A 228,564-nucleotide genomic window follows, 5' to 3' on the forward strand; every position below is an offset into this window, starting at 1 on the left:
ATGATGCAGGCAGAATGGACGACAATTCGGGACCGGCTTTTAAAGACGGTTGGACAGAACAACTTTACCACCTGGATTGACCCGCTGACTGTTGGCCCCATCGAAGACGGCATTTGCACGTTGTTCGTACCGACCAATTTCTTTGGCAACTATGTCAGCCAGAACTTCGCCGATCTGCTGCTGCATGAAATGCAGTCCGAAGACATCAGCATCAGCCGTCTGAAATTCGCGGTCGCCCCACAGGACAAACCCGCCGCCATTGATCCTGCCCCAGCCCGCCCCAAGCCCGCCGCCGCAGCCCAGCCTGCGAACAGCCAGATCAACGCCGCCCCGCTTGACGCCCGCTTTAGCTTTGACAACTTTGTTGTCGGCAAACCCAACGAACTGGCCCACGCCGCCGCACGTCGCGTTGCCGAAGGTGGCCCCGTCACCTTCAACCCGCTGTTTCTTTATGGTGGTGTCGGCTTGGGCAAAACCCACTTGATGCACGCCATTGCGCAAGAGCTTCAGGTTCGCAAACCCGAACTGAACGTGCTGTACCTGTCGGCTGAACAATTCATGTATCGCTTCGTGCAGGCGCTGCGTGATCGCAAGATGATGGACTTCAAGGAAATCTTCCGCTCGGTCGACGTGCTGATGGTGGACGATGTTCAGTTCATCGCGGGCAAGGACAGCACGCAGGAAGAATTCTTTCACACGTTCAACGCTCTCGTGGATCAGAACAAACAGATCATTATTTCCGCAGACCGCGCCCCGGGCGAGATCAAGGATCTTGAGGACCGCGTAAAATCGCGTCTGCAATGCGGTCTGGTCGTTGACCTGCATCCGACCGACTACGAACTGCGTCTTGGCATTCTGCAAAACAAGGTGGAAGCGCAGCGCAAGAACTACCCCGGTCTTGAGGTCGAAGCTGGCGTGCTCGAGTTTCTGGCGCATCGCATCACCACCAACGTCCGTGTGCTGGAAGGCGCGTTGACCCGTCTGTTCGCCTTTGCATCGCTTGTCGGCCGCGAGATCAACATGGACCTGACGCAGGATTGTCTGGCCGACGTACTGCGTGCCTCTGAACGCAAAGTCAGCGTCGAAGAGATCCAGCGCAAAGTGTCCGAGCATTACAACATCCGCCTCAGCGATATGGTCGGCCCCAAGCGTCTGCGCAGCTATGCCCGCCCGCGTCAGGTCGCCATGTATCTGTGCAAGAAAATGACCAGCCGTTCGTTGCCCGAAATTGGCCGCCGTTTTGGCGGGCGCGACCACACGACCGTGATGCACGGCGTGAAACGCATCGAAGAGCTTAAACAGAACGACGGTCAGATCGCCGAAGATCTGGAACTGCTGCGCCGCTCTCTCGAGGCTTAAGAGCACCAGCTTGCACAGAAGACACGCGAAGGCCTTGACGGGCCTTCGTTTCGTGCTGAAAAGTCAACAAAACTCTTGTGAATACATTGGTATCGGGTAGTTTGCCCTCCCGGACTGCCGGAATGGAGATGGCATATGAAATTCAGCATTGAACGCGCCGCGCTGCTTAAGGCCGTATCACAGGCCCAATCCGTGGTAGAGCGCCGCAATACCATCCCAATCCTCGCCAACGTGCTGATCGAGGCCGAAGGCTCTGACGCGTCGTTCCGCGCGACCGATCTGGACATCGAAGTGGTCGACAAGGCCGCGGCGCAGGTCGAACGTGCCGGTGCGACCACGGTTTCCGCGACCACATTGCATGAGATCGTGCGCAAGCTGCCTGATGGCGCGTTGATCAGCCTGACCGCCGACAGCGCCGCGGGGCGTCTGACCGTCGAAGCAGGCCGGTCCAACTTCTCGCTAGCGACATTGCCGCGCGAAGATTTCCCCGTCATGGCGACTTCTGAATACCAGTCGAACTTCAAGGCCCCTGCCCCCGTGCTGCGCCGTCTGTTCGACAAATCCAAATTCGCCATCTCGACCGAAGAAACACGGTACTATCTGAACGGCGTTTACATGCATATTTCGGACAGCGAAGGCAGCAAGGTACTGCGCTGCGTTGCCACCGATGGCCACCGTCTGGCCCGCATCGACGCGCCCATGCCCGAGGGTGCCGCCGAAATGCCCGGCGTGATCGTGCCCCGCAAAACCGTGGGCGAGCTGCGCAAGCTGCTGGACGACGACGATATGGAAATCGCCGTTTCCGTGTCCGAGACCAAGATCCGCTTTGCCACACCGGACATCACGCTGACCTCCAAGGTCATCGACGGGACGTTCCCCGACTACACCCGCGTGATCCCGCAGGGCAACACCCGCAAGATGGAAGTCGACGCCAGCGATTTCGCCCGCGCCGTGGACCGTGTTGCGACCGTAAGCTCCGAACGGTCCCGCGCCGTCAAGCTGCAACTGGACGAAGATCGTCTGGTGCTGTCCGTCAACGCGCCTGACAGCGGTGCCGCCGAGGAAGAACTGGTCGTCGCCTATGCCGACGAACGGCTGGAGATCGGGTTTAACGCGAAATACCTGCTTGAGATCGCAAGCCAGGTGGATCGTGAAAACGCCGTGTTCCTGTTCAACTCCTCCGGTGATCCGACGTTGATGCGCGAAGGCAATGATATGTCTGCGGTCTATGTCGTCATGCCGATGCGTGTGTGACGCTGACAGGCTACGTCGAACATCTTAACGCATTCATACCAATCGTATGAGCGGGCTTTACCTCTCCCGGCTGACGCTGTCGCATTTTCGCTCGCATAAACGTGCGGTGGTAGATTGCGACGCGCGGCCTGTGTCTATTTTCGGGCCCAATGGCGCGGGAAAGACCAATATTCTGGAAGCCGTGTCTTTGTTGTCCCCCGGCCGCGGCCTGCGCCGGTCAAGCGCGTCGGATATGACGCGCCGGCCAGAGGCGCTTGGCTGGAAGATCACCGCACATCTGCACAGTCTGGGCCAGATCCACGAGGTCGAGATCTGGTCAGAGGCGGGTGCCGCGCGGCAAGTGCGGATTGACGGCAAGGCGACGGCGCAGACCGGATTAGGGCGCATCGCGAGGGTGCTCTGGCTTATCCCGTCGATGGACCGTCTGTGGATCGAAGGCGCCGAAGGTCGCCGCCGTTTCCTTGACCGCATGACGCTCAGCTTTCTGCCTGACCATGCAGATCAGTCGCTTGCCTATGAAAAGGCCATGCGCGAACGCAACCGCCTGCTGAAGGACATGGTGCGCGAACCGTCGTGGTATGTCGCGCTGGAACAGCAAATGGCCGAAGCCGGTAGCGCGATCCACGCCAACCGTGTCGCCGCCTTGCAAGCCATCACCGAAGCGCAGGCACAGGCCGAGACCGCCTTTCCCACCGCGACGCTTGATCTGATCTGCGACATGCCCACCACCGCCGAGGGGTTGCGTCAGGCGCTCGCCGATAACCGGATGCGGGATCTGTCAGCAGGGCGGACCCTGATCGGGCCGCATCGCGCCGATCTTGAAGGGGTCTATGCCGCCAAGGACGTGCCCGCGCGTGATTGTTCAACCGGAGAGCAGAAGGCCCTGCTGGTGTCGCTGATCCTTGCGAACGCCCGCGCATTGGCCGCTGATTTCGGCGCACCGCCTCTGCTGTTGCTGGACGAGGTCGCTGCCCATCTGGACGCCGACCGTCGCGCCGCGCTCTATGACGAACTGTGCGCCCTTGGTGCCCAAGCCTGGATGACCGGTACCGGAGAAGAGCTGTTCGATACGCTCGGCCCCCGCGCACAACGGCTTGAGGTGACAGAGACCCTCGGCCTTTCAACTGCAAGGATGCTTCCATGACCATCGCCCTGCCCGATCTGCTGCTGTACTGCGGCGCGCTCGTGATCCTGTTTCTGACCCCGGGCCCTGTATGGCTTGCCATCATGGCACGCGCGCTTTCGGGCGGGTTTGGCGCGGCATGGCCGCTCGCCCTTGGGGTGGCGATCGGTGATATGCTCTGGCCGCTGGTGGCGGTGCTTGGCATCAGCTGGATCTTGTCGGTGTTTGATATGTTCATGCTGGGCATGCGCTGGATCGCCTGTGCCGTGTTCCTGATCATGGGCGTGTTGCTGATCCGCCATGCCGACGCCAAGATCGACCGTGACAACCGTCTGACCCGCCCCGGCGCGTGGGCCGGTTTCGGTGCCGGGTTGCTGGCCATTCTGGGCAACCCAAAGGCCGTTCTGTTCTATATCGGTGTGCTGCCGGGCTTCTTTGATCTGCGCCATGTCACCGCATTGGACGTGGGCGCGATCATCGCCGCATCCGTCGCGATCCCGCTGTTCGGGAACCTTGCCATCGCCGCTTTAGTGGGCAAATTGCGCGGCCTGATGACCGACCCGGCGACCCTGAAACGCATCAACATCGTGGCCGGTGCGCTGCTGATCTGCGTAGGTTTGCTCATCCCCTTTGTCTAACGCAAAATCTTGTGTCAGGCGCGTGACAATCGTGGCGGAAAACACTATAAATTGGGTAACAAAAGAAGGTTTCCCAATATGTCCGACACCGATCAGCTCCCCGAGGAATATGGCGCAGATTCCATTAAGGTTCTCAAAGGCTTAGAAGCGGTTCGCAAACGTCCGGGCATGTATATCGGTGACACCGATGACGGGTCGGGTCTGCACCACATGGTCTATGAGGTCGTGGACAACGGCATTGACGAGGCGCTGGCCGGTCATGCGGATGCGGTGAACGTCACAATTCACGATGACAGCTCTGTTTCGGTCAGTGACAACGGGCGCGGTATTCCCGTCGGTATCCACCAGGAAGAAGGCGTTTCCGCCGCCGAGGTCATCATGACCCAGTTGCACGCGGGCGGTAAGTTCGACAGCAACTCGTACAAGGTGTCCGGCGGTCTGCACGGCGTGGGCGTTTCGGTTGTGAACGCGCTTTCCGATTGGCTGGAACTGCGCATCTGGCGCGAAGGCAAGGAACACGTCGCGCGCTTTGAAGGCGGTTTCACCACCAAACACCTAGAGGTCGTGGGCCCCACCGAACGTACCGGCACCGAAGTCCGGTTCATGGCCTCGACCGAGACATTTTCGAACCTCGATTATAGCTTCGAGACGCTGGAAAAACGTCTGCGCGAACTGGCGTTCCTGAACTCCGGCGTGCGCATCATCCTGACCGATGAGCGCCCTGCCGAACCTCTGCGGACCGAGCTTTTCTATGAAGGCGGCGTGAAGGAATTCGTGAAATACCTCGACCGGTCGAAAACCTCTGTCATGCCCGAACCGATTTTCATCTCGGGCGAGAAAGACGATATCGGCGTCGAAGTCGCGATGTGGTGGAACGACAGCTACCATGAAAACGTGCTGCCCTTTACCAACAACATCCCGCAGCGTGACGGCGGCACCCACACCGCGGGCTTCCGCGGGGCGCTGACGCGGACGATCAACAACTACGCGCAGTCCTCGGGTATCGCGAAGAAGGAAAAAGTATCCTTCACCGGGGATGACGCCCGCGAAGGCCTGACCTGCGTGCTGTCGGTCAAGGTGCCCGACCCCAAGTTCAGCTCGCAGACCAAGGACAAGCTTGTCAGCTCCGAAGTGCGCCCCGCCGTTGAAGGCCTGGTGAACGAAAAGCTGGCGGAATGGTTTGAAGAAAACCCGCAGATTGCCAAGATCGTCGTCGGCAAGATCATCGAAGCCGCCCACGCCCGCGAAGCGGCGCGTAAGGCCCGCGACCTGACCCGCCGCAAGACCGCGATGGACGTGAACTTCCTTGCGGGCAAGCTCAAGGATTGCTCTGAAAAAGACCCGTCCAAAACCGAAGTCTTTCTGGTGGAGGGTGACTCCGCCGGTGGCTCTGCGCAAACGGGCCGTGACCGCCAGACACAGGCGATCTTGCCCCTGAAAGGTAAGATCCTGAACGTCGAACGCGCCCGGTTTGACCGGATGCTGGGCAGTCAGGAAATCGGCAACCTTGTTATGGCGCTCGGCACCGGAATTGGTCGCGATGAATTCAACATCGATAAACTGCGCTACCACAAGATTGTCATCATGACCGATGCGGATGTTGACGGCGCGCACATCCGCACGCTGCTGCTCACGTTCTTCTACCGTCAGATGCCGCAGCTGATCGAGAACGGCCACCTCTATATCGCGCAGCCGCCCTTGTACAAAGTGTCGCGTGGCAAGTCCGAGGTCTACCTCAAGGATCAGGCCGCGATGGAGGACTACCTGATCCAGCAAGGCATTGAAGGCGCTATGCTAAAACAGGGCAATGGCGAGGAAATCACCGGTCAGGATCTGGCCCGCGTTGTCGATCTGGCCCGCCAGATGCGTCGTGTTCTCGAAGCTTTCCCGACCCATTACCCCCGTCATATTCTGGAACAGGCCGCCATCGCCGGTGCCTTTGTGCCGGGCGCGGTTGATGCTGATCTGCAAGGCGTGGCCGACAAGGTCGCAGAGCGTCTGAACCTGATCGCATTGGAATGGGAACGTGGCTGGCAAGGCCGCATCACCCAAGACCACGGCGTCCGCCTCGCCCGCATCCTGCGCGGCGTGGAAGAGGTGCGCACCCTCGACGGTCGCATGCTGCGGTCGGGCGAGGCCAAACGCTCGGGCGGGTTCACAGAGCATCTGCAAGACGTCTACGGCACGCCCGCCAAACTGGTTCGCAAAGACCGTAGCCAGCTGATCCACGGCCCCATGGACCTGCTTGAAGCGATCCTTGCCGAAGGTGAAAAAGGCCTGTCCCTGCAACGCTACAAAGGTCTGGGCGAAATGAACCCCGACCAGCTGTGGGAAACTACGCTCGACCCCGACGCCCGCACCCTGTTGCAGGTTAAGGTCGCGGATATGGCCGAAGCAGACGACCTGTTCACCAAGCTGATGGGCGACGTCGTAGAACCCCGCCGCGAATTCATCCAGCAAAACGCGCTCAGCGTCGAGAACCTGGATTTTTAGGCGTTTGTAGGGAAGCACATAAAATTGCGTGGCGCGCATAAGTTTGCGCGTCGCGGATGCAGCCAAGCATTCTGATATCATTTTAATTCAATAACCTATTTGATTTTCGCAAATATGAAGGGCTTAAAGGTTTGCGCCAGGTTCGCCGCTTCCCCTTTCAACGCCAAGTGAACATTTCAATTGGACTTCAGTCACCGCATGGCCATTGCCCATGACAGCGGACTGGACGCTTACAACCCACCCTGATCAGCCGCGCGTTTTCATGTTTACAATTTTATTCACTAAGGACAGGCGGCCGCCTACAGCCCTGAGCTGCCATTGGTGCGGAGCGCAGCAAATGACGAATTTCAGCCCAATCTAACCGATGTCGCAACGGCTCTGTGGCTTAGATAAGTTGGCAAATAATTCAGGATACGGAATTCTCCGCCCTTTCTGTAGGCCACCGCGTTCGGCCCGAAGCTGCCTTTGAGCAGCTCGTAAATGTATGACGGCATTGTAGCCTCATGCACATCGTGAGATCATCCATACGCCCTGCCGCTTCGCGCAAACTGCTGGATGTTGCCATCAATCAAGCACACGCCGCTATCTCCGGTACGCAAACCTTGGGGTCCAGCTCTCTTGAAGCGATTGTTCTTCCTCGTAGGTTTCATCATCTGGATCCTCGGCTATTTCCTCGCTGGACAGGACAGTGAGAGTTAAGCCGTAAGCACCGAGACCGATGACTTCTTCATCCAACGTAAGCCGTCGCCCGCAAGAGAACCATTCAGCAAGACTGGTTTGCCCACATATCGAGCGCGCGGACCGGATATTATGCGTATCGGCGTTGAACCGCAGGGTATGGGTTTTCGGTAGCTGAGTACCCTTTTTGAGGAATGTGAGCTTATCGAGTTTTTTGAAGCTTTCCGACAAGAACGCATATGCGACCTTGCCGCCTGAGCTGACAATGACCGCCATGGGATAGTCGCAGCATTCGGCGACCCGGATCGCAGATGCTGTAAGCGAGCACTCAGCCAAATGGCTAAGTATTGATTGTCACCGAGAACTGACCCGGCAACTGTAGAAATTGTCATTGAGAATTGACCCATGTGCAACCTTGCCCCTGCTTGAATCAGCTGGGAGCTATTGGAGTGTTAGACATGGGATTTCTGAGGATTATTCGGAAATGGGCTCTGCGAGACAAGATGCCCATCCGCGAGATTGCGCGCCGGACAGGGGTGTCTCGCAACACGATCAAGAAGTATCTGCGGACAGGGATAGTTGAGCCCGAGTTCCAGATTTTGAACCGACCGAGCAAGTTGGACCCTTATGCTGATAAGCTGACAGGCTGGTTGCTGTCTGAGCAGCGTAAATCACGGAAGGAACGGCGAACGGCCAAGCAGCCTCTCGTGACATTGCCTTTGGCAATGCACTGTCAGCCAGTGGATGCATGCGGATCTGGTTCAGCTCGGTTTTGATGGTTCATATGAGCGTGTCGCGGCCTTCGTGCGGAACTGGAAGGGCGAACGACAGCGCGCTCAACATACGACTGACCGTGGTGTTTTCGTGCCGTTGGTCTTTCAGCCAGGCGAGGCGTTCCAATTCGATTGGAGCGAGGACTGGGCCTATGTCGGGGGCGAGCGCCTCAAGCTTCAGGTCGCCCATATCAAGCTGTCACACAGCCGCGCATTTCTGGTCCGGGCCTATCGGCTGCAAACGCATGAGATGCTGTTCGATGCCCACTGGCATGGCTTTCGGGTGTTTGAGGGTGTTCCGGGGCGTGGCGTCTATGACAACATGAAGACAGCCGTCGACCGGATTGGCGTCGGAAAGAAGCGCGATGTAAACGCACGGTTCCTTGCGATGACCAGCCATTATGTCTTTGACCCTGAGTTCTGCAATCCCGCGGCAGGGTGGGAGAAAGGTCAGGTTGAGAAGAGTGTGCGCGACGCCCGCCATCACGCCAAAGGCGTGCCTGCAGCACGACGGCTTTGGCAACTCATGCCCGCCTTTCCGAACCTCAATGCGCTGAATGAATGGCTGGAGGAGCGCTGCAAGCTTCTGTGGGCCGAGACACCGCATGGCAGATTGCCTGGCAACATTGCGGATGTCTGGGACGCCGAGAAGGCCGCGCTGATGCCACTGCCCAAAATGTTTGACGGCTTTGTCGAGCAGAGCAAGCGGGTATCCCCCACTTGTCTGATAGCATTCGACCGTAATCGCTACTCAGTGCCTGCCAGCTTTGCGAACCGCCCTGTCAGTCTCCGCATCTATCCTGAACGGCTGGTCATCGTCGCCGAAGGCCATGTGGTCTGCACGCATGAGCGCATTATTGAACGCTCACACCGTCAGCCAGGGCGCGTTATTTATGACTGGCACCATTATCTGGCGGTGGTTCAACGCAAACCCGGCGCGCTGCGCAACGGGGCGCCCTTCGTTGAGATGCCAGAAGGGTTCCGGAAGCTGCAGGATCATATGTTGCGTAGGCCAGGTGGTGACCGCGAGATGGTCGACGTCCTGTCCTTGGTGCTCCACCATGACGAACAGGCCGTGCTTTGCGCGGTGGAAATGGCGCTGGAGGCGGGCGTGCCAACAAAAACCCATGTCTTGAACCTACTTCACAGGCTGGTGGATGGCGCACCGATAGACCAGCCTGATGTGACCCCGCCTGCGGCCCTTTCTTTGAATAAGGAGCCCGAGGCCAATGTCGCACGATATGACGGGCTACGCACCACGGAAGGAACACGTCATGCGTCATGATCCCGCCGGTGCTGCCATCGTCATCATGATGCGCAGCCTGAAGATGCCGGGCATGGCACAGGCTGTGCAGGACCTGCATGAGCAGGGATCGCCCGCTTTCGATGCAGCGATCCCCATGTTGTCGCAGCTGCTTAAGGCCGAGATGGCTGAACGTGAGGTGCGTTCCATCGCCTACCACATGAAGGCAGCACGCTTTCCGGCATACAAGGACATCTCTGGCTTCGACTTTGGCGCCAGCGAAGTCCGCGAAGCATTAGTGCGCCAGCTTCACCGATGCGAGTTCATGGACGCGGCTGAGAATGTAGTGCTGATCGGGGGCCCTGGAACGGGAAAATCGCATATCGCTACCGCCCTCGGCATTCAAGCAATCGAGCATCATCGCAAGCGTGTGCGCTTCTTCTCCACGGTCGAGTTGGTCAACGCGTTGGAGCAAGAAAAGGCCCAAGGCAAGGCAGGAAAGATCGCCGAGGTGCTGGTGAAAGCCGATTTGGTGATCTTGGATGAGCTGGGATATCTGCCGTTCAGCGCTTCGGGTGGCGCGTTGCTGTTCCACCTTCTGAGTAAACTCTACGAGCGCACCAGCGTCGTTATCACAACCAACCTGAGCTTTAGCGAATGGGCCAGCGTGTTCCGTGATGCCAAGATGACCACCGCGCTCCTCGACCGCCTCACACATCGTTGCCACATTCTCGAGACCGGCAACGACAGCTATCGGTTCAAGGCCAGCTCGACGACAGCCAAACAAAAACGAAAAGAGAAAGCAGCATTGACGCCATCATAAAGCAAAGAACATAACAACTGGGGGGGGTCAAGTCTCGGTGAAAATGCTGGGTCAGTTCTCAGTGACAATTAACAAACAGAGGTTACTTTGTTTCGGAGCGCCTTCCGCAGAGCTTTCAAGACGGGTTAGCAGACGCCGTACCAGCAGATGCGGATGACCATCAGACCTTTGCAAACGACTGGCTGACCAACCAGATTCCTGAAGAGGTCGCCGAACAGTTCTTGCGGCAGCGATACGGCTGGACCAAAGCCAAAGCCGCAGATCAGCTTGTCAGGGCCGTTCGCGAAGGTTGGGCAGAGCGCAAAGAGGGGTACGGATGGCGTCTTCTGCCTGTAGCCAAGACCCCGGAGGCTTTCGATGAAATTTACAGGTTCAGGATGGCTATCGAACCCACGGCCATGCTGGAGCCCTCTTTTCAGCTGGATCACAAGATCCTCGATGAGCAGCGTCGTATCCAGGAAGATATGCTGAATATGGATCTAAGCAGCACACCTGGCGAAGCTCTTCTTCAAAACGGCGCACTCTTCCACGAGGAACTTATCAAACTATCGGAAAATCCCTTTTTTCACATGGCCCTTCAAAGGGTAAACCGGATGCGCCGGCTAATGGAGTATCGCGCCGAAGTGAACTGCGAGCGCTTGATAGAACAATGCACGGAGCACTTGGAAATCCTATCATATCTTGAATCAGGCAATGTCGCAGATGCGTCTTACAGGATGCGACAACACCTGAGCGGTGCACTTAAGCGCAAATCCCCACTGGCAAGGAACTGGGCATACGATAAAGAGCGAAATGATGAACACCTCTAAAACACGGGATCCAAATTTTCGATCAATCGCCTTGGTCGCCCACGACCTGAAAAAAGACACGATGATCGAGTGGGCACGCTCACATAGATCGACATTGGTTGAATTCGATCTTTACGGGACAGGAACCACCGGAGGACGGCTTGCTCGCGAAGTGGATTTGGACATTACCTGCCTCAAAAGCGGGCCTTTGGGCGGGGACGCACAAATTGGAGCGATGATTGCCGAAAGACGCCTCGATGCTCTGTTCTTCTTCATCGACCCACTCTCGGCCATGCCCCACGACGTCGACGTTAAGTCTTTGCTAAGAATCGCAACCCTTTACAATACGATCTTGGCTATCAACGAAGCGACTGCGTCTCGCATTATCGCTCAGTTTCACCATGAAGTTTGAGCAGGACACCTGTGGGAGAAGGGTCGAATAGTCCCAAACAACCACAGAGAGCGTTGCCCGACCGGCTATCGGAATGTCCGAATTGGCAGGTCCCGCTTTCAAGACTCGCGCCTGCCGCCACCGGCATAACCCCCGCCCAGAAACTGAAGATGGCCGCGTAATTTCTACGACCAAGCCCCTGCAAAAATGGGGGGATTACCTACCGACAGAAGCAAAGGCAGAAAGCTACGCGCTTGACGCTACTTTTCGACTATAGGCAGTTCCGGCATCTCCACTTGGTATGCGCGCAAATTTTTCGCTCAGGTGGCGCAACGATACACGCGCGCCTACAGAGATACTCGGCGCTTGTGTATACCGTCGCGCCCCTTAGAAGCAAAGGCGCAACGACTTTTGGCTACGTGCCGCGTCTTGCAGCTTTGAGAAAAGGCGGTGGTCACACCGCTCTTTCGCATCTGACCAAGCTTTCGCGCAGTTTCCGTAGCTTTTGCGGGCCCTCGATACAGCTCTGCCTCATCTCAGGGCAGCGCGGCGCAAAATGACAGCCCTGACGCGCGGCAAAGGGGTCCGCCGCTGCTGCGCCAAGCTTATGTTCAGGCAGTCCCGCCTCTGGGTCCGGCAGCAGGGTCGCGGCAAGCAGCGCACGGGTGTAGGGGTGGCTGGCATCCTCGAAGAGCGCATCTGTCGCGGCTTCTTCAATCTTCTGCCCGAGATACATAACAGCCACGTGGTCCGCCAAATGTTCGACCACCGCAAGATTGTGGCTGACAAAAACCATGGTAAGGCCCAGCTCTTTCTTCAGCGATAGCAACAGGTTAATGATCTGCGCCTGCACCGAGACATCAAGCGCCGAGGTCGGCTCGTCACAGATCAAGACACGCGGTCCGAGGATTAGCGCACGCGCGATGGCGACCCGCTGCCTTTGCCCGCCAGAAAGCTCCCCGGGATAGGCATCGGCGAGCCGTGATGGCAGCCCGACCAGATCAAGCATCCGCTTGACCTCTGCATCGATATGCGTGCCGCCATGCAGTCGAAGCGGCTGGCCAACCAGCGTCTGGATACGTTTGACCGGGTTAAGCGAGGCATTGGGGTTCTGAAACACGGGCTGGATCAACCGCACACGGTCCGCCACGGGCATGGTGTCGATCTTCTGGCCCGCGATCTCGACCTCACCGCGATCGGGCTGCAACAAGCCCAGCATGATGCTGACTGCCGTGCTCTTGCCGCAACCGGATTCACCGACAAGGCCAAGCGTTTGGCCTTCGGCGACCTCGAGCGACAGGTCGTTCACGGCCACCAATTCTTCGGTCGGGGCGAACATGCCACGGCGCAGGCGGTAGGTTTTGCGGATATCGGTCATGCGGATCATCGGCGTCGCTGCGGTCATGCGGCCACCTGTGATGCCTTGGCGCATTCAATGAACTGCGCCCCCCCGGCGCTTATGCGCGGCACTGGATCGACAGCGCATTCAGGTCCGGCAATGGCGCAGCGGTCGCGAAAGGCGCAGCCCGCCATCGTGCCGATCAACCCCGGGACGCGCCCCGGAATGGCGGGCAATGCGCTGCCCCGTTCGGTGACACCCGGCACCGGGATCGCGGCAAGCAGCCCTTTGGTATAGGGGTGGCGCGGCGTAGCAAAAAGATCGGCGGCGGGCGCGCGTTCGACAATGCGCCCTGCATACATCACCGCAACATCGTTCGCGATAGCCGCCACCACGCCCAGATCATGGGTAATCAGCAAGAGTGACAGACCAAGATCGGCCTGCAATTGCCCCAGAAGCGTCAGGATCTGCGCCTGAATGGTCACATCCAGCGCCGTCGTCGGCTCGTCCGCGATCAAAAGCTTGGGTCGTCCCATCAGCGCCGAGGCGATCATGATGCGCTGGCGTTGCCCACCAGAGAACCCGTGCGGATATTGCGTCAGCCGTGCCGCCGGATTGGCAATTCCAACCCGGTCAAGCATCTCGATTGCGCGGGCGTCAGCCTCTTTTCGGGTCAAGTTTTCGTGGCGCATGACGCCCTCGGTCAACTGCCGTCCGATGGTAAGCGTCGGATTTAGCGCGCTGGTCGGGTCTTGAAAGATCATCGCCACATCGCGGCCGCGCAGCTTTGCCAGCTTGGCATCGGTCTTGGTCGTCAGATCCTGCCCCGCCATGTCGAACCGGTCACTCGTGACCTTGGCGTAGCGCGGCAGCAGCCCCATGATAGACGTCGCGGTGAGCGACTTGCCACAACCCGACTCGCCGACAAGGCAGAGGGTCTCTCCTTCAGCGATTTGCAGGTCGACACCCCGAACCGCGTTCAACATGCCTCGGTCGGTGGGGATCGACACCTTCAGGTTTCGAATATCAAGCATCATTTCAGTCACTTTCGTGCAGGCCCTGTTATATCGCGCATACCATCGCCGAACAGGTTCACCGCCAGCACCAGCAGGCAGAGCGCCGATCCGGGCAGTGCGATCAACCATGGATCAAAGAGGATATTGTCGCGCCCTTCCGAGATCATCAGCCCCCAGCTTGGCGTCGGCGGGCGCACCCCCAACCCAAGGAACGACAGCGCCGCCTCGAGCAGGATGACGTTTGCGACCTCAAGCGAGACGACGACAAGGATCGTGGCGCGCATGTTGGGTAAAATCTCGAGAAACAGGATGCGCATGCGGCTCGCGCCGATGGATCGCAGGCCCATGATGAATTCCTGATGTCGCAAGCTTTGAGCGGCGGCGCGCGTTACCACCGCGAACCGGTCCCACAGAAGCAGCCCCAGAACGGTGATCAGCGTGGTGAGCGACGCGCCGCCCAGTGCCACCGCCGCCAGCGCGACCAGCACGATGGGCAGTGATAGCCGTGTCGTGATGGCGAAGCTGATAACCATATCGATCCAGCCCCCGAAATAGCCCGCGATCAGGCCAAGCGTGATCCCGATGGCACCGGACACAAGGATCACCCCAAGCCCGACACCCAGTGACACCCGCGCGCCATAGATCATCCGAGATAGGTAATCGCGCCCAAGGTGATCGGTCCCGAGCAGGTGTTCCGGCACCGCGCGATCATGCCAGAAGGGCGGCAGCAGCCGGCGGCTCAAATCCTGCGCGATTGGGTCATGCGGGGCCAGCAGCGGCGCAAGCAAAGCGATCAGAATGATAGCTGCCAGAAGCGTGCCCCCGATCAACGCACCGGTATTGCCGCGCATCTTGCGCCAGACAGACGGGCGGGCCGTTTCGATAGTGACGTCGGACATCAGGAGCCCCCCCTTAGGCGCGGATCCAGCACCGCGTTCAGAATATCGGCCAGCATGGTCAGCAGCACGTAAAGCAGCGACAGGATCAGGATGATCGCCTGCACCACCGGCAGGTCGCTGCGCAGAAGAGATTCCCACGCCAGCCGTCCCAGACCGTTCAGCGCAAAGACGCTTTCGATCACGATGGAGCCGGATAGAAGCTGGCCCAGTTGAACCGCTGCCAGTGATACAAGCGGCAGCACCGCATTGCGCAAGGCATGGCGTGAAATCACAAGATGCATCGGCAGCCCCTTGGCCTTGGCCGCCCGGACATAATCCGTGGCCAGCACGTCGATCATGCCCGAGCGTGTGATGCGCATGAGTTCGGGGATAGCGTAGTAGCTCAGCACGATCACGGGCAGGATGTATCCCTGCCATGTGTCAGCGCCTGAAATGGGGACCCAGCCATACCAGACCCCAAAGACCACGATAGCCATCAACCCCAACCAGAAGCTCGGGATTGCCTGCCCGGACACGGCGATCACCAGCGCAAGGCGGTCGATCCAGCCGTTCGGTCTGAGCGCCGCGAAGACTCCCAAAGGAACGGCGATCACCAAAGCGACGAGGAACGAGATGAAGCCGAGCGCCAGTGTGACGCCGGCACGGTTGCCGATGATCTCTGTCACCGGCACATTGAAATAGATGCTCTGCCCCAGATTTCCGGTCAAGGCGCTGCCGATCCAGTCCAGGTATTGCACAACCAAGGGTCGGTCAAAGCCATAGGCCAGCCGGATCGCTTCGGCATCCTCGGCCCGGCCACCCGCGCCGGCGATGGCAATCGCGGGGTCGCCCGACACGAACATCAGACCAAAGCTCAGCGCGGACACGGTCAGACAGACCAAGAGCGCCACAAGCAGACGTTTAGAGATGAAAGAGAGCATAGGTCTTTCCGTTATGGGGACCGGACAGCGGGGAGAGGACTGTCCGGCCCGTTACGTTGACAAGGTCAGCTTACTTCCAGCTGGCACCCCACCAACGGGCGAACTCATCCGGGTGCGGCGTGAAGTTCAGGTCGTTGGACAGGCCATAGTTAACGTTGAAGTTATACATCGGCATCCAATAGGCTTCCTCGGCGATCTTCTTGACGGCCATAGAGTAGTTCTTGGCGCGCACATCGCGGTCCGATGACGTATCAGCCTCGGTCAGCCAGGTTGCCAGTTCGGCGTCTTGCACAAGGTCGTCCGAGCCGCCGCCAAAGAAATTCGACAAGATGAATGCGGTGTCGCCGATGCCATAGCTGCCCCAGTTCGAGAAGAACGCCGGAAGCTCCTTGGCGCGCCACTTGCCGATGCCCGACGCGTACTGCTGTTCGTTGAGTTCAAGCGTCACGCCGACATTGGCAAGATCGGCGGCCACGGCTTCGGCAGTCGGGCGCGGCATCGCGGCAAAGACCATTTCCATCTTAAAACCGTCCTCATATCCGGCTTCGGCCAACAGCGCCTTGGCTTTCTCCGGGTCGTATTCATAGGCGGTGACATCCTGTTCACAGCCGAATTGCGCCGGGTTGCATGGGGTGTTGAGAACCTCGGACGCGCCGCCTGCGAAAGCGTCGACAATCGCGCCGCGGTTTGTGGCGTGGATAAGCGCCTGACGTACACGCTTGTCTGCAATCGGCGTGTCGCCATCCATCGCCTCGGGGGCGAAACCGACATAGCCGATGCGCATGATCGGCGCGCTGATGATCTGCACACGGCCTTCAAGACGCGCCGCCTGATCCGGAGGAATACGCCAGATCCAGTCCAGCGACCCCGACATCAGTTCGGCGTATTGTGTGTTCATCTCGGGTATGGTGCGCACAGAGATCTTGTCGATGGTGGCACCGGATTTGGGGCTGCCTTCATAGTGATCCTCAAAGCGCTCCATCTCGTAGCGGATGCCCGGCTCCTGGCTCACCAGCTTGTAGGGGCCGGTGCCGATCGGCGTGGCAGCCATACCCGCAGACCCGTTTTCCGCAAAGAAGGCGTGCGGATAGATCGGCAGTGCATCCGCCAGCATCTCTACCGCACCGGCAAAAGGCTTGGACATATTAATGCGGACTTTATAATCATCCAGCTTCTCGACACTGTCGATCCAGTCAACCGAGATCGAATAGCGGGTGCCGTATTCCGGGGTGATCACGGTGTTGAGCGTTTCAACCACGTCATCAGCGGTGAAATCGGCACCGTTGTGGAATTTGACCCCTTGGCGCAGTGTAAACTCCATCGTCAGCGGGCCGGTGAATTCCCAGGATTCCGCCAGCGCGGGGACGATCTCTCCGGTGTCGAGGTTCTTGTAGAGCAACCCGTCATAGATGTGCCGCGCGAGGATCAGGCCCTGACGACCGGCGATCTTATAGGTATCCAGCGGCTCTGGCTCCGCGGCGAAAGCGACGTTGAGCGTATTGGACGCCTTGTCGGCGACGGCGGGTGTGCCCAGTGTCAGCGCTGTGCTGGCAGCAAGGACGGCCAATGTAGTGAGGCCCTTTATGGAGAATGTCTGTGTCATGGATCTCTCTGTCGGTTGAGTGAAGGGAAGGTGTTTTGCGCCGGTTATCCGGTTCTATGCGGGCAGCTTTGCGCCCCGCGTTATGTCAGCCAGTGTTTCGCCAGCACGTAGCCGTTCGAGGATTGTAATCTCGTCCGCCTGCATTTTTCGGGCGCGCGCGGCGTGGGTTTCAGCCTGATCTTTGTCCAGCACGGCAACCCCGTTTTCGTCGGCCAGAATAATGTCGCCGGGCCGGACTGAGACGCCGCCGCACCCCACGGTCACGTTGAAATCGCCGCCAAGCCCACGCGGCTTGGTCGTGATGGGTGACCGTCCACGGCACCAGACTGGAAAGTCTTCTTGCTCTATGGCGGAGCGGTCGGTGACAAAGCCGTCGATCACCGCCCCCACCACGCCGCGTGCCTTGGCGGCAGCGGTCGTGACTGCCCCCCAACAGGCATGGCGCAGATCACCACAACGGTCGATAACGATGACCTGTCCGGGTTGTGCAGCGGACAGCGCCTCGGTCAGCATCGCGCCATCATCGCCAAGCATGCGCACGGTCAGCGCGGGGCCAAAAACAGTTCGATGCGGCAACAGCCCCTGCAGCGCGGGGGACATGAAACCGGATTCAAGAAAATGCCCCAGCGTCGCGGTTTCGATGTCCGAAAGGTCGATTTGAAATGTCATGCCCTGTCCTGTCGCCTGATGTGTAAGAAAGGATGGCGACGGGACAGCGGCAGGGTCAAATAGCCGGAGATTATGGCTCGCATAATCTCCGGCTAGAAAGCGGCGATTAGATCGCGGCGGTCACGAGAAATTCTACCTTGTAGTCCGGTGTCGCCAACTTGGCCTCACCACAAGCGCGCGCCGCCGGGTTGGCAGGGTCAATCCACGCGTCATAGACTGCGTTCATTTCCTGGAAATCGGCCATGTCAGCAAGCCAGATGGTGACCTGCAGCAGCTTGGATTTATCGCTGCCTGCTTCTGCCAGCAGGCGGTCGATCGCGTCCAGACAATCTTGGGTCTGGGTCGCGACATCGGCACCGGCGGTGCCGACCTGACCGGCAAGGTAAACGGTGTTGTTGTGAACGACGGCCTGGCTCATGCGGGGGCCGGGGTGCAAACGAGTGATGGTCATGTTTTGTGCTTTCTGATGAAATGAGTGGCAAGCTTAGCCGAACCTGCCCCAGGCGCACAGTTGCACACCATAGTCACAGTCAATTTTAGGCATTCGCGTTGACTATGTGATAGGGGATGAAAAATAGGAAACTCTATTCAGACCCAAGCAAGAAACGAATCATCAGCATGAACGCTTTGCCGCAATCCGATCTGAACTGGAACCTTCTGCGCATGTTTTACATGATTGCGAAGGAGGAAAGTATCACGAAGGCCGCAAAACGGCTGGGCCTAAGCCAGCCTTCGGTAAGCAATGCGCTGCAAAAGCTCGAAGCGCAACTGGGGTGCCAGCTTGTCTTTCGCGACAGCCGCCACTTCGAACTGACAACCCGTGGCGACAAGATTTTTCAGGAATGCCGCGAGATCTTTCACAGTGCCGAACGGATCAATCTTCTGGTCCGCGACGCCGAAGAAGAGGAACGCGGGCAGGTCCGCTATCAGATTATCAGCAATCTGATGTCACCGATGATGGACGAATTGCTGCGGCTTTATCATCAGCGCTATCCTTCCGTGGCCTTCCAAAGTGAGGTCCAGAACAGTCAGGCGATCGTGCGCTCGATCCAGCAAGGGCGTGGCACGATCGGGTTCTGCCTATTGGCCGCACCCTTGGTCAACCTGCCCTCGATCCGTCTGTTTCGCGAGGAGTTCTGTGTCTTCTGTGGGGCCGAGCATCCGCTGTTCGGGCAGGAAAGCGTCGCGCTCCGCGATCTTCAGCGCGAGCCCTTTATCAGCTTTGCCTGCGCCACCGAAGGCATGGGGCTGGAGCCGATGTCGGTCCTGCGCGAAGGCACACGGCTTGGCAATCGCATCAACGGGCTAAGCACCAACATCGAAGAGGTCCGAAGAATGATCGTGGCCGGCATGGGCATTGGCATCCTGCCCCTCATGGCCGCGCAGGACGACATCAGGCGCGGCGACCTGTGGCCCATCAAGATCACGGATGAAACGATTGGGGCCGACGTCTATCTGGTTCACGCCCCGAGAGAAAAGCTATCTCCCTCGGAGCAGAAATTTGTGGATATCGCGCAGGAGCTGCTGGCGATTTACCCCAATATGGTGTGATCGCTTGCCATCGTCGCCGCTGCCAGATCCTGAAGCGCCATGCCCGCGGATTTGAAAACAGTGCGGGCACTGTCATCGCTACGGCCGGGATGGGCACCCTGACACAATTCGGCCAAATCGGCGCGAATGTGCTCTGGCGTGATCTGCCCCGCTTGCAATGGCTGCGACAGATCCCCCGCAAGCGATGCCCCTGCCCGCAGATCGACAAAAACCTCGGCCTGTTGGATCGCCTGATCGTCGCTTTCTCGCATGTCGCCCTTGAATGCGCCGATCAGATCAAGGTGGCTGCCGGGTTTGAGCCAGCCCCCCTGGATGATGGGCCTGGTCGAGGCTGTGACCGTGCTGATCACATCCGCCGCGCGACACGCGGTTTCAAGGTCGTCTACCGCCCGAGCGGGCAGGCCCTGTTCCGCAAGCGCTGAGGCAATCGCAGCCGCCTTGTCACCGCTGCGCCCCCAGATCGAAACCGAGGTGTAGCCCCGCACCGCGCAATGTGCCGCTGCGACAGCAAGGGAAAGCTGCCCCGTACCGACAATCAGTAAATCACGCGCATCCTTACGCGCCAGTAAATCCGCCGCCAGTGCCGACGCCGCCGCCGTGCGCCGCGCGGTCAGTGTATCACCATCCAGCGCGGCCTGCATTTGCCCGGTTTCCCCATCGAACAGCAGGTAGCCCGCATTGATCGTCGGGCGGCCCTTGGCGGCGTTTTCGGGAAAGAAGGTCACCACCTTGACGCCAATGCTTTCACCGGGAACCCAGGCGGGCATGATCAGCAAAGATGCCTCGGTGCCGTCCGGTTGCTCAATCGTCAGAACCTGCCGGTCCGGAGCCTGTACCGCCTTGCCGCGATACCAGTCGCGCAACTGGCCGATCAGATCGGGCCAATCCAGCGCGGTTTCAAGCGCCTCGTGTCCGATCAATGCGCTCATCGATCCGCCCGTTTGACGACGGCATGCAGCAGAATATTTAGCCCGGCGACGAAATCCTCTGGTGTGCAGTTTTCTTCGTTGTTGTGGGTGATGCCGTTTTCGCAAGGCGCAAAGATCATCGCCGTCGGGCAATGGGTGGCAAGGAAATAGGCGTCGTGACCTGCCTGGCTTTCGATATCACGCCAGTTGAAGCCCATGCGGATAGCCTCGTCGCGGATGCCGTCGATCATCTCGTGGTCAAAGATGTCGCCGCCCCATTCCCATTCATCCTCGATCTGCGCCTCACACCCACACCGTGCGGCGGATTCGAACAGAGCCCGGCGCATCTTTTCGGCCATGGCGCGGGTGGTGATGGGATCGGGGTGGCGCACGTCACAAACGGCTTCGGCTGTGTCGGACAGGATCCCCGGCTTGTTGGGCCAAGCGGTCAACCGCGCGGCGGTGGCCTTGCCGTCATGCACCGCGAAATCCCAGCCGATGTCATCCACCGCGGTCAGCCAGCGCGCCCCCGCCGCCAGCGCGTTCTTGCGCAGGTCCATCGGCGTTGGTCCGGTGTGCGAGGTCTGCCCCTTGAACGACGCCCGCATCCCCCGCACCGGATAGCCGCCGGTGACAATGCCGACCTCCCGCTTCTCGGCGTCAAGGATCGGCCCTTGTTCAATATGCAGCTCGAAATAGGCGTCGATCTCGCCCGCCTTGCAAGCGCGTTCGCCATTATAGCCGATCCGCTCAAGCTCATCACCGAAGCGCGCGCCATCATCACCGATCAGATCATGCACCCAGTCGATGTCATATTTCCCAACGAAACAGCCCGAGGCGACCATCGGAGGAGAGAACCGCGCGCCTTCCTCGTTGGTCCAGTCGACCACCACGATGGGGCGTTTGGTGACATGGCCCGCATCGTTCAGGCAGCGGATCACCTCGAGCCCGGCCAGCACGCCGGCGATCCCGTCGAACCGCCCGCCGTTGATCTGGGTATCAAGGTGACTGCCAATCAGGATCGGCGGCAGATCGTTGTCGCTGCCGTCGCGACGGCCAAAGATATTGCCGGCGGCATCCACTTCAACGGTCAAACCGGCCTCTTCACACCAGGACCGGAACAGATCGCGCATGTCCCGGTCGGCATCGCCAAGCGTCAGGCGCGACAGCCCGCCGGGGCGGCCTTTACCGATCTCGCCGGAGGCTTCGATGGTGGACCAGAAACGGTCAAGATCGACACGGGTATCGGGGGTAATCGACATGGAAACCTTCTTTCTTTCGAGGGCCGGGATCAAAACAGGATGCCCGGAAGTTCGGTAATCAGTGCGGGGAAGAGGACGAGAAGCAGCAGCACGCCGACCATCACGCCAAGGAATGGGATCAAGTATTTGAACGACGCGCTGAGCGGGATTTCACCAACCCGACAGGCGGCCATGAGGTCGATCCCCAACGGGGGCGTATTGGCCCCAATGGCGAGGTTGATGGTCAGCAGGATGCCGAAGTAAACCGGATCGATGCCGTAGTGGCCAAGGATGGGCAGGAACACCGGCGCAAGGATCAGGATGATCGCGATGCTTTCCATGAAAGTGCCAAGGATCAACAGGACCGCCATCATCATCAACAAGGCGACAGTGCCGCTTTGCGTGGCCTGCGTGATACCGTTGACCGCCATCTGCGGCACTTGCTCTGCCGCGAGAATCCAGCCAAAGACCGAGGCCGAAGCGATCACCAGCAGGATCACCCCTGTCATCTCGGTGGTTTCCCGCAACAATCGCATCAGGGTGGAAAGTGACAGTGCGCGGTAGACGAAAACGCCGATGAAAAGCGCGTAGGCGACGCCGATGCCCGCAGCTTCGGTCGGGGTGAAGATGCCAAGACGAATGCCCCCCACGATGATGATCGGTGCCAGCATCGCCAGGATCGAGCCCTTGGCGGCACGTCCCAGCTCACCCCAGGAAAAAGGCTCTCCGCCCTGCCATCCGTTGCGGCGCGAAATCCACCACGCCACCAGCATGAGGCCGAGACCCAGCAGGATGCCGGGGATGATCGCAGCCACGAAAAGCTGGCCGATCGAACTGTTGGTGGCGGTGCCGTAGACAATCAGCACGATCGAGGGCGGGATGACGGTACCAAGCGAACCAGCACAGCCCAAGGCAGAGGCTGAAAAGCCGGGGGCGTAGCCCTGATCCTTCATTGCGGGCAGCATCATCGTGCCAATGGCCACCACGTCGGCCACGCCGGAGCCGGAAAGCGACCCGAACATCATACAGGCGATGATCATCACCATCGCCAACCCGCCGGTGCGCCGCCCGATAAGGGCCGAACACAGCGCAATGATCCGCGGTGCAAGCCCGCCGTGGACCATCAGCAGACCCGCCAGCAGGAACAGCGGAATCGCCAGCAGTGTAAAGCTGTTGATCCCCGCCACCGCGCGCTGCGCCACAACGATCAGGGGCGCGGCATCGGCGATCAGCAAATAAAACATCGACGACAGACCAAGCGCCACGGCAATGGGCGCATCCAGCAGCACCAAGAGGACAAAGACGACAAGAAGCAAAGCAAGCGCGAGGCTCATGTGCGGCCCCCTTTCAGGATCAGGCCCAGCAGTGCAACGCCGCAGCAAACGGGGAGGGACAGGTAAAAAAGCCCCACCGGCAACGACAGCGCGGTGGTCTGATGCGCCCATGTGATCTGGGTCAGCTTCCAGCCGGTCCAGATGAACACCGCAAGAAAAACAAAGCTCGCCAGCCATGCCAGAACGGCAAAAATCCGGCGCAGCGGTGCGGGCATGGTCACCAGGTCAAGCAACCCCGCACGGAAATGCGTGCCACGCACAAAGCCCGAAATGGCCCCCACAAAGGTCAGCCAGACCAGCGCCATGCGGGGCAATTCCTCGGCCCAGCGAGGGGTCGATGAGAACAGGTAGCGCGAGATCACGACATAGACGACCATCGCCGCAAACCCCGCCACCAGCGCCGCACCAACCCAGCGGGCCGCGCGGTCGATAAGAATGGCCGCCCGCAGCGACCCGTTCCCGAAAGTCATGGTTTCAAAAATCCTTCTGGGCCGCGGCAGAGCATGCATTCGTCACAATAGGCCGCGACGACGACCCATTCGTCCGAAATTACCTCGACCGTGTGGTCAAGCCCCGGTGGCAGGCGCATGGCGGTGCCTTCGGTCATGTGGTATTCCTCGCCCCCTGCCCGCAGGATCGCCTCGCCCTTCAGCGTCAGCGTAACCTCGTCGCGGGGGTGGCTGTGCGCGGTAGACTTCGCGCCTTTCTTACCGGTGGTCACCGAAAGCTTGATAAAGCCCTCGCCGCGTTGAGCCGGGGAAAACAGCACCTTTTGTGTGAAGTCGTAAAGTTGCACCGGCTCGACCGATGCAACTTGTGTCATTTCAGGCCGCAAAGTCATTTGCGGTACTGGTCCAGGATGGTCAGAAGCTCTTCGCCGTAAACGTCCTTCTGGCTTTCCCAGATCGGTGCGACCGCTTCGATAAAGGCGGCTTTGTCGACCTCGTTGAACTGCATGCCTTCTGCTTCCAGTTGGGCGATCAGCTTGTCATTGGCGGCGGCAACCATGTCGCGCTGTTTCAGGCCCCAGGATGTGGCGGCTTCCGTGACGATGGCCTGATCCTCGGGAGAGATCTTGTCCCAAACGGATTTCGACATGGTCAGCGTGGCAGCGCCCCAGATGTGTTCAGACAGCGAGACGTATTTCTGCACTTCGAAGAAGGACGCGGAATAGATGATTGCCAGCGGGTTTTCCTGCGCATCAAACAGCCCCTGTTGCAGCGCGGAGTATAGCTCACCAAACGACAGGGGGGCCGGTTCTGCGCCCAGACCTTCGAATGTTGCCAAGCGCACTTTGTCGGGCGTGACACGGATTTTCAGACCGGCGAGGTCTTCGGGCTTTTCAACGGGGCGGACGTTGTTGGTGATGTTGCGGAAACCGTTTTCCCACCAGCCCAGAACCTTGATCCCCTTGCCATCAAGCATATCGGCCAGCGCAACGCCCAGATCGCCGTCAAGCGCGGCAAAGGCCTGATCGCGCGCGCCCCAGGCATAGGGCATCTCGATGATGCCCATGCGCGGCTCGATCCCCTGGAACGACCCGGAACCGATCAGCCCGGCCTGCACCGACCCGAATTGCAGCCCCTCGATCACTTCCTTTTCGCTGCCAAGCTGCCCGGAGGGGAAAACCTTGATCGAAACGCGACCTTCTGTGCGGCTGTTGACCTCTTCGGCGAAACCAGTGGCAGCAACGTGCCAGCTGTGGCTTTCCGGCAGAACGTGGCCCAGACGGATCGACACGTCATCAGCCATGGCGGCAAGCGGCGCAAAGGCCATAAGGCTGGCCGCCAGCAGGCCGCCTTTGATCAATGTGGTGGGGGATTTCATTTTGGACTCTCCTGTTGTGCATTATTTGGAACAGAAGAAATACGGATCGCCGTTTCTACGCAAATAGGCTGGGCCTATAATTGAAAAAGCTTTCTTGAATGCTCAACGGTCTGACCACAGGGCTGCACTTTCGCGCGGCGTGAAGGCTTGCACACATCATGCGCACCCGCTCATGGGTCGCCCTGCTGAGCGTACGATTAGTGGAAATCCCTGCTTGGGAACAAGCGCTTGGCCTGATCGCGGGGGTGCATGGCACGGGGTTGGGTGCGGGATCTTGGTGCGTCGTCGGCTTGGGGTTGCGTGATGCCTACCGCATCATCCATCGGGTGGCCGAGACGGCTGAGATAGTGCGACACGTCTTCGATGCTATGCGCAATCACATGCACCACGATACCTTCGCGTTGTACATGGCCGGTGATGCGCAGCAAGCGCCCCGTCATCACCGCGCGGCGGAATTGTGCATAGACCTTTTTCCAGACCACCACATTTGACACACCTGTTTCATCCTCAAGCGTCAGGAAAACGACCCCCGACGCCGTACCGGGCCGTTGCCGCGTGATCACCAGACCGCAGACAGAAATGGGCCTTTGTGCCATAGGCCCCAAAGGCACCTCGGGCAGCGCGTCATGAGCTGTCAGCCCCGTCATGGCCGGGCGCAACAGTTCCATCGGGTGGGCTTTCAGCGACAGGCGCATGGCCACGTAATCCTCGACCACTTCCTGCCCTAAATGCATGGCGGGCAAGGTGACGGGCTGTTCGACAATGCCCTCGCCCTCGATCTTATCATTGAACAACGGCAAGGGCGCGTTACCTTTGATCGCTTTTACCGCCCACAAGGCGTCGCGTCGTCCCAAGCCAAGCCCTGCATAGGCGTCGGCTTCGGCCAAACGTTCCAGAACCGCGGGCGAAAGCCCTGCCCTTAACCACAAAGCTTCGGGATCGGGGTAGCCATTGCCACGCGCGGCAACGATCCACCCTGCATCCTCTTCACGAAAGCCTTTGATCTGGCGAAACCCCAATCGCAAAGCCAGTGCCCCGTCGCTGCGCTTTTCAAGCGTGTTGTCCCATTCGCTTGTGTTGACGCAGACGGGGCGCACTTCGATGTGATGCTCGCGGGCATCGCGCACGATCTGGGCGGGCGCATAAAACCCCATAGGCTGCGCATTCAGCAACCCGCAGGCAAAGGCTGCCGGATGGTGGCATTTCAGCCAGGCCGATACATAGGCAAGCATTGCAAAAGCAGCGGCATGGCTTTCAGGGAAACCGTATTCGCCAAAGCCCTCGATCTGGGAAAAGCAATTCTCGGCGAAAGCTTTTTCATAGCCCCGCGCCAACATGCCATTGATGAATTTATCGCGAAGTTGGCCAATCGTACCCATCCGCCTGAAGGTCGCCATAGACCGGCGCAGCTGGTCTGCCTCGCTTGGCAGGAACCCGGCTGCGACGACAGCGATCTGCATGGCTTGTTCCTGGAACAATGGCACGCCAAGCGTTTTGCCCAGCACGTCTTCCAGCTCTTTCGAGGGGAAAACCACGGCTTCGTTCCCCTGCCTGCGATTGATATAGGGGTGTACCATGCCGCCCTGGATGGGGCCGGGGCGCACAATCGCCACCTCGATCACCAAATCATATAATTCACGGGGCTTCATCCGCGGGAGAAAGTTCATCTGCGCGCGGCTTTCCACCTGAAACACACCAATGGCATCCGCAACGCACAGCATGTCATAGGTTTGCGCATCATCTTGGGGTATGCTGGCGATGCTGTATTTTTTGCCCCCATGTTGCGCAATCAGATCAAAGCTTTTGCGGATACAGGTGAGCATTCCAAGCGACAGGATATCGACCTTCAGAATATTCAGAGCGTCGATATCATCCTTGTCCCATTCGATGATCGTGCGGTCATCCATCGCGGCGTTTTCGATAGGGCAAAGCTCATCCAATCGCCCTTTGGTGATGACAAACCCGCCGACATGCTGGCTCAGATGCCGCGGAAACCCGATGATTTGACCAATCAGCTTGATGGTCAGCGCCAGACGCGGGTCCGATAGATCAAGCCCCAGTTGTTTAACGCGCTCGGGGTCCGGCCCGCCATTGCTGGTGCCCCAGATTTGCCCAGAGAGATTGGCCGTGACATCCTTGGACAAGCCCATAACCTTGCCCACCTCGGAGATCGCCGCGCGCGAGCGGAAATGGATCACCGTGGCGCAAAGCCCGGCGCGGTGCCGGCCGTATTTGGCGTAGATATGCTGAATGACCTCTTCGCGGCGTTCATGTTCGAAATCGACGTCGATATCCGGCGGCTCTCCGCGATGTTCTGACACAAAGCGTTCCACCACCATGGTAATCGTCTCGGGGCTGACGTCGGTGATGCCCAACAGATAGCACAAGATCGAATTGGCCGCGGACCCCCGCCCTTGGCACAAGATCCCCTTGGAGCGCGCGAATTGAACGATGTCATGCACCGTGAGGAAATAGGCCGGAAAATCGAGCGTCTTGACCAACGCCAGTTCTTTTTCCATTTGCGCAATGGCCCGCGCGGGTGCCCCCTTGGGATAGCGGAGCTTCAGCCCCTCGGACGCCAACCGCGCCAAACGGTCTTGGGGCGTTTCATTGTCTGCGATCTCGTCCGGGTAATCATAGCTGAGTTCGGACAGGCAAAAGCTGGACTTTGCCGCGATCTGTGTCGTGCGGCGCAAGGCCGCCGGGTGACGGGCGAACAGGCGCTTCATGTCAGCTTCGGGCTTGAGGCGTTTTTCAGCGTTGGGTAAGGCACGCGTGCCGATTTGATCGATCGTAATATTGTGGCGCAGGCAGGTCAGAACATCAGCCAACTGCCGTCGCGCACCGTGGTGCATCAACACATCCCCCACGGCCACCATCGGCGCTGCGGTGCGATGCGCGAGGGTGGCGCAGGCATCGAAATAGCGCTGGTCACTGCCATCATAGCGCGGCGCGACCCCGATAAAGACATCCGCAGGAAAGTGCTTTTTCAGCGTCATAATATCGGGCTGACTGCTTTTCAAAGACGCTTGCGGCACGGCAATCAAGCTCATGCCTGCACAGCCTTGAACCAGATCGGGCAGGTCCAGATAGCAGGCCCCTTTGGGGGCACGTCGTTTGCCAAGGGTCAATAACCGCGTCAACCGCGCATAGGCTTCACGGTCGTGGGGCAATGCGACCCAATGGGTATCGCTATCGCGCAAGATCAGCCGCGCCCCGATAACAAGCCTTGGCAAGGGTGCATCAGCTCCCAACTCGCGGCGAAGCTCTTTCAGAGCGGAATAGGCCCGAACGACCCCGGCCAGCGAATTATGGTCTGTGATGGCCAAGGCGTTCAGCCCCAACTCGGCCGCCCGAGAGACCAATTCCTCTGGGTGGGATGCCCCCCGCAGGAACGTAAAGTTAGACGTGCAACACAGTTCCGCATAACCGGGATCCAGAGACGGGTTTCGCGCCTTCATGGAAATTCACCCTGCACAAACCAGTTCGGATTTTGCGGCGTATAAAACAACCACAATCGCCGGCCCTGCGTTGTGTCCACTTTCCAATAATCCCGCACACCTGACCGCCAGTTGTCATCTGGCAACCACCATTCAGGCGCGATACGTTCAGGCCCTGTCGCCCGCCCCGTGGTCAGCGACATCCGGCGCCAGCGAAACTGTGCGGGCGGCCGTGCCCCGCTGGCTGCGATGGGTTCCGGCGGGAACAGGCACAAAGGGCGCGGCCGCAGAGTGGACCATGATCCCGTGGCGGTACTGTAGGCCGCTGGTACGATTTGAAAGCTCCGCTCGGGGATATGGCTGTCTGCCGGTAGAAACCGTTGAATGTTTTCAAGCCCGATCCGGTTACCAAGACGGGTGATCAGATCCTCCAGCCCGTCAGGGCGCGCCGCCGTGGCCGCGGTGATTTGTGCGTCGGCAAGGTTTTCGACCTGCGTCGCTTCAAGCCGTAACTGGTCGATGCCAAAACCCGCATCCACAGTCCGGATCCCCCGGTCAAATAAGGGCAAAATACGCATTGCATCGCGCATTGGCGCCGCGAGACGCAGTTCGATTTGCTGCGCGCCCTGATCCACCCGCCGCATCGTTAACTGCAATCGCCGTGCCCCCATGGCCTGGCGTTTCAACTTGTCGCAAAGCTGATCCAGCAACCTTTTCGTACCCGCCATCACATCAGCGCTCAGCCCGATCGGATCGGGCAAAGTCATGCGCACAGCATAGTGCGGTGCCTCGCCAATCGGTGTGATCGTCTCGTCCTGGGTGCCCATTGCCTGATCCAGTCGCAACATGACATTCGGCCCGAAACGACGCGCGATTGTCATGCGGGGTAAAGCCAATAGGTCCGAGATTTTCCGCAAGCCAAGCCGCTGCAACGCCGTGTCAGTTTTCTCGTCAAGACGCAGCGCAGCAACGGGCAATGCAGTGATATCCGCATCGGGCTTGCGGGCATAATGCGTGCGCGCCCAAGCTGCCCCGCGGGTGTCGGCCGCCGCGATACGCCCGTTCAGCCCCGCACGCGCAAGTCGGTGACGCATATCATCCAGCATTTCCGCCTCACCGCCAAACAGATGCACTGACCCGGTGATGTTCAGGACCAAACCATCCCTCCCATCCACCCCCACCCAAGGGCAGTATCGTTTGCTCCACCGGGCAAGTGATTGCAAAAACCGCGCGTCCTCTTGGGGATTGGCTGCTGCGCTGGAAAGCTCGGGGCAATAGGCACGGGCATCTGACAACCCCATGCCACGATGCAACCCCTGCGCCTCTGCCGCTTGGTTCAAACAGTAGATGCGGTCGGTATTTTTCGCGTGTTGCACCAGCGCGAAAGGGCGATTGCTATTGGCGGCCTCAAGCGTCCGCGCGCGCAGCACCCTATCGCTGGGCAGTCGGGGAAACCACACTGATGCGACGCGTTTGCGCATTCCACTTCACAGTCCAAGCCGCTAATGTTCCTGATTTGTTCTTTATAAGTTTCCAATTTTGCAGAGTCGAGTCCTCGGCTGTGTTGCCTTCATCATAAACAGGGGTGCAGTGCCATCTGGTCTGCGCGGCATTGTTCCCCATTCCTTCAGGCAAAATGCAAAGCCCTGTGGCGTTGCCTTCTTGCGCAGCCAGTTGCAAACGCCGCCCTTCCGTCAACCCAATGGGCTGTGTGAGTTCTGCGATCACCACTGCCACATGCCCCGACCGCAACGCCTCCTCGGTCGAGGCGAGCACATCGATATGACGCGGCGCCTGCGCGATCAGCAGTTGCGATGGATCAAGATAAGCCGCGCCCCCCACCGGATTGATCTGCGTGCCGTGCCATGCCTCACGCACCCAAAGCGCGGCCCCGCCATTCGCGCCACAGACCTGACCGGCTAATGCATATGCAAAAGCATAGGCAGACGCCCCGCAAACCTCATGGGTGCGGGTATTCTTGAGCGGAAAGTGAGATTCGAACTGGGCCATGGTTCAGATCATACAAGACGGAACAAAAGATGCACATTGAAGACATCTTGGACCTGTCGCGCTTTCGTGCCGCCCCAGGTGCTCGTTAGGCCACCTTGCGTTCTAAAGCGACAGGGCTTTTCCAACCCAATGCTGAGTGTCGGCGTCGCGGATTGTAGAAGCCGTTGATGTACTCAAAGATCGCTATCTCAGCTTGCCTGCGCGTTTCCCATGACTGCCGCCATATCAGCTCGGCTTTTATGGTTTTGAAGAAGGTCTCGACGGCGGCATTATCATAGCAATTTCCCTTGCCAGACATCGACACCTTGAACCCGTGCTGGCGCAGGATCTTCTGGTAGTCGTGCGAACAATATTGCGACCCACGATCCGTGTGATGGATGCAGTCCTTGGGCGGCTGACGGAACGCGATGGCCATCTTCAAAGCCCTGATCGCAAGGTCGCGTTTCATCCGGTTCGAGACCGCCCAGCCAACTACACGCCGTGAATGCAAGTCCAATATCACAGCCAAGTACAGCCACCCCTCGCGCGTCCAAATATAACTGATATCGCCTGCCCACTTTTGGTTGGGCGCATCAGCGTTAAAGTCACGACCCAGCAGGTTTGGCGCGATATTGAACTTATGATTACTGTCCGTTGTCGCCTTGTATTTACGAGTTCTTACGACCGATATGCCGTTCTGACGCATCAGCCTGCCTACGCGGCGGTGCCCTACATTCAGACCAATTTCCTTCAGCTCTTCGGTCATACGCGGCCTGCCACTCTCGGGACATTGCTGCGCAATACCCTGCCGTGCAGTGCATAACTGCCCAAACTGAGACGGGATTGTTCTTTGATATGGGCCAGCGTGACCAAATCAGACCGCTGCCTGCGGCTGGCTGGACGGCTACGATGCGCCCGCAAACCACGCGGGCTGACTGCCATAACCCGGCACATCAGATTGATGGAAAATGTTGTTCGGTGTTCTTCAATGAACTTAAACCTCACGGCTTTTGGCTCGCAAAGAACACCGTGGCCATTTTTAACACTTCCCGCTCCTCCTTGAGAATGCGGTTCTCACGACGCAAACGGTCATTCTCTTCGGCAAGGCTAAGATCCTCTTTTGACACCACATCCGTGTCTCGATGTGCAGTGATCCATTTGTTCAGCGTCGACATGCCGACGCCCAGATCGTCAGCCACCTGTTTGCGCGTCAGTCCACTGGTTAGCGCGATACGCACCGCATCAGCGCGGAATTCATCTGTGCGTTTCAGTCCCATAGTTAGTCTCCTTTGTTGCAGTAGATGCTATCAAAGGAGCGGCATCAAACCGCGACAGGTCCATAAATTCTACTTTTGAACACCTCTAATTTTAGGTAAGCATCCGGCGTAGGCCACAGGTGGGTTATCGGTCGCGATCACGGTCCATTTCGATGAGCTCTTGCAGGTTTTCGATCCCGAATGGAGTGAATGCGATGACACCGTCGTCGCCGGGGCCGTAGACCCAGATCACACCATCTTCGGTTTCCATACCGATGGCGAGATCAAAGATCCGATCAACGGTTTCGCCCAGTTCGACAGCGACGCGGTCGATTGTCTTGACCGAATACACCTTGTTCAGCTGCATGGTTACGCTGCTTGTGGAAGGGATAGAGCTTTCCAGTTCCAAGGCAGAAGCTCATGCACGCGCGAGACGGGCAAGTCGGGCAGCCGGGCGAGAACATCGGCGAGCCAGGCCTGCGGATCGATGTCGTTCATTTTGGCGGTGACGATAAGGGTATACATGGCGGCAGCCCGTTCACCGCCGCGCTCGGACCCTGCAAAGAGCCATGACTTTCTGCCCAAAGCTATGCCACGTAAGGCGCGTTCGGCCGCATTATTTGTCAGACAGATACGCCCGTCATCGAGGAATGCCGTGAAGGCCTGCCAACGGCCATGCTTCTCAAACATGTAGTTGATCGCCTTGGCCACCTTGTTGTGTCTGGACAGTTTCGCGCGCTCTTCCTGCAGCCAGTCGTGGAGGCCGTTTACCAGGGGACGGGACAGGTTCTGGCGGGCGACGAGCCGGGCATCAGCATCCAGCCCATTGATCTCGCGCTCGATGTCGAAGATGGCGTCGATCCGTTTTACCGCTTCCAGGGCGACCGGCGAGATCTGATGGGCGGGTTTGCCCTTGCGGACGTTGCCCGCGATGTCAGCCAGCTCGAAGAACTTCCGGCGCGCATGCGACCAACACAGCGCGCTGGTCACGGGCCCCGCGTCTCGGTCCTCTCGATAGAGGTCGTTGTATCCACCATAGGCGTCCGCTTGCAGCACCCCTTGCCATTCTGCCAAATGCTGATTGGGATTGGTTGCGCCACGATCTCGGGAGAAGCGGAAGAACGCGGCCGGCGGTGCTCCGCCATTCCAGGGGCGGTCATCACGGACATAGGTCCAGAGCCGGGCCTTTTTTGCACCGCCCCGCGCCAGAAGCGGCACGGTGGTATCATCGCCATGTAGGCGGTGACCGGCACGCACGTGGGCCTCGATCGGCGCATGGATCGGCTGCAGGGCGAAAGTCGCGTGCCCGACCAGGTCTGCCAGGGTGGAGAGGCTCAGATCAACGCCTTCACGGGCAAAGCGCTCTGCCTGCCGGTTCAGGGGTTGGTGCTGTCCGTATTTTTCGAAGACGAGCATGGCGATCAGGCTGGGTCCGGCCCATCCGCGCGGGATCGCATGGAACGGGGCCGGCGGCTGGCTGATCTTCTCGCAGGCCCGGCAAGTGAACTTCTCACGCACAGTCTGGATCACCTTCCACTGACGCGGGATCACCTCCAGCGTCTCGGTGACATCTTCACCCATCTTTACGATCCGGTCCGAGCCACAGCAGGTGCAAACGGCAGGTGCTTCGACGACAACCCGCTCGCGCGGCAAGTGATCGGGGAACGGCTTTCGCCCGAAATGGCGGCGTGTGCAGGCGCGCACAGTGCTGGCTTTCTCGCTTGCTTGATCTGCGACTAAGGCATCCTCGGTAGCCGCCGCTTCCATCTCTTCAAGCTGCAGCTCCAGTTGATCGATCAGCCGGGCGCGTCGTTCTGACGAGATACCGTATTTGTCACGGCGCAGTTTGGCGATCTCAAGCTTGAGCTCTTGGATCATCGCCTCGGAGCAGGAGACAACCGCGCGGGCCTGCGCCAGCTCGCTTTCCGCCACATCTGCACGGGCCTCTGCGGCGGCCAGGGCAGCGCGTAATTTAGCGAGTTCAGAGGCGGCGTCAGACATGACCAATATTTACCAGCCGAAGCCGCGAAGCACCAATAAAAACAGGCTTTATGGCGCGAATTAACCAGCCTTTGCAGGACGTTGTGTCCAGCGTGGGTTACGCCAGTCGATGCCCTCCAGAAGATAACCCAACTGCGCCGCCGAGATCTGCACCGCTTCGCCCGACCGGCTCACCGGCCAGATGAACTTACCTGCCTCCAAACGCTTCAAATAGAGCGACATACCCACCCCATCATGCCATAGGATCTTGACCAGATCGCCTTTACGGCCCCGGAAGCAAAATATCTCACCCGTATGGGGATCACGGTCGAGCCCTTCTTGCACCTGTAGTGCCAGCGTGTTCATGCCCCGCCTCATATCGGTGACGCCGCCTGCGATCCACACCTTCACACCCGCCGGGAACGCAATCATTGCCCGTCCACCACTGCCAAAATCCGGGCAAGGGCTTCGGTCTCGACGTCCACCGGCACGATGAGCCGACGCCCATTCGGAAGGGCAATCTCAACCTGACAGTCCGAAGGTGAACAGGAGTTGACTGGATTAGCTCGTGACACGGGCGTTTCCTTCGACACAGTCACCGGCGCGAAAGATACCGGACGAGAAGACCCAAGCTCTCCGTTACGAAACTGCCGCCGCCAAGTGGTCAGCAGCGACCGGCAAATGCCATGCCGCCGCGCCGTGGCTGTCGCTTGGCGGTGGCCAATGAAGCTTTCTTCCACAATGCGCAGTTTGTCATCATCCGACCAATGCCGGCGGCGTTCACCATCGGCTGCGGAAAGTACTTCGATTTGAGGACAATTGATAAAGTCGGACATAAGGTCGGACTTACCATCGGATTGAGCCTGAGATCAGACGGCCGCCGCCGGAGGTTTACAATTTTAGGGGGGATTACCCTGTAGCTATCGAGCTTTTCGAACAGCAAAAAGGCCGCGGGTCTTTCGACTGCGGCCTGTTCGTCAAAGTTGGTTGCGGGAGTAGGATTTGAACCTACGACCTTCAGGTTATGAGCCTGACGAGCTACCGGGCTGCTCCATCCCGCGGCTGTGGCCAATGTTATTGTATTGGCTTATTAATTGTCATCGTTGAGAGATACGTAGAGGTTTTGCTAGGTTTGGCGGTGACCTACTCTCCCACGTCTTAAGACGCAGTACCATTGGCGCAGTAGCACTTAACTGCCGAGTTCGGGATGGGATCGGGTGTTTTGCTTACGCTATGACCACCAAACCGAGTAAAACCTCTATGTTGCTGCTTTTGCCATTGGCAAAAGAGCAACAAGCGGGAGAGAGCGTATCCGAAGGATGCGCGTTCCCGCCCCCTCACCATTCTGGGTAAGGATTTGTCCAAGTCAGTACGACTGATTGTATGTGTATGCTTTTGTCCTAGTAAGAAGTCTTTCTTCTACTGGATCAAATCAAGCCTATCGAGCAATTAGTACCAGTCAACTGAACGTATTACTACGCTTACATCTCTGGCCTATCGACGAGATGGTCTATCTCGGCTCTCAGGGATACCTTGTTTTGAGGGGGGCTTCCCGCTTAGATGCCTTCAGCGGTTATCCTGTCCGATCATAGCTACCCAGCACTGCTATTGGCATAACAACTGGTCCACCAGTGGATCGTTCACCCCGGTCCTCTCGTACTAGGGGCAACTCCTCTCAAGTATCCTACACCCACGGAAGATAGGGACCGAACTGTCTCACGACGTTCTAAACCCAGCTCACGTACCTCTTTAAACGGCGAACAGCCGTACCCTTGGGACCTGCTCCAGCCCCAGGATGAGATGAGCCGACATCGAGGTGCCAAACACTGCCGTCGATATGGACTCTTGGGCAGTATCAGCCTGTTATCCCCGGCGTACCTTTTATCCGTTGAGCGATGGCCCTCCCACTTGGGACCACCGGATCACTATGGCCGTCTTTCGACTCTGCTCGACTTGTCAGTCTCGCAGTCAGGCTGGCTTCTGCCATTGCACTCAACGAGCGATTTCCGACCGCTCTGAGCCAACCTTCGCGCGCCTCCGTTACGATTTAGGAGGCGACCGCCCCAGTCAAACTACCCACCACACAGGGTCCCGGATCCGGATAACGGACCGCGGTTAGACATCAAGCAGAACAAGGGTGGTATCTCAAGGGAGGCTCCACGCAGACTGGCGTCCACGCTTCAAAGCCCACCACCTATCCTGCACATGTTCGGCCTAATGCCAGTGTGAAGTTGTAGTAAAGGTGCACGGGGTCTTTCCGTCTAACCGCGGGTAACCGGCATCTTGACCGGTAATTCAATTTCGCTGAGTCTATGTTGGAGACAGCGGGGAAGTCGTTACGCCATTCGTGCAGGTCGGAACTTACCCGACAAGGAATTTCGCTACCTTAGGACCGTTATAGTTACGGCCGCCGTTTACCTGGGCTTCAATTCAGAGCTCTCACTCCTCCTTTTAACCTTCAGGCACCGGGCAGGCGTCAGACCCTATACGTCGTCTTACGACTTCGCAGAGCCCTGTGTTTTTAATAAACAGTCGCCACCCCCTGGTTTGTGCCCCCAGCCCCTAGTTGCCTAGGAACCGGGCCTCCTTCTCGCGAACTTACGGAGGTATTTTGCCGAGTTCCTTCAACATAGTTCTCTCAAGCGCCTTGGTATTCTCTACCTATCCACCTGTGTCGGTTTAGGGTACGATCTAGCGATGGAGCTATTTCCAGGGACCTCTAAGCAGCCCATTCAATCCGATAAGGATGAACTACCCTCGAGATCCGTCACTTCCATCTGGCCCAGGAATATTAACCTGGTTCCCATCGACTACGCCTTTCGGCCTCGCCTTAGGGGTCGGCTTACCCTGCTCAGATTAGCTTTAAGCAGGAACCCTTGGATTTTCGGCGAGAGTGTCTCTCACACTCTTTGTCGCTACTCATGTCATCATTCTCACTAGTGATCTCTCCACCGGATCGCTCACGCGCCGGCTTCACAGAAAGCTCCGCGTCTCCAATACCCCGAAGGGCTAAGGAGACATGGAACTATGTCACACTACGCTCTGCTACCATGCAATTAATGCATCCTAAGCTTCGGCTCATGGCTTGAGCCCCGTTACATCTTCGCCGCAAGACAACTTATTTAGACCAGTGAGCTGTTACGCTATCTTTAAAGGATGGCTGCTTCTAAGCCAACCTCCTGGTTGTTTTGGTCGTCTCACCTGCTTTCCCACTTAGCCATGAATTAGGGGCCTTAGCTGTAGGTCAGGGTTGTTTCCCTCTTCACAACGGACGTTAGCATCCGCTGTGTGTCTGCCATCTAGTACTCCTCGGTATTCGGAGTTTGGTTAGGATCAGTAAGCCTGTGGGGCCCCATTACCCATCCAGTGCTCTACCCCCGAGGGTATTCGGATGACGCTCTACCTAAATAGATTTCGCAGAGAACCAGCTATCTCCGAGTTTGATTGGCCTTTCACCCCTAGGCACAGCTCATCCCGATCCTTTTCAACGGATGTGGGTTCGGTCCTCCAATAAGTGTTACCTTATCTTCAACCTGGCCATGCCTAGATCACTCGGTTTCGGGTCTGATCCCACAAACTCAACGCCCTATTAAGACTCGCTTTCGCTACGCCTACACCTAACGGCTTAAGCTTGCTTGTGAGACCAAGTCGATGACCCATTATACAAAAGGTACGCTGTCAGGCCGTAAAGACCCTCCAACTGATTGTAGGCGTTCGGTTTCAGGTACTGTTTCACTCCCCTCGTCGGGGTGCTTTTCACCTTTCCCTCACGGTACTGGTTCACTATCGGTCAGTAAGGAGTACTTAGCCTTCGAAGGTGGTCCTCCGATCTTCAGACAGAATTTCACGTGTTCCGCCCTACTTAATACGTCCAATCATGCTTCTTATACGGGACTATCACCCACTTTGGTTGCGCATTCCAACGCATTCTAACCACACTCATGGCTCGGCTGGTCCCCGTTCGCTCGCCGCTACTAGGGGAGTATCAATTGATTTCCTTTCCTCCGGGTACTTAGATGTTTCAGTTCCCCGGGTTTGCTTTTATAAACCTATGTATTCAGTCTATAAATACCTGGTTCTGCTTACTGATGAACCCACCGTCTGCACCTTGCGAACTTACGTCCTCAAGTAGCAAAGCGGTAGGACAACAATAAACAATCAGGTGGGTTGCCCCATTCAGAAATCCATGGATCAAAGCTTATTCTCAGCTCCCCATGGCTTATCGCAGAGTATCACGTCTTTCATCGCCTCTTACTGCCAAGGCATTCACCAAACGCCCTTTTCGCGCTTGATTTGATCCAGAAAAAGAAAGACTGATTTAATGTCCTACCGCCTATTCGGCTACTTGAGGACAATTTAGACCCTCAAACGGCCGGTAGAGTGCAGGACGTCAGCCCAACGCGGGAGACAGAAGCTGGTAAGAAACTGTCTTCCCTTATTCCAGATCAAAAGCATACTTTTACCCGCCCACTCTCTCAGAGTGGACAGCGAGTAGTGCATCTAGCCTACCTTCCGTGCAGGAAGTAGGCGTCACTACTCTGGTTAGTGTACTTGACTTGGACAACACGTCGCTTTCAGTCGCGATACGTTCAAAAGACCGAGGAAACAGTCAAGTAAACGCCGGCTCCAAAAGGAGCAGCAACCGAGATCATCACCTAACGCGGTGCGATCAGATCGTGTTGTTTGTTACTTCAAGATTACTCTTAAAGTAACTGTATCTCTCTTTACGATGTCAATCAGATGCATTCCAAAGGAATGTCACCCATGCGCTTGCGCGCCGTCCGATTGGACGATTAAGAACTGCGTACAGTGCTTAATGGTCAAATCGTGTGCTTGCCCAACGCGCGCTTTGCTGCGCAAAACCCTGTTTGGGCGACGATCTTTAGCTGGCAAAGATCTTGGTGGGTCGAGGAGGACTTGAACCTCCGACCTCACGCTTATCAGGCGTGCGCTCTAACCACCTGAGCTACCGACCCAGCGTGTTTTGCAAAGCAAAACCGCGACGTCCCGGCAGGGCATTCCGAAGGAATGTCCCGAGAGGGACCAGCCCAAGCGGTTATTCAAGGGCCGTATGCTTGGTGGAGCCTAGGAGGATCGAACTCCTGACCTCCTGAATGCAAATCAGGCGCTCTCCCAGCTGAGCTAAGGCCCCAGCGTAGCCCGAGGGCTGCGTGTTACGTTGGCTGCATGAAGCAACCCGACCCCTCTCGGGACACCGCTGCGCGGTACCCTGTCGGGGCTTCGCGCCTCACTGCGTGAGACGCTTGCTGAAGAGATATGAGGACGGCTCGGTCCGAAAGGTCATCTTGCGATGCCTTGAATATGGTCAGTTTTGTTTACTGACCTGCTAAGTGTTTCACGAGATGAGCAAGCTCATCTGACTAGAAACATCCTTAGAAAGGAGGTGATCCAGCCGCAGGTTCCCCTACGGCTACCTTGTTACGACTTCACCCCAGTCGCTGATCCTACCGTGGCCGCCTGCCCCCCGAAGGTTAGCGCAGCGTCGTCGGGTAGAACCAACTCCCATGGTGTGACGGGCGGTGTGTACAAGGCCCGGGAACGTATTCACCGCGTCATGCTGTTACGCGATTACTAGCGATTCCGACTTCATGGGGTCGAGTTGCAGACCCCAATCCGAACTGAGACAGCTTTTTGGGATTAACCCATTGTCACTGCCATTGTAGCACGTGTGTAGCCCAACCCGTAAGGGCCATGAGGACTTGACGTCATCCACACCTTCCTCCCGCTTATCACGGGCAGTTTCCTTAGAGTGCCCAGCCGAACTGCTGGCAACTAAGGATGTGGGTTGCGCTCGTTGCCGGACTTAACCGAACATCTCACGACACGAGCTGACGACAGCCATGCAGCACCTGTCACTGCGTCACCGAAGTGAACGCTCGATCTCTCGAGTTAGCACAGGATGTCAAGGGTTGGTAAGGTTCTGCGCGTTGCTTCGAATTAAACCACATGCTCCACCGCTTGTGCGGGCCCCCGTCAATTCCTTTGAGTTTTAATCTTGCGACCGTACTCCCCAGGCGGAATGCTTAATCCGTTAGGTGTGTCACCGAACAGTATACTGCCCGACGACTGGCATTCATCGTTTACGGTGTGGACTACCAGGGTATCTAATCCTGTTTGCTCCCCACACTTTCGTACCTCAGCGTCAGTATCGAGCCAGTGAGCCGCCTTCGCCACTGGTGTTCCTCCAAATATCTACGAATTTCACCTCTACACTTGGAATTCCACTCACCTCTCTCGAACTCTAGACTGATAGTTTTGGAGGCAGTTCCAGGGTTGAGCCCTGGGATTTCACCCCCAACTTTCCAATCCGCCTACGTACGCTTTACGCCCAGTAATTCCGAACAACGCTAACCCCCTCCGTATTACCGCGGCTGCTGGCACGGAGTTAGCCGGGGTTTCTTTACCAGGTACTGTCATTATCATCCCTGGCGAAAGTGCTTTACGATCCTAAGACCTTCATCACACACGCGGCATGGCTAGATCAGGCTTGCGCCCATTGTCTAAGATTCCCCACTGCTGCCTCCCGTAGGAGTCTGGGCCGTGTCTCAGTCCCAGTGTTGCTGATCATCCTCTAAAACCAGCTATAGATCGTAGACTTGGTAGGCCATTACCCCACCAACTATCTAATCTAACGCGGGCCAATCCTTTCCCGATAAATCTTTCCCCCGAAGGGCTTATACGGTATTACTCTCAGTTTCCCGAGGCTATTCCGTAGAAAAGGGTATGTTCCCACGCGTTACTAACCCGTCCGCCGCTCACCCGAAGGTGCGCTCGACTTGCATGTGTTAGGCCTGCCGCCAGCGTTCGTTCTGAGCCAGGATCAAACTCTCAAGTTGAAACGCATTACTGCGTATCCTTGACGTCGAACCTCTGCACATCAAACCTGCATCACTTACTGAATGATACAGGCGTTTTCTCCGTTTGAAGTGCTTAAAGTTACAAAAGTAACAACAAGCCGTCCAAACAGTGAAGCTGACACCGAATAATCGCTAAGCACCTAAGTGCGTCGCTATCGGCGCGATATACAGACGTTGATCCATCGAATGAACCAAACCGCCCACATATCTCTTCAGATATCTATCAATTTCAAAGAGCGTCGAGACAAAAGAAACCAAGATGCGCCGTAAACTTCTCAGCGCGCCCCGCCTCAATTACCTCAGAATTTCTCCGCTACGTAAGACCCGAACCGTAACCCGTCGTCCCCGTCTAGCGCCCCGTGTCTGCATGTCTGCGTCTCCGGTAAGGGGCGTTCTAAGGTTTGTTCCAAATGCCCGCAACCCCTTTTTTCGGATTATGACAGTTTTTCGCTACTTTCCGAATTTTCCTATAAAAACAACGGTTTGATTTTTGAAAATTCCGCGGGCCTCGTGTTTTGCGCAGCTTTATTTCGCACGCTAACACGTCATTGCCCAGCATCACTTACGCCCGCGCGGGTTATCCACAGACTCGCAGCGCGAATGTGGATTGTTTCCCCTCCTCCGGTCCGAATCCGGCACAATCCCCGGCCCGCGCCACCGCCCAGATTCGGAATCAGCGCCGTTTAGGAAGTCTTAGGACCAGCAAAGCCAGAATCGCCGCCATATAGAGGAGAGGTTCGATCTGGAAACCTTTGACCAGCCAGATGAAGTGCACCCCAGCCAAAATTGCAGCCAGATAGGTTAACCGGTGCAGCTTGCGCCACGTGGCCCCCAGTTTGCGGATCGAGAAGTTGTTCGATGTGGCCGCCAGGGGGACAAGACAGGCAAAACCCGCCATGCCGATCGTGATATACGGGCGCTTCAGAATGTCGTCCCAGATCTGCGAGAGTATCCCGACATCCAGCACCAGCCATACCAACAGGTGCAGCGAGACAAATATAAAGGCGAGCAATCCCAGGGCGCGGCGAAACTTGATGAGGTTCAGCCGAAGGTAGCGCCGCGCGGGCGTGATCGCCAACCCGGCGATCAACAGTTGCAAGGCCAGCAACCCCAGCTCTTTTTCCAACGCCTTGATCGGCTCCGCCCCTAGCCCGCCGGTCTGAGCCTGAAACAGCAACCACGGGATTGGCAAAAGCCCCACTATATATACGACCCATGTGGGAACACGTCGCGCGATGGTATTCAGGCGGTCGATCATACCGCCCTGCTCACTTCTATAGAGAACACGGGTTTAGATATCCTTGCTCAGGTCCATACCGGCATAGAGCTCCGCGACCTCGGCCTCGTACCCGTTGAACATCAGCGTCGGGATCCGCTTGGAGAAAAGCCCGCCACCGATGACCCTTTCGCTGGCCTGCGACCAACGGGGGTGATCGACCTCGGGGTTCACATTACTATAGAAGCCGTACTCCCCGGCATTCGCCTTGTTCCAACTGGTCGGGGGCTGAGTATCCGTGAGGGTGATCCGCACCACGGATTTGATCGACTTGTAGCCATATTTCCACGGCACGACCAACCGCAGCGGTGCGCCGTTCTGTTTCGGGATGTCCTTGCCATAGATGCCGGTTGCCATAATCGTCAGCGGGTGCATCGCTTCGTCCAGACGCAACCCTTCGACGTAGGGCCAGTCGAGCACATTATAGGCGACGCCGGGCATTTCATCAGGACGCAGCGCAGTCTCGAAGGCGACGTATTTCGCGCCGGACTGCACACCGGCCATATTCAGCAGGTCCGCCAGTTCGAACCCGTTCCACGGGACCACCATTGACCACGCCTCGACACAGCGGAAACGATAGATACGCTCTTCGATCGTCATCTGTTGCATAATGTCGTCGAACCCATAGGCACCGGGCTTGTCGACCAGCCCGTCAATCTGCACCGTCCAGGGTTCAATCGTCAGACGGTCCGCGTATCTGGCGGGGTCGTCCTTACCGGTGCCGAATTCATAGTAGTTATTGTAGCTGGTGATATCTTCATAACTGTTCGGCTCTAACCCCTCGGGCGCGGCAGAGCTGCGCCCCGCGATACCGGCCAACCCGATCCCCGCCAAAGCGCCCCCCATGATCTGACGTCGGTTCATAAATGCAGCATGCGGGGTGACGTCTTTATCCGTGAGTGTGTTGATCCAGCGATAGGCCATAACAGGCGCTCCTTACCAATATACATGGGTAGCCTACTGCGGGTTGTCGCGCCCACCAAACGCAATCCGCTACATTTCAGGAGACACACCGGAATGTCAGGGCAACACATGCGAACAGGGCCGAGGTTTCCCCCGGCCCTGCCCGATCACATCACCACACTATATACTATGTACCTAGTGGACGGTCGCTTCGTCCGGTTTGGCGCGGTTGCTGGCGGCCACGCGGTCGCCAATGATCAGCCCTTCGGTGCCAGCCTGCACGGGGATAAGATCCCCATCCAGCACGTCACCTGCCAAGATCATCTCGGCTAGCGGGTCCTGTAATGCGCGCTGGATCACCCGCTTCAGCGGACGCGCCCCGAACACAGGATCATAGCCTTCGTCGGCGAGCCACTTGCGCGCGCCTTCGTCCAGCTCCAACCCGATCTTGCGACCGGCGAGACGCTTCAGCAGACGGTTCACCTGAATGTCGACGATCCCCGCCATGTCGGCACGTGCCAAGCGGTCAAAGATCACCGTTTCATCCAGTCGGTTCAGGAATTCGGGGCGGAAGTGAGCCCGCACCGCATCCATCACATCCCGTTTCGCCTGCGCCATGTCGCCCCCTTCGGGCAACTGGCTCAGCGCTTGCGCCCCGAGGTTGCTGGTCAGCACAATCAGCGTCTGCTTGAAGTCGACCTTACGGCCCTGACCATCCGTCAGCACACCATCATCCAAGACCTGCAGCAACACGTTGAACACGTCGGGGTGCGCCTTCTCGACCTCGTCGAACAGCACGACCTGATAGGGTCTGCGCCGCACGGCTTCGGTCAATACGCCACCTTCGTCATAGCCAACATATCCGGGAGGCGCGCCGATCAGACGGGCCACGGCATGTTTCTCCATGAACTCAGACATGTCGATCCGCACCATCGCGTTCTCGTCGTCGAACAGAAATTCGGCGACGGCCTTGGTGAGCTCGGTTTTACCGACACCAGTCGGCCCGAGGAACAGGAAGCTGCCCAAGGGGCGGGCCTCGTCGTTCAGGCCAGCTCGCGCACGGCGCACCGCGTTCGACACAGCTTTGACCGCGAGGTTCTGACCAATGACACGGTTATGCAACTGGTCTTCCATGCGCAGCAACTTGTCCCGCTCGCCTTCCAGCATACGACCCGCGGGGATACCCGTCCAACGTTCGACGACGCTGGCGATCTGGTCCGGGCGCACGGCCTCTTCGACCATCACGTCGGCTTCGTTCTCTTCGGCCTCGCCCAGCTTGCGTTCAAGCTGCGGGATCACGCCATAGGAAAGCTCCCCCGCTTTGGCGAGGTTGCCTTCGCGCTTGGCGATCTCAAGCTCGGCGCGGGCACGGTCCAGCTGCTCTTTCAGCTCGCGCGCGCCTTCAAGGCGATCACGTTCGCCCTGCCACTGCGCAGTCATGGCATCGGCCTTTTCCTGCAGATCCCCCAGCTCTTTCTCCAACTTGTCCAAGCGGTCCTTGCTGGCAGCGTCATCCTCTTTCTTCAACGCCTCGGCTTCGATCTGAAGCTGCATGATCTGACGATCCAGCGCATCCAGCTCTTCCGGTTTGCTGTCGACTTCCATCCGCAGACGGCTCGCGGCCTCGTCCACAAGGTCGATTGCCTTGTCGGGCAGGAAACGGTCCGTGATATAGCGGTGCGACAGGGTCGCCGCCGCCACAAGGGCAGAGTCGCTGATCCGCACACCATGGTGCAGCTCGTACTTCTCCTTAATGCCTCGCAGGATCGACACCGTATCCTCGACCGTAGGCTCGCTGACCATCACAGGCTGGAACCGACGAGCAAGTGCTGCGTCTTTTTCGACATACTTACGGTATTCGTCCAAGGTCGTCGCACCAACGCAGTGCAATTCACCCCGTGCCAAAGCCGGTTTGATGAGGTTGGCCGCGTCCATCGCGCCGTCCGCCTTACCGGCACCCACCAGCGTGTGCATCTCGTCAATGAACAGGATCACCTCGCCCGCGGCTTCGGTGACCTCGGTCAGGACGGCTTTCAACCGTTCTTCGAACTCGCCACGATACTTTGCGCCAGCAATCAGCGCGCCCATATCCAGCGCCAGCAAGCGTTTGTTGCGCAGGGATTCGGGCACATCGCCATCCACGATCCGCAGGGCGAGCCCCTCGGCAATCGCGGTTTTACCCACGCCGGGCTCACCGATCAGCACAGGGTTGTTCTTGGTACGACGACTCAACACCTGCATGGCGCGACGAATTTCCTCGTCCCGACCGATGATCGGGTCGATTTTGCCCTCGCGGGCACGTTCCGTCAGATCAAGGCTGTACTTCTTGAGCGCCTCATACCCGTCCTCCGCACTGGCTGTATCAGCCGTGCGCCCTTTCCGGATATCATTGATAGCGGCGTTCAATCCCTGTGCGGTGACCTTGCCCGCATCCAGCGCAGTTTTCGCACCGGATTTCACCATCGCAAGCGCCATCAGCACGCGTTCGACCGGCACAAAGCTGTCGCCCGCCTTTTTGGCCAGCGTCTCTGCTTCGGCCAGCACTTTTGCGGTGGCATTATCAAGGTATACCTGCGCGGCGTCGCCCGACACCTTGGGCAGCTTGCCCAAAGACAGCGTCAGGGTTTCAGTCACACGTGCAGGATCGCCACCGGCAGCAGCAATCAGATTGCTCGCCAGCCCTTGGTCGTCATCCAGCAGTGCTTTCAATAAATGCTCCGGCGTCAACCGTTGGTGGCTTTCACGCGTCGCGATTGTTTGCGCAGCCTGAATAAAGCCGCGCGACCGTTCTGTGAACTTGCTCAAATCCATGAGCTTCTCCTTTTCTTAAAGCGACCACAAAGAAGATGCCTGCTTTGCAGCACATCATGGCGTGATCCTCAGGATAGAATTTGGGGACAGAAGGAAGGGATTCAAGAGAGTCGCCTCACAAAAGCGTCAACAAAAAACATACATCTTTTAAGATTATTTATCAGACTGGTGGGATTTCGCCACATTGCGAACACACTGGAATCCCACAAGAAAAATGCAGTTTCGCAATTTGCCGCTCATGGCAAGAAATAATTACAAAAATGTTAATTGACTGATTTTAGGCGAAAATTTATATTTATCCACATGACGGATGCGCCCCAGTGGAACCATTTAGTCACACATACGTTGTACTGGCAGATGAACGAAAACAAATCGAGCCGACTTTAAACAGTACAACAAATTCTTGAGGTACGAACATGCAGACGCGCCAGATTCAGATGAACGACGTTATCTACAACGCGGCAGAGCAATGCTTCGAAGCTTTGGTCACCGTCCACGATGGCGATCGGTCCCGCAAATATGCCTGCGCCATCAACGCGCCGATGACGATGTCCTTTGATCAAGCTGCCAAAGGCCTGACTAAACAGGCCGAGCGTCGCCATTTAAGCCGCGGCGGCATGTATTCCGAGATCCGCGCCCAGAAGCCCGCACAACGCAGTGGCCGCCCTCGGTTCGATCCAAAAGCTTGGTTGCGCCATGTCGCCAACCTTCCCGGCCTTCGCGCCGCCTGATTTACAGTTTCGGCGGAACTGCCTGCGCGCCCGTCCCGGCGCGTGTCCCGCCCAATCCAGAGACAACTGCCTGCCTGCACGTCTCTGACACTCGCCCGGACAGTGTTTGCGCTGCCCGGGCCTTTTTCTTTGCGCGATCCCTGTTTTCATAGACATGTCATGTCGAACACCGTAAGCCTCCGGCGTTTGCCAAATCTCATCACTTCGGAGCCCGCCCCATGTCAGATGACCGCCTGATCGTTGCCCTTGATGTCCCCCACGCTGTTGCCGGCCTTGAACTGACCCAAAAGCTGGGCGACGCGGTGAGCTTTTACAAAATTGGTCTGGGCATGTTGACGGGCGGCGGCCTGGCGCTTGCGAACGAGCTGATCCAGGAACACGGCAAACGCATTTTTCTGGACATGAAACTGTTCGATATCAGCGCGACAGTCGAAGCAGCGGTGCGCGGGCTTGCGCAGTTCGACCTCGATTTTCTGACCGTGCACGGTGACCCCCATGTTGTCCGTGCCGCGATGGAAGGGGCCGCAGGATCCCGCACCAAGATTTTGGCGGTGACCATCCTGACATCTCTGGACCGCAACGATCTGGACGCGGCGATGATCCAGTCGGGCGATATCCCCGATCTGGTCCAGACCCGCGCCGGGCGCGCGCTGGAGGCCGGTGCTGACGGCGTCATCGCCTCCCCGCAAGAGGCGGCCCTGATCCGTGCCCTACCCGAGGCCAACGGCAAGCTGATCGTCACCCCTGGCGTGCGACCAAGCGGGGCGGCTCTTGGCGACCAGAAACGCGTGGCAACACCTGGTCAGGCGATCTTGGACGGGGCGGATCACATCGTCGTTGGCCGCCCGATCTGGCAGGCCGAAGACCCCGCCGCCGCCGCCCGCGCGGTGCTAGCAGAGCTGCCCTGAACACAGCCGAAATGCGCGAAACCCAACAAATAGCGCATTTTCGCCTATGTGATAAATCGGTAACAAACATGAACTGGCTGCCAGCAACTGGAAGTTCCGTGTATGTTTTATGACATTCATATGGCAACCTTACTTTGGTGATACTCCCCGACGGACTGGTTCTTCCTGAAGTCCGTCACCTCCCCCCGCTTCAGGCGGGGGTCTTTCTTTGCCCCCCCCTTTCGATTTCCGCCCTTCAACCCGACGCTGCACGTATGTGCATGGCGAAGTCGCGTGTGATCGGGTAGACTTGCGTTAACCAGCCCTTAACCCTACCTGACCGCCATGCCCGCCCTCTGCCGAGACTGCCTGTCCGAAATCGCGCCCGCGCGCCGGTGCTCTGCCTGCGGCAGCCCGCGTATCTCGTCACACCCCGAATTATTCGACCTTTCCATCGCCCATATGGATTGCGATGCCTTCTACGCATCCGTAGAGAAACGCGACAATCCGGCGCTGAATGGCAAGCCCGTAATCATCGGGGGCGGACGTCGTGGGGTCGTGTCGACCGCCTGCTATATCGCGCGGATCAAAGGGGTCCGCTCTGCCATGCCGATGTTCCAGGCGCTGAAACTCTGCCCCGAAGCGATCATCATCAAGCCACGCATGGATGCATATGTCGAAGCCTCCCGCGCGATCCGCGCCATGATGGAAGAGCTCACCCCCGCCCTGCAGCCGCTGTCGCTGGACGAGGCGTTTCTGGACATGACCGGCACAACCAAGCTTCACGGGGCACCCCCTGCGGTGATGCTTGCGCGACTGGTGCGTCGCATGAAGGTCGAACTGGGGCTGACCGGCTCTATCGGGCTCTCACACAACAAGTTTCTGGCCAAAGTCGCCTCTGACCTTGATAAGCCGCACGGGTTTTCCGTGATCGGCAAGGCAGAAACACAACAGTTTCTGAACGACAAACCGGTGAGCATGATCTGGGGCGTGGGCGCGGCAACGCTCGGGTCCCTGAACAAGGCGGGCATCCAGACCTTCGCGGACCTGCTGCGATGGGAAAGGACCGACCTGATCGCGCGTTTCGGCAGCATGGGCGACCGCCTCTGGCACCTGGCACGCGGCCAAGACAACCGCCGTGTTTCCGCGCATGAACCGATGAAATCCATCAGCAACGAAACCACCTTCAACGAAGACACCTCCGACCCCGACCTGCTGGACGGGCATCTGTGGCGCATGGCGCAAAAGGTGGCGGACCGCGCCAAGGCCAAAGACCTTGCTGGCCGCGTTGTCGTGCTCAAGCTCAAACGGGCCGATTTCTCGCTGATCACGCGGCGGGTTTCGCTGTATGACCCGACGCAACTGGCCGACCGCATCTACCGCACAGCGCGCGGGCTGTTTGACCAGCTTGGTGAACCGGGGCCTTTCCGGCTGCTCGGGTGTGGCATTTCGGACCTGAGCGCGGCTGACGGTGCCGATACCGCGGGCGACCTGCTGGACCCGGATGCCGCCCGCCGGGGTCAGGCAGAGCGGGCAACAGATGCCATCCGCAACCGGTTCGGGGACAAGGCAATCGTCAAGGGGCGTGCGCTGCGCTGATCACTCCGCCGCGAGGGCGAGGCTTTCTGGACGGATCCGCGCAATCTCTGCCACAACGCCGCGAAGCGCTTTTTGGACATCCTCGAAATCGCCGTTGGGGCGCACCAGAGATTCGTTCATATACATCGACCGGTCCAATTCGACCTGCACCGCATGCTGCCCCCGTGCCGGACGACCGTAAGCTTGGGTGATATAGGCCCCCGCAAACGGCGTGTTGCGGGTGACGGTGAACCCTGCTTTGACGAAAGCGGCCTCTATCTGATCCACAACATCGCTGCTGGCTGCCGCGCCGAACCGGTCACCCAAGACCACTTCAGGCCGTTTCAGCCCCATACGCGCGACGCCGTCCATCGCTTCGTGCGGCATCGAATGGCAATCCACCAAGATCGCCTGCCCGTGATCCGCCCGCGCGTCGTTCAGCAGGCTCTGCAACATATCGTGGTACGGCACCCAATAGGTGGCGATTCGCGCCCGTGCTTCATCCAGTGTTAATTTGCCCTGATAAATCGACCGCCCGTTTGCCACGACACGCGGAATAACCCCCAATCCGGAGGCAACCCGCGGGTTATGCGCCTGCCGCCGAACCCCTTCGATCAGGGCCGGGTCAAGCTCGTCTCGGGACCGGTTCAGATCAAGGAACGCACGGGGGGCGCCCGCCATCAGAAACGGAGCCCCGAAATGGGGGGCAGAATTAAACAAAAGGTCAACAAACGCGTCCTCTGACGAGCGTATGCTATGCCCGTCCAACACCGTGGACCGCAGGAAGGAAAAGCTGTAATTCCGCCCCGAATGAGGGGATGCAAACACCGCGCAGGAACGGGCTTGATCGGGGCGAACGACTTCGTAGGCGATGTGTGGCATTGTTGCACCTTTCGAGAATGATCATAGCGCATGTTTTTACAAAGCCAAAACCCCTTGATCATGCCTCCGACTCTATTTATAGACCCCGCTACCGGCGCGAATATCTCGCGCCCCGATTTGGTTTGGGGTGCAAATTTCGTGCTACATAGGGGGTGATTAGCTCAGCGGTAGAGCACTTCGTTGACATCGAAGGGGTCACTGGTTCGATCCCAGTATCGCCCACCACCTAATTCATGGTTCAGCATTCGCTGAACTGCCCGCAACCCGGCGCTGGCCCGCGCCACGACACAGGAGAACGACCATGAAGGTTCGCAATTCGCTCCGCTCGCTCAAGAACCGGCACCGTGACTGCCGCGTTGTGCGTCGCAAAGGCCGCGTTTACGTAATCAACAAAACGCAGCGCCGTTTCAAAGCCCGTCAGGGTTAAGCTTCGCGCGCATTTTATGAAAGGCCGCTCCTTCGGGGGCGGCTTTTTTCGTTTGGGCCGCCGTCAACCGCGCCTCCCCCCTGCCCCAGCCAATCTGTGCTGACCTCTTGCGATCCCCCCAATACCGCTTAGGTTCTCTTCAGACTTCATCAGACGAACTGAAAGGGATCTCATGACCGATCTGCCCGACTACACCCCACCCGCCGTATGGGAGTGGGAACCCGGCAATGGCGGTAAATTCGCCAATATCAACCGCCCCATCGCGGGCCCCACCGCAGACAAAGAGTTGCCGGTCGGCAAACATCCCTATCAGCTTTACTCCCTCGCGACGCCCAATGGCGTCAAAGTCACCGTGCTGCTGGAAGAACTACTGGCCGCCGGGCACAAGGGCGCCGAGTATGACGCGTGGCTGATCAACATCGGCGAAGGGGATCAATTCGGATCCGGCTTTGTCGACATCAACCCGAACTCCAAAATTCCCGCGATGATGTACCGGTCCGGCGACGCGCCACAGCGCCTGTTTGAATCCGGGTCGATCATGCTGCATCTGGCCGAGAAGTTCGGCGAATTCATCCCCAAAGACCCAAGCCAGCGCACCGAATGTATGTCGTGGCTGTTCTGGCAAATGGGCAGCGCGCCCTATCTTGGCGGCGGCTTTGGCCACTTCTACGCCTATGCGCCGGTCAAAATTAAGTACTGCATCGACCGTTTCGCGATGGAGACCAAGCGCCAGCTTGACGTGCTCGATCGTCACCTTGCCGATAACGAATATATGGCGGGCGAATATTCGATCGCGGATATGGCGATCTGGGCATGGTACGGGCAGCTGGTTCTGGGCCGTCTCTATGACGCAGCAGAGTTCCTGAATGTCGATTCCTACGAAAACCTGATGAAATGGGCCAAGAAGATCGACGCGCGCCCTGCCGTTACACGTGGTCGCATGGTCAACCGACCCTTCGGTGAACCCGAAATGCAGCTGCACGAGCGGCACGATGCCAGCGATTTTGATACAAAGACTCAGGACAAAATCGGCGACTGATCCCGCGCGTCTTGCCGCCCCCACGCGGCAAGACGCTTGTCCTATTAATTCACTCAAGTATTCCTTGATATCAGCCCTCAAATCTGTTTCTTACTTTTTTTATAAGTTTTACACAGATGGAGGTCACCTGATGACTCTGACGAAATCCGCTTTCACGGCCGCCTTGATGGCCACAGTTGCGATGCCAGCATTGGCCGAAGGGCAGCTGAACCTCTACTCCTCGCGTCACTACGACACAGACGAGCGTCTGTATTCCGACTTTACCGAGCAGACCGGCATCACCATCAACCGCATCGAAGGCAAAGCAGACGAGCTGCTGGCGCGTATGGAAGCCGAGGGTGCAAACTCCCCCGCGGACGTTCTGATCACCGTCGACACCAGCCGCCTGAGCCGCGCCAAGGAAATGGGCCTGCTGCAATCCGTTGACAGCGACATCCTCGAAGAGCGTATCCCCAGCAACCTGCAAGACGCCGACAACGACTGGTTCGGCTTTTCTCAGCGCGCGCGGATCATCTTTTACAGCAAGGACGCGGTAGACAACCCGCCACAGAACTATCTGGATCTTGCCGATCCTGCCTATGAAGGTCAGGTCTGCATCCGTTCCTCCACCAACTCCTACAACCAGACCCTGCTGGCGGCGTTGGTCACGCACCACGGTGAAGAGAAAGCCACCGAATGGGCACAGGGCGTTGTGAACAACATGGCACGTGCACCACAGGGCGGTGACACCGACCAGCTGCGTGGCCTGGTATCGGGCGAATGCGAAATCTCCGTCTCGAACTCCTACTACTTTGCCCGTGCCATCCGCACCGAAGTAGACGGGCTGAGCGCCGATCTGGATAAAATCGGTCTGGTGTTCCCCGACCAGGAAGGCAACGGCGCGCATATGAACCTGTCGGGTGCCGGTGTCGCAGCAAATGCGCCAAACCGTGACAATGCGGTCAAGTTCCTCGAGTATCTGTCCTCCGACAGCGCGCAGTCCTACTTCTCTGCAGGGAACGACGAATTCCCCGCCGTCGAAGGTGTAGAGCTTGCGGCATCGGTCGAAAAGCTGGGCGAATTCAAAGCAGACGAGGTGAACCTGTCCGAAGTGGCCAAGAACATCCCCACAGCACAGAAAATCTTTAACGCGGTTGGCTGGGAATAATCCCAGCCTGCCACGGCAGAGACATGACATTGAACCGCATCGGCCCCGGGCCGGTGCGGTTTTTTCATGCGTAAAGGGAAATGTTTATTTCTGCCGACCGACCTGACGGCAGATCAGGATCACGGGCAGCAATCCCATCGCCACGATCACAAGGCTCGGCACCGCCGCCCCGTCCAGCCGCTCGTCGCTTGCCAGCCGGTAGGCCTGTACCGCCAGCGTGTCGTAGTTGAATGGCCGCATGATCAGCGTTGCAGGCAGCTCTTTCATCACATCGACGAAAACGATCAGCAACGCGGTCAGCAGGCTTGGTGATAGGATCGGTAGATGCACACGGCGCAGCGTGCCCACAGGGGTTTCCCCCAATGACCGTGCGGCAGAGTCCATATTGGCATGCACCATCGCCTGCCCCCCCTCATACGCCCCCAGAGCCGCCGCAAGGAAGCGTACCATGTAGGCGGCGACGAGCAGCCAGATCGACCCGGTGACCAGCAGCCCGGTCGATATGTCGAAGGTGCTGCGCATCCAGGCATCAAGCTGGTTATCAAAGGTCGCAAAGGGCACCATCAGCCCCACGGCAATCACCCCGCCCGGCACCGCATAGCCCAACCGCGCGATATAGCCTGCACCGAACGACAGCTTGCCCGGACGCAACCGCTGGAAGAACCCCACGCAGACTGCAGCGGCCACGGTCAGCACCGCCGCCACCCCCGCCAGCGTGGCAGAGTTGCGTATGAAGCCCAGATAGCGCGGGCTCAGCAGGTCTTGCTCTGACCCGATGCCCATCCAGATCAGCACGATCACCGGCAGGATCGCCCCAAAGACAACGGGAATACCGCAGGCCAGCATCGCGGCGGCGGCCTGCCACCCCTTAAGCTGCGCGGGCGGCATCGCCACGGCACGCCGCGCCGGATCGTGGTATTGCGCCTTGCCGCGCTGGATACGCTCCAGCATTGCGAGCAGTAGCGCAAAACTGAGCAAGCACAGTGCAAGCTGGGCCGCACCAGCGCGGTCGAACAGGGAAAACCAGCTGGTGTAGATCCCTGTCGCAAAGGTCTGCACACTGAAATAGGCGACGGTGCCGAAATCGGCGATCGTCTCCATGACGGTCAGCAGAACACCTGCGGCAATCGCCGGTCGGGCCAGCGGCAAGCTCACCTTGAAGAACGCCGCCCAAGCACTGCTGCCCAAGGCACGTGCGGCCAGAAACGTCGTGGCGGATTGCTGCAAGAACGCGGCGCGCGCCAAGAGGTAGACGTAGGGATAAAGCACCAGCACCAGCATCAAGGCCGCGCCCCCAAGGGACCGGATTTCCGGGAACCAGTAGTCGCGCGGACCCCAGCCCGTGACGTCACGCAGCACCGTTTGCACGATTCCGGGGTGGTCAAGGATATGCGTGTAGGCATAGGCCAGCACATAAGCGGGAAAGGCCAGCGGCAACACCAGCGCGATTTCAAGCATGCGGGCACCGGGGAAGCGGGTCATGGTCACCAGCCACGCGGTCCCCACGCCCAAGGCAAAGGTGCCCGTGGCCACCATTGCGACCAGCAGAAGGGTGGTGCCCGCGTACCCCAGCAGCACCGTATCGATCAGGTGGCGCACCGTATCGGTGCCCCCGACCAGCGCGGCCAGCAAAACGGCCACCATCGGTAAGGCACAGGTCGCCGCAATCGCGACCGCAACCCCCGCCAGCAAACGCACGCCATCCCGCGATCTTTTCACGGCGGCGGGGCTTGTATTGATATCCTGTGTCGTCATGCGATCGGTTTCGACTAATTCAGTCGGAAATACCAGCGGGATGACTGAAAATTGTAGCGCTGCGCGCAGGTGCAAAGGCGTGATCCTGCCTTTGCAGCAGAATCTCCGGTGTCAGGATGCGTGCGTTCAGCACAGGTCAGTCATAGCTACGCTGGTCTTCGATCACCAATCCGTCGTTGGGCAGGCTGCCCGGCGCGGCCAGCACGACCTTGCCCTTCAGCTTGAGAAGCGCGGCAACAGAGGCACGGTAGCTGTCCGCGTCATCACCCGTCGTCTCAAGATGCACGGTCATGACGTCCTGTTCATTCGCACGGCTTGCCACCACGCGGGCCTTCGTGACCTCGGGGTGATGCGCGACAAGCGCCGCGACCTGTTCGGGGCGTACGAACATGCCCTTGATCTTGGTGGTCTGATCCGCACGGCCCATCCAGCCCTTGATGCGCATATTGGTCCGCCCGCAAGGAGACGCCCCCGGCAGTACGGCGCTCAGGTCGCCGGTGGCGAAACGGATCAACGGATAGTCGGGGTTCAAGGTGGTCACGACGACCTCGCCCACCTCGCCCGGAGCGACGGGGGTGCCGGTGCCGGGGGTCACGATCTCGACGATTACATTCTCGTCCACGATCATGCCTTCGGCGGCGGGGCTTTCATAGGCGATGTTGCCCAGATCCGCCGTTGCATAGCTTTGCAAACAGGTGATCCCCCGCTCTGCATAATAGTCGCGCAAGGACGGGAACAGCGCGCCCCCGCCCACGGCCGCCTTGGTGATGCCAAGGGTCACCCCCATTTCATCCGCTTTTTCGAGAATGATCTTGAGGTAATCCGGCGTGCCGGCATAGGCGGTCGTGCCGATATCGCGCGCGGCGATGACCTGCAGTTCGGTCTGCCCGGTGCCCGCCGGCAGCACCGCCGCCCCCACAGCCCGCGCCCCGGATTCAAAGATCATGCCCGCAGGTGTCAGGTGATAGCCAAAACAGTTCTGGACGATGTCGCCCTCACCAATCCCCACCGCGTGCAGGAATCGCCCCATACGCCACCAATCCGGCGCGTCGGACGAGGGTTCATAGATCGGGCCGGGAGACTGGAAGATATGGGTAAACGCATGGGCGGGTTTGGTGGTAAAACCGCCAAAGGGGGCCGACTGCGCCTGCTGTTTCCCGATCTCGGATTTGCGCAGAACCGGCAGCGCGGCCAGCGCCTCGACATTGGTGATCGTGTCCGGCGCGACCCCGTCCAACGATCCGGCATAGCCCGGCAGCGCCTGTGCACGTGCGATCTGCGCGGGCAAGGACCGGGCAAGATCGGCCGCCCGTGTCTCGGGGCTGCGGGTCTCTAGGCTGTCAAAATAGGACGTCTGTGCCATGTCGCTTACTCGCAATTCATCTGGGTGGTCAGGAAATGGAAAACTCGTGGGCCGTGCGCTGGATCAGCTGAGCCAGCGTTTGCGGCGCCGATAGCTGCGGACATCGCGGAAAGACTTGCGCCCCTCGTCCGACATGCCAAGGTAGAATTCCTTGACGTCCTGGTTCTCGCGCAGGTCGGCGGCAGGGCCGTCCATCACGACGCGACCGGATTCCAGAATATAGCCGTAATGCGCAAAGCGCAGGGCAACGTTGGTGTTCTGTTCGGCCAGCAAGAAGGTCACGCCTTCGTTTTCATTCACCGATTTGACGATCTCGAAAATCTGTTCGACCAACTGCGGCGCAAGACCCATCGATGGCTCGTCCAGCAGGATCGTTTCAGGACGCGACATCAGGGCACGACCAATGGCGCACATCTGCTGTTCCCCGCCCGAGGTATAGCCGGCCTGCGATTTGCGCCGTTCGCGCAGCCGTGGGAAATATTCGTACACCATTTCCAGATCACGGGCGATCGCCGCCTTGCCGTCACTGCGGGTATAGGCACCGGTCAACAGGTTCTCTTCGATGGTGAGGTGTTCAAAGCAATGCCGCCCCTCCATCACCTGCACGACACCGCGTTTCACCATCTCTGCGGGGTCGAGCTTGTGCACCGGATCATTGCGGTATTTGATCGACCCTTTGGTGACCTCGCCCCGTTCGGAATGCAGCAGGTTGGAAATCGCCTTGAGCGTCGTGGTCTTGCCCGCGCCATTGCCGCCCAACAGGGCCGTGATACCGCCCTTGGGCACCTTCAGGCTCACGCCCTTCAGCACCAGAATGACCGAGTTATAGATCACCTCGATATTATTGACCTCAAGAAGGGTCTCGACCTGCGCGTCGGGCGTTGGGGTGGCATCCAGCATGGGTGTCTCTTTCACTAGGTGGCGTGGGGGTCGGGCGCGGCAACAATGCCGCCGCGCCCCTGTTCAAGGGCTGCGCTTAGCAGCTGGGTTCGATACCGGATTCCGCGGCAAAGGCCTGCGCATCTTCGGTCACCAGCGGGGCCAGCACGTCTTGGTCCGACTGGATGTAGTCGGTGATCAGGCTCCAGCTGTCGGCAGCAGCATCCCACTGCGCCACAGCCCCAAAGCCGTTACCGCCGTGGTTTTCACAAGACACCGTGAACTCTGGCCCAAAGTTCGGCAGACCCAGATCCGCCATCTTGGCTTCGGTGATTTCCAGTGCTTCCATGCCGTCACGCATCTGCGCTGGTGTCAGCGCCTTGGTGTCATGGATACCCTGCGCCGTTTTGGCAGCTTCGGCAGCCAGCATCGCGGCGTAAAGACCACGGTTATACAAAGCGGTCCCGATCTGGTCACCCGCGCCTGCGGCCTTGCCAGTATCAACAACATACTTCTGGATGTCGTCGAACACGGGGAAATCATCGCCCACGTTGTGGAACGTCAGCGCCTTGTAGCCATTGGCTTTGTCACCCGCTGGACGCACGTCGTTCTCGGAACCGGACCACCAGATGCCGATGAACTGATCCATCGGATAGCGGATGTTCGCGGCTTCCTGCACGGCGACCTGGTTCATCACACCCCAACCGTACATGATCACATTGTCCGGCTTTTCACGACGGATCTGCAACCACTGGGATTTCTGTTCCTGACCGGGGTGGTCAACGGGCAGCAAGGACAGTTCGAACCCGTGCTTTTTGCCCAGTTCTTCCAGGGTGCGGATCGGCTCTTTGCCGTAGGCAGAGTTGTGATAGACCAGCGCGATTTTCTTACCTTCAAGGCTGCCACCGTTCAGATCCAGCAGGTGCTTGATCGCGACCGAAGCGCCGTCCCAGTAGTTGGTGGGGTAGTTGAAGATATTCTTGAACACCGACCCGTCTTTGGCGGATGTCCGGCCATACCCCATAGAGTGGACAGGGATGCCATCTGCCGTCGCTTTGGGGATCAGCTGATAGGTGATGCCGGTGGACAGCGGTTGATAGACCAGCGCGCCTTCGCCCTTGGTGCTTTCATAGCATTCCACACCCTTTTCGGTGTTATAGCCGGTTTCACATTCGATCATCCGGATCGGTTCGCCACCGATACCGCCATCACGTTCGTTCAGCAGCGTGAAGTAATCCGCATAGCCGTCGGCAAAGGGAATCCCGTTCGCCGCATAAGGGCCCGTGCGATAGCTGAGCGACGGGAATACAAGCTCTGCCATTGCAGGGCCCGCAGCCAGAGCAGCGCCAAGCGCCAACGTAGTCATCTTCAGTTTCATCGGTGTTTCCTCCCTTGGATGTATCCGATCTTGCCGGGTTGTCCCGGTCGTCTCTTCTTCGGCCTTGGGTCTCCTCCCCCCGGCCATGCGTCCTTCCCTAGTGCGGGAAGGGCCACAATCTCAGTTTTTCCTTGGCGACGCGCCATAGCTGGGCCAGCCCATGCGGTTCCGCGATCAGGAAGATGATGATCAACCCGCCCACGATCACAAGCTGCAGATGCGCCACGATATCCGTCGGCCAACCGAACCAGTCCACGCCCACGATTTTCAACGCAACCGGCAAGAGCACAAGGAACGCGGCCCCGGCAAAGCTGCCAAAGATCGATCCCAGCCCGCCGATGATGATCATAAAGAGCACAAGGAACGATTTCTGGATGCCAAAGGCCTCGCCCACTTCGACCGCACCCAGATAGACCGCAAAGAACAGCGCCCCCGAGATGCCGATGAAGAAAGAGCTGACCGCAAAGGCCGTCAGTTTCGCCCGCAGCGGGTTCACCCCGATGATCTCGGCCGCGATGTCCATATCACGGATCGCCATCCATTTGCGTCCCACCGACCCACGGGTCAGGTTGCGTGCTACATAGGCGCTGAAGATCACGAACATCAGGCAGAACAGATAGGTCGCCCAGGCCTGCGTATTCGGTCCGGTGATCTCGATTCCGAAGAATGTCCGCTCCGGCGCGCTGATCTGGCCCGAGGCAGAGTAGTTGTAGAACCACGGCACACGGTTGAAGAGCCAGACCAGAAAGAACTGCGCCGCCAGCGTTGCCACGGCCAGATAGAACCCTTTGATCCGCAGCGATGGCAGGCCGAACAACACACCGACACCGGCGGTCACCAGCCCCGACAGCAACACATGCACCAGCATGCTCACGTCGGGAAAGGCGGTCATGAATTTGTAGCAGGCATAGGCCCCCACGGCCATAAAGCCACCGGTCCCCAAGCTCACCTGCCCGCAATAGCCCACCAGAATGTTCAGCCCGATCGCCGCGATGGCGTAGATCAGGAACGGCAGGAACAGCGAGTTCACCCAATAGTCATTGATCACAAACGGGATCACGGCAATGGCGATGAACAGCACCAGATAATAGCGATACCGGTCGAACTTGATCGGAAACGTCTGGCTGTCTTCTTCGTATGAGGCGCTGAAATCCCCGGCTTCACGATAGAACATCAGATGCTCCCCCCGTTCCAAATGGTTTTAAATCCTGGGTTCCGGGGCAAAGCCCCGGTCAGGGAGTTGCCAAAACTACACACGTTCAATGATCTTCTCCCCGAACAAGCCCTGCGGACGGAACACCAGAAAGATCAGCGCCAGCATGTAGGCGAACCAGTTCTCTGTCGCACCGCCAAGGAATGGCGCACCGATCAGGAATTCGAACAGCTTCTCCCCCACACCGATGATCAAGCCGCCCACGATGGCACCGGGGATAGAGGTGAACCCCCCCAGCATCAGCACCGGCAACGCCTTCAGCGCGATCAGCGAGAGCGAGAATTGGACCCCCGATTTCGTGCCCCACATAATGCCCGCGACAAGGGCGACAAAGCCCGCCAGCGACCATACGAGGATCCAGATAAAGTTCAGTGACACGCCGACAGACAAAGCCGCTTGGTGGTCATCCGCCACAGCCCGCATGGCGCGGCCCTGTTTGGTGTATTGCGCGAACATCACCAAGCCGACCACCAGCAACGCGGCAATGATGCTGGCCACGATATCCAGGTTGTCGATAAAGAACCCGTAGCCAAAGGCGTTAAAGGTGGTGTCGTCGATCCAGGTGTTCAGCCCCTGCGGCAGCCCCACATCCATAGACTTGATGTCGGACCCCCACATCAGATCGCCCACCCCTTCCAGGAAATAGGCCAGACCGATGGTCGCCATGAAGAGGATGATCGGCTCTTGCCCGACCAAATGGCGGAAGACCAACCGCTGCACCGCATAGGCCAGCCCAATCATCACCACCATCGTCAGCAAAATCGCGAGGAACGCCGGCACGTGCCAGCCGAAATGGTGAATATCCGTGCCCAGGATCGCGTTGATCAGGTGGCTAAACGGCACCTGCCCATCGATGATCCCTGCCAGGGTTAGGGCCGCAAACAGCGCCATAACCCCTTGGGCATAGTTAAAAATACCCGAGGCTTTGTAGATCAGAACAAACCCCAGGGCGACCAGTGCATACAGCACCCCCGCCATAAGCCCGTTCAGGAACACCTCGATTGTAAAGGCCAGTTGCTCAGGCATATCAGACCCTCCCCATCGCAAAACCAGTGGCAAAATCAGTCATGGGCAACCCCCAGATATGCGTCGATCACGTCTTGGTTGTTGCGCACCTCACTCGGGGTGCCGTCGCCGATCTTCTTGCCGTAATCCATCACGACCACACGGTCGCTCAGGTCCATCACAACGCCCATATCGTGTTCGATCAGGGCAATCGTCGTGCCGAATTCATCGTTCACATCCAGAATAAAGCGGCTCATGTCCTCTTTTTCCTCGACGTTCATGCCCGCCATCGGTTCATCCAGCAGCAGGATCGACGGCTCGGCGGCCAGCGCGCGGGCCAGCTCGACCCGTTTCTTCAAGCCGTAGGACAGACGCGACACCGGCGTCTTGCGGATCGCCTGAATCTCAAGGAAATCGATGATCTTTTCGGCGACTTCGCGGTTCGCGGTCTCTTCGCGCTCCGCCTTGCCCTTCCAGATCGACTGCCAGAACATCCCGGTCTTCATATTTGTCAAACGCCCCGTCATGACGTTGTCCAGCACCGACATCCCTTCGAACAGGGCGATGTTCTGGAACGTGCGTGCGATCCCCTGCTGCGCCACCTCAAAGGGTTTCATCGCCGGACGGCGGCTGCCCTTGTACCAGACCTCGCCTTCCTGCGGCACATAGAACCCGCTGATCACGTTCAGCATCGATGATTTGCCCGCGCCATTCGGCCCGATGATCGCGCGGATCTCGCCCTGACGGATGTCGAAAGAGATATCCTTGATCGCCTCCACCCCACCGAACCGCAGGGTGATGTTTTTCATTTCCATCACAACGGGGCCAATCTGGCGCCCATCCGCTGTGACATAGCCGTCGGTCATATCTTTCACGCCGCAGCCCCCTTCCAAATGGTCTTAAAATCCACTGCGCAACCGCAGCGCCCGCATGCTCCGCCTGATGTCATGCTCATTGCGCGGCCATCTTGCGGGTGTCTGCGAACACCTTGGCGTCGCGCACCTCCAGCGTGGCCGAGATCGACCCCTTGCGCCCGTCTTCATAGGTCACTTCAGTAACCGTGCTGACAGAGGGCGACCCGTCGTAGAGCGCGGTGATGATATCGTCGAACTTCTCGCCGATGACCTTGCGACGGACTTTGCGCGTGCGCGTCAGCTCTCCGTCGTCGGCATCAAGTTCCTTGTGCAGCACAACAAAGCGATGCACCTGACAGCCCGACAGCATTTCGTCTTCTGCGATAGAGGCGTTGACCTCTTCCACATGACTCTGGATCGTGTCCATCACCTGCGGATGCCGCGCCAGTTCCTGATAGGACGCATAGCCGATGTTGTTGCGCTCCGCCCAGTTTCCGACCGCGGTCAGGTCGATATTGATAAAGGCGGTGCATTCGTCGCGTCCGTTCCCGAATACCACCGCTTCAAGGATGTTGGGGAAGAACTTCAGCTTGTTTTCCACGTATTTCGGCGCGAACAGGCTGCCATTGGCCATTTTGCCAACGTCTTTGGCGCGGTCAATAATGCGCAGGTGCCCGGTGCCTTCCTCGATAAAGCCCGCGTCGCCCGTGGCGACCCAGCCTTCGGCATCCTTGGTATCGGCGGTACTTTCGGGGTTCTTGTAATATTCCACAAACACGCCGGGGCTGCGGTAGAAGACTTCGCCGTTCTCGGCGATCTTCAGCTCCACGCCGGGGCAGGTCACGCCGACCGTGTCACTGCGCACTTCGCCATCGGGCTGCGCGGTGATGAAGACTGTGGCTTCGGTCTGGCCGTAAAGCTGTTTCAGGTTGATCCCGAGCGAGCGGTAGAAATCGAAGATCTCGGGCCCGATCGCCTCGCCCGCGGTATAGCCGACGCGCACGCGGCTGAGGCCGAGCGTGTTTTTCAGCGGGCCATAGATCATCAGCTCGCCCAAGGCGTATTTCGCACGGTCCATCGCGCCGACGGATTTACCGTCCAGAATGGCGGGGCCCACCTTGCGCGCATGGGCCATGAATTTGTCGAACAGCCACTTTTTGAAACGGCTCGCGTCTTCCATCCGGATCATCACCGATGTCAGCTGGGTTTCGAACACGCGCGGTGGGGCGAAATAATAGGTCGGGCCGATCTCGCGCAGGTCCACATGCATCGTGTCCGCGCTTTCAGGGCAGTTCGTGCAGAAGCCTGTCCACAGCGCCTGCCCGACGGAAAAGATGAAATCCCCCACCCAGGCCATCGGCAGATAGGCCAGAATATCGTCCGTCTGACGCAGCTTGTCGAACGCGGAAGAGGATTTGGCCGTCTCGATAATATTGCGATTGCTCAGCACCACACCTTTGGGCTTGCCCGTGGTGCCAGAGGTATAAAGCATGACGCCCGTGCTGTCGTAGTCCAGCTTGGCCTGACGCGCTTCAAGCTCTTTGATGTGCGTGTCGCGGGCCTTGCGGCCCATGTCCTGGACGGCGCTATACTGGTCCAGCGCGGCGTGGTCGTATTTGCGCAATCCGCGTGGATCAAGATAGATCATGCGCTCGAACTGGGTCAGCTGATCCTGAACGTCCAGCACCTTGTCGACCTGTTCCTGATCACCGGCGACCACAAAACGCGCGCCACAATGATCCAGCACATAGGCCATCTCTTCTGCGTTGGCGTCCTGATACAGCGGCACAGGCACGGCACCGACCATCTCTGCGGCCATCATGGCCCAATACAGATAGGGACGGTTGCGGCCGATGATGGCGATAAAGTCACCCTCGTTCGCGCCAAGCTCCAGCAGGCCAAGCGCAAGCGCTTCTACCTCGTCGCGGGTCTGTGCCCACGTCCAGCTTTGCCAGATGCCATATTCCTTTTCGCGATACGCAGGCGCGTTCGCAAATTGCTTTGCATTACGATGCAGCAGCGCCGGAACCGATTGCGGTCCGTCGGCGCTCACGAGCGTGTGAGCCAAATGTCTTCCTCCCAAACCCTGCTCTTTTTCGGCAGGTCGATCGCTGGTGCGATTCTGATGTCACACCATGATGTTGACCTGATGCTCTGCGTCAACTTTTACCTAATGATTTCTCAATTCTAACGAATTGTAACAGGCGTGATTTCCCAAGGTTGCGCTTGGCGGCGCTGTGGGGATGGTGCAGTCTGCCGCGGGGGGAGGCTGCATGCAGATCGACGATCACCAGACAAAACTCATGACGGCTGCTGGGCTGAACCTGATCGCGCAAGCGCTGACGATCTATGACGCGGATTTGCGGCTGGTGCTGTGTAATGCACCGTTCCAGCAGATGTTCGACCTCCCCAAAGCGCTGGTCACCCCCGGTGCGAGCTTTCAGGAAACGATCACCCTGCTGGCACAGTTGGGTGAATACGGTGACGTGGACGACGTGGCGCGTTTTGTGGCCGAAAGGGTGGAACAGGCGCGCGCGTTTGAACCCCATTATATGGAACGTACCCGCGCCAATGGCCGCACCATCTCGGTCGAAGGTTCCCCCCTGCCCCAAGGCGGCTGGGTCACCGTCTACACCGACATCACCCGCACCAAACAGCAAGAGGCCCTGCTGCGCGCCCGGTCTGATGCTCTGTCGGGGCAGGTGCTGGCCCACGCCGAAGAACTGTCAGCCACCAACCGCGAACTTGCCGCGATGAACACCGCGCTGGAAGAGGCAAAACGCCAGCTCACCCTGTCTGAAGCCCGCACGCGGCTGACCACAGAAATGATGCCGGCCCATATTGCCCATGTGGATGCAAACGCCTGTTACACCTATTCAAACCGGCGGTTGGCCTCTGTCATGCCGGGGCGGCGCGCGGATCTGATCGGCCGCCATATCGCAGAGGTTCTGGGGCAGCAGGCCTACGACTCTATTGCCCCCTCGCTCACCCAAGCCTTTGCCGGAAAGCCGTCGGTGATCGAATTCACGGACGAGATGAGCGCCCGGCGCATCCGCGGAGCCTTTACCCCCGATACAAACGGCGGGGTCTATATCCTGTCGATGGATGTGACCGAGGAAACCCAGAACCGTGTCGCCCTGCAGCAGACCCGACGACGCGAAATCGCGGCGCAGGTGATCTCGGGGCTGGCGCATGATTTTTCCAACCTGCTGACGATCATCCTTGGCCTCCAGTCCCGGCTAGGTCGGCTGGACGGCCAACCGGCAGAGGCCGCCCCCCTCATCGAAGGCACCCTTGCCGCGGCGCGTCGGGGCGGCACGTTGCTTAGCTCTATTGCCGATATGACGGGCGCGCGCACGTTGCGTCCGACCGCGACCCATATCCCGCGGCTGCTGGAAGATCTGACCCTGATCGCGCGCCCCACCCTGCCCAAGGGCATGACGCTAAGCATCGACAACCAGATGGGTGACACCCCCGTACTGCTGGACAGCGGTCTGGTGCAGGACGGGCTGTTGAACCTGATCCTGAACGCCCGCGATGCCTGCGGGGCCGCGGGGGCGATCTCGCTCGAAGTGCGACAGGTCCATGACACATGGATCGAATGGGTCTTGCGCGATACCGGCCCCGGATTCTCGCCCTCGGCGCTGGAACACGGGTTTGATCCGTTTTTTACCACCAAAGGGGCCGAAGGATCGGGGCTGGGGCTGCCGATGGTCTATGACATGGTGAAATCGGCGGGGGGCGATCTGCGCCTTGGCAATACGGCCCATGGCGCGCAGGTGACCATGCGGCTGCCCTACCGCCCCGCCGTGGCTGCCACCACCGGACTGGTTCTGCTGGTCGAAGACGCCGATGACCTGCGCGCGCTGGTGCGAGACATGTTGATGGGGCTGGGCCATTCCGTGATCGAAGCCGCCAGCGCGGATGAAGCCACCGCCCTGCTGGCCGATCTGCCCGACATCGCGCTGATCCTGTCCGACATCCAGCTTATGGGCGAGGCGACGGGGCTGGACCTTGCCAAACGCCTACCCGCCGATGCGCCGCCGCTGGTATTGATGACCTCGCTACCGCCCGATGATGCCCAGTTTCTTGAGGCGCAAACCCTTGCCCCTGTGCTGCGCAAACCCTTCGAGATTGCGGATCTGACCGCGCTGATTGCCCCGAAAGAGAGTGCCGCCCAATGACCCGCCCCCTCGTCACCATTCTGGACGATGAACCAGAAATCCGCACGCTTCTCGCCGACGCTTTAGAGGAAGCGGGCTTTGACACGCTGTCGTTCAGCCGCGCCCGCGCGTTCGAGGCCGCCTTGGCGACCCACACCCCCGATGTCTGTCTGGTGGACCTGTCCCTGCCGGATTCAGACGGGCTGACGCTGGTGCATCGACTGGCGCTGGAACAAGGGGCCATCGTGATCATCATCTCGGGCCGCGCACAGGTGCAGGACCGCGTCACGGGGCTGGAACTTGGCGCGGATGACTACATCATCAAGCCCTTTGATCCGGCAGAGGTCGTCGCCCGTATCCGTGCCCGTCTGCGCAGCGCCAAACCCACGCCGCAAGCCGGCACCGTCGCCGCGTTCAGCGGGTGGAAGGCGCATTTCGACCGCTACGCGCTTGAGGATGAAAGCGGCGTCGAAACCCCCTTCTCCCATGCGGAGGGGGAGGTGCTGCGCCTGTTTCTGGACGCGCCCAAACGTCTGCTCAGCCGCGCGCAGATGCAGTCGAGCCTTGGCGGCGTCGCCTCTGAAAGCTTTGACAGGGCGATGGACGTGCGGATTTCGCGGCTGCGGACCAAACTGCGCGAAGACCCCAAAAACCCGCAGTTGATCAAGACGATCTATGGCGCGGGCTACATCTTTCTGGGCGACGTCACATGGAGCTGACCCCCCGTCGCATCAGCGGTGGCAGCCCCCATCTGGGCGACGTGCTGCATCTGATGCGCGACTGCTTTGCCTATATGGAGGGGCGCATTGACCCGCCAAGCTCGCTTGGCCAAAGCACTTTGCCTTCGCTGCAAGCCACGGCGGATAGAGATGAAATCTGGGCAATCGGCGCGCCGCCCGTGGCCTGTGTGGTGCTGAGCGTGAAACCGGCGGTTCTTTATCTGAGCAAGCTCTGCGTCGCCCCCAGCCACCAGCGACTGGGGCTGGCACGCCATCTGATCACCCACGCCGAGAGCCGTGCCCGTGCCCTGCACCTTGGCCAGCTGGAACTGCAAACGCGGGTGGAGCTGTTGGACAACCACGCCACCTTTCGCGCGCTTGGCTTTCACGAATATGCCCGCACAGCGCACGCGGGGTTTGACCGCCCCACCAGCATCACCCTGCGCAAAACCGTCGCCTGAGCTACGCGGTGCCACCTGCCGCCACAGATGGCGCCGCTGTCTTTTCTGCCTCGGGTGCTGCCGTTTTTTATTGCGCGCCTGCCCCTTGGCCCGCTAGATTCTACCCATGATCGAATGCTTGCTGTACAGGACCAACCCCGCCCAGAGACGGCTGTTCTATCGCGTCGAAATCGCGATGAACCTGTTCAGCGAAGTCTCTGTCCTGCGCGAATGGGGCGTCGCAGGTGGCCAGCCCAAAGCGGTGATCCAGTGTTTCGGCAACCTGCGCGAGGCGTCAAAAATGGCGGACCGCTATCGCACACGGGCCGAGCGTCGCGGCTATCTACGTCACTGACCCCAGCCGCGTCACAGCGCGGGCAAGCACCTGAACACCGGCCAGCAGATCGGCCTCGCTCGTGTCTTCCTCGAAATTATGGGACAGCCCCCCGATCGACGGCACAAACAGCATCGCCACCGGCATCTTGCGCGACACATTGGTCGCGTCATGCAGCGCCCCTGACGGCATCTTGCGCCAGCTGCCCGGCGCGACCTCTTCCGCGCCGGCTTCCAGCGCGGAGCGCAGGGCCGGGTTCATCGCGACGGGTTCCAGCCCCAGCATTGTGCCAAAGCTGACCGCCAGCCCCTGCTGGGCCGCGATCTCGGTGGCGGTGTCGCGGATGATCTGTTCCATCCGGCCCAGACGGTCCGCATCCGCATCTCGCCACTGCATCGAAAACACCGCACGCCCCGGCACGATAGAGGATGCATTTGGATGCAGCGTGACATGGCCGATGGTCCAGACGGTCTGCGGTGTGACGACATTGCGCAGCCGGTCATTCAACGCGGCATTGAAGGCAGAGACCGCCTGAAACGCGTCCCGCCGTAGGTGCATCGGTGTGGTGCCCGCATGGTTCTGCTGCCCGTCAAAGGTGATCTTCATGTCGCGGATGCCGACGATATCGGTGACCACGCCAATCTGTTCGCCGCTGGTATCCAGCGTCGGCCCCTGTTCGATATGCAACTCGACGAAGCCGGTGAACAGATCGGGCGACACCTCGCCCGTGACCAGATGCGCCACGGCCTGACGCGCGTCGCCAAGGGTCACGCCCGCATGATCGGTCAGCGCATCGGCGGCGGCCTGATCCAGATGCCCACCCCAAACGGCGCTGCCCGTGGTGACGCCAAACCGCCCCTCTTCATCCTGAAACGACACGACAGAGATCGCGGGGCCGCCGGCCTCGGCTGCGGCGCGGGCGACCTCGAGCGCGGCAATCACGCCCAGCGCGCCGTCGAGCCATCCGCCTTCGGGCTGGCTATCGGAATGTGACCCCATCAATAGCGACGGCCCATCTGCCAAGCCGAAAAGATTGCCCATCTGGTCCATCTCGACCCGCAAACCGGCATCGCGCATCTGATCGGCCAGCCAGTCCCGCGCGGCGACATCGGCGTCGCTATAGGCCGGGCGGATCACCCCTTTGCCCACCCCTGCTGCGCCGAACGAACGCAATTTGTGAAGGTCGGCGAGAAAGCGGTCGAGGTTGATCTGCATGGTTACTCCGCGGGTTGGGGGGCTGTTGCGGCCTCTACTTTCACGGCCGAGAATTTAAACTCGGGGATTTTTCCATAGGGGTCAACCGCTGGATTTGTCAGGATATTTGCCGCCGCTTCGACATAGGCAAAGGGCAGAAACACCATATCGGGCGACACGGCGCGGTCTTCGCGCGCCATCAGTTCGATCGACCCGCGCTTGGTCGTGAGCCGGATATAGGCCCCCGGCTCTACCCCCAGCTTGCGTAAGGTAGACGGGTGGAGCGAACAGTTCGCCTCGGGCTCTAGCCCATCAAGCACATAGGACCGCCGCGTCATCGACCCCGTGTGCCAATGTTCAAGCTGCCGGCCCGTGGTCAGGATCATCGGATAGTCTTCATCCGGCGCGTCGTCAGGCGCGATGATGCTGGCGGGGGTAAACCGTGCGCGCCCGTCCTGTCGGGGGAAGCCATCGGCAAAGACAATCGCCTGCCCCGGATCGGTGGGGCTGGTGGACGGGTAGGTCACCGCCCCTTCGCTCTCTAACCGGTCCCAAGTGATGTTATTGAGCGACGACATATTCAGCTTCATCTCGGCGAAAACCTCGCTCGGGTCGGTATAGGTCCAGCCCAGCCCCAGACGTTTGGCCAGTTCAACCTCGATCCACCAATCCTCTTTCGCATCGCCGGGCGGCGGCACCGCGGGGCGGCCCATCTGCACCTGTCGGTTGGTATTGGTCACCGTGCCGGATTTTTCCGCAAAGGCGCTGGCGGGCAGGATCACATCGGCAAAATTCGCGGTCTCGGTCAGGAAGATATCCTGCACCACCAGATGATCGAGCTTGGCCAGCGCATCGCGGGCGTGTTCCACATCGGGGTCCGACATCGCCGGGTTTTCACCCAGCACATAGAGGCTGCGAATATCCCCGTCATGCACCGCGTCCATAATCTCGGTCACGGTGAGGCCCTTCTTGTCGCTGAAATCGCTGCTTTGCCACACCTCGGTAAAGGCAGAGCGGACGCCATCATCGGACACCGGCTGGTAATCGGGCAGGAACATCGGGATCAGCCCCGCGTCAGATGCGCCCTGCACGTTGTTCTGCCCCCGCAACGGGTGCAGCCCCGCGCCGGGACGCCCGATCTGCCCCGTCATCAACGCAAGCGAGATCAGGCAGCGCGAATTATCGGTGCCGTGGATGTGCTGCGAAATGCCCATCCCCCAGAAAATCATCGCCGCATTCGCCCCCGCAAAGGTCCGTGCCACATCGCGCAGCACCTCCGCGTCGATGCCGCAGATCTTGGACATCTTTTCAGGGGTGAAGGTTTTCAGGTGGGCTTTCTCGATCTCCCAGTTTTCGGTGTAGGCTTCGATATACTGTTGGTCGTACAGCTTTTCCTCGACGATCACATGCATGATGGCGTTCAGCATCGACACATCGGTGCCGGGGCGGAATTGCAGCATATGCGACGCATGCCGCTTCAGCGCCTGGCCGCGCGGGTCCATCACGATCAGCTTGCCGCCGCGCTTGGCGAACTGTTTGAAGAAGGTCGCCGCGACGGGGTGGTTCTCGGTCGGGTTCGCGCCGATCACAATCGCAACATCGGCGTTTTCGATCTGGTTGAAGGTCGCGGTGACCGCACCGGATCCGACATTCTCCATCAGCGCGGCCACTGACGAGGCATGACACAGCCGCGTGCAGTGATCTACGTTGTTGTGACCAAAGCCCTGCCGGATAATCTTTTGAAACAGGTAGGCTTCCTCGTTCGTGCATTTCGCTGATCCAAAGCCCGCCACACCCGCGCCGCCGATCTTTTTCATACCGCCCGCAGCGAAATCCAGCGCCTCGTCCCAGGTGGCTTCGCGGAAGTGGGTTTGCCAGTTGTCCGGGTCCACGTTCAGCCCCTTGGGCGGGGCGTCCTTGCGACGGATCAGCGGTTTGGTCAGACGATGGGGATGGTGGATATAGTCAAAACCAAAGCGCCCCTTGACGCACAGCCGCCCTTCGTTCGCGGGACCGTTGATGCCCTCGACGTATTTGATCTTGCCGTCCTTGACCTTCAGCGACACCTGACAGCCCACACCGCAGAACGGGCAGATGCTGTCGACTTCGCTATCAAAGTCGGCGCTGTCGCCCACCTGCGCGTCATCGACAACCGTGGCGGGCATCAGCGCCCCCGTCGGGCAGGCCTGCACACATTCACCGCAGGCCACACAAGAGGACGCGCCCATCGGGTCGGCCATGTCGAACACCGGATAGCTGTCATGCCCGCGACCGGCCATCCCGATCACATCATTGACCTGCACCTCGCGGCAGGCGCGCACACACAGATTGCACTGGATACAGGCATCAAGGTTCACACGCATCGCCACATGGCTGTCGTCGAGCAACGGGATGCGCCCCTCTTCCAGCTTGGGGAAGCGGCTTTCCGAGATACCTTCCATTGCGGCCATGTCCCACAGATGGCTGGATTTATCGTGGGCGACTTCGGGGGCGGGCTGATCGGTGACCAGCAGTTCCATCACCATCTTGCGGGCATTTTCGGCGCGCGCGTTGTTGGTGGTGACGACCATACCGTCGCTCGGTTCGCGCAGGCAGGAGGCGGCCAGCACGCGTTCGCCTTCGATCTCGACCATACAGGCACGGCAGTTGCCATCGGGGCGATACCCCGGCTCCGGCGTGAAACACAGATGCGGGATTTTCAGACCGCGCACATTGGCGATTTCCCAGATCGTCAACCCGGTGTCGGCCTCGACCTCTTCGCCGTCGAGCGTGAATTTTACCTTATCCGCCATGGGGAACCCTCCTGTACCGCCCCGCAGTATAGGCAGGGCACGAATGCGACGGCAGTCATATTCCCGACACCCTGCCCCGTTTTTGCGCCACCGGCGTTTCCGATACGCGACGCGGGGGGCCGCCTGCAAAAAATCGACATGCGAGGGGCGGGCAGGCTTTCCACCCGCGCATGGCTTGCCTATCAATGGCGCAACAGAAAAAGGCGCGCTATGTCCCACATTACCCTCATCCGTCACGGTCAGGCAAATTCCCAGGCCAAGGACGAAATCAGCTATGACAAGCTAAGCCCGCTTGGCCACGAACAGGCTGCGTGGCTGGGCGACCACCTGCGCCAGTCCGAAACCCACCACACGCGGCTGTATACCGGCACGCTGCGCCGCCATATCGAGACGGCAGAGGGGATGAACACCGGGCTTGAACCGATACGCGACGCGCGGCTGAACGAGCTTGAGTATTTCACCCTCGCCACCATGATGGAGCAGCAGCACGGCATCCCTTTCCCCACGGAACAGGGCGGGTTCACCAACCACCTGCCGCTGGTGTTCGAGACGTGGAAAAGCGACAGGCTCGAAAACCCGCCCGAGAGCTACGCCAATTTCGAAGGGCGCATCAAATCCGTGCTATCAGAGATATCGGACGGGGACGGGCCGGCGCTGGTCGTGACCTCTGGGGGGCTGATCTCGATGGTGATGGCACAGGCGATGGGGCTGGGCATTCCGGCCATGTCGCGCATCGCGCTGGCGATCATGCACACGTCGATGCACCGGCTGTTCCCCATTGGCGGCCACTGGTCGCCGGTGCTGTTCAACGCGGTGCCCCATCTGGATACCCCCGCACGCCGTGTCGCGCAGACCCATATCTGAAAGGCAAAACGATGCTTACGCTTTATTACACGCCCGGAACCATCTCTGTCGCGGTGGCGATTGCCATCGAAGAAGCCGCCCTGCCCTATCAACCGGTGCGCGTCGATTTCGCCACGGCAGAGCAGACGAAACCCGAATATCTGGCGATCAATCCCAAGGGACGCGTGCCTGCGCTGCGACTTGAGGATGATACGATCCTGACCGAGACCGGTGCGCTGCTGGACTATGTCGCTGCCATTGCGCCCAAAGCCGGGCTGGTCCCCACGGACCCGACCGCCGCCGCACAGATGCGCAGCGCGATGTACTACCTCGCCTCGACCATGCATGTCGCCCATGCCCACAAGATGCGCGGATCGCGGTGGGCCAAACAACAATCCAGCTTCGAGGATATGACGGCTCAGGTGCCCGAAACCATGGCTGCCTGTGCCGATTTTGTCGAAAGCGATATCCTGCGTGGGCCCTATGTGTTGGGCGAGGATTTCAGCCTTGCCGATCCCTATCTGTTCGTCGTGTGCAACTGGCTTGAGGGCGACGGCGTGGATACGGCGGCCTACCCCAAGATCACGACATTCATGCAGCAGATGACCGCCCGCGCCAGCGTGGCAGCGGTGAAAGACAAGGGGATGCTATGACCGCGCCACATCTATGGGTCCGCGCCGAACAGCGCGACAATGAAACCCGCGTCGGCATCACGCCCGAAGGGGTTACCGCGTTGATGGCGCAGGGGTTTCGCGTCACCGTCGAAGCCTCGGACAGCCGCGTGATCGCGACCGATGCCTATGCGGCCACGGGCTGCACCATCGCCCCACAGAACAGCTGGCCCGACGCGCCCGCCGATGCGATCATCTTTGGCCTGAAGGAACTGCCAGAGGACGGCACACCGCTGGTGCACCGGCACATCATGTTCGGTCACGCCTACAAGGGCCAATCAGCGGGGCGTATCCTGTTGCAACGTTTCAAGGCGGGCGGCGGCACCTTGCTGGACCTTGAGTATCTGACCGACGAGACCGGCCGACGCGTCGCCGCCTTTGGCTATTGGGCAGGGTTCGCGGGCGCGGCGGTGGCCGTCAAATGCTGGGGCGCCCAAACCCGTGGGCAAGCTGTCGCCCCCATCACCCCCTACCCCAACGCCGATGCGCTGACCCGCGACCTCGCGGCAGAGATCGACGGGCTCGCCACGCCCGACGCGCTGGTCATCGGCGCACTTGGTCGGGTGGGCAGCGGTGCCGCCGATCTTTGCGGCCGTCTGGGGATCAAGGTCACCGGATGGGATATGAAGGAGACCGCCCACGGCGGCCCCTTCCCCGAGATTTTGCAGCATGTGCTGTTTTTCAACTGCATTCTGGCGGGGCCGCAGACACCGGTTTTCGTGCCCAAAAGCGCGCTGGACAGGGATCGCGCGCTGCGGGTGATCGGCGATATCGCTTGCGATCCCGACAGCGACTTCAACCCCGTGCCGGTCTATGACCGCGCGACCACATGGGAAGAGCCCGCGTTACGCGTGCATGACACCCCACCTCTAGATGTCACCGCGATCGACAACCTGCCGTCGATGCTGCCGTTGGAAAGCTCTGAAGACTACGCCGCGCAGCTGCTGCCGACGCTCTCGGCACTGGCGGAAGATGCCTCGCCGGTCTGGGCGCGGGCTCGTGCGCTGTTCGAAGAACACAGCGCCGCCGTGTGACGCGATCAGACCGGGCGGATCACGCGCCCGATCCGGTCACCCGAATAGACGGTAGTAGATGCCGTCGGGCAGGAACTGCGCCAGCCGGAAGAAAAGCGAGAACCCGAAGGGGAAGCTTTTCTTAAAGCTGCTGCCGCTCATATGCTCGACCACTTGCTGCGCAGCGGCCTCGGGCTCCATCAAAAAGGGCATCTTGAAGTCGTTCTTGTCGGTCAGCTGCGTGCGGATGAAACCAGGGTTGATCACCTGAACTTTCACGCCGGTCTTGCGCAGGTCGGCGTGCATACATTCCGCCAAGGACAAGGTGCCCGCCTTGGACGCCGTATAGCCGATAGACTTTGGCAGCCCGCGATAGGCCGTGAGGCTAGAGGTGATCACGATGTGACCCGCGTCGCGCTTGACCATATCGGGCACCACTTCGCCCATCACGCGCACCAGCCCGGTGAGGTTTACATCGATCATCGCGGTCGCATGCTCCGGCTCCCACTCCTGGGCCCCAAAGGGCCAATAGGCCCCCGCCAGATAGACAACCCCGTCCACCGGCCCGACGGCTTTGACCGCGGCGCGGATGCTGTCGATATCCTGCACGTCGATGGTCTGGTAGCTTGCCGAAACGGGCAGTTCATCGACCAGCGCCGCCAGCTTGTCTTCAGACCGGGCAGAGACGATGACCTCGGCCCCCAGTCGGCCCAGCTTATGTGCCAGTGCTTCGCCCAGTCCGGCGCTCGCCCCGATCAGCCAATAGCGTTTTCCTGTCCATTCGGTCATGCTGCGTCCTTTCTGCGGATGGTGGCGACCAATTCGGCCACCTTCACCCCAAATTTTCGGAACTGACTGCGGTTGATGATCGTGCCATCGCCGGTCAGATACATCCAGTCCACGGTATTCAGCAGGTGCCCGCCCACGTCATCAGGCAGCCTGATGGTGTATTTCGACTGCACCGTCGCACCGACGTTGCGGCCCTTGGCCGTGCCTTTGACGTCCGGGGCGGTGGCGGTGAAATGCCCCGTCTCGCCCAATGTGATCGTCCATGTGCGGTCTTGGGTCGTGTTGTCGTCATAGACGAAATGTTCTTCGATACATGCGGTGTCGCCGTCCCATGTCACGTTGAAATCTGCCACGAAACTGCTGGTGACCCGCCCCGCGGGGCCAAAGATTACGCCTTCGCAGACCATCGCCCCGTCCAGATGTTTCCTCATGTCAAAGACAGTGTAGTCATCCGCATAATCCGACGGCTTTTGCGCAGGGAAATCGGTGATCCGCCGCCGCGCCAGCCAGATTGCGGCCACCACTGCGGCCCCCAGAGCAAACTGCAACATGTCCATCATTCTTCATCATCCTTTTGCATCGGCGTGGCGGCCAGAAAACCGATGGCCAACAGCTTGAGCCCGCAAGGCACGCCGGCATAGAGCCATATGAGCGTCGAGATTGCCACCGGTCCATTGCCCGTCGTACCGCTGTCAAAGCCGGACGCCTGCAGGGTGGGAAGTAGCGTTATCGCCGCGAAGGCAAGGGCGAATTTCGACACCAGCGACCACAGCCCGAACCCCTCGGCGGCCTGCGGGGCGACCACCGCCATCCGCGCGGAGAACATCGCGGGCAGCAGTGTCAGGTCGGCCCCCAGCACCGCGCCAGAGGCGATGCAGACCAGCACGAACCACGCCACATCCCCCGCCCCCAGCAGCAAAGTCCCTGCAAACACAAGGATCGCCAAGCCCATTGCGGACAGCAGGACGGGTTTGGGGCTGAAACGCTCTGCCAGCTTGCCCCACAACGGCGCGGCCACAGCAGCCGAAAGAAAGAAGAGCAACAGCAGCGCCCCCGCCCACCCCGGTGCGCGCAGCACGCTTTCGACGTAGAACAGAAATAACGTAGATGTGACCGCGACAGGGGCCGCATTGAACAGCGCGATCAGCAGCAACCGACGGGCAATCGGATCGCGCAACACCACGGCGATCCCCGTCGGACCCGCGATATCCGCGCCGCGCCATTCGCCCCGCATGGCAAGGACACTGCCCAGACCAAGTGCGGCAAAACCGATGGCAAACCCTGTAAACGGGGCCCCCATCACCAGCCCCAGCATCACAGGCAGGACCGAGGCCGCGCAGACGCCTAGCAACGCCCCCGTCTCGCGCCAGCGCGCCAGCACCAGATGCCCGCGCCCGGGCAGCAGCGCGGCTTTGGCGACCCCTTGCGCATAAAAGCAGATCGTCAGAAAGCTGAACGCCGAAAACACCCCCGTCAGTGTCAGCGCGAACCACATCAGCGGCGGCAGCAAGGGCGGCACTGCAAACAGGGCAAACATCGATACAGCCATCAGGGCGACACCGACGGCGACAGCCGTGCCGCGCCTGTGACGCAAGGCTTGCGATAGCCGCCCCAGCAGCGGGTCCTGCACCACATCCAACAGGCGCAGCGCAAAAAGCACCGTGCCCAAAGCCCCGAGAGACACCCCGTATTCATCAACAAAGAACTTGGGTGCGTGAATATAAATCGGCAGCCCCGCCGCCGCCAGAAGCGACGCAAACAGCGCATAGGCAGGCAGTTGATGTGCCGAACGGGTCACGTGCCCGACACGTCTTTCACCGGCGGTTCAGGACGCGGGCGATAGCCGCCGCCTTTCCACCACAGCTTTAGCGCCTGCCAGTGGATCAAGGCCAACACCCGCCGCGCCCCGAAGGGACGCCGAAGCAGCGACCACAGGATTGCCCGGTTCGTGAGAGGGCCACGACGGCCCGTCAGGGTGGCGATCAAGCCCCCTTCGGACTGGGTATAATCGATCCAGACACCAATACGGTCGGCGCGGATATCAAAGCGAAAACTGTATCCCCCTTCGACCGGCTGAAATGGCGATACGTGGAAAATCTTGGTCGCGTGCAGATGATCAGTGGCCGTGATCGGGCGCAGGTCATCGTGGTGGCATAGATAGCTGTGCCGGTCTCCGAAGGTATTCGATACCTCTGATATCACGGCGATCAGCGCCTCGTCCGCGCGGTGGCACAGCCAAAAGCTAACAGGGTTGAACACATGCCCCAGCACGCGCGGTTGCGCCATCAACTCTATCCGCGCGACGCCCGTGACCTCGTGGTGCGCCAGAACATCGCGCACCCACGCGGCCCCGCGACCCGCGCCTTTGGCTCCGCCGTGGTCTTCGTCCCACAGCGATGTCACGGCCCCGCGGTTGCGCCCGAACAACGCTGGTGTTTGCAGCGATGCCTCTGCATCCAGAACCACGTAATCGACCGAATAGCGAAAGCTGTTTTCGACCGCCCCCTTGCGCCCATGATAGGTCACACCACGGATATGATCGACGCCGGCGCTCATTCTGCGGCCAATGCGACCTTTGCCTTGGCCCGCAGCCCCTGCACCACGTCAACCGCGCTAGAGAGCCCGTCCTCGTGGAAGCCATGCTTCATCCAGGCGCCGCAGAACCAGGTATTCTGCGTGCCGTTGAAGGCGCGCACCTGCTCTTGTGCGGCCAGCGCGCCCAGATCATAGACCGGATGGCGCAGGGTGACCTGATCATAGATCAGCTCTTCGCGGATCGGGCGCTTGGTATTGAGCGTCACAAAATGCGGGTCGTCCATCGGGATCGGTTGCAGCGAGTTCATCCAGTAGGTCAGGTCGATCCGGTCGGACTTCTGCCCCTGATCCTCGGCATAGATCCACGAAGCCCAGGTCTTGCGCAGCTTGGGCATAACAGAGGCATCGGCATGTAGTACCACGTCGTTGGGCTGGTATTTCACCGCACCCAAGGCAGCACGCTCTGCCGCGCTTGGGTCGGCCAAAAGGGCAAGCGCATCATCGGAATGGCTCGCAAAGACGACCTCGTCAAACGCTTCCCATTCCGCGCCATGGGTTTTCACCTCTGCGCCCAAGGGCGTGCGGCGGACGGATTGCACCGGCGTGCCAAGGCGAATGTCGGCGCCCTTGGCTGTCAGCGATGCCCCCAGACGGTTCACATATTCCTGCGACCCGCCCTTAACCGTATACCACTGGTGCTGGCCTGTGTGGCTCAGCAAGGCGTGGTTCTCGAAGAAGTCGATCATGGAATAGGCTGGGAAATCCATGATCTTGTCCACCGGCGTCGACCAGATCGCGCCCGACAGCGGCGTCAGGTAGTATTTGCGAAAATATTCACCCGCGCCAAGCTTGTCCAAGAACCCCGCGATGGTCAGCGTACGGTCCTGCGCCAGCTTGGTCGCCGTGCTGTTGAACCGCACGATATCGGTCAACATACGCAGGAATTTCGGATTCAGCGCATTGCGCCGCTGCGCGAAGATCGAATCCAGCGTCATCAGCCCGTATTCCAACCGCCCCCCATCGATGGAGGCCCCGAAGCTCATGTTGGATTTGACCACCGGCACGTCGAGCTCTTTGAACAGCGCGGCGAGGTTGGGATAATTGGCGTAGTTGAACACGATAAAGCCCGTATCTACAGGCTGGTCGCCGTTCTTGCCCGCCATCTTCGTGCGCGCGTGCCCCCCCAGACGGGGGCAGCTTTCGAACAAGGTCACCTGATGGTCGTCGCCCAGCATATGCGCCGCCCCCATGCCGGAAATACCCGCGCCGATGACGGCAATCTTTCGGTGGCCTGCCAAAGAGTGGTTCTGTGGCGGGTCGATGGCTTCAAATGGCATAAGGCGAGAATTTCCAGTCTGTCAGGTTTGTATCGGCACTTTCGGTGATACACGGGCTGGACGGTACATGAGTTGCAGTTAATCAGACACTAACTACGACTTTTTGTGACACCCTTGTCGTGGCTCCTCGCTTAGATAGCCCGTCAGGGCCGTTTGTCAGGGCGCGAAAGCGGCACAACGCGATTATCCTGCTCTGACAGTTCTTCGAAATCGAAATTATCCAGTTTGGCCGCACGTTTACCCGCGCGTTCAGCAGCCGTGCCCAAGCCTTCAAGATCAGCGCGGGCCTGCCCGAAATGGGTGTTCAGCTTGCCCACACGTTCGACCACGATCTCGACATCGCGGTGCAGCATCTTGAGCGTTTTGCGGATGGCCCCTGCCTGTTCCCGCATCCGCGCATCCTTGAGGATCGCGCGCATCGTATTCAGCGTTGCCATGCAGGTGGTCGGCGATACGATCCAGACCCGCGCATCAAAACCTTCGCGGACGAGTTCAGGGAAGTTCGCATGCAGCTCGGCATAGACCGCTTCCGAGGGCAGGAACATCAGCGCGCCATCCGCGGTCTCGCCCTCGATGATGTATTTCGTGGTGATCGCCTGAATATGCGACTTGACCGCAACCCGCATGGCGCGGGCAGCATCCTTGACCTCGTATTCCGTCTTGGCACGGCGCAGGGCTTCATAGGCTTCAAGCGGGAATTTACTGTCGATCACGATCGGGCCGGGCGGGTTCGGCAGGTGGATCAGGCAATCCGCGCGCCTGCCGTTGGAAAGCGTCGCCTGCATTGTGTAACTGTCACTTGGCAACGCCTTAGAGACGATATCATGCAGCTGGATCTCACCGAATGCACCACGGGTCTGTTTATTGCTCAGGATATCCTGCAGCGACAACACGTCGCCCGACAGTTTGGTGATATTGTCCTGCGCCTTGTCAATCGCGGCCAGCCGTTCCTGTAGCTGGGTCAGGCTGGTCGTCGTCTGCTTGCTGGAACCGTGAAGCGTCGCGCTCATGCGTTCCTGCATCTCTGCCAAGGACCGGGCAGAGCGGGCCGCGTTCTCGGCCAGCCGGTCCTGCATTTGTTGCTGCACATGGGCCATGCGGGCCTCGATGCTTTGCACCATCTGGGCCTGTGCATTGGCTTGGGTATCCGACACGGTTTGCAAGCCCCCGCGCAGTTGTTCCTGCCCCATGCCAAGCTGTTGCACATGGCCGCCCAGTATTTGCATCTGTCGCGCCAACGGGGCCGCGACCCGCGCAGACCGCCCCGCTGCACGCACCGCCATCACCAGCAGGATCAGCACCAGCAAGACCACGCCCCCGCCGCCAATCAGCAGCAGCATGGCAGGGTCTGTCAGCGCGTAGGTTTCACCGCCAAGCTGGATCATGTGCGCCCGAACAGACGTTCGATATCGCTCAACTTCAGCTCGACATAGGTGGGGCGGCCGTGGTTGCATTGGCCGGAATGGGGCGTCGCCTCCATCTCGCGCAGCAGCGCGTTCATTTCCTCGCCCCGCATCCAGCGGCCCGAGCGGATGGAACCGTGACAGGCCACACGGCTGAGGATCGCCTCGATCCGGGCCTGTAACGTGTTGCTTTCGTTCTGATCGGCGAGCTCATCAAGGATATCCAGCACCATCGCCTTGGCGTCCACTGTGCCAAGGATCGCGGGCGTTTCGCGCACGGCAATCGCACTGCCGCCAAAAGGTTCGATCCCCAGTCCAAAGCGCGCGAGGTCTTCCGCGACCTCAAGCAGCCGCGCGCAGTCCGACGCTGACAGATCAACAATCTCGGGAATCAGCAAGGCCTGCGCCGCGACACCGTTTTCGGCCATCTGGCGTTTCAGCTTTTCATAGACCAGTCGTTCATGCGCTGCGTGCTGGTCCACGATGACCATGCCCGTCGCCGTCTGTGCGATGATGTAATTCTCGTGCACCTGTCCCCGCGCGGTCCCAAGGGGGAAGTCCGGCGCGGGTTCGGCGGCGGGCGTGTGTGCGTCATGGGTCCGAGTGTCGTGGGTCTGGACGTCAGCGCCGCCAGCCTCGTACTGGGGGGGCGTTTCAACACGGCCCCACATGCCGGCGGTTTCGGCAAAGCCGGGTTCGGGCGCTTGCGCCTGATAGGCAGCGCTGCGCGCACCAAGCGAGGGGCGGTCCATCTGATACACCCGCGCACCGGGCTGTTCGGGGCGCATCGCCCCCAAAGTCGCATTCGCCACGGTGGTCGAGGCGCGGTGCCCCGCATCCGCCAGCGCATGGCGCAGCGCCGATACGATCAACCCGCGTGCCAGTCCGGGATCGCGAAAGCGCACTTCGGATTTGGCGGGGTGGACGTTGACATCCACAAGCTTGGGATCGCAATCGACGAACAATGCGGCGGCGGGATGGCGGTCACGGCTCAGCAGGTCGAAATAAGCGCCGCGCAACGCCCCCACCAGCAGCTTGTCACGGACGGGACGCCCGTTCACAAACAGGTATTGCGTCACGGCAGAGCCGCGCGAATAGGTCGGCAGGGCCGCGTAGCCCGTCAGGTGCAGCCCTTCGCGTTCGGCATCGATGGCCAGCGCGTTTTCAGCAAACTCGCGCCCCAGCACCTGCGCCAAACGCCCGTGCAGCGCGGCGAACATATCGCCCTGTTCGGCCTCGGCGCGAAACACCTCGCGGCCCGGTCCGTCTCCGGACACATCGCGCAGGGTGAAACGCACGAAGGGTTCCGCCATCGCCAGCCGCTTGATGATGTCAGAGATCGCCTGCGCCTCGGCGCGATCGGTGCGCAGGAATTTCAACCGTGCGGGCGTGGCAAAGAAGAGATCGCGCAGGGTGACGACGGTGCCACCATTCAGCGCAGCAGGGCGCACAGGGCCGGTCACGCCGCCGTTGACCGAAATCTCTGCCCCGTCCTGTCCCGCAACTCGGCTGCAAATGGTCAGCCGCCCGACAGCCCCAAGCGAGGGCAGCGCCTCGCCGCGAAAACCGAAGGTGTGGATGTTCAGCAGGTCCGTCCCGTCGATCTTCGAGGTCGCGTGCCGGGACAGCGCCAGCGTCAGATCGTCCGCGGCGATGCCGCAGCCGTCGTCGGTGACGCGGATCAGCGTCTTGCCACCATCGGCATATTCGACCGTGATTTGCCGCGCGCCCGCATCAATTGCGTTCTCGACCAGCTCCTTGACCGCTGAGGCAGGGCGTTCGACGACCTCTCCTGCGGCGATACGATTAATCGCCGAGTCGTCGAGCTGCCGGATCACCGGGAAATTTTCGCTTATATTGGGGTTTGGATGCGCCATGCGGCTAGACCTAGCATAGAGGCGCGCGATTCTGAAAGCCGCGAATGCGGATGGTTAACGCTCGTCGGCGACGTTAATCCTGTGTGGCTGCATTGAACCAGGCGACGATCTCGGCACGTTCGCTGGCCTGCATATGGCTCAGGTTTGCAGGGGGCATCGCATCGGTCACGCCCGCTTGCAAATAGATCTGTTTGGCCGCGCTGGCGATCTGATGTTCTGTCTCAAGCCGGATGGATTTCGGCGGCCAAAGCAGCCCGTCCCACGCGGGTTCCGCCGCATGACACATGCTGCACCGACCGCGCACGATATCATGCACCCGGTCAAACCCGTCGGCCTGGGCAAAACGCAGTGCGGGGCCGGTGGCCTCTTCCGGCTCGACGCTGCGGAACATCGGCGCGGTCGACAGCCACATGATCGTGACGAACAACAGCGCGGTGACCGCCCATGTCCATGTCGGATTGCCCTGACGCGCGTGCAGGCTGTTGAAGTAATGGCGGATCGTGACCCCCATCAGAAACACCAATGCCGCAATCAGCCAGTTCATTTCCGACGCGAAGGCCAGCGGGTAGTGGTTGCTGAGCATCAGGAAGATGACCGGCAAGGTCAGATAGTTGTTATGTGTGCTGCGCTGTTTGGCGATCTTGCCGTATTTCGCATCCGGCACCCGCCCCGCCTTGAGGTCGGCCACCACGATCCGCTGGTTCGGCATGATGATGAAGAACACGTTCGCCGACATGATCGTCGCCGTGAACGCGCCCAGATGCAGCAACGCTGCACGCCCCGAAAAGACCGAGGTATAGAAATAGGCCATCCCCACAAGGATCACATAGAGGCCGATCATCAGCCGTGTGTTGTTATCGCCGAATTTGCTTTTGCAGATCTGGTCGTAGACCAGCCAACCAAAGCCAAGCGACAACAGGGAAATCCCCACGGCCTGCCAGTTCGCCAGATCTGCGACAGTGGGATCGACAAGATAGAATTCCGCCCCGAGGTAGTAGACCAGGATCAGCAAAGCAAAGCCGGAAAGCCACGTCGAATAGCTTTCCCATTTGAACCAGATCAGATCGTCGGGCATCTGTGCGGGGGCCACCAGATATTTCTGCACGTGGTAGAACCCGCCGCCGTGAACCTGCCATTCTTCTCCGTCCGCGCCGGTTTTGAGGTTGCGGTCGCGGTGCAGGCCCAGATCCAGCGCGATAAAGTAGAACGACGACCCGATCCACGCGATGGCCGTGATGACATGCACCCAGCGAACGGCAAACTCGATCCAAGCGCCAATGGCGGCCATATCGTACATGGGGTGGCTCCTTAGTGTAGCGTCTTGGGTGTATGCGGCAGTTTACCCTTGGAACTGCCCGACAACCCGCCCGAGACTTCCTCGGTTGATTCCTCTGCCAGTTCTTCGGGCAGAAGCAGGTTCAGTACAATAGCAATCAGCGCCGCGGGAAGCAGACCGCTGGTCAGCAGGATCTTGGCCGTGTCGGGCAGGTGTTGCACCGCGCCGGGCTCCAGCTGAAGCCCCAGACCGATCGAGATCGAGATGGCAAAGATCACCATATTGCGGCGGTTCCAGTCCACGTCGGACAACATCGACATGCCAGCGGCCACGACCATGCCGAACATCACGATAACCCCGCCGCCCAAAACCTCGATCGGGATGGTGCGGATCACGCCGCCGACCTTGGGGACCAGCCCGCAGAGGATCAGGAACAGCGCGCCGACGGTGACGACGTGGCGGCTCATCACGCCTGTCATGGCGATCAGGCCGACGTTCTGGCTGAAGGATGTGTTGGGCAGCCCCCCAAAAAGACCGGCGACGGCGGACCCGATCCCGTCGGCATAGGTCGCGCCCTGGATTTCGCGGTCGGTCGCTTCGCGGCCCGCGCCGCCCTTTGTGATCCCGGCGACGTCACCCACGGTTTCAATCGCCGAGATAAACGCCATCAGACAAAAGCCGATGATCGCCGCTGCCGAGAACTCGAACCCGTATTTCAGCGGATTGGGCAGCGCGAAGGCGGCAGAGCGTGACCACGACCCGCTGATGTCGCCAAAGCTGAGCATCCCCACGGCCAGCGCATAGATATACCCCACGATCAAGCCGATCAGCACAGCCGAGATCGACAGCATCCCGCGGGTGAAAAACTTGATCCCCAATGTGACAAAGATCACCACCAGCGCGGCCGACCAATTCAGCAGGCTGCCATAGGCAGGCGTGCCAATCGCGGGCACACCACCGGCAGCGTATTGGATCCCCACCTTGACCAGCGCCAGGCCGATCATCGTGACCACCAACCCCGTAACAAGCGGCGGCAGCGCAAATCGGATCTTGCCGATGAACAGCCCCAGAAAGGCGTGGAACATGCCGCCGATCACAACGCCTCCGAACAGCGCGGCAAGCCCGTCCACACCCTTACCCGCCACCAGAGGGATCATGATGGGGATGAACGCGAAAGACGTGCCCTGCACAATCGGCAGCCCTGCCCCGACAGGCCCCAGCGTCAGCGTTTGCAGCAGCGTCGCGACACCGGCAAACAGCATCGACATCTGGATCAGGTACAGCAGTTCGGGAAAGTCGGGCGAGTTCGACCCGAACCCAAAGCCCGCCGCGCCCGCGATGATGATGGCGGGGGTGACATTGGACACGAACATTGCCAGCACGTGCTGAACACCCAGAGGAATAGCGCGATACAGCGGCGGCATGTAATTGGGGTCGCGCAGTTGTTCCGGCGTGCCGATGGCGTGGCGTGTCATATCAAATGTCCCTTGTTGATCACTGGCCGCTATTTGTGCGGTCCGATTATCTGCGGGGTTTACCCCTTGATCACATAAGGCGGGTCCAGCGGGTATTCGTCAAGGTTGGGGCTGGTGCCGATGCGGTCCACCACGGCGAAAAGACCGGGCTCTGCCAAAGGGGTAAGCACGCCGTGCCATGTCCCGCGGTGAAAGTTCACGCCTTGATGCGGTGCCGTCAAGAACGCCAGCGGTGTGCCGGGGGTATCGCCCTCGTCGGGTGCCACGATCACAAGAAACGGCGCGCCCGTCAGCGGCAGGAAGGCTTGCGACCCTTCGGGATGCCGTTCAAGCAGGTCCAACTGGTAGGGCAGGCTACGGGCCTGCGCGTTAAAGATGCTGATGCCCGCGCGACCGTCGGGCCCGAAATCCAGCTTTGCCAGATCATGGTGCCGCCCACACAGCCCCGCGTTGATGATCCGGTCCGGCGCGCCCGACGCGTCCAGCACTTCACCGAAAGGGGCGAAGGCATCTGCGGTCAGGGGCTGAACGGTGATCTCGCGCGGGCTCATAGCGACAGCGGCATGTGGCGGTTCACATCCTTATACAGCAGATAGCGGAAGGGTTCTTGCCCCGTTGCGATACAGGCCTGCGGACAAAAAGCGCGTAGCCACATGAAATCGCCCGCTTCAACCGGCACCCAGTCGCGGTTCAGCAAATAATCCGCCGTGCCCTGAATGACGTAAAGCCCGTGTTCCATCACATGGGTCTCTGCGAAAGGGATGCGCCCGCCCGGTTGGAAGGTCACGATATTGACGTGCATGTCGTGGCGCAGATCGCCTGGGTCCGCGAAACGCTGGGTCGCCCAAGCGCCATCGGTATCGGGCATGGCAATCGGCGCGACTGCGTCGTCATGGGTCACGAATGCCTCTGGCGCATCCAAGCCGTCCACGGGCACATAGCGCTTGCGCACCCAGTGCAGGCCGCAAGGCGTATCGCCGGTGTTCCAAAGCGTCCATTTGGCCGCAGGGGGAATATAGGCGTAAGACCCTGCCACAAGATCATACCCCTGCCCGTCCAGCGTCAACCGCGCGCGGCCTGTGGCCACGAACAAGACCGCTTGCGCCTGCGCGTCCGGCTCGGGTGTGTCGCTGCCACCCTTGGGGGCAAGCTCTACCGCGTATTGTGCGAAGGTTTCGGCAAATCCTGTCAGCGGCCGCGCCAGCACCCAAGCGCGTGTGTTCACCCATCCGGGCAGCAGGCTGGTCACGATGTCCCGCTGCACCGAAGCAGGGATCACTGCGTAGGCGTCCGTGAACACAGCCGTGCTTTCAGGAGAGACAGTCTGGTCCGGCAGACCGCCGGGGGGGAAGGCATAGGTCATAGCATATCCTCTAAACGCAGCCGTGCGATCCGTTCGACCTGTGCACATGCGGTGGTAAATTCATCTTCGGTTGCGTTGGCGATGCGGGTCTCGAACTGGCGCAGGATGCCGTCCTTGTCGTGATCCTTCACCGCGATGATAAAGGGAAACCCGTGTTTCGCGACGTATTGGCTGTTCAACGTCTCGAAGCGCGTACGCTCGGCATCGGTCAAGGCGTCCAGCCCGGCGCTGGCTTGTTCTTGCGTGCTTTCAGCCGTCAGCCGTTTGGCTGCCGCCAGCTTGCCCGCCAGATCGGGGTGCGCGGTCAGCACGCCCAAGCGTTCCGCCCGCGTCGCCGACCGGAACATCCGCGCCAAAGCATTATGTATCCCCGCAACAGAGTTATGCGCGGGCCCAAGTTCAAGGTCATAGGCGCGTTCGGCGATCCACGCTGAATGTTCGAACACCCCACCGAATTTCGCGACAAAGCTGGCGCGGTCCATCTGGTCCAGACGCAGGCGCGGCTGAGGCGGATGGGTGTCACGCCAATGGTCTGCGATGTCGATGCGGCGCGGCGTCCAGACGCCTTCGAACCCTTTGATGTAGTCGATAAAGCGTTTCAGCGCCTGTATCCGTCCGGGCCGCCCGATCAGACGGCAATGCAGCCCGACCGACATCATCTTGGCCTGCCCGGCGCTGCCTTCGGCATAAAGCGCATCGAAGGTATCGCGCAGATAGGCATAGAACTGATCGCCCGAATTAAAGCCCTGCGGCGTGGCAAAGCGCATATCGTTGCAATCAAGAGTATAGGGGATAATCAGCTGATCGCGCCCTGCTACCTGCATCCAATAGGGCAGATCATCGTCGTATGTATCCGAGATATAGTCGAAGGCCCCCGTCTCCGCCGCCAGCGCGACCGTGTTCACAGAGCTGCGCCCCGTGTACCAGCCACGCGGCGCTGTGCCGACGACCTCGCGGTGCAGGCGGATCGCCTCGTCCATGTCGGCGCTTTCAACCTCGGCGGTGTGATCCTTATAGTCGATCCATTTCAGCCCGTGGCTTGCGATTTCCCAATCGGCCTGGGTCATCGCCTCTACCTGCTGCGGGGACCGCGCCAAGGCGGTGGCGACGCCATAAACGGTAACAGGGATATCCGCTCCGGTGAACAGGCGGTGCAACCGCCAAAAGCCCGCCCGCGCGCCGTAGTCATAGATGGATTCCATGTTCCAGTGACGTTGCCCCGGCCAAGGGGCGGCCCCGACGATCTCGGACAGGAAGGCCTCTGATGCGGCATCCCCGTGAAGCAGACAGTTCTCGCCGCCCTCCTCGTAGTTCAGCACGAATTGCACCGCGATCCGCGCGCCGCCCGGCCATTGTGCATCAGGCGGTGTGGGGCCGTAGCCGTGAAAATCACGAGGGTAGCGTGTCATGGGATCGTCCTTTGGTCAGCGCCTGCGCGCGCGGGGAAACCGCGCGCTGCGGGCCGTTGTTTTAGTCAACCAACGGTTTTCTGGCACTGATTTTTCGCAATGTACAGCCAGCCAACCCTTCCCGAAAGGTCGGCCGGCTGCCAGATCGGCTCGAGTGGCCCTGCTCTCTTATAGCGAAAGTTCTAAGGCGCTGGCCGGCCTGAAACTCAAACACATACGGGGGGCATATCGGGCGGGAAAGTGAGTGGAAGGGGCCGCTCTTGCTGCGCTATGCAACACGAGTCCTGTCGGCCCCTGCCCAATGATCGTCGCACCACGTGCGACTTGCCCGATCATAAGAATTCTGTCCCCCAGAATACATACTCGGATTGTATGGGTCGCTGGCAGGCAACACCTCCGATTGAATGTTGTGTACCATATAGGCGCAGGATGATTCGCGGCTCAAGCAAAAACGATTCGGTAGGCGAATTATTTTTCACCATCGCCCGAATCACCGCCTCTTTCAGCGCGGACGCGCCCAGAAAGCCGCCCATCAATCCGCCATTGACCTAGCCCGACACCCGCCTATCGTAAGGGTCCAACGGATCAGGAAAGACCCCACCCATGGCAAACGGCTACTTGACGACGCATGTTCTGGACACCGCCCGCGGCCGCCCCGCAGGCGGGCTGGAAATCACGCTTTACCGGATCGAGGGGGCCAACCGCATGAAACTGGTGCAGATGACCACCAATGCTGACGGTCGCACTGACACGCCGATCTTGCCCAAGGGCCAGTTTGCGGCTGGCACCTACGAGCTGGTGTTCGAAGCCGGGGCCTATCTTGATGCCATCGGAGCGGAGCCCGAAGCACCGCGTTTCCTGGACCAGATCCCCCTTCGCTTTGGCATTTCGGATGCGGATGCGCATTATCACGTGCCGCTTTTGCTATCGCCGTTCGGCTATTCAACCTATCGCGGCAGCTGAACGCCGCTGGCGGATGTGACGTGAGGGCGCGATGCTTGCATTGCGCCGTTGCCCCGTGGCACATTGCCTGTCTGATCAGACAGGAAAGCGCCCATGTCCACGCATGTATATGACCCGACCGAACTGGCCCAAAGCCACCTGCCACAGGTGACGGAACCCCGCAATCCGGGGATGCCGCTGGATATGGATTGGGTGCGCGCCGTACAGGTGAACTCCTCTGCGGTGGAGCGCCGCGCCGCGGGTTTGCCCGCGCGCCGTTCCGTGAAGAAAGAGTATCAGGCCGCGTGGCTGCTGCGCGCCGTCAGCTGCATCGACCTGACCACGTTGTCAGGGGATGATACCGCCCGCCGTGTCGAGCGGCTTTGTGCGAAGGCACGTCAACCGATTGCGCCCGCGCTGCTGGACGCGCTTGGCATGTCGCAGATCACCGTGGGCGCGGTCTGTGTCTACCACGAGATGATCGCCCCCGCCAAAGCAGCACTGCAGGGCACCGGCATCCCGATTGCCGCCGTCTCGACAGGATTTCCCGCCGGTCTCTCCCCGTTCGAGCTGCGTCTGCGCGAGATCGAGATGAGCGTCGCCGCCGGAGCCGCCGAGATCGACATCGTTATTTCGCGCCGCCATGTGCTGTCAGGTGACTGGCAGGCGCTTTATGATGAAATGCGCGCCTTCCGCGCCGCTTGTGGCGATGCGCATGTCAAGGCGATCCTCGCGACCGGAGAGTTGGGCAGCCTGCGCAATGTCGCGCGTGCCTCGCTGATCTGCATGATGGCGGGTGCTGACTTCATCAAGACCTCCACCGGTAAGGAAAGCGTTAATGCGACCCTGCCCGTGACCCTCGTGATGATCCGCGCGATCCGCGACTATTTCGACCGCACCGGCTTCCGCGTTGGCTACAAGCCCGCGGGCGGGATATCGAAGGCGAAGGACGCGCTGGTCTATCTGGCCATGATGAAAGAGGAATTGGGCGACCGCTGGTTGCAGCCCGACCTGTTCCGTTTCGGGGCCTCGTCGCTGTTGGGCGACATCGAACGTCAGCTCGACCACCATGTGTCGGGCAGCTATTCCGCAAGCCATCGTCACGCCATCAGCTGAGCCGCGTGAAACCAATGTCGGATTTGAGTATTTTGAAAAGGGTGAACCCATGAGCGTGTCCGAAATCTATGAAACCATGGACTATGGGACGGCACCGGAAAATGCCGCTGACGCACTGGCGTGGCTGGTCGATCAGGGCAGCCGTTTCGGGCATTTCATCGACGGCGCGTTCACCGAGGCGCGGGATGATTTCGAAAGCCGCAACCCCGCCAATGGCAATGTGCTGGCAACGTTGACGCAGGCCAGCCAGGCAGAGGTCGACACCGCGGTTGCCGCGGCGCGCAAGGCACAGCCCAAATGGGCCAAGCTGGGCGGGCACGGACGGGCGCGGTTCCTTTATGCGCTGGCGCGGTTGTTGCAAAAACACAGCCGGTTGTTCGCCGTGCTGGAAACGCTGGATAACGGCAAACCCATCCGCGAGGCGCGCGATGTAGATGTGCCCTTGGCGCAGCGGCATTTCTATTACCACGCGGGCATGGCCCAGTTGATGGAGTCCGAGCTACCCGACGCAGACGCGCTTGGCGTATGCGGGCAGATCATCCCGTGGAACTTCCCGCTGCTGATGCTGGCGTGGAAGGTGGCCCCTGCTTTGGCGATGGGGAATACGGTGGTATTGAAACCGGCGGAGTATACGTCGCTGACCGCGCTGCTGTTTGCCGATATCTGTGTGCAGGCGGGCCTGCCCAAGGGTGTCGTCAATATTGTCACCGGTGACGGTGCCGTGGGCGAGATGATCGTGCAGGCTGAGGTAGACAAGATCGCCTTTACCGGATCGACCCCTGTCGGGCGGCGCATCCGCGAGGCGACCGCCGGAAGCGGCAAGGCGCTGACGCTCGAGCTGGGGGGCAAGTCGCCCTATATCGTGTTCGACGATGCGGATCTGGATTCGGCCGTCGAGGGGTTGGTGGATGCGATCTGGTTCAATCAGGGGCAGGTCTGCTGTGCAGGCTCTCGCCTGCTGGTGCATGAGCCCGTGGCGGATCGGTTCTATGCTAAGCTGCGGGCGCGGATGGCGAAGCTGCGGGTCGGTGATCCGCTGGACAAATCCGTGGATGTGGGCGCGCTGGTGGACCCCGTTCAGGTGCAACGCGTGACCGAAATGGTCGCCGCCAACACCGGTGGCGAGGTGTTTACCGCAGGCGATATCCCCGCGACCGGATGCTATTATCCGCCCACATTGATCACCGGCATGAACCCTGCCGATCCGTTGATGCAGGACGAGATCTTTGGCCCCGTGCTGGTATCCACCACCTTCCGCACCCCTGCCGAGGCGGTCGAGCTGGCCAATAACACCCGTTACGGGCTGGCGGCGACGGTCTGGTCCGAGAATATCAACCTCGCGCTGGATATCGCGCCCAAGCTGGTATCGGGCATCGTCTGGGTGAATGGCACCAATATGATGGATGCGGCGGCGGGCTTTGGCGGTGTGCGCGAAAGCGGCTTTGGCCGCGAAGGCGGCTGGGAAGGGCTGGCGGCCTATACCCGTCCGAAAACCACGCAAAAACCGTTGAAAGAGATCACGGCCTTTTCCGGCAGCGGCACGCCAACGGACCCGATCGACCGGACAGCCAAGCTTTATATCGGCGGCAAGCAAAGCCGCCCTGACAGCGGCTATTCCGCTCCGGTCTGGGGCAAGTCCGGCGATCTGCTGGGCCATGTCTCGCTCGCGTCGCGCAAGGATGTGCGCAATGCCGTGGAAGCGGCTCATGCCGCAAAGGGGTGGAGCAAGACCACCGGTCATCTGCGCGCGCAAATCCTCTATTACATCGCTGAAAATCTGGCGGCACGCGGGGATGAATTCGCACGGCGTCTGGATGCGATGCAGGGCGCTAAAACCGGTAAATCCGAAGTCGATCTCGCGGTCAAACGTCTGTTCACCTATGCGGCGTGGGCCGACAAGTATGATGGGCAGGTGCATGGCGTGCCGATCCGCGGCGTGGCGCTTGCCATGAAGGAACCTGTGGGCGTCATTGGTGCGCTTTGCCCGGCGGAGGCACCGTTGCTGGGGCTGATCTCTTGCATGGCACCGGCGATTGCGATGGGTAACCGGATCATCTTGTCCGCCAGCGGCCCCTTCCCGCTTGCTGCGACGGATTTCGTGCAGGTGCTTGAAACCTCTGACGTGCCGGCGGGTGTGGTGAATATCTTGACCGGCCCGCAGAAGGACACCGCCGAAACACTGGCGCGGCATATGGACGTGGATGCGGTCTGGAGCTTTGGCGACAAGGCGCAAAGCGAAACCGTCGAGCGGGCCAGCGCGCAAAACCTGAAGCGCACATGGGTCAACAACGGTATGGCCCGCGACTGGGACGGCGCAGAGGGTGAAGGCAAAGCGTTCTTGCACGCCGCGACCGAGGTCAAGAATATCTGGATCCCTTACGGCGAATAACCTGCCGATGTCTTGAAACGAATAGCGGGCGCTGAGAAGCGCCCGTTATTTGTGTCCGGTCCTGTGTTGGAGGCAGCGGTCAGTCGCTTCCCTGCGCTGTGGCCTCGATCCCTTCGGGTTGGCCGACAACAACAAAGGCCAGCCCGTCAGGGTCCAGCAGGTCGCCGGCAACACGTTTCACATCGTCCAGCGTCACCGCTTCGACCTTGTCGTTGCGCGTGGCGATATAGTCGATGGGCAGGTCGATCATCTGCATCCCCACAAGGATGCTCGCGATGGTCTGGTTGCCGTCAAAACGCAGCGGGTAGGAGCCTGTGATATAGGTCTTGGCATCGTCCAACTCTTGCTGGGTCACGCCCTCGGCCGCGGCTTTGGCCCATTCGTCCTTGATCACATCCATCGCCTGCCCGATCCGGTCGTTCGCCGAACTGACCGATCCTTGCCATGTTTCAGCCAGATCCATCGGCACCAGATAGGAATAGACGCCATAGGTCAGCCCGCGTTTCTCGCGCACTTCGGTCATCAGACGGCTTTCAAACGATCCACCGCCAAGCACTTGGTTCAACACGGTCGCGGCAAAGAAATCATCATCCTTCTGGGAAATGCCCTTTTGCGCAAAAATCGCGACGGATTGGGGCGTCGGAAAATCGACGACCGTGGTGCCTGACGGGATAGAGACCTCGGCCTGTGGGGGCAGCGGTGCACCGGTTTCGGGCAGGTCGCCCAACAGTTCGTCAAGCATCAGGCCCAGCTCTTCTGGCGTGATGTCCCCCACCGCACCGATGAAGATACGGTCGCGCGCCAGCACAGCCTTATGTGCCGCGACAAGGTCATCGCGTGTCAGAGCGGTCACTGTTTCTTCGGTTCCGCTGAGCGGCGAGCCGTAGGGGTGATCGCCATACAGCAGCTCGTCCATCTTTTTGCGCGCGATATCGTTCGGGTCTTTCGCGCTGGAGCGGATCCCCGAAAGCACCTGCCCGCGCACCCGTTCAATCGCATCCGGGTCAAACCGGGGCGTCTGCAACGCCTGTTTCAACAACGCGATCGACGCGTCCTGATTTTCGGTGAGAAACCGCGAGGATACGGAAAGCGCGTCGTCATCCACGCTGAACCGAAAGCTGCTGGCCAGCCCTTCGGCGGCACGGGCGAACTCGCGTGCGTCCATGTCACCGGCCCCCTCTTCCAGCAGGCCCGTCATCAGGTTGATTGCGCCGCGTTTTTCGGGGGCATCCAGCGATGCACCGCCGCGAAAGCGCACATCAAGTGCGACGAAGGGGATCGAATGTTCCTCTACCAGCCACGCGGTGATGCCACCGGGGGACGTCACCTCTTGGATGTCCACCTCGGCACGGGCGGGCAGCGCGGCCAGAACCGTCAGGACGATTGCGTAAAACAGTCTCATTCCGTCACCTCTTCGCGCATCAGCCACCCTGTGACAGAGGCTTCGCGGTTAAACACATCTTTGGCGGCCTGCATGATGTCTTCGGCTGTCACGGCCTCAAGCACATCCGGCCAGTCCTGCACGTCCTGCACGGTCAACCCGATGGCAAGGGCGCTGCCATAGCGGTTGGCGACGCTGTCGGCGTTATCGCGGGCATAGATTTGTTCGGCACGGACCTGTTGCTTGATCCGTTCAAGTTGCTCGGCATCCACCCCGTCTTTCATGAAACCCGCGATGGCGGCGTCCATGGCATCTTCGGCGTCCTGCAAGGACACGCCCGGTTGCGGCACGACGACAAGGTTAAAAGTCGTATCGTCCAGCGATTGACCGCTATAGAACGCCGCTGAATAGGTCGCGACAGGCGCGTCAAACTGCAGTTTTTCGGCGAAATAGGATGTGGTGCCACCGCCCAGCAGTTCGGCCAACATGGTCAGGGCCGCTGCGGTTTTCTGGTCGCCGGGATCCCGCTCCTGCGCCAGATAGGACCGGCTGACGTATTCCTGTGCAACGCGGTCATCGCGAAAGATCAGGCGACGTTCGGCGGTCTGTGGCGGCTCTTGCGTCCGCGATCGGTCGGGCAGATCCGGATTGGCGGGGATCTTGCCGTAATACTGTTCTGCCAGGGTGCGAACGTTTTCAGGCTCTACATCCCCAGACACGACAAGGATCGCGTTGTTGGGGGAGTAATACAGCTTGTAGAAATCCAGCGCATCCTGCAGGTCCAGCGAGCGCATCTCGTGCATCCATCCGATGATCGGCGTGCCGTAGCGGTGGTTGAGGTATTGCGCAGCATTAAGCTGTTCACGGAACAGCGCGCTCGGGTCATTTTCGGTGCGCTGGTTGCGTTCTTCGATAATCACATCCCGTTCGGTCGCGATGTTTTCCGGTGTCAGACGGATGTTTTTCATCCGGTCGGATTCCATCTGCATCATCAGTTCAAGCCGGTCTGCGGCAACCCGTTGGAAATAGGCGGTATAATCATAACTGGTGAAGGCGTTATCGCGCCCGCCATTCTTGGCAACCGTGGCTGAAAACTCGCCCGACTCCATTTTGTCGGTGGCTTTGAAAAGCAGGTGTTCCAGAAAATGCGCCACGCCCGACGACCCTTTGGGTTCGTCCGCCGAGCCAGCGCGGTACCACACCATCTGCTGCACAGCGGGGGCGCGGTGGTCTTCGACGACCACGACCTCCATCCCGTTGTCCAAAGTGAAATGCGTGACGTCTTCGTTGTCACGCGCAAGCGCGGCTGTGGTGGGCAGCGCAAGCGCCAATAAGGCCCCGAGGGCCGGTAATCTGATCATGGTCGGTCCTTTGAGCAGGGTCCTGAGACCTCTTACTTACGCCACCCCACGGGGTGATCAAGGGACCTAACAGAATTGTAATTCGGCCAGCGTCACTCTGCCGGAGGAGCGGAGGGCGTGCGTGCACCGGCCCGACGCCAGCGCGCGGCCTCGCGGGGGGCATCCAGGATCTGGCGTTTGTAGGCTTGGTCGTAGCGATCTGTCGGCACGATCTTGATCTGCGTGAACCGCGCCTTGCGCTTGCGGAACGCAGCATCGGTTTCGGCAAGTTCCTGACGGATGTTCGCCGCCACGCCCATGCGGCTGGCCTGTTGCACCAGCGCGGCGTCCGAGGCGGGGATGCCTGTCGTATTGCTTTGCGGTGTGCCGCCAAAGGCCAAAATCCCTTCGGCAACCGCGTTGCGGTCCGTCAGGTTCGCCTGCCCCGGCGTTGGCACGGGCAGCGCGTTATAGCTGTCAGGCTGCTGCAAGGGTTTAGAGGGCTGGACCATGAATTCGTCAGGCCCTTTCGCAGTGCTGCGAATGTCCCGCAGGCCAGTGTTGCCGCAGGCCCCAAGGGCAAGCGGTAGCAAGACAAGAGCGGCGACAAAGCGCATGACGGATCTCCTTAAGGACTTGTTAAGGTCTTTGTACCAATATCGCAGTCACGCGGTAATTGTCACTGGCCTTTTTTCTGGGCCTTTTTCGGTGTGGCTTTCGCCGGTTTTTTGGTGTCGCCGGTAAAGTAAATCAGCCCCAAAGCGCCCGCAAAAATGAAGATATCGGCGATGTTGAACACGAAAGGATTATTGATACCGCAACAAGACATGTTCAAGAAATCAAGCACATAGCCGTAGATCAGGCGATCAACCACATTGGCCAAGGCCCCCCCGATCAGCAGACCTGCGCTGATATTGGCCCAAATGCTCATGGTTTGGCGGCTTGCCCAGATCAGCACGCCCACACAGATTGCACAGGCCAGCCCGATGAGGATCCAACGACTTGCGTCGGACCCATCACCGAAAAGGCCAAAATTGATCCCGCGGTTCTCGCCGTAGCGAAAGTTGATCAGCGGCGGCAATACGTCGATGGACCGGATACGGCTAAGCTCCATCGTATGCACGACAAGATACTTGCTGAGCTGATCCGCAAGAAACGCCGCAAAACCGGCCCAAAAAATAGTACGCATAACGACCGCTTTCCGTGGTTAGTGGCGGAAGTGGCGCATGCCGGTAAAGACCATGGCAAGCCCGGCCTCATCCGCTGCTGCGATCACTTCGTCATCCCGCATCGACCCGCCGGGCTGGATAAGCGCTGTCGCCCCTGCTTCTGCGGCAGTGATCAACCCGTCAGCAAAGGGGAAGAACGCATCGGAAGCGACGACAGAGCCCTGCGTCAGCGGTGCGGGCAAGCCCATGGCTTCGGCCATATCCTGCGCTTTGCGTGCGGCGATACGCGTGCTGTCGACGCGGCTCATCTGGCCGGCACCGACGCCCACGGTCGCGCCATCCTTGACGTAGATGATCGCGTTGGATTTCACGTGTTTCGCGACGGTCCAGGCGAACATCAGGTCCGACAGCTCTTGATCGGACGGCTGCCGCTTTGTCACGACCTTCAGGTCATCCATGGTGATGCGGCCAACGTCTTTGTCCTGCACCAGATAGCCCCCCGACACCTGACGGAACGACAACGCCGCCTGTGCCGGATCGGCCAGACCGTTAGTGGTCAGCAAGCGCAGGTTCTTCTTCTTGCCAAAAATCTCCATCGCTTCGGGTGTAGCGTTCGGCGCGATCACGACCTCGGTAAAGATCGCGCTGATCGCCTCGGCTGTTTCGGCGTCAAGCGTCTGGTTCAGCGCGATAATCCCGCCAAAGGCGCTGGTGCGGTCGCAGTCGAACGCGCGGGTATAGGCATCCACCATCGACGTGCCTTGCGCCACGCCGCAGGGATTGGCGTGCTTGATGATCGCACAGGCAGGCCCATTGGCCGGATCGAATTCGCTGACCAGTTCAAAGGCCGCATCAGTGTCGTTGATATTGTTATACGACAGTTCTTTACCCTGATGTTGGGTCGCCGTAGCAACACCGGGACGTGCCGAGCCATCGGTGTAGAAGGCCGCTTGCTGGTGGGGGTTCTCGCCGTAGCGCAAGGTCTGCGCCAGCGTGCCGCCCACGGTACGACGACGCGGGGTGTCCCCGACCTGCGCGGCCATCCATGTGCTGACAGCCGTGTCATAGGCCGCCGTGCGGGCATAGGCCGTCTGCGCCAAACGCTGGCGCAGCGCATAGGTGGTCTGCCCGTTATTCTCGGACAGTTCGTTGATCACTGTCGTGTAGTCTTCGACATCGACGATCACATTCACAAAACCGTGGTTCTTCGCGGCAGAGCGGATCATCGCAGGGCCACCGATATCGATATTCTCGATCACCTCGGCATATTCCGCCCCTTTGGCGACGGTTTCTTCAAAGGGATACAGGTTCACCACAACCAGATCGATCGCGCCAATGTCATGTTTGTCCATCGCCGCGACGTGTTCGTCATTGTCACGCAGCGCCAGCAACCCACCGTGCACGACGGGGTGCAGCGTCTTGACCCGACCGTCCATCATCTCGGGGAAACCGGTGACCTCGGACACATCTTTCACCGTCAGACCTGCGTCGCGCAGCGCCTTGGCGGTGCCGCCGGTGCTCAGCAATTCGACCCCATGCGCCGCGAGCGCCTGCCCAAGCTCGACCAGACCGGTCTTGTCAGATACGGAAAGAAGCGCGCGGGAGACGGGGTGAAGATCAGGCATCGGGGAGGTTCCTTTGGTCAGTCTTGGTCATCATATGGATCGTCGAGCGATAAATCTCGCACGCCAATCGCAGTTTCCTGCGCTTTGGACAAGGACCACCTGACCCTGCTGGCATAGTCGACGACCCGCCCGCTGAGCAGAATTTGCACCGACGCGCGGGGTTTCAGCCGGTTGCGCTCAAGGTAAACGCTTGGTTCCAATGACAGTTTATGCGTCCCATCATGACGGAACACCCAGATCTCGCCGCTTTTCTGAGCCATGGAAATTGCTGCCCCGCCCAGATCGACGGTGGCATCCACATCCGGGTGCAGGTGGAAACGAATCTCGAACGGGATACCAGCAAGCTTCACCGCATCCATTTCCCGATCAAAGACACGCTTTTCAGCGGGCTCTATCGCGAGCAGCATGTCCTCCCCCGCGAGGCCGCGACCGTCGTGGGTCAGTTCCAGGCTGCGGGCATGGGTCAGGCCAAAGCCCGCGACATAGCCATTATGCGCGCCCTGAAACTGGGTGCCGTCCCCGACGGAGCCGATTTCGACGGGCACATAGGTCGGGCATTCGATCAAAGCCTCGGCGCCCGTGTGCCGGTCGGGCTCTGCCAGACGCGCGCTGGAATAGCCGCCAAGTGACAGGCCGGAATGCGACGGTGTCGCACGCCCCGCCCGCCGCCAATCAGCGCCAAATGAATCGCCCGGCCCGCAGTTCACGACCAAAGGGCGCCGCCCGCTGGTCAGTTCGAACGCAAGCGTAGAGGCATGGGCATTAAACGATGCGGCCCCGCCAGGGGGCGGGCTGGCGTCGACGATCACACTGGTGCGCCCTGCGGACAGGCGCGCATACCCCATCGACAGCCCGTCCGGCTGGCGCGTCTTGATCTTCGCCGTGGCCAGCGCGTGATCCAGCCAGCCTTCGGCCCCGCGCCCGCCGCCATGGAACCGCGCCAGCCCGCCGTCGGAATGCCGCAGGGTGCGCAGGGTGGGCGCGATGCGTTCGATCGCCTCCATATGCGCAGTTGGCGTGCCGCGTCCCGCATCGCTTAGCGCGGCGGCGGCCCATGTCAGAAGGGTAAATGCATGCAAAAGCTCTTCGGGGTTGCGGGTGGGCAGGCCGCCCTGCGCATCGATCTGCGCCTCGCATTCGCGGGCCAGTGCCTTGATCGCCGGATCGGCGCGCGCCTCTTGCCCCTCAAGCGAAAGACCGGCGTAGATCAACCCGGTCAGCGCCTCGAACCGCGGCAATCCCGGGGCTGCGGCATGCCAGCGGCGCGACAGGAAATCCGTTTGTTCGACCAGCGAGCGATAGAAGACATCGCTTTCGTCTTGCGAGGTGCCACGCAGTACAAACAGCGCGTGGTTGATCCAGCGGATCAGCCGCCGGCCGGTCAGATCAGGGGTCCAGCCGATGCCTCGGCCCTTGCCGTAATGGTCGATCCAGCCCCAAAGCCAACGCTGCGCAGTGCCGCGGGCGCGCACGTCGCCAACCGCAGCCAGATCATCCATCCAGGCGAAACCGTGCAGATCACGCGCGAAGTCCTGATCCGGCGTGGCGACTTCCCACAGGCTTGACGCGTCCGGCGCTTCGATCAGACTGCCGGAAAACAGGAGGTTGCCCGCGATCAGCTGCCTGCCCCGCGCAAAAGACCCGATGGTGCGCGGTTCGGGAGAGGAAACGAATCCCCTCGCTTGGGTACGCGTTTTGGTCGCGGCACGGGCGTGCCACCGGTTTAGAAAACGCGTTTTTCGCGCATTGAAGCTGGTACTTGTCATGCGGCTGCCCTTGTACGCTCTGCTGGCGTTTTGCGGATGTTAGCCGCTGTTGCCACCTGAGTCACCGCATTTTGACACGGGTTTTTGCGGGCGACGCAAATCCGCCCGCATCAGGTTCGGCCTTTAGGCGTACTTACGCAGGCAGGCGATGTAAAACCCGTCCATGCCACCCAGTTCAGGCCAGTAATCGGGGCGCAAACGCAGGCCGCCCTCTTGGGTTGTCCACGCGGGATCAACACCGGGCACAGCCAAAGCGTCGCGGTCCACGCGCATATCCGCATGACGTTCCAACGCCTCGTCGACCTGCACTTCGCCTTCGTCGGGCAGCAGGGAGCAGGTGCAGAAAATCAAGCGCCCTCCGGGGTTGAGCAGGGACCACGCATGGTCGATCATTTCCGACTGCAGCTCGATCAGATCACCGAATTCGGACCCATCCTTGGCGTGGGGCAGATCGGGGTGACGACGGATCGTGCCCGTGGCAGAGCAAGGCGCATCCAGCAGAATCGCGTCAAACGTCCCCTCGAACCGGCGCGCATCGACGACAACGACTTTGGCCGGCAGATGCACCCGTGCAAGGTTTTCCCGAACCCGCTGCATCCGCTGCTTGGAGTTATCGACCGCCGTCACCTGCGCACCTGCGGCGGCAAGCTGCATGGTTTTGCCCCCGGGCGCGGCGCAAAGGTCTAGCACGGCCTCGCCTTTTTGTGGCGCAAGGATTTTAACGGGCAGCGCCGCGGCGGCGTCCTGCACCCACCAATCGCCTTCGGCAAAACCGGGCATGGTGGTGACCTGCCCCGCATCGGCGACGCGCACCGAACCGGTCGGCAAGACGGTGCCGCCCACGGCCGCGGCCAAACCTTCAGGATCTCGTTTCGCGGTCAGATCCAGTGGCGCACCTGCGAAATGCGCGGCCTCGATTCCCGTCATCGCGTCGGGCCCCCAGGCTTCGGTCAGCGGACCCCGTAGCCATTTTGGCAAGCGCGGCGCGCGCAAGGCCGCCCATGCCTCTGGCCCTTCGGCGGCGATTTTGCGCAACACGGCATTGGTCAGCCCCTTGAGGTGCCCGAGTTTTTTATGCGTTGCCACCAGTTCGACCATCGCATTCACCACGCCGTGGGCAGCGCCGCCCTGACACAGTTCGACGGTGCCGACGCGCAGCGCGTTGCGCACGGTCAGCGGCGGGTATTTCGACAGGTGTTTCTGCAACAGACGGTCGGCGCGTTCCATCCCGCGCAGGGTATCCATCGCCAGACGCTGCGCCCGTGCGCGGTCATCGGGGGGCAGCTTGTCCAACGCCCCCGCCGACAAGAGCTCTGACATCAGACGTTCTTCCCCCAGGATCATATCCAAAAGGTACACCGCACTTCTGCGGGCCTGAACGCCGGTGTCTGACATGCGATACGCTTTCTTCTTTGGGGTGCCCGGGTTGTCTGGGCTTGGTTCCGGCGTATATCAAGGGGACAGTGGCCTCAAGAGGATGAGAGTATGACCGAAGCCGGCAAACGCCCCATGCCAAGCCCACCCCATGATCCGACACCCATGCCGGAGCCCGGGCCGGATATTCCCCCAGAACCCACGCCCGACCCGATGCCGATGGTACAAGAGCTTCCCGCCGCCGCGCAGCGCGCGCTGGCGGAGGCCGCCGAACGCCGCAAGGCCGCGCAGGCACTGGACCTGCCGACAGAGCTTGGTGGTCGCGACGGACCAGAACCTGTCCGCTATGGCGATTGGGAGAAAAAGGGCATCGCTGTCGATTTTTAAGACACGTGCCCCCTATGCGCTGAATTCCCCATGCGCTGACCCCGCGTCGCGCAGATCAAGATTACGGCCAAGCGCCCTGTGGCGCTTGCACATGGGCGAGGCTACTTCAACGAAAAGACCGCCGACTGCCCTGCCCCCTTATCCGAAGTGAAGCGGATTTTCCCACCGTTTACAGCGACTTCCTGACAATTGTAGCCAAGGTCGTCATCGCCCCAGATCAGGCTGCGGCAGAAATACCCGCCCTTCCAGACCCATTGGCCCGACACGCCCCACACGGCACCTGTACCCGATATGCCGCCGCTTTCAGTGACGCGCAATTCGACCAGCGGGCGAGTCAGTGTTTTACCCTCCACCACCGAAACGAAATCGCGCTGGCTGTCCAGTTTCTGGAATTCTGCCCAAGCAGCCCCGGTCAGCGCAAAGAACGCCGCGCAGGTCAGTAACGTCAGTTTTTTCATCACACCCTCCAACCAGATTGTTCCCATGAACATACGGGCCAGAGGTTAAGATAGTTTCACCACGGTGAAGCGACAGGGCGGCGGGTGGTGTCAGTCGTTCAGGCCCAGAACGTCCAGCATATCATAGGCTCCGGCAGGTTTCCCCTGCCCCCAAACGGCAGCTTTGATGGCACCGCGCGCAAAAACCGCGCGATCCGACGCGATGTGGCGCAGTATGATTCGCTCGCCCGCGGCAGCGAACATCACGTCATGTTCGCCCACAATGTCGCCCCCGCGGATCGCTGTGAACCCGATGTCACCCCGCTTGCGCGCACCGGTGATCCCGTCACGCCCGCGGTCAGAGACATCCGCCAGCGCGACGCCGCGCCCTTCCGCGGCGGCTTCGCCCAGCATCAGCGCAGTGCCCGACGGCGCGTCGACCTTCTGGTTGTGATGCGACTCTATCACCTCGATATCAAAGTCTTCATCAAGCGCGGCAGCGACACGTTTGGTCAACTGGGTCAAAAGGTTAACGCCCAGGCTCATGTTGCCCGCCCGCACGATCACCGTCTGCTTTGAAGGTCCGTCCAGCGCGCCGATCTGCGCGTCGGTCATACCGGTGGTGCCGATAACATGGACCACACCCGCATCGGCCGCGATCTTGGCGAAGGCGAGTGTCGCTTCCGGAGCGGTGAAATCAATGACGGCCTGCGCGCCTTGCATCGCCTCTGCCGCGTTATCGGTCACGATCACGCCAACGGCAGTGCCGCCCATAGCAACACCGATATCCTGACCGACCCACGCATGCCCGGCACGTTCTACCGCACCCGCCAGATGCACCCTGTCGCTGGCAGAAACCTGCCCAATCAACATCTGGCCCATGCGGCCCGAAGCCCCTGTAATCACTATGCCGAGTGTATCGCTCATGTTATGCTCCTTATTCGGTTCCGGTTTAGCGCGTGGTGATCTGCTTGGCAAAACCTCAGCGAACCCTTAGATGAAGCGCATGGCAAAGAACAAGTTTCATGAGGGCTCAGGCCCGTCGCAACGGCAGCTTCGCGTAGGCGAAACCATTCGTCGCGCCTTATCGGATGTTCTGGCGCGTGGCGATGTCCACGACCCTGAGTTGAACCGGATGTCGATCACCGTGGGCGAAGTACGCGCCTCCCCCGACCTGAAGATCGCGACGGCCTATGTGCTGCCTCTGGGCGGAAACGGTCAGGAAGACGTGCTTAAGCTGCTGGCGCGCAACAAGGGCGAGCTCCGCCGGTTGATGGCAAAGAAGCTGGTCCTGAAATATGCGCCGGACCTGCGGTTCCAACTGGACGAAACATTCGACCGTATGGACGAAACGCGCCGGATGCTGGCGCAGGACGTGGTGCGCCGCGATGCTGACGCCCCCGACCGCGGATCGGAAGACGCGTGAAACGGTTCTGGGCCGCGCTTGGCGTCATGGGCTGGGCCGCCGCGCCCGTCCAAGCCGAAACCTGCGAAACCCTGAGCTATAACGGCACCGGCTATACCCTGTGCCACGTCGACTTGACGCAGGACCGGCTTGAGCTGTTCCTCTACGATGCGGACGGCAAACCGCATGGGTATTTCAACACATTGAATACGGCGTTGAAAAAGCGCGGCGCGCAGCTGGGCTTTGCGATGAACGCGGGCATGTATCACGATACCCGTGCGCCGGTGGGCTATTACCTTGAGAACGGCAAAGAATATCAGCAAGTGATCAGCAGCGACGGCCCCGGTAACTTTGGCCTGCTGCCCAACGGCGTGCTCTGCCTGCGCGACGGGCGTGCCGATGTGATCGAAACCAAAGCTTTTCTGCGCGACGCCCCCGACTGCCGCAGCGCCACACAATCGGGACCGATGTTGGTGATCGATGGCAAGATGCACCCGCGCTTTCTGAAGGATGGCACCTCGCGCTATATCCGCAACGGCGTCGGTACCAGCGCCGATGGCAAACGCGCGGTTTTTGCCATCTCGAACGAGACGGTGAACTTCTATGATTTCGCGCTGCTGTTCCGGGATCACCTAAAGCTGCCAAATGCGCTTTATTTTGATGGCAATATCTCGAGGATGCGCGCACCCGATCTGGGCCGCAATGACTTGGGCTTTAGCGCGCTTGGCCCTATCATTGGCGTCGTGAAGCCCGACGCGCCGTAGCGCAACAAGAGTTTTCTTGCCTTCGGCGAGGATTTTTCACCATTTGGAAGCCAGAGTCTCTGGGCAATCTTGCCGGACCTTTGATAGGAGGCGGGCAAATCAATTAAGGGCATTTGATATGGGACGCAGGCGCAAGGGACGGGATATTTCGGGATGGTTGGTGGTGGACAAGCCCGCTGGCCCGACCTCTACGACCGTGGTGAACAAGGTCCGTTGGGCGCTGAACGCGAATAAGGCGGGCCATGCGGGCACCCTTGATCCCGAGGCCACCGGCGTTCTGGCGATCGCGCTTGGCGAGGCGACCAAGACGGTGCCCTTTATCACGGACGCGATGAAAGCCTATGAGTTTACGGTCCGCCTTGGGATCGCGACAAATACCGATGATGCCGAGGGCGAGGTCATCGCAACATCGGAGCTGCGGCCCGATGACGACGCGATCAAGGATGCTTTGGGCAAGTTTATCGGTGACATCCAACAGGTGCCGCCGCAGTTTTCCGCTGTGAAGATCGACGGCCAGCGCGCCTATAAACTGGCGCGCGACGGTGAAACGATGGAGCTGGCAGCCCGCCCGCTTTTTGTCGAACACCTACTGCTGGTGGACCGCCCCGACGCCGACCACGTGACGTTGGAGATGGTGTGCGGCAAGGGCGGCTATGTCCGGTCGATTGCGCGCGATCTGGGACAAGCCTTGGGATGTCTGGGCCACGTGCGCGAATTGCGCCGTATCTGGTCGGGCCCGTTCGAGGCCTCTGAAGGGCTGACGCTGGCGCAGATCGAAGAGATGGCGCGCACAGACGCTTTGGACGCGCATTTGCTGCCGTTAGAGCAAGGGTTGCAGGACCTGCCAGAGGTGAAAGCCACGCCGGAGGGGGCCACCCGTCTGCGCAACGGCAATCCCGGCATGGTAATCGCCCATGACGTTGAATATGGCGACGAGGTCTGGGCGTCGTTTGAGGGCCGCGCCGTTGCTGTTGGGCGTTTCAAGGCGGGCGAATTGCATCCGTCGCGTGTGTTCAACCAGCCCGGTTCTGTGTGATCACGCGCAGCCATACCAAGGGCGATGCGCCGTCGACGGCTGTCTATTCGGACTGCGAAAACTACCGCTATAGTCTGACCCGCGTCTGGACCCCCGAGGCGGAGCGGGTGCTGTTCGTCATGCTAAATCCGTCAAAAGCGACGGAAATTGAAAACGACCCAACGGTCGAGCGGTGCGAGCGCCGTGCCCGCGCCTTGGGCTTCGGGGGGTTTCAGGTCACCAATATCTTTGCCTGGCGCGAAACCAGCCCCAAGTTGATGCGTCAAGCCAAAGACCCCGTCGGCCCTGATAACGATATGATTTTGAACGAAGGTATCTTGTGGGCCGATCAGGTGATCGCGGCTTGGGGCACCCATGGCGCACATCTTGGACGGGGTGCGCAGGTGCAAGAACTGCTATCGCGCAGCCAAACGCCCGTGTACCATTTGGGCCTGTCTAAGGACGGGCATCCCAAGCATCCTTTGTATATCCGCTATGCTCAGGAACCGATTTTCTGGGGCCTTTAGGGCAAGCTTAACTTTCTTGATTCTATGGTGCTGATGCGGCCTCGGGTTTTGAGGTTGTTTCATCTGTATCCCCGCGTGATGCGGGCAATAGGGTCGGGTTTGCACATGCTGTTTCTTGCCGGATTAATGGGGTTGATCACCGTCGGGGCCGCCGCCTTTATCGACATCGGGGTCGAGGAGGAGGAGTCTGCCACCGACGAAGATGCACCGGCCGGCGATGTGATCTCCGGCACCCCCCGGGATGACCTGATTATCGGCTCGGGCGGCAGCGATCAGATCGCGGGCGATGGCGGCGATGACCTTGTGGAGGCGCGGAATGGCGATGACACCGTTTTTGGGGACAGTGGCGATGATACATTGAGGGGCGGCGCGGGGAACGATGACCTGCATGGCAATGATGGCGATGATCTATTGGCAGGGGCCGAGGATGCGGATGGGCTTACCGGCCATAATGACGATGACATCCTGCAGGGCGGTGCGGGCCACGATACGCTAAACGGCTCTGCCGGGGGTGATACGCTTTTCGGGGAGAGCGGGGATGACGCCGTGATGGGCGGTTTGGGCGATGACCTGCTGATTGGGGGGCGCGGGCAAGACGCGCTCTTTGGTGGATGGGGGAACGATACGATTGACGGCACCGTCGATCCGGACCGGCAGGATGCGCGCGTCACTGATACCGACGAAGGGGATTACCTGAATGGCGGTGGCGGCGATGATGTGATCTTTGCGGGAACAAACGACACGGTGACCCCGGGCGCAGGGCGTGATGATGTGATCCTTGGCGATTGGGTCAGCCCCGATGGCATCGTCGATATCCGCAGTTTCGACATAGAAGATGACAGCCTGCTGCTGGTCTGGGACGACAGCGATGCAGCCGCGACAGCGCCCAAGGTGGCCGTTGAACCGGATCCGGAGGACCTGCACTCCCATCTGATATCAATGGACGGTGCGATTGTGGCAATGGTGCAGTCGGACCAGTTGCTGATGCCGGGCGACCTGTCGCTTATCCCCCTCAGCTCGGCCCTCGCTGCGGGGCTAACGCGCGACTGAGCCGCCGATGCCCTCTCAACGGGCAAAGAAGCCAACGCGCCCCGCGACGCATTAATCCTTTGCCAAGGGGGCGAAACTTTCCTATACGCCCCCATCGCCCGATGATTCCTGTCAGCGGGTGATACTCCATGGGCCTGTGCTGGACGACATCCCGGCCTGTGCCATCACTTTAACCTTTCGAAAAGGAGACCCCGATGTCGATTACGCAAGAAGAAAAAGCACGCGTCATGAAAGAATTCGGCACCAAAGAAGGCGACACCGGTTCGCCCGAAGTACAGGTTGCCATTCTGTCCTCGCGCATCGCAACGCTGACCGAGCACTTCAAAACCCACAAGAAAGACAACCACGGTCGCCGTGGCCTTTTGAAAATGGTTGCGACACGCCGGAAGCTTCTGGACTATGTCAAAGGTAAAGATGACGCGCGTTATCAGGACCTGATCAAACGTTTGGGCCTGCGCCGCTAACCAGCGCTGCACCGCCACAACGATGAAAACCGCGCCCTGGCAACAGGGGGCGGTTTTTTCGTTTCCCCCTGTGCTTTAGTGATGTGCGCCACAAGGAGAGCCTATGCCAATCAACCTGCGTGACCTCACCCCACAAGATACCGATGCAGCCGCGCTGCTTTTCTTTGCTGCGGTGCATCAGGGCACCGCGGATGTATATGCGGCCGAACAACGCATCGCTTGGGCCGGGACAGCGCCCGCACCCGCCACATGGCGAGGGCGGTTTGATACCGTGTCGGGTATCGTGGCCGAGATAGACAACCGTATGGCGGGGTTCATGACCCTTGACCGCGAGGGGCTGATCGATCTGGCCTTTGTGCACCCCGATCATATGGGCACGGGCGTGGGGCGCACTGTCTATTTTGCCATCGAAGACCGTGCCCGCACATTCGGCGTGCGACGTCTTCGGACCTTTGCCAGCGAAAAGGCAAAGCCGTTTTTCACGCGTATGGGCTGGACCGTCGAGGCCCCCAATATCGTCACCAAAGGCGGGGTCACCTTGCAAAACTATAAGATGTTCAAGACCTTGTCAGGCTGACCCCCTTGCCGCTCTGCTGCGGCTTGCAATCTGTGGCGTGCAGGGCCGCGTGTAGGGGGCAACGCTTCCCTTCCCATCGCAGGCAAACTGCTGTATGGCCGCACAATCTGAAAGCCGGCGCCCGGACTCCAGCGCCCGACAAAGAAGATACCGGAGTCAGGGGGAATATGCCCTCTACGCAAATGGCCCGATCCGGGCCGAAACAGGAAACGTAGATGTTTAATGTAACGAAAAAATCCATGCAGTGGGGCGAAGAGACGCTGACACTGGAAACTGGCAAAGTGGCCCGTCAGGCAGACGGTTCGGTGATTGCGACACTGGGCGAAACCAGCGTCATGGCGAACGTCACCTTTGCGCGCCAGCAAAAACCCGGTCAGGACTTCTTTCCGCTGACCGTCCACTACCAAGAGAAATACTATGCCGCCGGTAAAGTACCGGGTGGCTTCTTCAAGCGTGAGGCCCGCCCCACCGAGAAGGAAACCCTGACAGCCCGTCTGATCGACCGTCCGATCCGTCCGCTGTTCGTTCCCGGCTTCAAAAACGAAGTTCTGGTGATGTGTACCGTTCTCAGCCACGATCTGGTTAACGATCCCGACATGGTCGCCATGATCGCTGCCTCCGCAGCGCTGACCATTTCCGGCGCGCCGTTCCGCGGTCCGATCGGTGCCTGCCGCGTTGGTTTCGAGGATGGCGATTACGTTCTGAACCCGACCGTCGACGACATGCAGGACCTGCGCCTGAACCCTGATCAACGTCTTGATCTGGTTGTCGCCGGCACCAAAGAAGCCGTGATGATGGTTGAATCCGAAGCCTATGAGCTGTCGGAAGAAGAAATGCTGGGTGCGGTGAAATTCGCGCACGAGCAGATCCAGCCTGTTATCGACCTGATCATCGATCTGGCCGAAGACGCTGCGAAAGAGCCGTTTGACTTCCAGCCGGTTGACTATTCGGACCTGTCCGCTGCTGTCAAAGCCGCTGGCGAAGACGCCATGCGCGCCGCCTTTGCAATCGCCGACAAGCAAGAGCGCACCGCCGCTGTTGCCGCTGCCCGCGAAACAATCAAAGCCGCGCTGACCGAAGAGCAACTGGAAGACGCGAACCTCGGGTCCGCTCTGAAAGGCCTCGAAGCGTCCATCCTGCGTGGGGACGTGGTTAAAACCGGTAAGCGTATCGACGGCCGTAAGACCGACGAAATCCGCGACATCGTGGCCGAAACCGGCATCCTGCCCCGTACACACGGGTCGTCGCTGTTCACACGTGGCGAAACACAGGGTCTGGTTGTGACCACTTTGGGCACCGGCGATGACGAACAGTTCATCGATGCGCTGCACGGCAACTTCAAATCCAACTTCATGCTGCACTATAACTTCCCGCCCTATTCGGTTGGTGAAGTTGGCCGTGTCGGTGGCCCCGGCCGTCGCGAAATCGGTCACGGCAAGTTGGCTTGGCGTGCGTTGCAGGCGGTTCTGCCTGCCTCCACCGACTTCCCCTACACCATCCGCGTTGTGTCCGAGATCACTGAATCGAACGGCTCCAGCTCGATGGCGTCGGTTTGCGGTGGCTCCTTGTCCATGATGGACGCAGGTGTGCCATTGAAAGCGCCCGTCGCGGGTGTTGCCATGGGTCTGATCCTGGAAGAAGACGGCTCCTATGCGATCCTGTCCGACATCTTGGGTGACGAAGACCACCTTGGCGACATGGACTTTAAAGTGGCCGGTACCGAAGCAGGTATCACGTCGCTGCAGATGGACATCAAGATCGCCGGCATCACGCCCGAGATCATGGAGAAAGCTCTGGCACAAGCCAAAGCGGGCCGTGTGCACATTCTAGGCGAGATGAACAAAGCCATCTCCGGCGCGGGTGAATTCTCTGTCCACGCCCCTCGCATCGAAACGATGCAGATCCCAACCGACAAGATCCGTGAAGTGATCGGGTCCGGCGGTAAAGTGATCCGCGAGATCGTTGAAGTGTCCGGCGCGAAAGTCGACATCAACGACGAAGGCATCATCAAGATCGCATCGCCAAACGGCGACTCGATCAAGAAAGCCTATGACATGATCTGGTCCATCGTGGCCGAGCCTGAAGAAGGTGCGGTTTACACCGGTACCGTCGTCAAGATCGTTGATTTCGGTGCCTTCGTGAACTTCTTTGGCAAGCGCGACGGTCTGGTACACGTATCCCAGATCGAAAACCGCCGCCTGAACCACCCTTCGGATGTTCTGAAAGAAGGTCAGGAAGTGAAAGTGAAGCTGCTTGGCTTTGACGATCGCGGCAAGGTGCGCCTGTCGATGAAAGTTGTCGATCAGGAAACCGGCGAAGAAATCAAGAAAGAGGAAGGCGGCGAAGCGTAAGCTTCTCCACCCGTTCTGAAATGACGAAAGCCCCGGCCTATGTGCCGGGGCTTTTTTTGTGCCGTGACGGGTTAGTCCCGTTTGGCTTTAGCTTTCCATAAAGCTGTCCAGACGGTCCCAGAGCGAGTTATCCAGCAGCAGCTTGAAGCGCAGGTAGAAACCTTCCTGATACAGATCGCTGCGCAGGGCCGACTTGTTCATCGCGCGGTTATAGCCCAATGCAACCAGCGCACCTTTGGTGGGGGCAAACCCGATCTCTGCGCCGATACCGTTGGTGGCATTGCCTTGGTTGTCCCACAGATGCGCGGCGTTCAAGCCGATCTGGAACCGGTTGTCGCCGAACTCGTAGTTAAAGCCAGCCTGCACCAGTTGGGTGGTGGCGCGGGCAGAGAACCCGCCAAGGGTGGTCAGCTTTTGCGACTGGCCAGCGTATTTCGCGTTCAGGCGCAGGTCGGCGTCTACTTCATAGGCCGCGTCTACGGACCACATATGGGTCACCGATTTGGTCTCGCGCTGTTCGATGCGGTGCTCGTACCATGCCAGCACTTCGAGGCGTGGATCGTGAACCGGACGGTAGGCGATACCCGCACGCGACCGGATCCGGCGGTGGTCACGACCGTCGCGCTTGTCCAGTGCAACACGGGTACGGCCCAGCACGGTGAAGTCAGGTGTGACCTTACCCGCGATGCCAAAGCTGGCGTAATGGGTGTTGCCACTGTCTTCAAAAGTGGTGTCCGCATCGGCATCGCCCACCCAGCTTTCCGCGCTGGACCCCCACTTCGCGCCGAGGGCAACGCTGGTCAGACGGTGATCGTCGCTTTCCATGCTGCGGGAATGTTCAATCCCGAAGCTGAAGCTGGTGTTCCCGTTCATCGCCCATTTGCCCATCATCGCTTGGGTAAACATGGTGTCCGAAGATCCCAGACCTTTGACGAAATCAGTGCTTCCGCGCAGCCAGTCATTCAGGTCGTAAGAGAAACCCAGCTTGGAGTGTGTGGCCATGCTGTCGTCGCCAAAGGTCATTTCGACCTCGCTATAGGCACGCCAGCCGGGCACGGGCTCGCGGTACATGCCCAGGGTCAGCTCTGTCGGACGGTCCGAGCCGCCAAAGGGGTGACGCAGCTCTGCGGTGATGACGGTGCCGGGGCGGTTCGCAGGGGTCCAGTGGCCGCCAAGGATCAGACCGGGATGGGCCTTCTTCGAGGTTGCGGTGTGATCCAGGCGATACTCCAGCCCGATGTAGCCTTTGAAGTTCGTGCTGAACTCTTTGGCATAGACGGCATCCACGGTCAGACGCTCGATGTCAGAGGTGCGGTCACGTACATAGTCCACACCAAGAACAAAGTCGCTGGTCCCGTCGATCTCAAAACCGTAGTTCAGACGTGCACGTGTGGTGCCGGGCAGTGCCAGACCGCCGCGCGAGGCAAACTTCTCGCCGGTGTGAACCATCTCGAAGTTGAAGTGACCGGTTACCTTGCGGATGTCGTAGGACAGACGGTAGGCCGTATCCGATACGCCATTTGCATCTTCGGAGCGCGCAGCCTCGGCTTCCCACACGCCGCCCTGCGTCCCCTCGTGACGGATATAGGCAGAGTGCAGACGCTCGCGGGCGGTGTTGCCACGGTCGGCATCGGCATGCACGATACGTGCGCCAACGGTGGTGCGGTCGGTCAGCGCGAGGTTCACCTCACCGCCATAGAGCCAGTAGCGGTCAGCCCCTTCCACATCGACTTCGTAGGTGACGCGCACCGACACAGGGTTGCCCTGACCGTCGAACTGGCGCACCGCATCGTCAAAAGTGATCGAGTTGCCAAAGAAGTCCAGCAGGTAGTCGCTGCCGCGGCGCAGCGGCGTGGTCGAGATGACATCCCCGCCCTCTTCGTCGCGCACCAGCAGTTCAACCCGCTCGGAGCCTTGTACATAGCCGTCCAGATCCAGGTCATAGGGGCCGGACACACCACGCCCGAGGAATTCCTGCACGCGCTGCTCTTGGGCGGTACGGGCACCGAACAGGGTCACGCCGACCTTGTCGTTTTCCCAATGGGCCTTGGCACCGGTCACCACACGACGCATGCCGTCAAGCTTCAGCGCGCTGGCTTCGGGTTCGATCGCGATGTCACCGTAAAGGATGTACGAACGACCCTTCTCGACCTTAACGTACAGGTTTTCGGAGGATTGCGCGTCGAAGCCACGTTCGGAGTTGTCACCATACACAGGGTAGAACTCGTCGCCACGGATGTCGCGGAACAGGCGGTCTTCGGTGTCACGGTCCGAGCTATAGCGCAGTGTCAGCAGCGCATCACCCGAGATTACGCCCTTGAGGTACACTTCACCCCGCAGACCGGTGGTTGTGTCTTCGAAAGAGCTGAAACGATCCGCGTCCAGCAGCTCACCCTTCGCACCGCCCAAGGCCACGGCCCCTTCGATCACGCCAACCATGATGCGCTGGTCCAGATCGGGGGTGAATGTGATGGTCTCTTCGGCGCGGCCAAAGGCACCGCTGATGGTGATACGGTCTGTGCCTGCAACCTGTGGCGGGATCAGCCCAAAGGTGGCCTCGCCGTTGTCCAGATAGACCTGCACGCCGGGGGTGCCTTCGCGGATGTCGGCCACGTCCCACAGGGCCAGCTTGGCGCTGAGTGTCACGGTGCCGGAGGCAGGTACAGGCATGCCACGGGCATCCAGCACACGCACCACAACCGGGATCACATCGGTCGGCGATGCGGGCGCGGTGTCGGGCATGATCACCTCGAATTTGGCGGGCTTGCCGGGGGCAACCACGGTGATTTCCTCGCGGACACGTTCGATGCCGAAACCGTCACGGCCGACCAGCGTCAGGGTGTTCTGCCCCGCGTCCAGTTTCACCGCAACAAAATCCAGTGCCTGCGTGTTGTTCTTCTCGAAGCTTGTACGCTCGCCTACGCGGTCGCTGCTCAGCTCGCGGCCGTTCACCAGCAGGCCCAGCGACAGATCGCCCTTGCCCTTGACGCGCACGCTTTGGGTGCGGCGATCCAGTGTCTGACCGTCGGTCAGGTCCACGAAACCGGGTGCATCGTCCAGCGTTTTGATCAGCATCTCGAGCGACTGGCGCTGTGCCTTGCCAGACGCTTTTTCAGAGACAGAGTTCGCCGCGCGGTTTTCATCCAGACGCTGCATCAGACGCGAGGTCAGCTGCGTGGTGGTCGCCACACCGGCTTCGCTGCGCACGGAACGTACCGGCGCACGCTGGCCTTCAATCGGCAGGTCGGCAGCGGTCAGCGCGTTGGATTGCGGCTGCTCGGCAAAGTACTTCTGACGCTGGTCAACCTCGGCCATCGCTTCGGGGGTGCAGTCCAGCACGGCGAAGTGCTCGGCGCGCAGTTCCCCTTTGCGCAGCGGGATCAGGCGCGACCCACCGCGCAGCAGATCGTTGGTGCGGGTTACGGTCACTTCGGTACCAACGGGCAGGGTTTCGTCCTGCACAAGGAACGCATGGGTCACGGGGCGCAGACCGAAAAGGGAGTATTTACCATCCATATCGGTCACAACCGACAGACCCTCTTGGGTCACGATACGGACGCCGGGGATGCCTGGTTCAGTGTGGTCGCCACGGATACCGTCTTTGTCGCAGTCCATAAAGACCGACCCGATGACAGTGGCTTCGCGGGCGAAGACGCCACCGCTGTTGTTCAGCTTGACCATCGCGCGGGCAGTCTGGGACTGCATCACGGTACCGGTGCCCGCCTGACGACCCGTCAGAACTGCGGTGTTCTCGTTGCGGCCTTCGCGGGCGGCTGCGGTGAACTGCATGACATAGGTCAGCTCGTGGCTCGACAGGGGGGTCAGCATGCCCAGGTCATAGGTCATGTCACCCGACGCATCGACGGCAGGGTCTTCCATTGTCTCGCCGTTGAAGGTCACCGACCCTGCAACCAGCTGGCTGCCAAAGGCGGGGCGATCCATGATCTCGGCACCGATCAGCGCCTGGTTCATGTTGTTGGTGAAGTTCAGGGTGTAGACCACGAACTCGCCCGCGCCGACCATATCCTTGTCGGCCTGCTTGTCCAGCGCCAGCGGCACACCATAGTGTGGATCCGCAGGAATGTCCGAGATGTCGAGCATCCCACCGGCGTGGCGGAAGCTTGCCATATAACCGGCCCCCGCAACACGACGGTTAAAGCCAGGGAAGTCGGCGCGCACGGAAGGAACGTCCCATGCGGGGGCGTTCATCACGGCGTACTGGTATTCACCGGCAGGCATGTCACCGAAGCTGAAGAACCCGCGGGCATCGGTCATACGGCGCGCCATTTCGGCACCGCTGTTCATGTCCATCAGCGCGATGGCCACATCACCGATCGGCTCGTTGGTCAGCGCATTGAACAGGAAGTTACCGGGGGTGATCAGCAGTTCGTCTTGCAGCGCGGCACCAGCACAATCGGCAGTGGCGATCAGACGGTCACCGTCGGTGGTCGCGATCACATTGTCGCCGGATACGGGCACATCCATCCGCGCCATAGGAACGGCGGCGGTAAGGAAAACACCGTTGTTAGGGTCTGTTTCTGTGGCCGTCACACGCTCTACATCGCCGGTCAGGAAGCTGCGCAGCGTGATGATCGCACGATCTGCGGACATCGTTTCGTTGCACGCACCGGCGGTCAGACGCAGGCGGGTATCGCTGTTTGGCACGGCGTGAGGCTGGTCTGCTGCGGTTTCGGGATGTTCAAAGTGCAGGGCACCGGTCCCAGCAGCATCGCGGCTGTAAACCGTTGTGTTAGAGTCTACATCAACTGTGCGGTCTTCCATTTTCACGAAGCTGCGGGCGGTGTTGGCGACCTCTACGTCGCCCAGGTTCATGGGCACGGTCACGGTGAACGCGGGGTCGCGGGCAAAACCGATATCGTAGTCGCCCTCGTGAAAGAAAGCCACGGCGTCGACCTCGCCAGCAGGGCGCGCAGTCTGGTAATCATGACGCGCATCGCCCGCCGCGTGATACAGCGCAACCATGCCGCTTGGGTCGGTGATGCTGTGGAAACGGGCGTTCAGGGGCACCTCGTCGCGCAGCAGAACACCTGTGGCGGCGGCCCCGTCGATGCGGATCTGGGCACCGTGTACGTCACCATAGGCCAGCACATCACCGTCCGAGTCGTTGCGCAGGCGCAGCGTGTAGGTCAGCTGTGTTTCGTCTTCCATCTCGCGGACGGATTGTTCCTTTTGCAGCTCAAGCGAACTGCCCATGATGGTGGTCTTGCCAGCTGCGGCACCCGTCAGGATGCGCCGGGCCGCGAAGCCTGTTGTGCTTGTGGCAGATACCGACAGCACCGACTGCATCAGCGTGGCGGGAGTGGCATAGAAGGAGGTGCGGAATTCGTAGATGAGCTGAGCGCTGTCGCCCACATCCATGAACATCGGCGCGCCTGCGCTGATGGTGGCTTCGCCATTGTCGATGCGGCCGTTGGCATTCGCGTCATAGACAAGGCGGGCGTCGTTCATCATGCCGGCACCCTCTTGGTGCTGCATGGTCATGGCGGCGTTCAGTGGGACGTTCCCGATGTTGGCGACCTCGAAGTAGTATTGCGCCATCGCGCCACGGGTCAGCATCAGTTCGGAGTATCCGTTGACATCCAGCGCAGGCACTGCGGCTACTTTGGCGTCTACGGCGTTCGAGTATACAGTCTCGATGATGCCCAGCGCTTCGTTAAAGTAGGTGGTCTGCGCGACGTTCCGGATGAAGGTGCCTGCGGGTACCTGCTTGGCAGCGGCGCCGTGCGGCAGGAGGGAGATCACCAGCGCGACGATCCAGAAACACGACATCATGCGGAGGGCGGTTTTGTGAAAGGTGCGGTCCATTTGATCAATCCCTGTTCTATCTTTTCTAAGAGGAGAGGAAGTGTGGTTCCCCCGGAGCGAGGGGGGGAAGGGTGCTCCGGGGAAACCTGGGGTTCGTTTACTCGTCCACCTGAACGGTGAATTCTAGCGTGGCGAACCCACCCGGAAGGACCGTGCCGTGGTCGCTCGAGATATTGCTCGAGGTGACTGTGGCGGTGCTACCTGCCGGGAAGAGCGTTTCGCTGCATGTGCCACCACAGTCGGTTACCGATGTGTAGGCAGGGGCGGCATCAGAGATGATGACGTTTGCAGCGGGAGAGGAGCCGGTGTTTTCAGCTTCCACTTTGTAGCGGATGCACTGACCGGGAGAGACGTCCTGACGGGTCTTGGTAAAGGTCCCGACGGTGCCGTCGCAGTTGGCGTCGATGTACTGGTACTTGCTCAGCGTGACGTCGCCAGAGATGATCACGATCCGGTCTTCTACTGCGTTGTCAGCAGTATCCGCGTCGGTCGCTGTGCCACCGTTCAGCGAGGGATCAAGGCTGATGGTACCGATTTCGGTCACACCGCTTGTCGCTGTCGATGGTGTTTGCACACGGTAGATGACCGAGATGCTTTCACCGGGGGCAAGCCCGTTCACACCAGCCGAGACACCGTCCGTCAGATCATCAAAGTTGTCGATCACCAGCTCGGAGGGGTCGATCACACCGTTGCCGTTGGCATCCCAGAACAAAGCACCCGAGAAGTTGTTCAACCCTGTGTCGTTGATCGCACCTTCGGTGATCGCAACGTTACCGGTGTTGGTGATGGTGTGCACCATGTCGACGATACCACCGGGCGAGGCCTGGGCGTTCTGGTCATCGATGATCTCTACGTTGTAGATCTCGTTCACGGTCACTTCGTTGACGATCCGGTCGCCTTGGCCCGAGACAGAGGACACCAGCGCGATGTCGACCAATGTGTCACCCGGTGCCTGATCTGCCGGCGGGGTTACCACAACGGTGAAGGTATCGCTTGCACCAGCAGGGATGGTCCCGGTGTTGCTGATCGCGGACCCGTCAGCGGAGCGGAATTCGACGGTCCAACCGGCGGGCAGCGCTTGTGCCAGCGAGAGGTTGTAGCTGTCGGATACCGGGCCGTTGTTTTCAACGACCATGTCGTAGGTGACCGGTGCACCTGGATCGGTGGCATAGTTCACCCATGGCGCGCCGGCATTGGTGGGGTCAAGGCCATCGCCTTCGGAGCCTACGACTGCGTTCTCAAGATCAACGGCAGAGGCAAGGATCGCACCGGTGAAGGTCGCTGTCGATGTATCCGAAACACCCGAGGCATCGGAGGTGGTGGATACGGTGGCGTTGAAGTTCGCAGCAGCCGTTGGGGCCACATCCGTTGGCAGTGTTGCGATCAAGGTGACCTTGGCGCTGTCACCCGCAGCAAGCGGACCGACGGAACCGATGATCGGTGTCACACCGTCTGCACCCACAAAGCGGAAGGTTGTGCCCGCGGGGTAGTCGATGTTGCTGACATCAAGCGTCAGGCTGTCGGTCTGGTTCGACCGGTTGGTCAGCACGAATTCATGCTTCACTGTGCCACCCTGGGCCGCGTCGCCAGTTTCGGTCACGACATCGTTGTTTGCCGCGTCATCATCTGTTGCCGAAGCCGTCGTTGGATCCGCTGCACCAGCACCGTCGATGGCTGTATCAGCGATGGAGACCGCGAATTGGTCATCCACAATGATCGAAGCTGTGTTCGAGGGTGGGAAGGCAACGTTGTCGATTTCCTGTGTGGCGACGTTTTCAATGATACCCGCATCAGCAGTGTCGAGGATCACAGCTTGGAACGTCACACTACCGGAGCGGCCGGAACCGACGCTCGAGATGTTGAAGTTGACGCTCTGGCCGTTGGTATCAAAGGCGATTGTCTCGCCCGAGCCATTGGTCGCATCGACCGAAGAAGACCCGTTGGCGTCATCCAGAATACCCGCAGCGTCAGACCACCGTGCCGAACCGGGCACATAGGCCAGGCGACCGTCCAGAATGTCATCGACGGTATAGTTGTTCGCAGCAGCCAGACCGGTGCTGGAATATGTCAGCTCAATGCTCACGGTATCGCCGGCATCGACGATGTTGGGGTTACCACCGGACGCTGCATCAGCGACCATGGACTTGACCAGTTCTACAATCGCGTCGTTCGAGATGGTTAGCGTATCGGTGTTGACGGCTGTCTCTGTGCCATCAAGATCAGACCTTGCGGTCACTGTGATGCTGTCCGACCCTGTTGCGTTGGAGGGGACAGAGACTTCGATGACGACGCCGAACTGCTCGCCCGGTGCCAATGTTGGCGTTTCGGTCAGCGGTGTGGCGCTATCGGCGACACCATCCATGTTCGCATCCGGATAGAAGACGATGGCAGAGGTATCGAGCGTGCCTGTGTCTGTCTCTACTGCGGTCAGTGCGAAGAAGTCTGCGCCGTTCCCTTCGTTGGTAACAATGTGCGGCAGGAAGGCTTTACCACCGGGTGCGATGGTTTCGTTGTTGTCCGAGGTCAATGTCACGCCAGCAACCTGCTGAACGATCGTTTCAACCGTGTTCGACGTGACCGTGATGGTATCGCCCGCTTGGTTTGTATAGGTCGCAACCGCTTGGTTGCCAATCACGGACCCAGCTTCTGGTGCGGCGGCCAAAGCAGCTGCGCCAAATGCGGCGGTGACCGCCATCGCGCTTGCAGAGCGCATGAAGAAAGATTGATGTTTCACGTTAGTCATTCCTTTGATTTATCTAGATTAGGTAAATTGGATCAGGTTCCCCCCGATCAGTTGACGCGCACCCGATAGCTGTTGAGTGCGATTTCGCCTGACTCCAAAGGTTCGCTGAGCGTCCAACGGACGGCAGCGATCTGATCCTCAGGAAGTGGTTCTGGTTGGAGTGTGCCATCTGCACCGGCGACCATGCGGGTGGCGGGAAGTGTGGACCATTCAAGGCCATCGTTTTCAGGGTCGAGATCAGCCTGGACTTCGAACACGGCCTTGATCGATGTGCTCTGTGCGCCAAGCGTCAGGGTGACCCCTTCGGGTACGGGGGCCGCAATAACGATCCCCGCAAGTGCGTCTGCAGTCGTGTTCTCGTGCTGCAGTTGGTATTGGATGACCTCGCCAGGGCGGACGGTGCCCCGCTCGATCAACTCCTCTTCGCCACCGTCATTGGTTTCGACGATGCGGAAAGAAAATGTGCTGGAAAGTGCGTCAGCAAAAGCCGGCACGCCGGCGACAGAAATCGCGACACCAGCAAGCAGTGCACGGGCGATTTGTTGAGTTTTGAAAGTCATAATTTTTTCCCCTAGTTGCCGACCACCGCCGGCGGTTTTGATGAACCGGCCCAGTGTTTGGGCTGTCCTGAACTCATCATCAGGGGAAATGTCTCGGGGTGCATTCTCGCTTAGGGCTAGGTTTTTGATCTGCTGGGCAGCCCCCTACCCGTCCGTATATGCGGCGCTATCAATTCGATGGCGAAACACGCAATTCGCGCGGTGATTGCAGACGTAAACCCGCATCGCGCCGCGCAAAGCAGGCGAGTCACCCTCATGCAAAAGGGCGTTGATTCTATTTATTTTGGGGAATGTTTGGCCCGATCCGGGCCCAGATCACGGAAAACCCCGACCGGATAGCCGGACAGGGCGTTTCGTATAGTTAACTGTCAGTGAGAATGGCCGTGCCCGCCATGATCGTCATCGTCTAACGATCCGTGTACCGCAAACTGGTCAATTCCCGCATCCTGCGGTTCAATGAAACGATAGCTTTCGCGTACACCGCTGTCTGAAAGCTCGCGTGCGACGGTCAGCAAGGTGTTTGGCGCGTGGTCGGCGCAAAGCTCCATCATCTGGGCGACTTCCTCTTCCGCGACGGGGCGGGCCGCTTCGGGCGATGGCGCGCCATAGATCTCGACGAAATGCTTCATCAGCTGCAAGGTGATCGCTTCAACCTCGAAGGGTTCGGCTTTGGTCACGGCAACAAAGGTGACGCGGCCAAACGTCTCTACGCCCATCCAGCCATTCGCGAAGGCCTGCCGCGCCTTGCCGGTCAGATCACCTTCGGACCAGTTCGAAAATTCGAACCCGCCAGAAACGCACCATTCGCCCGTGCGCGCGGGCGCGTGGAACACATTGCGGTCGCTTTCATCAAAGTGGATGGCGCGGGCGAGGAAGAGATCGCTCATGGGGCTGGCTCCAGCAGGTCGGTCAGAGGGATTAGATGCGTGGTCGTATCGGTTTTCAGCAGCAGACCAAAGTTTTCGTCGATACCGGTAAAGTCGCCCGTCATATCGCGATAGGTGATCTGATCGCCCATGGCCCAGGCCAATCCGGTCCATTCCTTATGCAAGGGGCCCGCGCCCTCGTCATCCCAGCGGTTCAGCGCCACCAGCATATGCCGCGCCCAGGCCTCTAGCAGCTCGACCGGGCTCACCTCGGCACAACCCTCGCCATAAAGTGTGGTGACATCCGGCGTTTCGCCCGGCGTGTCGGATTGCGGCAATAGCTTCACGTGAAACGAAACGACCAGCCAGTCGGGCACGTGATGAGGGTCTGTATCAGACGCCGCCGCCCGCATCTGGCCGCAGATCGCACCGTTCAAACGCAGATCGCCGTTCCACGCGAGATGCACCCCCACCTCTGGCGGGGCGAGCGCGCCAAGCGCGTTCTGGAAGCCCACGGCACAAAGCGGGAGCATCGCCATCGCCCGGGCCAGCGGCACCTCGGGCGCAAAGACGATGGCGGCCTGCAATACGCTTGGCCCCAGATTATACAGCACTAGCCCCGCATCACACCCCTGCCGCGCCTCTGCGCAGGCCTGAGCGAACGGGTCCTCCGCCTGTGCGCCGGTCAACAAAGGGGGGAAGACGGGGCTGTCGCTCATGCGTGCCCGCCCGCGATCAGGGCCTTGGCCACCTTGCGGAAGCCTTCGGCCTGCGTGCTGTCGGGTTTCGACACCACAATCGGCGCGCCCCCGTCAGCCGCGACACGGATATCCAGATGCAACGGAATCTCGGCCAACAAAGGCACGCCCAGCTTTTCAGCTTCGGCGGCGACGCCCCCATGCCCAAAGACATGTTCCTCGTGCCCGCAGTTAGAGCAGATATGCGTGCTCATGTTCTCGATCATCCCGAGGATCGGGGTCTTCAGCTGGTTGAACATGTCGATCCCCTTACGGGCATCCAGCAGCGCCACATCCTGCGGTGTGCTGACGATGATCGCGCCGTCCACATGGGCCTTTTGCGCCAGCGTCATCTGCACGTCGCCGGTGCCGGGGGGCAGGTCGACAATCAACACATCCAGCGCGCCCCATTGAACCTGCATCATCATCTGCTGCAACGCGCCCATCAGCATCGGGCCGCGCCAGACGACCGCCTGATCGTCATTGGTCATCAACCCGATCGACATCATCGTCACGCCAAAGTTGCGCATCGGCAGGATCGTCTTGCCATCGGGGGACGCAGGCCGCCCGGACACGCCCAGCATCCGCGGCTGCGAAGGGCCGTAGACATCGGCATCCAGCATGCCCACGCGACGCCCTTCGGCGGCCAGCGCACAGGCAAGGTTCGCGGCAACGGTAGATTTACCCACCCCGCCCTTGCCCGACGCAATGGCGATGATCCGGTCCACGCCGGGGATCTTCTCGGGCCCCGCGGGTTCGGACTTGCGCCCCAGCTTCAGGTCGGGCGGCGGTGCCTGCTTGGAATGGGCCGTCAGCACGGCCGAGACAGAGGCAACGCCCTCAAGCGCCTTTACCGCCGCGTCGGCCTCGTCGCGCAGCTTGGCGTAGGCGTCGGCGTGGCTCGGGTTTACCTCAAGCACAAAGCGCACCGCGCCGTCGTCGACGGTCAGCGCCTTCACAAGCCCAAGCTCTACAATATCCTTACCGGAGACGGGATCGTTCAGGGTTTTCAGGCAGGCCAGTACGGCATCACGGGTGACGCTCACGCTTCGGACTGCCCTTGGATCTTGCCAGTCACGACGTGTTCAAGGTCCAGCCCGTCGATGGTCAGCACCACCTTGGCCTCGAATGTCTTGCCGCCGGTGTCGCCGTTTTCGCGCATCGCTTCTTCGATCGCCTGCTGCGAGGTCACACCGACCTGCTTGAGGAACTTGCGCATCGACATGTTGAAATCATCGCTCATGATTTTCTCCTGTTCTTTGGGTGGATCGGCACAGCGCTTAGTGATCTTTGCGCTTGCTGAAATAGTCTTCGGATGTGCGCACACGCGGGCGTTCTTTGCCAGCCAGCGGATTGTTCTGCGCGTGGTACTGCGCGTTGATCCGGCAGTTGTCGCACATCTGGATCATCTTCGCCGCCTCAGAGGAGGCGAACATCGCGTGTTTTCCTGCCAGCTTTTCGGTGATCTTCTCAACCGTGGATTTCACGCCGAAAAGCGACCCGCATTCGATACAGGCAAAGGGCTCTTCCTCATGCAGCACCACTTGGGTGAAGGCCTGCGCGGTCAGGTTCAACTGCGGCTTTAGTGTAATCGCATCCTCGGGGCAGACGTTCGCACATAGCCCGCATTGCAGGCAGGCATCTTCCTGAAAGCGCAGCTGGGGCAGATCGGGGTTATCGCCAAGCGCCCCGGACGGGCAAAGCGACACACAGGACAGGCAGAGCGTGCAGGCATCGGTATCCACCAGCACCGCGCCATAGGGGGCGGCGTCGGGCAGGTCGATCACCTTGGCCTCGGGCTGAAGGGTCTTGCCTGCAAGCCGTGCGACCTGACGGCGGGTGCCCAGAGGCAGCAGCGTGTCATGCGCGGGCTGCGCGGTTTCGGTGACCAGTGCGGTGTCCAGCGCATCGGGGTCGGCCACATCAATGAGGCGGATTGTATCGGTGCCGCTGATCGCGCGGGCAATCTCGGCCTGCACCTCGATCACGTCACGCTCTGTACGCGGCGACAGCAATACATCCACATGCACAAAGCCGCAGCCAAGTGCGGCGAGCATCTCTGCATGGCCGAACCCCGCCAGCGCATCCACGGCCATCGGGATGACATCAACCGGCAAGCCCGCGCCAAAACGCGCGTAAAGGCGGATCATCTCGGCCCCGTGGTCGTCGTCATGCACCAGCAAGCGCGGCGCGGTGCCGCCCGCCTTGCGATAGGTCGATGCCAGCGTCGACAACCGGCGGAACAGGGTATCAACAGGCGGCGCGTCATAGGTGATCGCCCCCGAAGGGCAAACCGCAGAACAGCTACCGCAACCCGCGCAGATCATCGGGTCAATCGCCACATGTTCACCGGCCGAGGTGATCGCCCCCGTCGGGCAGAGGTCCAGACAGTTGGAACAGGCGGCCTGCCCGGCCCGCGAATGGGCGCAAAGACTTTCGGTCAGCCGCACGTAAAGCGGCTTTTCAAAGGTGCCGACCATCTGCATGGCCTCGCGCACGGCTTCTGCCACGGCGGGCTTGCTGCCCGGATCGGCCCGCAGATAGCCATCACGTTTGTGCGGCGCGGGAAACAGCGATGTATTCCCCGTCAAATCCAGAATGATATCGCATTGCGACTTGGCCCCGTCCCGCGGCGCGGTGAACGAAGGCGCGCCGCGTCCGCCGGGGATCAACATCTGCAACTGGTCAAAGGTCAGGCTGAAATCGCCCAATGCGCCCGATGCCTTGCGCAGATCGCCTTTGACCACGTCAAAACGCGGATCAACCGCCCCGTCATAATCGCCCTGCCATAGCACCGTCACCGCAAGCGTATCGGCCACCATCTCTGCCACCTCAAGCGCGAGGGCGGGCGGGGCCATGATCAGACACGTGCCCTCAGACACCACATCCATCACCCGTGGTGCCGGTGCGGCAAGCTGCTGCTCCGCCATCAGGGCGGCCATCTTGGGCGTCGCGTCGCCCTGATCGTCGTGCCAGCCGGCGCGGTCGCGAATATCGACGAACTGGGGCACCTCTGCGTTGATCTCGGCGGCCAGCTCCTCGAAACGGGGGCGTTCCTGCTGGCACGCGATCACGGTGTTGCCCGCGGCTATCGCCTCTGCCGCGGTGCCGATCTGGTCGGTGCACAGACAGCTATAGACCTTGGAGCACGGCAGACCCGTCGCCTTTGACAAGGCAGGCGCGTCAATATCCTGACTGCCCAGACAGTCGCACAGCAGAAAAGTCTTTTCCATAATCTCCTCGGGGACAGCACCGGATGGGATGGGTCAAGCGGCGGGGTACTGTCGGCGCTCGCAGGCCAAGCTAGTGGTGTTCGCGACCCGCCGCAAACCCCTAATTGCCCCTGCGTCCCGCAAAAGGGCTGTTCGCACCTACGGCATGAATTACCCAACAAAAACAGTCGGAAAGACAGAAACCCCAGTCAAATATGGCAAATGCTGACGCATGGGAAATGCCGCACCGCAGCAATCACAAAACTGTGTGATTCAACCCTAGAATCCTCTTTGATACGCGTTATGATTACGTCAATATGAGGCCGGAAACGCCTGAAACATCATCGGAAACCAAATTGAACGCACCGCTTAAATCAGCGCAAACGATGCCCGTCGGGGTCGTCCTTCGCAAGTCACCCGGCGTGACGAAATGGGCGAAGGTCGTTTGGCGTGCGGTTTGTGTCCTGCCCGGTGCCGACCCCGCCGATTGGAAGCTGCTGCGTACCGAAGGCGAGGTGTCCGACTATCACGTGACCACTGTGCCGCTGACGCTGTACCGCTCTGACACCGAAGCCTATGTGCACGGGCTCGCCGCGCATGTGCCCTGTCTTTATGTCATCTGCCGCGAAACCCGCGACCCTGCCCGCCCGCTTGAGGTGGTGATGGTCACCGCCTCTCCCTATGAGGCGCAGGATTACAGCGACAATGGCGAGGATATCGTCGAAAAGGTCATGATGACCCCGCAGGTGCATGCCTGGATCAGCGCCTATGTCGACACGCACCACGAAGAAGAAGCCTTTGTGAAGCGTCGGCGCGACAAATACCAAGAGCCGAAGCAAGACGGGATCGGGGACGCGCGCATCTCGCAGACGACCGATGTCTACCGCGCACCGCGCACGTCGCGTTCGGGGTCGTCACAATGACCCGTCACACATCCTTTTGGGATCGCCGCCGCGCTGCCGTCAAGGCAGAGGAAGCCGCCGCGCAGCAAGCCGCCGCAGAGCAGGCAGAGGCGCAGCATCAGGCCGCGCTGGCGGAAAAATCCGACGCCGAACTGCTGGCCGAGTTTGATCTGCCCGATCCTGATACGCTGAAAGCGGGCGATGATTTCTCGGCCTTTATGGCGCGTGCCATCCCCGAACACCTGCGCCGCCGTGCGCTGCGCAAACTGTGGGTGTCCGATCCGGCGCTGGCCTGTCTGGATGATCTGGTCGACTACGCTGACGACTACACCCAAGCCTCTGCCGTGACGAATTTCACCACCAGCTATGAGGTTGGCAAAGGGCTGCGCCGTCATATCGAAGATGTCGCGCGCAAGGCTGCGACCGCGCTCGACACCGCCACCGATGCGGCAGAAACACCTGTTGAAACAGAGCCGACACCGACCGTCGTTCCGGCAGAGGTCGACGCACCCGCCGTCGCCGTAGCCCAAGCGGATACCCCCGCAGAGCCCCCCGTCGCCGAAACCGCGATGGAAGAACCCGCAGCCCTGCCCCCGCGCCGCATGGCCTTTCGTTTTGAGGAGCAAAGCGCATGACCGCTGCCGCCCAAGCCACCCAAGTCTCTGCCGAAGATCGCCTGCGCGCCGATCTGTACAATTACCTTGGCGTGATGCTGGCCCGCCCTGCGGATCAGATGTTGCTGGACCAGACCGCCGGCCTGTCCGGCGATGACAGCCCGTTGGGAGAGGCGATCAACGGGCTTGCGCGCGTGGCCAAGGCCATGCCCCCCAAGAAAGTGCAAACCGAATTCAACGCGCTGTTCATTGGTCTTGGTCGGGGCGAGCTGCTGCCCTATGCCAGCTATTACCTGACCGGCTTTCTGAACGAAAAGCCCCTCGCCGCCCTGCGCAGCGATATGGCCGCACAGCGCATCAGCCGCGCCGAGAATGTCTTTGAACCCGAAGACAACATCGCATCCCTGATGGAGATGATGGGCGGTATGATCGTCGGGCGCTTTGGGGCTCCGGCCAGCGACGCCACGCAGCGGGCGTTTTTCAACAAACACATCGCGCCTTGGGCGGGTCACTTCTTTACCGACCTGCAAGGGGCCAAGAACTCCGTCCTATATGCCGGGGTTGCCGCAGTCGGCAGCGCCTTCATGGACATTGAACGCGAAGCATTTCGTATGACGGCGGGATAACCGCACCACATCAGGCGGGCTTCCCCCCGCATAACCAAGGAAAGGGGTACAACCCATGACCCAGGATACCAAAGGCACCAACCGCCGCAATTTCCTGAAACTGGCAGGGACAGCCGCACCGGCAGCCGCCGTTGCCGTGGCCAGCAGCGGCACCGCCGCCGAGGCGCAGCCAGTCGATCTGCAATCGGACAAGATGCAAGATACCGCGCACACCCGCGCCTATCTGGAAAGCACACGCTTCTAATTCAGTGATCAACAACCCGCGCGCCTAACCACCGCGGGAGGGAAACTCAGCCCCGGTCCGACCCACGCGGTCAGAGCACGCGGGCATCAAGGGAGACTATTATGCTTCGGAAAAAGACCAACGGGATGGCACGGCGGCCCCAGCGGGCGGGCATGCTATCCGACATCGCGGAAAAATCCGTTGACCGTCGCGCATTCCTGCGCGGATCCGGTCTGGCCATCGGCGGCCTGGCGGCGATCGCATCGACCGCGGGCTCTGTCACACAAGCGTCAGCTGCCACCGCCGTCAGCGGCGCGGTAGAGACGATCAAATCTGTCTGCACCCACTGTTCGGTTGGCTGTACCGTCATCGCCGAAGTGTCGAACGGCGTCTGGACGGGTCAGGAACCCGGCTGGGACAGCCCGTTCAACCTTGGCTCGCATTGCGCCAAAGGGGCGTCGGTACGCGAACACGCCCACGGTGAACGCCGCCTGAAATACCCGATGAAAAAAGAGGGTGGTCAATGGGTTCGGATCAGCTGGGAGCAGGCGATCAACGAGATCGGCGACAAGATGAACGTGATCCGCGAAGAAAGCGGTCCCGATTCCGTCTACTGGCTCGGCTCGGCCAAGCATAACAACGAACAGGCGTATCTGTTCCGCAAGTTCGCGGCCTATTGGGGCACCAATAACGTCGACCACCAGGCGCGTATCTGTCACTCCACCACCGTTGCGGGCGTTGCGAACACATGGGGCTACGGCGCCATGACCAACAGCTACAACGACATCCACAACAGCCAGGCGATCTTTGTCATCGGCGGCAACCCTGCCGAGGCGCACCCCGTGTCGCTGCTGCACCTGCTCAAAGCGAAAGAGCAGAACAACGCGCCGATGATCGTGTGCGATCCACGCTTTACCCGTACAGCGGCCCACGCGGATGAATATGTCCGCTTCCGTCCCGGTTCGGACGTGGCGCTGGTCTGGGGTATCCTCTGGCACATTTTCGAGAACGGGTGGGAAGACAAGGAATTCATCCGCACCCGCGTTTGGGGCATGGACCAGATCCGTGACGAAGTCGCGAAGTGGACACCCGAAGAAGTCGAACGCGTGACCGGCGCGCCTGCGTCGCAGCTTGAACGCGTTGCACGCACCCTGGCCAACAACCGTCCCGGCACCGTGATCTGGTGCATGGGCGGCACGCAGCACAGCAACGGCAACAACAACACCCGCGCGTACTGCATCCTGCAGCTGGCTCTTGGCAACATGGGCACCGCAGGCGGCGGCACAAACATCTTCCGCGGCCACGACAACGTTCAGGGTGCCACCGATCTGGGCGTTCTGGCCGATACGCTGCCGGGCTACTATGGTCTGTCCGCAGGGGCTTGGGCCCACTGGGCGCGGGTTTGGGAAGAAGACCTTGAATGGTTGCAATCCCGCTTCTCCAAGGCGTCGTTCAACGACACCTCGATGATGAACCTGACCGGTATCCCCGTGAGCCGCTGGATTGACGGCGTGCTGGAAGACAAGGAAAACATCGACCAGCCGGACAACACCCGCGCGATGGTTCTGTGGGGCCACGCGCCCAACTCGCAGACCCGTCAAAAGGAAATGGTCACCGCAATGGAGAAACTCGACCTGATGGTCGTTGTCGATCCATATCCAACGGTGTCCGCCGTGATGCAGGACCGCCAAGACGGGCTGTATCTGTTGCCCGCAACGACCCAGTTCGAAACCCGCGGCTCTGTCACCGCGTCCAACCGGTCGCTGCAGTGGCGTGATCAGGTCGTCGAGCCCCTGTTCGAATCCAAGCCCGACCACACGATCATCAAGCTCTTCGCGGACAAGTTCGGTTTCAGCGACCGTCTGTTCAAGAACATCGCGCTGGACGGGGACGAACCCAACATCGAGGACCTGACCCGCGAATTCAACCGCGGCATGTGGACCATCGGTTACACCGCACAAAGCCCCGAGCGCATGAAGATGCACATGGCCAACCAGCACACCTTTGACCGCACCACGCTGCGCGCCAAAGGCGGACCGGCCGACGGGGACTTCTATGGTTTGCCTTGGCCCGCTTGGGGCACCCCCGAGATGAACCACCCCGGCACAGCGAACCTGTACGATATGTCGCTGCCCGTTGCCGAAGGCGGTCTGACCTTCCGCGCCCGTTTCGGTGTGGAACGTGACGGGGACAACCTGCTGGCCGAAGGCGTCTACAGCGCTGGTTCCGAGATCAAGGACGGCTACCCCGAGTTCACCATGGCCATGCTGCGTGAACTGGGCTGGGACAAGGATCTGACCGACGAAGAGATGGCCGTGATCAACTATGTTGCAGGCTATCCCGAAGGCCAACCAGCGAACGCAAAGCCGGACGAGGAAGTCGGTGAAACATCCCAGACCGGCGAGACCCCGTCGGACTATATCGCCGACACCGGTGGCGTGAACTGGAAGACCGACCTGTCGGGCGGCATCCAGCGCGTCGCGATCAAGCATGGCTGTGCCCCCTTCGGCAACGCCAAGGCCCGCGCCGTGGTCTGGACCTTCCCCGATCCGGTGCCAATCCACCGCGAACCGCTGTACACCAACCGTCGTGATCTGGTCGCCGACTACCCGACCTATGACGACAAGAAGTTCTGGCGCCTGCCCACCATGTATAAGTCCATTCAAGAGAATGACTTCTCCAAGGACTATCCGATCGTGCTGACCTCTGGTCGACTCGTAGAATACGAAGGGGGCGGCGACGAAACCCGATCCAACCCCTGGTTGGCCGAGCTTCAGCAGGACATGTTCATCGAGATCAACACCCGCGACGCTAACAATCTGGGTGTGCGTGACGGTGCCGATGTTTGGGTCGAAGGCCCCGAAGGCGGCAAGGTCAAGGTGATGGCGATGGTCACGGAACGTGTCGAAAGCGGCGTGGCGTTCATGCCATTCCACTTTGGCGGCCATATGGAAGGCGTTGATTTGCGGGACAGATACCCAGAGGGGGCCGACCCTTACGTCCTGGGTGAATCCACCAACACCGCGCAAACATATGGCTATGACTCAGTAACTCAGATGCAAGAGACCAAAGCGACTCTCTGCAAAATCTGGACAGCGTAAGGAGACTATCAAGATGGCAAGAGCAAAGTTTCTCTGCGACGCCGAACGCTGCATCGAATGCAACGCCTGCGTCACGGCCTGTAAGAACGAACACGAAGTACCGTGGGGCATCAACCGCCGTAAGGTCGTCACCATTCAGGACGGCCAACCCGGCGAGCGGTCGATCTCGGTCGCGTGTATGCATTGTTCCGATGCGCCCTGTATGGCGGTCTGCCCTGTAGACTGTTTCTACCAGACCGACGACGGCATCGTTCTGCACTCAAAAGACCTGTGCATCGGCTGCGGTTACTGCTTCTACGCCTGCCCCTTCGGCGCGCCGCAGTATCCACAGGCGGGCAACTTCGGGTCGCGCGGCAAGATGGACAAATGTACTTTCTGCGCCGGTGGCCCCGAGGAAAACCACTCCGAAGCGGAATTCCAGAAGTACGGCCGCAACCGGATCGCCGAAGGCAAGCTGCCGATCTGCGCCGAGATGTGTTCGACCAAAGCGCTGCTGGCCGGTGACGGCGATGTCGTCTCGGGCATCTACCGCGAACGCGTTGTCGCGCGCGGCTTTGGCTCGGGCGCTTGGGGCTGGGGCACGGCATACGAGCAAAAGGGCGGCTAAGCCCCCTTTCGCATATTCATGCTTTCCTTGGCCCGCTGGCACCTGCTGCTGGCGGGCCAACTATCTTTATCCTGTCGGAGGTCCCGATGACATTGCTGCGCGTTCTGCTGCCTCTCATATTTATTGTGTCCTTTGCCGGTCTTTCCGCCGCGCAGGACACCTCGGGCGATGCCTCGGTCCTGCAACCGGGCCAACAGTCGCTTGAAGACATCATGGCCCGCCAACGCGGCGAGGACGTGCCCTTTGGGGCCGAGCTTCCCTTACCGCTTGAGGGCAACCCGCCCCCGGCCGAATCTCACCTTGGACCGCTTGGTAGCGCATCCGACGCGGACCTGTGGCGCGAGATCCGGGCGGACGCCCTGCCCGACGCGCGCGCCAGCAACCGCGGACCTGCGGCCAAGGTCCTGATGCAGGACGGTGGCATGTGGTGGCTGAACTTCCGTCACGGCCCGCTGCTGACCTATGGCAGCCTGCTGTTGGGTGTCACCGTCGTGCTGATGGCGATTTTCTATCTGATCCGCGGACGTATCCGTATCGAACACGGGCGCGCGGGTATCACCATCGAACGGTTCAAATTCATCGAACGCTTCGGCCACTGGCTGATTGCAAGCTCGTTCATCTTGCTGGCCATCACCGGTCTGCTATCGCTTGCGGGGCGTAAACTGCTGATCCCGCTGTTCGGGCACGAGGCGTTTTCGACCTTCGCCATCGCGAGCAAGTGGATCCACAACAACGTGTCATGGGCCTTTATGCTCGGGCTGGTGATGGTGTTCGTCATGTGGATCGTCCACAATCTACCGGATCGCACCGACATCAACTGGATCCTCAAGGGCGGCGGGATCTTCGGCAAGGGTCACCCCCCCGCCAAGAAGTTCAACGCCGGTCAGAAGCTGATCTTCTGGGCCGTCATCATTCTGGGCACCTCGATCTCTGTCTCGGGTATTTCGCTGCTCTTCCCGTTCGAATTGACGATGTTCGAACCTACGCTGGCGCTGTTGAATGACATGGGCGTTCCGCAACTGTTGGGGCTTGGCACAATAGACGCCACGCTGACCCCGCAAGAGGAAATGCAATACGCCCAGCTGTGGCATGCCGTTATCAGCTTTGTGCTGATGGCTGTGATCATCGCGCATATCTATATCGGGACACTCGGCATGGAAGGCGCGTTCGAGGCGATGGGGTCGGGCGATGTCGATCTTGAATGGGCCCGCGAGCACCACAGCATCTGGGCCGACGAAGTTGTCGCGAAGCAGGGTAAACCTGCCTCTGGCACGCAGCCGGCAGAGTGATATGATGCACCCAACGCCCCCCACCCAGCGTGCCAATGCGCATCAACGAGGTACGGAATGAAAGCTTTTATCACTGCCATCGTCGCCTTGGTCATCCTTGCTGCGGGCATGAACTTTGCGTTGGACAACGCAGGGTTCTCCGCGGCCGAGCAGACCTCCTCTGATCGCAATGTCCGGCTGGGCGACTAAGACCGCATCCTATGCATAGCAAACTCCGACGGCCCGCCCGATGAATGATATCTGGGCGGGCCTTTCTTCTGCGTTCTGGCTGGTTGTCACCGGCGATCCCGACCTGATCGAGATTACGTTCAGGTCGTTGCAGGTCAGCCTTACGGCGCTGGTCATTGCCTCGGCCATCGCGCTGCCCTTCGGCACATGGCTCGCCATCCGCCGTTTCCGCTTCCGCCGTACCGCGATTGCGGTGCTGAACTCCCTCATGGGATTGCCGCCCGTCGTGGTGGGGTTGATCGTCTATCTGCTGCTGTCGCGCGCCGGTCCCTTCGGGGTGCTGGGGCTGCTGTTCACGCCGACGGCGATGATCATTGCGCAGGTGATCATTATCACGCCGCTCATCGCCTCTATCACCCATCAGGCGATGCGTGATCTTTGGGCCGAATACCACGATCTGCTGATCTCGCTGAACACCACCCCGACGCGGCGCATCCTGACGCTGATCTCGGACGGGCGGCGGGCCTTGTTAACGGCGGCGCTGGCAGGCTTTGGCCGCGCAATCGGCGAGGTCGGCGCGATCATGATCGTGGGCGGCAACATCGACCACGCCACCCGCGTGCTGACCACCGCCATCGCGCTGGAAACCGGCAAGGGTGATTTCGCACTGGCGCTTGGTCTGGGTTTTGTGCTGATCGCGCTGGCGCTGAGTGTGAACCTGATCATCCACGCCCTGTCGCGCACAGAAAGAGAGGGCAGATGGTGACCCCCCTGCTGCCCGCCCATATGCGCGACGTCAGCGTCACCCGCCGCGGCAAGCGATTGCTGGGCCCCGTGGACCTGACCCTTGGCAAAACCGGCTTCACGATCCTGCTGGGCCCCAATGGCGCGGGCAAGACGACTTTCCTCAAGGCGCTGCACGGGCTTGAACGGCTGTCTACAGGCGCGGTCACATGGGCCGTTCCGGATGACCTTGCGCGGATGCGGCAGGCCTATGTTTTCCAAAGCCCAGTGATGCTGCGCCGGTCGGTGCGCGCCAATCTGGGCTATCCGCTGGCGATACTTGGCCAACCCAAGGCGCAGGTCAACAAAGCGGTAGAGGCATGGGCGGCTCGTATCGGCCTGACGCCCGCGCTGGATCGCCCCGCGATGGGGTTGTCCGGTGGCGAGAAACAAAAGCTCGCCCTCGCCCGCGCCTTGATCCGCACCCCCGAAATGCTCCTGCTGGATGAGCCCTGCGCCAATCTGGATGGCCGCTCCGTCAAGGATATAGAGGCGCTGTTGCAGTCTGCCCATCAGTCAGGGACGCGCATCGTGATGGCGACCCATGATCTGGGTCAGGCGCGGCGCCTTGCAACTGAAATATTGTTTCTGTTTAAAGGTCGTATTCACGAGGCTGGCCCGGCGCCCGATGCGTTTGACGCCCCGCAGACCCCGGAATTCAAATCGTTCCTGAATGGAGATATTTTGATATGAAATCCTTGATTACCGCTCTTGTTCTCGCACTTGGCACCACGGCTGCGCAGGCGGACACCATGAAAATGGCTGTCACCACGTCCTTCAACAACTCTGGTCTGTCCGACGTCCTGCTGCCCGCCATCAAAGAAGATCTGGACCTTGACGTACAACTGCTGATCGTCGGCACCGGTCAAGCCTTGCGCTTGGGCGAAGCGGGCGACGTCGATGCCATTCTGGTGCACTCCAAGAAAGCCGAAGAGGCTTTTGTCGCCGACGGCTATGGCACCCACCGCCGCGAGATCATGTATAATGATTTCGTCCTGATCGGCCCAAATGACGACCCCGCCGCGATCAAAGACGCAGAAGCTGCGAAGGACGCGCTGGCCAAGATCGAAGCGGCCGAGGCGCCTTTCGTGAGCCGTGGCGACGACAGCGGCACCCACAAAAAAGAACTCTCGCTTTGGGCCGGTGCTGATCTGGACCCCGCGACATTCGGTGAATGGTACAAAGCTGTCGGCGCGGGCATGGGCGCGAGCCTCAACACCGCTGCAGGGATGGGTGCCTATATCATGTCCGACCGCGCAAGCTGGCTGAACTTTGACAACAAGGCGGATCTGGCAATCCTCTTTGCGGGCGATCCGGTGCTGTTCAACCAATATGCCTATATTCCGGTGAACCCCGAGAAACACGCGCATGTAAACAAAGACGCCGCGGCCCAGTTGGAAGACTGGCTGGTCGGCGACCGCGCCAAAGACCTGATCGACAGCTATACGATCAACGGCGAAAAGCTGTTCACCTTTAACGCCGAGCAGTGATTTAGACGGTTTGAGAACGTCACCAAGCGCGGTATCAAACCGTATGAAATCATTGATCATCCATATGTCCACCAGCACCGCGCGGCACGCCAATGTCGCGCGGTTGCTGCAGGATCTGCCCGATGCGCAGGTCGTCGAAGCGGTGAATGGCCGCGACCCTGCGCAGGTCGCAGACGTGCGCACCCACTCTGGCAACCTGCACAGCCCGTCCTATCCCTTCGCCCTGACACCGGCCGAGATCGGCGTCTTTCAAAGCCATCGCAAATGCTGGCAGATGATCGTCGATCAGGGCTGGGATTACGCGATGATTGTCGAGGATGACCTCGCCGTGTCGCGGCCAGAGCTGGACCGCGCGTTGCAACTTATCCACCAGAATATGACGCCCGATATGTACCTGCGCCTGCCGCCCAAGATGCGAGAGCTGCCCGCAGATGTCGTGGCGCGTGACGGCGATATGGCGTTGATCCTGCCCAAGCGGATCGGCTTGCAGTGTTGCTGTCAGGTGGTGGGGCGCGACGCCGCGCAGCGCTTGCTTGACGGATCGACCCAGATTGACCGCCCTGTCGATACATGGCTGCAGATGCATTGGGTGACAGGGCAAAAGCTCCACGCCCTGCTTCCCAATGGGCTAAGCGAAATCGCCAACCAGATCGGCGGGTCAACCATCCAGCAAAAAACCCGCACCAGCGGCAAGCTGATGCGGGAATTAAAGCGGGCGTGGTATCGCACGCAGGTTAAGTTGCGACCTCAGAAAGCCTGAGCTCCCGCGCTTAGCTGGGCGCTTTGGTGGTGCGCAGGTAGGGCAGGATCTTGTTGAAGTCGCCGAACTTCGCTTTGGCATCGTCATCCGACAGGGTTGCGGGGATGATTACGTCGTCGCCGACATTCCAGTTCGCCGGTGTCGCCACGCCCTTGCCGGTCGAGGTTTGCAGCCCGTCCAGCGCGCGCAGAACCTCGGCAAAGTTACGGCCCACGGTCATCGGGTAGGTCATCGACAGCTTCAGCTGCTTGTCCGGCCCGATGATGAACACGGCGCGGACTGTGGCGCTGTCGTTGGGGGTGCGGCCATCGGGCAGATAAGCGTCGGCGGGCAGCATGTCGAAGGCTTTGGCAACGGTCAGGTCGTTATCCGCGATGATCGGAAAGCCCGCTTTGGCACCGGCGAAGGTCTCGATATCGCCTTTCCATTTCTTGTGCTCTTCAACACCGTCCACGGAAATACCCATCACCTTGGTGCCGCGCTTTTCCCATTCGTCGGCAAGCTGTGCGACCGCCCCGAATTCGGTGGTGCAGACCGGCGTGAAATCCTTTGGGTGCGAAAAAAGGATCGCCCAGCTGTCGCTCACCCAGTCGTGCAGGCTGATCGTGCCCTGATCGGTTTCGACAGTCAGATCGGGGATGGTATCGTTGATGCGCAAGGACATAATATTCTCCGGCTTCATGGTTTCGGTTTGTCGTTCTCCACTTATGTAAGACGTTGCGCTGCCGGTTTCACCCCCTCACTTGCGGGTCCCCAGATGTGGTGACATGGTACGCGCAACAGGCTGGGGGAAACGTCCCCGGCACCGCATGACAAAAGGAGTTTTCCCATGCTGGAGAAGCGCGAGTTTTACATCAACGGTGAATGGGTATCCCCCGCCAAGCCGAATGACTATCACGTGATCGACCCCACCACAGAGGAGCCCTGCGCGGTCATCTCGCTTGGGGATCAGGCGGATACCGATGCCGCGGTTGCCGCTGCCAAGGCCGCCCTGCCCGGCTGGATGGCGACGCCTCCGGCGGAACGCATCGCTCTGCTGGAAAAGCTGCTAGAGGTCTATCAGGCCCGCGCCGAGGATCTGGCCAAAGCGATGAGCACGGCCATGGGTGCGCCGATGGATCTGGCCCGCACATCGCAGGTTGGTGCCGGCTCTTATCACCTGAGCAACTTCATCAAGGCCGCGAAAGAGTTCAAATTCGAACAGCCGCTTGGCGATCACGCCCCGAATGACCGGATCATCCGCGAAGCCGTGGGCGTTGCCGGTCTGATCACGCCGTGGAACTGGCCGATGAACCAGATCACGCTCAAGGTCGGCGCGGCGATCGTTTCGGGTTGCACGATGGTGCTGAAACCTTCCGAGGAAAGCCCGCTGGACGCGATGATCTTTGCTGAACTGATTGACGAGGCAGGCTTCCCCAAAGGGGTATTCAACCTTGTGAACGGCGATGGCGTCGGTGTCGGCAGCCAGATGTCGTCGCATAAAGACATCGACATGATCAGCTTCACCGGCTCCACCCGCGCGGGCACGCTGATCTCGAAAGCGGCGGCGGATACGCTGAAAAAGGTCCACCTTGAACTGGGCGGCAAAGGCGCGAACATCATTTTCAACGATGCCGATGACAAGGCTGTCAAACGCGGCGTGCTGCACATGATGAACAACACCGGTCAGTCGTGTAACGCCCCCAGCCGTATGCTGGTGCAGTCGGATGTCTATGACAAAGCCGTCGAAGAAGCAGGCGCTGTGGCGTCGCAGGTTACCGTTGGTCCTGCCTCCGAAGATGGCCGTCACATTGGCCCCGTGGTCAATGAATCGCAGTTCAACAAGATTCAGGACCTGATCCAGAAGGGCATCGACGAAGGTGCGCGTTTGGTTGCGGGCGGCACCGGACGTCCCGACGGCTTGAACCGCGGGTTCTTTGTCAAACCCACTGTCTTTGCAGACGTGACCCCCGACATGACCATCGCCCGCGAGGAAATCTTTGGGCCGGTTCTGTCGATCATGAAGTTCGACAGCGAAGAGCAAGCGGTCCAGATCGCCAATGACACGGTTTACGGCCTGACGAACTATGTCCAGTCGCAAGATGGCGAGCGTCGCAACCGTCTGGCGCGTCAACTGCGGTCGGGCATGGTCGAGATGAACGGCCAAAGCCGCGCCGCAGGGTCGCCCTTTGGCGGCATGAAGCAATCGGGCAATGGCCGCGAGGGTGGTATGTACGGGATCGAGGACTTTACCGAGATCAAAGCCGTCTCTGGCTGGGCCGCTGAATAAGCTGTCCCTTCGGCATCCCCCACAAACACCAAGGCCACCCTGCGGGGTGGCCTTTTTCGTCTGCGCCCTATGGCCTTTAGAACGGTGCCTTGGCGCGGATCTTGGTCGAATGTCCGCCCTGAGGATGGTTGAACCGCAGCTCCTCTGAATGGAGCATCAGGCGCGGATACGCCAACGCGGGCCCCGTGGCGTAAAACGGATCGCCCAGAATCGGATGGCCGAGGCTCAGCATATGCACCCGCAGCTGATGGCTGCGCCCTGTCTTGGGGCTAAGGCGCACCCGCGCGGTGTCGCCTTCGTCTTTCAGCACACGCCAGTCGGTTTGTGCGGGTTTACCCGTTTCATGGCAGACCATCTGGCGCGGGCGGTTCGGCCAATCCACGATCAGCGGCAGATCAATGGTGCCGGTCTTTTCCTGCGGCACCCCCCAGACCCGCGCGACATAGGTCTTGCGCGTCATCCGCTTTTCAAACTGCAATCCCAGATGGCGCTGCGCATGGGGCGTCAGCGCAAAGATCATCACGCCCGAGGTGTCTCGATCCAGGCGATGCACCAGCAGCGCGTCCGGAAATGCATCCTGCACCCGCGCGATGAGACAATCGGCCAGATGCGGCCCTTTGCCCGGCACCGACAGCAAGCCCGCGGGCTTGTCGACCAGCAACACTTCGGCGTCTTCATGCAGGACAACCAGCGGATCTTGGGGCGGATTATATTCTGTTTCCATAAGTGTCCGTCTCAGAGTTAGGGTAGGTTTTCAAGCCAATCTGTACCAAAGGACCCGGAATGCATCCTACTATTACCAAGATGATTGATGTTGTCGCCAAGGGGGATTCGGAAAAGATCGCCCCGCTGCTGGCGGAAAACGTCACCTTCATGCCGCCGACATATTACAAGACCTGGACCGGCCGCGCCCCTGTGGCAGCGGTCCTGGGGCACGTCGGCAATGTCTTTAGCGATTTCAAATACCGCCGGATCATGGGGGAAGGCACAGATTGGGCGCTGGAGTTCCAGTGCAAGATCGGGGATCTGGATGCCGTTGGCGTCGATCTGATCACCTTGGGTGACGACGGTCTGATCGCCAAATTCGAGGTGGTGATGCGCCCCTATAAATCCATCGGTGCCCTACGTGAGGCGATGAACGCACGGGTGATGAAAGACCCTAGCTTCCTCGCCTTCAAGGACGCGCTGTCCTGAGCGAATGATATAATGATCGAGGGGCGCGACATGTCTGCGCCCCTCCTCCCCCCTTGTCACGCCGGTTTGTGCCGCATCTGCCGGAACAGCGAGATCGAATAGATCACCAGCGCCCCCCAGATCAGCGGAAAGGCAATCATGCGCGCCCGCCCAAAGGGTTCGTCAAAGACCAGCGCCGCGCAAAGGAGGATCATCGTCGGCGCGATATACTGCAAGATACCGATGGTCGACAGCCGCAGCCGCTTGGCTCCGTTGGCATAAAAGATCAGCGGCACCGCCGTGACCACGCCGCAGCCCACCAGCATCCACGTATTAAACGGCACGCCCTGACCAAAGTGGTTTTGCCCCGTCATAATCAGGTAAACCAGATAAGCCAGCGCAGGGGCCAGCAGGATCAGGACCTCAAGCAGGAAACCCTGGTTCGGCCCGATCGGCAGCCGCTTTTTCGCCAGCGCATACAGGCCGAATGTGAATGTCAGGCTCAGCGCGACCCAAGGGAAGCGACCGGAATCGAGCGTCAGGATCGCGACAGCGACGGCTGCCAGCCCGATTGCCGCAAGCTGAAGTCTCGACAGACGTTCCCCCAGCAGCAGCGCCCCCAGCAGGATGCTGAACAACGGGTTGATGTAATACCCCAAGGCCGCGTCCAGCGCATGACCCGAGTTCACCGCCCAGATGTAGATGCCCCAGTTGACCGAGATCAGCGTCGCCGTGACACAGCCCATCGCCAAGGTGCGCGGCGACCGGAACGCCTCGCGCAGGGTGGCGGTGCGCCCCAGAAGGATCAGCACCAATGCGCCCACGGGCACAGACCAGATGACCCGATGCACGACAATCTCTGCTGCAGGAATATGGGCGATGGCCTTCATGTACAGCGGCAGAAACCCCCAAAGACCATAGGCCCCAATCGCAAAGGCAAGCCCTTGGGGCGTGTCCTCGGGCGGGGCGGGCTGGGTGTTGGATAGGGTATCTGGGTTGCGCATATCGTGTCTCCTTGGGGTCTTGCTTACGCCCGCAGGACCGCAGGGACCAGAGGGAAAGACTGACCCAAGGGCACTTGCCCCACAGGCGCGCGGGATCAGCCCGTGATCACCCCTTAGGCATCGGCGTATGCGCGCTGCCCAACAGCACCCCGTAGATTATAAAGCTGACCGCCATCACGCGGCGGAACCAGACGTTGAACACCGCCCCCAAGGCAGCCCGCCCCAGCCCCGCCCCAAGCGCCGTAAACCCGGTATAGCTGGCCGCGGTCAGGGTCAGCGCCGTCGGCACGATCACGATCATCTGGTCCCAGATCGGGACATCCGGCTGCACGAACTGGCTGAAGGCCGCAAGATATCCGGCGACCGATTTGGGGTTGATCGTCGCAATCGCAAAGGCACGCCAATAGACCGACGCGGCGGGGCGATCCTCCATCACCACAGGCTTGCCCGCCATGACTAGCCCGCGCACGCCCAGATAGATCAGAAACCCTGCCCCGATCATCTTGGCCACAAAGAACCCCGTGGCCGAGGCCGTCAGCAGCGCCGTCACGCCAATCGCTGACAGCGCCATAAACAGCGAGGCCTGCGTCAGGATCGCCAGCACCCCGACCATCGCCCGCGCAAAGCCCAGGTTCATCCCGTTGCTGATACAGTTCACCGCGTTCGGCCCCGGCGTGGTGACAAACACCACCCAGAACAGGGCAAACACGAGCCAAGCGTCAAAGCTCATGACATTTCCTTTGATCGACGGGCAGGATCACCGGCCTAGACGTTTGCGAAAACAGATTTCAGAATCGCGGCGAGTTCGTCGGCGTCGGTCTGGTCAAACGCGGCGGGCTGGTTGCTGTCGATATCAAAGACACCCAGCAGGTCTCCGGTGCCGTTCCAAACGGGCAGGACCAGTTCAGACCGCGTGGAGGACGCGCAGGCAATGTGGCCCGGAAAGGCATCCACATCCGCAACCAGCTGCGTTTCGCCGGTGCGCGCGGCGGCCCCGCACACCCCACGCGCGAAGGGGATCACCAGACAGCCATGCCCGCCCTGATAGGGCCCGATCTTAAGCAGCTCTGGCGCGGTCACACGGTAGAACCCCGTCCAGTCAAAGCGGTCGTCGGCGTGGTGCACCTCGCAGGTGACGGTGGCCATTAGCGCGACGCTGTCGGTTTCGCCGTCGGTCAAGGCGTGGAGGGTTTTGGAGAGGGTAGGATAGTCAACGCGCATAAAATTGCCTTTTGTTACTGTCGGACCGGGGGGCTGTCTGCCCCCCGACCCCCGAGGATTTAGTCCATTTGGAGAATCAGGGGCGTTCGATCGCAATCGCGGTGCCTTCACCGCCACCAATGCAGATCGCCGCGATGCCCCGTTTCAGCCCGCGTTTTTCCAGTGCGTTCAGCAGGGTCACGATAATACGTGCGCCAGAGGCCCCGATGGGGTGGCCAAGCGCACAGGCACCGCCGTTCACGTTCACGATGTCATGGGACAGCCCCATTTCATGCATGAAGGCCAGTGGCACGACGGCAAAGGCCTCGTTCACTTCCCACAGATCAACGTCGTCTTTCTGCCAGCCCAACCGGTCCAGCAGTTTCTGCGCCGCCGGTACGGGCGCGGTGGTGAAAAGCCCCGGTGCCTGCGCGTGACTGGCGTGGCCGAGGATATGCGCGCGGACATTCAACCCTTGGGATTTGGCTGCTGTTTCAGATGCCAGCACCAATGCCGCCGCCCCGTCCGAGATGGAAGACGCATTCGCCGCCGTGACTGTGCCGCCCTCGCGGAAGGCGGGTTTGAGTTCGGGGATCTTCTCGGGCCGTGCGTTGCCGGGCTGTTCATCCGCCGAGATGGTGACCGACCCTTTACGCGATTTCAGATCAACCGCTGCGATCTCGTCATCGAACGCGCCGCTGCTTTGCGCGTCGAGCGCGCGGGACAGGGAGGCCAGCGCATAGTCATCCTGCACAGCGCGGGTGAATTGAAATGTCTCGGCGCAGTCTTCGGCAAAGGTGCCCATCAGGCGGCCCTTGTCATAGGCGTCTTCCAACCCGTCGAGGAACATGTGATCGATCACCTGACCGTGCCCCAACCGCGCGCCGCCGCGCATTTTCGGCAGCACATAGGGCGCGTTCGTCATACTCTCCATCCCGCCGGCGATCATGGTATCGGTCTGACCCAAGGCGATCTGGTCGAAGGCGATCATCGCCGCCTTCATCCCCGAGCCGCACATCTTGTTCAGTGTTGTCGCCGGCACCTCTTCGCCCAGACCTGCCTTGAAGCCGGCCTGACGCGCGGGGGCTTGGCCCTGCCCTGCGGGCAACACACAGCCCATCAGCACCTCGTCCACGGTATCGGTGCCGGCACCGTCCAGCGCCGCCTTGATCGCATGCCCCCCCAGATCGGCCGCGGTCAGATCGGCAAAAGCCCCCTGAAACCCGCCCATCGGCGTCCGCGCAGCCCCTGCTATCACGACTTTTTCCATTTCGTCCCCTCCCCGGGAAATGATCATCTTTTGGTAAGGTATCGGCGCTATGTCTTCTGGCGTCCGGGACACCTTGGAGATGACCATATGAAACTCTCAACCAGAACAGAAGGGCAGCTGCAAATCATATCCGTGATGGAAGACCGTATTGATGCCGCCGTTGCCCGCGCCTTTAAAGAAGCCATGCGGGATATGATCGAAGATGGGCCACCTGTGGTTATTCTGGATCTGGGGCAGGTGACCTTTATTGATTCCAGCGGGCTTGGCGCCGTGGTGGCGACATTGAAACTTCTGTTGCCGGACCGCAGCCTGACGCTGGCGGGGCTGACGCCCTCGGTTGATCGGGTGTTCCGATTGACGCGGATGGACAGCGTTTTTCCCCTTTTCCCCACCTTGGACGCCGCATTGGCCGCGCAGGTGCCCGCATGAGCGCCCCGAACCGGAACGAAGGCACAGTGGGTCAGGCGGATACCCCCTATGGGTTCGAGGTGACGTTGGAAGCCTCTGCCGATGCGGTACGCGCGGCCCTTGGACATATCCGCACAGAACTGGCCGATCGGGGGCTATCGCAAGAAAATCTCGAGATTGTGGAACTGGTGCTGGCCGAGACGTTGAATAACGTGGTCGAACACGCCTATGCCGGATTGCCCCAAGCGGGGTTAATCGGGGTGCGCGGGGCCTATGCGCCTGATGACTTGCGGTTTCGCATCACCGATCTGGGCAAACCGATGCCGGGGTTCACCCTACCCCTGGGTGAAGCATTCGATGTGCTGAAACTTGCAGGCGAGTTGCCCGAAGGGGGATTCGGCTGGAGCCTGATCCGGTTGCTGAGCTGCGAGCTGGAATATTCGCGCACCGGTGATATGAACCTGCTGGCGCTGCGCATTCCGCTTGCCGCGGGATAAGCTGGGTACGGGGGGCCGCCACTAGGGGGGCCTTTGCCGCAAAGGGTTAGGTGTTGGTCACCTTTGGGGCAGCTTGAAGCAACGCTTCGCAATAGCGCCTCAAAGGTTTCATAATTCCGCCCAGCTTTGCGGGCAACGTCGGTTCTGTAGCTGCATATGGCTTCCCTCGGCGTTGCGTTTTAATAGCCCCCACCCAGTACGCAACGCCGAGGCACATTTGCTGTGCCCAATCCCCCTTTATGTACCCAGCTCCCCTTTAAGTGCCCAACTGCCCTTTAGTGATTGCCCGCCCGTCCTGCACCGCGCTACGTTCAGCCCGATGACAGCAACCTGAGGCCAATGACATGCGCGACTTTCACCTTCCCGGACGATCCCCCGTTCTGGCGAGCAATGGCATGTGTGCCACGTCCCATCCTTTGGCCGCAAAGACCGCTGTCGATATTCTTGAGCGGGGCGGCAACGCGATGGATGCCGCGATTGCCGGTGCCGTGCTGCTGGGGATTTGCGAGCCGCAGATGACGGGGATCGGTGGGGATTGCTTTGTGCTGTATTCGCCAGCGGGCAGCGACGAGGTGCACGCGCTGAACGGATCGGGCCGCGCCCCTGCAGCGTTGGATGCCGCCCATTTGCGCGACGCTGGTGAAAAGACGGTACCGCTGCGCAGCGCCCATGCCGTGACCATTCCCGGCGCGATCGACGCGTTTTGCCACCTGTCCGACACCATCGGCACTATGGGTCTGGACACGCTTCTTGCCCCTGCGATCCGCTATGCCGAAGAAGGCGTGCCCGTCGCGGCACGTGTCGCCTTTGATTGGGGTAATGATGCGGGCACCTTGCAGGGGGCCGCACGCGATTTCTATCTGACCGGCGGCAAGGCCCCAAAGACCGGCGACATCTTCCGCGCCCCCGGTCAGGCCGAAGTCCTGCGTCGCATCGCCAAGGACGGGCGCGATGCCTTCTATTCCGGTGAGGTGGCCGAAGATATCGTCGCCTCTCTCAATGCGATCGGGGGCAAGCACACGGCAGAGGATTTCGCCGCCACCGCTTGCACCCCCGGTGAGCCCCTTGCCTCCACTTATCAGGGCGTTGAGGTGCTGGAACATGCGCCGAACGGTCAGGGGGCCACGGCACTGTTAATGATGAACATGCTGTCGCATTTCGACATTGCATCCATGGATCCTTGGGGCGCGGAGCGTGTGCATATCGAGGCGGAAACCGCCAAGCTGGCGTACGATGCGCGCAATCGTTTTCTGGCGGACCCGGACCATACCGCACGTCTGGCCCATATGCTTGCGCCCGAAACGGCGCAGGAGCTGGCGGCGTTGATCGACCCGAAGAAAGCCATGCCCGACCCCGTCGCCCTGTCAGAGGCGGTGCATAAGGATACGATCTATATCACCGTGGTGGACAAGGATGGGATGTCCGTGTCGTTGATCTATTCGATCTTCCACGGTTTCGGGTCGGGCATCGCGTCGGATAAATTCGGTATCCTGCTGCAGAACCGCGGTGCTGGTTTCACCCTTGACCAAGGGCACGCGAACGAGCTGAAGGGCGGCAAGCGGCCGATGCATACGATCATTCCGGGGATGATCAAACGCGACGGTAAGGTGATCATGCCGTTTGGCGTGATGGGCGGGGCCTACCAGCCCAATGGCCACGCGCGGTTTGTCTCTAACCTGACGGATTTCGGGCTAGACCCTCAGGCCGCCATCGACGCCCCCCGCGCGTTTTCCGATAATGGCATCCTCAAGGTCGAACGCGGCTATAGCGATGCGGTCCGTGCCGAGCTGGCCGAGATGGGGCATAAGGTCGAAATTCCGGCCACAGCCATCGGCGGCGCGCAGGCGATCCAGCTGCATGACAACGGTTTGCTGGAGGGGGCGAGCGACGCACGCAAGGATGGCTGTGCCCTGGGCTATTGAACAAGGATGCAGGGCGCGGGTCACCCACGCTTTGCCTCAGTTCAGCTGGAAGTGCAGCGGATAGGCCCCATCGGTGAACGGGCCGAAGAGGTCGGGGATATCGGGATGGTCCACAGGTTCGCCCGAGTAATCGGCCACGAGGTTCTGCTCGGACACATAGGCCACGTAATAGCTTTGTTCGTTTTCGGCCAGCAGGTGATAATAGGGCTGGTCTTTCTCGGGGCGGCTGTCTTCCGGAATAGCCTCGTACCATTCTTCGGTATTGGCAAATTCGGGGTCCACGTCAAAAATCACCCCTCGGAAGGGATGTTTTTTGTGCCGGACGATCTGGCCCAAGTGGTATTTCGCGCGCGTTCTTATCATAACATCGGTGCACCTACCGTTCGTTCGTAGTCCCTTCAAGGGGCTTTTGTCCAATCCTGCGACGCGCAACCAAGGAAACAGTTTGTGAACCTCGTCCTGACAGTGCTTGAAATTGTGGCTCCTGTGTTCCTGCTCGCGGGGATCGGCTTTGCCTGGGTAAAGCTGGGGTTCGAGTATCGCATCCAGTTTGTGACCCAGCTGGCGATGACCCTATCGGTGCCCTGTCTGATTTTCGTGTCGCTGATGACAACGCAGATCGACCCCGCCGCGCTGAGCGCTTTGTCACTGGCGACAGTGGCGGCCTATGGCGGGGTGACGCTGCTGGCTGCGGTGATCGTGCGCGTGTTCGGGTTGAACCGGCGGACGTATCTGGCCCCGATGATCTTCGGGAATACCGGCAATCTGGGTCTGCCGCTCGCGCTTTTTGCCTTTGGCGACACGGGGTTGGGTTATGCCGTTGTGGTCTTTGCCATTATGGCCATATGGTCGTTCACCTTTGGCATCTGGCTGGTCGCGGGCTCTGGCTCCTTTGGCAAGGTCATCCGTGAACCGCTGGTCTGGGGCACGGCATTGGGCGCATTGTTTCTGGTGCAAGGCTGGGAAACGCCGGTGTTTCTGACCAATACGCTGTCCCTGCTCGGTCAGATGGCGATCCCGATTATGCTGATCACATTGGGCGTTGCCGTGGCACGGCTGTCCCCCGGCGGGATCGGGCGCGCAGTGGTGTTGTCGCTGATCAAGCTTGCGATCTGCATCGGCATCGCCGCCTTGGCGGGCTGGTTCTTTGACCTTGATAAAATCGCGTTTGGCGTGCTGGTCTTGCAGGTTGCGACACCGGTGGCGGTGACATCCTACCTGCTGGCAGAGAAATACGGTGCGGATGCGCAGTCTGTCGCGGGGCTGGTTGTCGTCTCTACCGTGCTATCGGTTGCCGCTTTACCGCTTATGCTGGGGTTTCTGCTGTAATTTCTGGTGGGCGTCGGCAGGGCAATCTGATAAACTAAATGTAATAAAAACACGATAAAAGCGAGAGGCCGATGAGCAGAACCTTTTGCGCCCTGATAATTGCTGTGCTTTTGGCATCATGTAGTGGCGGTCCGACCAGTGCCCCACGAGACCTTGATAACGCATGTGCGATTCTCAAAGAGCGCCCAGAATATTACCGCGCATTCCGTGCAGCTGAACGCCGTTGGGGCGTGCCTGTCCATGTGCAAATGGCGACGATCCATCAGGAAAGCAAATTCATCGCGGACGCCCGTACGCCGTTCCGCTATGTCATCGGCGTGATCCCCATGGGCCGCCAGTCCAGCGCCTTTGGCTACAGCCAGGCGCTTGATGCGACATGGGATGAATATCTGGCCGAAGCTGGCGGTTTCCGCGCCAAGCGCGACCGGATCAACGACGCGTCGGATTTCATGGGGTGGTACATGAACAAGAGCCGCGACAAGAACGGCATCCCCCTGCATGACGCGGAAAACCAGTATCTGGCCTATCACGAAGGCAACACAGGCTATGCGCGCCAAAGCTATAATTCGAAACCCTGGCTGGTCGCCGTGGCCCGCAAGGTGCGTGCGCGCTCCGATATGTATCAGCAGCAGATTGCAGGGTGTCGCCTGTCACGTTGGTAAGCTGACCCACACCGGATAAAGAAAGGGCCCCGAACGTATGTTCGGGGCCCTTTTACCTTAGCGGTTCACTTGCCCGGGGCTGCCGACGTCAAACAGTTTGTTGGGCAGGCTGCCGCCCTTCTGCAGGTCGCCCAGAACCACGGTGGTCTTGGTGCCGTTGCCGTCGTTGATGATCCACTGGCGCAGCTCGACCGGGTTGCCGGTGAACTTCAGCTCGATATTGCCATATTCAGGATGCGCGGGGTCTTGGGCGCGCACGGTGGTCGCGGTGCCGTCATAGTTATGCCCCGTCACCATCTTGGCCTGCCCCAGGTTCACATTCGCGGCCAGAATGATCGACAGCGGCGTTTTGGACAGCGGGTATGTCTCTGCCGGTTGGTTGGATTTCTTGTCGTAGATCACAACCGTATTGCTGCCCGCCACGACAATCCCCGAATCCGGTGCGTTGTATTCAAAGCGCACTTTGCCCGGACGTTTGATGTAGATCGTGCCGGTGCTGATCGAGCCGTCGTCGTTGATCTGGGTAAATTCGCCCTTGGCGGTTTTCAGATCGTTAAGATAGCCGGAAATCGCGTTCAGCGGCAGTTTGTCGGCGGCGGCGGGCATCACAGCTGCCAACCCCAGACCAATGGCCAGAACGGTGGTGGTAACAAAACGCATCATAGTCTTCCTATTCTTATTCCAGTGCCTTGCCTTCGACATAGGGCTTCGCGTCATGATATACGATATCACGCAGCAGGATATCGCCTAACACGCCCGAAATGCAAAAGGGGCTGGCCTGTTCCCAAGCCAACCCCCGGCGTCGCAATGACGTTCCGATTAATTTTGCGCGCTACCCCTGCTCTGGTATCAGGATCTCGCGCTTGCCCACGTGGTTGGCAGGCGAAACAAGGCCCGCGTCCTCCATCTGTTCAACCAGACGCGCGGCTTTGTTATAGCCGATGCCCAGTTTCCGCTGGATGTAGGATGTCGAACATTTGCGGTCTTTTGCCACGATCGCAACGGCCGTGTCATATTGCGCGTCTTCGCTGTCGGTATTGCCGCCCAGACCCAGAACCGCGTCGATGTTCCCCTCTTGGTCATCGGATGGCCCTTCGACCACACCCGACACATAATCAGGTTCACCATAGGCCTTGAGGTGGTTCACGATCTCTTCGACCTCTTCGTCGCTGACAAAGGGACCGTGGCAGCGCACGATCTTGGACCCGCCCGCCATATAGAGCATGTCACCCATGCCAAGGAGCTGTTCGGCCCCCATCTCGCCCAGGATCGTGCGGCTGTCGATCTTGGAGGTCACCTGGAAGGAAATCCGCGTCGGGAAGTTCGCCTTGATCGTGCCGGTGATGACATCGACCGAAGGACGCTGTGTCGCCATGATCAGGTGAATACCCGAGGCCCGCGCCATCTGTGCCAGACGCTGGATGCAGGCTTCGATCTCTTTGCCTGCGACCATCATCAGGTCGGCCATCTCGTCCACGATCACGACGATATAGGGCAGCGCTTCGGGCTTGAATTCATCCGTCTCGAAGATCGGCTCGCCCGTATCCTCGTCAAAGCCGGTCTGGACGGTGCGGCTGAACATCTCTCCCTTGGCCAGGGCCTCGCGGACGCGACCGTTATAGCCTTCGATGTTGCGCACGCCCATCTTGGACATCTTGCGATAGCGCTCTTCCATCTCGCCCACGGTCCACTTCAGCGCGACAACGGCCTTTTTCGGGTCGGTCACAACGGGGGACAGCAGATGCGGGATGCCGTCATAGACCGACAGCTCCAGCATCTTGGGGTCGATCATGATCATCCGGCATTCTTCCGGCGTCAGCTTGTAGAGCAGCGACAGGATCATTGTGTTGATCGCAACGGATTTACCCGAACCGGTGGTCCCCGCGATCAGCAGGTGAGGCATCTTGGCAAGGTTCGCGACCACAGGATCACCGCCAATGTCTTTGCCCAAGGCCAGCGGCAGGCGCATGGTGCTGTCGCCGAAATCACGCGCGGCGAGGATTTCGCGCAGCACAACTTTCTCGCGGTTCTCGTTAGGTAGTTCGATGCCGATCACGCTGCGCCCCGGCACGGTAGACACACGCGCCGACAATGCCGCCATGGAGCGCGCGATATCGTCCGCCAGTCCGATCACACGGCTCGCCTTGAGGCCCGGTGCCGGTTCCAGCTCGTACATGGTGACAACGGGGCCCGGACGGACGGCGACGATTTCACCCTTCACGCCATAGTCGTCCAGCACGTTTTCCAGCATGCGCGCGTTCTCTTCCAGCGCGTCGTCGCTCAGGTGCAGGCGTTCTACATTATCCGGGCTTTCCAGCAGGTTCAGCGGCGGCAGTTCAAATCCGGGGTGCGTGTCTTCAAAGGTTAACGCAGGCTGTGCCTCGGCCTGAGCCTGTTTGCTGGGCTGCACCGGCTTGCGCATCTGCGGCTGCACCACCTTGCGCGGCTGAGCCACGGGGATCTGCATGGCCGGTTCCCGCTCTGCCTCTTGCAGTGGCAGGTGGCTGTCGGTCATCGGTTCATCATCCAGAACCGCCATATCCGCGTCGTGATCCGGTTCGGAGGGGGTTAGTTCAAGCACGGGGCGCTCCGCGACCAAAGGCGCACGGCTTGCGGTTAAAGGAGGCTCCGCCCGAGTAGGGGAGGGGGCCGGCGCACCGGTCAATGGCGGCTCTTCGCGGCGGGCACCACGGGCGGTGGTATCCAGCAGCAGCGGATCAGGGCCGCGGCCGCGACCACGGGTCAAGGGGGCGGTGGTGGCCGTATGCACAGCCCCGCCAGTGCGCACGCGGCTTTTGATCACATCGGCGATCTTGGATTTGATACGGTCGCTGCTGGGGGCCTCGTCCAGTTGGGGTTCAGCCCATGTCTCGACCAATTCAGGTTCGGGCAGCGGGTCGGCGCGTTTGACCAGCGTCGGCATTTTCGACAGGAGGCCGGTTTTTGGCGCAGGTGCAGGCGCGTCGCTATAGGCCAGTTCGTCGTCATAGTATCCTTGGCTGGCCGCGAATTGCGCGTTCTCCTCGGCCTCGATCCGGTTGCGTTCGCGGCGTTCAAGCTGGCGGGCCTGAATGCCCTGCGCGGCCGCAACCGCCCCCGATGCACCACGCCCCAGAAGGGTCATCAATCCGGCATAAGCCATGATCAGCCCGACCAGCATGAAGCGGAACAAACGTTGCAGTTCAAGTCGGGTGAAGCCGACAACAAAGGCACCAAAGGCAAGGATCGCCACGCCCATCAACAGCGACATCAGCTTAATCGTAAAGGTCGACCCGATCGGCAGGACGGTCAGGATCACGCCCATGACCGTGTCGCCAAAAAGCCCGCCCAGACCAAAGCTATGGGTTTGCAGCCAAGCCGCATCCGGCGTCAGCGTTGCCCCGTAGATCGAACACAAGGCGACGGCAATCGGGGCAAAGATCAAACGGCCTACGGCGCGCTCCTCGCCGCGGTGCAGGGCAAAGCGTGCGCCCCAGGCCAGCAGGATTGCCGCGACAGACCACGCGCCCCAGCCCACGATCATGAACAAAGGCGCGGCCAACGACGCGCCCATGCGCCCCAGCCAGTTCTGCACCGGCGCATCGGTGGACACCATAAAGTTGGGATCGTCAGGGGTGTAGCTGCCGATCATCATGGCGGCCATAAGGCCTAGGGCGATAAGCCCGAGGCCCAGCAGTTCCTTGCCGCGTTTTTCGATCGCTTCGGCCATGTTGGTGTCTAGCAAAGGGTCGCGCCCACGTGTCTGATATGCCATTGCTCTGATCCCTCGTCTTATTCTGGATAGAGACAGCGGCGGATCGCTTCGATCCCGCGCGTTGTCTCTTCTTTTGGGGCGACCATCGCCACCCGAATATAGTGTTTCCCGGGGTTTTCGCCGTTCACGCTTTGCGCCAGATAGCCGCCCGGCAGCACCCGCACGCCGGTTTCACGCCAGAGTTTCAGCGCCGCAGCTTCGTCATCTTCCACCGGCAGCCACAAAAAGAACCCTGCCTCGGGGCTCTGGTACCCGGGGACGTTGCCGAGAATACGGTCGGCGATCTCGTATTTCTCGATGTAAAGCGCGCGGTTCTCGGCCACATGGGCTTCGTCGTCCCAGACCGCAGCCGACGCCGCTTGCAACGGTAACGGCAGCGGTGCACCGGCATAGTTCCGCAGCTGCTTGATCTCGCGCATGGTATTGGCACCCGACGCGACAAAGCCGGACCGCAGCCCGGGCAGGTTCGACCGTTTCGACAGCGAATGGAAAATCACCACACGATCCGGATCGGCCCCGACCTCTTGCGCCACTTGTAGCGCCCCGACGGGCGGCGTGTCGCGGTAGATCTCTGAATAGCATTCATCCGCGAAAATCTTGAAATCGTATTTTTCTGCCAACGCGATCAGATCGGTCCAATACGCACGGGTGGCCACGGCCCCCTGCGGGTTGGCGGGCGAGCAGATATAGGCCGCAGTGGTCCGGTTCAGCACATCTTCGGGCAGGCTGGTAAAATCGGGCAGATGCCCTGTTTCGCGCGTGGCAGGCACCATCACCGGATCAGCGGCACCGGAAATCGCGGCGATCATATAGACCTGGTAGAACGGGTTCGGCATCAGAATGGCAGGCTTGCGGCCATTCTTGGTCTCGGGACAGGTGGCCATGACGGCGTTATACAGCCCTTCGCGGGTGCCGTTCAGCGGCATCACCTGCGTGTCTGCATCCACCTCCACACCGTAGCGCCGCTTGATCCATCCGGCAATCGCGCCGCGTAACCGGGGCGTGCCGTCGTTGGCCGGGTAGCTGTTAAATCCGGCAGCATTTTCAGCGATCACATCGGTGACCCATGCCGGAAAAGCATGTTTCGGCTCGCCAATCGTCATGTGGATCGGCGTGCCACCGCCTTCATGCGCATCAAGCAATGCGCGCAGGCGCGGCCACGCGTGGGCCGGAAGGTTCGAAAACCGCTCGGGGTACATCATTTCACTGCCTCGGGTTCGGGATCATTCACGCCCCGTTTGTTCCAGAGTACCCAAGGGCTTGCCCCGCGTCCAGACATTGCAGGACGCAGGGCAAGGTTTGTGTCATTTAGGCCAATGCCTCTTCGGCGGCTGCGGCAATGCGCAGCAGGTGCTCTTCGCCAAAGGGCTGGCCCATCAGCATGATCCCGCAGGATGGGGTGCCCGTGGGCAGGGTCACCGCCGCCAGCCCCATAAGATTCCCGATACGCGTGTTGCGCAGGGTCATGAGGTTGGCCGAGACGTAATAGTCATGCTCGGTTTCCAGCCGGTCCAGCTTGGGGGGTAGCAGCGGTGCGGTGGGGATCAGCACCGCATCATAGCCCGCCACAGCTTTCACATAGGCCGCGCGGATCTGGTCGATCTTGGCCCAGGCTGCCACATAATCGGGGCCGGAGTGGGATTTACCCAGACGGAACCTTTCAAGGATTTCGCCGTACATCGCATCCGGGTTCGCCTCGATCACGTCGCGCCACAGGCCGTAGGCTTCGGCGGTGTAAAGGCACCCGCTCAGCGGCATCGCCTCTTTGATAGGGTCGAAATCGATGTCCTCGATCACCGCCCCCGCTTCCTTTAGCCGCGCGACGGCATCGTCGAAAGCCGCCGCGGGGGCGTCTTCAATATCGTCGAATGCCACCGTGCGCAGGATCGCAAAGCGACGCCCTTCGATGTCGGTGCTGCCCATGTCCATCGGCCTGGACCCTTCGGTGAGCGCCAACAACAGGCTCGCATCCTCGACCGAGCGGCAAAGCGGGCCCACTGTGTCGAACTTGGCCGCCAGCGGCACGGTCCCCTCAAGCGACACACGGCCCGAGGTGGTTTTCAGCCCCACAAGATCGTTCCACGCGGCAGGCACCCGCACCGATCCGCCAGTATCCGACCCGATCGCCGCCGCTGCCAGACCGAAAGCGACAGAAGCCGCAGCCCCGGACGATGAACCGCCCGACACGGCACCTTCATCGTTCACGCAAGGGGGGGTGGCGGTGCTGGGGTTATATCCGAGCCCCGAAAACGCCAGCTCGCTCATATGGGTCTTGCCCAGACAGACCAACCCCATCGCGGTGGCATTTGCCAACACGCGCGCGTCGCGGTCCGGCACGCGGTCTTTCAGCAGGGCGCTGCCCGCCTCTGTCGCGATGCCGGCGGTGTCGAATAGGTCTTTCCAGCTGATCGGCACCCCGTCCAGTGGCGACAAACGCTGGCCCGCGCGCGCGCGATCCCGCGCGGCACCGGCCTCGGCCAAGGCCCGTTCGGCGGTCACGCGGGCATAGATGCGATCCCGCAGGGGGTGGGCGTCGATCGCGTCAAGATAGGTCTGGCACAGCACAACAGGGTCGATCTGGCCGTCCCCGATGCCCCGTCCCAGATCTGCGGCTGTCATGGTTAACCACTCTTGCATGTTGCTTCCTCGAATAATGCTTTGGAAAAGGGACGGTAGCGACGCCAGCGCGCATGGACAATCCCTGCTGCACGCCCATATCTAAAGCTATGGATTTTGATACAGATATCGCAATCGTCGGTGGTGGGCTGAATGGCCCGACACTTGCCTTGGCTTTGGCGCAGATCGGGCTGCGGGTCACGTTGATCGACAGGCTGCCCGCTGCCACGCGGGAAGATGCGGCGTTTGACGGGCGATCCTATGCGCTGGCGTTGACCTCGACACGGATGCTCGGGGCGCTCGGCATCTGGGATAATGTGAAATCCCACGCGCAACCGATGCTCGAGATCAAAGTGACGGACGGGCGCGCGGGCGAAGGCCCCTCCCCTTTCTTCATGCATTTCGATCACGCAGAGATCGAAGAAGGGCCGATGGGCCATATGGTCGAGGACCGCCACCTGCGCCGCGCCTTGGCAGAGGCGGTGAGCGCTGAGGCCCGCATCGCGCGGCTGGACGGCGAAACGGTCATCGCGCAAGAGGCCGCCCCGGCGGGCGTCACCCTGACACTGGAAGGCGGCAAGACCCTGCGCACGCGTCTGGTTGTCGGCGCGGATGGTCGCGCCTCGGGCACCGCTACGCGGGCGGGGATCAAACGCATCGGCTGGGATTATGCGCAAACCGCGCTGGTCTGCGCCATCGCCCATGAAAAGCCGCATCACGGGGTCGCGCATCAGTTCTTTATGCCCCCCGGTCCGCTGGCGATCCTGCCGCTGACCGAAAACCGGTCCTCCATCGTCTGGAGCGAGACCGCCGCCAACGCAGCGCATATCCACGCGCTGCCGGATGAGGGATACCTCGACGTGCTTCGCCCTCGCTTTGGTGATTTTCTGGGCGAGATTTCCCTTGCCGGTGCGCGGTACACTTACCCGCTGAGCCTGTCGCTGGCGCATTCGATGGTGGCACCGCGTGTCGCGCTGCTGGGGGATGCCGCACATGGGGTGCACCCGATTGCCGGTCAGGGGTTGAACGCCGGCATGCGCGATGTCGCCGCGCTGGCAGAGGTGATCGCTGATGCGCAACGGCGCGGGCAAGATGTCGGCAGCACCACGGTGCTTGAGCAATATCAGCTGTGGCGTCGCTTTGATAACACCGCGCTGGCATTGGCGACGGACAGCTTCAACCGGTTGTTTTCCAACGATAACCCGCTGCTGCGTCTTGCACGTGATGTGGGGATGGCGGCAATTAACGCCCTGCCCGATGCCCGTCGCGGTTTCATGCGCGAGGCGGCGGGTCTGACGGGCACCCTGCCCCGTCTGATGCAGGGTAAGGCGCTTTAGGGCGCTATCCGCCCCCGCCGTGTCAGTCGATAATCCGCGCTTCGTCCACCAGCATCACGGGGATACCGTTGCGGATCGGATAGGCAAGACCGGCCGCGTCCGAGATCAGCTCTTGCTTGTCGGCGTCATAGGTCAGGCGCATCTGCGTGCGGGGGCAAATCAGTGCCTCTAGCATGCGGCGGTCGAATGGTATCTCTTCGGCGTTCAATTCATCATCTCCCCTTCTTGGCCACCCCGCAGGGTGTATTCGATCAACGTCAGCAACGTCTCGCGTCGGGTAGAGAGGGATGGTGCCTCGAGCAAGGCCTGTTTGTCTTCGCAATCAAGATCCAGCATCATCGACAGTGAATTGATCAACAGTTCATCGTCGGCCTCTTGCAACGTATCCCAATCTGCCGACAGGTTTCGCGCGTCGAAGTAACGGCCAAGCGTGTTCAGGAAATTATCGCGGTCGAAACTGCTGTCCTGTTCATCCTTGCCAAGATCGCGTTCAAACCCGTCCCAGTTGACATCGCAACGGCGGTAGGGCGCGAAGCCATCGACCTCTTTCACCACCCGAAAACGCGAGATCCCCGCGAGGGTGATCATATAGCGCCCGTCCTCTGTCTCGGAGAACTGGGTGATCCGCCCTGCGCAGCCGATGGTTTGCAGCCCCGGACCGTCGCGCCCCGGCACCACATTGGGCTGCACCATGCCGATCAGCCGTCCCGACGTTTTCAGACTGTCTTCGATCATCTGCAGATAGCGCGGTTCAAAGATATGCAGCGGCAACCGCGAGCGCGGCAGCAGCAATGCGCCCGACAACGGGAAGATCGCGATTGTGTCTGGCAGGTCCGATTGCTGTATCATGTAAGCTTACCTAGGGCGCGCACAGCCTTATGCAAATATCATAGAGCTAAGTTTACGACGACCATTCAGGGCAATCGGATCGTTGGGTTTCAACGCCTCGAAAATGGTAAACAATTGCGTCTTGGCGGCGCCGTCATTCCATTCACGATCCTTGCCGAAAAGCGTCAGCAGTTGGTCCACAGCGGCTTGCGTGTCGCCATGCGCATACAGCGCCTGCGCCAGATCGAAACGTGCCTGCATGTCATCAGGATTGGCATCCACCGCCGCCTGAAGCTCTGCCACAGGGCCCGCATCGGCTGCCTGTCGTGCCAGTTGAAGCTGCGCATGCGCGGCCTCAAGCTCGGGCGCTTTCGAGATTTCGATGGGTGCGCCGTTCAGATGCGCTTCGGCCTGATCAAGCTGATCCAGCGCGATATAGGCACGCACCATCCCGCCATAAGCACCGGCGTGGTTCGGGTCTTCGCCCAGGATCGCGGCAAAAGTGTCCAGCGCGTCCTGCGCCGCCCCTTCGGCCAGCATGTCATCTGCGGCGGCCACGGCCTCTGACAGCTCTTCACCGGGGGCAGAGCCGCCGCCCGCTTTGATCACGCGGTCGATGAACGCCTTGATCTCGGACTGTGGCAGGGCCCCCTGAAACCCGTCAACCGGCTGGCCCTTGAAGAAAGCATAAACCGTCGGGATCGACTGGATCTGCAACTGGCCTGCGATCTGTTGGGCCTCGTCAACGTTGATCTTGACCATCTTGACCGCGCCTTTGGCCGCGCGCACCGCGTCTTCAAGCATCGGGCCAAGGGTCTTACACGGGCCGCACCACGGGGCCCAGAAATCGACAATCACCGGCACCGTTTGCGATGCCTCGACAACATCGGCCATGAAAGTCGCTTCGCTCGTGTCTTTGATCAGATCGGCATCACCGGCACCGGCGGGGGAAAGGTTCAAATCCATCATATCAAAATCCTCGCTTGGGGTTGCCCTTTATATGAGGGCGCGTCTGTCTATTTCAAAGGTCGAATGTCGCAAAGACCGGGGCGTGGTCGCTGGGCTTTTCCCAACCACGGGCGTCGCGCAACACGCGGCTGGAATGTGCCGCGCCCGAGATATCGGGCGTTGCCCAGACGTGATCCAACCGGCGGCCCTTGTCTGCCGCATCCCAATCCTTGGCGCGGTAAGACCACCAGCTGTACAGGTTGCCTTGCGGGATATCCTGCCGCGTTACGTCAACAAAACCACCGGCGTCCTGCGTCTCGGCAAGCTTTTCGACCTCTATCGGTGTGTGGCTTACCACCTTGAGCAGCTTCTTGTGATCCCAGACGTCATCCTCGCGCGGTGCGATGTTCAGGTCGCCTACCAGAATGGATTTCTCGGGTTTGTCGCCGTGGAACCAGTCGCGCATGTCCGCCAGATAATCGAGCTTCTGGCCAAACTTCTCGTTCACCTCGCGGTCGGGCACGTCGCCGCCAGCGGGCACATAGAAGTTATGCACCGTCACCCCGTTTTCGAGCTTTGCCGCGACATGGCGCGCGTGGCCCAGCGTCGCAAAGTCCTGATCACCGGCATCCACCAAGGGCAAACGCGACAGGATTGCCACACCATTGTATCCTTTTTGCCCTCGCGCCACCATGTGGGTGTAGCCCGCTTCGATGAAGGCCGCGGTGGGGATTTTGTCGACCGGGCTTTTGCATTCCTGCAAACACAGCACATCTGGCCCATGTTCAGCCAGCAGCTTGAGCACAATCGGTTCGCGCAACCGGACAGAGTTGATATTCCATGTGGCCAGCGTGAAAGGCATGAGGCAGCTCCCTTGGGTCAGATCGCGCGCACCCTACCGCGAAATGCGCAGCGTCCACCATGCCGAATTCCCGGGACTTCCGGGCTGCGGACAAAAAAAGACCGGGCACAAGGGCCCGGCCTAGTCCAACAGGGAGGTATGTATCATTTCCCGGATACAAACTTCGGGTTCAAACCGATCGACGGGTCATGAAAACCCCGTCTCTCGCAGGAATAACCAGTGGCGCCCGATTGGGTTCCAAAATTATGAAATAATTCTGTATCCACCTGATTCAGTTAGCAAAATTCTTGCGTTCGAAGGATCAGGCTCGATCTTCTGGCGCAGACGGTAGATGTGGGTTTCCAACGTGTGCGTCGTGACACCGGCGTTATAGCCCCAGACCTCGTGCAAAAGCGTGTCGCGCGGGACGACGCCCGCGGCAGCACGGTATAGAAACTTGAGAATATTCGTCTCTTTTTCGGTCAGCCTGATTTTCTTGTCGTCTTCGGTGATCAGCAACTTGGCCGACGGCTTGAACGTATAGGGCCCAAGCTGGAAAATCGCCTCTTCGGATTGTTCGTGCTGGCGCAGCTGTGCCCGGATGCGCGCCAAGAGAACGGGAAATTTGAACGGTTTGGTGACGTAATCATTCGCGCCCGCATCAAGACCCATGATCGTATCCGCGTCACTGTCATGCCCCGTCAGCATCAGAATCGGGCTTTTCACGCCCTGGGTACGCAGGTCGCGACACAGGTCACGCCCGTCGATGTCCGGCAGCCCAACATCCAGAATGACCAGATCATACAAGGCTTCGGCGGCGCGGGTTTTGGCGTCTGCGCCATTGCCTGCTTCGAATACATCAAAGTCTTCGGTCAGCAATAATTGCTCGCTCAGCGCGTCGCGCAGGTCGTCGTCATCATCTACGAGCAAGATTTTCTTCAGCTGGGCCATATCAACTCATCCTCTACAACTTTACTTTAGATGTGTTCACAAAGCCGTGCGTGCAAGAGTAGCAGGTGTTTGATCACACGACCGTGCGAAATTGTCGCGCAATGTTTCAATCCGCCGGTTTCTGCAGTAAGAAATGTGACAACATAACATGAAAGATTTCAAATCATGGTTTTTGGGCCCGATATAACCGAGCAACTGGCACGCGCCCGTGCGGACCTGCGTTTGGGCGTTCCCATTGTACTTGCGGGATCGCGGCCGGTTCTGGTTATGGCTGCCGAAACGCTGACGCCCGCGCGGTTGACCGGGCTGCTGGCCATGGGTGGCGAACCGGTGTTAGTGATCAGCGCCCGGCGCGCCGAAACCCTGAAAGCGCGCGCCTACGATGGCAGCTTTGCGCGCGTCCTCCTGCCACGGGACGCCACGTTGCGATGGGTGAAATCCATCGCGGATCCGGCGGACGATCTGCGCAGCCCCCTGAAAGGTCCGCTGGCCTGCGCACGTGGGGGCGATGCGACGCCGCACGGCTTGGCGATTGATCTGATCAAGTCAGCGCGCCTGCTGCCCGCTGCGGTGATACTCGACCTTGCGGATGCAGGTCAGTTCGCCCAGCGAAACGGCCTGACGATGATCAACCTGAGCGCGGCACAACCGATCCTTGCCGCGCGCAGCCCCTTGCATCCGGTGGTCAATGCGCGTCTCCCGATGGAGGTGTCAGAGGCCGGACGTCTGCATATCTTCCGCCCCGACGACGGCGGGGAGGAACACTACGCCATCGAAATCGGCCGCCCCGACCGCAGCAAACCCGTGCTCGCGCGGCTGCATTCGGCCTGCTTTACCGGCGATATCATGGGCAGTCTGAAATGCGACTGCGGGCCGCAGTTGCATGCCGCGCTGACCCAGATGGGCAAGGAAGGGCACGGCGTGTTGCTGTACCTCAACCAAGAGGGGCGCGGCATCGGGCTGACCAACAAGATGCGCGCCTATTCCCTTCAGGATCAAGGCTTTGACACGGTCGAGGCGAACCACCGTCTGGGCTTTGAAGACGATGAACGGGATTTTCGATTGGGGTCGGACATCCTGACATCAATGGGGTTTTCGTCGGTGCGCCTGCTGACCAACAACCCCCGCAAGGTCGAGATGATGGAGGCAAGCGGCGTCAAAGTCGCAGAGCGCGTCCCTCTCAAGGTCGGCGAGAATAGCCACAACCACGCCTACCTTGCCACAAAAGCCGCCAAATCCGGGCACCTTCTGTGACACCCGACGATCTGGTCCTTACGCCGCGGGGCGTCCGGTTTCAGGGGCAACTTTACCCCTGCACCATCGGCAAAACCGGTATCACCCGCAATAAGCGCGAGGGCGACAAGGCGACGCCCGCGGGCATTCACCGCATTGTCGGCATGCTCTACCGTCCCGACCGCATTCCCGCCCCTGTGCCATGGGCGATGCCGATCGGCCCGCGTGATCTTTGGTCTGATGATGGCACGCAGGGCGACTACAACAGCCTTGTGCAGGCCCCCTACCCGCACAGCCACGAGGTTCTGCGCCGTGCCGACCCCCTATACGATCTGGTGATCCTGACAGATTGGAACTGGCCCGATGCCGTTGCAGGGCGCGGGTCGGCGATCTTTATCCACCAGCAGCGTCGTCCGGGGTATCCCACCGAAGGCTGCGTCGCCTTTTCACGTGCGCATCTGCACCAGATCGCCGTGCGGCTGACCCGGTACAGCAGGTTGATCGTCTAGCCTGCGGTACGTTCCCCGAAGATGGCGGAGCCGACGCGCACATGGGTCGCCCCAAGCGCGATGGCCTTTTCAAAATCGCTGCTCATCCCCATCGACAGATCCCGCACCCCGTTGCGCGCCGCAATCTTGGCCAGCAGCGCGAAATGCAGCGCCGCTTCTTCATCGACCGGCGGGATGCACATCAGCCCGCACACGGGCAGATCAAGTGACAGACATTCCTTGATAAAATCGTCGGCATCCGCTGGAAGAACACCGGCCTTCTGATCCTCTTCGCCCGTGTTAACCTGCACGAAAATCTCAGGACAGCGCCCCATTTCCTGCGCCAGCCGCGCAAAGGTTTGCGCCAGTTTGGGGCGGTCAAGCGTGTGAATGACGTCAAATAATTCGAACGCGCTACGTGCCTTGTTGCTTTGAAGCGGGCCAATCAAATGCAGCTTTACGCCGTCAAACTCCTGCCGGAAAGCGGGCCATTTGCCTTCGGCCTCCTGCACGCGGTTCTCGCCGAAACAGCGGTGACCTTCCGACAGCACCGCCGCAACGCGCGCGTCCGGCTGCACCTTGCTCACGGCGATCAGCTCAACGCTGCCCGGCGCGCGGCCTGCGTCGGTTTCGGCTTTGGCGATGCGGGATGTGATGTCGTGCAAGCTCATGTCAGTCGGCCCTTGTTGTTGAGGGCGCACAGAACAACAGCTTGGCGCAAAAGAAAAGGGGCAGACCAACGGCCTGCCCCTCTTTTAGACTGTATCGTTCAACTTAGAAAGTGAAACGAACACCCATGTCGGCACGGATTGTGTCGTTGCCGCGGCTGATGATACCGCCACGCAGGGACACGCCGCCACCCAGATCATGGTGAGCGCCGATACCGTAGGAAGTTTCTTCGAAATAGTCAGCGTCTGCGATGTAAACATCGAGATTTGTCGCTGCGCCGATGTCGAAGGACGCGGTCAGGGCGTAGTGGTCGCCATTGCCGTCTTCGTCGGTAAGACCGTTGTCATCACCATTGTCAGCATATGCCAAGGAAACTTTGGCAGGGCCAACGTTACCTACGACGGACAGAGCGTAATCAGTGTCAGACTCGGAGTCGGAGTCCTGAGCAGCGGCAGCAAATGTGATGCCGTTGTATGTGTACGCAACGTAGCCTGCAACACGGTCGTTTGTGTCGGAAGCAGAGATGTGTACTTTCAGGTCGCCCATGGAGTACAGAACTTCAACACCGTTGGAGCCGGCTGCGCCGTTACCACCGGAGGAATACGCGTCGCCGCGGAAGTTGTATGCAGTGTACTCATACGACAGACCGGTCAGGCCCAGATCGATTTCGTACATGCCAGGCATGGATTCCAGAGCGCCGTAGATGTTACCAACGCCAACTTCGAAGCCACCGGAGCGTGCGAAGAAACGAACGCCGTTAATACCTGTGCCAGCTGGACCGCTAGCTACGGGGAAATCGTCTTCATTACCCGCGATCTCGTCAGGACCATCGTCGATCGAGACGTTGTCGTCGGAGTTGTTCTGCTGGATACGTGCACGTGCACCGAATGTAACGCCCATGTCGGACTCAGCAGTTGCGTCGATCTGCAGACGGAAACGGCTTGTTACGTTGGTTTCATCGTCGCCCGATGCTGTTTCTTGGTGCAGAACACCAAAACGGCCGTAGCCGCCGAATGTAACGTCTGCAGCTGCAACGCCAGCGGTCGCAACCAGAGCTGTTGTAGCGAAGAGAACTTTTTTCATGAGTTATCCCTCGGTTTGAATTCATATGCCCATACCGGGGAATCCGGTAAAGGTATGAGAGGTGTTTTCAGCGTTTGCCCTAGTTTTGGCAAGGATCGCGGAAGCCTTGGCATCATTGGAAAAAACTGTGATGCAGCTATGTCACAGTTGTGCAACCCCGCAGAATGCACGGACGGACCAAGAACGCAGATGCACAGGTGCCCTGTACACTAGTATATACTGACATTGCGCTTGCCCACAGAACCCTGCTTGGATAGACCTGTGCGCAAACAGGCAAAGGACGGTCGAGATGGTGCGCAGTTCGGTATTCAAATCTACACTAGCCCTCGTGGTGGTCTCAGCGCTTGGCGCATGCGGTGGCCTGAACTTCGGCCCGCCCAACGACAACGACCCGAACCTCGGGCTGTCTCCGACGAACCCCAACTATGTCGAGACAAACCCAGACAACACCATTTGGGCGATCTTCAACCGCAAAGACAATGACACCAGCGTGTCGGTCAACAAATACCTGTGGTCCGCGTCGCTCGAAGTTCTCAACTTCCTGCCCGTGCAATCCATCGACCCCTATACCGGCGTGATCGTGACCGGCTATGGCACCCCCCCGGGGGGCAGCCAGTCCTACCGCGCGACGGTCCTGATTGATGATCCCGCGCTTGATGCACGGTCGCTGAACATCGCGCTGCAAACCCGTGGTGGCCGCACGGTCAGCAAAGCAACCTCTCGCGCGGTCGAAGACGCGATCCTGAGCCGTGCGCGTGAAATGCGCATTGCCGACGCCAAATTCTAAGCCCGCACCCGTTTATTCCCCATTATCACGCCGGGCCACGCGCTAGTCGCTCGCCCGGCGTTTTTCGTTGATAAGGTCCGCCAAGATGCCCTCCTACTCCCCCGCCGAAATCGAAGCCCGCTGGCAAGCCGCCTGGGAAAAGAACGATGTGTTCCAAGCGGTACGCAACGCCGACAAGCCAAAGTATTACGTGCTTGAGATGTTTCCCTATCCGTCGGGGCGCATCCACATGGGGCACGTGCGGAACTATACGATGGGCGACGTGATCGCGCGCTACAAAATCGCGACGGGGCATAACGTGCTGCACCCGATGGGCTGGGATGCCTTCGGGATGCCCGCTGAAAACGCCGCGATGGCCATTGGCGGTCACCCCAAAGACTGGACCTATGGCAACATCGCCGACATGCGCGACCAGATGAAACCGCTGGGGTTGTCGATCGACTGGTCGCGCGAATTTGCTACCTGCGACCCCGAATATTACGGCCAGCAGCAGGCGCTGTTCCTCGATTTCCTGTCGGAAGGGCTGGTCTATCGCAAGAACGCCATCGTGAACTGGGATCCGGTCGACATGACCGTTCTGGCCAACGAACAGGTCGAGGCAGGGCGCGGCTGGCGTTCCGGCGCGCTGGTGGAACGTCGCGAGCTGACGCAATGGTTCTTTAAAATCTCCGACCACTCGGAAGAGCTGCTTGATGCGTTGGACACGCTTGATAACTGGCCCGCGAAGGTCAAGCTGATGCAGGCGAACTGGATAGGCAAATCGCGCGGTCTGCAATTCGCGTTCTCGACCATCGACGCGCCGGAAGGTTTCGACCGGATCGAAGTCTACACCACACGCCCCGACACCCTGCTTGGCGCAAGCTTTGTCGGCATTTCCCCCGATCATCCGCTGGCCAAACTGCTCGAGAAAGACAGCCCCGAAATCGCGGCCTTCTGTGCCGAATGCCGTAAGGGCGGCACAACCGAAGAAGCGATCGAGACTGCCGAAAAGCTGGGGATGGATACCGGCCTGCGTGTGCGCCACCCCTTCGATACCGCGTGGGAACTGCCCATCTATATCGCGAACTTCATCCTGATGGACTACGGCACGGGGGCGATCTTTGGCTGCCCCGCCCATGACGCACGGGACTTTGAATTCGCCACAAAATACGGGCTGCCGATCACGTCGACCTTCTTGCCGTCCGAGGACGCGGACCCAAAGCTCGCCGCGCCCTTCGTGCCGGCGAAATCCGAAAAAGTGTATTACAACGGCGGCTTTGCCGGCGAGAAATGGCAAACCGGCGAAGAGGCGATCATTGCGGCCATCGACGCCTGCGAAGCGCAGGGCGTGGGCCAAGGCGTGACCAAATACCGCCTGCGCGATTGGGGCCTGTCCCGGCAACGCTACTGGGGCTGCCCGATCCCGGTCGTGCATTGCGACACCTGCGGCGTGGTGCCCGAAAAGAAAGAGAACCTGCCGATCGAGCTGCCCTATGACGTCAGCTTTGACACGCCCGGCAATCCGTTGGACCGACACCCCACATGGCGCGACTGCGCCTGCCCGTCTTGCGGTGCGCCCGCGAAACGCGAAACCGATACGATGGACACATTCGTCGATTCCTCTTGGTATTTCGCCCGCTTTACCGCGCCACGCGCTGACACGCCGACCAATATGGCGGATGCGGAATACTGGATGAATGTGGACCAATATATCGGTGGCATCGAACACGCGATCCTGCACCTGCTGTATTCGCGCTTCTTCGCCCGCGCGATGCAGATCACCGGCCACCTGCCTGAAAAAGCGATTGAGCCGTTTAACGCGCTGTTCACGCAAGGCATGGTAACACATGAGATTTACCAGACCCGCGACGCAAATGACCGCCCCGTCTATCACCTCCCCGAAGATGTGACCGACGGTAAACTCGCCGATGGGACAGAGGTTGAAATCATCCCTTCGGCCAAGATGTCGAAGTCGAAGAAAAACGTGGTCGACCCGCTGGGGATCATCGCGAACTACGGTGCGGATACAGCCCGCTGGTTCGTCCTGTCCGATTCGCCCCCCGAACGCGATGTCGAATGGACCGCATCCGGGGCAGAGGCGGCGTATAAGCACCTAAACCGCGTGTGGAACATCAGCAGCCGCATCGCCGAGATGGACGATAGCGCCGCAGGCACCGGCGACGACGATCTGCTGCGCGCGATGCACAAGACCATCCACGATGTCACGATGGGTGTGGAATCCTTTGGCTTCAACGCCGCGATTGCCAAGCTTTATGCCTTTACCGCGACGTTGCAGAAATCCAAGGCGGGCAAAGCCGCACAGCGCGAAGCGATCATGACGCTGGCCCAGTTAATCGCCCCGATGACGCCCCACCTGGCAGAGGAAATCTGGACCGCGCAAGGCGGCGACGGTCTGATCACTACCTCGACCTGGCCGCAAGCAGACGAGGCGATGCTGGTCGACGATACGGTGACCCTGCCGATCCAGATCAACGGCAAACGCCGCGCGGAAATTCAGGTACCTGCCGATATGCCAAAGGAAGAGGTTGAAAAGATCGCGCTGAGCCACGAAGCTGTCATTCGTACCCTTGATGGGGCCACGCCTAAAAAGGTCATCGTTGTGCCCGGACGGATCGTCAATGTCGTTGCTTAACCGCCGTTTTCTTATCGCATTGCCACTGCTGGTCCTGGCGGCCTGCGGGTTTCAACCCGTTTACGGCCCCGGCGGCACTGGCACGGCGCTGCAAAACGCGGTGCAGGTCGACGCGCCGAATGATGCCTATTCCTACACGCTCGTGCGCGAGATCGAGACGCGGTTGGGCCGCGCCGCCAGCCCGCGATATGCTTTGGCCCTGACCGTCGATACCTCGGAAGAGGGGTTGGCGATCGACAGCGAAGACAACACCACACGGTATAATCTGGTCGGCAAGGTCGATTTCGCCCTGCGCAACCTCAGCAGTGGTCAGATCGAGGTATCAGGAAATGTCGAAAACTTTACTGGCTATTCCGCGACCGGTTCGACTGTTGCAACGCTCGCGGCAGAACGTGATGCCCAAAAACGCTTGATGGTCATGTTGGCCGACCAGCTGGTCACCCGCCTTTACGCGGCCGATCTGACCCCATGAAGCTGCCCCCACGCGACGCGAATGCCTATTTCGCCAAGCCCGATCCGACGAAGACCGGGCTGCTGATTTATGGCGGCGATGCGATGCGCGTCGCGTTGAAACGGCAGAGTTTCCTGAAAAACCTGCTGGGCCCCAATGCCGAAGAGGAAATGCGCCTGACCCGTATTCAGGCCGCTGACCTGCGGCGGGATGCGCCCATGTTGCTGGACGCAATCAAGGCGGTAGGTTTCTTTCCGGGGCCGCGCGCGGCTTTTGTGGAAGACGCCAACGACAATATCGCCAAAATCCTGACCGATGCACTGGCCGACTGGCAGCCGGGGGACGCGCAGATCGTCGTGTCGGCGGGGGATCTAAAAAAGACCTCCAAGGTGCTCAAGGCGTTCGAGGCGCATAAGAACGCTTTCGCCACCCCGATCTACGACAATCCGCCCGACCGGGCAGAGATTGAACGCGTGCTTGCCGAAGCAAAGCTCAGCCCCGAGGCGGATGCGATGGGGGCGCTTAGTGAATTGGCGCGGGTGCTTGATCCAGGCGATTTTCGTCAAATGGTCGATAAAATCACGCTCTATAAGATCGGCGACGCAGGCCCCCTCACGGCAGAGGATGTGGCCAACTGCGCCCCCACCTCGACAGAGGCAGAGGTCGACGACATTCTCCACGTCGTGGCAGAGGCGCGCGCGGGCGACATCGGCCCCGTGATGGCCAAGCTGCAGGCCCAAGGGGTAAACGCCGTGACGCTGATCATCATGGCGACACGTCATTTCCGCACTCTTTACCGCATCGCGAGCAATCCGGGCGGCCAGATCTGGGGCGTGCGCGACCGTGATCGCGCCATGCGTCAGGCCAAAAACTGGGGCGCGGCCAAACTAGAAACCGCATTGACCGTGCTGACAGACACCGACCTGACGCTTCGGTCAGCAGGCCAACACGCGCCGACGATGGCGCTGGTCGAACGCGCCTTTATCCGCCTCGCCATGCTGGGGGCACAACGCTAAATTCAGGTTAATTCTTGGGAGGGAATGTCGATGTATAAGGTAATCGGGGCAACCAAAACGCGGGCGATGCGGGTGATGTGGATGCTCGAGGAGTTGGGCCAGCCCTACGATCACCTGCCCTGTGCGCCACGTTCGGACGAGGCCAAGCAATACAACCCGTCCGGCAAAATTCCGGCACTTGTGGACGGCGACGACGTGCTGACCGATTCTGTCGCGATCATGCAGTATCTGGCGGACAAGCACGGCGCGCTGACCGCCCCCCCTGGCACCGCGGCCCGAGCGCATCAGGATGCGCTGACCTTCTGGCTGATCGACGAAATGGATGCGATCCTTTGGGCTGCGGCGAAACACAGCTTTGTCTTCCCGCAGGAACAGCGCGTCCCCGAGATCAAGGATAGCCTGAAAGCCGAATTCGCCCGCTCTGCGGCGATCCTGTCAGAGCGGTTGGACGGACCGTTCCTGATGGGGGAGGAATTCACCATACCGGATTTGCTGGCGACTCATTGCATCAACTGGTCCATCGGCGCGGGATTTGCGCGGGTGGATGACAAGCTGGGAAATTGGGCCAAGTCCATGCGTGACCGCCCCGCGTTCAAGGCCGCCGCCACCCGCGAAGGTTAATCCCGCTGCGCCCAAGCGGCAGCGTGTTGGCCGGCCCATCGGCCTGTCGCAAGACAGGCCGAGATCAGATACCCGCCCGTCGGGGCCTCCCAATCCAGCATTTCGCCTGCAACGAAAACGCCGGGGCGGGCGTGTAGCATCAACCCGTCATCCAGCGCATCAAGCTTTACCCCGCCTGCGGTTGAAATCGCCTCGTCCAGCGGGCGCAGGCCTGCGTGTTTCACCGGCAGCGCTTTAAGCAACCTCGCCAAGTCAGTCGCGTTCCCCGGCAAGGGGCGCGCCATTTCCTGAAGCAGCGCAATCTTGGCCACGTCCAGTTTGAGCGTTTTGCGCAGATAGTTTGCCACGCTCATCTTGCCACGTGGCTTAGCCAGCTTTTCGACCAACGCCTCGCGGGATTGATCCGGCAGCAGGTCCAGCATCAGCGGATGCCCTTCACGCAGCCCGCGCGACACGGTGTAGATCCCGCCGCCTTCCAATCCGCGGGCGGAAATCACCGCCTCCCCCCGCGATCGGTAGGTGCCGGATTTCAAGCCGATCCCTTTCAGCGCCGCGCCGAAATGCGCCTCCATATGGGGCGACCAGTTCATCGCGATTCCTGCATTGGCAGGCGCAAAAGGCGCGATATCGACGCCCGCGTCGCGCAGCGGCAAAGCCCAGGCACCGGTGGACCCCAAGCGTGACCAGCTTGCCCCCCCCATGGCCAGCACAGTGACATCGGCCGGCAAGCCTTTCATGCCGTCTGGCGTATCGAACACCGGCGCGCCGTCTTCCCATCCGGTCCAACGCCAACGGGTGTTCACCGCAACGCCTGAATCGGCCAGCCGCGCCAGCCACGCACGCAGCAGCGGCGACGCCTTCATCACGGTCGGGAAAACCCGCCCGGTAGAGCCGGTGAATAGGGTTTGCCCCAATCCCCTGGCCCATTCCTGCACCGCCGTAGCATCGAAACTGTTGAGAATGGGTTCAAGCGGTTCTTTCGCCGTCGAAAAAGCGTTCAGGAATTTGGCGTGTTCTTCGGCCTTGGTGATATTCAGCCCCGATTTACCCGCCATCAACAGCTTGCGCCCGACGGATGGCTTGTGATCGCAGACCGTCACCGCCAAGCCTGCCGCGGCCATCATTTCGGCCGCCATCAGCCCTGCAGGCCCCGCGCCGATGACAACCCCGCGGCGGGCGGGCAAATTTTCTGATGTCATGACGTGCTCTTCCATTCGGGTTAAGGATATAGCTGTGAGTTACAGCGGCACCATTAACTTGACCTTAAACCAAATGCACGACGATCGTGCTTATTCCAATAAAAGGGCAGAATATGCGCATCATTTTAATCATCTCGGGCCTTACACTGCTGGCAAGCTGCGGCGTGCCCTTTGTCCCGTTCATCTAACCGCTTGACCTAGGGCATCTCGGCAGGGGTTTCGGGCGGGGCGCACATCGCTTTGATCCCAGTGGCAATTTCGGGCGTGGCGGCAACGGTATCGGCGACGATATCGCGTGCGCTTTGCATAAGCTCGTCGGCTGGCACAATACGATCGACCAAGCCGAAAGTTAATGCCTCTTCGGCGGTGATCTTCTGCCCGCCCATCAGAATAAGCTTGCTGCGCGCAGGGCCGATCAAGGCTGCCATACGTGCGGGGTCGCTGGGTTGCGGCAAGAAGCCCAGCTTCATCACCGGATAGAAAAATTTGGCCCCGGGCACGCAGATCCGCAGATCGCTGGCCAGCGCCATCCCCATAGCGCCCCCCGCCAGCGTCCCGTTCAGCGCGCAGATGCTCAGCCCCGGCAGCGCGGCAATCGCGCCCGACAGCCTCTCCCATATGTCAGAGACAGCGAGCCCCGCGCGCGCCTCGTCCAGATCGGCACCGGCGCTGAACACTTTGCCAGTACCCGTCAGGATCACCGCGCGGGCGGCTTGGGCGTCCTCCATGAACTCGGCCAGGGCGACCAGCATCTCGTGGGTGAGAGAATTCGCCTTGTCCGGCCGGTTGATCGTCGCGACCCAGACAGGGCCTTCGCGGTCGAAATCGATCATACCAGACCAATCGCTTTGCGGATGCCCTCGTCGCGCAGCGAGATTTCCTCGCCACAGTATGTGTCGGCCTCGGCGCTGCACATCCACAACAGGGCCCGCGCGGGCCAATCGGCGGGAATGTGATCTTCCCATGCCAGTTCACTGACGGGGTTGATGCCGCTTGCCTTGATCTCGCGCTGCATCTGGGTTGCGACCGTGCCCGGCGACAGACCGATGGCGCGGATCCCGTTCGCGGCTTCCTCTAGGTGGATCGACCGGCCCATCATGTTCACCGCCGCTTTGGACGCGCAATAGTGGCTCCAGGCTTCAATGGCGTGATGCGCGGCACCCGAGCTGATGGTCAGGATCGACCCGCCGCCTGCGTCTTTCATCACGGGCAAGACAGCGCGCATGCCGTTGTAGACGCCCTTGAGGTTGATATCGATGACCTGCGACCATTCGTCAGGGTCCGACGCGGAAAGATGCGAGATCGGTTCGATCACACCGGCGTTGTTGATCAACACATCGACGCCGCCAAAGGCCCCCAGCACCGTTTCCACCGCCGAGGACATCTCACCGAAACGGGCCACGTTGCAGGGGATCGCGATGGCTTGCTTGCCGATTTCGCCCGCCAGATCGGCAATCGCGTCCTGAGACCGCGCCATCAGCACGACATTCGCCCCTGCGTCTGCAAAAACCCGTGCCGCTTCGGCCCCGATCCCGCGGCTGGCACCGGTGATCATCACGGTTTTACCTGTCATATCCATCGTATAATTCCCTTCGTCATCAATAAGCCCCGCACGGGGCCTGCCGTACACGGCGTTTGGTGACATCGTTAGCAACAACATCCGCCAGCGCCAATCAAAAGCGCCCCCGCGGGCGGAACATCGCAGATTGGCGCGGGTCGCTTTGCCTTGTAAGGTGGCGTCGGGCGCTTACCTTTAGCGCAACCGCGCTGTCACCGGATAGCCGCCCGCGATTTGCGACAAAGGAATTTTTCATGATCCGCCCTCTCTTCGGCAGTGCCGCCCTCTCAGTTCTTTTCACCTCGTCCAGCGCTTTGGCGGATGTGACGCCGCAGGATGTGTGGCGTGACTGGCAGGACCATATGCAAAGCATGGGCTATGCGCTGACGGCCACCGAAAAGGTATCCGGGGATACGCTCGCGGTGAGCAATGTCCGCTTTGATCTGACGAGCGAGCCTGATCTGGGCCAAATCTCGATGTCGCTTGAACAGCTGAGCCTTGTGCAAAACGACGATGGCACCGTGTCGGTGGTCATGCCCGACGCAATGCCCTTGGTGTTCGAAATCACCCCGACCGACCCGGATGAAGACCGCGTGCGCGCAGCGCTGACCGTGAACCAGACTGGCCAGGACATGCGCGTGAGCGGGACGCCGACCGACCTGAGCAGCGCCTATGCTGCCGGTCTTCTAGGCTTGACGCTGGATCAGATGACAGTGGGCGACGAGACCTTCGGCCCCGACAACGCCACGCTGAATGTGGTGCTGAACAACGTCGAATACGCCTCTAAATCGGTGCTGGACGATATGCGCGCCTATGCGCAGGACGGGTCTATCGCGTCGATGACGTTTGACATGCGCTTCAAAGACCCCAAAGAGCCCGCTATCGCGACGATCAACGGCACCTCGACGGATATGACGTTCGACGGCGACGGGCGCTTGCCGCTTGGTATTGCGCAGGCCAGTGATATGGCCGCCATGCTGCGGGCAGGCATGACCGGCGCGGGCACGTTCACCAGCGGCAACAGCACCATGACGGTCGACATCGAAGATCCCGAGAATGGCAATATGTCTGCCGCTGTCGCCTCTGAAGGGGGGCGTTTGACGGTGGAAACCAGCGCCGACGGCATGAGCTATGCCGGTTCGCGTCAGGGCATGGCGCTGTCAGTGCAGCCGCAGCAGTTTCCATTCCTTCTGTCCTTCGGCCTCGATAATGCAGCGTTCAACCTAAGCGCGCCGGTGCTCAAGACCGACGATGCGCAGGATGTGGCCCTTGGGCTGAACCTCGAAGGGTTCACCATGTCAGATATGGTCTGGGGCATGATCAACCCGCAAGGCACCCTGCCCCGCGATCCGGCCAACCTGTCGTTGGATGTGTCCGGCAAGGCGCGGCTGCTGATGGATTACTTTGACCCCGAGGCCGCGACCAGAATGGCCGAGACCGGACAGGTGCCAGCACAGCTTGATAGCGTGAACCTGAATGCGCTGATCGTGGATGCACTGGGGGCCAAGCTGACCGGTAATGGCGCGGTCACGTTCGAGCATGACGAGAACGACCCCTCGGCGCTCAAGCCGTCGGGCGCTGTTGACCTCAAGCTGGTGGGCGGGAACACCTTGATTGATACGCTGGTGTCCTCGGGCTTGCTGCCCGCGCAGATGGCGATGGGTGCGCGTATGATGATGGGCATGTTCGCCGTCCCGGCCGAGGGTGAGGACGATACGCTGAAATCCAAGCTCGAATTTACCCGCGACGGGCAAATCCTCGCCAATGGGCAGCGGATCAAGTAACCCTTTGCGACCACGGCCCTCCAGCGACTGGCGTCCCTTGCACAGCTGCGGCAGGGGCGCTAGCAGTCTTTCACCCATTCAAGGAGTATCCCCCCATGTCGCAATCCATTGAGGCGCTGACCAAGTCGTTGCTGCATGCCGCCCGTCAAGCGGGTGCGGATAGTGCTGATGCGATGGCCGTGCGCGGGACGTCGGTGAACGTCGATGTGCGTGGCGGGGTGCTGGAACAGGCCGAACGGGCCGAGGGCGTCGATATCGGGCTGCGGGTTTTTGTCGGGCAACGCTCTGCCAACGTTTCTGCTTCCGACACATCGGACCGCACGATCGAGGAAATGGCGATCCGCGCGGTGGCAATGGCGAAAGAGGCCCCCGAAGATCCCTACATTGGCCTTGCCGATCCCGACCAGTTGGCGACGGATTGGGATGTCGAGGCGCTTGAGCTTTACGACCCCGCGCCCGAGCCTTCGCCCGAAGCGCTGCAGGATGACGCCGCCCGCGCCGAGGCCGCAGGGCTGGCCGTCAAAGGTGTCAGTCAGGTGCAGTCCGCGGGCGCGGGCTATGGCGCGCAACAGGTATTTATGGCGGCAAGCAACGGGTTCGAAGGCGGATACCGCCGTACCGATCGCGGGCTGTCCTGCGTTGCAATCGCCGGCACCGGCACAGGGATGGAGCGGGACTATGACGGCGACAGCCGCATCTTCCAGACCGACCTGCGCAGCCCCGAAGACATCGGCACCAAAGCCGGTGAGCGCGTTCTTGAACGCATGGGTGCACGCAAACCGCCCACGGGGGCCTATCCGGTGTTGTTTGACGAACGCATTTCCTCGGCGCTGATCGGGCATCTTCTGTCGGCGATCAGTGGCACGGCGATTGCACGCGGTGCCTCGTGGCTGCGCGACGCTATGGGCGAACAGGTGCTGCCAAAGGGCATATCCCTGATCGAAGACCCGTTTCGCCCCCGCGTCGCAGGTTCGCGCCCGTTCGATGGCGAAGGGCTGCCCACGTCGCCCCGCACCATTGTGGACGACGGGATGTTGCAGGGGTGGACCCTTGATCTGGCGACGGCCCGCAAGCTGGGGCTAACCCCGACCGGCAACGCGGCACGCGGCACCGGATCGAACCCCGGTCCGGCCACATGGAATATCGCGCTGTCCCAGGGCAATGCCACCCGCGCAGACCTGATCCGTGATATGGGCACAGGTCTTTTGGTGACGTCGATGATCGGGTCGACCATCAACCCCAATACCGGCGACTACTCTCGTGGGGCGTCCGGTCTGTGGATCGAAAACGGCGAGATCACCCACGCGATCAACGAATGTACCATCGCGGGCAATCTGCGTGATATGCTGCAATCAATCGTACCGGCCAATGACGCGCGCGCGCATCTGAGCCGCGTTGTGCCGTCGCTTCTTGTCTCGGGAATGACCCTTGCCGGCGCTTGATGACCTCTCCCTTTTGATCGAGGCCGCACGCCGCTCGGGCGAGATTGCGACCTCTTTCACCGGCAAGACCGCGCAGCGTTGGGACAAGCCCGATGATGCCGGTCCGGTGACCGAGGCTGACCTTGCGGTGAACGCGATGCTGCACCAAACGCTGACGGCGGCACGCCCGGATTATGGCTGGCTGTCCGAGGAAAGCGACGACGGTACGCGCCGGCTGGGGCAGCGTGATCTGTTCATCGTCGACCCGATTGACGGCACACGCAGCTTTATCGAAGGGTCTGACACCTGGTCCCATTCCCTTGCCATTGCGCGCGACGGGAGGATCACGGCGGCGGTGGTGTTCCTGCCCATGCTCGACCGCCTCTATGCCGCGGCGGCGGGGGCCGGTGCCACCCTGAACGGGCAAAGCATCTCTGTCTCCAACATCGCCACATTGCCCGAGGCGACCGTGCTGGCCACGAAACCGGTGATGGAAATGCAGCATTGGACCAAGGGCGACCCCGGCTTCAAACGCGCGCACCGTCCGTCGCTGGCCTATCGGCTGGGGCTGGTGGGGCAGGGTCGTTTTGACGGCATGGTCACGTTGCGCAAAAGCTGGGAATGGGACATTGCCGCAGGGGCGCTGATTGTCACCGAAGCAGGCGGGCAATGCACCGACCGCACAGGGCAACCCCTGCGGTTCAACAACCCCGACCCACGCCTGAACGGTGTCGTCGCGGGGGGCGATGCCGTCCATGCGGCGCTGCTAAGCGGCCTTGCCCAGACCCAAGCCACCCCTTAGATTGCCCCCAAGGCCATCTGTTTGAAAACAAAGGACCGCGATATGACCCAACGCTTGCACCTCGTCTTTGGGGGCGAACTGATTTCGCCCACCGGTACCGCGTTCAAAAACGTCGATGACATCCATGTCGTCGGGATTTTTCCGAACTACGCCAGCGCCTATGACGCCTGGAAAAACGAGGCACAGCGCACGGTCGATAATGCGCATATGCGGTATTTTATCGCGCATCTGCACCGTCTGCGCGACGAAGAGGCTGCGGCCTCCTCTACCGAAGAGCTGGGGTAAACTCTTATGGCGCGGTCGCTTGGGCTGTCGGCCTATCGCGCCTTCACCGGTCGCGGGGGCGTGCCGCCATTCACCCCCGTGGCCAAGCGCCCCACCGGAGAGCTGGTCTGGTGCCACGCCCCCGAACCTGGCAGCTTGTTCGCGATACAGGATCTGGCCATTCGTCTGTGCCGGAGCCGTCCGGGGCTGAGTGTTCTGATCACCGTCCCCCAAGCCTTGGTGCCGGTCGACCTGCCGCCGTGTAGCGAAGCCGACGTGCTGATCGATACCCTGCCCGAAGACCACCCGACGCTTGCCAAAAACTTTATCGACCACTGGCAGCCCGACGCCTGTGTCTGGGCATGGGGGCGTTTGCACCCGAATATGATTGCAGAGATGACCACACAGGCCTGCCCGATGTTCCTGATCGATGCCGACAGCGACGGCTTTGACGGGCGGCGCGACCGGTGGCTGCGCGATCTGACCCGCGATCTGCTGATGCATTTCTCGGCGATCATGACGCGGTCGGAGGCGGGGATGCAGCGGCTTGTCCGGCTTGGGCTCGCCCGCAAGGACATAGAGCTGACCCCCGCCCTTCAGGCCGGAGGCCGCGTGTTGCCTTGTATGGATTCCGATCTGGCCGATCTGTCAGCTGCGGTCGTGGGTCGCCCGATCTGGTTCGCCAATCAGGTGCTCGAGGGTGAGCTGAGCACCGTGCTCACCGCACACCGCCAAGGGCTCCGCCTGTCACACCGGCTGTTGCTGATCCTCGCGCCCGCAGACCCCAAGCAGGCCGATGTTTTCGCGCAGCGGATGGAGGATCAGAACTTTCGCGTGCTGCGATGGGGCGACGCGGGCTATCCCGACGCCTCGACCCAGGTGATGATCGCCGATGATCCGGCAGAGATCGGCTTGTTCTACCGGCTGGCCCCTGTGTCCTTTCTGGGCAACTCCCTGATCAACGGCAGCGGTGGCTGTGACCCGTTCGAGGCCGCAGCCCTGGGATCGGCTGTGCTGTACGGGCCGAAAGTCCGGCGGTATCTGCCGCTTTATACCCGGCTGGCTGCCGAGGGGGCCGCGCGGATCGTGAATGATGCCACAGCGCTTGGCACCGCCGTGAACCGGCTGATCGCGCCAGATCAGGCAGCGACGATGGCGCAGGCGGGGTGGGATGTGATCAGCCGCGGTGCGGCCGTCACCGACAAGGTGATCGACCTTGTGCAAGAAACGCTTGACCAGCAAGAGGCCACCTCATGAAACGCGCCCCCGCCTTTTGGCACCGTCCCACGCCCGATTGGCGCGCGCGCCTGTTGCAACCTCTGGGCGCGCTTTATGCGCGTGCCACCGCCCGCAGGCTGGCGGCGGGCACGCCGCTGCGTCTGGATATTCCGGTGGTCTGCGTCGGCAACATCAACGCCGGGGGGACGGGCAAGACGCCAACGGTCATGGCCGTCGTCGAACACCTGCGCGACAGGTATCACACGCCCCATGTGGTGTCGCGCGGTTACGGCGGCACACTGAAGGGGCCGGTGCAGGTTGATCCGTCGCGCCACAGTGCCGCACAGGTGGGGGATGAACCGCTGCTGCTGGCCGCCTTTGCCGATGTCTGGGTTGCGCAGGATCGCGCAGCGGGGGCGCAGGCTGCGGCGGAAGCAGGGGCATCGGTGATTGTGATGGACGACGGCTTCCAGAACCCCGCGCTGCATCAGGATCTGTCAATCGTGGTGGTAGATGCGGCCAAGGGGTTCGGCAACGGGCTGTGCCTGCCGGCAGGCCCCTTGCGCGAACCCCTTGCTACGGGTCTGGCGCGGGCGGATATCGTGCTGTCCATCGGGGGCGCTGCAGATCAGGCGCAGTTTGACGCGACCGACCTGCCCGGCGGGCTGCCGCATGTGCGCGCCGAACTCGCCCCCCTGCAAACGGGGATGGATTGGTCCGACACCCGCGCGCTGGCATTTGCAGGGATCGGCCACCCCGAGAAGTTTTTTGCCACCCTGCGCGATCTGGGGGCAGAGATTGTCCACGCCGAAGCGCTGGAGGATCACCAGCCGCTGAACCCTGCGCTGATGGGACGGCTAGAGGCGGATGCCGCCCTGCGCGGCGCACAGCTGGTCACAACAGAAAAAGACGCGGTGCGTCTGCCCGCGTCTTTCAGAATGAAGGTGATAACCCTGCCCGTGCGACTGAAGTTCGATCCTGAAAACGCGCTATTTGCAGCGCTGGATCGACTGCCGAAACCGGCATAACCGCCAGAGCTTCCAGCGAAGCCCGGGCGGCATCTCGGGGCGAACCTAGTCGTCCTGCCCCAGCTTTGGCGCGGCACGATGCAAAGCCAGTTCAGCGCCCGAGAATTTGAACGGCGACCGGATGCCCGGCACCCCGTCCAGTTCGACCTTCATGCCGCGCGCGATGACTTGGGGGTCTTCGAACATATCGGCCATGTCGTTGATCGGCCCCGCCGGCACGCCCTCTGCCTCGCAGGCGGCAAGCAGATCGTCGCGGGTGCGTTGGCTGGTAGCCCCGTTCAGACGGCGGATCATCTCGGGCCGGTTGGCGACGCGGTCGGCGTTCTTGGCATAGTCTGCCGAGGTCGCCATATCATCCAGCCCCAGCATCCGGCACAGCCGTTGGAACTGCCCGTCATTGCCCGTGGCGATGATCAGATGCCCGTCAGAGGATGTGAACACCTCGTAGGGGGTCAGGTTCGGGTGTGCATTGCCCATCCGCGTCGGCGCATTGCCCGTGGTCAGATAGTTCATCGCCTGATTGCCCGTCACCGCAACAGCGCAATCCAGCAGTGCCATATCAATATGCTGGCCAACACCGGTCTGGCTGCGCTGGTGTACCGCTGCCAGAATGGCCGTGGTGGCATAGACGCCGGTAAAGATATCGGTGATCGCCATGCCGTGTTTCTGCGGCTGGCGGTCGGGTTCACCCGTGATCGACATCAGGCCGGACATGCCTTGGATGATGAAATCATAGCCCGCGCGATGCGCATAGGGGCCGTCTTGCCCGAAACCGGTGATCGAACAATAGATCAGCTTGGGGAACTGCTTGGACAGGCTGGCGTAATCCATCCCGTATTTGGCAAGCCCGCCGGTTTTGAAATTCTCGATCAGGATGTCGGCATCGGCCAAAAGCTCTTTCATCTTGGCCTGACCTTCATCGGTGGTCAGATCGACAACAACCGAGGCTTTGCCCCGGTTGGCCGAATGGAAATACGAGGCGGATTTATCTTCCCCGCGCTCGATGAACGGAGGCCCCCACTGGCGGGTGTCGTCGCCCGCCGGGCTTTCGACCTTGATCACCTCGCAGCCGAGATCCGAAAGCGTCTGACCGGCCCAAGGGCCTGCCAGAATACGTGCCAGCTCAATAACCTTGAGCCCTGCCAGCGGGGCCGCCATTATTCTTCCAGCGCCGCGTCGATGATCTCTTTCATCTCGGCATAGGGCATGTTGGAGTATTTCTTGCCGTTGATGATGAAGCTTGGCGTGCTGTTGATGTCATCCGCCTTCTGGTTTTCTTCCCACCATGCGACCAGCGACTGTGCTTTTTCACCGTCTTGCAGACAGGCGTCCAGTTCAGCATTGTCGAGCCCGGCCAAACGGCCGATTTTGCGCAGCTCTTCGACGATCGCGGCAGGCTCTCCGGCGCGGACCCATTCGGACTGACCGGCATAGATCATGTCGGTGATGCCAAAGAATTTATCCTCGCCACCGCAGCGCGACACCATCGACGCCCAAAGGCCGTAGCGGTCAAAATAGACCTCGCGGTAGGTGAAGCCGATTTTGTCGTTGTCGATGTAATCCGCCTTGAGCTGCTGGAACGGGCCTTGGTCAAAGGCGGCGCAGTGCGGGCAGGTGTAGGATGCGTATTCGATGATCTGGACCGCTGAATCGGGGTTGCCCAATGTCATGTCCTGAATTTCGGTGGTTGCAGCAGGCGCATCTGCCTCTGCCGTGTCGGCTGACTGCGCGTTGGCCGCGCTGACCAGCGGGTTAATCGGTGTGCTGTTCACGGCATTTGTACCGCTGAAAGCGTACCAGCCACCTGCGGCAGCTACGGCAACAGCCGCAAGGATGGGGAATGTCGGTTTCATGTGATTTCCTTTTTCAGCGTTTGGTCTTGTTCAATATGTTCTCGCCCAGACGTGCAAGTGCATCGCGCAGGGCCTCGTTCGCGACAGGGCTGACGGTTTGGGCAGCACGTTGTTGCAAGACGGGGTCGTTCGGCGGTTCGGGATGGGTCTTGGGTTGCGGCGCAAAAGCGACCTGGCCTTCGGCAAAGCCGGTGGCAGCCGTCTGGGTCACCCGCACCCGCGCAATCGCGTTGAACCCGTAGATGGCGTTCACCTTGGCGCGCAGTTGTTCCTTCTGCATCTCCAGCATGGGCGCATTTGCCCCTGTTGTCAGCAAGGTCAGCGTCGCCCCCATACCGCCCCGGCCATAGCTGACCTCGACAGGGCGCGAGATGGCCGCGACGTCCTGACCGACGATTTCGGCCCATTGGGTCAACAGACGGGATTGGGCAAAGCCACGAGTCTCGCTCGCTTGACGGATCTTGGCCGAAAGCAGGCTATCCGTCCTTTTGAACCCTTTTGTACTGGTACGCCGTGGCGCCATGACTATCTTTCCCGAATGACTAGCCACAACATAGCGATCCCGCCTCGTATCACCAGCCATACCCAACCGAAAAGGTTATAAACATTGCGTGACACCGACCCCTCCGGCGACCTCCCGCTGATCCTTCTGGAATGGTACGATGTCCATGCGCGTGCGATGCCGTGGCGCGTGCCGCCAGCGGCGCGGGCGGCGGGCGTGCGCCCCGATCCCTACCGCATCTGGCTGAGCGAGGTGATGCTGCAACAAACCACCGTCGCAACCGTCCGCGACTACTTCCAGCGGTTCACCGCGCGCTGGCCGACGGTCGCTGATCTGGCAGCGGCTGCGGATGCGGATGTGATGGGGGAATGGGCCGGATTGGGCTATTACGCCCGTGCCCGCAATCTGCTGAAATGCGCCCGCGCTGTGGTGGCCGATCATGACGGCCACTTCCCCGCCGACCACGCGGCCTTGCTGAAGCTGCCGGGAATTGGCCCTTATACCGCTGCGGCCGTATCCTCCATCGCGTTTGATCTGCCCTTCACCGTGCTGGATGGCAATGTCGAACGGGTGATGGCGCGGCTTTATGACATCCACACCCCCCTGCCCGCTGCCAAGCCCGAGCTGATGACACGTGCTCAGGCGCTGACCCCAACCACTCGCCCCGGAGATTACGCCCAAGCGGTGATGGATCTGGGGGCCACGATCTGCACCCCCAAATCCCCGGCCTGCGGCATTTGCCCGTGGCGCGATCCCTGCCTTGCCCGCCGCAATGGCACGGCGGCCGAACTGCCCAAGAAGACACCGAAGAAGCCGAAGCCGATCCGGCATGGCACGGTCTATCTGGGGCAGCGCGCGGATGGCGCCTGGCTGCTTGAGACGCGCCCCGAGAAAGGGTTGCTGGGCGGTATGCTCGGTTGGCCCGGCACGGACTGGATCGAGGCAGAAGGCCCACGCCCCGCAGGCACACCGCCTGCCCCTGCCGACTGGCAGCCCCTTGCGGGGGAGGTGCGGCACACGTTCACGCATTTTCACCTGATGCTGACCGTCATGCACGCGCCCCTACCGAATGACACGGTGCCAGCACGCGGACACTTTGTCATGCGGGATGATTTCCGCCCGTCGGACCTGCCCACGGTGATGCGCAAAGCCTATGACTTGCTACGTTAGCGGCGGCGCGGCATAGTTTATCGCAGCCAAAGCTGTGCCCGACCCCTTGGGCCAGATAACCCGAAAAGGCAGTGCAGCATGACCTCGCCCACCACAAACATAAGCACCGACCAGCTGTCGCAGTTCCGGCGTGCGCTGCCTTTTGCCCTGTCCTTTGCGCTGATCCCGCTGGTCTGGATATCCGCCACCGTCGGCGGCTGGACCGTGATCTTGATGCCGCTGGTCACATGGTATCTGTTTTCGATCATCGACGCGATCGCGGGGCTGAACCTTGATAACGCCGATCCGGACGCATCAGACGGCGACCTGTTCTGGTATCGCATGATCACGACCGCGTGGATGCCGGTGCAGTTTCTCACGCTCTTCGGCTTGCTATGGTACGTGCCACAGGCCGCGCATCTGTCCGGCTGGGAGAAAGCCGCCGTCTTCTTCGGCGTCGGCGTCATGACGGGCACCATCGGGATCAACTACGCCCACGAGCTGATGCACCAACGCAATAGACGCGAACGCTTCTGGGCCGATGCACTGCTGGCGATGGTGCTGTATTCGCACTTCCGGTCTGAACATCTGCTGGTGCACCACCGCTATGTCGCCACCCCGCGCGATCCGGTGACCGCACGCTATAACGAAGGGTTCCACCGCTTTTACCCGCGCGTCCTGCGGCAATCGCTGGTGTCCAGCTTTCAGGCCGAAAAAGCGATGCTGGCACGCAAGGGCAAACCCTGGACCGACCTGAGCAACCCGTTTTTCAAATACTGGGCGCTGCAAGCAGGCTGCCTGATCCTCGCCCTGATCCTTGGCGGCTGGGTCGGGCTGGGCCTGTTCCTGCTGCAAGCGGGCGTGGCGATCTGGCAGCTTGAGCTGGTGAATTACATCGAACACTACGGTCTGACGCGCAAACATCTGGGTGACGGCAAATACGAACACGTCCAGCCGCACCATTCGTGGAACGCAGCGCATATGGCGTCCAACTGGCTGCTGATCAACCTGCAACGCCATTCCGACCACCACTATAAACCCGACCGGCGGTTTCCCGTGCTGCAAACCTATGGCGACGCAGAAGCGCCGCAGCTGCCCTATGGCTACCCCGTCATGACAATGGCCGCGATGATGCCCTGGGTCTGGCGGCGTGTGATGAACCCACGGGTGCGGGAATGGCGCCGGACCTACTACCCCGAGATAACGGACTGGGCCGAGTATAACGCAGGCAAGACCCCCTATCCCCGCTGAACATCGCTGAACCTTCCTGACCGCCTGAAACGAAAAAGACCCCGCCAATGAAAGGCGGGGCCAAGGTGAGTGTCCTTATGGGCACGCCTTCTCATGAGGCGGCAAGGACACCGGCGGTGTTCGTAAATAGGGTGTGAAAGTGGGGAGAGGCCTAGTTGGCCATCTCTGCCCGGATCTGCTGGCGCAAGATATCGATCGGCACGCGTTTGCCGTCTTTCTTGTAGCACCAATATGTCCAACCATTGCAGCTCGGCGCTTTCTCATAGGCCGCACCGACTTGGTGGATCGATCCTTTGACCTCGTTCCCGACAAGCGTGCCATCGGCACGGACCTTGGCGGAATACCGGCCGTTCAGGGAATAAAGCTCTTCGCCCGGGCGCAGCATGCCACGTTCAACCAGCTGGCCAAACGGCACGCGCGGCTCGGCGCGTTTCGAGGTGGTGGTCTGCAACGCTTCCTTATCGAACTTGCGCACGGATTTGATCCGCTTTTCGGCAACCTTGCGATACGCCTCTTCCCGTTCAATCCCGATAAAGTCTCGGCCCAGCATCTTGGCAACGGCGCCTGTGGTGCCAGTGCCAAAGAACGGATCAAGCACGACATCACCGGGGTTGGTGGACCCCACAAGGATACGGTGCAACAGGCTTTCGGGCTTTTGCGTCGGATGCGCTTTATCGCCCATCTCGTCCTTCAGACGTTCGTGGCCGGTGCAGATCGGCAGCACCCAATCACTACGCATCTGGATGCCTTCGTTCAGCGCTTTCAACGCTTCGTAGTTGAAGGTGTATTTGGAATTCTCGTCCTTGCCGGCCCAGATCATGGTTTCATGCGCATTGGTAAAGCGCTTGCCGCGAAAGTTCGGCATCGGGTTCGACTTGCGCCACACCACGTCGTTCAAGATCCAGAAACCCGCATCCTGCAATGCGGCACCAACGCGGAAAATATTGTGATAGCTGCCAATGACCCAGATCGCGCCATTTGGTTTCAACAGACGCCGCGCGGCTTTCAGCCATTCGCGGGTAAACTTGTCATAGACGGCAAAGCTGGAAAACTGGTCCCACGCATCATCGACCGCATCCACCTTTGAATTGTCGGGACGATGCAAGTCGCCACGCAACTGCAGGTTATAGGGGGGATCTGCAAAGATAAGGTCCACCGACTCTGCCGGAAGCGCATTCATCGCTTCGATACAGTCGCCAGAAATGATCGTGTTTAAAGGGAGTGCTGCCGCACCCTTGGTCATCGTCTTCATAATAGCTGCCTCTTGCCCGGCACATTGTGTGCTCTTGGTTATCCACAAGATGCCCCGACAGACGATTCCTGGTCAATTTCTTTTTTGAATCAAGTGGTTAGTTATTTATCTTGATACAACATGTTGTGTACGGGTTTGAACAAACGTCTATGGTGTGGGGTCACACCAATTTTCTGCAACGCCTCCATGTGCTTTTTCGACCCGTATCCCATGTTGGTTTCCCAGCCATATCCAGGGTGCTGTTGCGCCAAGGACAACATGACACAATCTCGACATATTTTGGCCGCAATTGAGGCCGCGGAAATCGACTGCGACCGGGCGTCTCCCTTGACCACGGTTTCGGCAGGCAAGGTCAGATCGCGCGGGATCATATTGCCGTCGATCAACGCATAATCGGCGGGGGTCTTCAGCCCCTCCAGCGCGCGCAGCATGGCAAGGTGGCTCGCCCTCAGGATGTTAAGCTCTTCAATCTCTTCGACCGAGGCATGGGCAACGCTGACATCCGCAACCTGCAAAAGCTCTTCATACAGGCGTTCTCGCGCAGGTTTGGTCAGCTTTTTTGAATCGTTCAGCCCTTCGGGAATGCGATCCGGGTCCAGCACCACGGCAGCGGCAGTGACCGGCCCCGCCAAGGGCCCGCGCCCCACCTCGTCCACGCCGGCGACCCGCTCAAAGCCGCGCGCATGGGCGGCCCGTTCAAATTCAAAATCTGGTTTCATGACCCGTGAAAACCCCAACCCGCGCCAAAGCTCAAGCCCCGCTCAAGCGAATTGTGACCTTGCGAAGACTGCGATGTCACAATCGCAAAAGATATCCACAGCACATAAGAAAGGGAGGGATGCCCGAACATCCCTCCCTTCCCCACCCGAGAGCATCGAAATGCCCCCGGTATTGGCACGCTGAGATTAACCGCGCGCCAAACTGTATCCCGCGCCGCGCAGGCAGCGGGCGTCATATCCATAGCGGGTGCCCCGATGGGTCCGGATCTGCTGCGCGCATTGCTGCGGCAGACGGTTGGCATGACGGAAATTATTCTCAAGACAGCGGCGGCCGAACATCAGCACCTGACCGCGACGCGTGTCGAAGCTCTGGAAACACTGTTTGGGCAGCAGCTTGGCGCTGGCATGGGTGTGATGCTGCTTGCGCTTGTAGCCCTTGGGCAGCGGACGCGGCTCTACCCGGTGGCGCGATTGCGGCGCGCGGTAGACGGGCACGCGCTCGGCCCGTGGGGGGCGTGGGGCGCGGTACACAGTGTTTGGCGCATGGCGGTGCTTTGATACTTCCTGCCGGGCACGTTCCTCGTCGCGCTTGTTCTTGTCGTGAATGATCTTGCCGACAATGGCCACGCCCAGAACACCGACCGCGATTTTCGCCAGATCCCTGTTGCGGTCGCCCGCGGCGGCGGGGGCAGCAGTAAAGGCGGTGATAGCGACGGCTGCGGCTGCAATCGAGGCGATGAATTTATGGTGCAATGTAAAGCGCATTGTCTGATCCTTTCGGTTGGGGGCAACATGGGAAGCACCCCATGCAAAGCCATCAAGAGCGAGGCCGTGGGATCAAACTGGCCGCACCCCCCTCAGACAGGCAATAACACCCCCCTGCTATCGAATAACAAAGCGGTACAGACCCAATGGATATTGAATATCCGCCCAGATAGGCGCAGTCTGATCGTCATGAAACACATCCTCCTTTCCCTGGCTGCTGCGGGGCTTCTGGCCCTCTCCGCCCCTTCTGCCCAAGCGGCGGAATGTTTTGCCGATTACAAGGCAAAACAGGAAAACCCCTTGCGCCTGCATTATGGTGTGGCGCAGGTATCCGGTGACTGCAGCCGTGCCTCGGCGCAGGCCCAATTGACGGACCGGCTGGCTGCAAATGGCTGGACGTTGCTGACGATCGTCTCTGTCTTTGGCAAGGATGGCCTAAACCAAAGGAAAGCGAGTGCCGGACCAAATTTCCTCCGCTTCTGAGATGCGCCGCACGGGCGGGCGTTTTGTCGGCGGTGGTATCGCGGCCGTCGTGGCGATCATTCTGATCGGCGCAGGGCTGTTGCTATGGGCCTTGCCCGACGCCAATGCCTTTAACGCGCAGGTTGAACGCATCTTTGTCGAGAACGACGATCTGACTACCCAGGCCGAAATCAAACTGCTTGAAATTCTCGCACAATCGGGCACGGCGTTTTCCGAAACCCTGTCGAGCTACCGGATCGTGATCATCGTGCTGCTGGTCTTTGCGACGGCCATGCTGGTCGCGGCGCTGGTGTTCCTGATCATGCTCGTGGGCTTCAACCGCCGCATGGCGCAGATCGAACGGGTGGGGATACAAGTAAACTCGCTCCTGATCAGCCGCGAGGAAAACACCGTCTATCTCAACAACCTCGGCTTCAAACTGACCGCCGCCGCGATGGAAACGATGTCGGTCCTTGCCGAAGCGCGCATGGATGACGACGTGCTCTCAGGCTCCGAGATCGAGGGCATGATCTCGGGCCGGACCGCCGCTGACTGCGACGAAGCAGCAGGGGCCACGCGCATCAAACGTCTGCGCGATACATTGGGCAACCAGATCGTGTCGGAACTGCTGGTCAAGAATATCGCGCGGCGCGGCTATATGCTGGCCATCGACAAAGACGTGATCAAGGTCATCTGACCTCTTCATTTTGCCCTGAAAACTCCGGGGGAGTCGCGCCTGCGCGACGGGGGCAGCGCCCCCTCTGCCCGGCCTCGTGCTATTCGCGAGGGTATCCCCGCCTTGTCGACCCGCGCTTTATCAGCTCCACGCCAAGCCGGATATGCGGCGTTTGGATGGCCGCGCGGTCAGCGATTGCGTCCCGAAGCAGGGTCATTGCCCCTGCGCCGACCTCATAGCGCGGCGTCGCGACAGAGGTAATGCCGGGGTTCAGGTGCCGCGACATTTCAAGGTCGTTGAAGCCGCAGATACCCAGATCGTTGGGGACGTTGATGCGACGGCGTTCGGCCTCGAACAGCGCGCCGGCGGCGAGGTCGTCGTTATTGCAGAACACGGCATCGGTGTCTGGCGCTTGTGCAAGAAGATCGCTCAGCAGTTGCCCGCCCATACCCACCGAGGACGGGTGGGTCGTCGTGATCACGCGGGTCGGATCATACACGCCGCGCGCCTGCGCTTCGGCTGTGAAACCCGCAAGCCGCGCCTGCGAGCGCGGGTCCATTCGCGCGCCCAGAAATCCGGGCTTTTTGTACCCCGCATCGATCAAGTGCCGCGTGCCTTCGACCGCACCATCGTAGTGTGAGAACCCGATCATGAGATCAATCGGAGAGTCCGACACGTCCATAATCTGCACGACGGGACAGGGGGCGGACTTGAGCAGGGTCCGTGCTGCGTCGGTTTGGTCGATCCCTGCCACAATCAGCCCCGCCGGACGCTGACGCAGGAAGGTACGCAAAAGGTTTTCTTCTTTGCTGGGGCTATAGCGGAAATTACCGATTTGCACCGATAGGCCTGACCCGTCGATCACATCGTAAACGCCGCGCAAGACGTCAGAAAACACCGCGTTGGTCAGCGATGGGACCAGCAGACCCACCACATTTGTCCGCTCGGACGCAAGCGCCGAAGCGGCTTGATCCGGTACATACCCAAGCAGTTCGATCGCCGCCTGAACCTTCTTTCGCACACCGGCCGAGACCATGTTCGGGGCGCGAATCGTCCGCGATACCGTGATAGCGCTGACACCGGCCTCTGCCGCGACTTCACTCAACGTAACCCGCTTGTATTTAATGTTCTTTTCCATGCGATAAAACCTATCACGCGCGTAAGTCTTTGTGAATAGTTGACAGATGACAGCGCTGTCATTAGCGTCCGCCCATCGTCACCGTTTACGGTCACGACTTTTTAGGGAGGATAAACACATGCGCTTTACCGCTAGGCTTCTGGCCGCAACCGCACTTGTCAGCGCCGGGCTGGCCGGTGCCGCTGCTGCACAAGATTTTTCGCTCAAGTTCCAGTCATCTGATCCGGCAGGCAACGCCAACTTCTTGCTGCAACAAGAATGGGCCAAAGACGTCGCCGCCAAAACCGACGGCCGCGTCGAGGTCGATCTGCTGCCAGTTGAAACAATCGTCGCCCATACTGAATCTCAGGATGCCGTGGCGGCTGGCATTATTGATGGCCACGTCACTGATACCTCTTATTTCGCAGGGAAAGAGCCGGCGTTTGGCCTGATTGCCAATCCGGTCGGGGCATGGTCAGACCCGCAGCAGATGTTCGACTTTATGGAGAACGGCGGCGGCAATGAGCTGATGAACGAAATGCTTGAACCCTACGGTTTGCATTTCATCGGCGCGACGACCCCCGGCCTCGAGGCGTTTCTGTCGAAGGTGCCGCTGGACGGTGTGGACGATCTGAAGGGGCTGAAAATGCGCGCGCCCGAAGGTATGGTGCAGAAAGTCTTTGCCGCAGCGGGCGCGTCTCCGGTCAACCTGCCTGGCTCCGAGGTGTTCACCTCGCTTGATAAGGGCGTGATCGACGCGGCGGATTATACCGTCTTCTCGACCAACCACGCGCAGGGCATGCATGACGTGGCGAACCATCCTGTATATCCCGGCTTCCACTCCATGCCGCTGGTCGAGGTGTCGATCAACAAAGGTGTATGGGATTCGATGCCCGAGGATATCCAAAGCGCATTGGTGGAGTCCGTAAAAGACTTCCGGCAGCTCCAGGTGTCGACCTTGGCCGAACGTGATATGGCCGCGGTGAAAGAAGCCGAAGCCAACGCCGATATCACCGTGCACAATTGGTCCGATGAAGAGCGTGCGAAATTCCGCGCCTTCGCCAAAACCGAATGGGAGAAAGCGGCCGAGGCATCCGACGCATCGCGCAAGGTCTATGACACGCTGACCGCCTATCTCGAAGAAAACGGGCTGCTGAAATAAGCGCCGAAGCACCAGCACCCTTCCGGACAGACCGGAGGGGTGAACGCTCGGGAGGGGCACATGCAAGACAGGACAGATCCCAACGTCGCGGCCAGCGCACCCGTGGATATTGACGCACCCAAGGGGGCGATCCCAGAGGCCGGGCTGCTAGGGCGCGGCATCGACCGGATCGGCATCCTTTTTGCCTTTGCGATCCTCGCCTCTGCCGCGATCCTCGGGATCGAAGTGGTCTTGCGCTATGTCTTTGACGCCCCGACGATCTGGGCGCATGAGACGGTGATCTTTCTGAACGCCACCGCTTTTGTTTACGGGGGGCTTTATGTGGTATCGCGGGATGCGCATATCCGTGTGGTCCTGATCTATGATTACCTATCAGCCCCGTGGCGGCGCATTTTCAATGTGGTGATTTCGCTGGTCTGCCTCGTGGCGACAGCCTTCTTCGGCTGGGCCGCATGGCAAAGCCTTGTGCGGGCGGTCTGGACGCCAACCGGCGCGATCCGGCTGGAAAGCAGCGGCAGTGCATGGGATCCACCCACGCCGGGGATGCTTAAGATCTTTCTCTTTACAATTCTCGTGGTCATGGCCGTGCAGTTCGCTGTGCTTGCTTGGAACTACATGACAAAACAGGACCGGTGATGGACCTTCTCACAGCGCTGTTCGACTTTAAGGCCATGGGGATCGAAGTGGCGACAGGGGCGATGTTCGTCACCTTGTTCCTGCTGCTGATCACCGGCATGCCACTGGCTTTCGTGACCCTGCTCGTGGCGCTGATCTTTGCGCTTGGCTGGTTCGGGCCAATGGCCGTGCCGTTGATCACCAGTCGCATCTTCAGCTTCGTCAATTCCTTCGTCTTCGTGTCCGTACCGATGTTCGTATTGATGGCCGCGATCCTTGATCGGTCGGGCATTGCACGCGATCTGTTCGACGCCATGCGCGTGGTCGGTGGCCGTCTGCGGGGCGGCATCGCGATCCAGACTTTGCTGGTCGCCGTGGTGCTGGCCGCCATGTCCGGCATCATCGGGGGCGAGGTGGTGCTACTGGGTCTGCTGGCGCTGCCCCAGATGTTGCGGCTTGGCTATGACCGGCGTCTGGCCATCGGCGTCTGCTGCGCGGGCGGGGCCTTGGGGACAATGGTGCCCCCGTCCATCGTGTTGATCATCTATGGCCTGACGGCGTCCGTCTCTATCGGGGATCTGTTCACCGCGTCCTTCCTGCCCGGTCTGATGCTGGCAAGCTTCTATATCATCTACGTGCTGGTGCGGGCCTACATGAACCCCGACATTGCCCCGATCCCGGAACCGGACGAGATCTCGACAGCCGAGAAGATGCGTCTGCTCAAAGGGTTGATCTTGCCAATCATGGTGGTGATCTTTGTGCTGGGGTCGATCTATGGCGGCATTGCCTCGGTCACCGAAGCCTCTGCCATCGGGGTGATCGGCGTGACCCTGTCCACGATGATCCGCGGCGAATTCACCACAGAGCTGATGGTGGGCGCGGCCAAGCGAACCCTCGCGACCGTCGGGATGATCGTCTGGATCGGGATCGGTGCCTCGGCACTGGTCGGGGTCTTTAACCTGATGGGCGGCATCACCTTTGTCTCTAACCTGATCACCGGCGTGTCCGACAATCCAACCGTGATTGTCTTGTTCATGATGGCGATCCTCTTTGTCCTTGGGATGTTTCTGGACTGGGTAGGGATTGCGTTGCTGACCATGCCGATCTTTGTCCCGATCATTCGCGATCTTGGTCTTGATCCTGTGTGGTTCGGTGTGGTCTTCGCCATGAACATGCAGGTCAGCTTCCTGTCGCCGCCCTTTGGTCCCGCCGCCTTCTATCTCAAGTCGGTGACACCACCCGATATCTCTTTGGGAGAGATCTTTCGTTCTCTCCTGCCCTTCATTGCCCTTCAAATCCTCGCGCTCGCTATTCTCATTGCCTTCCCTGGCGTGACCGGCCGCTGAAAGACGAATTATGACCGACACCAAATCTCTGCGCTCCCGTAAGTGGTTCGACAATCTCGACGATCCGGAGATGACTGCGCTCTATATTGAACGCTACCTGAACTACGGGCTCACTCTTGAAGAACTGCGGTCAGGCAAGCCGGTGATCGGGATCGCGCAGACCGGCAGCGACCTGAGCCCTTGCAACCGCCACCATATCGAGCTGGCCAAACGGACCCGCGACGGGATCATCGCCGCCGGAGGCATCCCGATGGAAATTCCGGTGCATCCTATCCAGGAAACCGGCAAGCGTCCGACCGCGATGCTGGACCGTAACCTCGCCTATCTTAGCCTCGTCGAAAGCCTGTATGGCTATCCGATCGACGGCGTCGTGCTGACCATTGGCTGTGACAAAACCACGCCAGCGCTGCTGATGGCAGCGGCGACGGTGGGCATGCCCGCCCTGGCCTTTTCGGTCGGGCCGATGCTGAACGGCTGGCATCGGGGCGAACGCGCAGGATCGGGGTCGGTGATCTGGCAGGCGCGGCAAGAGCTGGCGGCCGGCACAATCGACGCCGAAGAATTCCTCGAGATCGCGGCCTCTTCCGCCCCCTCGGTCGGGTTCTGCAACACGATGGGCACCGCGTCGACGATGAACTCCCTGTCAGAGGCTTTGGGCATGCAGCTGCCCGGCGTTGCCTCTATCCCCGCACCTTACCGCGAACGCGGGCAAGCGGCCTATCATACGGGAAAACGTATCGTTGATATGGTCCATGCCGACCTGCGCCCGGCCCAGATCATGACCCGCGAAGCCTTCGAGAATGCCATTGTCGTCAACTCCGCACTAGGCGGTTCAACAAATGCGCCGATCCACCTCAATGCCATCGCCGCGCATCTTGGCATCGCGCTGAGCAACGGAGACTGGGAGGAATTCGGCCACGCCGTGCCCCTCCTCGTCAATATGCAGCCGGTCGGCACCTATCTGGGCGAAGACTTCCACCGCGCGGGGGGCACAGCCGCTGTGATCGGTGAATTGTTGCGGGCCGGGCTTTTGCCACATCCCGATGCGCTGACTGTAACCGGTCAAACGATCGCCGAACTCTACACCGACACGCCGATCCTCGATGAGGATGTGATTCGCCGCGCGGCGTCACCGTTGAAACCCAATGCCGGTTTCCTGAACATGCGCGGCAACCTGTTCGACAGCGCGTTGATGAAAACCTCTGCCATCGATGCGGGTTTTCGGGCGCGCTATTTCTCGAACGCGCAAGAGGCTTTCGAAGGCCGTGTCGCGGTATTCGACGGGCCAGAAGACTTTCACGCCCGCATCGATGACCCAGCGTTGGGGCTGACCGATGACAGTGTTCTGGTGATGCGTGGCGCAGGGCCCAAGGGCTATCCCGGCGGGGCCGAGGTGGTGAACATGCGCCCGCCAAGTTATCTGATCAAACAGGGCGTCCGCGCCCTGCCGTGTATCGGCGACGGGCGGCAGTCGGGCACCTCTGGCTCGGCGTCGATCCTGAATGCGTCGCCGGAAGCTGCGGATGGGGGCGGGCTTGCGCTGTTGCAAGACGGCGATCCGATCCGCATTGACCTGAAACAGCGCCGCGTGGACGTGCTGCTGGATGAAAACGAGCTTGCCGCGCGCCGCGCTGCGCTGGACGCTGCGGGGGGCTATGCGCAGCCAGAAAGCCAATCCCCCTGGCAAGAGATCTTCCGCGAGAAAGTACGCCCCTTCTCCGAAGGGATGGTCTTTGAAGGTGCTACCGAATACCGCGACATCACCAGCCGCGGCCTGCCGCGCAACAACCACTGACCCCATGCGCGACTTCGAAATCATCTGCATTGGCGAACCGCTGGTCGAGTTCAACCAGATCGACGGGACGCAGTGGCATCAGGGGTTCGGTGGTGACGTGTCAAACGTCGCCATTGCCGCTGCCCGTCTCGGCGCGCGCAGCGCCATCGCAACGCGCTTGGGCGACGACGGTTTCGGGCAAGAGCTTCGCAATCTTTGGAGCCGCGAGGGCGTCGATGCCTCCTGCGTTGCGACGGACGCATCAGCCCCGACGGGGCTCTACTTCGTGCGGCACGGGTCGGATGGGCACCGGTTCGAGTATCGTCGCGCAGGCTCTGCTGCCAGCAGAATGACCGCAGACAGCTTGCCTGTTGAGGCCATAGAGCGCGCCCGGTTCACCCATCTGTCCGGCATCACTCTGGCGATCAGTGCCAGCGCGCGCGATGCCGGTCTGGAGGCGATGCGTATCGCACGGGCGGCCGGACGGCAGGTGTCTTTCGATCCGAACTTGCGGCTGGCGCTCTGGCCCCTCGAGCAAGCCCGTTCCGTGATTACCCAAGCGCTCGGGCTGGCGGATATCGCGCTGCCGGGTCTGGATGACGCGCGCCAGATTACGGGTCTGGACACCCCCGAAGACATCGTGCGGGCATTTCACAAAATGGGGCCGGACATCGTCGCCCTGACCCTCGGAGAGGACGGCGCGCTTCTGGGGCACGCCGGAGCGATAACGCATATTCCCGGCGTTCCGGTCACAGCCGTCGACGCCACAGGTGCCGGAGACTGTTTCGACGGGGCCTTCCTGACCCGCCTGTCAAAAGGCGACACCCCCGAAGCCGCTTGCCACTACGCCGTCGCGGCCTCTGCGCTGTCCGTCCAGGGCTATGGGGCCGTCGCCCCGCTGCCCACAGTTGCCGACATGGCGGCGGGTTAGGCAAACGTCTGCGCGACGGGGGCAGCGCCCCCTCTGGACACTCCGTGATGCTTGACCCTAGGGTACGCTGAAACAGCACCAAGGATCATGCCCATGCCAGCCCCCTTCAACGCATTCAAACAGGCTTTGAAACAAGGCGACACCGTCTTTGGCTGCTGGTTGGGTCTTGCGGACACCTATAGCGCCGAACTGATGGGGACCGCCGGTTTTGACTGGCTGGTCATTGACGGTGAACACGCGCCGAACGACCTGCGCTCTATCATGGCGCAGCTTCAGGTGCTTGAAGCCTCTGACAGCCACCCCGTCGTGCGCGTCCCCGTGGGCGAGACTTATCTGATCAAACAGATGCTGGATGCGGGGGCGCAGACCTTGCTGGTGCCGATGGTCGATAACGCCGATCAGGCCCGCCAACTGGTGCGCGATGTCACCTATCCGCCTCACGGCGACCGCGGTGTCGGCTATGCGCTGACCCGTGCCGCGCGTTTCTCACAGGTCGCGGATTACGGCACCACGGCGGATGATGAGATCTGCCTGCTGGTGCAGGTCGAAAGCGTGAAGGGCCTTGAGAACCTGAATGCGATCCTCGCGGTCGACGGGATCGACGGCGTGTTCATCGGCCCTGCGGATCTGGCGGCTGATATGGGGTACATGGGCAATGCGCTCCACCCCGAGGTGCAAGACGCGATCATGACCGCGCTGCACAAGATACACGCGGCGGGTAAGGCACCGGGCATCTTGTCGACCCACGACGACATGACCCGCGACGCGCTTGAGGCCGGGGCGCAGTTTGTTGCGGTCGGGGCGGATGTTCTGCTGCTCAGCCACGCGGCGCAAGCGCTTGCGGGCAAATGGCGTGACACACTGACATGACACGTGGGGTAGCTTTGTTGGGGCTGGGCTATGTGCTCAGCCAGTTTTTCCGTGCCTTTCTGGCCGTGCTCAGCCCGTCACTGCGGGTTGATCTGGGGGCCACGCCCGAAGACCTCGCCTTTGCGTCGGGGCTTTGGTTCTTCTCCTTTGCGGCGATGCAACTGCCTGTGGGATGGGCGCTGGATACAGTCGGGCCGCGGCGCACGGCGGCCAGCTTGCTGCTGGTGGGCGGAGGCGGCGGGGCGGCATTGTTCGCGGTGGCGACGCAGCCGCTGCACATCAATCTGGCGATGATCCTGATCGGGATCGGCTGTGCGCCGGTGTTGATGGGAGCCTACTATATATTTGCGCGTGAATTCGCACCAAGCCGCTTTGTCGTGCTCGCCTCTGTCATGGTGGGCATCGGCACGCTTGGCAATCTCGTTGCCTCCTATCCGATGGCGATTGCGGCAGAAACGATCGGCTGGCGCGCGTCACTTTGGGGGCTTTGCGCCATCACCACGCTCACGGCGGTTGGCATCTGGAGCGTCGTGCGCGACCCCGCTACCCCCGAAGGGGAACAACGCGGCAGCCTTCTTGGCGTGTTCAAGATCAAGGCGCTGTGGTTCATCTTTCCCATCATGAGCGTCAGCTACGCCCAGGTCGGCGCGTTGCGCGGGCTCTGGATCGGTCCCTATTTCGAGGATGTCTTTGCTGCGAACGCTCACCAGATCGGCTGGGCGACCCTATTGATGGGGATCGCGATGGTGGCAGGCAGCCTCGCCTATGGCCCGCTGGACCGCGTGATCGGCAGCACGAAATGGGTGATTGTCGGGGGCACGGCGCTGAACCTCGCGGCCTTGGTGGCGCTTATGCTTTTCCCCGACAGCGGCATCATTCTTGCCACGGCGCTGATGGCCGCTGTCGGTTTCTTTGGCGCGACCTATGCGGTGATCATCGCCCACGGCCGCAGCTTTATGCCGCCGCAGCTCGTCGGGCGGGGCATGACCCTTTTGAACCTGTGCAGCATTGGTGGCGTTGGCGTGGCGCAGTTCCTGTCGGGGCGCGTCTATGCCGCCAGCCAGCCCGCCGTCACCGCGCAGGCCCCCTATGTGATGATTTTCACCCTGTTTGCCGCGCTCATGGCAGCGGGTCTGTTCGTCTACCTGTTTTCCCGCGATGCAGGCGAATAGGCCGCGCCCCCTTCCCCCGCGGGCCCAAGCGGTATAAGAGGCCCGCACCATCACATTTTAGTATTGGAGTTTTAAGATGGGTTATCGCGTCGTCATCGCGGGTGCCACAGGCAATGTGGGCCGTGAAATGCTGAACATTCTGGCCGAGCGCCACTTCCCTGTAGACGAAATCGTGGCACTTGCCTCGCGCAAGTCTATGGGATCCGAAGTCAGCTTTGGCGACAAGACGCTCAAGACGAAAGACTTGGATACGTTCGACTTCACGGGCTGGGATATGGCGTTGTTCGCCGTCGGTTCGGAAGCGACCAAAAAATACGCGCCCAAGGCCGCCAAGGCCGGTTGCGTGGTCATCGATAACTCGTCGCTGTACCGCTACGATCCGGATATCCCGCTGATCGTGCCAGAGGTGAACGCCGACGCGATCCACGATTATTCCAAGAAAAACATCATCGCGAACCCGAATTGCTCGACCGCGCAGATGGTTGTCGCGCTCAAGCCGCTGCACGACCGCGCCACAATCAAACGTGTTGTCGTGTCGACCTACCAGTCGGTGTCCGGTTCGGGCAAAGACGGCATGGACGAACTTTGGGACCAGACCAAATCGATCTACAACCCCACCGACGACAAGCCCGCGAAGAAGTTCACCAAACAGATCGCCTTTAACGTGATCCCGCATATCGACGTCTTCATGGACAGCGGTGACACGAAAGAAGAGTGGAAGATGATGGTAGAGACGAAGAAAATCGTCGATCCCAAAATCAAGGTCACAGCGACCTGTGTCCGCGTTCCGGTCTTCGTGGGCCACGCCGAATCGATCAACATCGAGTTCGAAGAGCATCTGGACGAGAACGAGGCCCGCGACATCCTGCGCGAAGCCCCCGGTATCATGGTCATCGATAAGCGCGAAGACGGTGGCTATGTCACCCCCGTTGAATGTGCGGGCGATTTCGCAACCTTCATTAGCCGCATCCGTCAGGACAGCACGATCGACAACGGTCTGAACCTGTGGTGTGTCAGCGACAACCTGCGCAAGGGTGCCGCATTGAACGCCGTGCAGATCGCGGAACTGCTGGGCCGCGAAGTGTTGAAAAAAGGCTAAGCGCCCCCTGATCTTTATGTCGGGAAAGGCCAGTGCGATGCGCTGGCCTTTTTCATGTCCGGCATGTTCAGATCAACGCTGCCGCGGGCGCTCTGGCCATCAGGCGGCGCTCTGTTTGTCTGACAGCGTGGCAAAGTCGAACCACAGCTCTTGTTGCCGGTATCCACCCTTGATCAGATGTCCGCGTCGTAGCACCTCGGGAAAGTCATCGGCCCAGTCACGGTAGCGGTCATTGCTCACGACAACCGCCCCCATCTCGCGCGCGGCGGTCAGGATGAAGGGATCGGCCGGCGATCCGCTTGGCACGACCATCACCTGATCCACCGGCAGCTTCAGCATCGCCGCCAGCGCCGCATCATCTTTGTAAGCGTTCGTCAGCAGATGCCCTGCGTTGGCATCAAAGACCACGCCTGTCTTGAAGCCAAGGTCTTTCAGGGTCCGCACCACGTCCTGCACTGGCGTGATCAGCGGCGTGCCGCCCCACCAGTACATGACGTTTGACCCGTCAATCACCACTGCCCCACGGGCACTGCGCCGGGATTGCCCCGCCAACCAGACCCGCGCCTCCCGCAGGAGCAAGATGGCGCTGGCGATGGCACAAGGCCCCGCCAGCAAAACCAGATCCCCCCAAACCGGCTGGGAGGTCGCGATGACCGTACCAATGATCGACACGGTCAGCAAAAGCGCAGGAACGATCACGCGCAGGTGCCGCCGGAACCGTCCCTGTCAGACCAGCCCATTATACGGGCCGGAACATCTCTTTATCGGCGCTATAGCACTCAAGCCCGCCCTCGCCGATGTTGTGCCACAGGCCGTGCAACGTCAGCTCGCCCGCTTTGACCTGCTGCGCCACAAAGGGGAACGTCATCAGGTTCTCAAGAGAGGTCATAACAGCGTGTTTCTCAAGCTGGCGCGCCTGCTCTTTCGGGTCTTCGATGTCCGAAACCGCATCGTATTTCGGGCGCAGGATATCCATCCACCGACCGACAAAGCTGTCTTTGGCATCCAGCGCCGGCGCGTTGCCTTTGCACATGTCCAGACAGCCCTGCACACCGCCACAGCTGGAGTGACCGAGCACGATAACATGCGCGACCTTCAACGACTGAACCGCATATTCAACCGCGGCTGACGTCCCGTGCTGCTGCCCGTCAGGCTGATAAGGTGGCACCAAGTTGGCGATATTACGGTGAATAAAGAATTCACCCTGATCCGCCCCAAAGATCGATGTTACATGCACGCGGCTATCGCAGCACGAAATTATCATCGCACGAGGATGCTGCCCGTCGCTGGCCAAACGGCGGTACCATGCCTCGTTTTCAGCGTAACTGGTTGCTTTCCATCCGTGATACCGTTGAACCAGATAATTCGGGAGCGGTTTCGCGTTATCCATCTCTGTCTCGCCTTTACTAAATTTTAGCCAAATTACTCTGAATTCGCATCGTATTCGAGCGAAAACGCACACGGCCGTAAACGAATTGGACATCAATTGGCCGACATAGTGCAGATGCGCTGTGGGGGCGTAATGATGAGGTGACTCTAATGTATGTATTGCAAATGCGGCCAGTCGAACAAGTCCGCGTAGATCAGGAACGTCTGGGTATCCTGTATGACCAACTGGGTGAATCAGGGGCCGAAGATGTCGTCTGTCGCGCGATGGAGGAATTGGCCCTGCGCATGTCCCACTGCGACCGTCTGTATCAGGCATCCAACTGGCTTGAGCTGCGTAAAAACTGCCGGTCGCTGATTGCGATTGCCGAACAGGTGGGGCTGCAAAAGCTGGCAAACGTCGCGGGGGATGTGATCTGCGCGATTGACCAGAACAGTCACGTCGCGATCGGGGCGACGCTCACACGGCTGATCCGCATCGGCGAACGGTCGCTGACCGCGATCTGGGACACGCAGGATGTGACCCTTTGACGGGCTTGCAGCGCCACAGGATACGTCTAGGCTGCGCGCGACTATCACGCACGAAAGGCCCAGCCCTATGTCCGCTCTCTTCGCCGACCCCTCCGCCGCTGCGATCCCGCTGCATCTGATTGCGTCCGATGCCCTGCCTGATTGGCTCGACGGGCAATCCGATGCCACACGCACTTGGGTCGCGGCACAGGGGTTTACCGGCGCGTTGGGGCAGGCATTGACGCTGCCGGGCGAAGATGGCGCGCTGCGCATGGCTCTGGCGGGCTACGGCACGGCCAGCGCCCGCAAACGGGGGCGCTTCCATCTGGCAGGTGCCGCGGCAAAGCTGCCCAAGGGCGACTATGAACTGCACGCCGACCTGGCCGCGGCAGAGCTCGCGGTAGAGGCTCTGGGGTGGCTGCTCGCGTCCTATCGGTTTGACCGCTACGCCTCGCAATCTCCGATGGCCGCCCGCCTTGTTGCGCCCGCTGGGATCGACGCCGATCACATCCGCGCCCTCGCCGAAGGGGAAATGCTGACCCGCGACCTGATCAACACGCCCGCCTCGGATATGGGTCCGCCCGATCTGGAAGCCGCAGCGCGCAAACTGGCAGATCAACACGGGGCGCGGATCTCTGTCATCACGGGCGACGATCTGTTGGCACAGAACCTGCCGCTGATCCATACTGTCGGCCGTGCCGCCGACCGCGCGCCCCGGCTGATCGACCTGACCTGGGGCAAAACCGGGAAAAAGCTGACGCTGGTGGGCAAAGGCGTGTGTTTTGACACCGGTGGGCTGAACCTGAAACCCGGCGCGTCGATGGGTCTGATGAAAAAGGACATGGGTGGCGCGGCGGCGGTGCTGGGTCTGGCGCATATGATCATGGCCACGGGGATGGACCTGCAACTGCGCGTGCTGATCCCCGCGGTTGAAAACGCAGTCTCCGGCAATGCTTTCCGCCCCCAAGACATCCTGACCTCGCGCAAGGGCCTCACGGTCGAGATCAACAATACCGACGCCGAAGGCCGGTTGGTGCTGGCCGATGCGCTGGCTCTGGCGGACGAGGACAAGCCCGACCAGATTATCTCTATGGCGACGCTGACCGGTGCCGCACGGGTCGCCGTGGGCCCCGATCTTGCCCCCTATTTCAGCGACGATCCCGATTTCGTCGCCGCGTTGGAATCCGCTGCCGCCACCCACGCCGACCCCGTCTGGCGCATGCCCTTCCACACGCCCTACGAGCCGCTGATCGAACCCGGTATCGCCGATCTGGATAACGCCCCCTCTGGCGGGTTCGCAGGCTGTATCACCGCCGCGCTGTTTCTGCGTCGCTTCGTCACCGACAGCCCCTATGCGCATTTCGACATCTACGGCTGGCAACCAAGCGCCGCCCCTGCCCGCGCCAAAGGCGGCGTGGGTCAGGCCACACGCGCGCTGCATGCCAGCCTCGGGGCGATCTTGTCAAAATGACCGACCGACGCCTGCATCCCGACCCCGAGCGGATCACCGAAAAGACGTCGGCGCAGATCACCCTACCGGTCGTTGATCTGAACCGCAGCCCCGACGGCCCCCGCGACCGACAAGCGCTCTTGGGTGAGGCGCTGACCGTGCTGGATCGCACCGATGGCACCGCCTATGTGCAACTGACCAAGGACAACTACTGCGGTTACATATCCGAAACCGCCATCGGCCCTGCGGTCCCCCCGACTCACGTCGTCACCGCACCCGCCACCCACGCCTATACGCGTGCCGATCTGAAATCACCGGATATCAGCAGCCTCAGCTTTGGCAGCCGGGTTATGGTGACGGGAACGGAAGGCCGATTTGCCCAGACCTCGCTTGGCCATATCCCGACCCAACACCTCGCCCCGCTGCCGCACGCTTTCCCGGACCCCGCCGCCGTCGCGGAGCTGTTTCTCGGCACGCCCTACCTCTGGGGCGGGAACAGCCGCTGGGGGATCGATTGCTCGGGCCTCGTTCAGGCCGCCTTCCTCGCCTGTGGCATTCCCTGCCCCGGTGACAGCGACCAGCAGCAGACCAGCTTTGCCGACCCCGTGGCAGGTGCAGGCCCCGTCCCGCGCGACATTCAACGCAATGACCTCCTGTTTTGGAAAGGCCATGTGGCGCTGGTCCGCGACTCCGCCACCATGATCCACGCCAATGCGCATCATATGGCCGTCACCCGCGAACCCATCCAGGACGCGCTGACCCGTATCGCCAAAACCGACGGCCCGCTGACCGGGCACAAACGCCTAAGCCCTTCCAAATGGCCTTAAATCCATCCGCCCCCTCGACCAGCGCGGCGGTCTAGGGGTCGACGGCGCGGATCATCTTGCGTTCCAGCACGCGCAGCACGGCAGCCAGATCCTGACCGCGGCGCAACACCTGTCCATTGGACCCGATCACCGCGTACATCCCTTGCTTCAACCGCAGCTTGGGGCGTTTCTCGATCCGGTAAAGCGGCATCTCTGCAGTGCGTCTGAAGATTGAAAACACCGCGACCTCGCGCAGCGAAGAGATTCCATAGTCGCGCCATTCCCCCGCCGCGACCATGCGCCCATAAAGCGACAGGATCGGGCCAAGCTCCGTCCGGTGAAAGGAAACCTGTTCGGGCGCGCGTTCATTCTGCGGGTGTGAGGGATGAATATGCACTGTCATGTTTTGACAGTTGCGCCCTTCGCCGCTCAAATCAAGAGAGCCACCGATCAATTCTCTTGAAAGCGTTACATTATCTGTGCAAGCATCCAAATTGTGAAACATAAAGGCCCGCTATGACCCCGCAACTCCGCGCCGAAAAATCCGCCGCTGCCATGTGGTCCACCGATACGGCCAGCCAGTTTTTGGGGATGCGCATCGACCATATCGCCCCCGGCGCGGCGGATCTGTCGATGGTGGTCACCGCGGCCATGTTGAACGGCCACGGCATCGCCCACGGCGGGTATATCTTCACCCTCGCCGACAGCGCCTTTGCCTTCGCCTGCAACAGCTACAACCAGCTTGCCGTCGCCCAGCAGAACCAGATTTCCTACCTCGCACCGGGGAAGGCTGGCGAACGGCTGCACGCGGCGGCGCGCGAACTATCCAGAACCGGACGCTCCGGCGTCTATGACGTGACTGTCACGGGGGAGGACGGGCGCACCATCGCCTTGTTCCGTGGCCTGTCACGCACCATCAAAGGCCACCATTTCGAGGAGGAAATGACCCCATGAAAGACCTCACGCCTGCCCGATCATCGCTTGACCCGATCGAGCTTGCCAGCCGCGATGAAATCAGCGCCCTGCAATTGGAGCGGCTGAAGAAATCCCTGCACCACGCCTATGCGAATGTCCCTTTCTACCGTCAAAGCTTTGATGCCGCAGGGGTCCACCCCGACGATCTGAACGACCTGAGCGATCTGGCGAAATTCCCCTTCACCGTAAAGACAAATCTGCGCGACAATTACCCCTTCGGCATGTTCGCCGTGCCCCGCGACCAGTTGGCGCGCATCCATGCGTCCTCGGGCACCACCGGCCAGCCGACGGTTGTGGGCTACACCAAGAATGACCTCGCCAATTGGGGCAGCGTCATGGGGCGGTCCTTGCGCGCGGCAGGGCTGAAACCCGGCGACATGCTGCATAACGCTTATGGCTACGGGCTGTTTACCGGAGGGTTGGGGGTGCATCTGGGGGCGGATAGCCTTGGACTAAGCACCGTACCGATCTCGGGCGGGATGACCCCGCGACAGGTCCGCCTGATCGAGGATTTCAAACCCGACGGCATCACGGTCACACCCTCTTATGCGCTGTCGATCCTGGATGAATACGCCCGTCAAGGCATCGATCCGCGCCAGTCTTCGTTGCAAGTGGGTATCTTCGGGGCTGAACCCTGGACCAATGCCATGCGGCTCGAGATTGAACAGGCGTTTGATATGCACGCTGTCGATATCTATGGTCTGTCCGAGATTATGGGCCCCGGCGTGTCCTGCGAATGTGTCGAAACCAAAGACGGTTTGCACATCTGGGAGGATCATTTCTACCCCGAGGTCATCAACCCCGAAACCGGGCAGCCCGTGGCCGATGGCGAACAGGGGGAGCTGGTCTTTACCTCGCTCACCAAAGAAGCGTTTCCCATCATCCGCTACCGCACCCGCGATTTGACCCGCCTGCTCGCCGGCACCGCCCGCAGCATGCGCCGGATGGAGAAGGTCACCGGCCGCAGCGACGACATGATCATCCTGCGCGGCGTCAACGTCTTCCCCACCCAGATCGAAGAGGCGCTGATGGCCACCCCCGGTCTCGCCCCGCATTTCCAGATCGAGCTCAGCAAGCCCGACCGCATGGATCAGATGCGGGTGCTGTGCGAATGTGTCGACGCCACCGTCGACGATGCCGCCCGGCAAACAGCGGCACAGCAGCTGGCCGCGCAGATCAAGGAAACCGTGGGCATCAGCGTGATGATCGACGTCGGCGATGTGAACACCATCACCCGTTCCGAAGGCAAAGCGGTGCGGATTATCGACAACCGGCCCAAGGGCTAAGCCGCGTAGCGCGCCAGAAATACATCGACCGCGCTGTCTACCACGCGGTCGATCTCTGCCTGAGAAATCCTGTCGATGATCCCAAAGGTCAGTCGCAGCCAGACATCCCCCTTGCAAAGCTCTCCGAATTGGTCGGCTGCAAGTAGCGGGTCCTCCATACGCAGCTGCCCACGGGCGACAGCGGTCTCGAAATACCCCGCCATCTCGCGCCGGACCACAGCTGGGCCGGAGTTATAAAAGCGCTGGCCAAGCTCGGGGAACCGATCACATTCGGCCACGCATAGGCGAAACATCTGCTGACCAAAGGTCGATGTGATGAACCCCAGCAGATGCCGACCGGCCAGCCCGAGCACCACACGCGGCGGCGCATCTGTGTCGATACTGTCGAAAGCCTGCCGCGACTGGCGGGCACATTCGGTATCGGCGACCTCCATGAACAACAGACGTTTGTCGGGGAAATAGCTGTACAGCGTCGCCTTGGACACGCCGGCGACACGGGCAATCGCGTCCACGCTCGCGCCCTCAAACCCGTCCGCCATAAAGACATCACGCGCCCCCGCAAGAACCTGATCGAATTTACGGCCCTTGCGAACCTGGGTCTGGTCACTGGTCATGAAGGCTCCGGCAGTTTGAAAGGCAGAGTATAAACTGAACCGTTCAGTTCCAAGTCCCAAATGCAGCCCCCCACCCCAAAGCCTGTGTATTTGCGTCACAGCACTGTTGCCCCGTTGCACGAAGCACAGCCAGCCGCTACCAATTTCCCATGCTGGCGATCTTTCTCAAGACACTTCCCTTTTTCGCGCTGATCGGCTTGGGCTATTGGGCCGGGCGCACGCGGTTCTTCACCGCAGAGGCCACGGCCTATCTGACCAAATTCGTCTTCTACTTCGCCCTCTCTGCCATGCTGTTCCGCTTTTCCGCCAACCTGTCCTTGGCCGAGGTCTGGGACAGCCGCCTTGTCGCGGCCTATCTATGGGGCACGGGCTTTGTCTATGGCATCGCAACGCTGACAGGCTTTCTGCGCCGCCTCGATGTCCCCGCCACCGCGATGGAGGCCCAATGTGCCGTGATCGGCAATACCGGCTTCCTCGGCGTGCCCATGCTGACCCTGCTGCTCGGGGCAGAGGCAATCGGCCCCGTCGTGCTGGCCTTGGCGGTGGATCTGATCGTGTTTTCCAGCCTCATCGTGATCCTGATCACCGGGGCGCGCGATGGTCAGCTGAGCCTCCGCGCCCTGCGCACGATTTCCGTGGGGCTGGTGAAAAACCCGATGATCTTCGCCATGACCCTTGGCTTTATCTGGTCCGGCCTTCAGATCCCGATCCCTGATCCGATGAACGAATTTCTGGCCATCCTCGGCGGGGCCGCGACCCCCGGCGCGCTTTTTGCCATCGGGGCGTCGCTGGCGACGAAATCGGCGGAAAAGCTGCATGTCGCGGGCTGGCTATCGTTTTGCAAACTCGTGCTGCATCCGGCCTTTGTGGGTTTTGCCGCGCTTTGGCTGTTCAACGTCGATCCGTATAAGGCGGGCGTGATCATCGCCACCGCCGCGCTGCCGGTCGCGGGCAATGTCTATATGCTGGCCCAACATTATAACGTCGGGCCGCAACGTGTGTCTGCCGCAATCCTTGTCTCGACACTGCTCAGCATCCTCAGCGTCAGCCTTGTCATCGCGTGGGTCACCGCGCTTTAGCCTTCACCCTTTTGCAAATACTCAGCCAGCGCAGCGTCCTGCCCTTGCCGCGCAGACCGAGGGCCGATAGCCATAGACCAACCAGACACAGGAGACGCCCGATGAAAACGATTTCCGAAAACGCCAGCTTCCGAGGCACCCAAGGCGTCTATTCCCACCGCTCCACCGCCTGCAACTGCGACATGACCTTTGCGCTGTTCCTGCCCGAAGAAGCGCAGCAGGGCCCGGTGCCCTTGATGTGGTTCCTATCGGGGCTGACCTGCACCCATGAAAACGCGATGACCAAAGCGGGGGCGCAGGCATGGGCCGCGGAACACGGGATCGCGGTGGTCTTTCCCGACACCTCCCCCCGCGGTGACGATGTGGCCGACGACGACGCCTATGATCTGGGCAAGGGCGCGGGCTTCTATGTGAACGCCACCCAAGACCCATGGGCACCGCACTTCCAGATGTGGGACTATATCGCCGACGAGCTGTCGGCGCTGCTGGGTGAAAACTTCGCGCTGGACATGGACCGGCAGGCGATCTGCGGCCATTCTATGGGCGGGCACGGGGCGCTGACGCTGGCGATGAACCTGCCGGGGCGCTTTACCTCGGTCTCGGCCTTCGCGCCGATTGCGCATCCAACCAGCAGTGACTGGGGCCGCAAACAGCTGGCTGGCTATCTAGGCAGTGACGAGACGACCTGGGCCAAATATGACGCGACGCTTTTGATGGCGGAGCGCGGCTTTGACGGGCCGATCCTCATTGATCAGGGCACCGATGACCAATTCCTTGATCTGCTGAAACCCGAAGCATTGGCCGAGGCAATCGCGAAAGCCCGCCAGAACGCCACATTGCGGATGCAGCCGGGCTATGATCACAGCTATTTCTTCATCTCGACCTTCATGGAAGACCACATCGCCTTCCACGCCGATGCGCTTTATGCGCGATAGGGCGCGGCGATGACGGTGCTTTATATCGACGCGGACGCCTGCCCCGTGAAGGCAGAGGCGGAACGCGTCGCCACCCGCCACAAGGTGCGGATGTTTGTGGTGTCCAACGGCGGGCTGCGTCCCTCGCAGAACCCGCTGGTCGAAACCGTGATCGTCCCCGATGGACCCGACATCGCCGACATCTGGATCGCCGAACGCTGCGGCCCCGGTGACGTCGTGGTGACCGGCGACATTCCCCTTGCCGCCCGCTGCGTCGAAGCCGGCGCGCGGGTGCTGAAACACAACGGCGAAGCGCTGACCGCAGCCAATATTGGCGATGTGTTGGCAACGCGTGATTTGATGGCCGACCTGCGTGCCGCGGACCCGTTTCGCCAGGGCGGCGGCAAAGGGTTTACAAAGGCCGACCGCTCCCGTTTTCTGGACGCGCTAGAACGCGAGCTTCGCGCGGCACAACGATAGGGCAAGGGCGGCGCAGGTGCCCCCACCGACCCGGCAAAAGGAAGAGCACATGAAACCAGCAGCAGTCGTCTTTGACATCGGAAATGTGCTGATCGAATGGCAGCCTGAACGGTTCTATGACTCCGTGATCGGAGAGGACCGCCGCCGCGCCATGTTCGCCGAGGTGGACCTGCACGGCATGAACGATCTTGTCGATAGCGGCCAGCATTTCACCGACACGATCTATGCCGCCGCCGAAGCCAACCCCGACTGGCGCGATGAGATCCGCATGTGGCATGATCGCTGGATCGAAATGGCCGCCCCCGTGATCCCCCGCTCTCTCAGGCTGAAAGAGGCGCTGCAGGCCAAGGGCGTGCCGGTGTTTTCGCTGACCAATTTCGGCATCCAATCCTATGATCATGCGGCAGAACACTATCCTTTCCTGCGCGCCTTTGATCGCGATTTCATCTCGGGTCATATGGGTATGATCAAACCCGATCCCGCGATCTATGCAGCGCTCGAGGAAGGATCGGGCCTGTCCGGCGACGCGCTTCTGTTCACCGACGACCGTATCGACAATATCAACGCCGCCAACGCCCGCGGCTGGCAGACCCATCATTTCACCGGGCCGGACGGATGGGCTGACAGGCTCGTCGCTGCGGGGCTGTTGACCGAAGCAGAGGCCGCATGACCCAGTTCGACATCATCCCCTTTGACGCCGGCGACGCGCTGCTGGACTGGATCGGCCTGACCGACGCACTGGCCCAGGGGCACAACCTGCCGCGCGCCGAGATCGCGGATACGTTTTTGTATCGGGGCAAGGATACCTTGCTGAACCGCGCCGCATGGATCGACGGGCTGGGGTTGGCGGTGAAATCCGCCACCATCTTTCCCGACAACCCCGCTAAAGGGGCACCGATGGTGAACGGCGGCGTGTCGCTTTACGCAGATGATCACGGCGCGCTCGAGGCTTTGGTAGATTTCCACCTCGTGACCAAATGGAAAACCGCCGGTGACAGCCTGCTCGCCGCGCGCAGGCTTGCCCGCCCTGACAGCCGCAAAATCCTGATCGTCGGCGCGGGCACCCAAGGGCGCGGTCTGCACGCTGCCTACCGGGCGGCGTTTCCCGATGCCGCATTCACGGTGTGGAACCGATCCGCCCCCAATGCTCAGGCGATGGCACGTGATATCGAAGGGCTGCGCATCGCCGATGATCTTGAGACCGCCGTGCGCGACGCGGACATCATCACCAGCGCCACCATGTCGACCGAACCGCTGATCAAGGGCGCGTGGCTGCAACCCGGCCAGCACCTTGACCTGATCGGTGCCTACCGCCCCGACATGCGCGAGGTGGATGATACGGCGCTGACCCGTGCCCGGGTCTTTGTCGACAGCCTCGACACCACGGTTGAACATATCGGCGAGTTGAAGATTCCGATCGCCCAAGGTGTGCTGAGCGCAAGTGACATCGTCGCGGATTACTATGATCTCGGCGCGTTCACCCGCCGGTCAGAGGATGACATCACCCTGTTCAAAAACGGCGGCGGCGCACATCTCGACCTGATGACCAGCCGCTATATCCTTGACCGGTGGCGCGCTCACAGATGATCTGGTTTCTTCTCATTGCGGCTCTGATCATCGCAATCCCGCTTGTGATCGAACGCAACCGTGCCGAAATGGAGGACGCGGACCGCGGCAGCGCCCTTGGCCAATTCGCAGAGCTGCCCGACGGGGTTACCCATTACGCGTGGACCGGCCCCGTCCAAGGCCCTGTTGTCGTTTGCATCCACGGGCTGACCACCCCCAGCATCGTCTGGCGCGCGGTCGCCCGCGGGTTGGCGTCGATGGGGTACCGGACGCTGACCTATGACCTTTACGGGCGCGGCTATTCCGACCGTCCGTCCGGCCCGCAAGATCGCCAGTTCTTTATCAAACAGCTGCAAGACCTGCTGGAAGATCAGGATGTCACCGGCAGCTTTACCCTGCTGGGTTATTCCATGGGCGGCTCTATCGCGACGTGCTTTGCCGCCGCTTTCCCCGAACGTGTCGAACGGCTGATCCTGCTGGCGCCCGCAGGGATGGGGCTGGCGCCGAACAAGCTGGTCGACTTTATGGCCAAAACCCCGCTGGTCGGCGATTGGCTGATGTTGGCGCTGTTCCCGCCGACCTTCCGGCGCGGCATCAGGGCCGAACGTGACATCCCCGTGCAGGTCCGCCACATCCACGACCATCAGGCCGAACAGCTGGACTATAAGCACTATGTTCCTGCGGTGCTGGCCAGCCGTCGCGGTATTCTGGCGGATGTGCTGCGGGATGAACACCGCGCGATCCGGACGCATGATATCCCTGTGCTGGCGCTTTGGGGGCAGGACGATCAGGTGATCCCCGCGTTAGCCATCGGCAGCCTTGCCGAATGGAACCGCGCCGCCGAACACGAGGTGATCAAAGGCGCGGGCCACGGCCTGCCCTATACCCATGCGCCCCAGATCATTGCAGCGATCAAGGCACATATCGACACGGCGGATAAAGCGACGGATTAACTCGTCACCAGCCCGGGCAACCGCTTCTCGCGGATGGGCAAATGGATCAGCGCGCTAAACGCGCCCACGGCCACACCGATCCACCACACGGCGGTGTAATCGCCGTAAGCGTCATACATCCGCCCGCCCAGCCAGACCCCCATAAAGCTGCCCAACTGATGGCTGAAAAACACGATCCCATAAAGCGTGCCCATATAGCGCAGCCCATAAATATGCGCGACCAGCCCGCTGGTCAGCGGCACCGTCGCCAACCACAATGCCCCCATCCCGATAGAGAACAGGATGACCGACACCGGCGTGATCGGCAGCAGGATAAACAACGCCGCAATCACGGTACGTCCAGTATAGATCGCAGCCAGCAGGTACTTTTTGGAATAGCGTTTGCCCGCCCACCCCGCCAGCAATGTTCCGGCGATATTGGCCAGACCGATCAGGGAAATCGCCACCGCACCCAGGGCAGAGGTTGTTGTGATCCCGATGTTATGCAGCACGCCACCCGCAAGGATCGGACCGCAAAGTTCGGTCACGAAGGCAGGAAAATGCGCGGTGATAAAGGCCAGCTGATAGCCGCAGGAAAAGAACCCGATAAAGATGAAGGTAAAGGTCGGGTCGCGCAGCGCCTTGCCCAGGATTTGCGACAGGCTTTCCTCCAGTTCGGCCTTGCTGGCCATCGCGGGGGCGCGCATCAACGGCAGCGTCAACAACATCGCCATGATCGCGCCCGCAAAGACAAGGAAGGTCGCCTGCCAGCTGAGGAACCCCAGCAACCATTCCGCCACTGGCGCACCAAAGACCTGACCTGCGCTACCCGCCGCCGTGGCAATGGCCAGCGACATGGACCGGTTCTCGGCCGTTGAGGCGCGGCCCACCACGGCCAAAATCACGCCAAAGCCCGTTCCCGCGATCCCGAAACCCACCAACCACGCATAGGTTTGGTGTTCAATCGGTGACACCGAATTGGCCGACAGCACCAGCCCCACGGCATAGACCACGGACCCGATGATAATGGCGCGGCGGTCTCCGATCTTCTCGGCCATCGCGCCAAAGATCGGTTGGCCGATGCCCCAGGCGAGGTTCTGGATCGCGATCGCCAGCGAGAACTCGGAGCGGAGCCAGCCGAACTCTTCCGCGATGGGGATCTGAAAGACGCCAAAAGAGGCACGCACGGCAAAGCTCACCATGATGATCAGACACCCGACGATCAGCACCGGTGTGAAGATTGACGTATTTTTTTCCATGATGACCCTCGAAGCACGTGCCGCCACCGTAGCTTTGAAACCGGGGCCGTCAATTTCAAAACTGCGCGCCTATCGGCCTGCGGGGGTTCTTTCCAAAGCCTGTGGCACATTGTAAGCCAAAGGCATGACTGATTTACGCACCATTTACGATAACCGCGTTGCCGACGGCAGCCTGTCGCCGGACCCCGCGCAAGAGGCCGTGCTGCCAGAGCTTGACCGCATTCGCAGCGCCTTGATGGCCCCGCAGAAAAAGGGCTTTTTCAAGCGCGCGCCCGAGCCACCGCAGGGGCTGTATCTTTGGGGTGGTGTGGGTCGCGGCAAGTCGATGCTGATGGATATGTTCGCGGCAAATATGGGCGATGTGCCAACGCGGCGGGTGCATTTCCACGCGTTCATGCAGGAAATTCACAGCGCGATGCATGAGGCGCGTAAAACTGGCGTCGACGATGCGATTGCGCCAGTCGCGGCCGAAGTCGCGAATAGCGTGAAGCTGCTGGCCTTTGACGAGATGCAGATCACCGACATCACTGACGCCATGATCGTGGGCCGGCTTTTTGAGGCACTCTTTGCGGCTGGTGTGGTGGTGGTCACAACGTCGAACCGGATACCGGATGACCTCTATAAAGACGGTCTGAACCGCCAAATATTCCTGCCCTTCATCGAATTGATCAAAGAGAAGATGAAGGTGATGGAGCTCGCCAGCCCGCGCGACTACCGACAGGATCGGTTGGCGGGTACGAAATCCTATTTCACCCCCGTCAACCCAGAGAGCCGTGCCGCGATGAATGCCGTCTGGGAGGATCTGGCTGGCGGCCCGGGGGAGGAGCTGATCCTGCGGGTGAAGGGGCGCGATGTCGTCGTGCCGGAGTTTCGCAACGGTGTCGCCCGCGCCAAGTTCCACGCGCTTTGTGGTCGGCCCCTAGGGGCGGCAGACTATTTGACATTGGCAGAGGCCGTGCGCGTGTTGATGCTGGATGATATCCCCAGTCTTGGCCGGTCAAACTTCAATGAAGCCAAACGCTTTGTGACCCTGATTGACGCGTTATACGAGGCTAAGGTGAGGCTGATCTGCTCGGCCGCGGCCGAACCCGAAATGCTATATCTGGAGGGGGAAGGCACCTTCGAGTTCGAGCGTACGGCATCGCGTTTGCGCGAAATGCAGGGGGAAGGCTGGGGCGCTTAATTGCGCCGCCGCCCCGGGGCGTACCCATCCCGCTGCAGATCGACTGCGGCCAGATAGAGTGGCGCGGCCTGATTGTGGTAAAAGGCGACGGATTGGCGGATCTGCTGCCCGTCGTGAGCATGAGCTTGATCGCCGTCAGTCTGGCGGGCGGCCAAAGCCTTGCGTTCAGCGACAACAACCGCCGTCAGCAAACCTGCCGTATTCAGCGCACCAGAGGCTGTCGTAAGCGCCGGTGGTACTTTGAAATCGCCTTTGGCCGCCGCGCTGTTCAGCAAAGTATCAATATAGCTGTCCGACCGTTCCGTGCTGATCGCCCAGATCAGGTAGGATTCAAGCACTTGGCCGCGTTTGCTATCATCGAACGATTGGACGATCGCGCTGACGGCATCCCCCACGTCAAAGGAAGCGTCTTTGTGCATCTTGTTGAGCAGCGTCGCAGGCGACAGCGGCACAAAGGCTGGCCCACCGGAGGCCAGATACGCCACCTGTCCATTGGCATAGCCCTGCGCGGCGTCGTGGGCCGCGGAAGATAGCCAGTGATCGACGATAAAGGTCACACCGACAAAGATTGCGAGCAGACGGAGATGGCCGAACACCATCCTGCGCAGCGCAAGGAAATTCTGATACGTATTGGTCATTGCATTGGTCCCCCCAAAGGCAAAAATGTTACCCTCGGACCTTAGGACGCAAATTCCCTACAAATCGTAAATATAGCCAATTCTAATTGTTAAAAGGCTATCCGTTTTCCCGCAAAATTGCGCCTGCCAGATAGAGCGAACCGCAGATCAATACCCGCGCGTGGGGCACCTTCGCGACAATGGTTGCAAGCGCTTCGGCGACGCTAGGTGCCTCTTGCGCGGTCAGGCCGACGTCGATCGCTGCGCGCGCGGTTTCGGTGGCCGGCAACGTCGCTGCTTCACCCGGGATCGAGACGGCGAACAATTGTTCTGCATAACCGGCCAGCGGGCGCAGATAGCCGCCGATATCCTTGGTGTTCAACATGCCACAGATCAGGAATGTGGGGCGGGCAGGCATGTCTTCTAGCACCGCCGCGATGGCGTCGCCCGCAGCAGGGTTATGCCCGCCGTCCAGCCATAATTCGGCCTGCGGCGCTGCGTCGATCAGCGGCCCGTGACGCAGACGTTGCATTCGGGCGGGCCATTCGGCGCGGGTCACAGCGGCCTCGCAGGCGTGCGCGGAGGCCCCCAATTGTCGCAATGCTGCCAAAGCCGCACCGGCGTTGGAAATCTGATGCGCGCCCAACAGGTTAGGCTTGGGCAGGTCCAGCAGCCCCGAGTCATCCTGATAGACCATGCGTCCGGCTTCGGGGGCCACATGCCACTGCTGACCATAGGCAAAAACGGGGGCGTGGTGGCGTGCCGCCTGCGTCTCTATCACCTCGAGCGCGGCATCTTGTTGCGGGCCGACGATGCAGGGCACGCGACGTTTGATGATGCCGGCTTTTTCACCCGCAATCTCCGGCAGGGTCGTGCCCAGAAACTGTTGGTGATCAATCGACACCGGCGTGATCACGGTCAATGCGGGCTGGTCGATCACATTGGTCGCGTCCAGACGCCCGCCAAGGCCGACCTCAAGCAGGGTATAATCCGCCGGAGTACGGGCAAAGGCCAGTAGCGCGGCGCAGGTTGTGATCTCGAAATAAGTGATGCTCTCGCCGTTGTTGGCGGCGTAACATTCATCCAGCATCTCGGTCAGCGCGGCTTCGGAAATCAGCTCTCCGGCAAGGCGGATGCGTTCGTGAAAGCGCGCCAGATGGGGCGAGGTATAGGCGTGGACACGGTGGCCATCCGCCTCAAGCCCCGCACGGATCATCGCCTGTGTCGATCCTTTACCATTGGTACCGGCAATATGGATCACAGGGGGCAGGTCGTTCTGGGGGTTGCCCAAAGCGTTCAGCAGCCGCCACATGCGATCCAGCGTCAGGTCGATAATCTTGGGATGCAGCGCCATCATACGCGCCAGCACTGCATCCGATGTGTTCTGCGTCATTTCGCCTTGGGTTCCGCCGCTTCGGCTTTGGGGGCCGCATCGGGTTCTGGCGTTAGCGCATGGGCAATATCGCCGCCTTCGGTAGGCGCAGGCAGATCGCCGCGCACCGCGGGGGGCAGTTTCATCAGCATCCGCGTGATGTCGATCAACTCATCCCGCATCTGGGTGCGCGGGGTCACGCGGTCCAGCATGCCGTGGTCCAGCAGATATTCGGCGCGCTGGAAGCCTTCGGGCAATTTCTCGCGAATGGTCTGTTCAATCACACGTGGGCCGGCAAAGCAGATCAGCGCATTGGGTTCCGCAATCTGGACATCGCCCAGCATCGCATAGCTCGCCGTGACACCACCGGTCGTGGGGTGGGTCAGAACGACGATATAGGGCAGCCCCGCTTCTTTCAGCATCTGCACGGCGATGGTGGTGCGCGGCATCTGCATCAGGCTCAGGATGCCTTCTTGCATACGCGCGCCACCGGCGGCAGAGAAGAGCACCAGCGGGCATTTCAGCTTAACCGCTTTTTCAGCCGCGGCGATGATGGCGTTGCCGACATACATGCCCATGGACCCGGCCATAAACGAGAAGTCCTGACCTGCCGCGACGATCGGCGTGCGGCCGATTTCACCGGTGGCGACCAGCATCGCTTCGGCTTCGCCCGTTTGTTTCTGGGCGGCCTTCAGACGGTCGGGGTATTTCTTTTGATCGCGAAAATGCAAAGGATCCGGCGTCGGCGCGGGGACCTTGACCTCGGTAAAGATGCCGCCGTCGAACAGCGCCTTGAAGCGTTCACGCGGGGTAATCGCCATGTGGTGACCACAGCTGGTGCAGACGTTCAGGTTGTCCGACACCTCGCGGTGGAACAGCATGGTGCCGCATTCTTCGCATTTCGTCCACAGATTGTCCGGCGTCTCGCGACGCGAGAAGATGGAGTTGATCCGAGGACGGACGTAGTTGTTGATCCAGTTCATGGTGAACCTTTGCTTCCAGTTTCGCCTTCCAAATAAGCTGACGCGCAGTAAATTGCAATCAACGGCGGATCGCCAGCCGTGCGGCAAGCCAGCTGACCAGCATCAGCGCGAAATCGACGGGCAACCACGCGCGCAACGCGTCGACATCATTCATCCCGAAGGGGGTCAGATACAGCGCCAAACCCGATAGGTCATCGGGCAGAGAGGTAATGACGATCGCCGCGACATTATTGCAGAAATGCACTGCAATGGCTGGCCCCAGCGACCCTGCCCGCGCGGTCAGATCGGCCATCAACATCCCGAAGACACCGGCCCAAAGTGCTATGACCAGCGCATTTTCGCCGGCTTGGTCGGGAAGATAGTGCCCAAGCGCGAAAATCACGGCCGGCAGCACCATCCACACCAGCGGAGAGTTGAACCGTGCCGCCAGCTGCTGCTGGACATAACCGCGAAAGACGATCTCTTCGGCGCTGACCTGTACCAGCACCCCGAGCAGCGAAAACGGCAGCAGCATCAGCCATGTGCCAAGCGCGAGGTTGGGCACATAGGGCGCGCCAAGGTTCCACGGTGGCAGCAAATAGGTCACCGCACCAAGCAGCACCAGCATCTTGAGCACGGCCCAGAACTGCGGCACCACAAGCCCCGACGGGCCGATCAGGCCACGCACGGGACGTTTGTGGATCACCCGTGTCACCACGGCCACGCCGACGATCATCAGCCCGAAGCTGCCAAGCAGCAGGAACATCGCCATCGGCGTCTTGCCTGACAGCAAGCTGTCATAAAACCCGTCCGCACGCGGCCCCATCAGGTTGAACAGCGTGGTGAACATCAGGTTGTTAAGCAGCAGGTAGATCGCGGTTGCCGCAAGAAACCCCAAGATCAGCCGCCACAGCGCCGCCGAGGGGATCGCAGGGGCGACAAAGGCTTTGTGGGCAGCGTATCGGGTCACGCGGGGTCATCTCCTACGGGCGGGGGCAAGGCTTCGTCTTCGCGCGGGATATCCACCCGTGCCGCACGAAGCAAGTCGGCGGCGTTGGTCAGATGGCTTGATACCGTGCGTAGAAGGCTCAGCAGGATCACACGGTCGTTTTCAACCACCGACTTGAATTGATCCGCACCGATCCGAAGGAAACGGCTGTCTTCGACGGCCACAAAATCCATCTGCCGCGGCTCGTTCACGATGACCGCAAGGTCACCGATCAACCGCCCCTTTTCGACGGTCGAGACGTGATGCGCCAACCCTTCGGGGTCGCGCCAGCTCAGCTCTCCCTTGCCCGACAGACAGAGGTAGACCGCATCTGGCCGTTGGTCTTGAGCAAAGACCATCTCGCCCTGTGCGACGGTGTACCACTGCGCCGCAAAGGCCAGCAGGCGCTGGTTGCGCGGGTCGAGGTTGCCGAACAAGTCGTTGCGCGCGATGATCCGCAGTTTGCGTCGCAAATCGTCCGAGATGCTGTCGTCCTGACTGGGAGTATCAACCTGCGCCAGACCGTCAATGCGCCCGCCACGGATCTTGATGTACATGTCGAAATCGTCAGGATTGGCAAAGGAGCTATCCATGTAAATCTGGGTCGTTTCGGGCAGCAGTTCGCTGACCTTGTCGCGCAACCGTTGCAAGCTTTCTGCGTCATGCCCCGCAAGCGACTGGTTCAGGATCAGGATATCGGGTCGTTTCATCGCCGCGCGGCTGAATCCGGCGCGTTCCTGGAACATCATCGCGATATTTGACCCGCCGATGCTGACCGGCAGATCAAAGACGTTGAGCGCGACATCCTGTTGCAGCCCGTGTTTCTTGAACACGTCCGACACCACATCCAGAACCAGATCCGCCTGAAGCCCCGCCACGGCGGAAATCCGGCCATACAACACGTTTTCGAGTATCGTCAGACGCGGCAGATACTGGTCAGGTGTGATCGGCACGAACATATCCCGCGCCCGTTCGCGCATCTCGGCACCCTGCTGCTTACGGATTTTCAGGATCTCGTCCTTGAAGGTCGCAGGGAAAGCCGGGCCGATTTGTTCGGCCGTGAAGGCAAAGGGCACGGTAAGCAGCAACGAGAATTCATCCTCGCTCAGCGCTTCATCCCCTTTGGCGCGACGCCGCAGCGCGATATCGACCAGTTGTTCGTACAGTTCTTCCTCGATGCCGAGCGCGGTGAACAGCGGGTGGTCGGTGCCATCACGTCCAAAGGTCTGGTGCAACGTTTCTACCAGCGTCTGTGAAATCGCGATGCCCTGCTCGGCCAGACCCTGTTCGATGATCATCGCCAGAAAGCTGCGTTCAAGCGCCAGACCCGCCTGCGAGATGCTGCGGATGGGCGCGGCGAACATCAGGTTCCCCCCAAGCGGCAGCGCCGGGTTGAACCGATCGGGGTCGAAGCGGTGCACCACCTTGTCCAGCCCTTGCTCTTTCAGCCGCTCGTGCACCTCGTCGCGCAGGGCAACCACGCGGGCCGCAAGCTCGGGGTGTTTTTCCGGGTCCATCCGGTCGGCGGCCATGCGACGGAACATCATGTCCTGTGTGCCAACGGCGCTGGCCAGCTCATACCACCAGTCGTTGATGTCCTCGCGGGTGCTCAGATCGGCGAGCCCGGGGTCCAGCCAATCCGCCTTGGTGCTGTCCAGACTATTGCCCGACCGCTTTGTCTCGATCGCGGCGCGGTCGGTTTTCATGGGGTCCCAGAGGACGGTTTTCGGGCTCGACCGCAGAGGCATCAGCAGATTGTCCCCGACGGTGCCCTGAAACAGATAGGGGTGCGCATCGGAATAGCCGATCCGCGCCGCAAGCACGGCCTGATGCAGCTCTGCCAGATTATGCCCCGCCATCGTGATCCGCCCGCGGCTCGGCACGGCCTCGCGCACCAAAAGCTCTGCCAGAGCGTTGCGTTCGGATTGGTTGGGCATCTCAAGTGCGACGCGCGCGCCTTTGGGTATTTCGAGGTTCAGATCATCCAGGATCGTGTTCCCGTCCGGCGTGCGCAAAGACACATGTTCCAGCACAATTGGGCCGCGCAGATGCGGGACTTCATCGGGCTCGCCTTCGAACAGGCGCGCGTCGATCTCGCCGCGCGGGGCGAAACGTTCAATGACCACATCCCACCGCAGCGACATGTCCTGCGTCTGATTGTAATAGGTCAGCAGTTCCTTCCACGGGCTCGACAAATCCTTGTAGGCAGCCAAGGCCGCGACCAGCGCGCCCACCGTGATCTGCCCCTTGATCGCAAGATATCCCCCCACGGCATAGAAAAAGAACGGTGTCAGCTGGGTGATGAAGTTGTTGAGAAACTTCATGAAGAATTTCTTCTGATAGATCTGGAAGCGGACCTCGAACAGCTGGCCCAGCCGGTCGGTGAACAGCGCCAGACGGTAGCGCCAGCCGCCGTTGGTGCGCAGATCGGTGATACCGGCGGCGGTCTCGCCGATTTCCGACGACAGGTGCCGCACTTCCTTGATCCGCTGTTTGTTCAGCAGGTTGATCTGCCGCTGCAGCATCGGGATGAGATACGCCTGCAACGGGATCAATGCGACGCCCGCCAACCCGAACCACGGGGATTGCAGGAACAGGAACAGCAGGATGATCAGCATCTGCCCCGCTTGGAACACAGGTTGGGCGACCGCATCGCCCATCAACCCGCCCATCGGCTCTGCCTCCGAGGTGACCATCGACACCAGCTCGCCCTGACTGGTGTTTTCGAAATAGCTGCGCGGAAAACGCATCATCCGCGCGATCAACTGATAGCGGAAGCGACGCAGTAGCCGCTCTGCCAGCACCCCCTTCATCGTGTTCAAACGCATCTTCATCAGGCCGTGGATCAGCACCGAGAAAAGATAGGCAAAACACAGCACCATCAGGAACTGCACCTGACTGAACGACATCCCGAAAACGTCGATCACATCGGTCTCTGCCCCAATGGCATCGTTGATGATGCGCTTGGGCAGTTCGAGGGTGATGTAGAGGATCGGGAAGGTAATCAGCGTGAGGACAAGCAAAACAAGTTGGTCACGACGGGAGTATTTCCAAATAAAGGAAAAAATCGAATGCTCCATGCAGGGTCGCTTTCGCTAGGGGCGGCACAGAGCCAAGGATTATTTAACACCTAAGCCCACAGCCCGCGCTGTTCAACTGGTGGCTTGAGCCTTGCAGCGACAGGGCTGGGTGGCTATTCCGGTGTAAACGTCCACTCAGGGAGGCCTGCCACATGTCCACCAACACCCGCTTTGATAAATCCAGACTGCCAAGCCGGCACGTGACCGAGGGGCCAGAGCGCGCGCCGCACCGGTCCTATTACTACGCAATGGGCATGACCGAAGAAGAGATTCACCAGCCTCTGGTGGGTGTGGCAACCTGCTGGAACGAAGCGGCCCCCTGTAACATCGCGCTGAACCGACAGGCCCAGGCGGTCAAGGTCGGCGTCAAGGCGCAGCAAGGCACGCCGCGCGAATTCACCACCATCACTGTCACCGACGGGATCGCCATGGGCCACGAGGGCATGCGCTCTTCTCTGGCGTCGCGCGAAGCGATTGCCGACACGGTAGAGCTGACAATGCGCGGTCACTGCTACGATGCGATTGTCGGTCTTGCGGGCTGTGACAAATCGCTGCCGGGCATGATGATGGCGATGCTGCGGCTGAACGTCCCTTCCGTGTTCCTCTACGGTGGGTCGATCCTGCCGGGCAAAGTCCCGGAAGGGGCCGATGTGCCTGCCGATTTCGCCAGCCGCGACCTGACTGTGCAAGACGTTTTCGAAGCCGTGGGTAATTACCAGAACGGCAGCATGTCGCAAGCCGCGCTTGAAGTTCTGGAACGCGTCGCTTGCCCGACAGCCGGTGCCTGCGGGGGCCAGTTCACCGCCAACACCATGGCCTGCGTGTCCGAGGCAATCGGTCTGGCGCTGCTGAACTCCTCTGGCATGCCTGCGCCCTATGAATCCCGCGACGCCTATGCGGCGGCCTCGGGTGAAGCCGTCATGAACCTGATCGAAAAGAACATCCGCGCGCGCGACATCTGCACCCGCGAAGCATTCGAGAACGCGGCGCGCATCGTGGCCTGCACCGGCGGATCGACCAATGCCGGTCTGCACCTGCCCGCTATGGCCGCCGAGGCGGGTATCGACTTTAACCTCAGCGATGTATGCGACATCTTCCGCGACACGCCTTATTTTGTCGACATGAAACCCGGCGGGTCGCATGTGGCAAAAGACCTGTATGACGCGGGCGGCGTGCCTGTTGTGATGAAAGAACTGCGCAAGGCCGGCCTGCTGCATGATGACTGTCTGACCGCCTCGGGCCTGTCCATCGGTGAAGAGCTCGACAAGATCGAACGCGAGGCCGACGGCAAGGTGATCCACGCGATCGAAACACCGATCAGTAAGACCGGCGGCGTCGTTGGTCTGAAGGGCAACTTGGCACCCGAAGGGGCCATCGTGAAAATCGCTGGCATGTCCGAAGAAGACATCGTCTTTACCGGTCCGGCGCTGATCTTTGAATGTGAACAAGACGCGTTCGAAGCCGTGCAAAACCGGGCCTACAGCGAAGGCGACGTGTTCGTGATCCGCAACGAAGGCCCCGCTGGTGGCCCCGGCATGCGCGAAATGCTGGCGACCACGGCGGCCCTGTCCGGTCAAGGCATGGGCAAAAAGGTGGCACTGATCACTGACGGCCGTTTCTCCGGCGCGACACGGGGTTTCTGCGTTGGTCACGTCGGCCCCGAAGCCGCACATGGCGGGCCGATTGCCTTGCTCAAACAGGGTGACATGATCACGCTGAACGCGATCACCGGTTCGATCTCGGTCGATATCTCGGACGAGGAAATGGCAGAGCGCAAAGCGGCTTGGCCCGGTGCCCGCAAAACCAACTATCAAAGCGGTGCACTGTGGAAATACGCGCAGCTTGTGGGTCCAACCTATCTTGGTGCGGTGACGCATCCCGGCGCGAAGGCGGAAACACATGACTACATGGACCTGTAAAGGTCCGCTTGCCGCCTTTGGCGTGATGCTTCTGACCGCCTGCGAGGGCGGTCAGGGGCTTGGCGCGTCCTCGGGTGCCGCCAAGCCGCCGTTGTCACGCGCAAAAATGGCCGGAGGGGTCGAACTGGTCGCCCCCGATGGTTTCTGCATCGACCAAACCAGCCTCGAGGCGCGCTTTGCCGTGATTGCACGCTGTGACGGATTAGGGGCCCCTGCCTCTGCGGGGGCAGCACCGCGTGGGTTGATCACGGTCAGCCTGACCCAGTCCAAACCCGGCTCCCTGCCAAGCGCCCAGCAGATCGCGGCTGAAACCTCGCTCCAGAATGTGAGCAATGTGGAGAAAGGCGACCAAAGCGTCACCTTCCGCGCGCAGGGGCGTATTCCTGTCGGTGGGCTTTCCCCCAACCAATGGCGCGGCGTCGCACGGATGGGCACGCAAACCGCCGGTATCGCCGTCTACGGCCCCGAACGCGGCGAGATCGTCAGCCCCTCTGGCCGAAGGGTTCTGACACAGTTGATCACCCGCAGCATCGACGCCAGTGCACCTGCAAAAACTACCGTCGCGCAACGCAACTAGCGCGCCGGCCCCTTGGCCCATTTCATTTGTGCCCCCAGGCTACAGACGGTAGGGTACGACCAACAACCCATTCGTAATCGGGGCAACAGGCACATGCGCAAACTCGGGAAAAAGCTGATCGACAGCGCCTTGATCGCGCGGTTTACCCGCCGCTGGTCCGCCAAAGCCGACCGTGCCCCCCAAACAGAACTGTCTGTGCTGCGCAAACAAGCAGGTCAAGCACGCGCCTTGCGTCGGCATCTGGACAAGCTGATCTACACTGCCGAAGATCGGCTTGCCCTGCCCCGTATCGGTTCTAACAAATTCTCTCGGCCCCATAACACCGATTGGTCCTGGCGCCCGCAGCTGTGGCGCGCGCCCCTGACCAAATCGGGGCTGTCGTCGGTGCAATCCAAGGCGACCATGGGCGATGAGGTCACGATTTTCCACGACTGCACCCTGTCCGAACTCGGCATCCGGCAAATCCGCAACCTCGAAGAAAACCATCTGGCGCCCTATGGGCTTCGGCTTGAGGTCTACCGTTTCGACGGGTCTTTCCTGTCCCTGGTGCTGGACCTTCAGGATGATTGCGTCGACGGGATGAAGCGCACCCATGTCCTGCGCGTGGACGCTGTGATCGAGATGGAGAAACCGATCGAGATTTTCGCCCGCCTGAACATCCGCCACGGGCCCAACACCGAACAGATGGTGCAGGAACTGCCGCTGAACAAATCCGAGGTCACGGCAGAATTCGACCTCGCCTATTCCAACCTGAACGAAAAACGCGTCGAGAAAGCCTGGATCGACCTGATTTTCGAAGGGCCCGAAATGAACCAGATCATGCTGCGTGACCTGACCTTTTCGCGCCGCCCCCGCGCCCAGTTGTAGGAGCCCCGCATGAGCAACCTGACCCTCACCAAAACCCAGATGCGCGATGGCACATGGCAAGGGATCGTGACCGGCGCGGACGATAGCAAACCCGATCTTGCGGTCACCCACGGCGATGCCGATGTCGCGGGGGTGCAGTTGGAACACGACGCGTCCTCGGATCACTGGGTGCTCAGCATCCCTGTGCCCGCAGCCGCAATCGCCGATGGGCTGCATACATTGCTGGTGGTCGACCGCGCGTCTGGCTCGACATTGGCCAGCATCACCCTGATCGGGGACGAGGTCACCGGCCCCGATTTGCGCGCCGAGGTGGATTTGCTGCGCGCCGAGCTTGATATGCTGAAACGTGCGTTCCGGCGGCACTGCGTCGAAACGACCTGACGGCGCTTGCTTGCTTGCCCCTGTGACGCGATGTATCCCTTGGCAAGACTGAGCCCTTCAGAGGACCCTCGTGATGGCAGTGAAAAGACGGACTATCGGCGTGATCGGCCTTGGCAACTTTGGCTCTACGGTCGCAACCGAGTTGCAGCGTTTTGGCAACTACGTGATCGGCGTGGACCTGAACGACCAGCGCGTCAGCAACCATGTCGAAAAGCTGAGCCAAGCCGTGATCGTGGACGCCCGCGATGATGCCGCCCTGCGCGAGGCCGGGTTGGGCGACTGTTCGATGGCGCTGGTCGCCATGGGCAGTGATCTTGAATCAAGCATCCTGTCGGCCATCAACCTGAAACTGCTTGGCGTCGAGACGATCTGGGCCAAGGCCAAGACAAAAACGCACCACCGCATCTTGTCGAAACTGGGTGTCGACCGCGTGATCCACCCCGAAGTCGAAGTCGGCCAGCATATCGCGCAGGTGATCCACAATCCCTTGGTGCGCGACTATGTCAGCCTCGGGAACGGGTACCACGTGGTCAACTTCCGCATCCCCGAAGCGCTTGAAGGCAAATCGCTCGAGACGTTGTCATACGGCAAGAAGTTCGACCTGCGCTGTCTGGGCGTGATGCGGGGCACCGAATATATCGGGCGCGACGGGCTGGACTGCACGTTGCAACGGGACGATCTGTTGATCCTGCTCGGGCAGCGCACCGACCTGCGCAGCTTTGCGGCAAGCCTTTGAAGCTCTTTTCAAAGTCACAGAAAAGCGCGTGGCGGCTTCTGCCCCCGCCCGCCGTGCTTGTGTTGATCTATCTGACGATGGTGGTTCTGGGCGGATTGATCCTGTGGACTCCGCTGGCGAATACTGCGGGGATCACCCTGTCGGACGCGCTGTTCACCTCTACCTCTGCTGTTACGGTGACGGGGCTGGCGGTGGTCGATACTGGCACCGCCTTTACCGGTTTCGGGCAGGCGGTCATCGCACTTCTGATCCAGATGGGCGGCTTGGGGTTGATGACCTTTGCCGTTCTGGTGCTCTCCGCGCTTGGTATCCCTTTGGGGATGCCGCAGCGGATTATCCTGCGCGAGGACCTGAACCAGCCGAGCATCTACAATCTGACCTCGCTGGTGATGGCGATCCTGAAGATCGCCATTCTGGCAGAGCTTATCGGCGCTGCCTTGATGGCCTTTGTCTTCGTGCCCGAATTCGGTCTGGCGCAGGGGCTTTGGCATTCCGTGTTCCTAAGCATTTCTGCATTCAACAATGCGGGGTTCGCGCTGTTCCCCGACAGCCTAAGCAACTGGGTCAGCGATCCGATTATCAACGTTGTGATCCCCGCCCTGTTCATCATCGGCGGCATCGGGTTCATCGTGCTGGCCGATATCTGGGAAAAACGCAGCTGGCGACGGCTCAGCCTGCACAGCAAGCTGATGCTTACGGGCACGGTGGTGCTGATCCTGCTGGCTTGGGCGCTGTTTGCAGCACTGGAATGGCGCAACCCCGCGACCTTGGGCCAGTTCGGCAGCCTTGGCAGCAAGCTTTGGGCCAGTTGGTTTCAGGCCGTCACCCCACGGACAGCGGGCTTTAATACGCTTGATTACGCAGAGGTCCACGAGAGTACTGCCTTGATGACCATGACGCTGATGCTGGTCGGCGGCGGCAGCACGTCGACGGCGGGCGGCATCAAGGTGACCACGCTTATCGTGCTGATCCTCGCCACCGTGGCCTTCTTCCGTCGCAGCACCAGCCTACATGCCTTTGGTCGGTCGATGGGGCCGGATGAAGTGTTCAAGGTCATGGCGCTGACCACAATCAGCATCCTTCTGGTCCTGACGGGCATCTTCATCATGTCGATCAAACATGACGGAGAGTTCATCGACCTCGCGTTCGAGGCAACATCGGCCTTTGGCACCGTCGGCCTGTCGCGCGGTGCCACGGCAGAGCTTGATAGCACCGGCCGCGCGATGATCATGCTGATGATGTTTCTGGGCCGCGTCGGCCCGCTGACCATCGGGTTCTTTCTGGCGACGCAATCGGTGCCCCGCGTGCGCTACCCCGAAGGCAAGGTCTATCTGGGCTGAACACCCGCCCTTGGCCCAACAAAAAAGACCGGCCCGCCTATCTGCGGACCGGTCTTTGATGCGAAGGCGTGATCGCCGCGCTTACTTCTTCGGGCCCAATGCGGACAGACCCTTGAGGATGTCGATGGCATAGGCCAGCTGGTAATCCTCTTCCCGCAAGGACGCGGCTTTTTCGGCCTTGGCGCGGTCTTCCATGATCTGGTCGACCTGATCGTCGGTCAGGCTGTCGTTGTTCAGGCTGCCGCGCAGGTCTGCTTCGGACCGCAGGGGGCGTGCTGTTGCATCCTCTTCCTCGGTGTCCGCAGGCTGTGCCGGTGGCTGGGCGACGATGATGTCGGGGGACACGCCAAGTGCCTGAATGGAGCGGCCCGACGGCGTGTAGTACCGCGCTGTGGTCAGGCGCATCGCCCCTTCACCGCGTAGCGGCATGATCGTCTGCACCGACCCTTTGCCAAAGCTTTTGGTCCCGACGACAATCGCGCGACGGTGGTCTTGCAAGGCACCGGCAACGATCTCGGAAGCCGAGGCAGAGCCGCCGTTGATCAGCACCACAATCGGCTTGCCTTCGGCCAGATCGCCGGGGGTGGCGTTGGTGCGGTCGCCATCCGCGGCATCACGGCCACGGGTGCTGACGATCTCGCCTTCTTCAAGGAAAGCATCCGACACGGCGATAGCCTGATTCAGCAGACCACCGGGGTTGTTGCGCAGATCCACGACAAAGCCGCTGACATTCTCAATGCCGCCGGCGGCCTCGACCTGCTCTTCCAGACCCTCTTTCAGCTTGGGGTAGGTCTGTTCGTTAAAGGTGGTGACCCGCAGCACAACTGCGTCGCCTTCGGTACGGGCGCGCACCGCCGTCAGCTGGATGGTATCGCGCACCAGCGACACGTCGAAGGGTTCGGTCTCGCCTTCTCGCACCACGGTGATCTCGATCTCTGATCCCACCGGCCCGCGCATCAGCTCGACCGCGTCATCCAACGTCAGCCCCAGCAGGCTTTCGCCGTCCACATGGGTGATGAAATCGCCCGCTTCGATACCCGCTTCAGAGGCAGGCGTACCATCAATCGGGGAAACGACTTTGACGAAACCCTCTTCCTGCGTCACCTCGATGCCGAGACCGCCGAATTCGCCACGGGTCTGGTCGCGCATCTTCAGCGCGTCTTTCGGCGACAGGTAGCTGGAGTGTGGATCAAGCGAGGTAAGCATGCCGTTGATCGCGGCCTCTACCAGCTCTTCGGTGTCGACCTCTTCGACGTATTGCGCACGGATGCGTTCAAAGATGTCGCCGAACAGATCAAGCTGTTCATAAACGTTGCTGTTCTTTTCAGTTTCCTGTGCCAGCAAGGGGCCCGCAATCTGCGTCGTGGCAATTACCCCTGCCAGCGTACCGCCCACGGCAGCCATCACGAACTTCTTCATCGTTTATCCATCCTTATCAGTTCGGAACCAGTCTGACGGGTCCTGCGGAACATTGTTCTCTCTTACTTCTATATAGAGCGTTTCTGAACGCTCCACGCCAGCCCCATCACCATTTGGTGACAGCGCCTGTTGATTTACGCCGGCCGGACCGCCCATAAGGCCAATCGGCGTCTCTGCCCCGATCACCTGTCCTGCCTCGCCATAAACCACATCCAGCCCTGCCAATACAAACAACGCCCCGGCCCGAGGTTCAAGAATGACCACGTTTCCAAGGTCCAGCAGCGGGCCGGTGTAGCGGATTGTCGCCGCCGTGGGCGATGTCACGATGGCACGCGGGCGGGTCGCGAGGATAATACCGGGGCGCGTGACCCCCGCCGCATCGGTTTCATTGGCGCGGCGCAGGATCACGCCCTGTACCGGCAAGGTCAGGTCGCCCTTCCGCCCTTCGAAATCGGCGGGCGCATCCGCAATCGGGTCCGAGGTCATCTCGGAGAGGCCGCTGGCGAACCCCGATAGCGTCTCGGAGGTCGAGATCAGGATCGCGGTGCGCACCGGGTCTTCGTTGAAGCGTTTGGGCAGATCAGTCCGGTTGGCCATCGCCTGATTAAGCTCTGTCCGGGCGCGCTGGATTTCCGTCAGCCCGTCCTGCAAGCGCTGTGCCGCATCGGTCTGAAGCGCCCGCAGGGTCTGCACGTCTTCAAGATCCTGCCGCAAGACATCGGCGCGGGTGTTCAGGGCCGGTGTCAGCTCTGCCAGCAACATACCCGCGCGTGCCGTGCCGACGGGCCCTTCAGGATGCAGGAACAAGGTGGGCGACGGGATACCGCCGATGCTTTGCAACACGCCCAGCAACTGCGCGACCTCGCCATCGCGGGCTTGTAGCTTTTTGCTCAGCTGCGCCTCGTTGATGGCCGCCTGACGCAGCCCCTCGCGCATGGCCCCAAGGCCGGTTTCAAACGCCTGAATCGTCTGGGTCAGCGCCTGCACGCGGTCCCGCGCCCCATCTGCGGCGTCCAACTGGGCAGAGGCCGCTTCAAGGTCGGCCATCGCGCGGCGCGCCTGTTCTGCTGCCTCGGTCTGCGCAAAAACGCCGACGGGCCAGAACATCAGGGCAAGGGCGCAAAGGCGGATCATTCGAGCAGCGACTTTCCCGTCATCTCGGCCGGTTGATCCAGCCCCATCAACTGCAACACTGTCGGTGCCAGATCGGCCAGACGACCGCTGCGCAGGCTGGCCCCATCGGGCCCGCCGACAACCGCCACGGGCACGGGGTTGAGCGTATGCGCCGTATGCGCACCGCCGGTTTCGGGGTCAATCATCGTTTCGCAATTACCGTGGTCCGCGGTGACGATCATCGCGCCGCCGACATCCTCAAGCGCCTCAAGCACGCGCCCAAGGCCGGTATCCACCGCCTCGCAGGCCGCGATGGCCGCATCAAGATCACCGGTATGCCCCACCATATCGGGGTTCGCGTAATTCACGACAATCAGGTCGTAGCGGTCCTTGATCGCTTGCACGAAACGGTCGGTGACTTCCGCGCAAGACATCTCTGGCTGCAAATCATAGGTCGCCACATTCGGCGACTTGGGCATATAGCGGTCCTCGCCCGTTGTGGGTGTTTCCTCGCCCCCGTTCAGAAAGAACGTCACATGCGGGTATTTCTCTGTCTCGGCCAAGCGGAACTGCCGCAGGCCGTGCTGTGCGACCCATGCGCCAAGCGTGTTCACGATCTCGGGCTTGGGGTACATAGTGGTCATGAACGCCCCATGCGCGTCGGAGTATTCCGCCATGCCCATCACCGCAGACCACGTAGGCCGCGCACCTGTGTCGAAGGCGTCAAACTCCGGATCCGCAAGCGCCGACATGATTTCGCGCGCGCGATCAGCGCGGAAATTCAGGCAGAAGATCCCATCCCCGTCCTGCACGCCGGTGTAGCCCTCCAGCACCGTGGGCGTGATAAATTCATCGTTTTCGTCCAGACCATAGGCATCATTCACCGCATCGCGGGCGGTTGGGGCGGCACTGCCCTTGCCCTGCACGATCGCCTCATAGGCTTTGGCAACGCGGTCCCAGCGGTTGTCACGGTCCATCGCGTAATAACGCCCCGAGACGGTCGCGATGCTCGCCCCGTCGGGCAAGGCGGCTTGCAGCGTCTCGAAATAGCCCAAGGCCGAGCGCGGCGCGACATCGCGCCCGTCGGTCAGCGCATGGATCACCACCGGAATACCCTGCGCCCGCAGCGCACGCACCGCGGCAATCATATGCGTCAGGTGCCCATGCACCCCGCCATCAGAGACAAGCCCCATCACATGCGCCGTGCCGCCGGTCTGTTTCAGCGTCTCGGCAAAGTCCAGCAACGGTTGATGGGTGGCAAACGCGCCTTCCTCGATCGCAAGATCGATCTGGCCCAGATCCATCGCGACGACACGACCAGCCCCGATATTGGTATGCCCCACCTCGGAGTTGCCCATCTGCCCCTGTGGCAGACCCACATCAGGCCCGAAGGTGGTCAGCGTCGCTGAAGGGCAGCTTTGCATGATCCGGTCGACATGCGGGGTCTTTGCCAGAAGGGGCGCGTTGCCTTGAGGGTCATCGCGCAGGCCCCACCCATCCAGAATGCACAATACGACAGGTTTTGGGGTGTTCATCCTGAGACCGCTCCGCAGGTTTACAGTGGTTTTCCGTCTTTTAGCGGCTCTGTCGCCGATGGTGAACCTAATTCAACGCAGTTTACAAACTTGTAAGCAGAGGGCGGCCAAATCACACGGCGCACCCTTGCCCTGCCTGCGCGGTTTGGTCATAAGATGGGCGCATCAAAGCCAAGGACGACAGCATGACATCCCAAGCACCGGAAACCCGCATTGTGAACACCTGGCGCGTCGCCTGTGACGGCAGCGAAGGCGCCTTGGGGCACCCGCGCGTCTGGCTGCAAATCCCGCAAGACAAGGGCTGGGTCGAATGTGGGTACTGCGACTGCAAGTTCATCCACGCCGAGTTTGAGGGCAAGGTCTGACCAAAGCGTTACGATGGCTGGGCGCGCTTGCGCTTTTGCCCGCGTGCTTTGTGCTTGCCGCAGTGATCGGTGCCCTCTGGGCCGCTCCTGCCTCTGATGAACCGCGCGCGGTGCCAACGCGCGAGGTGCTGCTGGTCCACGGACCCATCCACTATGATCTGCTGATCCCGATTGATGATATCTCGGGCCCGCGGTTTGCCGCGCTCGAGACGCGGGGTCTGCCGCTATCGCACCCCGATGCGCGGTGGCTTGTCATCGGATGGGGGGCGCGCAAGTTTTATACGGAAACCCCCACCTATCGCGAATTGAAACCCGGCAATGTCTGGCGCGGGATTATCGGCGATGACGCGGTGCTGCGGATTGATGTCATTGGCCCCATCGCCCCGACCGCCAAACGCCGGACCGTGACGATGACCGAAGGCGCGTACCGCAGGCTGGTCGCGAATGTCTGGTCGGCGCTTGACCTCGGCCCTGACGGGCTGCCCCAACGTGTCGATGTGGATGGGTATACCGCCACCGATGGATTCTTTGCCGCCAAGGGACGCTTTAGCATCCTGCGCACCTGCAACGTCTGGATCGGCGACCAACTCCGCGCGGCAGGGCTGCGGTTCGGACGCTGGACGCCACTACCCTTGTCAGTGAGCCTCTCCTGGCGCCTTTACCAAAGCGAGCCCCGCTAGGCAGGGACGCTCCGCGGGGAGTTTATTTGGCAAAATGAAGCCGGTCGCGGGCAATTGGCCGCTGGAGAGTTTGCCGGCTTCGTGGCACAAGAAAGCTTGTCTGAAAGAGGAGCACCGACATGTCCGGCACATTTGGCAAAGGTCACCATCTGCATCTGATCGACGGGTCGGCGTTTATTTTCCGCGCCTATCACGCGCTGCCACCGCTGACGCGCAAGTCGGACGGGCTGCCGATTGGTGCGGTGGCGGGTTTTTGCAACATGTTGCACCGCTATGTCGAAGGCAACACAGGGCCGGATGCACCGACCCATGTGGCCGTGATCTTTGACAAGGGCAGCCATACCTTCCGCAATGACATGTATGACAAATACAAGGCCAACCGCGAGGCCATGCCCGAAGACCTGCGACCGCAGATCCCGCTGACCCGTACCGCCACCGAAGCCTTCAACATCGCTTGCAAGGAAAAGGAAGGTTTCGAGGCGGACGACATCATTGCCACGCTCGCCGTGCAGGCACGGGCCGCGGGCGGGCGCTGCACCATCATCAGTTCGGACAAGGATCTGATGCAGCTGGTCGGCGGCGGTGTTGAAATGCTGGATGCGATGAAAAACAAGAGCATTGACCGCGACGGTGTGTTCGAGAAATTCGGCGTCTATCCCGACCGTGTGGTGGATGTGCAGGCGCTGGCGGGCGACTCTGTCGATAACGTCCCCGGGGCACCCGGGATCGGGATCAAGACGGCCGCTTTGCTGATCAACGAATATGGTGATCTCGATGCGCTGCTGGAGCGCGCGGGCGAGATCAAGCAGCCCAAGCGGCGCCAGACCCTGATCGACCATGCCGACCAGATCCGCCTGTCCCGTGATCTGGTCAAGCTGGACGAAAACACGCCGCTGGACTTCACCCTTGACGATCTTGAGGTGCGCGACCCTGATGCAGATCAACTGCTGGGCTTTCTGGCCGAGATGGAGTTTCGCACCCTGTCCAAACGTGTGGCCGAGGTGCTGGGGAAAGAGGCCCCCACCATCGCCGAGGCACCGGTCGCCGCCGATGCCCCGGCCGCGGCGGATGTGCCCTTTGACGCAGAGCTCTATGAACACGTCAGTGACACAGCCGCGCTACAGGCCTGGATCGACCGTATCTATGAATTCGGCTATGTCGCCGTCGATACAGAGACCACCGGGCTGGACGATATGGTCGCGCAGCTTGTCGGCGTTTCGCTCTGTGTCGAACCGGGCAAGGCCTGCTACATCCCGCTCATCCACAAGGCGCGCGGCAGCGACGATCTGTTCGGGAGTGATGATCTGGCCGAGGGGCAGATCCCTACCGAAGAGGCGCTGCGCCTGCTGACCCCGATGCTGGAGGATCCCTCGATCCTCAAGATCGGGCAGAACATGAAATACGACAGCAAGATTTTCGCTCAGCTGGGGATCAACGTCGCGCCCATCGACGACACGATGCTGCTGTCCTACGCGATGCACGCCGGGCTGCACGGCCACGGCATGGACACGCTGTCTGAACGCTATCTGTCGCATACACCGATCCCGATCAAGCCGCTGCTGGGGACAGGCAAATCGGCCATCACCTTTGATAAGGTGCCGCTCGCCGATGCGGTGAAATATGCCGCCGAGGATGCCGATATCACTCTGCGTTTGTGGCAATTGTTCAAACCCCAACTTCACCGCGTCGGGGTGACGAAGGTTTATGAAACGCTTGAACGCCCGCTTGTGCCTGTTTTGGCGGCTATGGAACGCTCTGGCGTGAAGGTGGACCGCGATACGCTGAGCCGGATGTCCAACGCCTTTGCCCAGAAGATGGCGGGGCTTGAGGACGAGATCTATGAGCTCGCCGGGCGCAAATTCAACGTCGGCTCTCCCAAGCAGCTGGGGGAAATCCTGTTCGACGAGATGGGGCTGGAAGGCGGCAAGAAAGGCAAGACGGGGGCCTATGCCACCGGTGCCGATGTGCTTGAGGACCTCGCGACAGAACATGATCTGCCGGCGCGGGTGCTGGACTGGCGGCAGCTGTCCAAGCTGAAATCGACCTATACCGACGCGCTGCAGGATCACATCAACCCCGACACAGGCCGTGTGCATACGTCCTATTCCATCGCGGGGGCGTCGACCGGGCGGCTGGCCTCGACCGATCCGAACCTACAAAACATCCCGATCCGGTCCGAAGAAGGGCGGCGCATCCGCGAGGCCTTTGTCGCAGAGCCGGGCAAGGCGCTGGTCGCGCTTGACTATTCCCAGATCGAGCTGCGGATTCTGGCGCATATCGCCAATATCCCCGAGCTTAAGCAGGCGTTTCAGGACGGGATCGACATTCACGCGCTGACCGCTTCGGAAATGTTCGGCGTGCCGCTGGACGAGATGACCTCGGACGTGCGTCGTCAGGCCAAGGCGATCAACTTTGGCGTGATCTATGGCATTTCGGGCTTCGGTCTGGCGCGCAACCTGCGTATCCCGCGCGCCGAGGCACAGGGGTTCATCGACCGCTATTTCGAACGTTTCCCCGGCATCCGTACCTATATGAATGACACCAAGGCTTTCGCCAAAGAGCATGGCTTTGTGCAGACGCTCTTCGGTCGCAAGATCCACACGCCCGAGATCAGCGCCAAGGGCCCCCGCGCCGGTTTTGCCCAACGGGCGGCCATCAACGCGCCTATTCAGGGCACCGCCGCCGATGTGATCCGCCGCGCGATGATCCGCATGCCCGACGCGATCAGGGATCTGCCCGCCACCATGTTGTTGCAGGTCCACGATGAATTGCTGTTCGAGGTGGAGAAAGGGGCCGAGGACGATCTGATCGCCGCCGCACGCCAGGTGATGGAGAATGCAGCCGATCCGGTGGTCAAACTGGACGTGAAGCTCGACGTGGATGCAGGCGTCGGGGCGAGTTGGGCGGAGGCGCATTAATCGCCTCTGAAATACCCGCTGCGGCTAGCTGAGTGTCGTCCAGCCGAGGCTGTCCTCGGTCCGTGGGCCGGGGATATATTCGCCACTGACCCAGCCGCGATACCCCGCGCGGCGCAGGGCGGCGAAAAGCGCGGGGAAATCAACTGTACCCGCCCCTGGCGCGCTGCGATCGGGCGCGTCGCCAAGCTGCACATGTAGGATCAGATCTTTGTATTGATCGAACACCGCCACCGCGTCGCCGTGGATCATCTGGGCGTGGTAGCTGTCATATTGCAAACCGACGTTCGGCCGGTTCACAGCACGCAGCACATCGGCGGCAAGCGCGTAGTCGTTCATGAAATACCCCGGCATCGCGACGGGGTTCAGCGGCTCAACCGTCAGGGTAAGCCCCTTGGGCGCGATATCAGCCGCCCAGATCAGATTGTCGATGAAGGTTTGCCGCGCCAGCGCGCCTTGCCCGTTGCCCGCCATGACATGCAGATAGCGGACCTTGAGCGCGGTGGCATATCGAAACGAC

The 228,564-nt window shown here is 60.6% G+C and carries 206 protein-coding genes, 4 tRNA genes, 3 rRNA genes and 2 pseudogenes (1 of these 215 only partly in view); 102 read left to right on the plus strand and 113 right to left on the minus strand.

The features are described 5' to 3' along the window. From dnaA to gyrB, 5 genes are all read left to right on the plus strand, one after another. Positions 1-1,359, plus strand: a complete 1,359-nt coding sequence (gene dnaA / locus AADW22_RS00005) for a chromosomal replication initiator protein DnaA (protein ID WP_005850129.1) — start codon at positions 1-3, stop codon at positions 1,357-1,359. Between the two features lie 135 nt (positions 1,360-1,494). Then, positions 1,495-2,613 carry a DNA polymerase III subunit beta gene (gene dnaN / locus AADW22_RS00010; RefSeq protein WP_005850131.1) on the plus strand — a complete coding sequence of 373 codons (1,119 nt, stop codon included), beginning with the start codon at positions 1,495-1,497 and terminating at the stop codon, positions 2,611-2,613. A 46-nt stretch (positions 2,614-2,659) separates the two neighbouring features. Continuing rightward, positions 2,660-3,757, plus strand: a complete 1,098-nt coding sequence (gene recF, locus AADW22_RS00015; protein WP_407473984.1) for a DNA replication/repair protein RecF — start codon at positions 2,660-2,662, stop codon at positions 3,755-3,757. Next, the gene (locus AADW22_RS00020) at positions 3,754-4,374 is read left to right on the plus strand and encodes a LysE family translocator (RefSeq protein ID WP_005850134.1); all 621 of its coding nucleotides are present in this window, start codon (positions 3,754-3,756) and stop codon (positions 4,372-4,374) included. The genes recF and AADW22_RS00020 overlap by 4 nt, the downstream gene beginning before the upstream one ends. Before the next feature lie 78 nt (positions 4,375-4,452). Beyond that, entirely contained in the window at positions 4,453-6,867 is a 2,415-nt protein-coding gene (gyrB, locus tag AADW22_RS00025) for a DNA topoisomerase (ATP-hydrolyzing) subunit B (protein WP_005850135.1), read from the plus strand. 582 nt (positions 6,868-7,449) lie between these two features. Here the strand turns inward: gyrB and AADW22_RS00030 are convergent. After that, on the minus strand, positions 7,450-7,821 hold the full coding sequence (locus AADW22_RS00030; RefSeq protein WP_407473985.1) for a hypothetical protein: 372 nt from the start codon (positions 7,819-7,821) through the stop codon (positions 7,450-7,452). A gap of 182 nt (positions 7,822-8,003) precedes the next feature. On the opposite strand from AADW22_RS00030, the pseudogene istA reads away from it, so the two are divergent. The 4 genes and pseudogenes from istA to AADW22_RS00050 all read left to right on the plus strand — a co-directional run bounded on the left by istA (position 8,004) and on the right by AADW22_RS00050 (position 11,584). Then, a pseudogene (gene istA / locus AADW22_RS00035) lies at positions 8,004-9,603 on the plus strand (IS21 family transposase). Continuing rightward, the gene (istB, locus tag AADW22_RS00040; RefSeq protein ID WP_407473986.1) at positions 9,593-10,384 is read left to right on the plus strand and encodes an IS21-like element helper ATPase IstB; all 792 of its coding nucleotides are present in this window, start codon (positions 9,593-9,595) and stop codon (positions 10,382-10,384) included. Before istA ends, istB begins: the two are co-directional and overlap by 11 nt. Before the next feature lie 221 nt (positions 10,385-10,605). Further along, complete coding sequence (locus AADW22_RS00045) at positions 10,606-11,193, plus strand: GntR family transcriptional regulator (RefSeq protein ID WP_407473987.1); 588 nt, start codon at positions 10,606-10,608, stop codon at positions 11,191-11,193. Continuing rightward, positions 11,177-11,584 carry a methylglyoxal synthase gene (locus tag AADW22_RS00050; protein ID WP_407473988.1) on the plus strand — a complete coding sequence of 136 codons (408 nt, stop codon included), beginning with the start codon at positions 11,177-11,179 and terminating at the stop codon, positions 11,582-11,584. The genes AADW22_RS00045 and AADW22_RS00050 overlap by 17 nt, the downstream gene beginning before the upstream one ends. Positions 11,585-12,017: 433 nt before the next feature. Here AADW22_RS00050 and AADW22_RS00055 read toward each other — a convergent pair whose 3' ends face one another. The 7 genes from AADW22_RS00055 to AADW22_RS00085 form a co-directional block, all read right to left on the minus strand. After that, positions 12,018-12,968, minus strand: a complete 951-nt coding sequence (locus AADW22_RS00055) for an oligopeptide/dipeptide ABC transporter ATP-binding protein (protein WP_407473989.1) — start codon at positions 12,966-12,968, stop codon at positions 12,018-12,020. Next, positions 12,965-13,939, minus strand: a complete 975-nt coding sequence (locus AADW22_RS00060) for an ABC transporter ATP-binding protein (protein ID WP_037942222.1) — start codon at positions 13,937-13,939, stop codon at positions 12,965-12,967. The genes AADW22_RS00055 and AADW22_RS00060 overlap by 4 nt, the downstream gene beginning before the upstream one ends. A gap of 5 nt (positions 13,940-13,944) precedes the next feature. Further along, positions 13,945-14,817, minus strand: a complete 873-nt coding sequence (locus AADW22_RS00065) for an ABC transporter permease (RefSeq protein WP_009824089.1) — start codon at positions 14,815-14,817, stop codon at positions 13,945-13,947. Beyond that, positions 14,817-15,737 (minus strand): ABC transporter permease, encoded by a 921-nt coding sequence (locus AADW22_RS00070; protein WP_407473990.1) that lies wholly within the window; start codon positions 15,735-15,737, stop codon positions 14,817-14,819. The genes AADW22_RS00065 and AADW22_RS00070 overlap by 1 nt, the downstream gene beginning before the upstream one ends. A gap of 70 nt (positions 15,738-15,807) precedes the next feature. Further along, positions 15,808-17,340, minus strand: a complete 1,533-nt coding sequence (locus AADW22_RS00075; protein WP_407473991.1) for an ABC transporter substrate-binding protein — start codon at positions 17,338-17,340, stop codon at positions 15,808-15,810. Positions 17,341-17,394: 54 nt separating this feature from the next. Continuing rightward, positions 17,395-18,009, minus strand: coding sequence for an RraA family protein (locus tag AADW22_RS00080; RefSeq protein ID WP_353628544.1), 615 nt, complete (start codon positions 18,007-18,009; stop codon positions 17,395-17,397). A 106-nt stretch (positions 18,010-18,115) separates the two neighbouring features. Next, entirely contained in the window at positions 18,116-18,460 is a 345-nt protein-coding gene (locus AADW22_RS00085) for a Rid family hydrolase (protein WP_340290386.1), read from the minus strand. Positions 18,461-18,627: 167 nt separating this feature from the next. Between AADW22_RS00085 and AADW22_RS00090 the strand changes: the two genes are divergently transcribed. Then, entirely contained in the window at positions 18,628-19,560 is a 933-nt protein-coding gene (locus tag AADW22_RS00090) for a LysR family transcriptional regulator (RefSeq protein ID WP_037953368.1), read from the plus strand. Here the strand turns inward: AADW22_RS00090 and AADW22_RS00095 are convergent. The 23 genes and pseudogenes from AADW22_RS00095 to clpB form a co-directional block, all read right to left on the minus strand. Next, entirely contained in the window at positions 19,542-20,489 is a 948-nt protein-coding gene (locus AADW22_RS00095) for an ornithine cyclodeaminase family protein (RefSeq protein WP_407473992.1), read from the minus strand. The genes AADW22_RS00090 and AADW22_RS00095 overlap by 19 nt on opposite strands. Continuing rightward, positions 20,486-21,730, minus strand: a complete 1,245-nt coding sequence (locus AADW22_RS00100) for a Zn-dependent hydrolase (protein ID WP_260005946.1) — start codon at positions 21,728-21,730, stop codon at positions 20,486-20,488. Before AADW22_RS00100 ends, AADW22_RS00095 begins: the two co-directional genes overlap by 4 nt. Before the next feature lie 29 nt (positions 21,731-21,759). After that, positions 21,760-23,043, minus strand: a complete 1,284-nt coding sequence (locus tag AADW22_RS00105) for a TRAP transporter large permease (protein ID WP_005848257.1) — start codon at positions 23,041-23,043, stop codon at positions 21,760-21,762. Continuing rightward, positions 23,040-23,513, minus strand: a complete 474-nt coding sequence (locus tag AADW22_RS00110; protein ID WP_407473993.1) for a TRAP transporter small permease — start codon at positions 23,511-23,513, stop codon at positions 23,040-23,042. Before AADW22_RS00110 ends, AADW22_RS00105 begins: the two co-directional genes overlap by 4 nt. Further along, on the minus strand, positions 23,510-23,866 hold the full coding sequence (locus AADW22_RS00115) for a cupin domain-containing protein (RefSeq protein WP_005848253.1): 357 nt from the start codon (positions 23,864-23,866) through the stop codon (positions 23,510-23,512). Before AADW22_RS00115 ends, AADW22_RS00110 begins: the two co-directional genes overlap by 4 nt. 14 nt (positions 23,867-23,880) lie before the next feature. Then, positions 23,881-24,870, minus strand: a complete 990-nt coding sequence (locus tag AADW22_RS00120; protein WP_407473994.1) for a DctP family TRAP transporter solute-binding subunit — start codon at positions 24,868-24,870, stop codon at positions 23,881-23,883. Positions 24,871-25,067: 197 nt separating this feature from the next. Further along, positions 25,068-28,331, minus strand: a complete 3,264-nt coding sequence (locus tag AADW22_RS00125; RefSeq protein ID WP_407473995.1) for an error-prone DNA polymerase — start codon at positions 28,329-28,331, stop codon at positions 25,068-25,070. Then, the gene (locus AADW22_RS00130; RefSeq protein ID WP_407473996.1) at positions 28,328-29,791 is read right to left on the minus strand and encodes a Y-family DNA polymerase; all 1,464 of its coding nucleotides are present in this window, start codon (positions 29,789-29,791) and stop codon (positions 28,328-28,330) included. Before AADW22_RS00130 ends, AADW22_RS00125 begins: the two co-directional genes overlap by 4 nt. After that, positions 29,742-30,320 carry an ImuA family protein gene (locus AADW22_RS00135; RefSeq protein WP_009824077.1) on the minus strand — a complete coding sequence of 193 codons (579 nt, stop codon included), beginning with the start codon at positions 30,318-30,320 and terminating at the stop codon, positions 29,742-29,744. Before AADW22_RS00135 ends, AADW22_RS00130 begins: the two co-directional genes overlap by 50 nt. A gap of 85 nt (positions 30,321-30,405) precedes the next feature. Next, positions 30,406-31,576 (minus strand): annotated as a pseudogene (locus AADW22_RS00140) (IS3 family transposase). Positions 31,577-31,700: 124 nt separating this feature from the next. Continuing rightward, on the minus strand, positions 31,701-31,922 hold the full coding sequence (locus AADW22_RS00145; RefSeq protein ID WP_407473997.1) for a hypothetical protein: 222 nt from the start codon (positions 31,920-31,922) through the stop codon (positions 31,701-31,703). Between the two features lie 2 nt (positions 31,923-31,924). Then, a complete protein-coding gene (gene tnpC / locus AADW22_RS00150; RefSeq protein WP_407473998.1) occupies positions 31,925-33,556 on the minus strand; it encodes an IS66 family transposase in 1,632 nt (543 codons plus the stop codon). A gap of 60 nt (positions 33,557-33,616) precedes the next feature. Beyond that, entirely contained in the window at positions 33,617-33,967 is a 351-nt protein-coding gene (gene tnpB, locus AADW22_RS00155; protein WP_407473999.1) for an IS66 family insertion sequence element accessory protein TnpB, read from the minus strand. Further along, positions 33,964-34,371 (minus strand): IS66-like element accessory protein TnpA, encoded by a 408-nt coding sequence (tnpA, locus tag AADW22_RS00160; RefSeq protein WP_407474000.1) that lies wholly within the window; start codon positions 34,369-34,371, stop codon positions 33,964-33,966. Before tnpA ends, tnpB begins: the two co-directional genes overlap by 4 nt. A gap of 148 nt (positions 34,372-34,519) precedes the next feature. Further along, positions 34,520-34,596 (minus strand) — tRNA-Met (locus tag AADW22_RS00165). Positions 34,597-34,665: 69 nt separating this feature from the next. Continuing rightward, positions 34,666-34,780, minus strand: a 5S ribosomal RNA gene (gene rrf / locus AADW22_RS00170). Between the two features lie 183 nt (positions 34,781-34,963). Then, positions 34,964-37,829 (minus strand): 23S ribosomal RNA (locus tag AADW22_RS00175). A gap of 605 nt (positions 37,830-38,434) precedes the next feature. Then, positions 38,435-38,511: transfer RNA gene (locus AADW22_RS00180), tRNA-Ile, on the minus strand. A gap of 100 nt (positions 38,512-38,611) precedes the next feature. Then, positions 38,612-38,687 (minus strand) — tRNA-Ala (locus tag AADW22_RS00185). Positions 38,688-38,932: 245 nt separating this feature from the next. Continuing rightward, positions 38,933-40,392 (minus strand): 16S ribosomal RNA (locus tag AADW22_RS00190). The 16S, 23S and 5S rRNA genes sit together here with 3 tRNA genes alongside, the layout of an rRNA operon. Before the next feature lie 694 nt (positions 40,393-41,086). Then, positions 41,087-41,671, minus strand: coding sequence for a protein-methionine-sulfoxide reductase heme-binding subunit MsrQ (gene msrQ, locus AADW22_RS00195; RefSeq protein WP_407474001.1), 585 nt, complete (start codon positions 41,669-41,671; stop codon positions 41,087-41,089). Between the two features lie 33 nt (positions 41,672-41,704). Then, positions 41,705-42,613: a protein-methionine-sulfoxide reductase catalytic subunit MsrP gene (msrP, locus tag AADW22_RS00200; protein ID WP_180828294.1), complete on the minus strand. Its 909-nt coding sequence runs from the start codon at positions 42,611-42,613 to the stop codon at positions 41,705-41,707. Positions 42,614-42,787: 174 nt separating this feature from the next. Next, positions 42,788-45,403: an ATP-dependent chaperone ClpB gene (gene clpB, locus AADW22_RS00205; RefSeq protein ID WP_168592246.1), complete on the minus strand. Its 2,616-nt coding sequence runs from the start codon at positions 45,401-45,403 to the stop codon at positions 42,788-42,790. Between the two features lie 416 nt (positions 45,404-45,819). Between clpB and AADW22_RS00210 the strand changes: the two genes are divergently transcribed. The 3 genes from AADW22_RS00210 (at position 45,820) to AADW22_RS00220 (ending at position 48,620) form a co-directional block, all read left to right on the plus strand. Further along, positions 45,820-46,134: an orotidine 5-phosphate decarboxylase gene (locus AADW22_RS00210; RefSeq protein ID WP_132997903.1), complete on the plus strand. Its 315-nt coding sequence runs from the start codon at positions 45,820-45,822 to the stop codon at positions 46,132-46,134. Between the two features lie 218 nt (positions 46,135-46,352). Continuing rightward, a complete protein-coding gene (gene pyrF / locus AADW22_RS00215; protein WP_005850154.1) occupies positions 46,353-47,042 on the plus strand; it encodes an orotidine-5'-phosphate decarboxylase in 690 nt (229 codons plus the stop codon). Positions 47,043-47,366: 324 nt separating this feature from the next. Further along, on the plus strand, positions 47,367-48,620 hold the full coding sequence (locus AADW22_RS00220) for a DNA polymerase IV (protein WP_180828299.1): 1,254 nt from the start codon (positions 47,367-47,369) through the stop codon (positions 48,618-48,620). Here the strand turns inward: AADW22_RS00220 and AADW22_RS00225 are convergent, their stop codons facing one another. After that, positions 48,621-49,481 (minus strand): N-formylglutamate amidohydrolase, encoded by an 861-nt coding sequence (locus tag AADW22_RS00225; protein ID WP_074636305.1) that lies wholly within the window; start codon positions 49,479-49,481, stop codon positions 48,621-48,623. It abuts the gene before it with no gap. A 150-nt stretch (positions 49,482-49,631) separates the two neighbouring features. On the opposite strand from AADW22_RS00225, the gene AADW22_RS00230 reads away from it, so the two are divergent. The 4 genes from AADW22_RS00230 to AADW22_RS00245 all read left to right on the plus strand — a co-directional run bounded on the left by AADW22_RS00230 (position 49,632) and on the right by AADW22_RS00245 (position 52,094). Further along, a tRNA-Val gene (locus tag AADW22_RS00230) sits at positions 49,632-49,706 on the plus strand. 76 nt (positions 49,707-49,782) lie between these two features. Then, positions 49,783-49,908 carry a type B 50S ribosomal protein L36 gene (gene ykgO, locus AADW22_RS00235; RefSeq protein WP_005850168.1) on the plus strand — a complete coding sequence of 42 codons (126 nt, stop codon included), beginning with the start codon at positions 49,783-49,785 and terminating at the stop codon, positions 49,906-49,908. A gap of 172 nt (positions 49,909-50,080) precedes the next feature. Beyond that, a complete protein-coding gene (gene yghU / locus AADW22_RS00240; RefSeq protein WP_407474002.1) occupies positions 50,081-50,947 on the plus strand; it encodes a glutathione-dependent disulfide-bond oxidoreductase in 867 nt (288 codons plus the stop codon). 130 nt (positions 50,948-51,077) lie between these two features. Next, positions 51,078-52,094 (plus strand): Fe(3+) ABC transporter substrate-binding protein, encoded by a 1,017-nt coding sequence (locus tag AADW22_RS00245; protein ID WP_005850173.1) that lies wholly within the window; start codon positions 51,078-51,080, stop codon positions 52,092-52,094. A gap of 84 nt (positions 52,095-52,178) precedes the next feature. Here the strand turns inward: AADW22_RS00245 and AADW22_RS00250 are convergent, their stop codons facing one another. From AADW22_RS00250 to AADW22_RS00285, 8 genes are all read right to left on the minus strand, one after another. Further along, complete coding sequence (locus tag AADW22_RS00250; RefSeq protein ID WP_037942890.1) at positions 52,179-53,849, minus strand: iron ABC transporter permease; 1,671 nt, start codon at positions 53,847-53,849, stop codon at positions 52,179-52,181. Between the two features lie 136 nt (positions 53,850-53,985). Further along, positions 53,986-55,212, minus strand: a complete 1,227-nt coding sequence (locus AADW22_RS00255; RefSeq protein ID WP_407474003.1) for a phenylacetate--CoA ligase family protein — start codon at positions 55,210-55,212, stop codon at positions 53,986-53,988. Positions 55,213-55,275: 63 nt separating this feature from the next. After that, positions 55,276-56,112, minus strand: a complete 837-nt coding sequence (locus AADW22_RS00260) for an ABC transporter ATP-binding protein (protein WP_180828303.1) — start codon at positions 56,110-56,112, stop codon at positions 55,276-55,278. A gap of 76 nt (positions 56,113-56,188) precedes the next feature. Continuing rightward, positions 56,189-57,469 (minus strand): ABC transporter substrate-binding protein, encoded by a 1,281-nt coding sequence (locus AADW22_RS00265; RefSeq protein ID WP_037965204.1) that lies wholly within the window; start codon positions 57,467-57,469, stop codon positions 56,189-56,191. A 97-nt stretch (positions 57,470-57,566) separates the two neighbouring features. Continuing rightward, positions 57,567-58,643 (minus strand): branched-chain amino acid ABC transporter permease, encoded by a 1,077-nt coding sequence (locus AADW22_RS00270; protein ID WP_005850182.1) that lies wholly within the window; start codon positions 58,641-58,643, stop codon positions 57,567-57,569. A 75-nt stretch (positions 58,644-58,718) separates the two neighbouring features. Further along, entirely contained in the window at positions 58,719-59,708 is a 990-nt protein-coding gene (locus tag AADW22_RS00275) for a branched-chain amino acid ABC transporter permease (RefSeq protein ID WP_407474004.1), read from the minus strand. Positions 59,709-59,743: 35 nt separating this feature from the next. Beyond that, positions 59,744-60,553 carry an ABC transporter ATP-binding protein gene (locus AADW22_RS00280; protein ID WP_174226616.1) on the minus strand — a complete coding sequence of 270 codons (810 nt, stop codon included), beginning with the start codon at positions 60,551-60,553 and terminating at the stop codon, positions 59,744-59,746. Between the two features lie 85 nt (positions 60,554-60,638). Next, positions 60,639-62,609, minus strand: a complete 1,971-nt coding sequence (locus tag AADW22_RS00285; RefSeq protein ID WP_407474005.1) for an AMP-binding protein — start codon at positions 62,607-62,609, stop codon at positions 60,639-60,641. 205 nt (positions 62,610-62,814) lie between these two features. Between AADW22_RS00285 and AADW22_RS00290 the strand changes: the two genes are divergently transcribed. The 4 genes from AADW22_RS00290 to AADW22_RS00305 all read left to right on the plus strand — a co-directional run bounded on the left by AADW22_RS00290 (position 62,815) and on the right by AADW22_RS00305 (position 66,218). After that, entirely contained in the window at positions 62,815-64,725 is a 1,911-nt protein-coding gene (locus tag AADW22_RS00290; RefSeq protein ID WP_407474006.1) for a PAS-domain containing protein, read from the plus strand. Then, positions 64,722-65,423, plus strand: coding sequence for a response regulator transcription factor (locus AADW22_RS00295; RefSeq protein WP_005850190.1), 702 nt, complete (start codon positions 64,722-64,724; stop codon positions 65,421-65,423). Before AADW22_RS00290 ends, AADW22_RS00295 begins: the two co-directional genes overlap by 4 nt. After that, positions 65,414-65,884, plus strand: a complete 471-nt coding sequence (locus AADW22_RS00300; protein WP_407474007.1) for a GNAT family N-acetyltransferase — start codon at positions 65,414-65,416, stop codon at positions 65,882-65,884. The genes AADW22_RS00295 and AADW22_RS00300 overlap by 10 nt, the downstream gene beginning before the upstream one ends. Before the next feature lie 106 nt (positions 65,885-65,990). Next, positions 65,991-66,218, plus strand: coding sequence for a WGR domain-containing protein (locus AADW22_RS00305; RefSeq protein WP_005850193.1), 228 nt, complete (start codon positions 65,991-65,993; stop codon positions 66,216-66,218). On the opposite strand, the gene AADW22_RS00310 is transcribed toward AADW22_RS00305, so the two are convergent. Next, positions 66,207-67,412 (minus strand): Zn-dependent hydrolase, encoded by a 1,206-nt coding sequence (locus AADW22_RS00310; RefSeq protein ID WP_407474008.1) that lies wholly within the window; start codon positions 67,410-67,412, stop codon positions 66,207-66,209. The two genes, AADW22_RS00305 and AADW22_RS00310, sit on opposite strands and share 12 nt — an antisense overlap. 2 nt (positions 67,413-67,414) lie before the next feature. Continuing rightward, on the minus strand, positions 67,415-70,183 hold the full coding sequence (fdhF, locus tag AADW22_RS00315; RefSeq protein ID WP_407474009.1) for a formate dehydrogenase subunit alpha: 2,769 nt from the start codon (positions 70,181-70,183) through the stop codon (positions 67,415-67,417). 210 nt (positions 70,184-70,393) lie between these two features. Between fdhF and AADW22_RS00320 the strand changes: the two genes are divergently transcribed. The 3 genes from AADW22_RS00320 to AADW22_RS00330 are packed head-to-tail and all read left to right on the plus strand — an operon-like array spanning position 70,394 to position 72,731. Further along, the gene (locus AADW22_RS00320; RefSeq protein ID WP_005850200.1) at positions 70,394-71,047 is read left to right on the plus strand and encodes a histidine phosphatase family protein; all 654 of its coding nucleotides are present in this window, start codon (positions 70,394-70,396) and stop codon (positions 71,045-71,047) included. Between the two features lie 11 nt (positions 71,048-71,058). Continuing rightward, positions 71,059-71,679: a glutathione S-transferase family protein gene (locus tag AADW22_RS00325; protein WP_407474010.1), complete on the plus strand. Its 621-nt coding sequence runs from the start codon at positions 71,059-71,061 to the stop codon at positions 71,677-71,679. Next, entirely contained in the window at positions 71,676-72,731 is a 1,056-nt protein-coding gene (locus tag AADW22_RS00330; RefSeq protein ID WP_407474011.1) for a saccharopine dehydrogenase, read from the plus strand. Before AADW22_RS00325 ends, AADW22_RS00330 begins: the two co-directional genes overlap by 4 nt. 36 nt (positions 72,732-72,767) lie before the next feature. Here the strand turns inward: AADW22_RS00330 and AADW22_RS00335 are convergent, their stop codons facing one another. The 12 genes from AADW22_RS00335 to puuE form a co-directional block, all read right to left on the minus strand. Then, the gene (locus AADW22_RS00335; protein WP_407474012.1) at positions 72,768-73,499 is read right to left on the minus strand and encodes an SDR family NAD(P)-dependent oxidoreductase; all 732 of its coding nucleotides are present in this window, start codon (positions 73,497-73,499) and stop codon (positions 72,768-72,770) included. Beyond that, positions 73,496-74,059, minus strand: coding sequence for a DUF3833 family protein (locus tag AADW22_RS00340; protein WP_064217046.1), 564 nt, complete (start codon positions 74,057-74,059; stop codon positions 73,496-73,498). The genes AADW22_RS00335 and AADW22_RS00340 overlap by 4 nt, the downstream gene beginning before the upstream one ends. Further along, positions 74,056-75,297, minus strand: a complete 1,242-nt coding sequence (locus AADW22_RS00345; RefSeq protein ID WP_407474013.1) for an MFS transporter — start codon at positions 75,295-75,297, stop codon at positions 74,056-74,058. Before AADW22_RS00345 ends, AADW22_RS00340 begins: the two co-directional genes overlap by 4 nt. Further along, positions 75,294-76,055, minus strand: a complete 762-nt coding sequence (locus tag AADW22_RS00350; RefSeq protein ID WP_407474014.1) for a DUF1365 domain-containing protein — start codon at positions 76,053-76,055, stop codon at positions 75,294-75,296. The genes AADW22_RS00345 and AADW22_RS00350 overlap by 4 nt, the downstream gene beginning before the upstream one ends. Continuing rightward, entirely contained in the window at positions 76,052-77,371 is a 1,320-nt protein-coding gene (locus AADW22_RS00355) for an NAD(P)/FAD-dependent oxidoreductase (RefSeq protein WP_407474015.1), read from the minus strand. The genes AADW22_RS00350 and AADW22_RS00355 overlap by 4 nt, the downstream gene beginning before the upstream one ends. A 143-nt stretch (positions 77,372-77,514) precedes the next feature. Further along, a complete protein-coding gene (locus tag AADW22_RS00360) occupies positions 77,515-78,756 on the minus strand; it encodes a DNA recombination protein RmuC (protein ID WP_184583452.1) in 1,242 nt (413 codons plus the stop codon). Further along, positions 78,753-80,651 (minus strand): DNA mismatch repair endonuclease MutL, encoded by a 1,899-nt coding sequence (gene mutL / locus AADW22_RS00365; RefSeq protein ID WP_407474016.1) that lies wholly within the window; start codon positions 80,649-80,651, stop codon positions 78,753-78,755. The genes AADW22_RS00360 and mutL overlap by 4 nt, the downstream gene beginning before the upstream one ends. 73 nt (positions 80,652-80,724) lie before the next feature. Beyond that, positions 80,725-81,948: a urate hydroxylase PuuD gene (locus AADW22_RS00370; protein ID WP_407474017.1), complete on the minus strand. Its 1,224-nt coding sequence runs from the start codon at positions 81,946-81,948 to the stop codon at positions 80,725-80,727. Positions 81,949-81,959: 11 nt separating this feature from the next. Beyond that, entirely contained in the window at positions 81,960-83,402 is a 1,443-nt protein-coding gene (locus AADW22_RS00375) for a uracil-xanthine permease family protein (RefSeq protein ID WP_005850223.1), read from the minus strand. 59 nt (positions 83,403-83,461) lie between these two features. Then, complete coding sequence (locus tag AADW22_RS00380; RefSeq protein WP_132997884.1) at positions 83,462-83,953, minus strand: ureidoglycolate lyase; 492 nt, start codon at positions 83,951-83,953, stop codon at positions 83,462-83,464. Continuing rightward, complete coding sequence (locus AADW22_RS00385) at positions 83,950-84,765, minus strand: bifunctional allantoicase/(S)-ureidoglycine aminohydrolase (RefSeq protein ID WP_132997883.1); 816 nt, start codon at positions 84,763-84,765, stop codon at positions 83,950-83,952. Before AADW22_RS00385 ends, AADW22_RS00380 begins: the two co-directional genes overlap by 4 nt. Continuing rightward, positions 84,762-86,174 carry an allantoinase PuuE gene (puuE, locus tag AADW22_RS00390; protein WP_407474018.1) on the minus strand — a complete coding sequence of 471 codons (1,413 nt, stop codon included), beginning with the start codon at positions 86,172-86,174 and terminating at the stop codon, positions 84,762-84,764. The genes AADW22_RS00385 and puuE overlap by 4 nt, the downstream gene beginning before the upstream one ends. A gap of 603 nt (positions 86,175-86,777) precedes the next feature. On the opposite strand from puuE, the gene uraH reads away from it, so the two are divergent. The 3 genes from uraH to AADW22_RS00405 all read left to right on the plus strand — a co-directional run bounded on the left by uraH (position 86,778) and on the right by AADW22_RS00405 (position 90,621). Next, positions 86,778-87,137 carry a hydroxyisourate hydrolase gene (gene uraH / locus AADW22_RS00395; RefSeq protein ID WP_005850231.1) on the plus strand — a complete coding sequence of 120 codons (360 nt, stop codon included), beginning with the start codon at positions 86,778-86,780 and terminating at the stop codon, positions 87,135-87,137. A gap of 93 nt (positions 87,138-87,230) precedes the next feature. Continuing rightward, positions 87,231-88,232, plus strand: a complete 1,002-nt coding sequence (gene deoC / locus AADW22_RS00400) for a deoxyribose-phosphate aldolase (RefSeq protein WP_005850232.1) — start codon at positions 87,231-87,233, stop codon at positions 88,230-88,232. A 49-nt stretch (positions 88,233-88,281) separates the two neighbouring features. Then, a complete protein-coding gene (locus tag AADW22_RS00405; RefSeq protein ID WP_407474019.1) occupies positions 88,282-90,621 on the plus strand; it encodes an aldehyde dehydrogenase family protein in 2,340 nt (779 codons plus the stop codon). Between the two features lie 79 nt (positions 90,622-90,700). On the opposite strand, the gene AADW22_RS00410 is transcribed toward AADW22_RS00405, so the two are convergent. From AADW22_RS00410 to AADW22_RS00440, 7 genes are all read right to left on the minus strand, one after another. Continuing rightward, the gene (locus AADW22_RS00410; protein ID WP_407474020.1) at positions 90,701-92,023 is read right to left on the minus strand and encodes a M16 family metallopeptidase; all 1,323 of its coding nucleotides are present in this window, start codon (positions 92,021-92,023) and stop codon (positions 90,701-90,703) included. After that, positions 92,020-93,363, minus strand: a complete 1,344-nt coding sequence (locus tag AADW22_RS00415; protein ID WP_407474021.1) for a M16 family metallopeptidase — start codon at positions 93,361-93,363, stop codon at positions 92,020-92,022. Before AADW22_RS00415 ends, AADW22_RS00410 begins: the two co-directional genes overlap by 4 nt. 92 nt (positions 93,364-93,455) lie before the next feature. After that, positions 93,456-93,959, minus strand: coding sequence for a DUF3035 domain-containing protein (locus tag AADW22_RS00420; RefSeq protein ID WP_407474022.1), 504 nt, complete (start codon positions 93,957-93,959; stop codon positions 93,456-93,458). A gap of 62 nt (positions 93,960-94,021) precedes the next feature. Beyond that, positions 94,022-94,531, minus strand: a complete 510-nt coding sequence (gene lspA, locus AADW22_RS00425; protein ID WP_243250782.1) for a signal peptidase II — start codon at positions 94,529-94,531, stop codon at positions 94,022-94,024. 18 nt (positions 94,532-94,549) lie between these two features. Continuing rightward, positions 94,550-96,136, minus strand: coding sequence for a bifunctional phosphoribosylaminoimidazolecarboxamide formyltransferase/IMP cyclohydrolase (gene purH / locus AADW22_RS00430; RefSeq protein ID WP_009825464.1), 1,587 nt, complete (start codon positions 96,134-96,136; stop codon positions 94,550-94,552). Positions 96,137-96,153: 17 nt separating this feature from the next. Next, positions 96,154-97,902: a heparinase II/III family protein gene (locus AADW22_RS00435; RefSeq protein WP_064217030.1), complete on the minus strand. Its 1,749-nt coding sequence runs from the start codon at positions 97,900-97,902 to the stop codon at positions 96,154-96,156. A gap of 123 nt (positions 97,903-98,025) precedes the next feature. Continuing rightward, positions 98,026-99,297, minus strand: coding sequence for a transcription antitermination factor NusB (locus AADW22_RS00440; protein WP_340288651.1), 1,272 nt, complete (start codon positions 99,295-99,297; stop codon positions 98,026-98,028). A gap of 90 nt (positions 99,298-99,387) precedes the next feature. On the opposite strand from AADW22_RS00440, the gene AADW22_RS00445 reads away from it, so the two are divergent. Beyond that, positions 99,388-99,663 (plus strand): DUF1674 domain-containing protein, encoded by a 276-nt coding sequence (locus tag AADW22_RS00445; protein ID WP_005850250.1) that lies wholly within the window; start codon positions 99,388-99,390, stop codon positions 99,661-99,663. Between the two features lie 101 nt (positions 99,664-99,764). Here AADW22_RS00445 and AADW22_RS00450 read toward each other — a convergent pair whose 3' ends face one another. Beyond that, positions 99,765-100,121, minus strand: coding sequence for a dihydrodipicolinate reductase (locus tag AADW22_RS00450; protein WP_407474023.1), 357 nt, complete (start codon positions 100,119-100,121; stop codon positions 99,765-99,767). 90 nt (positions 100,122-100,211) lie between these two features. Next, positions 100,212-101,027, minus strand: coding sequence for a 4-hydroxy-tetrahydrodipicolinate reductase (gene dapB, locus AADW22_RS00455; RefSeq protein WP_348001108.1), 816 nt, complete (start codon positions 101,025-101,027; stop codon positions 100,212-100,214). A 79-nt stretch (positions 101,028-101,106) separates the two neighbouring features. Between dapB and rbfA the strand changes: the two genes are divergently transcribed. From rbfA to pnp, 8 genes are all read left to right on the plus strand, one after another. Then, positions 101,107-101,526: a 30S ribosome-binding factor RbfA gene (gene rbfA / locus AADW22_RS00460; RefSeq protein WP_168592275.1), complete on the plus strand. Its 420-nt coding sequence runs from the start codon at positions 101,107-101,109 to the stop codon at positions 101,524-101,526. Beyond that, positions 101,523-102,269 (plus strand): phosphodiester glycosidase family protein, encoded by a 747-nt coding sequence (locus AADW22_RS00465; RefSeq protein ID WP_260004063.1) that lies wholly within the window; start codon positions 101,523-101,525, stop codon positions 102,267-102,269. Before rbfA ends, AADW22_RS00465 begins: the two co-directional genes overlap by 4 nt. A 118-nt stretch (positions 102,270-102,387) precedes the next feature. Then, positions 102,388-103,305 carry a tRNA pseudouridine(55) synthase TruB gene (truB, locus tag AADW22_RS00470; protein WP_407474024.1) on the plus strand — a complete coding sequence of 306 codons (918 nt, stop codon included), beginning with the start codon at positions 102,388-102,390 and terminating at the stop codon, positions 103,303-103,305. Next, positions 103,302-103,811 carry a DUF1643 domain-containing protein gene (locus AADW22_RS00475; RefSeq protein ID WP_037965287.1) on the plus strand — a complete coding sequence of 170 codons (510 nt, stop codon included), beginning with the start codon at positions 103,302-103,304 and terminating at the stop codon, positions 103,809-103,811. The genes truB and AADW22_RS00475 overlap by 4 nt, the downstream gene beginning before the upstream one ends. 105 nt (positions 103,812-103,916) lie before the next feature. Beyond that, positions 103,917-104,861, plus strand: coding sequence for a calcium-binding protein (locus AADW22_RS00480; RefSeq protein ID WP_407474025.1), 945 nt, complete (start codon positions 103,917-103,919; stop codon positions 104,859-104,861). A 194-nt stretch (positions 104,862-105,055) separates the two neighbouring features. Continuing rightward, entirely contained in the window at positions 105,056-105,325 is a 270-nt protein-coding gene (rpsO, locus tag AADW22_RS00485; protein ID WP_005850267.1) for a 30S ribosomal protein S15, read from the plus strand. A gap of 103 nt (positions 105,326-105,428) precedes the next feature. Continuing rightward, positions 105,429-105,902, plus strand: a complete 474-nt coding sequence (locus AADW22_RS00490) for a GNAT family N-acetyltransferase (protein ID WP_407474026.1) — start codon at positions 105,429-105,431, stop codon at positions 105,900-105,902. A gap of 215 nt (positions 105,903-106,117) precedes the next feature. After that, the gene (pnp, locus tag AADW22_RS00495; RefSeq protein WP_009825473.1) at positions 106,118-108,253 is read left to right on the plus strand and encodes a polyribonucleotide nucleotidyltransferase; all 2,136 of its coding nucleotides are present in this window, start codon (positions 106,118-106,120) and stop codon (positions 108,251-108,253) included. A gap of 87 nt (positions 108,254-108,340) precedes the next feature. Here the strand turns inward: pnp and AADW22_RS00500 are convergent, their stop codons facing one another. The 8 genes from AADW22_RS00500 to AADW22_RS00535 form a co-directional block, all read right to left on the minus strand. Next, the gene (locus AADW22_RS00500; protein WP_407474027.1) at positions 108,341-114,079 is read right to left on the minus strand and encodes a hypothetical protein; all 5,739 of its coding nucleotides are present in this window, start codon (positions 114,077-114,079) and stop codon (positions 108,341-108,343) included. A gap of 97 nt (positions 114,080-114,176) precedes the next feature. Beyond that, positions 114,177-116,822 carry an NEW3 domain-containing protein gene (locus AADW22_RS00505; RefSeq protein WP_304950375.1) on the minus strand — a complete coding sequence of 882 codons (2,646 nt, stop codon included), beginning with the start codon at positions 116,820-116,822 and terminating at the stop codon, positions 114,177-114,179. A 47-nt stretch (positions 116,823-116,869) separates the two neighbouring features. Then, positions 116,870-117,382 (minus strand): hypothetical protein, encoded by a 513-nt coding sequence (locus AADW22_RS00510; protein ID WP_243250790.1) that lies wholly within the window; start codon positions 117,380-117,382, stop codon positions 116,870-116,872. Between the two features lie 368 nt (positions 117,383-117,750). Next, the gene (locus AADW22_RS00515; protein ID WP_005850279.1) at positions 117,751-118,269 is read right to left on the minus strand and encodes a DUF6505 family protein; all 519 of its coding nucleotides are present in this window, start codon (positions 118,267-118,269) and stop codon (positions 117,751-117,753) included. Next, positions 118,266-118,967, minus strand: coding sequence for a DUF4444 domain-containing protein (locus AADW22_RS00520; RefSeq protein WP_407474028.1), 702 nt, complete (start codon positions 118,965-118,967; stop codon positions 118,266-118,268). Before AADW22_RS00520 ends, AADW22_RS00515 begins: the two co-directional genes overlap by 4 nt. Then, the gene (apbC, locus tag AADW22_RS00525; protein ID WP_009825477.1) at positions 118,964-120,031 is read right to left on the minus strand and encodes an iron-sulfur cluster carrier protein ApbC; all 1,068 of its coding nucleotides are present in this window, start codon (positions 120,029-120,031) and stop codon (positions 118,964-118,966) included. Before apbC ends, AADW22_RS00520 begins: the two co-directional genes overlap by 4 nt. Then, complete coding sequence (locus AADW22_RS00530; RefSeq protein ID WP_009825478.1) at positions 120,028-120,228, minus strand: DUF6494 family protein; 201 nt, start codon at positions 120,226-120,228, stop codon at positions 120,028-120,030. The genes apbC and AADW22_RS00530 overlap by 4 nt, the downstream gene beginning before the upstream one ends. Before the next feature lie 37 nt (positions 120,229-120,265). Then, positions 120,266-122,218, minus strand: coding sequence for a 4Fe-4S binding protein (locus AADW22_RS00535; RefSeq protein ID WP_407474029.1), 1,953 nt, complete (start codon positions 122,216-122,218; stop codon positions 120,266-120,268). Between the two features lie 365 nt (positions 122,219-122,583). Here AADW22_RS00535 and AADW22_RS00540 point away from each other — a divergent pair, with 365 nt between their 5' ends. The 12 genes from AADW22_RS00540 (at position 122,584) to AADW22_RS00595 (ending at position 132,760) form a co-directional block, all read left to right on the plus strand. Next, positions 122,584-123,120 (plus strand): DUF3305 domain-containing protein, encoded by a 537-nt coding sequence (locus AADW22_RS00540; protein WP_286758813.1) that lies wholly within the window; start codon positions 122,584-122,586, stop codon positions 123,118-123,120. Then, entirely contained in the window at positions 123,117-123,734 is a 618-nt protein-coding gene (locus AADW22_RS00545; RefSeq protein WP_407474030.1) for a DUF3306 domain-containing protein, read from the plus strand. Before AADW22_RS00540 ends, AADW22_RS00545 begins: the two co-directional genes overlap by 4 nt. After that, a complete protein-coding gene (locus tag AADW22_RS00550) occupies positions 123,731-124,339 on the plus strand; it encodes a molecular chaperone (protein WP_037942764.1) in 609 nt (202 codons plus the stop codon). Before AADW22_RS00545 ends, AADW22_RS00550 begins: the two co-directional genes overlap by 4 nt. 55 nt (positions 124,340-124,394) lie before the next feature. Continuing rightward, positions 124,395-124,583 (plus strand): twin-arginine translocation signal domain-containing protein, encoded by a 189-nt coding sequence (locus AADW22_RS00555; RefSeq protein ID WP_005850294.1) that lies wholly within the window; start codon positions 124,395-124,397, stop codon positions 124,581-124,583. A gap of 101 nt (positions 124,584-124,684) precedes the next feature. Next, positions 124,685-127,663 carry a formate dehydrogenase subunit alpha gene (locus AADW22_RS00560; RefSeq protein WP_005850296.1) on the plus strand — a complete coding sequence of 993 codons (2,979 nt, stop codon included), beginning with the start codon at positions 124,685-124,687 and terminating at the stop codon, positions 127,661-127,663. Between the two features lie 13 nt (positions 127,664-127,676). Beyond that, positions 127,677-128,270 (plus strand): formate dehydrogenase FDH3 subunit beta, encoded by a 594-nt coding sequence (fdh3B, locus tag AADW22_RS00565; RefSeq protein ID WP_005850298.1) that lies wholly within the window; start codon positions 127,677-127,679, stop codon positions 128,268-128,270. A gap of 86 nt (positions 128,271-128,356) precedes the next feature. Continuing rightward, positions 128,357-129,559, plus strand: coding sequence for a formate dehydrogenase subunit gamma (locus tag AADW22_RS00570; protein ID WP_037942759.1), 1,203 nt, complete (start codon positions 128,357-128,359; stop codon positions 129,557-129,559). A gap of 57 nt (positions 129,560-129,616) precedes the next feature. Further along, a complete protein-coding gene (locus AADW22_RS00575; protein ID WP_005850301.1) occupies positions 129,617-129,748 on the plus strand; it encodes a hypothetical protein in 132 nt (43 codons plus the stop codon). 40 nt (positions 129,749-129,788) lie between these two features. Beyond that, the gene (locus AADW22_RS00580) at positions 129,789-130,493 is read left to right on the plus strand and encodes an ABC transporter permease (protein WP_407474031.1); all 705 of its coding nucleotides are present in this window, start codon (positions 129,789-129,791) and stop codon (positions 130,491-130,493) included. Next, complete coding sequence (locus AADW22_RS00585) at positions 130,487-131,203, plus strand: energy-coupling factor ABC transporter ATP-binding protein (RefSeq protein ID WP_407474032.1); 717 nt, start codon at positions 130,487-130,489, stop codon at positions 131,201-131,203. Before AADW22_RS00580 ends, AADW22_RS00585 begins: the two co-directional genes overlap by 7 nt. Continuing rightward, positions 131,200-132,000 (plus strand): substrate-binding domain-containing protein, encoded by an 801-nt coding sequence (locus tag AADW22_RS00590; protein ID WP_037965326.1) that lies wholly within the window; start codon positions 131,200-131,202, stop codon positions 131,998-132,000. Before AADW22_RS00585 ends, AADW22_RS00590 begins: the two co-directional genes overlap by 4 nt. A 43-nt stretch (positions 132,001-132,043) precedes the next feature. Further along, on the plus strand, positions 132,044-132,760 hold the full coding sequence (locus AADW22_RS00595; protein ID WP_184583508.1) for a glycosyltransferase family 25 protein: 717 nt from the start codon (positions 132,044-132,046) through the stop codon (positions 132,758-132,760). A gap of 10 nt (positions 132,761-132,770) precedes the next feature. Here the strand turns inward: AADW22_RS00595 and AADW22_RS00600 are convergent, their stop codons facing one another. Then, positions 132,771-133,424, minus strand: coding sequence for a peroxiredoxin (locus AADW22_RS00600; RefSeq protein ID WP_184583510.1), 654 nt, complete (start codon positions 133,422-133,424; stop codon positions 132,771-132,773). 165 nt (positions 133,425-133,589) lie between these two features. Here AADW22_RS00600 and AADW22_RS00605 point away from each other — a divergent pair, with 165 nt between their 5' ends. After that, entirely contained in the window at positions 133,590-135,029 is a 1,440-nt protein-coding gene (locus AADW22_RS00605) for an aldehyde dehydrogenase family protein (RefSeq protein WP_005850313.1), read from the plus strand. Positions 135,030-135,105: 76 nt separating this feature from the next. Here AADW22_RS00605 and AADW22_RS00610 read toward each other — a convergent pair whose 3' ends face one another. Continuing rightward, positions 135,106-135,753, minus strand: coding sequence for an RluA family pseudouridine synthase (locus AADW22_RS00610; protein WP_005850315.1), 648 nt, complete (start codon positions 135,751-135,753; stop codon positions 135,106-135,108). Between the two features lie 59 nt (positions 135,754-135,812). On the opposite strand from AADW22_RS00610, the gene AADW22_RS00615 reads away from it, so the two are divergent. After that, entirely contained in the window at positions 135,813-136,223 is a 411-nt protein-coding gene (locus tag AADW22_RS00615; protein ID WP_407474033.1) for a nuclear transport factor 2 family protein, read from the plus strand. 56 nt (positions 136,224-136,279) lie between these two features. On the opposite strand, the gene rarD is transcribed toward AADW22_RS00615, so the two are convergent. From rarD to AADW22_RS00635, 4 genes are all read right to left on the minus strand, one after another. After that, entirely contained in the window at positions 136,280-137,206 is a 927-nt protein-coding gene (rarD, locus tag AADW22_RS00620; protein ID WP_340237035.1) for an EamA family transporter RarD, read from the minus strand. 106 nt (positions 137,207-137,312) lie between these two features. After that, on the minus strand, positions 137,313-137,936 hold the full coding sequence (locus AADW22_RS00625) for a LysE family translocator (RefSeq protein WP_407474034.1): 624 nt from the start codon (positions 137,934-137,936) through the stop codon (positions 137,313-137,315). Positions 137,937-137,971: 35 nt separating this feature from the next. Then, positions 137,972-138,427, minus strand: coding sequence for a GAF domain-containing protein (locus tag AADW22_RS00630; RefSeq protein WP_184583514.1), 456 nt, complete (start codon positions 138,425-138,427; stop codon positions 137,972-137,974). Between the two features lie 76 nt (positions 138,428-138,503). Further along, on the minus strand, positions 138,504-139,676 hold the full coding sequence (locus AADW22_RS00635; RefSeq protein WP_132997860.1) for an acetyl-CoA C-acyltransferase: 1,173 nt from the start codon (positions 139,674-139,676) through the stop codon (positions 138,504-138,506). 87 nt (positions 139,677-139,763) lie between these two features. Here AADW22_RS00635 and AADW22_RS00640 point away from each other — a divergent pair, with 87 nt between their 5' ends. From AADW22_RS00640 to AADW22_RS00650, 3 genes are all read left to right on the plus strand, one after another. Further along, entirely contained in the window at positions 139,764-140,105 is a 342-nt protein-coding gene (locus tag AADW22_RS00640; protein WP_074636394.1) for an STAS domain-containing protein, read from the plus strand. Further along, on the plus strand, positions 140,102-140,581 hold the full coding sequence (locus AADW22_RS00645) for an ATP-binding protein (protein WP_407474035.1): 480 nt from the start codon (positions 140,102-140,104) through the stop codon (positions 140,579-140,581). The genes AADW22_RS00640 and AADW22_RS00645 overlap by 4 nt, the downstream gene beginning before the upstream one ends. Positions 140,582-140,925: 344 nt before the next feature. Next, positions 140,926-142,503 carry a gamma-glutamyltransferase family protein gene (locus AADW22_RS00650; RefSeq protein WP_407474036.1) on the plus strand — a complete coding sequence of 526 codons (1,578 nt, stop codon included), beginning with the start codon at positions 140,926-140,928 and terminating at the stop codon, positions 142,501-142,503. Between the two features lie 36 nt (positions 142,504-142,539). On the opposite strand, the gene hspQ is transcribed toward AADW22_RS00650, so the two are convergent. Continuing rightward, positions 142,540-142,866 carry a heat shock protein HspQ gene (gene hspQ, locus AADW22_RS00655; RefSeq protein ID WP_005850331.1) on the minus strand — a complete coding sequence of 109 codons (327 nt, stop codon included), beginning with the start codon at positions 142,864-142,866 and terminating at the stop codon, positions 142,540-142,542. 84 nt (positions 142,867-142,950) lie between these two features. Between hspQ and AADW22_RS00660 the strand changes: the two genes are divergently transcribed. Both AADW22_RS00660 and AADW22_RS00665 read left to right on the plus strand, forming a co-directional pair. Beyond that, positions 142,951-143,832, plus strand: coding sequence for an AEC family transporter (locus AADW22_RS00660; protein ID WP_037942726.1), 882 nt, complete (start codon positions 142,951-142,953; stop codon positions 143,830-143,832). A gap of 71 nt (positions 143,833-143,903) precedes the next feature. Continuing rightward, positions 143,904-144,494, plus strand: coding sequence for a lytic transglycosylase (locus tag AADW22_RS00665; RefSeq protein ID WP_174226590.1), 591 nt, complete (start codon positions 143,904-143,906; stop codon positions 144,492-144,494). A 57-nt stretch (positions 144,495-144,551) separates the two neighbouring features. On the opposite strand, the gene AADW22_RS00670 is transcribed toward AADW22_RS00665, so the two are convergent. The 4 genes from AADW22_RS00670 to AADW22_RS00685 form a co-directional block, all read right to left on the minus strand. Continuing rightward, complete coding sequence (locus AADW22_RS00670; RefSeq protein ID WP_005850339.1) at positions 144,552-145,154, minus strand: outer membrane lipoprotein carrier protein LolA; 603 nt, start codon at positions 145,152-145,154, stop codon at positions 144,552-144,554. Between the two features lie 172 nt (positions 145,155-145,326). Next, positions 145,327-148,248 (minus strand): DNA translocase FtsK 4TM domain-containing protein, encoded by a 2,922-nt coding sequence (locus tag AADW22_RS00675; RefSeq protein ID WP_407474037.1) that lies wholly within the window; start codon positions 148,246-148,248, stop codon positions 145,327-145,329. 17 nt (positions 148,249-148,265) lie between these two features. After that, a complete protein-coding gene (locus AADW22_RS00680) occupies positions 148,266-149,447 on the minus strand; it encodes an aminotransferase class I/II-fold pyridoxal phosphate-dependent enzyme (protein WP_407474563.1) in 1,182 nt (393 codons plus the stop codon). 109 nt (positions 149,448-149,556) lie between these two features. After that, positions 149,557-150,885 (minus strand): amidase, encoded by a 1,329-nt coding sequence (locus tag AADW22_RS00685; protein ID WP_407474038.1) that lies wholly within the window; start codon positions 150,883-150,885, stop codon positions 149,557-149,559. An 89-nt stretch (positions 150,886-150,974) separates the two neighbouring features. On the opposite strand from AADW22_RS00685, the gene AADW22_RS00690 reads away from it, so the two are divergent. Continuing rightward, entirely contained in the window at positions 150,975-152,201 is a 1,227-nt protein-coding gene (locus AADW22_RS00690) for a UbiH/UbiF/VisC/COQ6 family ubiquinone biosynthesis hydroxylase (protein ID WP_407474039.1), read from the plus strand. Between the two features lie 22 nt (positions 152,202-152,223). Here AADW22_RS00690 and AADW22_RS00695 read toward each other — a convergent pair whose 3' ends face one another. From AADW22_RS00695 to AADW22_RS00715, 5 genes are all read right to left on the minus strand, one after another. Then, entirely contained in the window at positions 152,224-152,376 is a 153-nt protein-coding gene (locus AADW22_RS00695; RefSeq protein WP_386170634.1) for a Trm112 family protein, read from the minus strand. A 29-nt stretch (positions 152,377-152,405) separates the two neighbouring features. Continuing rightward, positions 152,406-153,050 (minus strand): LON peptidase substrate-binding domain-containing protein, encoded by a 645-nt coding sequence (locus tag AADW22_RS00700; RefSeq protein WP_407474040.1) that lies wholly within the window; start codon positions 153,048-153,050, stop codon positions 152,406-152,408. A gap of 27 nt (positions 153,051-153,077) precedes the next feature. Continuing rightward, the gene (gene trxA, locus AADW22_RS00705) at positions 153,078-153,998 is read right to left on the minus strand and encodes a thioredoxin (RefSeq protein WP_278374948.1); all 921 of its coding nucleotides are present in this window, start codon (positions 153,996-153,998) and stop codon (positions 153,078-153,080) included. 52 nt (positions 153,999-154,050) lie between these two features. Further along, positions 154,051-154,839 (minus strand): exodeoxyribonuclease III, encoded by a 789-nt coding sequence (locus tag AADW22_RS00710; protein WP_009825509.1) that lies wholly within the window; start codon positions 154,837-154,839, stop codon positions 154,051-154,053. 243 nt (positions 154,840-155,082) lie between these two features. After that, entirely contained in the window at positions 155,083-155,769 is a 687-nt protein-coding gene (locus AADW22_RS00715; RefSeq protein WP_005850360.1) for a response regulator transcription factor, read from the minus strand. 165 nt (positions 155,770-155,934) lie between these two features. Here AADW22_RS00715 and ribA point away from each other — a divergent pair, with 165 nt between their 5' ends. After that, a complete protein-coding gene (gene ribA, locus AADW22_RS00720) occupies positions 155,935-157,023 on the plus strand; it encodes a GTP cyclohydrolase II (RefSeq protein WP_407474041.1) in 1,089 nt (362 codons plus the stop codon). After that, complete coding sequence (locus AADW22_RS00725) at positions 157,020-157,511, plus strand: L,D-transpeptidase (protein ID WP_289084613.1); 492 nt, start codon at positions 157,020-157,022, stop codon at positions 157,509-157,511. Before ribA ends, AADW22_RS00725 begins: the two co-directional genes overlap by 4 nt. Here AADW22_RS00725 and AADW22_RS00730 read toward each other — a convergent pair. Further along, positions 157,508-158,161: a YggS family pyridoxal phosphate-dependent enzyme gene (locus AADW22_RS00730; RefSeq protein WP_407474042.1), complete on the minus strand. Its 654-nt coding sequence runs from the start codon at positions 158,159-158,161 to the stop codon at positions 157,508-157,510. The two genes, AADW22_RS00725 and AADW22_RS00730, sit on opposite strands and share 4 nt — an antisense overlap. Positions 158,162-158,264: 103 nt before the next feature. Then, positions 158,265-159,242 carry a porin gene (locus AADW22_RS00735; RefSeq protein WP_407474043.1) on the minus strand — a complete coding sequence of 326 codons (978 nt, stop codon included), beginning with the start codon at positions 159,240-159,242 and terminating at the stop codon, positions 158,265-158,267. 289 nt (positions 159,243-159,531) lie between these two features. Here AADW22_RS00735 and AADW22_RS00740 point away from each other — a divergent pair, with 289 nt between their 5' ends. The 5 genes from AADW22_RS00740 (at position 159,532) to AADW22_RS00760 (ending at position 164,749) form a co-directional block, all read left to right on the plus strand. Beyond that, positions 159,532-160,029 (plus strand): DUF3576 domain-containing protein, encoded by a 498-nt coding sequence (locus tag AADW22_RS00740; RefSeq protein WP_005850370.1) that lies wholly within the window; start codon positions 159,532-159,534, stop codon positions 160,027-160,029. An 85-nt stretch (positions 160,030-160,114) separates the two neighbouring features. Beyond that, the gene (gene leuS / locus AADW22_RS00745) at positions 160,115-162,661 is read left to right on the plus strand and encodes a leucine--tRNA ligase (RefSeq protein ID WP_407474044.1); all 2,547 of its coding nucleotides are present in this window, start codon (positions 160,115-160,117) and stop codon (positions 162,659-162,661) included. Further along, positions 162,648-163,133 (plus strand): LPS assembly lipoprotein LptE, encoded by a 486-nt coding sequence (gene lptE, locus AADW22_RS00750; protein WP_009825516.1) that lies wholly within the window; start codon positions 162,648-162,650, stop codon positions 163,131-163,133. The genes leuS and lptE overlap by 14 nt, the downstream gene beginning before the upstream one ends. Further along, the gene (gene holA, locus AADW22_RS00755) at positions 163,130-164,128 is read left to right on the plus strand and encodes a DNA polymerase III subunit delta (RefSeq protein ID WP_037942697.1); all 999 of its coding nucleotides are present in this window, start codon (positions 163,130-163,132) and stop codon (positions 164,126-164,128) included. The genes lptE and holA overlap by 4 nt, the downstream gene beginning before the upstream one ends. A gap of 30 nt (positions 164,129-164,158) precedes the next feature. Next, positions 164,159-164,749, plus strand: a complete 591-nt coding sequence (locus AADW22_RS00760) for a glutathione S-transferase family protein (protein WP_180828392.1) — start codon at positions 164,159-164,161, stop codon at positions 164,747-164,749. Here the strand turns inward: AADW22_RS00760 and AADW22_RS00765 are convergent. The 3 genes from AADW22_RS00765 to AADW22_RS00775 form a co-directional block, all read right to left on the minus strand. Then, on the minus strand, positions 164,746-165,948 hold the full coding sequence (locus AADW22_RS00765) for a TIGR03862 family flavoprotein (protein WP_407474045.1): 1,203 nt from the start codon (positions 165,946-165,948) through the stop codon (positions 164,746-164,748). The genes AADW22_RS00760 and AADW22_RS00765 overlap by 4 nt on opposite strands. A gap of 197 nt (positions 165,949-166,145) precedes the next feature. After that, positions 166,146-166,781: an enoyl-CoA hydratase/isomerase family protein gene (locus tag AADW22_RS00770; protein ID WP_288960590.1), complete on the minus strand. Its 636-nt coding sequence runs from the start codon at positions 166,779-166,781 to the stop codon at positions 166,146-166,148. Continuing rightward, on the minus strand, positions 166,778-167,527 hold the full coding sequence (locus AADW22_RS00775) for an SDR family oxidoreductase (protein ID WP_005850387.1): 750 nt from the start codon (positions 167,525-167,527) through the stop codon (positions 166,778-166,780). The genes AADW22_RS00770 and AADW22_RS00775 overlap by 4 nt, the downstream gene beginning before the upstream one ends. 233 nt (positions 167,528-167,760) lie before the next feature. Here AADW22_RS00775 and AADW22_RS00780 point away from each other — a divergent pair, with 233 nt between their 5' ends. The 6 genes from AADW22_RS00780 to lpxK all read left to right on the plus strand — a co-directional run bounded on the left by AADW22_RS00780 (position 167,761) and on the right by lpxK (position 174,023). Beyond that, on the plus strand, positions 167,761-169,290 hold the full coding sequence (locus tag AADW22_RS00780; RefSeq protein WP_243250816.1) for a DUF2125 domain-containing protein: 1,530 nt from the start codon (positions 167,761-167,763) through the stop codon (positions 169,288-169,290). 95 nt (positions 169,291-169,385) lie between these two features. After that, entirely contained in the window at positions 169,386-170,732 is a 1,347-nt protein-coding gene (locus AADW22_RS00785; RefSeq protein ID WP_407474046.1) for a TldD/PmbA family protein, read from the plus strand. Beyond that, the gene (locus AADW22_RS00790; RefSeq protein ID WP_064216093.1) at positions 170,719-171,513 is read left to right on the plus strand and encodes a 3'(2'),5'-bisphosphate nucleotidase CysQ; all 795 of its coding nucleotides are present in this window, start codon (positions 170,719-170,721) and stop codon (positions 171,511-171,513) included. The genes AADW22_RS00785 and AADW22_RS00790 overlap by 14 nt, the downstream gene beginning before the upstream one ends. A gap of 42 nt (positions 171,514-171,555) precedes the next feature. Continuing rightward, positions 171,556-171,798, plus strand: coding sequence for a DUF4170 domain-containing protein (locus AADW22_RS00795; RefSeq protein ID WP_005850395.1), 243 nt, complete (start codon positions 171,556-171,558; stop codon positions 171,796-171,798). A gap of 6 nt (positions 171,799-171,804) precedes the next feature. After that, complete coding sequence (locus AADW22_RS00800; protein WP_407474047.1) at positions 171,805-173,034, plus strand: 3-deoxy-D-manno-octulosonic acid transferase; 1,230 nt, start codon at positions 171,805-171,807, stop codon at positions 173,032-173,034. Further along, positions 173,031-174,023 carry a tetraacyldisaccharide 4'-kinase gene (lpxK, locus tag AADW22_RS00805; RefSeq protein ID WP_407474048.1) on the plus strand — a complete coding sequence of 331 codons (993 nt, stop codon included), beginning with the start codon at positions 173,031-173,033 and terminating at the stop codon, positions 174,021-174,023. The genes AADW22_RS00800 and lpxK overlap by 4 nt, the downstream gene beginning before the upstream one ends. 45 nt (positions 174,024-174,068) lie before the next feature. Here the strand turns inward: lpxK and AADW22_RS00810 are convergent, their stop codons facing one another. The 3 genes from AADW22_RS00810 to AADW22_RS00820 are packed head-to-tail and all read right to left on the minus strand — an operon-like array spanning position 174,069 to position 176,399. Beyond that, a complete protein-coding gene (locus tag AADW22_RS00810; protein ID WP_005850400.1) occupies positions 174,069-175,181 on the minus strand; it encodes a CaiB/BaiF CoA-transferase family protein in 1,113 nt (370 codons plus the stop codon). Next, positions 175,181-175,876, minus strand: a complete 696-nt coding sequence (locus AADW22_RS00815; protein ID WP_009825529.1) for a DsbA family protein — start codon at positions 175,874-175,876, stop codon at positions 175,181-175,183. Before AADW22_RS00815 ends, AADW22_RS00810 begins: the two co-directional genes overlap by 1 nt. Before the next feature lie 13 nt (positions 175,877-175,889). Continuing rightward, positions 175,890-176,399, minus strand: a complete 510-nt coding sequence (locus tag AADW22_RS00820) for a DciA family protein (RefSeq protein ID WP_348001826.1) — start codon at positions 176,397-176,399, stop codon at positions 175,890-175,892. An 84-nt stretch (positions 176,400-176,483) separates the two neighbouring features. Here AADW22_RS00820 and AADW22_RS00825 point away from each other — a divergent pair, with 84 nt between their 5' ends. Together AADW22_RS00825 and AADW22_RS00830 are read left to right on the plus strand one after the other, a co-directional pair. Next, positions 176,484-177,548, plus strand: a complete 1,065-nt coding sequence (locus tag AADW22_RS00825) for an A/G-specific adenine glycosylase (protein WP_407474049.1) — start codon at positions 176,484-176,486, stop codon at positions 177,546-177,548. Between the two features lie 78 nt (positions 177,549-177,626). Continuing rightward, on the plus strand, positions 177,627-178,778 hold the full coding sequence (locus AADW22_RS00830) for an alkane 1-monooxygenase (RefSeq protein WP_407474050.1): 1,152 nt from the start codon (positions 177,627-177,629) through the stop codon (positions 178,776-178,778). 151 nt (positions 178,779-178,929) lie between these two features. On the opposite strand, the gene AADW22_RS00835 is transcribed toward AADW22_RS00830, so the two are convergent. The 3 genes from AADW22_RS00835 to AADW22_RS00845 all read right to left on the minus strand — a co-directional run bounded on the left by AADW22_RS00835 (position 178,930) and on the right by AADW22_RS00845 (position 181,514). Continuing rightward, positions 178,930-180,030 carry a site-specific DNA-methyltransferase gene (locus AADW22_RS00835; RefSeq protein WP_005850409.1) on the minus strand — a complete coding sequence of 367 codons (1,101 nt, stop codon included), beginning with the start codon at positions 180,028-180,030 and terminating at the stop codon, positions 178,930-178,932. Positions 180,031-180,131: 101 nt separating this feature from the next. Further along, complete coding sequence (locus AADW22_RS00840) at positions 180,132-180,749, minus strand: ribonuclease HII (protein WP_180828402.1); 618 nt, start codon at positions 180,747-180,749, stop codon at positions 180,132-180,134. Between the two features lie 186 nt (positions 180,750-180,935). Beyond that, positions 180,936-181,514: a hypothetical protein gene (locus AADW22_RS00845; RefSeq protein WP_407474051.1), complete on the minus strand. Its 579-nt coding sequence runs from the start codon at positions 181,512-181,514 to the stop codon at positions 180,936-180,938. A gap of 189 nt (positions 181,515-181,703) precedes the next feature. Between AADW22_RS00845 and AADW22_RS00850 the strand changes: the two genes are divergently transcribed. Together AADW22_RS00850 and AADW22_RS00855 are read left to right on the plus strand one after the other, a co-directional pair. Continuing rightward, positions 181,704-181,997 carry a hypothetical protein gene (locus AADW22_RS00850; RefSeq protein WP_009825534.1) on the plus strand — a complete coding sequence of 98 codons (294 nt, stop codon included), beginning with the start codon at positions 181,704-181,706 and terminating at the stop codon, positions 181,995-181,997. Position 181,998: 1 nt separating this feature from the next. Then, positions 181,999-182,673 carry a histidine kinase gene (locus tag AADW22_RS00855; RefSeq protein ID WP_037942669.1) on the plus strand — a complete coding sequence of 225 codons (675 nt, stop codon included), beginning with the start codon at positions 181,999-182,001 and terminating at the stop codon, positions 182,671-182,673. A gap of 79 nt (positions 182,674-182,752) precedes the next feature. Here the strand turns inward: AADW22_RS00855 and AADW22_RS00860 are convergent, their stop codons facing one another. Continuing rightward, the gene (locus AADW22_RS00860; RefSeq protein WP_407474052.1) at positions 182,753-183,790 is read right to left on the minus strand and encodes a LacI family DNA-binding transcriptional regulator; all 1,038 of its coding nucleotides are present in this window, start codon (positions 183,788-183,790) and stop codon (positions 182,753-182,755) included. A gap of 118 nt (positions 183,791-183,908) precedes the next feature. Between AADW22_RS00860 and AADW22_RS00865 the strand changes: the two genes are divergently transcribed. The 8 genes from AADW22_RS00865 (at position 183,909) to AADW22_RS00900 (ending at position 192,738) form a co-directional block, all read left to right on the plus strand. Next, on the plus strand, positions 183,909-184,931 hold the full coding sequence (locus tag AADW22_RS00865; protein WP_037942665.1) for a TRAP transporter substrate-binding protein: 1,023 nt from the start codon (positions 183,909-183,911) through the stop codon (positions 184,929-184,931). Between the two features lie 60 nt (positions 184,932-184,991). After that, entirely contained in the window at positions 184,992-185,567 is a 576-nt protein-coding gene (locus tag AADW22_RS00870) for a TRAP transporter small permease subunit (protein ID WP_037942663.1), read from the plus strand. Further along, on the plus strand, positions 185,567-186,892 hold the full coding sequence (locus tag AADW22_RS00875; protein ID WP_064215597.1) for a TRAP transporter large permease subunit: 1,326 nt from the start codon (positions 185,567-185,569) through the stop codon (positions 186,890-186,892). The genes AADW22_RS00870 and AADW22_RS00875 overlap by 1 nt, the downstream gene beginning before the upstream one ends. A gap of 10 nt (positions 186,893-186,902) precedes the next feature. After that, entirely contained in the window at positions 186,903-188,687 is a 1,785-nt protein-coding gene (locus tag AADW22_RS00880; protein ID WP_407474053.1) for an IlvD/Edd family dehydratase, read from the plus strand. A 4-nt stretch (positions 188,688-188,691) separates the two neighbouring features. Next, entirely contained in the window at positions 188,692-189,597 is a 906-nt protein-coding gene (locus AADW22_RS00885; protein ID WP_407474054.1) for a sugar kinase, read from the plus strand. Positions 189,598-189,690: 93 nt separating this feature from the next. Further along, positions 189,691-190,467 carry an aldolase/citrate lyase family protein gene (locus AADW22_RS00890; RefSeq protein WP_407474055.1) on the plus strand — a complete coding sequence of 259 codons (777 nt, stop codon included), beginning with the start codon at positions 189,691-189,693 and terminating at the stop codon, positions 190,465-190,467. Next, positions 190,464-191,639 (plus strand): MFS transporter, encoded by a 1,176-nt coding sequence (locus tag AADW22_RS00895; protein WP_168592313.1) that lies wholly within the window; start codon positions 190,464-190,466, stop codon positions 191,637-191,639. Before AADW22_RS00890 ends, AADW22_RS00895 begins: the two co-directional genes overlap by 4 nt. Positions 191,640-191,715: 76 nt before the next feature. Continuing rightward, positions 191,716-192,738, plus strand: a complete 1,023-nt coding sequence (locus AADW22_RS00900; protein ID WP_005850430.1) for an aspartate-semialdehyde dehydrogenase — start codon at positions 191,716-191,718, stop codon at positions 192,736-192,738. Between the two features lie 99 nt (positions 192,739-192,837). On the opposite strand, the gene AADW22_RS00905 is transcribed toward AADW22_RS00900, so the two are convergent. After that, positions 192,838-193,437, minus strand: a complete 600-nt coding sequence (locus tag AADW22_RS00905; RefSeq protein ID WP_005850432.1) for an NYN domain-containing protein — start codon at positions 193,435-193,437, stop codon at positions 192,838-192,840. A 40-nt stretch (positions 193,438-193,477) separates the two neighbouring features. Beyond that, positions 193,478-194,128 (minus strand): carbonic anhydrase, encoded by a 651-nt coding sequence (locus AADW22_RS00910; protein ID WP_037965419.1) that lies wholly within the window; start codon positions 194,126-194,128, stop codon positions 193,478-193,480. A gap of 149 nt (positions 194,129-194,277) precedes the next feature. Between AADW22_RS00910 and AADW22_RS00915 the strand changes: the two genes are divergently transcribed. The 3 genes from AADW22_RS00915 to AADW22_RS00925 all read left to right on the plus strand — a co-directional run bounded on the left by AADW22_RS00915 (position 194,278) and on the right by AADW22_RS00925 (position 196,911). Next, the gene (locus AADW22_RS00915; protein ID WP_005850435.1) at positions 194,278-194,655 is read left to right on the plus strand and encodes a hypothetical protein; all 378 of its coding nucleotides are present in this window, start codon (positions 194,278-194,280) and stop codon (positions 194,653-194,655) included. Positions 194,656-194,722: 67 nt separating this feature from the next. Continuing rightward, positions 194,723-196,105, plus strand: a complete 1,383-nt coding sequence (locus tag AADW22_RS00920; protein ID WP_407474056.1) for a leucyl aminopeptidase family protein — start codon at positions 194,723-194,725, stop codon at positions 196,103-196,105. Beyond that, complete coding sequence (locus tag AADW22_RS00925) at positions 196,102-196,911, plus strand: C40 family peptidase (protein WP_407474057.1); 810 nt, start codon at positions 196,102-196,104, stop codon at positions 196,909-196,911. The genes AADW22_RS00920 and AADW22_RS00925 overlap by 4 nt, the downstream gene beginning before the upstream one ends. A gap of 31 nt (positions 196,912-196,942) precedes the next feature. Here AADW22_RS00925 and AADW22_RS00930 read toward each other — a convergent pair whose 3' ends face one another. Next, the gene (locus tag AADW22_RS00930) at positions 196,943-197,293 is read right to left on the minus strand and encodes a DUF2794 domain-containing protein (protein ID WP_407474058.1); all 351 of its coding nucleotides are present in this window, start codon (positions 197,291-197,293) and stop codon (positions 196,943-196,945) included. Positions 197,294-197,406: 113 nt separating this feature from the next. Here AADW22_RS00930 and paaI point away from each other — a divergent pair, with 113 nt between their 5' ends. Together paaI and paaK are read left to right on the plus strand one after the other, a co-directional pair. Continuing rightward, positions 197,407-197,844 carry a hydroxyphenylacetyl-CoA thioesterase PaaI gene (gene paaI, locus AADW22_RS00935; RefSeq protein ID WP_407474059.1) on the plus strand — a complete coding sequence of 146 codons (438 nt, stop codon included), beginning with the start codon at positions 197,407-197,409 and terminating at the stop codon, positions 197,842-197,844. Next, on the plus strand, positions 197,841-199,151 hold the full coding sequence (paaK, locus tag AADW22_RS00940; protein WP_407474060.1) for a phenylacetate--CoA ligase PaaK: 1,311 nt from the start codon (positions 197,841-197,843) through the stop codon (positions 199,149-199,151). Before paaI ends, paaK begins: the two co-directional genes overlap by 4 nt. Here the strand turns inward: paaK and AADW22_RS00945 are convergent. After that, the gene (locus tag AADW22_RS00945) at positions 199,148-199,765 is read right to left on the minus strand and encodes a TetR/AcrR family transcriptional regulator (protein WP_407474061.1); all 618 of its coding nucleotides are present in this window, start codon (positions 199,763-199,765) and stop codon (positions 199,148-199,150) included. The genes paaK and AADW22_RS00945 overlap by 4 nt on opposite strands. 149 nt (positions 199,766-199,914) lie before the next feature. On the opposite strand from AADW22_RS00945, the gene AADW22_RS00950 reads away from it, so the two are divergent. The 6 genes from AADW22_RS00950 to AADW22_RS00975 all read left to right on the plus strand — a co-directional run bounded on the left by AADW22_RS00950 (position 199,915) and on the right by AADW22_RS00975 (position 204,757). Next, positions 199,915-200,844 (plus strand): AEC family transporter, encoded by a 930-nt coding sequence (locus AADW22_RS00950; protein WP_407474062.1) that lies wholly within the window; start codon positions 199,915-199,917, stop codon positions 200,842-200,844. A gap of 101 nt (positions 200,845-200,945) precedes the next feature. Next, complete coding sequence (fghA, locus tag AADW22_RS00955) at positions 200,946-201,779, plus strand: S-formylglutathione hydrolase (RefSeq protein ID WP_407474063.1); 834 nt, start codon at positions 200,946-200,948, stop codon at positions 201,777-201,779. 9 nt (positions 201,780-201,788) lie between these two features. Next, a complete protein-coding gene (locus AADW22_RS00960; protein WP_407474064.1) occupies positions 201,789-202,238 on the plus strand; it encodes a YaiI/YqxD family protein in 450 nt (149 codons plus the stop codon). A 49-nt stretch (positions 202,239-202,287) separates the two neighbouring features. Next, positions 202,288-202,908 carry an HAD family phosphatase gene (locus tag AADW22_RS00965; protein WP_180828415.1) on the plus strand — a complete coding sequence of 207 codons (621 nt, stop codon included), beginning with the start codon at positions 202,288-202,290 and terminating at the stop codon, positions 202,906-202,908. Next, positions 202,905-203,825 carry an ornithine cyclodeaminase family protein gene (locus AADW22_RS00970; RefSeq protein WP_407474065.1) on the plus strand — a complete coding sequence of 307 codons (921 nt, stop codon included), beginning with the start codon at positions 202,905-202,907 and terminating at the stop codon, positions 203,823-203,825. Before AADW22_RS00965 ends, AADW22_RS00970 begins: the two co-directional genes overlap by 4 nt. Next, positions 203,822-204,757 carry an alpha/beta fold hydrolase gene (locus AADW22_RS00975; protein ID WP_407474066.1) on the plus strand — a complete coding sequence of 312 codons (936 nt, stop codon included), beginning with the start codon at positions 203,822-203,824 and terminating at the stop codon, positions 204,755-204,757. The genes AADW22_RS00970 and AADW22_RS00975 overlap by 4 nt, the downstream gene beginning before the upstream one ends. On the opposite strand, the gene AADW22_RS00980 is transcribed toward AADW22_RS00975, so the two are convergent. Further along, positions 204,754-205,995 (minus strand): MFS transporter, encoded by a 1,242-nt coding sequence (locus AADW22_RS00980; protein WP_009825556.1) that lies wholly within the window; start codon positions 205,993-205,995, stop codon positions 204,754-204,756. The two genes, AADW22_RS00975 and AADW22_RS00980, sit on opposite strands and share 4 nt — an antisense overlap. A gap of 124 nt (positions 205,996-206,119) precedes the next feature. Between AADW22_RS00980 and zapE the strand changes: the two genes are divergently transcribed. Continuing rightward, positions 206,120-207,178, plus strand: a complete 1,059-nt coding sequence (gene zapE, locus AADW22_RS00985) for a cell division protein ZapE (RefSeq protein ID WP_168592322.1) — start codon at positions 206,120-206,122, stop codon at positions 207,176-207,178. On the opposite strand, the gene AADW22_RS00990 is transcribed toward zapE, so the two are convergent. From AADW22_RS00990 to AADW22_RS01010, 5 genes are all read right to left on the minus strand, one after another. Continuing rightward, complete coding sequence (locus AADW22_RS00990) at positions 207,175-207,816, minus strand: hypothetical protein (RefSeq protein ID WP_407474067.1); 642 nt, start codon at positions 207,814-207,816, stop codon at positions 207,175-207,177. The genes zapE and AADW22_RS00990 overlap by 4 nt on opposite strands. Positions 207,817-207,913: 97 nt before the next feature. Next, entirely contained in the window at positions 207,914-209,188 is a 1,275-nt protein-coding gene (locus AADW22_RS00995; protein ID WP_407474068.1) for a bifunctional folylpolyglutamate synthase/dihydrofolate synthase, read from the minus strand. Further along, a complete protein-coding gene (gene accD / locus AADW22_RS01000; RefSeq protein WP_005850460.1) occupies positions 209,185-210,150 on the minus strand; it encodes an acetyl-CoA carboxylase, carboxyltransferase subunit beta in 966 nt (321 codons plus the stop codon). Before accD ends, AADW22_RS00995 begins: the two co-directional genes overlap by 4 nt. A 58-nt stretch (positions 210,151-210,208) precedes the next feature. Continuing rightward, positions 210,209-211,099: a CPBP family intramembrane glutamic endopeptidase gene (locus tag AADW22_RS01005; RefSeq protein WP_064216114.1), complete on the minus strand. Its 891-nt coding sequence runs from the start codon at positions 211,097-211,099 to the stop codon at positions 210,209-210,211. Next, positions 211,096-214,197: an ABC transporter transmembrane domain-containing protein gene (locus AADW22_RS01010; protein WP_340270220.1), complete on the minus strand. Its 3,102-nt coding sequence runs from the start codon at positions 214,195-214,197 to the stop codon at positions 211,096-211,098. Before AADW22_RS01010 ends, AADW22_RS01005 begins: the two co-directional genes overlap by 4 nt. Positions 214,198-214,349: 152 nt before the next feature. On the opposite strand from AADW22_RS01010, the gene ilvD reads away from it, so the two are divergent. The 6 genes from ilvD to AADW22_RS01040 all read left to right on the plus strand — a co-directional run bounded on the left by ilvD (position 214,350) and on the right by AADW22_RS01040 (position 220,017). After that, positions 214,350-216,116, plus strand: coding sequence for a dihydroxy-acid dehydratase (gene ilvD, locus AADW22_RS01015; protein WP_005850463.1), 1,767 nt, complete (start codon positions 214,350-214,352; stop codon positions 216,114-216,116). Then, complete coding sequence (locus tag AADW22_RS01020; protein WP_407474069.1) at positions 216,097-216,693, plus strand: hypothetical protein; 597 nt, start codon at positions 216,097-216,099, stop codon at positions 216,691-216,693. Before ilvD ends, AADW22_RS01020 begins: the two co-directional genes overlap by 20 nt. A 93-nt stretch (positions 216,694-216,786) precedes the next feature. Further along, a complete protein-coding gene (locus AADW22_RS01025; protein WP_005850467.1) occupies positions 216,787-217,560 on the plus strand; it encodes a DUF6478 family protein in 774 nt (257 codons plus the stop codon). A gap of 9 nt (positions 217,561-217,569) precedes the next feature. Beyond that, complete coding sequence (locus tag AADW22_RS01030; RefSeq protein ID WP_407474070.1) at positions 217,570-217,941, plus strand: hypothetical protein; 372 nt, start codon at positions 217,570-217,572, stop codon at positions 217,939-217,941. 73 nt (positions 217,942-218,014) lie between these two features. Beyond that, the gene (locus AADW22_RS01035) at positions 218,015-218,677 is read left to right on the plus strand and encodes a TrkA family potassium uptake protein (protein WP_005850470.1); all 663 of its coding nucleotides are present in this window, start codon (positions 218,015-218,017) and stop codon (positions 218,675-218,677) included. Between the two features lie 77 nt (positions 218,678-218,754). Beyond that, positions 218,755-220,017, plus strand: coding sequence for a TrkH family potassium uptake protein (locus tag AADW22_RS01040; protein WP_407474564.1), 1,263 nt, complete (start codon positions 218,755-218,757; stop codon positions 220,015-220,017). Positions 220,018-220,098: 81 nt separating this feature from the next. Here the strand turns inward: AADW22_RS01040 and AADW22_RS01045 are convergent, their stop codons facing one another. Genes AADW22_RS01045 through gpmI form a run of 3 tightly spaced genes read right to left on the minus strand, consistent with a single transcriptional unit; the run spans position 220,099 to position 224,084 of the window. Next, the gene (locus AADW22_RS01045; RefSeq protein WP_037942619.1) at positions 220,099-221,436 is read right to left on the minus strand and encodes a S41 family peptidase; all 1,338 of its coding nucleotides are present in this window, start codon (positions 221,434-221,436) and stop codon (positions 220,099-220,101) included. A 3-nt stretch (positions 221,437-221,439) separates the two neighbouring features. Then, a complete protein-coding gene (locus AADW22_RS01050) occupies positions 221,440-222,570 on the minus strand; it encodes a murein hydrolase activator EnvC family protein (RefSeq protein ID WP_407474071.1) in 1,131 nt (376 codons plus the stop codon). Next, entirely contained in the window at positions 222,567-224,084 is a 1,518-nt protein-coding gene (gene gpmI / locus AADW22_RS01055; protein ID WP_340245003.1) for a 2,3-bisphosphoglycerate-independent phosphoglycerate mutase, read from the minus strand. The genes AADW22_RS01050 and gpmI overlap by 4 nt, the downstream gene beginning before the upstream one ends. A 185-nt stretch (positions 224,085-224,269) precedes the next feature. Here gpmI and AADW22_RS01060 point away from each other — a divergent pair, with 185 nt between their 5' ends. The 3 genes from AADW22_RS01060 (at position 224,270) to polA (ending at position 228,047) form a co-directional block, all read left to right on the plus strand. Further along, positions 224,270-224,449 (plus strand): zinc-finger domain-containing protein, encoded by a 180-nt coding sequence (locus AADW22_RS01060; protein ID WP_005850479.1) that lies wholly within the window; start codon positions 224,270-224,272, stop codon positions 224,447-224,449. Positions 224,450-224,499: 50 nt separating this feature from the next. Beyond that, positions 224,500-225,129, plus strand: coding sequence for a TIGR02117 family protein (locus AADW22_RS01065; RefSeq protein WP_407474072.1), 630 nt, complete (start codon positions 224,500-224,502; stop codon positions 225,127-225,129). A 119-nt stretch (positions 225,130-225,248) separates the two neighbouring features. Continuing rightward, a complete protein-coding gene (gene polA, locus AADW22_RS01070; protein WP_407474073.1) occupies positions 225,249-228,047 on the plus strand; it encodes a DNA polymerase I in 2,799 nt (932 codons plus the stop codon). A gap of 24 nt (positions 228,048-228,071) precedes the next feature. On the opposite strand, the gene AADW22_RS01075 is transcribed toward polA, so the two are convergent. Beyond that, on the minus strand, positions 228,072-228,564 hold the 3' portion of the coding sequence (locus AADW22_RS01075) for a hydroxypyruvate isomerase family protein (protein WP_407474074.1). It continues 263 nt past the right edge of the window; only the last 493 of its 756 coding nucleotides appear in the window; its start codon lies beyond the right edge, outside the window; it ends in the stop codon at positions 228,072-228,074.

It is taken from the genome of Sulfitobacter sp. PM12, from assembly GCF_045586035.1.
GTDB lineage: Bacteria > Pseudomonadota > Alphaproteobacteria > Rhodobacterales > Rhodobacteraceae > Sulfitobacter > Sulfitobacter pontiacus.

Excerpts from the sequence above, each read along its gene's own strand:
- dnaA (WP_005850129.1), top strand. The coding sequence starts at position 1 with ATGATGCAGGCAGAATGGACGACAATTCGGGACCGGCTTTTAAAGACG.
- dnaN (WP_005850131.1), top strand. The coding sequence starts at position 1,495 with ATGAAATTCAGCATTGAACGCGCCGCGCTGCTTAAGGCCGTATCACAG.
- recF (WP_407473984.1), top strand. The coding sequence starts at position 2,660 with ATGAGCGGGCTTTACCTCTCCCGGCTGACGCTGTCGCATTTTCGCTCG.
- AADW22_RS00020 (WP_005850134.1), top strand. The coding sequence starts at position 3,754 with ATGACCATCGCCCTGCCCGATCTGCTGCTGTACTGCGGCGCGCTCGTG.
- gyrB (WP_005850135.1), top strand. The coding sequence starts at position 4,453 with ATGTCCGACACCGATCAGCTCCCCGAGGAATATGGCGCAGATTCCATT.
- AADW22_RS00030 (WP_407473985.1), bottom strand. The coding sequence starts at position 7,821 with ATGGCGGTCATTGTCAGCTCAGGCGGCAAGGTCGCATATGCGTTCTTG.
- istB (WP_407473986.1), top strand. The coding sequence starts at position 9,593 with ATGCGTCATGATCCCGCCGGTGCTGCCATCGTCATCATGATGCGCAGC.
- AADW22_RS00050 (WP_407473988.1), top strand. The coding sequence starts at position 11,177 with ATGATGAACACCTCTAAAACACGGGATCCAAATTTTCGATCAATCGCC.
- AADW22_RS00055 (WP_407473989.1), bottom strand. The coding sequence starts at position 12,968 with ATGACCGCAGCGACGCCGATGATCCGCATGACCGATATCCGCAAAACC.
- AADW22_RS00060 (WP_037942222.1), bottom strand. The coding sequence starts at position 13,939 with ATGATGCTTGATATTCGAAACCTGAAGGTGTCGATCCCCACCGACCGA.
- AADW22_RS00065 (WP_009824089.1), bottom strand. The coding sequence starts at position 14,817 with ATGTCCGACGTCACTATCGAAACGGCCCGCCCGTCTGTCTGGCGCAAG.
- AADW22_RS00070 (WP_407473990.1), bottom strand. The coding sequence starts at position 15,737 with ATGCTCTCTTTCATCTCTAAACGTCTGCTTGTGGCGCTCTTGGTCTGT.
- AADW22_RS00075 (WP_407473991.1), bottom strand. The coding sequence starts at position 17,340 with ATGACACAGACATTCTCCATAAAGGGCCTCACTACATTGGCCGTCCTT.
- AADW22_RS00080 (WP_353628544.1), bottom strand. The coding sequence starts at position 18,009 with ATGACATTTCAAATCGACCTTTCGGACATCGAAACCGCGACGCTGGGG.
- AADW22_RS00085 (WP_340290386.1), bottom strand. The coding sequence starts at position 18,460 with ATGACCATCACTCGTTTGCACCCCGGCCCCCGCATGAGCCAGGCCGTC.
- AADW22_RS00090 (WP_037953368.1), top strand. The coding sequence starts at position 18,628 with ATGAACGCTTTGCCGCAATCCGATCTGAACTGGAACCTTCTGCGCATG.
- AADW22_RS00095 (WP_407473992.1), bottom strand. The coding sequence starts at position 20,489 with ATGAGCGCATTGATCGGACACGAGGCGCTTGAAACCGCGCTGGATTGG.
- AADW22_RS00100 (WP_260005946.1), bottom strand. The coding sequence starts at position 21,730 with ATGTCGATTACCCCCGATACCCGTGTCGATCTTGACCGTTTCTGGTCC.
- AADW22_RS00105 (WP_005848257.1), bottom strand. The coding sequence starts at position 23,043 with ATGAGCCTCGCGCTTGCTTTGCTTCTTGTCGTCTTTGTCCTCTTGGTG.
- AADW22_RS00110 (WP_407473993.1), bottom strand. The coding sequence starts at position 23,513 with ATGACTTTCGGGAACGGGTCGCTGCGGGCGGCCATTCTTATCGACCGC.
- AADW22_RS00115 (WP_005848253.1), bottom strand. The coding sequence starts at position 23,866 with ATGACACAAGTTGCATCGGTCGAGCCGGTGCAACTTTACGACTTCACA.
- AADW22_RS00120 (WP_407473994.1), bottom strand. The coding sequence starts at position 24,870 with ATGAAATCCCCCACCACATTGATCAAAGGCGGCCTGCTGGCGGCCAGC.
- AADW22_RS00125 (WP_407473995.1), bottom strand. The coding sequence starts at position 28,331 with ATGAAGGCGCGAAACCCGTCTCTGGATCCCGGTTATGCGGAACTGTGT.
- AADW22_RS00130 (WP_407473996.1), bottom strand. The coding sequence starts at position 29,791 with ATGCGCAAACGCGTCGCATCAGTGTGGTTTCCCCGACTGCCCAGCGAT.
- AADW22_RS00135 (WP_009824077.1), bottom strand. The coding sequence starts at position 30,320 with ATGGCCCAGTTCGAATCTCACTTTCCGCTCAAGAATACCCGCACCCAT.
- AADW22_RS00145 (WP_407473997.1), bottom strand. The coding sequence starts at position 31,922 with ATGCAGCTGAACAAGGTGTATTCGGTCAAGACAATCGACCGCGTCGCT.
- tnpC (WP_407473998.1), bottom strand. The coding sequence starts at position 33,556 with ATGTCTGACGCCGCCTCTGAACTCGCTAAATTACGCGCTGCCCTGGCC.
- tnpB (WP_407473999.1), bottom strand. The coding sequence starts at position 33,967 with ATGATTGCGTTCCCGGCGGGTGTGAAGGTGTGGATCGCAGGCGGCGTC.
- tnpA (WP_407474000.1), bottom strand. The coding sequence starts at position 34,371 with ATGTCCGACTTTATCAATTGTCCTCAAATCGAAGTACTTTCCGCAGCC.
- msrQ (WP_407474001.1), bottom strand. The coding sequence starts at position 41,671 with ATGATCGACCGCCTGAATACCATCGCGCGACGTGTTCCCACATGGGTC.
- msrP (WP_180828294.1), bottom strand. The coding sequence starts at position 42,613 with ATGGCCTATCGCTGGATCAACACACTCACGGATAAAGACGTCACCCCG.
- clpB (WP_168592246.1), bottom strand. The coding sequence starts at position 45,403 with ATGGATTTGAGCAAGTTCACAGAACGGTCGCGCGGCTTTATTCAGGCT.
- AADW22_RS00210 (WP_132997903.1), top strand. The coding sequence starts at position 45,820 with ATGCAGACGCGCCAGATTCAGATGAACGACGTTATCTACAACGCGGCA.
- pyrF (WP_005850154.1), top strand. The coding sequence starts at position 46,353 with ATGTCAGATGACCGCCTGATCGTTGCCCTTGATGTCCCCCACGCTGTT.
- AADW22_RS00220 (WP_180828299.1), top strand. The coding sequence starts at position 47,367 with ATGCCCGCCCTCTGCCGAGACTGCCTGTCCGAAATCGCGCCCGCGCGC.
- AADW22_RS00225 (WP_074636305.1), bottom strand. The coding sequence starts at position 49,481 with ATGCCACACATCGCCTACGAAGTCGTTCGCCCCGATCAAGCCCGTTCC.
- ykgO (WP_005850168.1), top strand. The coding sequence starts at position 49,783 with ATGAAGGTTCGCAATTCGCTCCGCTCGCTCAAGAACCGGCACCGTGAC.
- yghU (WP_407474002.1), top strand. The coding sequence starts at position 50,081 with ATGACCGATCTGCCCGACTACACCCCACCCGCCGTATGGGAGTGGGAA.
- AADW22_RS00245 (WP_005850173.1), top strand. The coding sequence starts at position 51,078 with ATGACTCTGACGAAATCCGCTTTCACGGCCGCCTTGATGGCCACAGTT.
- AADW22_RS00250 (WP_037942890.1), bottom strand. The coding sequence starts at position 53,849 with ATGACGACACAGGATATCAATACAAGCCCCGCCGCCGTGAAAAGATCG.
- AADW22_RS00255 (WP_407474003.1), bottom strand. The coding sequence starts at position 55,212 with ATGGCACAGACGTCCTATTTTGACAGCCTAGAGACCCGCAGCCCCGAG.
- AADW22_RS00260 (WP_180828303.1), bottom strand. The coding sequence starts at position 56,112 with ATGCTGGATGCCACCCCAACGCCCGACGCGCAGGTCGAGACCCTTCTT.
- AADW22_RS00265 (WP_037965204.1), bottom strand. The coding sequence starts at position 57,469 with ATGAAACTGAAGATGACTACGTTGGCGCTTGGCGCTGCTCTGGCTGCG.
- AADW22_RS00270 (WP_005850182.1), bottom strand. The coding sequence starts at position 58,643 with ATGTTCTATCGTGAAGCCGGGGATTTCAGCGCCTCATACGAAGAAGAC.
- AADW22_RS00275 (WP_407474004.1), bottom strand. The coding sequence starts at position 59,708 with ATGCCTGAGCAACTGGCCTTTACAATCGAGGTGTTCCTGAACGGGCTT.
- AADW22_RS00280 (WP_174226616.1), bottom strand. The coding sequence starts at position 60,553 with ATGACCGACGGCTATGTCACAGCGGATGGGCGCCAGATTGGCCCCGTT.
- AADW22_RS00290 (WP_407474006.1), top strand. The coding sequence starts at position 62,815 with ATGCAGATCGACGATCACCAGACAAAACTCATGACGGCTGCTGGGCTG.
- AADW22_RS00295 (WP_005850190.1), top strand. The coding sequence starts at position 64,722 with ATGACCCGCCCCCTCGTCACCATTCTGGACGATGAACCAGAAATCCGC.
- AADW22_RS00300 (WP_407474007.1), top strand. The coding sequence starts at position 65,414 with ATGGAGCTGACCCCCCGTCGCATCAGCGGTGGCAGCCCCCATCTGGGC.
- AADW22_RS00305 (WP_005850193.1), top strand. The coding sequence starts at position 65,991 with ATGATCGAATGCTTGCTGTACAGGACCAACCCCGCCCAGAGACGGCTG.
- AADW22_RS00310 (WP_407474008.1), bottom strand. The coding sequence starts at position 67,412 with ATGCAGATCAACCTCGACCGCTTTCTCGCCGACCTTCACAAATTGCGT.
- fdhF (WP_407474009.1), bottom strand. The coding sequence starts at position 70,183 with ATGGCGGATAAGGTAAAATTCACGCTCGACGGCGAAGAGGTCGAGGCC.
- AADW22_RS00320 (WP_005850200.1), top strand. The coding sequence starts at position 70,394 with ATGTCCCACATTACCCTCATCCGTCACGGTCAGGCAAATTCCCAGGCC.
- AADW22_RS00325 (WP_407474010.1), top strand. The coding sequence starts at position 71,059 with ATGCTTACGCTTTATTACACGCCCGGAACCATCTCTGTCGCGGTGGCG.
- AADW22_RS00330 (WP_407474011.1), top strand. The coding sequence starts at position 71,676 with ATGACCGCGCCACATCTATGGGTCCGCGCCGAACAGCGCGACAATGAA.
- AADW22_RS00335 (WP_407474012.1), bottom strand. The coding sequence starts at position 73,499 with ATGACCGAATGGACAGGAAAACGCTATTGGCTGATCGGGGCGAGCGCC.
- AADW22_RS00340 (WP_064217046.1), bottom strand. The coding sequence starts at position 74,059 with ATGATGGACATGTTGCAGTTTGCTCTGGGGGCCGCAGTGGTGGCCGCA.
- AADW22_RS00350 (WP_407474014.1), bottom strand. The coding sequence starts at position 76,055 with ATGAGCGCCGGCGTCGATCATATCCGTGGTGTGACCTATCATGGGCGC.
- AADW22_RS00355 (WP_407474015.1), bottom strand. The coding sequence starts at position 77,371 with ATGCCATTTGAAGCCATCGACCCGCCACAGAACCACTCTTTGGCAGGC.
- AADW22_RS00360 (WP_184583452.1), bottom strand. The coding sequence starts at position 78,756 with ATGATCCAGCTTGGCGGTGAAACCTACGCGCTGACAGACCCTGCCATG.
- mutL (WP_407474016.1), bottom strand. The coding sequence starts at position 80,651 with ATGGCGCATCCAAACCCCAATATAAGCGAAAATTTCCCGGTGATCCGG.
- AADW22_RS00370 (WP_407474017.1), bottom strand. The coding sequence starts at position 81,948 with ATGTACGATATGGCCGCCATTGGCGCTTGGATCGAGTTTGCCGTTCGC.
- AADW22_RS00375 (WP_005850223.1), bottom strand. The coding sequence starts at position 83,402 with ATGACACGCCACGCCATCGGCACGCCGGAACAACTGCGCGACCCCAAT.
- AADW22_RS00380 (WP_132997884.1), bottom strand. The coding sequence starts at position 83,953 with ATGAGCCCGCGCGAGATCACCGTTCAGCCCCTGACCGCAGATGCCTTC.
- AADW22_RS00385 (WP_132997883.1), bottom strand. The coding sequence starts at position 84,765 with ATGACCTATGCCTTCCCCCCCGGCGGTCTGCCGGACCAGACTGTCTCT.
- puuE (WP_407474018.1), bottom strand. The coding sequence starts at position 86,174 with ATGACACGCTACCCTCGTGATTTTCACGGCTACGGCCCCACACCGCCT.
- uraH (WP_005850231.1), top strand. The coding sequence starts at position 86,778 with ATGGCAAACGGCTACTTGACGACGCATGTTCTGGACACCGCCCGCGGC.
- deoC (WP_005850232.1), top strand. The coding sequence starts at position 87,231 with ATGTCCACGCATGTATATGACCCGACCGAACTGGCCCAAAGCCACCTG.
- AADW22_RS00405 (WP_407474019.1), top strand. The coding sequence starts at position 88,282 with ATGAGCGTGTCCGAAATCTATGAAACCATGGACTATGGGACGGCACCG.
- AADW22_RS00410 (WP_407474020.1), bottom strand. The coding sequence starts at position 92,023 with ATGAGACTGTTTTACGCAATCGTCCTGACGGTTCTGGCCGCGCTGCCC.
- AADW22_RS00415 (WP_407474021.1), bottom strand. The coding sequence starts at position 93,363 with ATGATCAGATTACCGGCCCTCGGGGCCTTATTGGCGCTTGCGCTGCCC.
- AADW22_RS00420 (WP_407474022.1), bottom strand. The coding sequence starts at position 93,959 with ATGCGCTTTGTCGCCGCTCTTGTCTTGCTACCGCTTGCCCTTGGGGCC.
- lspA (WP_243250782.1), bottom strand. The coding sequence starts at position 94,531 with ATGCGTACTATTTTTTGGGCCGGTTTTGCGGCGTTTCTTGCGGATCAG.
- purH (WP_009825464.1), bottom strand. The coding sequence starts at position 96,136 with ATGCCTGATCTTCACCCCGTCTCCCGCGCGCTTCTTTCCGTATCTGAC.
- AADW22_RS00435 (WP_064217030.1), bottom strand. The coding sequence starts at position 97,902 with ATGACAAGTACCAGCTTCAATGCGCGAAAAACGCGTTTTCTAAACCGG.
- AADW22_RS00440 (WP_340288651.1), bottom strand. The coding sequence starts at position 99,297 with ATGTCAGACACCGGCGTTCAGGCCCGCAGAAGTGCGGTGTACCTTTTG.
- AADW22_RS00445 (WP_005850250.1), top strand. The coding sequence starts at position 99,388 with ATGACCGAAGCCGGCAAACGCCCCATGCCAAGCCCACCCCATGATCCG.
- AADW22_RS00450 (WP_407474023.1), bottom strand. The coding sequence starts at position 100,121 with ATGAAAAAACTGACGTTACTGACCTGCGCGGCGTTCTTTGCGCTGACC.
- dapB (WP_348001108.1), bottom strand. The coding sequence starts at position 101,027 with ATGAGCGATACACTCGGCATAGTGATTACAGGGGCTTCGGGCCGCATG.
- rbfA (WP_168592275.1), top strand. The coding sequence starts at position 101,107 with ATGGCAAAGAACAAGTTTCATGAGGGCTCAGGCCCGTCGCAACGGCAG.
- truB (WP_407474024.1), top strand. The coding sequence starts at position 102,388 with ATGGGACGCAGGCGCAAGGGACGGGATATTTCGGGATGGTTGGTGGTG.
- AADW22_RS00480 (WP_407474025.1), top strand. The coding sequence starts at position 103,917 with ATGCTGTTTCTTGCCGGATTAATGGGGTTGATCACCGTCGGGGCCGCC.
- rpsO (WP_005850267.1), top strand. The coding sequence starts at position 105,056 with ATGTCGATTACGCAAGAAGAAAAAGCACGCGTCATGAAAGAATTCGGC.
- AADW22_RS00490 (WP_407474026.1), top strand. The coding sequence starts at position 105,429 with ATGCCAATCAACCTGCGTGACCTCACCCCACAAGATACCGATGCAGCC.
- pnp (WP_009825473.1), top strand. The coding sequence starts at position 106,118 with ATGTTTAATGTAACGAAAAAATCCATGCAGTGGGGCGAAGAGACGCTG.
- AADW22_RS00500 (WP_407474027.1), bottom strand. The coding sequence starts at position 114,079 with ATGGACCGCACCTTTCACAAAACCGCCCTCCGCATGATGTCGTGTTTC.
- AADW22_RS00505 (WP_304950375.1), bottom strand. The coding sequence starts at position 116,822 with ATGACTAACGTGAAACATCAATCTTTCTTCATGCGCTCTGCAAGCGCG.
- AADW22_RS00510 (WP_243250790.1), bottom strand. The coding sequence starts at position 117,382 with ATGACTTTCAAAACTCAACAAATCGCCCGTGCACTGCTTGCTGGTGTC.
- AADW22_RS00515 (WP_005850279.1), bottom strand. The coding sequence starts at position 118,269 with ATGAGCGATCTCTTCCTCGCCCGCGCCATCCACTTTGATGAAAGCGAC.
- AADW22_RS00520 (WP_407474028.1), bottom strand. The coding sequence starts at position 118,967 with ATGAGCGACAGCCCCGTCTTCCCCCCTTTGTTGACCGGCGCACAGGCG.
- AADW22_RS00530 (WP_009825478.1), bottom strand. The coding sequence starts at position 120,228 with ATGAGCGATGATTTCAACATGTCGATGCGCAAGTTCCTCAAGCAGGTC.
- AADW22_RS00535 (WP_407474029.1), bottom strand. The coding sequence starts at position 122,218 with ATGGAAAAGACTTTTCTGCTGTGCGACTGTCTGGGCAGTCAGGATATT.
- AADW22_RS00540 (WP_286758813.1), top strand. The coding sequence starts at position 122,584 with ATGCCCGTCGGGGTCGTCCTTCGCAAGTCACCCGGCGTGACGAAATGG.
- AADW22_RS00545 (WP_407474030.1), top strand. The coding sequence starts at position 123,117 with ATGACCCGTCACACATCCTTTTGGGATCGCCGCCGCGCTGCCGTCAAG.
- AADW22_RS00550 (WP_037942764.1), top strand. The coding sequence starts at position 123,731 with ATGACCGCTGCCGCCCAAGCCACCCAAGTCTCTGCCGAAGATCGCCTG.
- AADW22_RS00555 (WP_005850294.1), top strand. The coding sequence starts at position 124,395 with ATGACCCAGGATACCAAAGGCACCAACCGCCGCAATTTCCTGAAACTG.
- AADW22_RS00560 (WP_005850296.1), top strand. The coding sequence starts at position 124,685 with ATGCTTCGGAAAAAGACCAACGGGATGGCACGGCGGCCCCAGCGGGCG.
- fdh3B (WP_005850298.1), top strand. The coding sequence starts at position 127,677 with ATGGCAAGAGCAAAGTTTCTCTGCGACGCCGAACGCTGCATCGAATGC.
- AADW22_RS00570 (WP_037942759.1), top strand. The coding sequence starts at position 128,357 with ATGACATTGCTGCGCGTTCTGCTGCCTCTCATATTTATTGTGTCCTTT.
- AADW22_RS00575 (WP_005850301.1), top strand. The coding sequence starts at position 129,617 with ATGAAAGCTTTTATCACTGCCATCGTCGCCTTGGTCATCCTTGCTGCG.
- AADW22_RS00580 (WP_407474031.1), top strand. The coding sequence starts at position 129,789 with ATGAATGATATCTGGGCGGGCCTTTCTTCTGCGTTCTGGCTGGTTGTC.
- AADW22_RS00585 (WP_407474032.1), top strand. The coding sequence starts at position 130,487 with ATGGTGACCCCCCTGCTGCCCGCCCATATGCGCGACGTCAGCGTCACC.
- AADW22_RS00590 (WP_037965326.1), top strand. The coding sequence starts at position 131,200 with ATGAAATCCTTGATTACCGCTCTTGTTCTCGCACTTGGCACCACGGCT.
- AADW22_RS00595 (WP_184583508.1), top strand. The coding sequence starts at position 132,044 with ATGAAATCATTGATCATCCATATGTCCACCAGCACCGCGCGGCACGCC.
- AADW22_RS00600 (WP_184583510.1), bottom strand. The coding sequence starts at position 133,424 with ATGTCCTTGCGCATCAACGATACCATCCCCGATCTGACTGTCGAAACC.
- AADW22_RS00605 (WP_005850313.1), top strand. The coding sequence starts at position 133,590 with ATGCTGGAGAAGCGCGAGTTTTACATCAACGGTGAATGGGTATCCCCC.
- AADW22_RS00610 (WP_005850315.1), bottom strand. The coding sequence starts at position 135,753 with ATGGAAACAGAATATAATCCGCCCCAAGATCCGCTGGTTGTCCTGCAT.
- AADW22_RS00615 (WP_407474033.1), top strand. The coding sequence starts at position 135,813 with ATGCATCCTACTATTACCAAGATGATTGATGTTGTCGCCAAGGGGGAT.
- rarD (WP_340237035.1), bottom strand. The coding sequence starts at position 137,206 with ATGCGCAACCCAGATACCCTATCCAACACCCAGCCCGCCCCGCCCGAG.
- AADW22_RS00625 (WP_407474034.1), bottom strand. The coding sequence starts at position 137,936 with ATGAGCTTTGACGCTTGGCTCGTGTTTGCCCTGTTCTGGGTGGTGTTT.
- AADW22_RS00630 (WP_184583514.1), bottom strand. The coding sequence starts at position 138,427 with ATGCGCGTTGACTATCCTACCCTCTCCAAAACCCTCCACGCCTTGACC.
- AADW22_RS00635 (WP_132997860.1), bottom strand. The coding sequence starts at position 139,676 with ATGGAAAAAGTCGTGATAGCAGGGGCTGCGCGGACGCCGATGGGCGGG.
- AADW22_RS00640 (WP_074636394.1), top strand. The coding sequence starts at position 139,764 with ATGAAACTCTCAACCAGAACAGAAGGGCAGCTGCAAATCATATCCGTG.
- AADW22_RS00645 (WP_407474035.1), top strand. The coding sequence starts at position 140,102 with ATGAGCGCCCCGAACCGGAACGAAGGCACAGTGGGTCAGGCGGATACC.
- AADW22_RS00650 (WP_407474036.1), top strand. The coding sequence starts at position 140,926 with ATGCGCGACTTTCACCTTCCCGGACGATCCCCCGTTCTGGCGAGCAAT.
- hspQ (WP_005850331.1), bottom strand. The coding sequence starts at position 142,866 with ATGATAAGAACGCGCGCGAAATACCACTTGGGCCAGATCGTCCGGCAC.
- AADW22_RS00665 (WP_174226590.1), top strand. The coding sequence starts at position 143,904 with ATGAGCAGAACCTTTTGCGCCCTGATAATTGCTGTGCTTTTGGCATCA.
- AADW22_RS00670 (WP_005850339.1), bottom strand. The coding sequence starts at position 145,154 with ATGCGTTTTGTTACCACCACCGTTCTGGCCATTGGTCTGGGGTTGGCA.
- AADW22_RS00675 (WP_407474037.1), bottom strand. The coding sequence starts at position 148,248 with ATGGCATATCAGACACGTGGGCGCGACCCTTTGCTAGACACCAACATG.
- AADW22_RS00680 (WP_407474563.1), bottom strand. The coding sequence starts at position 149,447 with ATGTACCCCGAGCGGTTTTCGAACCTTCCGGCCCACGCGTGGCCGCGC.
- AADW22_RS00685 (WP_407474038.1), bottom strand. The coding sequence starts at position 150,885 with ATGCAAGAGTGGTTAACCATGACAGCCGCAGATCTGGGACGGGGCATC.
- AADW22_RS00690 (WP_407474039.1), top strand. The coding sequence starts at position 150,975 with ATGGATTTTGATACAGATATCGCAATCGTCGGTGGTGGGCTGAATGGC.
- AADW22_RS00695 (WP_386170634.1), bottom strand. The coding sequence starts at position 152,376 with ATGCTAGAGGCACTGATTTGCCCCCGCACGCAGATGCGCCTGACCTAT.
- AADW22_RS00700 (WP_407474040.1), bottom strand. The coding sequence starts at position 153,050 with ATGATACAGCAATCGGACCTGCCAGACACAATCGCGATCTTCCCGTTG.
- trxA (WP_278374948.1), bottom strand. The coding sequence starts at position 153,998 with ATGATGGATTTGAACCTTTCCCCCGCCGGTGCCGGTGATGCCGATCTG.
- AADW22_RS00710 (WP_009825509.1), bottom strand. The coding sequence starts at position 154,839 with ATGCCTTTCACGCTGGCCACATGGAATATCAACTCTGTCCGGTTGCGC.
- AADW22_RS00715 (WP_005850360.1), bottom strand. The coding sequence starts at position 155,769 with ATGGCCCAGCTGAAGAAAATCTTGCTCGTAGATGATGACGACGACCTG.
- ribA (WP_407474041.1), top strand. The coding sequence starts at position 155,935 with ATGGTTTTTGGGCCCGATATAACCGAGCAACTGGCACGCGCCCGTGCG.
- AADW22_RS00730 (WP_407474042.1), bottom strand. The coding sequence starts at position 158,161 with ATGAGCTTGCACGACATCACATCCCGCATCGCCAAAGCCGAAACCGAC.
- AADW22_RS00735 (WP_407474043.1), bottom strand. The coding sequence starts at position 159,242 with ATGAAAAAAGTTCTCTTCGCTACAACAGCTCTGGTTGCGACCGCTGGC.
- AADW22_RS00740 (WP_005850370.1), top strand. The coding sequence starts at position 159,532 with ATGGTGCGCAGTTCGGTATTCAAATCTACACTAGCCCTCGTGGTGGTC.
- leuS (WP_407474044.1), top strand. The coding sequence starts at position 160,115 with ATGCCCTCCTACTCCCCCGCCGAAATCGAAGCCCGCTGGCAAGCCGCC.
- lptE (WP_009825516.1), top strand. The coding sequence starts at position 162,648 with ATGTCGTTGCTTAACCGCCGTTTTCTTATCGCATTGCCACTGCTGGTC.
- holA (WP_037942697.1), top strand. The coding sequence starts at position 163,130 with ATGAAGCTGCCCCCACGCGACGCGAATGCCTATTTCGCCAAGCCCGAT.
- AADW22_RS00760 (WP_180828392.1), top strand. The coding sequence starts at position 164,159 with ATGTATAAGGTAATCGGGGCAACCAAAACGCGGGCGATGCGGGTGATG.
- AADW22_RS00765 (WP_407474045.1), bottom strand. The coding sequence starts at position 165,948 with ATGACATCAGAAAATTTGCCCGCCCGCCGCGGGGTTGTCATCGGCGCG.
- AADW22_RS00770 (WP_288960590.1), bottom strand. The coding sequence starts at position 166,781 with ATGATCGATTTCGACCGCGAAGGCCCTGTCTGGGTCGCGACGATCAAC.
- AADW22_RS00775 (WP_005850387.1), bottom strand. The coding sequence starts at position 167,527 with ATGGATATGACAGGTAAAACCGTGATGATCACCGGTGCCAGCCGCGGG.
- AADW22_RS00780 (WP_243250816.1), top strand. The coding sequence starts at position 167,761 with ATGATCCGCCCTCTCTTCGGCAGTGCCGCCCTCTCAGTTCTTTTCACC.
- AADW22_RS00785 (WP_407474046.1), top strand. The coding sequence starts at position 169,386 with ATGTCGCAATCCATTGAGGCGCTGACCAAGTCGTTGCTGCATGCCGCC.
- AADW22_RS00795 (WP_005850395.1), top strand. The coding sequence starts at position 171,556 with ATGACCCAACGCTTGCACCTCGTCTTTGGGGGCGAACTGATTTCGCCC.
- AADW22_RS00800 (WP_407474047.1), top strand. The coding sequence starts at position 171,805 with ATGGCGCGGTCGCTTGGGCTGTCGGCCTATCGCGCCTTCACCGGTCGC.
- lpxK (WP_407474048.1), top strand. The coding sequence starts at position 173,031 with ATGAAACGCGCCCCCGCCTTTTGGCACCGTCCCACGCCCGATTGGCGC.
- AADW22_RS00810 (WP_005850400.1), bottom strand. The coding sequence starts at position 175,181 with ATGGCGGCCCCGCTGGCAGGGCTCAAGGTTATTGAGCTGGCACGTATT.
- AADW22_RS00815 (WP_009825529.1), bottom strand. The coding sequence starts at position 175,876 with ATGAAACCGACATTCCCCATCCTTGCGGCTGTTGCCGTAGCTGCCGCA.
- AADW22_RS00820 (WP_348001826.1), bottom strand. The coding sequence starts at position 176,399 with ATGGCGCCACGGCGTACCAGTACAAAAGGGTTCAAAAGGACGGATAGC.
- AADW22_RS00830 (WP_407474050.1), top strand. The coding sequence starts at position 177,627 with ATGACCTCGCCCACCACAAACATAAGCACCGACCAGCTGTCGCAGTTC.
- AADW22_RS00835 (WP_005850409.1), bottom strand. The coding sequence starts at position 180,030 with ATGAAGACGATGACCAAGGGTGCGGCAGCACTCCCTTTAAACACGATC.
- AADW22_RS00840 (WP_180828402.1), bottom strand. The coding sequence starts at position 180,749 with ATGAAACCAGATTTTGAATTTGAACGGGCCGCCCATGCGCGCGGCTTT.
- AADW22_RS00845 (WP_407474051.1), bottom strand. The coding sequence starts at position 181,514 with ATGCGCTTTACATTGCACCATAAATTCATCGCCTCGATTGCAGCCGCA.
- AADW22_RS00850 (WP_009825534.1), top strand. The coding sequence starts at position 181,704 with ATGAAACACATCCTCCTTTCCCTGGCTGCTGCGGGGCTTCTGGCCCTC.
- AADW22_RS00855 (WP_037942669.1), top strand. The coding sequence starts at position 181,999 with ATGCGCCGCACGGGCGGGCGTTTTGTCGGCGGTGGTATCGCGGCCGTC.
- AADW22_RS00860 (WP_407474052.1), bottom strand. The coding sequence starts at position 183,790 with ATGGAAAAGAACATTAAATACAAGCGGGTTACGTTGAGTGAAGTCGCG.
- AADW22_RS00865 (WP_037942665.1), top strand. The coding sequence starts at position 183,909 with ATGCGCTTTACCGCTAGGCTTCTGGCCGCAACCGCACTTGTCAGCGCC.
- AADW22_RS00870 (WP_037942663.1), top strand. The coding sequence starts at position 184,992 with ATGCAAGACAGGACAGATCCCAACGTCGCGGCCAGCGCACCCGTGGAT.
- AADW22_RS00875 (WP_064215597.1), top strand. The coding sequence starts at position 185,567 with ATGGACCTTCTCACAGCGCTGTTCGACTTTAAGGCCATGGGGATCGAA.
- AADW22_RS00880 (WP_407474053.1), top strand. The coding sequence starts at position 186,903 with ATGACCGACACCAAATCTCTGCGCTCCCGTAAGTGGTTCGACAATCTC.
- AADW22_RS00885 (WP_407474054.1), top strand. The coding sequence starts at position 188,692 with ATGCGCGACTTCGAAATCATCTGCATTGGCGAACCGCTGGTCGAGTTC.
- AADW22_RS00890 (WP_407474055.1), top strand. The coding sequence starts at position 189,691 with ATGCCAGCCCCCTTCAACGCATTCAAACAGGCTTTGAAACAAGGCGAC.
- AADW22_RS00895 (WP_168592313.1), top strand. The coding sequence starts at position 190,464 with ATGACACGTGGGGTAGCTTTGTTGGGGCTGGGCTATGTGCTCAGCCAG.
- AADW22_RS00900 (WP_005850430.1), top strand. The coding sequence starts at position 191,716 with ATGGGTTATCGCGTCGTCATCGCGGGTGCCACAGGCAATGTGGGCCGT.
- AADW22_RS00910 (WP_037965419.1), bottom strand. The coding sequence starts at position 194,128 with ATGGATAACGCGAAACCGCTCCCGAATTATCTGGTTCAACGGTATCAC.
- AADW22_RS00915 (WP_005850435.1), top strand. The coding sequence starts at position 194,278 with ATGTATGTATTGCAAATGCGGCCAGTCGAACAAGTCCGCGTAGATCAG.
- AADW22_RS00920 (WP_407474056.1), top strand. The coding sequence starts at position 194,723 with ATGTCCGCTCTCTTCGCCGACCCCTCCGCCGCTGCGATCCCGCTGCAT.
- AADW22_RS00925 (WP_407474057.1), top strand. The coding sequence starts at position 196,102 with ATGACCGACCGACGCCTGCATCCCGACCCCGAGCGGATCACCGAAAAG.
- AADW22_RS00930 (WP_407474058.1), bottom strand. The coding sequence starts at position 197,293 with ATGACAGTGCATATTCATCCCTCACACCCGCAGAATGAACGCGCGCCC.
- paaI (WP_407474059.1), top strand. The coding sequence starts at position 197,407 with ATGACCCCGCAACTCCGCGCCGAAAAATCCGCCGCTGCCATGTGGTCC.
- paaK (WP_407474060.1), top strand. The coding sequence starts at position 197,841 with ATGAAAGACCTCACGCCTGCCCGATCATCGCTTGACCCGATCGAGCTT.
- AADW22_RS00945 (WP_407474061.1), bottom strand. The coding sequence starts at position 199,765 with ATGACCAGTGACCAGACCCAGGTTCGCAAGGGCCGTAAATTCGATCAG.
- AADW22_RS00950 (WP_407474062.1), top strand. The coding sequence starts at position 199,915 with ATGCTGGCGATCTTTCTCAAGACACTTCCCTTTTTCGCGCTGATCGGC.
- fghA (WP_407474063.1), top strand. The coding sequence starts at position 200,946 with ATGAAAACGATTTCCGAAAACGCCAGCTTCCGAGGCACCCAAGGCGTC.
- AADW22_RS00960 (WP_407474064.1), top strand. The coding sequence starts at position 201,789 with ATGACGGTGCTTTATATCGACGCGGACGCCTGCCCCGTGAAGGCAGAG.
- AADW22_RS00965 (WP_180828415.1), top strand. The coding sequence starts at position 202,288 with ATGAAACCAGCAGCAGTCGTCTTTGACATCGGAAATGTGCTGATCGAA.
- AADW22_RS00970 (WP_407474065.1), top strand. The coding sequence starts at position 202,905 with ATGACCCAGTTCGACATCATCCCCTTTGACGCCGGCGACGCGCTGCTG.
- AADW22_RS00975 (WP_407474066.1), top strand. The coding sequence starts at position 203,822 with ATGATCTGGTTTCTTCTCATTGCGGCTCTGATCATCGCAATCCCGCTT.
- AADW22_RS00980 (WP_009825556.1), bottom strand. The coding sequence starts at position 205,995 with ATGGAAAAAAATACGTCAATCTTCACACCGGTGCTGATCGTCGGGTGT.
- zapE (WP_168592322.1), top strand. The coding sequence starts at position 206,120 with ATGACTGATTTACGCACCATTTACGATAACCGCGTTGCCGACGGCAGC.
- AADW22_RS00990 (WP_407474067.1), bottom strand. The coding sequence starts at position 207,816 with ATGACCAATACGTATCAGAATTTCCTTGCGCTGCGCAGGATGGTGTTC.
- AADW22_RS00995 (WP_407474068.1), bottom strand. The coding sequence starts at position 209,188 with ATGACGCAGAACACATCGGATGCAGTGCTGGCGCGTATGATGGCGCTG.
- accD (WP_005850460.1), bottom strand. The coding sequence starts at position 210,150 with ATGAACTGGATCAACAACTACGTCCGTCCTCGGATCAACTCCATCTTC.
- AADW22_RS01010 (WP_340270220.1), bottom strand. The coding sequence starts at position 214,197 with ATGGAGCATTCGATTTTTTCCTTTATTTGGAAATACTCCCGTCGTGAC.
- ilvD (WP_005850463.1), top strand. The coding sequence starts at position 214,350 with ATGTCCACCAACACCCGCTTTGATAAATCCAGACTGCCAAGCCGGCAC.
- AADW22_RS01020 (WP_407474069.1), top strand. The coding sequence starts at position 216,097 with ATGACTACATGGACCTGTAAAGGTCCGCTTGCCGCCTTTGGCGTGATG.
- AADW22_RS01025 (WP_005850467.1), top strand. The coding sequence starts at position 216,787 with ATGCGCAAACTCGGGAAAAAGCTGATCGACAGCGCCTTGATCGCGCGG.
- AADW22_RS01030 (WP_407474070.1), top strand. The coding sequence starts at position 217,570 with ATGAGCAACCTGACCCTCACCAAAACCCAGATGCGCGATGGCACATGG.
- AADW22_RS01035 (WP_005850470.1), top strand. The coding sequence starts at position 218,015 with ATGGCAGTGAAAAGACGGACTATCGGCGTGATCGGCCTTGGCAACTTT.
- AADW22_RS01040 (WP_407474564.1), top strand. The coding sequence starts at position 218,755 with ATGGTGGTTCTGGGCGGATTGATCCTGTGGACTCCGCTGGCGAATACT.
- AADW22_RS01045 (WP_037942619.1), bottom strand. The coding sequence starts at position 221,436 with ATGAAGAAGTTCGTGATGGCTGCCGTGGGCGGTACGCTGGCAGGGGTA.
- AADW22_RS01050 (WP_407474071.1), bottom strand. The coding sequence starts at position 222,570 with ATGATCCGCCTTTGCGCCCTTGCCCTGATGTTCTGGCCCGTCGGCGTT.
- gpmI (WP_340245003.1), bottom strand. The coding sequence starts at position 224,084 with ATGAACACCCCAAAACCTGTCGTATTGTGCATTCTGGATGGGTGGGGC.
- AADW22_RS01060 (WP_005850479.1), top strand. The coding sequence starts at position 224,270 with ATGACATCCCAAGCACCGGAAACCCGCATTGTGAACACCTGGCGCGTC.
- polA (WP_407474073.1), top strand. The coding sequence starts at position 225,249 with ATGTCCGGCACATTTGGCAAAGGTCACCATCTGCATCTGATCGACGGG.